The sequence below is a fragment of the Bradyrhizobium iriomotense genome (genome assembly GCF_018129405.1).
Taxonomy (GTDB): domain Bacteria; phylum Pseudomonadota; class Alphaproteobacteria; order Rhizobiales; family Xanthobacteraceae; genus Bradyrhizobium; species Bradyrhizobium iriomotense_B.
The window spans coordinates 1-223,133 of sequence record NZ_JAFCLP010000002.1 but is presented as its reverse complement, the minus strand read 5'-3'; the positions used below and the strand labels follow the sequence as shown (position 1 = coordinate 223,133).

The window sequence follows — 223,133 nt, the reverse complement described above, 5'->3', positions numbered from 1 at the left end:
CATGATCTCGGCGGGCGTGCCCTCGGCGACGATGTTGCCGCCATGCATGCCGGCGCCGGGGCCGATGTCGAGCACGTAGTCGGCAAGCCGGATGGCATCCTCGTCATGCTCGACCACGACCACGGTGTTGCCGAGGTCGCGCAGCCGCTTCAGCGTATCGAGCAGGCGCGCATTGTCGCGCTGGTGCAGGCCGATCGAGGGCTCGTCCAGCACGTAGAGCACGCCCGTGAGCCCTGAGCCGATCTGCGAGGCCAGGCGGATGCGCTGGCTCTCGCCGCCGGACAGCGTGCCGGAGGAGCGGGAGAGGGTGAGGTAGTTGAGGCCGACGTCGAGCAGGAAGGTGAGGCGCTCGCGGATCTCCTTGAGAATGCGGCCGGCGATCTCGTTCTGCTGCTTGTTCAGCGCCTCCGGCACGGTCTCGAACCACTCGCCGGCCTTCTTGACAGACAGCTCCGAGATCTCGCCGATATGCTTAGCCCCGACCTTGACGCAGAGCGCCTCGGGCTTCAGGCGGAAGCCTCTACAGCCCTCGCACGGCACGTCGTGAAAATATTTCGCCAGCTCCTCGCGCGCCCACTCGCTCTCGGTCTCGCGGTAGCGGCGGTTGATGTTGGTGATGACGCCCTCGAACGGCTTCTTGGTGTCGTAGGAGCGCACGCCGTCCTGGTAGGAGAACTTGATCTCGTCCTCGCCGGAGCCGTAGAGGATCGCGTCCTTGGTCTTCTTGGCGAGATCCTTCCACTTGGTGTCGAGGGTGAACTTGTAGTGCTTGCCGAGCGCGGTCAGCGTCTGCTCGTAATAGGGCGAGGATGACTTGGCCCAGGGCGCGATCGCGCCCTTGCGCAAGGACAGCTCCTTGTCGGGGATGACGAGGTCCTCGTCGACATGCTGCTCGACGCCGAGGCCGCCGCAGGCGGGGCAGGCACCATAGGGGTTGTTGAACGAGAACAGGCGCGGCTCGATCTCGGGAATGGTGAAGCCGGACACCGGGCAGGCGAACTTTTCCGAGAACAGGATGCGCTCGGGGCCGCTCTTGTCGTGGATTTTTGCCGTCTTCTTTTTCTCTTCCGCTGGCGCGGCCGCCGGCGCGTCGGCGAACTCGATGACGGCAAGGCCCTCGGCGAGCTTCAGCGCGGTCTCAAAACTTTCGGCGAGGCGCTGGCCGATGTCGGCGCGCACCACGATGCGGTCGACCACGACGTCGATGTCGTGCGGGAATTTCTTGTCGAGCGTCGGGGCTTCCGCAAGCTCATGGAAGGTGCCGTCGATCTTGACGCGCTGAAAGCCCTTCTTGAGCCATTCGGCGAGCTCTTTCCGGTACTCGCCCTTGCGGCCGCGCACGACCGGGGCGAGCAGATAGAGGCGGGTGCCCTCGGGCAGCGCCAGCACGCGGTCGACCATCTGCGAGACGGTCTGGCTCTCGATCGGCAGGCCCGTGGCCGGCGAATAGGGCACGCCGACGCGCGCCCACAAGAGGCGCATGTAGTCGTAGATCTCGGTGACGGTGCCGACGGTCGAGCGCGGATTCTTCGAGGTCGTCTTCTGCTCGATCGAGATCGCCGGCGACAGGCCGTCGATCTGGTCGACGTCGGGCTTCTGCATCATCTCCAGGAACTGGCGCGCATAGGCCGACAGCGATTCGACGTAGCGGCGCTGGCCTTCGGCGTAGATGGTGTCGAAGGCGAGCGAGGATTTGCCGGAGCCGGAGAGGCCGGTGAACACCACCAGCTTGTCGCGGGGGATCTCGACGTCGATGTTCTTGAGGTTGTGCTCGCGCGCGCCGCGGATCGTAATTGCGCGCAGGCTGGAGCCCGCGTTCTGTTGTTGGCGCTTCGCCCTGATCACTTCATCCATCCGAGTTGCCCTCAAGGAAGCCCAAAGGTGCGCGATCGCGCCAACAAAAAAGGCGCGCTTTGCCCGGAACCGGGATCGGCGCCGCTGGGTATGGCAGCGAACGTAGGAAGAACGGAGACGGATTTCCAGAGGGAGTTGCGAATCGTCAACGGAATGTTGGCGCGCTGGCGGCATCTGGCAGCAGCGGGGACGGAACTGCTCTGGAACGTGCCGCCAAACAAAAAGGCCGGCGCGAGGCCGGCCTTTCGTAGCGGATGGAGCGGGGCTCAGTACCTCGCAACCACCGGGCCGCCGAAGGTGTAGTTCACGCGAACCGTGGCCATGTCCACGTCCTGCTTGATGCTATCGCTGCGGGTGTTCACGCCGAGGAAGGTGAAGGTGTCGGTGTGCTTGCCCATGAACAGGTGGTTGTACTCGACGCCGACCGACCAGTTCGGAGCGAAGCCGAACTCGATGCCGGTGCCGACGGTGCCGCCCCAGCGGGTCTCGTTGGCGGTGTCGAGCGTGACGCCGGCGAGAGTGCCGCTGAACTTGTTGTGGGTGACGGCCGCGCCGCCCTTCACGTACCAGAGCACGTTGTTCCAAGCATAGCCCACCTGACCGGTGAAGAGGCCAATGGCGTCGATCTTGGTGTTGTTCACCAGCGGGAAGAAAGCGGCCGGCGAGCTGGTGTTCGAGCCCTTCAGGTCAGCCCAATCGCCCTGGGCTTCGAGGCCGAACACCCAGCTGGCGGACTGCCAGCGATAGCCGATCTGGCCGCCGACGATGGCGCCGGTCGCATTGTGGCAACCTTCAGCCGTGACGGGGACAGCCACGCCGAGCACAGCGGTCGTATCCCAGCAATTGTGGCTGGAGCCGCCACCGGCGTTGGCGCCGATGTAGAATCCGCTCCAGTTGTAGATCGAGGCCACAGCCACCGGCGCCTTGGTGTAGGGGCGGGCCGCAAGATCGGCCGCCGAGGCCGGTGTCAACGAGGCCGGCGTCAACGCGCTGAGTACGAACAGACTGGCCGAAGCCAGCAAAATCTTCTTCATCTGATTCCCCAGTACCGTTTCTCTTTGTTGCCTTCCGCAAGGAAGAGCAGCGGAGCCTATGACCCAACTGATGTCATTGCTTTACACCATTGAAGCCCAAGGTTGTGTTACCGGAGAGCCACATCTCGCCGAAAACGCTGGTGGCGGGCTGGCATATATTGCTACGCGTGAAGACAACAAAAAGGCCGGCACGAGGCCGGCCTTTCGTAACGCGGGTAGCGTCGGAGATGAAGCTTAGTACTTCGCGACGATCGGGCCGTTGAAGTGGTAGTTCACGCCGACCTGCACGGTGTGGAAGTTGAGCGTGCCGGTGGGCAGGGCGCCCGAGAAGTAGGTCTCGCCGCCGAGGCTGCGATAGAGGTACTCGCCCTTGACCGACCAGTTCGGAGCGAAGAACGCTTCGACGCCCGCGCCGACGGTCCAGCCGGAGTGCCACTTGCTGTCCGACACGGACACGCCGAGTGCAGAGAGGGTGATCTTGTTGTCGATCCAGGCGTAACCGCCTGTGCCGTAGAACAGGACGTTGTTGACGGCGTAGCCGATACGGCCGCGCACGGTGCCCATCGCGTCGGTCTTCGAGCTGGCGGTCGCGGTCGCAACGCCGAAGCCGGGGACGACAGTGGCGCCGGTCACGGAAGCGCTGACGTCAGCCCAGGAGCCATCAGCTTCAACGCCGAACACGACGTTGCCGGTCTGCCAGTTGTAGCCGGCGGTGCCACCGACGAAGCCACCCTTCATCTTCGGGTCGCCCGAGGAGTCTTCCCAGGCGCCGCCACCGACGATACCGAGGTAGAAGCCGGTCCAGTTGTAGACCGAGGCCACAGCCACCGGAGCCTTGGTGTACGGGCGGGCCGCGAGATCAGCCGCCGACGCAGGGGCAGCCAGAGCGAACAAACAGGCCGAAGCCAACAAAACCTTCTTCATTTTTAACCTAAATCCCAGTCCCAGTTTCTGTTGTTGCCTTCCGTGAACGGAAGGGCATCGGACGCTGTGGTCCAACTGGCGTCGTGCTTACACCAGCGAAGCCGCAAGTTGTGTACCCGAAAAGCCACAACAGTCACAAAACGTCATAATCAGTGACGGACCGTCCCTTCGCTCGCACGCAGCAAAAAGGCCGGCGCGAGGCCGGCCTTTCGTCAGAAGAGACTATGCTTGCGATCAGTACCTGGCGATCGCCGGGCCGCCCCAACGGTAGTTCAAGCGGATGAGGGCGAGATCGACGTCCTGACTGATGCGTTCGGTCTGAACGAAGGCTCCGCCAAAGGTGAAGTCGACGTTTCGGGTGCCGAGGAAGATGTGATCGTACTCGAAGCCCACCGACCAGTTCGGGGCGAAGCCAAATTCGACTCCCGCGCCGACCGTTCCGCCCCAGCGTGTTCCGTTGGCCGAACCGAAGGTCGTGCCAGCACCCACAAAGCCCGGCGCGACGATGAGGTCGTATCTGTCGTCCACTACGGCGCCGCCGCCCTTTACGTAGACCAAAACGTTATTCCAGGCATAACCGACCTGACCGGTAATCAAGCCGAAGGCTTCGACCCGCGTACGGTTCTGCTGACCTGGCGCGGTCGGGCTGATGTTGCTTCCACTGAAGTCAGCCCAGTTGCCTTGGCCTTCCACACCAAACACCCAATTGGCCGACTGCCAGCGATAGCCGACCTGACCACCGACTGTGCCGCCCGTTGCGTTATGGCAGCCGTCATCGATCAGCGTACCGGTGACCGGCGTCACGAAGTCCCAGCAATTGCGGCTTGAGCCCCAGCCCCCGTTGATGCCGATGTAGAAGCCGCTCCAGTCGTAGATGGTCGCGACCATCGGGGGCGGAGCCTTGGTGTAGGGACGCGCCGCCATATCCGCCGCGCTTGCGGGAGCCGACAGGCCCAGCGCCACAGCACCGAATGTACCAATCAAAATCTTATTCATTGCAGTCTCCCCAGGTAAGGTCCGCTTCTTGAGGTCCCCGAAGCGGCCAATCAGGCGCGACGCCCATATGAACTTAATTCCGAGGCAACCGTAGCCTAAGCGGGAGGCAGAGTCCGTCTCCGAAATGCAACAGTCGCAGGGCAAGTGCGAGCATGTAACTTGATGAATGTTAAGCACTTTTCCATGATTAGGGGAACCTGAAAAGGTTCCATCCGGTGCGCACCAATTGGGCGGCATGCAGGCGCCGCCCGAGGCGGATATTCGGCGTCCGTCCAGAAAGAACAAATCTGGAACATGCCGACAGGCGATGCTATATGTGGGGATAACCCGAGGGCTGGTGGGCTGATCGGTCCGCGCAAGCGTATAGGGTCGCCTCAATCAGGTTGCACAGGACCGCGGGGCGCGCGGCCTTATGAATTCAGCCTAACGAAATTCAGCCTAACGAAATTCAGTGGCATTTGGAGTGGAGAGCGGCGATGGCGGGAAGCGTCAACAAGGTCATTCTGGTTGGAAATCTCGGCAAGGATCCTGAAATCCGCCGCACCCAGGACGGGCGGCCGATCGCGAATCTCAGCATCGCGACCTCGGAGACCTGGCGCGACAAGAACAGCGGCGAGCGCAAGGAAAAGACCGAGTGGCATCGCGTCGTGATCTTCAATGAGGGGCTCTGCAAGGTCGCCGAGCAGTATCTGAAGAAGGGCGCGAAGGTTTACATCGAGGGCGCGCTCCAGACCCGCAAATGGACCGACCAGAGCGGCGTCGAGAAATACTCGACCGAGGTCGTGCTCCAGGGCTTCAACTCGACGCTGACGATGCTTGATGGCCGCGGTGGTGGCGGCGGAGGCGGCAGCTTCGGCGACGAGCCGGGCGGCGATTTCGGCTCCTCCGGTCCCGTCAGCAGCGCGCCGCGCCGTCCTGTTGCCGCCGGCGGCGGCCGCAACAGCGACATGGACGACGACATCCCGTTCTGAGGCGGGCGGGGGCGTTTTCTCCCCGATGTCGCCTTGCTCGTGTGAAGCGACAGGATTTCTTACCAATTGACCGGTAAAGCTCGGTTTTCCGAGCTTGCCTCATGTGTTGCCTCAAGTCTTTGACGGGCTGCAATGTGAATGGTATTAACTTCATGTTAATCTTATTCACATTGGTCGCCGCTTGACCCGAGGGAGCCCGCATGAGTCTCGCGCCGCTGCTTGAGGCCGCTCCCGCGATCCCGCTGCATGCCTTTGCCGCAATGGCCGCCTTCATGCTCGGCCTCGTCCAGTTCGCCGCTCCCAAGGGCACACTGCCGCACCGGACAATCGGCTGGATCTGGATCGTCCTGATGGTGGCCGTTGCCGCCTCGTCATTCTGGATCCACGAGATCCGCCTGGTCGGGCCGTTCAGCCCGATCCATCTGTTGTCGATTTTCACCCTGCTGGTTCTGCCGCTCGCGGTGTGGCGGGCGCGCACGCATCGTGTCGCCGACCACCGGCGGATGATGATCTTCATCTTCGCCGGTGCGCTGGTGGTGGCGGGCCTGTTTACGCTGGTGCCCGGCCGCATCATGCACCGGGTGATTTTCGGGGCGTGAGAGCCGGTTCCGCACCGCTCGTTCCGGCCCCGTCCGGGGCAGTGCCGGGAAGGGCGTAAGCCTCTGGAAAAACAGTCGGAAAAAGCGCTTCCCTAGAGCCCGGCAAGGGTGGTTATCAGGGGTGTGATGCGCTATATGATTCCCAGACAAAAACTCACCGGATTCCCCATTGGCTGACGACGACAACAAGCCCGGCGACCAGCCGGCGCATCCCTCGGACATTCGCCCCGTTTCCATCTACGAGGAGATGAAGAAGTCCTATCTCGATTACGCGATGAGCGTGATCGTGGCGCGTGCGCTGCCCGATGCGCGCGACGGGCTGAAGCCGGTGCACCGCCGCATCCTGTTCGCGATGAACAATCGCGGCGACACCCCGGATAAGAAGCACAAGAAGTCCGCCGGTGCCGTCGGCGAGGTCATGGGTAAGTATCACCCGCATGGCGACCAGGCGATCTACGACGCCTTGGTGCGCATGGCGCAGGACTTTTCGATGCGCGCGCCGCTGATCGACGGGCAGGGCAATTTCGGCTCGGTCGACGGCGATCCGCCGGCGGCGATGCGCTACACCGAATCCCGCCTGACCAAGATCGCGCTGAAGCTGCTCGAGGACATCGACGACGACACCGTCGATTTCCAGGACAATTACGACGGCTCCGAGCGGGAGCCGGTGGTTCTGCCCGCGCGGTTCCCGAACCTGCTCGTCAACGGCGCCGGCGGCATCGCGGTCGGCATGGCCACCAACATCCCGCCGCACAATCTCGGCGAGGTGATCGACGCCTGCGTCGCGCTGATCGACAATCCGTCGCTGACCATCGACGAGCTCAACAACATCATCCCGGGCCCGGATTTCCCGACCGGCGGCATCATCCTCGGACGCCAGGGCATCCGCAGCGCCTACCATCTCGGCCGCGGCTCGATCGTGATGCGCGGCAAGGTCACCTTCGAGACGATCCGGAAAGAACGCGAGGCGATCGTCATCACCGAGATCCCGTATCAGGTGAACAAGGCGACGATGGTCGAGCGCATCGCCGAGCTCTACAAGGAAAAGAAGATCGAGGGCATCTCCGACCTGCGCGACGAGTCCGACCGCGACGGCTATCGCGTCGTCGTCGAGCTGAAGCGCGATGCCGTGCCCGACGTCGTGCTGAACCAGCTCTACAAGTTCACGCCGCTGCAGACGAGCTTCGGCGTCAACGCCGTCGCGCTCGATTCCGGCCGTCCGCAGACGATGAACCTGAAGGACATGCTGACGATCTTCGTCGGCTTCCGCGAGCAGGTCGTCACCCGCCGGACCAAATACAAGCTGCGCAAGGCGCGCGAGCGCGCGCATGAGCAGGTCGGCCTCGCCATCGCGGTCGCCAACATCGACGAGATCATTCGCGTGATCCGGACCTCGCCGACGCCGGCTGCGGCGCGCGAGACCCTGATGACGCGCGACTGGCCCGCCCGCGACGTCGAGGACATCATCACGCTGATCGACGATCCGCGTCACCGCATCAATGCGGACGGGACGATCCGCCTGTCGCTGGAACAGGCGAGGGCGATCCTGGAGCTGCGCCTGGCGCGCCTCACCGCGCTCGGCCGAGACGAGATCGGCGACGAGCTCTCCAAGCTCGCCGGCGAGATCAGCGACTATCTCGAGATCCTGCGCTCGCGCGCGCGCATCCTCGACATCATCAAGACCGAGCTCGCCGAGGTGAAGGCGGAGTTCGCCACGCCCCGCCGCACCGTCATCATGGAGCAGGAAGGCGAGGTCGAGGACGAGGACCTGATCCAGCGCGAGGACATGGTCGTCACCGTCTCGCACGCCGGCTACGTCAAGCGCGTGCCGCTGTCGGCCTACCGGGCCCAGCGCCGCGGCGGCAAGGGCCGCTCCGGCATGCAGACTCGCGACGAGGATTTCGTCAGCCGCCTGTTCGTGGCCTCCACGCACACGCCGGTGCTGTTCTTCTCCTCGCGCGGCCAGGTGTACAAGGAAAAGGTCTGGCGGCTGCCGATGGCCGCGCCGAACGCGCGCGGCAAGGCCATGATCAACATCCTGCCGCTGGAGCAGGGCGAGCGCATCACCACCATCATGCCGCTGCCGGAGGATGAATCGACCTGGGGCCAGCTCGACGTGATGTTCGCCACCACGGGCGGCAACGTTCGCCGCAACAAGCTGTCCGACTTCGTCGACGTCCGCCGCTCCGGCATCATCGCCATGAAGCTCGACGACAACGAGGCGATCGTCGACGTGCAGATCTGCACCGAGCGCGACGACGTGCTGCTGACGGCCGCGGGCGGCCAGTGCATCCGCTTCCCCGTCACCGACGTGCGCGTGTTCACCGGGCGCACCTCGATGGGCGTGCGCGGCATCGCGCTCGGCGAGGGCGACAAGGTGATCTCGCTGGCGATCCTGCGCCACGTCGAGACCACCTCGGACGAGCGCTCGGCCTATTTGAAGATGCGCCGCGCGGTCGCAGGCGAAGCCGCCTCGGAAGAGGCTGCGGTGGATGCCGAGGCCGAGGAGACGTCAGGCAGCTTCCAGCTCCCGCAGGAGCGCTATGTCGAGATGTCGGCGGCCGAGCAGGTCGTGCTGACCGTCTCCGTCAACGGCTATGGCAAGCGGACCTCGTCCTACGAGTACCGCACCACCGGCCGTGGCGGCAAAGGCATCGTCGCCATGAGCGTCAACAACCGCAACGGCAACCTCGTGGCATCCTTCCCCGTGGAGGAGGCCGATCAGATCATGCTGGTCACCGACAAGGGCCAGCTGATCCGCTGCCCCGTCGAAGGCATCCGCATCGCCGGCCGCTCGACGCAAGGCGTGATCGTGTTCGATACCGCCGAGGACGAGCATGTGGTGTCGGTCGAGCACATCACCGAAGAGGCGGAGAACGGGAACGGCGAGAACGGCAACGGGGCGTAACGCCCCGTTCTATGCGGCGTTTGCAAGCTCTCTCGTCAAATCGGCAAGCGCCTCGTGCTTGCCGATCTGCGCCATCCAGCACCATAGCTCCAGCGTGCAATACACGCGGTAGAGCGCGAGCGTTTCCTGCCAGTTGGCGCGCTCGATCCTGCCATAGCCGGCGAGCAGCCCGTCGCGCTTCGGCGCATCCTTCGCCGTGAAATAATAGATCGCCTTCGCGATATCCATCAGTGGATCGCCGGATGTCGCATTCTCGAAATCGACGATGCCCGTCAGATGCGGTTCGCCCTCCGGCGTCACCAGCACGTTGCCGGCATGGAAATCGTAGTGGCACAGGCGAGGGGTGACGGCTGCCTCGAACAGATGCTGCCGTGCCGCAACGCTGCCCCGCAGGCGCGCGGCCAGCGTGGGATCACCGCCCCGCGTGCAGAACTCCGTCAGCTTCCTCTCGAACTGCGCGGACACGTAGGCGTGGTTGCTCGGATGCGCCGTCCAGACCCCGTCGGGGCCGATATAGCCAAAGCTGTCGAGGGCGACGTCGTTGATCCGGCGCAGCGCCGCGCCCATCTCGGCGTAGATTTCGAACAGCTGTGCGTCTGTCAGCACCGCCTCTCGCCGGCCGAGCACCGTGCCGTCGAGCTTGGTCATCAGGACGTAGTTGAGGTCGATCACCGATCGCGTGTTGTCGGCGAACAGTACGCTGGGAACGGTTATGTCAAGGTCACGGAGAAGCCCAAGAACGTAGACTTCCTTTGCCATCTTCCACTGCAGCGATGCAGGGTAGGCCTTGAGGATGCAGGCTGGCGAATCCGCCAACACGATCTCCATGACGGTACCGATCTCCCCGCCATGCAGCTCAGCGACATCCAGCACCAACGCCCGCGGAGACGTCCGACGGATGATCGTCTGCACCTCATCGACCGAGATTGTCAGCCGAGGCTTCAGCTGCAGAGGCGGATTGTTGGACATTTCGCACTTGCCTCATGCAGCCCGGTGAGCCGCGCTAAATCTCCAGCTCCGTGCCGAACTCCACGACCTGTTTGGTCGGCACGCCGAAGAACGCGGCGGAGCGTTCGGCGTTGCGCTGCAGGAAGGCGAATACGCCTTCGCGCCAGACCCACATGCCCGGGACGTCCTCGCGCGGGATGATGGTCTCGCGGCCGACATAATAGGTGATGTCGGAGAGGTCGATGCCGGGCAGCTTGCCCTGGCGGCACGCGAGCGCCAGTCCCTCATAGATCGTCGGATTCTGCATGAAGCCGTAATGCAGGATCACGCGGGTGATGCCGGGGATGATGTCGATCACCTCGGCGCGCTCCTCGTCGGTGATATGCGGCGATTCCTCGATCAGCACCGTGACGAGGACGATGCGTTCGTGCAGGACGTGGTTGTGCTTGACGAACTGGGTCAGCGCCAGCGGCACGCCCTTTGGTGCTGACGCCAGGAACACGGCCGTGCCGGGCAGTCTCGCTCTGCATTTGTTCACCGCAGTCTCGATCAGGTCCTCCTCGGGCTGGCGCAGGTGGCCGCGCGCGGCCTCGACCAGCTTCACGCCGGCGCGCCAGGTCAGCATCAGGAAGGCGACGAGGCCGGCGAGCAGCAGCGGAAACCAGCCGCCCTCGAACAGCTTGATCGAATTGGCGGAGAAGAAGATCACGTCGATGACGAAGAACGCGCCGTTCACGGCGACCACGAGCCAGGGCGAAAAGCCCCACTGGATCGCGACGAGTGCGGCCAGCAGCGTGGTGATGGCCATCAGCAGCGACACCGCGATGCCATAGGCGCCGGCGAGGGCGTCCGAGGAGCCGAAGCTCAGCACCGCGCCAAGCGTTGCAGCCGCGAGCAGCCAGTTCACCAGCGGCACGTAGATCTGGCCGATCGCGTGGCTGGTGGTGTGGCGGATCTGCATGCGCGGCAGGAAACCGAGCTGGATCGATTGCTGGGTCAGCGAGAACACGCCGGAGATGATCGCCTGCGAGGCGATCACGGTCGCGACCGCCGAGAAGGCGACCAGCGCATAGTGCAGGGCATCCGGGCAGAGCTGGAAGAACGGGTTCTCGATCATCGAGGGATCGGTGATCAGCAGCGCGGCCTGGCCGAAATAGTTCAGCACCAAAGCGGGCAGGCAGATTGCGAACCAGGCGAGCCGGATCGGCAGGCGGCCGAAATGCCCCATATCGGCATACATGGCTTCGCCGCCGGTCACCGCGAGGAACGCGGCGCCAAGAATTCCGAACGAAATGTGGAAGTCCTGGTGGATCAGGAAGTTGAAGGCATAGAACGGGCTGAGCGCCGCCAGCACCGCCGGCGCCTTGACGATGCCGTGGATGCCGAGCGCGGCCAGCACGACGAACCAAGCCAGCATCACCGGGCCGAAGATGCGGCCGATGAAGCCGGTGCCCTGCTTCTGCATCATGAACAGACCGATCAGGATGGCGACGGTGACGGGCACCACCACTGGCGCGAGCGAGGGCGCGTCGACCTTGAGGCCTTCGATGGCGCTCAGCACGGAGATCGCCGGCGTGATCGCGCCGTCGCCATAGAGCAGGGCGGCACCGACGAGGCCGACCACCAGCAGATGCGCCCGCCAGGTGCCTGGTTGCGCGTTGCGCGCATGGAGCAGGGCCAGCAGGGCGACGATGCCGCCTTCGCCGCGGTTATCCGCGCGCAGGATCAGCAGCGCATATTTCAGCGAGATGATCAGCAGCAGGGCCCAGAGGATCAGCGAGGCAACCCCCAGGACAGCGTCGTGACTTAGCGTGCCGCCATGGGCAGCTGCCTTGGCGGCTTCCTTGAGGGCGTAGAGCGGGCTGGTGCCGATATCGCCATAGACGACCCCGAGGGCGCCCATGGTCATGGCAAGCGGCAGTGGATCGGGATGGTGGCTGGAAGCGACTGCGGGCGTACTGGACAATGGCGACCCCCCGATGGGATCGCGCCCGGCGGGCCATTCCGACGAGCGCGATCATCACGCAGTCTGCGACGAGACGTCGCAAATATCCATGGGGTTTATCTTGGGGTTTATCTTGAGGGGCTTTCCTGACGCGAAGCTGACGGGGCCAACTACGGCGTGCGGTCGGCGGTCACGAGGCGGGCCTGGCGGACATCAGACTTGCTACCGGCGCGGCGCAGGCAGGACGCCTCGAAATTCGGCCAGGCCTGCTGCGAGCAGTCACGCCCGATGGTGCGGATATCGAGCCGGTCGCTCTTGGCGAGCGGCTGCGGCACGCTGGCTTCGACGGTCGGGGCAAAGCCGGGCAGGAGGGTGAGGGCTGCGGCAACACACGCAGAGAGTGCGATCGCTGAAAGCGCCTTGATCATTGACAGTCCCCTGTGATGCGGCCGCCTACGCCCAGTACGCGGCCCGTCGTTCGTTGGCCGGATTAGTAACCATGGCCAGTTTCCGGACGTCTTCGCGGACGCCGGAAATGGTTTCGTTCGCGCTCTGCTTTGTTTCGTCGCCGGCCCCAGGACGAAACAATCCGGCCGTTGCCGACACCTCCGGCGGGCATTTTCCGGCCAACGGGCAGGAAACGGACAAGGAACCTGCCCGGCTTGCCGGGCCGGGCCGGGCGCGGTAGGAGGGGGCCATGCCGCGCATCGCCTTCTATCCGGGTTCCTTCGACCCCATCACCAACGGCCATCTGGACGTGGTCCGGCATGCCGTTCCCCTGTGCGACCGCCTGGTGGTCGCGATCGGCGTCCATCCCGGCAAGAAGCCGCTGTTCTCGACCGAGGAGCGCCTGCAGATGCTCGAGGACGTCTGCGGTCCGATCGCGGCCCAGGCCGGCTGCGTGCTCGAAGCCGTGACGTTTGACGATCTGTCGGTGACCGCGGCGCGCAAGCACGGCGCGACCATCATGATTCGGGGCCTGCGCGACGGCACCGACCTCGACTACGAGATGCAGCTTGCCGGCATGAACGAGGCCATGGCGCCGGAGGTGCACACGGTCTTCCTGCCGGCCTCTCCCATGGTCCGCCCGATCACCGCCACTTTGGTGCGCCAGATCGCAGGGATGGGCGGAGATGTCTCCACCTTCGTGCCGCCGCTCGTTGCCACCCTGCTCAAGGCCAAATTCGCCGGATAACGGCGCGCTCTCTCATCTCACCAGATCCGGAGTTTTCATGATCCGTCGTCTCGCAATTCTTGCCACGATCTTGGCCGCGCTCGTCAGCGCGGTCCCGGCGGTGGCGCAGCAGCTTCCGGCAAACCTCGACAAGGCCAACGCCCTGGTCATCGACACGACCAAGGGCCGCATCGTCATCAAGCTCAGGACCGATCTGGCGCCGCAGCACGCCGAGCGCCTCAAGCAGCTGGCGCGCGAGGGCTATTACAACAACGTGCCGTTCCACCGCGTCATGGACGGCTTCATGGCGCAGACCGGCGACGGCGAGAAATTCAACGGCACCGGCGGCTCGAAATATCCGAACCTGAAGCAGGAATTCTCCAAGGTGCATTTTGCCCGCGGCATCGTCGGCATGGCCCGGCGCGGCGACAGCGTCGACACCGCCAACTCGCAGTTCTTCATCATGTTCGCGGATGGCGGCAGCCTCGATGGCCAGTACACCGTGATCGGCGAGGTCGTGCAGGGCATGGACGTCGTCGACAAGCTGAAGAAGGCGCCTCCCGGATCAAGCAGCGGCACCGTCACCGATCCCGACAAGATGGTGAAGGTGCAGGTCGCTTCCGACATCAAGTAGGAAAAACGCGATGGCGCGCTGCGGCAACAGGCTTTTGCTCGCCGCCGCGGTGCTACTGCTCGGCGTCTCCGGCGCGAAGGCCGAGGACGCGCAGGTCAACACCATCCAGGACGTCTTCCGGCATCTGCACACCTGCTGGAAGCCGCCGCCGCCCGCCAAGGCTCGCCCACTCGACATCACCGTCGTCGTGAGCTTTAACCGGGCCGGAAACATTCTGGGCCATCCGAGGATTACCTATGAATCCGCGGAGGCCTCCGACAATGACCGGCTGCAATACCGGATCGCGGTGATGGAGGCGTTGCAACGCTGCACGCCGATGCCATTTACCGAAACGATGGCCGGCGCTGCTGCGGGACGTCCATTCGCGATCCAGTTCCGTAACCGGAAGACTTCACCCCCAACGCAAGAGAGACGAGTATGAGCGTCACCGAAAACACCCTGATCCTCGAGACCACGCAGGGCCCCGTCACCATCGAGATGCGGCCCGACCTCGCGCCCGGCCATGTCGCGCGCATCAAGGAACTGGTCCGCGAGGGCTTCTACGACGGCATCGTGTTCCACCGCGTGATCGAGGGCTTCATGGCCCAGACCGGCTGCCCGCACGGCACCGGCACCGGCGGCTCCGGCAAGAAGCTGAAGGCCGAGTTCAACAAGGAGCCGCATGTGCGCGGCACCGCCTCGATGGCGCGCGCCGCGAGCCCCGATTCCGGCGACAGCCAGTTCTTCATCTGCTTCGACGACGCCCGTTTCCTCGACAACCAGTACACGGTGTGGGGCAAGGTCACCGAGGGCATGGAGAACGTCGACAAGATCAAACGCGGCGAGCCGGTGCAGAACCCCGACAAGATCGTCAAGGCGCGGATGGCCGCGGACAAGGAATAGTCACCCGTCATTCCGGGGCGCGCCTTGGCGCGAACCCGGAATCTCGCGCCACAATCTCGAGATTCCGGATCGCCGCGCTTGAGCCGCGGCGTCCGGAATGACGGTGCTAGTGAGACATGCGCACCGATCTCTTCGATTTCGACCTGCCCGCCGAGCGCATCGCCTTGCGCCCGGCGAGCCCGCGCGACTCCGCGAAGATGCTGGTCGTCGAGAACGGCGCACTTCGCGACCAGGTCATTGCCGACCTGCCGCAATGGCTGAGGCCCGGCGACCAGCTCGTCGTCAACGACACCAAGGTGATCGCGGCGCAACTGAAAGGCCGCCGCATCGGCCGCGAGACCGAGCCGAAGATCGAGGCGACGCTGATCAAGCGCCTCGACGGCTCGCGCTGGCAGGCGCTGGTCAAGCCCGCCAAGAAGCTCGTTGCCGGCGACCGCATCCGTTTCGGCAATGAAGGCAAGGTCTGCCTGCTCGGCCATCTCGACGCCGAGGTCGAGGCCAAGGGCGTTGAGGGCGAGGTGACGCTTGGCTTCTCGTTCCACGGCCCGGCACTCGACCAGGCCATCGCCGATCTTGGCAGCCCGCCGCTGCCGCCCTACATCGCCTCCAAGCGCACGCCCGACGACCAGGATTTTGCGGACTACCAGACGATGTTCGCGGCGAACGAAGGCGCGGTCGCGGCTCCCACCGCGGGCCTGCATTTCACGCCCAAGCTGGAGCAGGCGCTACGCGCGCGCGACGTCGGCATCGTCAGGGTCACGCTGCATGTCGGGGCAGGGACCTTCCTGCCGGTCAAGGCCGACGACACCGAAGGCCACAAGATGCATGCCGAGTGGGGCACGATCTCGGCCGAGGTGGCCGAGCGGCTCAACTCCGCGCGGAAGAATGGCGGCCGCACTGTCGCGGTCGGCACGACGTCATTGCGTCTGCTCGAAAGTGCGGCGAGCGAAGACGGCACGATCCAGCCGTTTGCGGCTGAGACCGCGATCTTCATCACCCCCGGCTATCGCTTCCGTGCCGTCGATATCCTGATGACGAATTTCCACCTGCCGAAGTCGACGCTGTTCATGCTGGTGTCGGCGTTTTCGGGACTCGAGACGATGAAGCAGGCCTATGCGCACGCGATCGCGAGCGGCTACCGGTTCTATTCGTATGGCGATGCGTGCCTGCTGTTCCGGGCACGGGAGTGACCCGGCGGCCCCTTCGTGTTATGCTGTTGACGTCATTTGCGTAGATCGAGGCGGTCATGAACATCCGTTCCGCGAAAGTCGACGAGCTTGCCCAGCGCCTCGCCCGCCTGACGGGGGAAGATATCGAGACGGCGCTGGAGCGTGCCATCGAGGAGCGCTTGTCTCGTGTCGGCTCGCCGGTTGCCGATAGAAGGGCCGCCCTGACGTCGTTCTTTGAGCGGACCGCTAGCCTGCCCGTTCTGGATACCCGGTCTGCTGACGAAATTATCGGCTACGACCGTTTTGGGCCGTCGTCCTGATGGTACTGGATACGTCTGCGATCATCGCGACCGTAACCAACGAGCTGGATGCGCAACGCTATCGGACAGCCATGCTAGATGCTGACAGTCTGTCGATGTCGGCAGTAGCGGTCCTGGAAGCCAAGATCGTTCTCTCTGCTCGCTTCGGGGCGACGGCTGTGGCGTTTTTCGACGAATTGCTGGAGACCGCCGGGATTGTCGTCGTGCCCTTCGACGCCGACATGGCCAATTTCAGCGGTTTGGCAAGGGCGGGGGACATCCGGCACAACTCAACATCGTCGATTGTGCGGTCTACGCTCTCGCCAAAATGCGTTCGCAACCGCTCCTCTTCAAAGGAATCGATTTTGCCAAGACGGATATCGTCGCGGCGTTGGTCTGACCGCGCGGTTAGCCGTCGTAGGGCGAGCACAGCGAAATGTGCCCGCCATTTTCTTGAATGTGTGGCAGGAGCGGTGGGCACGGCGCTTGCGCGCCTTTGCCCACCCTACGGCACCTTCTGTTACGCCATCACCCGCTGCGGCAAGAGCTCCGCGATCTGCACCGCATTCAGCGCCGCGCCCTTGAGCAGCTGATCCGCCGCCACGAACATCGAGATCGAATGCCCGGAGGGATCGCTGAGGTCCTTGCGGATGCGGCCGACCAGGACGTCGTCCTGGCCCGAGGCGTCGATCGGCATCGGGAAGTAGTTCTTCACGCGGTCGTCGACGACCTTCACGCCGGGGGCCTGCGCCATGATGGCGCGGACCTGGTCCTCGGTGATGGGCTTCTCGCATTCGAAGGTGATGGCCTCGCAATGGGCGCGCAGCACCGGCACGCGCACGCAGGTGACGCCGACCGCGATGCTCTCGTCCTCGAAGATCTTGCGGGTCTCCTTGATGACCTTGGTCTCTTCGTCGTTGTAGCCGGTCTCGGGGTCGACCGCGGTGTTGTGGTTGAAGAGATTGAAGGCGTAGGGGTGCGGCATCACCTTGGGCGTATAGACCTGCCCGTTGAGATTGGCGCGGGTGGATTCGACGAGCTCCTCCATCGCGGCTGCCCCGGCGCCGGACGCGGCCTGGTAGGTCGAGATGATGACGCGCTTGATGCGGTTCTTCTGGTGGATCGGCCACAGCGGCACCAGCGCGGTGATCGCGGCGCAGTTCGGGTTGGCGATGATGCCCTTGTGGTCGCGGATGCGGTTCGCGTTGATCTCGGGGATCACCAGCGGCACGTTGGGATCCATGCGGAAGGCGGAGGAGTTGTCGACCACCACGGCGCCCGACTTGACCGCGATCGGCGCATACTTCTTCGAGATGCTGCCGCCGGCGGAGAACAGGGCGATGTCGACGCCCTCGAAGGCGCGCTCGGTCAGTTCCTCGATGACGACGTTCTGGCCGCGGAACGACACCGTCTTGCCGGCGGAGCGGGCGCTCGCCAGCGCCTTGAGCTTGCCGACGCGGAAGCCACGCTTGTCCATGGTGGCGATGAATTCGGCGCCCACCGCACCGGTGACGCCGACAATCGCGACGACGGGATCGTTACTCACATTCTCCTCCATTGAGTTTTAGACAACAAAAAAGCCCCGGACCATCGAGGGCGGGGCTTCGGTAGAGCTGATGCGTTTAAGTCGACGACCTACGCGCGCACGCCTCCCCGGGCCCCTGGGGCCGTGGTGGTTTTGGTCGTGCGTTTGGTGGTCGTGAACATGGCGGCGACTTATGCGGGAGAGTTTTGCGCCCGTCAATGGCTTTTCGCCCCCCGGTTGGGGCCGGGGGACAAGCCATCGCTATTTGGCGCGGGCGCCCGGCGGCTCCAGGATGACCTCCTTGAGGTCGTCGCCGCTGATCACGACGATCGCGAAACTGAGCCGGCCGCGCTCGCGCACGAGGCCACCGCTGATGGCCTTGCCCGAGGCTGCGCGCTCGGCGACGCGTACGGCGTCGGCAAGGCGGTGCCTGATCGCGCCGAGCGCTGCGAGATTGCTGCGATCGTCGTTGTCGAGCTCGGCGAGGGGGAGGGCGGCCTCGCCGCCGACGAGCTCGCCGGTCGCCGCATTGATGGTATGGCGCCAGATCCGGTCGTTGTGCAGGGTCTTCACCCGGTAGACCGGCACGCCCGAGCCGCCGTCGAAACTCACGTCGGCGGTGGTGGCGCCGGCATGGCGGGCTTCCGCAATCGCCATGGCCTGGCTGATCGTGATCGAGGAACTGCGGAATCGTTCGATCTCGCGGCTGACCGCCTGGCGGTCCGCTTCAGCATCACCATCTGTGTCGCTGTGAAGCGCGGTCGGCGTGCCCGTGGTCACGATTGCCTGTGCCGGCGCGGCGATGAGCAGCGCGGGCAAGGCGATCGCAAGCAGTTGCGAGGTCCATCGTTTGGCTGTCGTCATGCTCGAAACCCTCGGCCAGCGAGTGTGCCGGATGATCGTAAAGAATTCGCGGCCGACCTTGGGCAAAGGCCGGCCGCGGAGCGTCGTGGCGGCTGTACCCGCCGCGGCGATCGAAGCGGCACTGACCTCTTTTGGGGCTGGTGAAAAAAGCGGCCCGTACCAACTTAACTAAACCATACCGTATCGTTTTATTTCGGTCAATGCCGTTGCGACGGCCCCCTTGGGGAAAATCGCAAGCTCACGGAATTGTCAGCGGGAGGTGCGGCGCCGCGGCGTGCCCTTGGCGGCGTCCCTGGCGGCGTCCTTGACGCGGTCGGCGGGGCCCAGCGCACCAGCCAGGAACAGCTTGATCGCGGTGCGCATCCGCTTTTCCGCGGACTTCATCTCGAGCGCCGTTCCGAACGTCGCCATGCGGTGAGTGTGGCCGACGACGACGTCGAGAAACACCTCGGCTGCGATGGTGGTGTCTTCGATGTCCAGTGCGCCTTGCGCCACCAGGTGGTCGAAGAAGCGCGCCGTGGTGGCGACGGCCTTGAGCCAGCCCTCCTCCTTGCCGAGCTTGGCGACGTCGGGGAAGTTGATGGCCTGCGACGTCATCATGCGGCTGAAGGCGACGGCATCGGGCCCGCAGGTGAAGGTCAGCATCTCGCGTCCGATCTCGACAAGTCGCTGCTCCACCGAAATGTCCGCGGCGCTGGAAAGCTGCGTTTCCGCGGCAGCCGACAGCGGCGCGAGCCAGCGTTCGATCTCGCGCCTCAGCACGGCCGCAAACAGGCCGCGCTTGTCACCGTAGCGGGAGTAGACGGTCGGCTTGCTCACGCGCGCCGCTTCCGCGACCGCATCGAGCGAGGTCGCGTCAAAGCCGCGGTCCAGGAACAGGCGGGTGGCGACCTCGATCAGCCGCTGGTCGCGCTCGATGGCGGCGGTCTTGGTCGGCCGGCCGCCACGCGATTTCGGCACCTCGCGCCGCGGCGCTGCCGATCTTGTTTTGGTCGCAGTCAATCCCATGCCCAATGATTCCTGCGCGTTGCCTGTCATTCGCTCTATATCGCGCAGGAGCGGGGGCGTCATCGCGAATCTGGCCGAATTGGCCGTATCGTCAACCGTTTCGATAGGACGCCGTTCCGTCACCCGCGTCACGGCAGCGTCGAAGTCCAAGCCTCGCCCGACGCGGCCTTCTCATATCCGTACTGATAGAGCGCCCGCATATAGCCGGTGTCAAACCCTTCCGAAGGCGGGGCGGGATAGTCGCGCGCGATATAGGAGAGATGGAAGCCGAGGCGGTTGCGCTTGGCGAAATCGTAGGTCGAGAAGATGATCGAACGGGTCTGCGACTGCGTGATCGCCGACAGGCTGCGCGAGGCGACGTCGATCGTGCTGTTGGACACGAGCTCGAAGTTGCGCTCGATCTTCTTGTTGACGAGGATGTAGATGTCCATCTTCGCAGTGCCCGGCAGGCGGCTACCCTGGAACAGCAGGGCTTCCGGCAGCGTCAGCACCGGTGCCGTCACGCCGCCGTCGACATGCATCTCCTGAAACCGGCGGCCCTGGCCTTCGGCATCGATCATGATGGGCGGAAACACCAGAGGAATGCTGGCGGAAGCCGCCATCACGTCGCGAAACAGCTTGAGCGCCTCGGGCGTGCCGACAGCCGCGATCTTGCCCATGTCCCAGATCGCGGTCCGCTGGGTGTCGAGATCGGTCGTCACGATCAGCAGCCTGCGGCCCCTGGCGTTCTCGCGCGCGACCTGCGCCATGATCTCCGGCCCGACATAGCGGGCGACGAGTTCGCGCAGGCGCGTGTTGCCGAACAGGCCGGAGCCGAACAGCACGCGCATGATGCTGGGATCGTTCAAGAGGGTTTCCGCGATGCCGCTGGTGTAGACCTCCTTCAGCGTGTCGTCATATTGGGAGCCGAGAAATGCAAACGGCGCGATCAGGCCGCCGGTGCTGACACCCGAGACGACCGTGAAGGTGGGACGGGTTCTGGCCGCGGACCAGCCGTTGAGCACGCCGACGCCGTAGGCGCCATCGGCGCCGCCGCCGGAGAGCGCCAGATAGGATTTCGTCGCGGTGCTGGCGTCCTTGTCGAAGCTGAATTTCGTCACCGGCTCGTCGGCGTAGCGCCTGAGGCCGTCGATATCCAGCACGCGCGAGGTTTGGGCTTCAGCGGCCGTGTAGGGCGTGCGGGGCAGGGAGGTGCAGGCGCCGAGCGCCAGACTTAAGCCCAGGACCAGAAGTCCGGTCAGGCGGGCGGCGGTCTGTCGTATCCCGCCACGCGAAGGGACGGACATTTCGGTCGAACATGAAGCGGAGGGCATTGTCGGTGGCTGGCGATCACGCAAATACGGCCGCCGGCAAACTCACCGCGGCATCTCGTCAGGCCCCACGGTAAAACTACACTGTATCGTTTTATTTGGCAAGCCGGGCGGAACTCCAGGTCCGCGTCAAATCTGTCCCAGTCTGACGCATCGGGTGGTTCGGGCGGGTTGATCGGCCTCGCCCGGCACGCAATAAGCACGGCCATGAATCTTCCCAACAACGATCTACCCAATCATTTCGAACTGCTCGCCACCGATGGCGCCGCGCGTACCGGCCGCCTGACCACGCCGCACGGCGCGGTGCGCACCCCGGCCTTCATGCCGGTCGGCACCGCCGGCGCCATGAAGGGCATGCACTGGCGCGAGGTGCGCGAGGCCGGCGCCGATATCGTGCTCGGCAACACCTATCACCTGATGTTGCGCCCCGGCGCCGAGCGGATCGCAGCCCTCGGCGGCTTGCAGCGGTTCACCGGCTGGAACGGGCCGATGCTGACGGATTCCGGCGGCTTCCAGGTGATGTCGCTGGCGGACTTGCGCAAGGTCAGCGAGCAGGCCGTCACCTTCCGCTCACATATCGACGGCGCCAAGGTCGAGCTGTCGCCGGAGCGCTCGATCGAGGTGCAGCGCTTCCTCGGCTCGGACATCGCCATGCAGATGGACGAATGCGTGCGGCTGCCCGCCGAGCGCGACGACATCGACCGCGCGATGCGGCTGTCGCTGCGCTGGGCCGAGCGCTCAAAGCGCGCCTTCGAGAGCGCACCGGACGGCTACATGCTGTTCGGCATCGTGCAGGGCGGCGACATCCCGCAGCTTCGTCACGCGAGCGCTAGAGGCCTCGTCGAGATCGGCTTCCACGGCTACGCGATCGGCGGTCTTGCAGTCGGCGAGCCGCAGGAGGTGATGCTGGCCATGATCGACGAGACCGCGCCGATGCTGCCGAAGGAGCGGCCGCGCTATCTCATGGGCGTCGGCACGCCCGACGACATCCTCGAAGCGGTGAAGCGCGGCATCGACATGTTCGACTGCGTGATGCCGACGCGCAATGGGCGGCATGGCGTGGCCTTCACGCGTTTCGGTCAGGTGAATTTGCGCAACGCGCGCCATGCCGACGATCCGCGTCCGCTCGATGAAGAGAGCTCATGGCCGTCGACGCGCAACTGCGCGCGCGCCTATCTCCATCATCTCGTCAAGGCGGGCGAGACGCTGGGGGCAATGCTGCTGTCCGAGATCAATATCGCATACTACCAGTCCCTGATGCAGGGCATCAGGGACGCGATCACACACGGAACGTTCGACGAGTTCTATCAGCGTACGCGCGAGGATTGGGCGAGGGGCGATATCGCCCCACGCTGATCAACGTCAGTTGCAGACGATCCGCTGCTTGACGGCGTGCTTGGTCACGAAACCATAGCCGCAATTGTCGCAGGTCCAGAGATAGCTGATCATGTGGTCCGAGACGTAGGCAGATGCTTCAGCGGCGACCATGGAGTCGGCGCAGACGGGACAGGTGGGCAACTCGCTGCAACGCGGATCGCGGTTTTGCGCGACGGTCGACAACACTTCAGCAACTGCTGACATCGTGGTGACCTCCCTGCTTTAAGACGTAAGTCTAACATAAGCAGAATCAGTTGACGAGGTCGCAACACAAATGCGTTGGTTTTCTGATAATTACGGCTCACGTGATTTTGCGATGCAGCGTATTTAACATGTGCCGCATTGTTGCTTGCGTGTCGCCGCAAGCTGTCTGTAACTGCGCAAGAACCACGATAGAAGCGCAATTGTCGCCACAGGGGAGTTGGTCATGGACGCATCGTCCAAAACGGGTGCAGCGCACCAACCCGGCCGCGGCCGGATCTACTCTTCGATCGTCGAGGCTTTTGGCGACACGCCGATCGTGCGCTTGCAACGCCTGCCGGGCCAGCACGGGGTGAACGCGACGATTTTGGCAAAACTTGAATATTTCAATCCCGCCGCGAGCGTGAAGGACCGCATCGGTGCGGCCATGATCATCGCGATGGAGAAGGCCGGCATCATCAAGGCCGACACCGTGCTGATCGAGCCGACCTCTGGCAATACCGGCATTGCGCTCGCCTTCGTGGCGGCTTCGCGCGGTTACCGGCTCAAGCTGGTGATGCCGGAATCCATGTCGATCGAGCGGCGCAAGATGCTGGCCTTTCTCGGCGCCGAGCTGGTGCTGACTCCGGCCGCGCAGGGCATGAAGGGTGCGATCGCGGCCGCCGAGGAGCTCTTGAAGACGACCCCGAACTCGGTGATGCCGCAGCAGTTCAAGAACCTCGCCAATCCGGAAGTCCACCGCCGCACCACCGCCGAGGAGGTCTGGAACGACACCGGCGGTAACATCGACTTCTTCGTCGCCGGCGTCGGCACGGGGGGCACGATCACCGGCGTCGGCCAGGTGCTCAAGCCGCGCAAGCCGTCGTTACGGGTGATCGCAGTCGAGCCGGAGGAGAGCCCGGTGCTATCAGGCGGTCAACACACGCCGCACAAGATCCAGGGTATCGGCGCCGGCTTCGTGCCCGACATCCTCGACCGGTCGGTGATCGACGAGATCGTGAAGATCAACTCGACCACGGCGATCGAGACCTCGCGCGCGCTGGCGCGGCATGAGGGCATTCCGGGCGGCATCTCCTCGGGCGCGGCGATCGCCGCCGCGCTCCAGATCGGCAAGCGGCCGGAAGCTGCGGGAAAGACCATTTTGGCGATCGTGCCGTCCTTCTCGGAGCGGTATCTTTCGACGGCTCTGTTTGAAGGAATCTAGGATATGGCGGATCAACCGAGGCGGCCACGCACGCTTGGCGATGCCAGGACCGAAGCTGAGGCGGCGTTCAAGAAGGTGACGGCCAAGGTCGCCGCAGCGCCGCCCAAGCAGAATGCCGTTCCCGGCATCAAGGAGCAGGTCACGCTGCGCATCGACCAGGACGTGCTGGAGTTCTTCCAGGAGGGCGGCCCCGGCTGGCAGGACCGCATCAACGAAGCACTGCGAAAGGCGGCGGGGAAGTAACGGAGCTCGTCATTGCGAGCCAACGGGTCTGCGCGAAGCGCGGCCCGATGACAGGCTCCGCGAAGCAATCCAGAATCTTTCCGCGGGGACAGCCTGGATTGCTTCGTCGCAAGGGCTCCTCGCAATGACGGAGTATGCTGCGGCACTGTCGCACCAATGAAAAAGCCCGGCGCGAGCCGGGCTTTTGTTTTTGAAGCTGCCGTCCCGTCTCAGCGGCGGAACATGCCGCCCATCATGCCGCCGACGACGCCACCCACGAAGGCTGCACCGGCCGCATCGCCCGGGCTGCTGCGCTGCTGGGGAGCCGGTGCCGGCGCGCTGCCGGGTGCGGGGGCGCTGGTACGTCGGGCCGCCTTCTGGCTGCTATCGCTTGCGGTTGGCGGTGTCGCCACGACCTCGGACAGCAAGGCCTTATGCTGGGGCTTGTTGAGGTAGCCTGACGAGGGATAGCCGCGCGCGGCCTGCCAGCGCTTGAGCACGGTGCGGGTCTCGTCGCTGAAGACGCCGGTCTGCTTGGTGTCGAAGCCGAGCCCGGTGAGGCGACGCTGCACGTCGCGGCGCTGGTTCTTGTCGAGGCCGATCTGGTCCTCGGTGAGCTGAGAGGCCTCATCGGTAAAGGCTGCGGGATCGACGCCGGCATTGAGGGTGCGGGTGGTGGTCGACGGTCCGCTCTTGATCGCGGCAAGCCGCGCCAGCGCCAGTGCCTTGAACTGGCCGTTGGGATAGGCGGTGAGGTAGGCGTTCAGCTCTTCCGGCTTGTTCGATTCCTTCACCGAGCGCCAGTATTCGAGCTCGACACCATCGGAGCTGCCGGCGGTCGCCACAGGGACGCTGCCAGCCGCTGTCGGCGCCGCGTTGGCAATCTGCGTCGTCGGAGCCTGGTTGAGATACACCGCGCCGATCAGGTTGGTGTGGCCCCAGGGAAGCTGGCCCTTGTGGGTCTCTTCATTGACCTGGGCGCGGACTGAGGTCATCGCCTGCTGGATCTCGACGCCGGGCTTGGTGATGTTGTCGATCAGCGCGCGAGTGAACGGGCTGTTGTTGCCCTCTTGGCCGTCGAGCGCGGTCTGGCCCGGGCCGGTCGCGAACGCGATCAGCGTGCCTTCACCGGACTTCATCTCGGCAAGACCGCTCTGCACGTTGACGCTGCGGGTCGCCGAGTTCGACTTGATCTTGGCGGCGAAAGGATTGTCGCGGCAGGCATCGAGGAAGACGAGCTTGACCTTGGCATCGCCCATGGTCTGCTCCAGCGTCAGGTCGATGTTGATGGCGGCGCCCAGCTTGACGTCCATCTCCGTCTTAATGTCGGCATCGACCGGCAGCAGGTAGTTGGTGCCGCCGACGGCGATGCCGTGGCCGGCATAATAGAACAGAGAGATGTCGGCGCCCTGCGCCTTGCGGCCGAAGTCGAGCAGCTTCTCCGTCATCTGATCGCGGCTGAGGTTGGACCCTTCGATCACCTCGAAGCCGACATTGCGCAGCGTCGCGGCCATCGCCTTGGCGTCGATCGGCGGGTTCGGCAATTGCGCGACGTTCTTGTAAGAGCCGTTGCCGACGACGAAGGCGACGCGACGGTCGGCCTTCGCGGCACTGACCGACAGTGCCACGCACATCAGCGAGGCGAGCAGGGTGAGATAGCGCATTCTGAAATCCCCAGAATCGAATTGCAGGCAGCAACAAATTGGCAACGAACCTACACGAAGTGCCCGACTTCGTGCCACCAAAACGGCGGTACGTCGCGTTCAACCCGCTGCTGTGTGGCCGAATGTGCACGATGGAGGGGCTCTCCAACGTGATCCAAATCACACGGCCACTTCGTTTTGTCGCGCGAGGCGGCGCGAGGTTCACTGCGCGCGAGCGGGAACCGGCGGCGGCTTCAAATTCAGGAGATTGCCGCACAGAATCAGCGCCGCGCCAAGCACGGTCCAGGCGTCGAGCCGCTCCGAATACAGCAGCCAACCTGCGGTTGCGGTCAGTGGAACCCGAAGGAAGTCCATGGGCACCACGATCGTCGCATCGGCATAGCGCATCGCGCTGGCGAGGCAGTAGTGCGAGAACGTGCCGCAGACGGCGATCACGCCGACCCAGGCCCAGGCATAGGCCGACGGCCAGGTCCAGACGAACAACGTCGGAACGAAGCCAGCGACCGATTGCACCACCAGCATCCAGAACAGGATCGACAGCGCGCTTTCGGAGCGGGTCAGCGATTTCACCAGCGCCATCGAGACGCCAAATCCGATGGCGGCCCCGAGCGCGATGAGCTGGCCCTGGTTGATCTCGCCGGTGGCGGGACGGACGATAACGATCACACCGACGAGGCCGAGTACGATGGCGGCGATCTTCCAGGGCGTCATGCGCTCGGAGAGGAAGCTCGCCGCGAGGATCGCGGTCCAGATCGGCATGGTGAACTCGATCGCCACGACCTGGCCGATCGGGATCAGCGTCAGCGCAAAGAACCAGCCGAGCTGCGCGACATAGTGCACGAAGTTGCGCGCGATGTGGTGTTGCAGGCGCGATGTCCTGAGTACCCTGAAGCCGCCGGCGCGATAGATGATCGGCGCCAGCAGGACGAAGCCCGCCAGCGAACGGATCTCCATGATCTCGAAGACGTTGAGCTCGCGTGCGGCCTCGCGCCCGGCCACCGCCATGATCAGCGTCAGCGACAGCCAGCCGGCCATCCACAGTGCAGCCATCGTTTTGGACGGTGTCGTGCTCATTGCGGCGGATGCGGAAGGGTGGAATTCGAAGGGACGGCCGGTATCGGCGACATCGCCGCCGTTTGCAACGGCCAAATCTGCGGATGCAGCGATGCAGGGCGGCGTGTTAAGGCATCAGCGAACAACGAGAAAATCGGGAGATCTCGCTCATGCGCATCTTGCAACCGGCCGAGTGGAAAAAACCGCGCGGCTTTTCCCATGGCGTTGTGGTCGAGCAGCCGGGCCGGTGGGTGGTGCTCGCCGGCCAGACCGGCGGTGATGAGGCGGGCAATTACGCGCCTGACATGGCGGCGCAGGTCGGAGCCGCGCTGCAGCGGATCATCAAGCTGCTGGGTGAAGCCGGTGCGGGCCCGGAGCACATCGTCCGTCTGACCTGGTACCTGACCAGCCGCAGCGAATATGAGGCGGCCGGTGCCGGCATCGGTGCGGCGTGGAAGGAGACGCTCGGGCGCAATTTCCCGCCTTCGACGCTGCTCTATATCGGCGGTCTCGTGGACGAGCGGGCCAAGGTCGAGATCGAGGTCACCGCGTTCGTGCCGGGCGCATAAAAAACCGATCCGGCGAAGGTCGCCGGATCGATCGTCGTGTCACCCTGGTGTCTTACTTCGACATCGAGATGTTGGCGCCCCGGAACTGGCTGTCGGCGCGGATCGTGACGGTCTGCTTGTTGCCGCTGGTCCTGAGCGCGATATTGGCGTTGAAGCCGGCGGTGGAGGCGACCACCTCGAAGTTTCCGCCGCCGCCGCGACCCTGGAGCGCGCCGGAGATGTTGCGGCTGGCCTCGGACCAGCTGCCGGTGATCGCGTTGCCCTCGGCCCTGACGTTGGCCCCGAGGTTGAACTTGTAGGCGTCGCTGGCGCAGGTCAGCGACAGCTCCATGGTGGGTCCGATCGGAGCGTATTTGGCCCGGCAGCGGATCCGTTCGGTCGAGCCGTCATCCAGCGTTACGGTGCCGCCGCCGCTCCAGCTGCCCGCCATCGGGGCGAACGGGCCGGACTGGGCCTTGCTTTCAGAGTTGACGATTCCCGCCGCAAACAAAACGGCGGCCGCCATCAGCAGCCGCCGGCCTGGGGCACGAGCCTTGATTGGTTTATTGGCGCGATGCTTCCCACCGCCCGCTGCACGGTATGCCTGCAGATGCTCCATTCCACTTCCCCGATCCGGCGTTGCCGTTGAGTTGACCGTTGGCATATGCACCATTGATCGAAACTTTCACAAGTCCCCCGCTGCCGATGGTGCCGGAAACGTTAGCGCCGGGTGCGGTGATCTTGCCGTCAGCAACGGTCAGCATTGAGCTCGCAGTCGGCTCGCACGAGCCGCTCTTGGTCACGATGGTGACCTGCCAGTTGCCGTCATAGGGGCTCTGGGCGAAGGCGGGAGCGGCGAGGGTGCCGGTGAAAACTGAAGCGGCACAGAACGCCGCGATGCGAGCAAAACGCATGAATTCCGTCCTTGAGTATGTCTGATATGCTGTCGCTTATTCGGACAAAATGTGACGGAAATTTGTTGCGCTGCCAAATCGAAAATTGTTCCTGTGGAAACAATGGTTTATTTGCGTTTTTGGCTCCGATTTTTCAAGCAGAATCAATGCGCCCTCACGTTAAGGGTAAACATCAGGAGAGACTCGGCGCCGAGGTCGCGAACTGTTCGTCCTGGACCTTGGACGGCAGCGCTTTGTGAACCTTGATATAATCGATCACGTCGGCCAGCAATTTGAGCCCGAGCGGGGCAAGCGCACGCTCCCAGAGCTCGCGAGCGGTCTCGCCTTTCTTGACGAAGCACCAGTCCTGCGCGGCGATGGCGCCGGCATCCATGCGGTCGGCGAGCTGATAGATGGTGCCGCCGGCGATCGGATCGCCTTCCTTGATGGTCCATTCCACGGCGGCCTTGCCGCGGTGGCGCGGCAGCAGCGAGGGGTGGTAGCCGATCCCGCCGTACGTGGCGGCGGCGAGCGCGTCCCTGCCGATCCGGGCATGGCTGTGTGCCGTGATGATCAGATCGGTATCAGGAGCGATCTCGGAGGCCACCACCAGCTTCGGATTGGCCTGCACTACGACCTCGATGCCGGCGGCCCTGGCCGCTGCGGCCAGGCGATCCTCGGCGTCGGCCACGACGATCCGTGCGATCGAGACGCTGTGCTCCCGGAGCATGTTGAGAGTGGTCACACCGAAATGGCGGGAGCCGACGAGGGTAATGCGCATGGGGGTCCGATCCGTTTCGCAACTGCGTCATACCCCCGATAACATGTCCGGCAGCCGTGTCACCATCCGCGGGCCGTTTGCGGCGGTTATCAACAATGCGCCGGGCGCGGGACACGCTGATTTGCGCGATTGCGCAGCCGGTCGTTCCGGTGCTTCCATAGGCACATTGCACCGGCTCGGAGCGAGCGCATGCGCAGCACCTGGTTCTTGCTTCTCGCGACACTTGTTGTGGCCACTCCGGGCCATGCCGGCGGACCGTATCCGACGGTCCCGCCCGAGACCGGGGTCCCACCCTTCGTGGGGCCGACCTGGGATGCCTATCGTTGCGCCACAGGGCCGGTCATCAACTTCTATCACGGCGCCTATTACGGCGAGGAGCCGCCGGCGCTTTATCGCGGCTACGCCTACCGGCCGTACTACCGCTACAGCGCCTATCGCAAATCGCCGCGGACATATTTCTGCGTCACGGACTAGCGTTGCCGGGCGGCCACGGTCGGACGGCAAATGGCGTCATGCGGGTTCCTGTGTTTCATTTCTGACAGAAGCGATCCCCGACTGCCGCTAGAACATGCCCCACCGGGGCTGGCGACATTTCAATCCGGATCCGTTTTCGAACCCGGTCGTGGCCGCTGGCGTAACTGCCAGCGGCTTTTTCATGCCGCGTGTCACGAAATCATCTGACGGTAATACGTTCTCAACCAGCTTGTCGTATCGACGAATCCGTCGCGGATTTGTATTGCGTACCGCGACACCGAAAATGTCCCGCCGGCGTGGGTGCGCGGCGCGGGCCTTTTCGCCGGGACCGATTTCATGCCGAGCGCGATTGAGCAGATCGTGGACGCCTATGTGCGTCTGAAGAACCGTCGCGGCCTCGATCAGCTGATGATGCACAGGCAGCGGCTCGCGGTGGATCTGAAGAGCAGGTCGGGCTACGATTTCAGCCTGCCGATCGGCCAGATCGACGAGGAGATCGCGATCATCGAGGCGGGCCTCAGCCGGCTGAAGGCTGACTCCGCGGATCGCGGTTCGACACGACCGATCTGACGCGTTCAGTCGCGCCGGCCACCGTCGATCACCGTGAACAATGGCCGCGCCGGGGTCGGCTCCACCAGCAATTCCTCCACCAGTGCGGTGGCCGCATCGACATATTTTCGCGTCGGCTTGTCGAGCTCTCGCTTCGCCTCGTCGTCGAGCGCGACCTTGGCAGCCTCGACCAGCTTGCGCATCCGCGCCGCATGGTCGTCGCCGGCCGTCAGCGTTGCGCGCGCCAGCGAGCGCAGCACGAACAGCTCGCCCTCGAGGCGGAGCAGGCGGTCGTTGAGACGGGTGAGGACGGCGTTGAGGTCGGCCATGTCAGGTGTTCGGCGGAGGATCCATCCCGATCTAGCGGCGATCGGTGAACGGAGTGCAAACGACATCGGCACAATTGGGCCGATCGTCCGCGCGTCGCGATGCCGCCGTTGTGACCGGTCGTGACGTCGCGTATGCGTGGGCATGCGTGGTTCCCACACCACGTATCAGCCTGGGTGGACGTTTGGAGCCCATGCGATGCGGCTTATCCCGATTGTGATCCTCTTGATGTCGGCATGCTCGGCTGCCGCCGCCGTGCCGGCGCACCACGCCCGCCGGCACCACCCCGTTGTCGTCCGTCCGTCCGAGGACGCGCCGGTGCCGCCCGGCTGGTACAAATTTCCCGGGTGGCCGCCGATCCCGCCGTCGGAGAACAGAAATCTCGATCCCTCCAATTTCGGCGGAGGCTGATCGAAACTACGCCGCGGTCCGCGCCAGATAGTCGCGGGCAAAGGCGAGATACCAGTCGAGGCAGGCGGGGTTGGCCATCGCCTCCTTGTTGATGACCTTCTCGACGGGCTGGCCTAGCAGCAGCTTCTTGATCGGCAACTCCTGCTTCTTGCCCGACAGCGTGCGCGGGATCTCTGCGACTGCGAAGATTTCATTCGGCAGGAAGCGGCGTGACAAGCCGGCCTCGATCGCCTTGTTGATCCTGGCCTGCATCGCGGCGTCGAACGCTGTGCCCTCGCGCAGCACCACGAACAGCGGCATGTAGCTGTCGCGGCCGAGATATTCGAGGTCGACCACGAGGGAATCGAGCACCTCCGGCAGCGCCTCGATCGCGGAATAGAGCTCGCTCGTGCCCATGCGCAGGCCGTGCCGGTTGATGGTGGCGTCACTGCGGCCATAGATGATGCAGGAGCCGTCGGGATTGACCTTGAGCCAGTCGCCGTGCCGCCACACCGGCCCGCGGCCGCTGCCGTCGAAATTATCCGGATAGGTCTCGAAATAGCTGGCGCGATAGCGCGCACCGTCCTTGTCGTTCCAGAAATAGAGCGGCATCGAGGGCATCGGCTCGGTGCAGACGAGCTCGCCGACCTCGTCCGTGACGGCGCGGCCCTGTTCGCTGAAGGCTTCGACGGCGGCGCCGAGCAGTCGGCACTGCATCGCGCCCGGCGTCTGCGGCAGCTCGCGGTTGCCGCCGATGAAGGCGCCGGCGAAATCGGTGCCGCCGGAGATGTTGGCCCACCAGATGTCAGCCTGCGCCGTGCTGCCGTTGGTCTTCGACAGGTCTGCGAAGCGCGCGTTGAACCAGGCTTGCGTGTCGGCGCTGAGCGGCGAGCCGGTCGAGCCGAGGCAGCGCAGCCGCGACAGATCGCCGGCGGTCAGATCGATCTCGGCCTTGGCGCAGTTGGCAAAGAACGCCGCGCCGGCGCCGAAGAAGGTCGCTTTCGACTGCGCCACGAAGCGCCACAACGTGGTCCAGTCCGGCTTGTCTTTTGCGCCGCCGGGGCTGCCGTCGAAGATGCAGCAGGTGGTGCCGCTGAGCAGGCCGCCGACTTGCGAATTCCACATGATCCAGCCGGTCGAAGAGTACCAGTGATAGCGCTCGCCGAACGAGTTTGGGTGATAGGAGCAGCCGATGTCGTTGTGCAGGCCGAGCAGCGCCAGCACCACGATGACGATGCCGCCATGGCCGTGCACGATCGGTTTCGGCAGGCCGGTGGTGCCGCTGGAATAGACGATCCAGAGCGGATGATCGAACGGCAGCCACATCGGCTCGAACGCGTCGATCGCATCGCCGACCTTTGCGGTGATCTCGGAGAGCAGGGCATCTGGGGTAGCCGCGGCTTCAGCCTCCCTGTGCAGGATGACGTGCTCGACCGTGGGCAGTGATCGTCGCAGCTCCGCGACGACATCGCGCCGGTCGTGCCGCCGGCCGGCATAGGTGACGGCGTCGCTGGCGATCAGCACTTTCGGCTCGATCTGCTTGAAGCGGTCGATCACGGCGGGCGCGGCCATGTCGGGCGCGCAGACGCTCCAGACCGCGCCGATGCTGGCGCTGGCGAGAAAACCGATGATGGTCTCGGGGATGTTGGGCAGATAGGCCGCAACGCGGTCGCCCGGCTTGACGCCTTTCTCCTTCAGATGCAGTGCGAGCGCCGCCGCCTTGCGGCGCAGCTCCGGCCAGCTGGTTTCCCTGAGCTTGCCGTCCTCGCCGCTGCTGACGATCGCGGGCAGGCCGGCGGCGTCAGCCGCCTCGACGTGCCGGAACACCTGCCGGGCGTAGTTCACCTGCGCACCCGGAAACCAGACCGCGCCCGGCATCTTGCGCTCGGTGATGACGGCGGCATACGGCGTCGGCGATTGCAGATCGTAATAATCCCAGATGCTGCGCCAGAAGCCGTCGAGGTCGCGCACCGACCATCGCCGCATGTCCTCGTAGCTCGCGAAGGACAGGCCGCGCTGCTCGGCCAGCCCGTTGCGGTAGAGGGCGATCTGGGGAACGAAAGCTGCGGTCATCGCGTGTCGGCTTCGGTTGCGGGGAGGCGAGTGTAGCTCGCGCCGCAGACGAGCAGAAGTCATCGCTCGTGCAGGCCGCAATGGCCCTTTAGCCTACCACTCCACGCCCGCCCAGCGGCGTCCGAACACCGGCGGCTTCGTCTTCACCGCCTGCCAGCCGAAGAAGTGATGCTTGCCGGACCAGCTGTGCACCACGCTGCTACAGATGTTGCACCTGAAGTGGCCGACATGCGCCTCGGCATGCTCTTCCCGTGTCGCGGTGTAATTCATGCTGCAACCGGTGCAGGTGAATTCTTCGATCGTCCAGATGCTGTTGGCCATTGCACGCGCTATTTCCAGGGACCTCGATGCAGGGTAGGAGCGGGCCTTTGCATCGGCGTAAACCGGCCCAGGGAAATCCGGTTAATCGCCGTTAGCCAAATCGCGCCGTCGTCGCGGATCAGCCCTCGGTCCGGCCGAGCCGCATGTCCCGGTCGATGCGCATCTGCACGCGCCGGATGGCGAGCAGCGGCAGCCTGCCTTGCACCCGCCCGGTGCGGACCTTGTCGTCGATCGCGTAGGCATAGTGCCAATAGCCGGGAGCACTGTTCCGCTTGATCGAAAAGCGGATGCCGCGGTGAATTCCCGCATGCTGATCGGGCTCTCGGGGGCGGCGCTGCATTGTCTCGGAATGCTTTTTGGGCCGATGCGTTCCTAAACCTGTGGCCGGCGGGGCCTGGGCGAGCGGGCGGTCGTCTTGACGCCCGCCCCGGGGCTGGCAATAACGGCTGCCCGTGCAAGTGCCGGAACCCGCGTCGATGCCGCAAGGAAGGTCGTGCCCGTGAAAAGCCTCCGTCAGCTCCTCACGGGAGAGGACATCATCCAGCTCGTGATCCGGCTCGGCCTGCTGGCCCTGCTGATCATCTGGACCTTCCTGATCATCCGTCCGTTCGTGCCGATCCTGGCCTGGAGCGGCGTGCTCGCCGTTGCGTTCTATCCGGCCTTCAGCTGGGTCGCCAAGATCCTCGGCGGGCGCCCCAAGACTGCGGCGGCGATCCTCACCCTCATCACGCTCGGCATCGTCATCGGCCCCGCGACCTGGCTCGGCATCAGCGCGGTGGACGGCGCGCGCGAACTGGCGCACCAGCTCGGCACCGGCGACCTCGCGCTGCAGTCGGCGCCGGAGCAGCTAAAATCGTGGCCGCTGGTCGGCCCCTGGCTCTATGAGCTCTGGGACCAGGCCTACACCAACATCCGCGCAGTGCTGCGCGAGGTGGCGCCGTATCTTCAGCCGCTGGCGGGGCCGCTGTTGTCGTTCGCGGGCGATGCCGGCGTCGGTACGCTCCAATTCCTGGTCTCGGTGTTCGTGGCCGGCTTCCTGTTCCCGCATGGGCCGCGGCTGGTCGCGGCCGGCCGCAGCTTCCTGTTCCGCATCGTGCCTGAGCAAAGCGAGCATTTCCTGTCGCTCGCGGGTGCGACCATCCGCGCCGTGGCGCAAGGCGTGATCGGCGTCGCGATCGTGCAGGCCCTGCTCGCCGGCATTGGCTTCAAGCTTGCGGCGGTGCCGAGCGCGGGCCTGCTCGCCTTCATCGTGCTGCTGCTCTCGATCGTGCAGATCGGCGCCTTCCTCGTGCTGCTGCCTGTCATCATCTGGATCTGGACCGCCAAGGACGTCACCACGGCGCTGCTGCTCACGGTGTTTCTGGTCCTGGTCGGCTTCATCGACACGATGCTGAAGCCGCTGGTGATGGGGCGCGGCCTCAGCACGCCGACCATCGTGATCTTCGTCGGCGTGATCGGCGGCACGCTCGCCCACGGCATCGTCGGCCTGTTCATCGGGCCGATCATCCTGTCAGTGGCCTGGGAGATGATGATGGCCTGGATCAGGACGGAGGACGGGGCGAAGGCAGGGGCGGGCGCCAGCGAAGGCTGAATACCGCGGCTGGAAAGGCGCGGTCCCGCGCTCAGTGGTCGCCCCGGCCTGACGGTCCGCAGCCTGTGATCAAGACGCACCCCGAACTTGTCTATCCAACTAGACAAGTTACGATCGGGACGATTCTATTCTCGATTGCGACAGCAATGGCGAAGTCTTCCAAGCTGGTTGCCGCGAAGCGCGGCAAGGTATTGTTGGTCAGACGCCGGTCGGACGGCCTGTGGATGTTCCCGGGCGGCCGCAAGCGTGCGCGCGAGTCCGAGAAGGATTGCCTGCGGCGGGAAATCAAGGAAGAGCTGCCCAAGCTGAAGCTCGGCAGGATCAGCCTCTGGAAGGAAGTGAAGGCCAGGAACAAGCGCTCCGGCCGCAAGATGAGCGATGCGATCTTCATCGCCAAGGGCGCCAAGGGCAGGCTGGCGATCGGCGACAAGAAGGAGATCGACCGCGCCGCCTGGCAGAAGCCGCGCGGCGTCCGCCTGACGCCGACCTCGCGCTATATCCGCGACCGCCTGTTTCCGAGGAAGCGGCGGCGCGGGTGACCTAGTCCTCTCGCTCCGCCGACTGCGTCCGCCCGGCGAACGACCTCGACTGCGCCAGGCGCGGCTCCGGCGCGGCGCGCCTCGCCGCCTCGGCCTCGTGCAGCTCCTTGCGGACCTTGCGCGCATTGCGCATCGCGCGCTTGACGAAGGGGTGCTGGGAATCCTCGGCGAAGAACAGCACCACCTCGCAACTCGGACACTGCCTGGAATAGCCGTCCTGCAACCGCGCGGCACGATCGCGGAACACGTTCTTGCAGCGCGTGCACTGAATCTGGACGGAGCCCATGCGCGATCGACAATGACTGATGGAATGATCGTCAGCTGATCGCAAATGTCTGAAGAAAGCCTGAAGTCCTTTTGCGAATTCACCGCCAGCCTGCCGCAAGCCGATGCAGCGGGCGCGAGCATGTCGGCGATGCTCGCGTCACGCGCGCGGCCAAGCTATTGCTTGGCCGCCATGGTCTCCAGGCAATGATTGAGAAATGCGGTGCGATCTCTCGGCAGCACCTTCTCGAGATCCGCCTTGAGCGCGCATTCGCGCTGCCGGATCTGCTCGGCACGGCGCTTCTCGGCGGCTTCACGGAATTCGGGGGCGACCTTGCTGGGATCGACCAGCGCTTGCGAGCGGGCGGGTGTGGTTGCAAGCAGCACGCTGGCGGCGAGGAAAATGAATGGCTTCAAATGAGCCTCCGTAAAAAGAGGCATCCTAGCGCGCGGCGTGCCAACGCTCAAATCCGAAGCCCCCCGCGGTACCCCGATCCGCGGCAGCTGCGCTGACAGGGCGTGTGATCCAGTTCACAAGCATTCGACCAATTCGCTGCTATGAAAGCATCATTGCTTGACCAAATCATTTTCCAACGAAACGCCCCGGCGTCCAAGCGCAGGGGTTTTTCGTGCTGGCGATGCGGTCCTCGATCACATCAGCCCTTTGCCTCAAATGAGGCACGATCCCACGCCGCATTGTAAGGTTCGGGACGGGGCTCGGTTCCCCTCTGTGGATGCACGAAACGTTGCCGCGAGGCGTGCGTTCGCCGGGCAAATCCCATATGCATGGCGGCGCGTCGTCGAATCGAAACGAGGGCGGCGCGTGTTCAGTTGCGGCGGTTTACGACCAGAAACGGATTCACGTGAGGCTTGCAAAGAAGGCGCGGGCGGCCAAGGCATCGCTAAAGAGGGCATCGCCGAAGACCAGGATATCGCCCAAGTCCAGGACGTCGCTCAAAGCTAAGACGCATAAGACCAAGGCAGCGCTGAAGACCAAGGCGTCGCCGAGGAAGAGCGAGGGGGCGCAGCGCGCCTCGATCTCGTCTTCGTCGCCGCTCGGTTCGATGGCGCTTCATCTGCTTGCGCAATGGAAGCAGTCCGGGCCCAGCGGCATCGTGTTTCTCGCCGAGAAGGAGAGCAGGGCGGAGCGGCTGGGCAGCGTCATTCACGCGCTCGATCCGTCCTGCGAGGTGCTGGTGTTTCCGCGGCTGAACACCTTGCCGTTCGATCAGCTCGAGCCCTCGCACGAGCTTGCGGGGCGCAGAGCCTCCGTGCTGCGGCGCCTCGCAAGGTCCAAGAAGCCACTGTTTCTCGTCTCGACCGCGGAAGCGGTGATGGAGCGCCTGCCGCCGCCGGCGAGCCTGTTGCGCCTCAGCGTCAGCTTGAAGGTGGGCGGCGCGTTTTCCGAGCGGGATCTCGAGACCCGCCTCGAATCCCTCGGATACGATCTCGACGACGAGCCGGACTATCCGGGCGGGGCGCTGTTTCATGGGCAGACCTTCGAGATATTTCCCGCAGGTGCGCTCGGCCCGTTCCGGATCGAGCATTCTGATCGCGCCATCGACAGGATCGTGGCGTTCGATCCGAAAGAGCACGACATCATCTTCGAGACGAAGGAGCTCGTGGTCGATCCGATGTCGGAGCGGCTTGGCTTTGCCGGCAAGGGCGGCAAGCGCGCGAGCCTGTTCGACTATTGCGGACGCGCCAAATGGATCGCCGATGCAGGGGTCCCCTCGCATGCCGACGGCTGGCTTGATACGATCGAGGAGGCTGCGCCGCGTGCGGAGCGGGAGCGCGAATATCTCGGACGCCGCGACTGGAAGCAGCTCTCCAGGGGCATGAAGGTGCTGCCGCGGACGGCGTCGTTCCAGGCCGTGCCCGAATTCTCGAAGCTGACATCCGCACGGAAAGCGCTGCGTGCCTTCGTCGAAGAGACGCGGCGGGCCGGTTCGCGGCTGATCCTCGTCGCCGCGCAAGAGGAAGATCTGCGCGTGATGGAGCGGATGAGCGGCGTCAAGGCGCAGCGCTGCGAGGATTGGGACGAGGCGACGCGCGGGGGAAGCGGCGAGGCGGCGCTCCTGGCCGATCTCGATGCGGGCTTCATCGTGCCCGGGCGAAAGCCTCTCGTCGTCGTGACGGCGTCCGACGTGCTCGGCAGCCGGGCGCATCACGCGCAGCCGATGGCGCGCGCCTGGAGCGCGGCCTTCGACCATGCCGATGTGCCCGAGCAGGGCACGGTGGTCGTTCATCTCCAGCGCGGCCTTTCCGTGCTCGATGGCTTGCAGACGGTCAACACCGGCGGCGGGGCCATGCGGGAGATGATCCGCCTCAAGTTCGCAGGTGACAATGCGGTTCTGGTGCCGCCGACGGATCTCGCCTTGATGTGGCCCTACGCGGCCGAGCTCGGCAAGCTCGCGCTCGACAAGGCCGACGGCAGCTCATGGTGGGCACGCCGCAGCGAGGCCGAGCGCGAGATCCAGATCGCCGGCAAGGTGCTCGCCAAGCACATCAGCCAGCGCCGGCGGCGGCGCGCGGAAAAGCTGGTGCCGCCGGGATCGGCCTACGAGAAGTTCGTCGCGCGGTTTCCCTATTTCACCACGACCGACCAGGCCAAGGCGATCCGCGACGTGCTGGATGATCTTGCGTCCGGTCACCCGATGGACCGGGTGGTCTGCGGCGACGTCGGATTTGGCAAGACCGAGGTGGCGCTGCGCGCGGCGGCCGCCGTGGTGCTCTCCGGCAAGCAGGTGGCGATCGCAGTGCCGACGACAGTGCTGGCCCGGCAGCATGTCGCAACGTTCCAGAAGCGCTTCGCCCCGTTCGGCATCGAGGTCGGGAATTTGTCGCGGGCAACGTCCGGCGCGGAGCTGCGCGAGACCAGGGAGGGCCTGCGCAGCGGCCGGATCAAGGTCGTGGTCGGGACGCAGGCGCTCACGGCGAAGGACGTGAAGTTCGACGATCTCGGCCTCGTCATCATCGACGAGGAGCAGCATTTCGGCGCGGCCGAGAAGGCAAAGCTCGCCGGCCTCGCCAAAAATGCCCATGTGCTGATGATGAGCGCAACGCCGATCCCGCGGACGCTTGCCGCCGGCCTTGCCGGCTTCCGCGATCTCAGCGTGATCGCCTCGCCGCCGGTGCACCGGCTTCCGGTCGCGACCAGGATTGCGCCGCTGTCGGATGCCGCCATCGCCTCCGCGCTGCTGCGCGAGCAGCGCCGCCACGGACAGAGTTTCCTGATCTGCCCGCGCATCCAGGATCTCGATCCGATGCTGGCGCGGGTGCAGGCGGTGGCAGGCGACCTTCGCATCGTCTGCCTGCACGGCAGACTGGCGGCGGACGAGATCGACGACCGCATGATGAGCTTCGTCGAGGGCAGGGCCGACGTCCTGCTTGCGACCAACATCGTCGAGAGCGGCCTCGATATTCCCCGTGCCAACACCATCGTGGTGTGCTGGCCTGAAAAGTTCGGCCTCGCCCAGCTGCACCAGCTGCGCGGGCGGGTCGGGCGCGGCGGCATCCGCGCCTTCGCCCATCTCTTGGCCGAGACGGCGTCCGGGCATTCCGAGAAGCGCCTGGCTGTGCTCGAGGAGTTCAGCCGGCCGGGCGCGGGCTTTGCCATCAGCGAGCGCGATCTGGATCTGCGGGGCGCGGGCGATCTGTTCTCGGAGCAGCAATCAGGCCATGTCCAGGTGTTCGGGCCCGTGCTCTACAGCCACCTCCTGAAGATGGCCTCGGAGAAGGTCGACGAGGAGCGTGCCGCGGTGTGGGTGCCCGACCTCAACCTGCCGGTCGGAGACATGCTCCCCGAGACCTATGTGCAGTCCGAGCCCGTGCGGCTCGAGCTCTATGCGCGCGCCGCACGATGCAGCAACGAGGACGATCTCGACGACCTCGAGGAGGAAACCTCCCGCCGCTTCGGTCCCTTGCCGAAGGTCGCCCGCGACTTCTTCGCCGCGGCCATGCTCAGGATCGAGTGCAAGCGGCGCGGCATCATCCGCCTCGACGTCGGCCCCGGCGCGGTGGCTGCGACGTTCCTGCCCGGGCGGCTGCGGAAGTCGAGAGGGAAGTCACTCCAGCGCGACGGCGACCGCGTCGTCTATCACAGCCCGATGCGCGATGCGCCGTTCGAGCGGGTGGAGGAGTTGTTCGAGGCGCTGGATGAGGGGTAGGGCACCTTAAAAATGTGAAAACAACCCCATGCACAGTAGCAAAGTATTGCTGGCACAATGTGTTCTGCAGCCGGCGGAAAGGCTGGCGCGGGCCCACGATCGGGTTCAACCGCTCTCCGTCACGGCGCATCGTTCGGCGCCATGCTTCCGGCTCGCAGCCGGTTGACCCGTCGGGCAAAACAGTGGCATTCTGTCAACTTCGGAAAATCCGCTGCGGAGAAGGCTGCTTACGTTTGGCGCTTCATTGAGCGTCCTGCGGGGCCGGGAGTTCGGTGGACCGCAGCGACACGCATTGTCAGCTTACCCCCCAGCTATTTGAGTCATTCCGTCGCATGGACCCCGTAATCGGCCGGGGTAGATGGGCCCGTCAGCCGGCCAGGCCGCTAACGTGGAATTAATCCAAAAAGCCTACAATTTTAGACAGTTGTGTATGGGTGCTGCGTAAAGGAGGCGTCGCGACGACGTTCCGGCGACGGCTTCCTTTTGCTCGCTCATGAGGTCAATGCAGATGACCACGACGTCCGGAACGCAAGGCCTTGTCGAACAACTCGACCCTGCAGCCCTTGCAGCCGCCGCAGCGCCCGAACCCGAAGCCCTGGAGGCTCCTGTACCGGCCAAGCGGTCCAGCCGGAAATCGATCCTGGCACTGTCGGTGTGCGCCCTCGCCATCAACGGTTCGGCGGCCATCTACACATGGCCGTCCGAGCTTCCGTCGCTGAATGTCCGCAAGTTCGCCGAACTGTTTCCGCGCCCGGAATCGTCCGCGCCAAAACCGGATCCGGTCGTCGCCGCCTTGAAGGATATCCAGTCGGCGCAGCAGCAGCACACGGCTTCGCTGCAGGAGAACAACGCCTTGGTGCAGCAAAATGCAGTTCTGCAGCAGCAGGATACATTGGTGCTCCTGTCGCTGCGACAGAGCATCACGGACGAGAGGGTCGATGTGAGGAAGATATCTTCGCAGCTCTCCACGCTGATCGCGAAAGTCGACTCGCTGCAAAACGTGATGATGTCGGACGTCACGTCCTCCATTCGACGAGCGAATGCGCGCTATGGACTGTCCGCAGCGATGCGCAAACGGCTGCTGGTTCGGGAGTCGAAACCTGTCGGGCCCGTGTCGGTTGGAGGAGCTCCGCTGAGCGTGCCGGCTGCTACGGCGGCGCCGGAGAGCTGAAGGCTCCCTGACTGAATAAGATTGGCCGAGTGCAGCCCGTCACTTCGAGGCGTGCTCGATCTTGTGCCGCAAATGCCCGGTGTCGTGATCGCGGCGCAACTGACTCAGCGACGTCTCGTTCAATTGAGGCAGCACCTCGCTGAGTTGGGTCGTATCGGGATAGCCGGCCGCAAAACCCTTTCCGTAGATCTTGCGCAACGTGCCGACCAGCGTGTTGCCGTGCTTCTTGCTGATCCCGCCGTCCTTGTCGCGGTGGCGGCCATCCAGGCCAGGTTCCTTCATGTGTCTCTCCCTGTCGGCGTCTTGTGCGCCTGGAGAGAGCGTGCTCCCAAATGAGTTGATTGGCAACGGCATGGCGCGCGGCAGTTGAGCGTCGGTCCGTGCCGCCGCAAGGGTGCTGTGGTCGCGCGCCCATCGCCGAGCTGTGATGCCGCGTTGGATTGCGGCGGGATCGTTGACGCATCACATCAACCCGGGCGGCGTTCAATTGGAACTGGTACGATGCGCTCTGTTCTGGCCTTGGGTCTGTTGATTGTCCTGTGCACTGCTGCGAACGCTGCGACGGCGCATCGCTCCCGCACACATTATCCGCGCTATCCCGCGGTCGAGCGTTTCGGCGCAGACGAAAATCCTCGGGCACGCTTCGCGGTCCCCGGCTGGAGCGATGAAGCAACGCAGCGCTGGCTGAACAGCGCCTCGTCCAATGTCGGCCGAGGCGGATAGCCACCACGACCGGTTGCGTTGTCAGCCCGCGCCGGCGATCTGATGGGGTGGCTGATCTCCGAATAGCGAAGGGCTGGGCGGCTAGGCGGCCTGCTCCTCAAACGAGGTGTAGACCCGGCCGGTTGGATCAACGACCTGAACGTCCCAGCACCCGTCCTCGACAAGCTCTTTGGCCTTCTTGAGGGCGGCGGTGAGTGAAAGCCGCTTGAGGCTGACGACGCCTGCCGTGTCGAAACCGTTGATTTCAAACATGCCGCTCCTCCGATTTTCTTGAATCCTACACATTTCCGGCGGGTTGTCTCGCGGCTTTTTGGCGGGGAGGGCTCTTGGAACTGCAGGCAGATGCCAAGCAATGGCGGTAAGCGCGATAGGTTGCGTGCACTGTGAGCGTAATCTCTTACGAGGACGGCGGCCCCATAGCGGCCGTGCGCAACTTACCGGGTCGGAGGCGCCTTCCATCCATAGGACTGACGCGCGATCTGGCCAGTGACATCGAGATCCTTCTCGTCAGAGATGCGCCAAGCCGCCACCCCGAAGCAGACGGTCAGAACGACGGCGGCCACTAGCAGCAGCATCGATAGAAACTGGCTCACGCCTACACCCCTGAACGCGACGCATGAGCGGAGCGACCACGGAACGTCGATTCGGAAAATGCAGACGCGCTGACCCATCGCCGATTTTCCCCAGCACTCACACCGGACCAAAAGCGCTCACGAGTCCGATCGTGATTGGGACCAGCGCCACGATGATCCATAGGACGGGTGAACCAGAGGAAAGGCCAGCGATGAGTATCCAGGCACCGAAGCCCACGAGGAGCGCCGAGATGGCATAGGCAAGAGCTTTTTCCATCGTTCGATCCACGAGCAACACAGGATCGATTGCGATTGTAAGATTCCCCGCGCGCGGGAACGTTCCTAATGCCCCGCGGCGAGCGTGGTGAATGCCCTTGACCGCAGATGGCTTTGGAAGAGATCGCCATCGTCTTCGAAGCTGTAATGACGGTGGCCGAGCACCGAATTGATCTCGCCTCCAGCAAACACCCTTCGCGAGGGTGACTACACGCTAACGCTGGCGGGCTTTATTCCTTGCCGGTCAGCGCGTCGATATAGGGCTGGTTCTTCTCGCGGATCTTTTTGAGCGCGGCGACGATCTTCGCCTTCTTTTCAGGGGGAAGATCGGGTTGATCCGCAAACCGATAAAGGCTCTTTTCCGCTTTGAGCCAAAACTCCGGGCCTCCAGAGAAAGTCTCGGCAATCCATTGCAGCGACAAGGAGACGGTATAGAGCGTCGAGACGGTCAGGATCAAAGCGACGATCAAAACCTTGACCGTGAAGCTGCCGATCGATCCGTTCCGCATTATCATTCCCTTTCGCCGATCCTCTGCTGACCCGATCTCGATCGGTCAGCCTGCGAGGCCGATCTCAGATAGCAAAATCTGTCTGGAGATCAATGTGGTGAGCGCGCTGGGGCTCGAACCCAGGACCCCGTGATTAAAAGTCACGTGCTCTACCGGCTGAGCTACGCGCTCCCATGGCCGCGGATGGCTTCGAGAAGAGATCGCCATCGTCTTCGGACATTCGAGAGAAGCATGTCTTGCCGCTTCGCTGAAACTTGCGTTGCGGGGAAAACCGGCCTTTTCCGGATCATGCTTTCGGTCCGCGCTGTGTAGGGGGAGTGGCTGCGGAGGTCAATAGCGGGGGCGGCTGCCGAAACTCGCGGCAGGGGCGGGGATTTACTTGCGGTGTCCGCCGTTTAGGCCGAGATTTTCAACCCGATTGATGGGCCGTCATCCACGCCCAAAGAGCCCATGACTTTTAATCACGGGGCCTGAGGCGCCCAAGTTTGGGCCGGTCCGTCAGTTCGCCTCACGCCGGACCTCGTTCGGCACCGGCTGCGGCGTTCCGGCGGGGGTCGGCAGGGCGACCGGGCGCAGGCCGATCAGCTCGGCGGTGCGGATCGCGCTGTCGCGCCAGAACTGGAACGAGTTGATGCGGCTGAGCTCGAGGATGGCGATCGCGACCGCGGCCAGGAACGGCAGGCTTTGCAGCACCAGAACGCCGGCGAAGATGTAGATCTCAGTGATCTGCCGGAAACTGTTGGAGGCGACCAGCACGCCGGCGCCGACCAGGAGCAGAGTGCCGATCACGGCCTCCCAGAACGCCTGGAACTCGATCGACATCCTGCTGAGGCCGCCCTTGGAGGTTCGCGCGAACGCGATGTGCTCGGTGATCAATCCCTGCGCCACCGCGCGCGACACCGTCCATTGCACGCTCATCGCGGCGATCATGGCGCCCAGCATCTGGCCGGGTTTGATCGCGACGCGGGCGCGGTACATCGACAGGAAGTGCGCTAGCGAGACGATGAAGGCGCCGATGATCGGCAGCGTCAGGATCTTGTCGGGGATGGCGATGTCGGCAAAGGCGACGATCGGCACCCAGACGAGGTTGAGCAGCGCCACGACCACGCCGAGGCTTTCGGCGCCGAGCCAGTTCAGCCAGCCGAGGCCGTATTCCCGCTTCTGGTCGGAGGTCAGCCGGCTCGCGCCCGGCAGGAAGCGGCGCCAGTGCTTCTTGACGATCTGCAGGCCGCCATAGGCCCAGCGGTGGCGCTGCTTCTTGAACGCCTCGTAGGTGTCGGGGAGCAGGCCCTGGCCGTAGCGGTGGTTGGTGTAGTGCGTGACCCAGCCGAGCTCCTGGATCGCAAGGCCGAGATCGGAGTCCTCGCAGATCGTGTCGCTTGACCAGCCGCCGGCCATGTCCATCGCGGCGCGCCGGATCAGGCACATCGTGCCGTGCACGATGACGGCATTGAGCTCGTTGCGCTGGACCATGCCGATGTCGAAGAAGCCGGCATATTCGCCGTTCATGATGTAGTGCATGATCGACAGGTCGCCGTCGCGATGCTCCTGCGGTGCCTGCACGAGGCCGACGCGCGGGTCGGCGAAAGCCGGCACGAGGTCCTTCAGCCAGTCGGGCTCGACGACGTAGTCGGCATCGAGGATGCCGATGATCTCGGCATCGACGGCGGTGCGGTCCATGGCGATGCGCAAAGCGCCGGCCTTGAAACCTTGCACCTTCTCGGCGTTGATGAACTTGAAGCGTTCACCGAGTGCGCGGCAATGATCCTGGATCGGCTGCCAGAAGGCGGGATCCGGCGTGTTGTTGATGATGACGACGCATTCGTAGTTCGGATAGTTCAGCCGCGACAGCGCATCGAGCGTCTGCTTCAGCATGTCGACCGGCTCGAAATAAGCGGGGATGTGGATCGAGACCTTCGGGTAGTAATTCTCCGGCACGTTCTCGACCGGCTTGCCCTTGGCGAGCAGCCGCTGCGGCGACCGGCCGAAAGCAACGGCCGCGATCTCGTCGATGCGCGCCATCGCGATCAGCACCAGCGGAACAAGCAGGATCATGCCGAGCGTCAGCGCGAAGGCCGAGCCGAAGATGAAATAGTGGCTGTTCCAGAACGCGAATACGGTCGCGGTCCAGGCGCCGACGCCGTTGGCGGTGGCCGAGAGCAGGAAGGCCTGCTTCGCGGTCGGCTTTTCAAGCCGCAGGATCGGCAGCGACAGCAGGATGCCGACCAGGAGCGCGATTCCCATCAGCTTCCAATAGTCGGGGTTCTCGACCGGGCCGGTCCAGGCGAATTTCGGCTCTCGGCTGGCGTTGAGGATGCCCCAGTACGGACCGACGCCGCCTTCGAAGAACTTCCAGGGCTGATCGATAGCCTCGACGATGTTGTATTCCATGCCGATGGCTTCGGCGCGACTGACGAAGTTGCGCAGGGTCAGCGCCTGCTGGAACGGACCGGGGTCGGCGTTGCGCAAATTGTAGCCCTGGCTCGGCCAGCCGAACTCGGCGATCACGATGCGCTTGCCGGGGAACAAATTGCGCAGCAGGTTGTAACGGTCGACGGCCTGATCCACCGCCTGGTCCGAGCGGAAGTTTTCCCAATAGGGCAGCACGTGGGCGGCGATGAAATCGACGTTGGAGGCAAGGTCGGGATTGTCGCGCCAGATGTTCCAGATCTCGCCGGTCGTAACGGGCACGCGCACCGAGCCCTTGACCTTCTTGATCATGTCGATGAGGTCTTCGACCTTCTGCTCGCCGCGGTAGATCACCTCGTTGCCGACCACGACGCCGACGACGTTGCTGTTCTTGCGGGCGAGCTCGATGGCAGCCTTGATCTCGCGCTCGTTGCGATCCTTGTCCTTGTCGATCCAGGCGCCGACGGTGACCTTGAGACCGAACTCGGCCGCGATCGGCGGCACCAGTTCCACGCCGCCGGTGGACGAATAGAGGCGGATCGCGCGCGTCATCGTCGACAGCGTCTTCAGGTCGGCGCGGATTTTCTCGATGCTCGGGATGTTGTCGATGTCGGGGTGGGCCGAGCCTTCGAACGGCGCGTAGGAGACGCTGGGGAGCAGACCCCTAAAATCGGGAGCGGGTTCCTTGTCGCGCAAGACTCCCCACAGCCCAGCGTGAAGCGCGGACACGAGCAACAGAACGGCGGCGACAACGCGCATCGCGGCTAAACCAATAGGGGCTGAGGTGGCAGGGAAGCGGATCCGACCCCGAGATCCGACCGAGTCCGCGGCAAATGGAGCATACCTCTGCTGCGCGGTTTCACAACTTTCATGGGCTCATGTCCTTATGAGGGCATGGGCTTTTCGAACGACGCGTGGCAGTGCCAACCGCGTCTATGGCCGATCGTTCCTGAACGACAGCTGAAGCGACCAGCGGTTATTTCTGGGGCGCCGGTGTCGGGCTTGCCGCGGGCGAGGGGCTCGCCGCCGGCTGCGGGGCCGGCGCGTTGCCGGTGGTCGGCGCTGCCGGCTGGGACGCCGTGGCCGCGGCCTGCTGCGGCTGGGAGGCCGGGTTGATCCAGCAGGCGTGCACGCGGCTGTCCAGGGTCTCGGCGACCTTGGGATCGATCTGGCCGCCGAAGCGGGTCAGGCAGCGGAAAGCCGCCTGGATGTGGCCGCCGGGGCAGCCGAAGCGGTCGTAGAGGTCGAGATGGCGGAACGCGGTATCGAGGTCGTCCCGCCACATCAGCCGCACCACGCGCCGGCCGAGCCAGACGCATTCGGGATTGCCGGCCGGACCATTGATGACCTGGGCGGCTTCGGCGAATTCGTCGGTGCGGCGCTGGTTCTGGGCGGCGTCCTTGGCAGCGGCGTCGGCGGGCTGGGCCGCGGCCTTGCCCTGGTCGGGGGCCGGCGTGCCGCTCTGGGCGGAGGCACCATGAAGGCCGGCCAGGCCTAGAAGGGCGAAGACGGCCAAGGTGGCGGCGAACTGCCGCAGGACCGCATTTCGTGACTGACGCACCCGTTGCCGCATGAATTCCCCAACTTCTCCACTGACCGCCCGCGTCAGGATCCCGCGGACGCGTCGTGATGGCGTCCAAATGGGTCTCCAATGCGGCGGAAAATTCCCGCCGAGTCCCATGACCTGTATTTCGAATTTTGTCCAGCAAAGTCACGATCCTAGGCCTCTGTCGAACGGCCGCAGGTAAATTCCTTGGGGGCGTGGGGGATCCATCCGGCGTGCCCCCTTGGCAGACGGCGTGCGAGCAGGTAATCGACGGCACCTCGCGGAGGACGGAACCGATTTCTCTTCGTACGCCACTGGCGCTTCTGCTCGTTTCACTGGGTGCGATTGCTGCCGTGTGGTGGTGGCTGGCCACGCCAATCACGCTCGCGCGCGCGCCTATCGATCCCAACGACAAGGTTCAATGCGTCTCCTATGCGCCGTTCCGCGGCGAGCAGTCGCCGCTGAACGCATGGACCCATATCGAGGCCGACCAGATCGAGCAGGATCTGCGCCAGCTCAAGGAGATCACCGACTGCGTCCGCACCTATTCCATGGAGAACGGGCTCGACCAGGTTCCGGCGATCGCCGCCAAGGTCGGCGGGCTGAAGGTGCTGCAGGGCATCTGGCTCTCCAGCAACCGCACCAAGAATCTTGAGCAGGCCGCGCTCGCCGTCCGTCTCACCAAGGACTTCCCCAACGTCATCACCGCGGTCATCGTCGGCAACGAGGTGCTGCTGCGCGGCGAGATGACGACCGCCGATCTCGTCTCCATCATCCGCTCGGTGAAGGCGCAGGTCAGCGTGCCCGTCACCTATGCCGATGTCTGGGAATTCTGGCTGAAGAACCGCGAGATCTATGACGCCGTCGATTTCGTCACCATTCACATCCTGCCCTATTGGGAGGATTTCCCGGTCAAGGCGAAATTCGCCGCCTCCCATGTCGAGGCGATCCGCGAGCGCATGGCGGTGGCGTTCCCCGGCAAGGAGATCCTGATCGGCGAAACCGGCTGGCCGAGCGCTGGGCGCATGCGCGAGGGCGCGCTGCCGTCACGCACCAACCAGGCGCGCGTCGTGTCGGAAATCCTCAGTCTTGCGAAAGCGAACAAGTTTCGCGTCAACCTGATCGAGTCCTACGACCAGCCCTGGAAGCGCAAGCTGGAAGGGACCGTCGGCGGCTATTGGGGCCTTTACGATTCCGTGCGCCGGAATCTGAAATATCCGCCGGGCCAGCCGATCAGCAATTTCCCGTACTGGAAATGGTACATGGGCGCCGGCATGGGCCTGTGCGCGCTGGTGTTCGCGGTGGCGCTGATCACGCTGCGCCGGCGGCCGTGGACGCCGCGCTTCTCGGCCTGGCTCGGTGTCGCGATCTCGGCAACGACGGCGGGGAGCCTGCTCGGGATCGGCGCCGACAAGATGTACTACGAGAGCTACGGCATCGGCGGCTGGCTGCTCTGGGGTGCACTGCTGCTTGCCGGCATCCTGTCGCCGATCTTCTGCGCGCAGGCGATGGTGATCGGCCGCAGCCTGCCGACCTTCCTCGATCTGCTCGGCCCGCGCGAGGGCCGCAAATGGTCGAAGCTCACCGCGGTGCTCGGCCTGACGCTGGCGGTGACCGCGGTGATCGCGGCCGAGACCGCGCTCGGCTTCGTGTTCGACCCGCGCTACAAGGATTTTCCCTACGCCTCACTGACGATGGCGGTGGTGCCGTTCGCATTGCTGACGCTGAACCGTCCGCAGATCGGCCAGCGCCCGATCGCGGAAGCGGTGTTCGCGGGCGTGCTCGCGCTGTCGGCGATCTACGTGCTCTTCAACGAGGGGCGCGACAACTGGCAGTCGCTGTGGACCTGCGCGATCTTTCTTCTGTTCGCGCTCACGCTGTGGCGGGCGCGGGCCGAGCAAATCCAAGAATGAACAGGCCGATCGCAAGGCCCGACAGCACGACATTGTAGAGCACGATGCCGAGGCCGGCGGCGATAATGCCGACGGTCAAGAGCACGATCGACGGCCGCATCAGGTTGAGCGTCGCCACCACCAGCGCGACAATGCCGAACACCGAATTCTTGAACAGCACGGTCGCGACCGAGCGCGCCTTGCAGATCAGCGTCTGCAGGCCGGCGTCGCAGGCAAGGCCGACCGTCGAGAGCTCGATGCCGAGATAGCGCAAATAAAGCGCATAGCCGACGGTCGCGAAGCCGACGATGATCAGGAACTGCACCTGGTAGGGCGTGAGGCGGAAGGGCTTTTTTGTCATGGCCGCAATATGGTCGGGATGGGGGAAGGGGGCAACAGGGGAGGTGGATAATTCTAGACGGAAAACGAAATGCCTGGTCCAACATGCGGTGGAAGACTACGCCTTCACTGACCTTGGCAATCGGAGTTCGAAACCGTGAACCTTCCCAAGTCGTTCGAGCTCTGATCCCGATAAATATACTCGTAGGACGCCCCTAGCTTGAGGACTTGCGCCGCTTCGCTGCTGCAGATGGCCTTGAGCATTGGAGAGCGCACCTGCGATGCAAATGCTGCAGTCGGCTTCGCTGTCGTCTTGCTTAGATCAACAGTCATTTCGTACCGTATCGTGTTTCCGGCATGATCGACCGCCACCAGAGTGGTTAGCTGGTCGAGTTTCTTGGGCAAGGTGGGGCGTATCGAGCCTTCCATTTTTACTATTGCGGCTTCAATCATAGCCTGCACCTTGGAGTCTGTCGGAGGTAGGTTGATCATCACCAGCCCGACCACCGCCGTGAGACTGAATGCGATTCCCACGATGACGCGCATAAGACGGCGCGGTCTGCTTGATTCTTCTTCGCGCTGATCTGGTTCCATACAAATTTCCTGCCCAGCGCGGCCGATTTGCACGTTTTGTAGATCAAGAGAGCCGCTGATCTCCCACAACTCTAGCGGGTTTCTTCGGCGGCGGAAGCAAAACCAGTGTCATTGCCCAAAAATGTCGCTCGTCATAGGGACAAATCTGTTGCCGCTTTTTGGTGCGGATTGCGATCCGCGAGATAGGCGCCGAATTTTACCGCCTGAAGAACGACGTCAGCGTCGATCCTGCCGACGCCGTCTCCGGCTTTGCTTGCGCTGCCGGCTGCTGCGGTGCCGGGGCAGGCGCAGGCTCTTCGCGCTTCGACGAACGCTTGGAGGAATAGCTGCGGCGGCGCTTGTCCGGTTTTGCGTTTGGCGCGGGCGCGGTCTCGGCTTGCGGTGTCGCGTCCTGGGTCTTGTCGGAGCTCTTCTCCTGAACCCGGTCCTGAGACTTCTCTTGTGCCTTGTCTTGTCCCTTCTCCGAACCGCCGCGCAGCGACAGCCGTTGGCCGTCGAACACGGTGGTCTCGCAGCGGCGCTCGTTCTCGGATAGCCCGGCGCAGAGCTTTGCGGCGGCGGCGGCGTTGATCAGCGGGCCGGCCCCTAGGCGCAGCTGCATGCCGAGGCCGTTACCGCCTTCCTTGATCATGATGATCGGCCGCAGCGCCGCGACTTCCGGATTGGATTTGGTCACGCCGCGCCAGAGTGCGCGCAGGCCGTCGATCGAGTTGGCGCCGCCGAGGTCGATCGCAAAGCGCGTCTGCTGGATGGCGATCGCCGGCGCTTCGCTCTCGGCTGCCTCCGGCTTGGCTGGTGCGGCCGCGGCGACTTCGGTCGGGGCGGGGGCGGGCTCCGGCTTCTTCTCTGCCTCGGGCTGAACCAGCTTGGATGCGGCGGGATCGGGCGGCGCCATCATCGACTTGGACGGCACCAGTGGAAGCATCGGCAGCGCCGAGGTCGTTGCCGGCGCCTGCGACATCAGCGAGGCGGCAGCCGCGGTCTGCGGCGGCGGATTTGCCGGCTCCTTGGCGGCGTCCTTTGCAGGCTCCTTCGCCTGGTCCTTGGCGGTTGCGCGCGGCTTGTCGGCGGAGGGCGCCGGCACCGAGGCAACCGGCCCGACGCTGGGCGCAGCTGCCGCGGGCTGCGCCTCAGGGATCGGCATATCCTGCGGCTTCGCGCTCTGCCTGGCGATCGCGCCGGTGACGGAATCGAGCCCTTGCTCCAGCACGGTGACGCGCGAATAGAGCCGGTCGCGATCGGTGTTCAGCGTCTCGATGGCGGCGGCGAGGCGGCGGGCCTCGTTCTGGCTTTCCCTGGTCAGCAGCTGCAACCGGTCGGCCTGGCGCGCGAGGTCGGCTGAGGCAACCTGGTCACGGCGCCAGCCGAACTGGGCCTGGTTGGCCATCACGGCGACGACGACGGCGCCGACGGCGGCCACGCCCCACGAGCCCAGCCGCCACAACATGCGGCGGTCGAACGTGCTTTCCTCGGCCAAAAGTCCGGAGAACAGCCCGCCGGTCTCCTTCGTGCCGAAGGCGTCCGCCAGTGGGTCGGAATCCTTTGCCATGAACGTTAAATGCCCAGCCCTGTCCGGCTTCCCCGAATCAATCAGGGAACATTAACAGGAAAACTCGGTCGCACTTGAATTCCGGGCGTTTGCGGGGGTAGCAAGGCGGCAGCTCACGAGGGCGGCCTGCCGCCAATTGATTCGGCCGTATCTGACAGGATTGCGATGACCGCCCGTTCCAGCCTCACGATCGTGCTCGCCGCCGGTGAAGGCACGCGGATGCGATCGAGCCTGCCGAAGGTTCTGCATCCCGTCGCTCACCAGACGCTGCTCGCCCACGTGCTCGCCGCTGCACCGAAGGGAACCGGCACCTCGCTCGCCGTCGTGATCGGACCGGATCATCAGGCGGTGGCGGATGAGGCGAAGCGCATCCGCCCCGACGCGCTCACCTTCGTGCAAGGCGAACGCCTCGGCACCGCGCATGCGGTGCTGGCGGCACGCGAGGCCATCGCGCGCGGCGCCGATGATCTCCTGATCGCATTCGGCGACACGCCGCTGATCTCGGCCGAGACATTTGCGCGGCTGCGCGCGCCGCTCGCCAAAGGGGCCGCTATCGCGGCCCTCGGCTTCCGCGCCGCCGATCCGACCGGCTATGGCCGCTTCATCGTCGAGGGCGACCGCCTGGTCGCGATCCGCGAGCAGGCCGATGCCAGCGAAGCCGAGCGCAAGATCGATCTGTGCAATGCCGGCGTGATGGCGATCGACGGCCGCCGCGCGCTCGAAATCCTCGAGCAGATCGGCAATGCCAATTCCAAGGGCGAATATTATCTGACCGACGCGGTCGAAATCGTCCGCAAGCAGGGATGGGAGTCCGTGGTGATCGAGACCAGCGAGGACGAGGTGCGCGGCATCAATACCAAGGCGCAGCTCGCCGAGGCGGAAAGCGTGATGCAGGCGCGCCTGCGGAAAGCGGCGATGGAGGCCGGCGTCACGCTGATCGCGCCGGAGACCGTGTATCTGTCCGCCGACACCGTGTTCGGCAAGGACGTTACCATCGAGCCGTTCGTGGTGATCGGCCCCGGCGTGTCGATTGCCGACGGCGCCGTGATCCATTCCTTCTCGCACATCGTCGAGACCACGCTCGGCAAGAAAGTCTCGATCGGCCCCTATGCGCGGCTTCGTCCCGGCACCTCGCTCGGCGACGGCGCGCGGATCGGCAATTTCGTGGAGACCAAGGCGGCGACGCTGGAGGCCGGCGTCAAGGTCAATCATCTCTCCTACATCGGCGACGCCACCGTCGGCGCCAATTCCAACATCGGCGCCGGCACCATCACCTGCAACTACGACGGCTTCAAGAAGCACAAGACGATCATCGGGCAGGGCGCCTTCGTCGGCACCAATTCCTCGCTGGTCGCACCGGTCAAGATCGGTAACGGCGCCTATATCGGCTCCGGCTCGGTGATCACGAAGGACGTGCCTGACGACGCCATGGCACTGGAGCGCAACCAGCAGACCATCCGGGAAGGCGGCGCGGCGCGCTATCGCGAGATGAAGACGGGCGGCAAGAAGCCGGAGAAGTAGGAAGCGCTATTCGTCGTCGGCGAATTCGGAGAAGATCGCGCGGGTCAGGCGCCAGCCGCGCGGCTTGGCGCGCTTGGCCGGTTCGCCTTGCTTATGCTTGACGAAGACGGGCTTGCTTTCCTTGCCGCGCTGGGGCGGCGGCCAATGGGCGAGGTGCGTGCCCGAGGTCTCGCTGGCACGCAGATACAACGACGACAGACCTTTGCGGTCGGATGAGCCTTTCATGGCCTTGTTCTCCTGACCGGAATCGTTGGTCAAACTTGTTGACAACAAGTTAACGCGCGGGGTTAAAGGCCGGCCACGTCGACGCAGGCAGGGCAATGGTGCAGGCGAATGCTGTCTCAATCAGCAATAATTATTGAGTATATGGTTCCCTCGGAATTTCGCTAAAAACTGAGCGCGTCGTTTTGGCGATTTTTCGACGATTTGGGGGATATTGATCCGCATGTGCGGGATTGTCGGCATTCTCGGGCGCGAGCCGGTTGCAGAGCAATTGGTGGATTCGCTCAAACGTCTTGAATATCGCGGCTACGACTCCGCGGGCGTCGCCACGCTCGAAGGCAAGCATCTCGAGCGCCGCCGCGCCGAGGGCAAGCTGAAGAATCTGGAGAAGCGGCTGGAAGCCGAGCCGCTCAAGGGCACGACCGGCATTGGTCACACCCGCTGGGCCACCCACGGCAGGCCGACCGTCAACAACGCCCATCCGCACGCGACCGAGCGCGTCGCCGTGGTCCACAACGGCATCATCGAGAATTTCCGCGAGCTGCGCGAGGAGCTCGAAAAGAAGGGCACGGTGTTCCACACCGAGACCGACACCGAGATCGTGCTGCATCTCGTCGACGACCTGCTCACGCGCGGCAACAAGCCCGTGGAGGCGGTGAAGCTGGCGCTGGGGCGCCTGCGCGGCGCCTTCGCGCTCGGCTTCATCTTCGCCGGCGACGCCGACCTCATGATCGGCGCCCGCAACGGCCCGCCGCTCGCGATCGGCTATGGCGACGGCGAGATGTATCTCGGCTCCGACGCCATCGCGCTGGGCCCGTTCACCGACACGATCAGCTATCTCGAGGACGGCGACTGGGTCGTGCTGACCCGCAAGAGCGCGACGATTTTCGACAAGGACGGCCACGCCGTCCAGCGCGAGAAGATCAGGCACGCCGCCTCGACTTCGCTGGTCGACAAGGCCAATTACCGCCACTTCATGGCCAAGGAGATCCACGAGCAGCCGGAAGTGGTCGGCCACACGCTGGCACGCTATGTCGACATGGCGACCGAGCGCGTCTCGCTGCCGGTCAAGCTGCCGTTCGATTTCAAGACCATCCAGCGCATCAACATCACCGCCTGCGGTACCGCGAGCTACGCCGGCTTCGTCGCAAAGTACTGGTTCGAGCGCTTTGCGCGCGTGCCGGTCGAGGTCGACGTCGCCTCCGAATTCCGCTACCGCGAGGCGCCGCTGCGCAAGGGCGATCTCGCCATCTTCATCTCGCAGTCGGGCGAGACCGCCGACACGCTGGCGGCGCTGCGCTACGCCAAGGCCGAGGGCGTGCACACGGTCGCCGTCGTCAACGTGCCGACCTCGACCATCGCGCGCGAGAGCGAGACCGTGCTGCAGACGCTGGCCGGTCCCGAGATCGGCGTCGCCTCGACCAAGGCCTTCACCTGCCAGCTCATGGTGCTCGCCAATCTCGCGATCGCGGCCGGCAAGGCGAGAGGCGTATTGTCCGACGAGGACGAGACCAAGCTGGTCCACGGCCTCGTCGAGGTCCCGCGGCTGATGTCGGATGCGCTCACCACCGAGCTCCAGATCGAGAAGCTCTCGCGCGAGATCGCGAAGTCGCGCGACGTGCTCTATCTCGGCCGCGGCACCAGCTTCCCGCTCGCGCTCGAAGGCGCGCTGAAGCTGAAGGAGATCTCCTACATCCACGCCGAGGGCTATGCCGCCGGCGAGCTCAAGCACGGCCCGATCGCGCTGATCGACGAGACCATGCCGGTCGTCGTCATCGCGCCCTACGACCGGGTGTTCGAGAAGACCGTCTCGAACATGCAGGAGGTCGCCGCCCGCGGTGGCAGGATCATCCTGATGACCGACGCCAAGGGCGCGGAGGAGGCGACGGTGGATTCCCTCGTCACCATCGTCATGCCCGACATGGCGGCAGCCTTTACGCCGATGGTCTATGCCGTCCCGGTGCAGCTGCTCGCCTATCATACGGCTGTCATCATGGGCACCGACGTCGACCAGCCGCGCAATCTCGCGAAATCGGTGACGGTGGAATAGGCAGAAGGGATCGGGGCTGCACTCTTCCAAAACCTGCTAGAAAACCCTAGCTTGAGTGCAGCGACCGACCTGGAACCCGAATGACCACCCGCGACGACGTCCCTGCGCCGCTTGATCCCGCTCCGGAACCGCATACCGGCCTGATGGGCCGCTTCCGCAATTATTTCCTGACCGGCCTCGTGGTGACCGGGCCGATCGCGATCACCCTCTATCTGGTCTGGTGGTTCGTCACCTGGGTCGACGGCGTGGTGCGGCCGTTCGTGCCGCTGGCCTATCGGCCCGAAACCTATCTGCCCTATGGCGTTCCCGGCTGGGGACTGATTGTCGCATTCTTTTCGCTAACCTTGGTCGGCTTCCTTGCGGCCAACCTGATCGGCCGCACGCTGGTCGACGTCGGCGAGACCTTCCTCGGCCGCATCCCGGCGGTGCGCGCCATCTACCGCGGCCTGAAGCAGGTGTTCGAGACGCTGTTCTCGGGCAAGGGCTCGAGCTTCCGCAAAGTCGGCCTGGTCGAGTTTCCTTCGCCCGGCATGTGGTCGATCGTGCTGATCTCGCAATCGCCGAGCGAGGACATCGCCCGCAGCCTGCCGGGGCAGGAGGAGCATGTCTCGGTGTTCCTGCCATGCTCGCCGAACCCGACCACCGGCTTCTTCTTCTACGTGCCCAAGAGCAAGATCATCGAGGTCGACCTCAGCGCCGAGGACGCTGCAACGCTGATCATGTCGGCCGGCGTGGTGCAGCCGGGCTCGGCGCCCGACCCGAAGAAGGCGGCTGCGCTTGCGGGCATGGCGAATGCCGCGCGCATCGCCAACGGCTCGACGCTCAAGCCCCAGCCTGCGAAGGTGGAGTAGGGCCATTCCGCTGCGGGATGGCCGCGTTCACGCAAGGACTCGCATCCTCTGCTAGTCTTCGGTCGATCTGAGCGCCTCGCTCGGAGTCGACCTGGAGTGCACGATGTCAAAGACCATTGCGATCCTCGCACCCGGCGCCATGGGCAGCGCCGTGGCCCGCCGCCTCAGCGAAAACGGCGCGCGCGTGCTGACCTCCCTGAAAGGCCGCAGCGAGGCGACGCAGAAACGCGCGTCGGATGCCGGCATGATCGGCGCCGAGGACGAGGCGATTGCGGAGGCCGACATCATCCTCTCGATCGTGCCGCCGGGCGAAGCCGTTGCACTTGCCGAACGCCTGGCCGCGCTGATCGTCCGGCGCGCCAAGAAGCCGGTCGTGGTCGACTGCAACGCAGTCAATGTCGATACCGTGCAAAGAATCGAGGAGATCATCGGCTCGGCACAGGCGCCGTTCGTCGACGGCGGCATCATCGGCTTTCCGCCGCAGCCGGGTGGCAAAAGCCCGGCCTTCTACATGTCCGGCGAGCATGCGAAGGACGTCGTGGTGCTGAAGGATCTCGGCCTCGACGTGCGGATCGTCGAAGGACCGGTCGGTGCGGCCTCCGCGCTGAAGATGTCCTACGCCGGCATCGTCAAGGGCCTCGCCGGCATCGGCTCGGCCATGGTGGTCGCGGCAACCAAGGCGGGCGCGGCCGATGCGCTCCGCGACGAGCTCGCGCTGAGCCAGCCCGCGATTCTGGCGCGGCTCGAAGTGGCGCTGCCCGATATGATCCCGAAAGCCTATCGCTGGGTCGCGGAGATGCGTGAGATTTCCGGTTTCCTCGGCGCCGATCATCCCGCCAGCCAGATCTACGAGGGTTTTGCGCGCTGGTTCGAGCACCTCGCGGGGGATGCGAGTGGCGAGGCCGTGGATGCGGAGCTGATGAAGGCATTCGCAGCGAGCATCGCGCAGAAGAAGACCTAGTCACCGGCCTAGTCAGCCTGATTGACGTGTGCAGAACTCCATCCGCCTCGTCATTGCGAGCTCCGCGAAGCAATCCAGAATCTTTCCACTGAGGCGGTCTGGATTGCTTCGCTGCGGCAATGACGAGGAGGAGACGGCGCGGAGGCCATCTGTTATTGTCTCTGCGGACGCAGTTCCTCTGCAAGGCGAGTTCGAATGAGAGTGCTTGTCATCGGCGCGGGCGCGCTTGGCGGCTATTACGGAGCCTGCCTGGTCCGAGCAGGCCGCGACGTGACCTTTCTGGTGCGGTCCGCGCGGGCCGAGCAATTGCGGCGGAACGGATTGCAGGTCGTGAGTCCGCACGGCGACTTCGCCATGCAGCCGAAGATCGTCCTGGCAAATGATTTGAAGGAGCCGTTCGACGTCGTGCTCGTCGGCGTGAAAGCCTACTCGCTCGACGACGCCATGAGCCAGTTTGCGCCCGCCGTCGGTCCCAACACGATGATCCTGCCGATCCTGAACGGGCTGAAGCATATCGAGGCCCTCAGCGCCAGGTTCGGCGCCGCGCGCGTCCTCGGCGGGCTGGCGAATGTCAGTGCCGGACTCGATCCGGATGGTCGTGTCGTCCAGTTCATGGCGAGTCAGACGGTTGTCTTTGGCGAGATCGATGGGACGTTGAGCGAGCGTGCGCTCGCGCTGGAGACACTGCTGCAGGTCCCCGGTATCGACGTGCGCGCCAGCGAAGCGATCATGCAGGACATGTGGGAGAAATTCGTTCAGCTCTCGACGCTCGCCGGCATCACCTGCCTGATGCGCGCGAGTATCGGAGACATCCTGGCCGTGCCGAACGGCGAGCAATCGATCTTCCGCCTGTTTGCGGAATGCTGCACTGTTGCGACGGCTTCAGGTTTCGAGCCGCGCGCGCCGTTCATCGAGTTTGACCGAAAACTGTTCACCACCCTGGATTCGCCGCTGAAGGCCTCGATGCTGCGCGATATCGAGCGCGGCTCGATCACCGAGGCGGAGCATATTCTCGGCGATATGGCCAATCGCGCCCGTACGCTCGGCATCGACACGCCGCTGCTGGATCTGGCCCGCGCGCACGTGGCGGCCTACGAGATCGGAAGGCGAAGGGCAGGGGGCTAACCCGCGCCGATCAGCGGGATCGCCTCATCGCGCTCGTAGAGATACAGCAGGCAGCGCAGCGCTTCGCTGCGCTCGCCCTTGAGCTTAGGATCATCCTTCAGGATGCGCAGTGCTTCGTCGCGGGCCTGGGTGATGAGCTGGCCGTGCACTTCCGAGCGCGCGATGCGGTAGCCGGGCAGGCCGCTCTGGCGGACTCCCAGCACGTCGCCTTCGCCGCGCAGCTTCAAATCCTCCTCGGCAATGCGGAAGCCGTCGGTGGTCTCGCGGATCACTTTCAGCCGTGCCTTCGACATCTCGCCGAGCGGCTCGCCATAGAGCAGGATGCAGGTCGAAGCTTCCGAGCCGCGTCCGATGCGGCCGCGCAGCTGGTGCAGCTGGGCGAGGCCGAAGCGCTCGGCGTTCTCGATCACCATGATGGTGGCGGCTGGCACGTCGACGCCGACCTCGACGACGGTGGTCGCGACCAGCAGGCCGATCTCGTGAGCGGCGAACTGACCCATGACACGGTCCTTTTCCGTGCCCTTCATCTGGCCGTGGACGAGGCCGACGCGGTCGCCGAAGCGCTTTTGCAAGCTTTCGAAACGCTTGGTCGCGTTGGTCAGATGCTCGGTGCCCTCAGCCTCGGATTCCTCGACCAGCGGGCAGATCCAGTAGACCAGCTTGCCGGCTTCGAGCGCGCGGCCGACGCCCTCCATGACCTCGCTGATCCGGCTCATCGGCACCGCGCGGGTGTCGATCGGCTGGCGGCCGGCGGGTTTTTCGCGCAGCTCGCTGATGTCCATGTCGCCGAAATAGGTCAGCACCAGCGTGCGCGGAATCGGGGTTGCGCTCAGCACCAGCACGTCGACCGCTTCGCCCTTGGACGTCAGCGCAAGGCGCTCGCGCACGCCAAAGCGGTGCTGCTCGTCGACGATGGCGAGGGCGAGATCGCGGAAGATCACGTCGTCTTGGATCAGCGCATGGGTGCCGACGAGAAGGTCGATCTCGCCGGCTTCGAGTTGCGCCAGCAACTCGCGCCGCTCCTTGCCCTTTTCGCGGCCGGTCAGGATCGCAACCCGCAATCCCGCGCGCTCGGCGAGCGGGGCAATGGTCTTGATGTGCTGGCGCGCCAGGATTTCGGTCGGTGCCATCAGCGCGGCCTGCTTGCCGACTTCGGCCACCGCGGCGGCAGCGAGCAACGCTACGACCGTTTTGCCGGAGCCGACGTCGCCCTGAAGCAGGCGCAGCATGCGCACCGGCTGCTTCAGGTCCTCGGCAATGGCGGCGGCGGCGTTGCGCTGGGAGGGTGTGAGCGCGTAAGGAAGGGCGTCGATGATCTTGTTGCGCAGATGCCCATCGCCGGCATTGCGGACGCCGGCGGGGCGGCGCAGCTGGGCGCGGATCAGGGCGAGCGCGAGCTGGCCGGCGAGCAGCTCATCGAAGGCGAGGCGCGACCAGAACGGCTGGTCGGGCAGGATGTCCGTGAGCTCGACCGGCTGGTGCACGCGCGTGAGCGCTTCCGCGATTGGCGGGAAGTGGCAGCGGCGCAGCACCTCGGGGCTGATCCATTCCGGCAAGGCCGGCAGCTTCTGCAGCGCCTGCGCGATCGCGCGGCGCAGCGAGCCGAGCGCGAGCCCCTCCGTCAGCGGATAGACCGGATCTATCCCCGAAAGCTTTGCGATCGCCTCCTCGTCGAGCACGCGGTCCGGATGCACGATCTGCGGAATGCCGTCATACATCTGCAGCGTGCCGGAGACGTAGCGCTTCTCCCCCATTGGCAGCAGTTTTTCGACATAGCCGGGTTTGGCGCGGAAGAAGGTCAGCACGACATCACCGGTATCGTCGCTGGCATAGACCAGATACGGCGCGCGCGCGTTGCGCGGCGGGGGCGGGCGGTGGCGATCGACGGTGACCTCCAGCGTCACCATGGTTCCAACGGCGGCGTCGCGGATCTTCGGCCGGGCGCGGCGGTCGATGACCTGGCTCGGCAGATGCAGCAACAGGTCGACCAGCCGCGGCGTCTCGCTGCGGCCGAGCAGATACTGCAGCAGCTTGTCCTGCTTCGGACCGACGCCGGGCAGGCTGGTCACGGGAGCAAACAGCGGATTGAGCAGGCTGGGGCGCATTCTCGCAACATTCGTCATGCGCGGGCTTGACCCGCGCATCCATCTTTTCAATGACGATGGATTGCCGGGTCAAGCCCGGCAATGACGGTCCCCAAACAATTGCAATAACAAAGGGCTGACATGGCCGGTCCGAATGGCTATATCACCCCCGCCCGGCACGTCCGGGCTTTCTGCGTTTGACTGGATTTGAGACATGACGGGAACGACACGATCGAGCAGCGGGCTGGATGACCGCCGCAAGCGGCTTCTGTTCCGCTGCTGGCACCGCGGCACGCGCGAGATGGACCTGATCCTCGGCCGCTTCGCGGACTCCGAGATCGGCAACCTGTCCGAGCCCGAATTGGCGGAGCTCGAACGCCTGCTCGAGGTCAACGATCCCGATCTCTATGCCGCCATCACCGGCGACAAGGTGCTGCCGGCTGACGTCACCGGCGCGCTGTTTGCCCGCATCAAGGCGTTTCCGATCGCGGACGGCAGCGCATGAAGCAGGGGATGAAATCGCCGGCCGAGCTGCTCACGCCCGGCCGCGCGCTGACGCTTGCCAACGTCGCGGAAGGAGCCGAAGGCCTCATCGTCTCCGATCTCGCCCGCGCCATCGCAGCGCGGCCGAAGAAGCCGGCGGTCAGCCTTGCGGTCGTCTGCCGCGACGGCGGGCGCATGCAGCAGCTCGAACGCGCGCTGCGGTTCTTTGCGCCCGATCTGCCGGTGCTGATTTTTCCTGCCTGGGATTGTCAGCCCTATGACCGCGTCTCGCCGCATGGCGGCATTCTCGCCCAGCGCCTGACCACGCTGGCGCGGCTCGCCTCGCTCACCGGCAGCGACAAGCCGCTGATCGTGCTGACCACGGTGAACGCGGTGGTGCAGCGCGTGCCCGCGCGCGAGCTGGTTGCGGCGCAGGCGTTGTCGGTCGCGCCCGGCAATGTCGTGCCGATGGACACCGTCGTCGCCTGGCTCGAGCACAACGGCTACAACCGCTCCTCCACCGTGCGCGAGCCCGGCGAATATGCCGTGCGCGGCGGCATTCTGGACCTGTTTCCGGCCGGCCTCGAGCAGCCGGTCCGCTTCGACTTCTTCGGCGACAGCCTTGAATCGATCCGCTCCTTCGATGCCGAGACCCAGCGCACGCTGCTCGACATGCGCTCGCTCGATCTCGTTCCGGTCTCCGAGTTTCAGCTCGTCACCGACACCATCCGCCGTTTCCGCATGGGCTATGTCGCCGAGTTCGGCGCGCCCGAGCGCGACGATGCGCTGTACGAGGCCGTCAGCGAGGGCCGCCGCCATCCCGGCATGGAGCACTGGCTGCCGCTGTTCCAGGACCGGATGGACACGCTGTTCGACTATCTGCAAGGCGCGGCCGTCGCCATCGAGCCGCAGGCCGAGGACGCGGTGCGGGAGCGCTTCAAGCAGATCCTCGATTACTACCAGGCCCGCCGCGAGGCGATGGAGCATCCCGGCGGCGGCGCCATCTACAAGCCGCTGCCGCCTGACCGGCTCTATCTGACCGACGAGGAATGGACCAGGCGCCTCGGTGACATCCCGCTGGCGCGGCTGACGCCGTTCTCGGTGCCGACCGACGGCACCGGTGTCGTCGATGCCGGCGCACGCAAGGGCCGCGACTTCGCGCCGGAGCGCAATGACACCACCGTCAACGTGTTCGAGTCCGTCGTCAGCCACGTCATGGCGCTGCAGGCGCAACGCAAGAAGGTCGTGATCGCGCTCTGGTCCGAAGGCTCGCGCGACCGCATGAATTCGATGCTGCGCGACCACAAGCTCGCCCATACCACCAGCGTCAATACCTGGCGCACGGTGCAGGCGACCCCGCGCAACGAGACCATGCTCGCCGTGCTCGGCCTCGAGAGCGGTTTCGAGACCGACGAGATCGCTGTCATCAGCGAGCAGGACATTCTGGGCGACCGCCTGGTGCGGCCGCGCAAGGCCAGCCGCAAGCTCGACAATTTCATCTCGGAGGTGACGAGCCTTGCCGCTGGCGACATCGTCGTCCATGTCGAGCACGGCATCGGCCGCTTCATCGGCCTGCAGACGCTGGATGTTGCCGGCGCGCCGCATGACTGCCTCGAGCTGCATTATGCCGCCGAGACAAAACTGTTCCTCCCGGTCGAGAACATCGAGCTGTTGTCGCGCTACGGCTCGGACCAGACCACGGTCGAGCTGGATCGTCTCGGCGGCTCCGGCTGGCAGACCCGCAAGGCGAAGCTGAAGAACCGCATCCGCGAGATCGCGGGCGAGCTGATCAAGATCGCGGCCGAGCGCATGCTGCACGAGGCGCCGAAATTGCCGGTGCAGCAGGGCCTCTATGACGAGTTCTGCGCGCGCTTCCCCTATGACGAGACCGAGGACCAGCTCGGTGCGATCGAGTCCACGCTGAAGGATCTCGAAAAGGGCCGTCCGATGGACCGGCTGATCTGCGGCGACGTCGGCTTCGGCAAGACCGAGGTCGCGCTGCGCGCCGCCTTCGCGGTCGCGCTCGAGGGCAAGCAGGTTGCGGTCGTGGTGCCGACCACGCTGCTGGCCCGCCAGCACGCAAAATCCTTCAGCGAGCGCTTCAAGGGCTTTCCGGTGAACGTGGCGCAGGCCTCGCGCCTGATCCCGACCAAGGAGCTGAACCAGGTCAAGAAGGGCATTACTGACGGCTCGGTCGACATCGTCGTCGGCACCCACGCACTGCTCGGCAAGGCGATCAAGTTCCGCGACCTCGGCCTGCTCATCGTCGACGAGGAGCAGCATTTCGGCGTCAGCCACAAGGAGCGGCTGAAGGCGCTGCGCGCCGAGGTGCATGTGCTGACGCTGTCGGCGACGCCGATCCCGCGCACGCTGCAGCTGGCGCTGACCGGCGTGCGCGAGCTCTCGATTATCGCCTCGCCCCCGGTCGATCGCCTCGCGGTGCGTACCTTCGTTGCCCCGCACGATCCCTTGATGATCCGCGAAGCCCTGCTGCGCGAGCGCTATCGTGGCGGCCAGGCATTTTACGTCGTGCCGCGCATCGACGACCTCGCCGAGGTCAAGGACTTCCTCGACAAGAACGTGCCGGAGATGAAGGTCGCGGTCGCGCACGGCCAGATGCCGCCCGCCGTGATCGAGGACATCATGACCGCGTTCTACGACGGCAAGTTCGACATCCTCTTGTCGACCACCATCGTGGAGTCAGGCCTCGACATCCCCAACGCCAACACGTTGATCGTGCACCGCGCCGACATGTTCGGCCTTGCGCAGCTCTACCAGCTGCGCGGCCGCGTCGGTCGCTCCAAGCTGCGCGCCTATGCGCTGTTCACGCTGCCGGCGCAGCAGAAGATCACCGCGCAGGCCGAGCGCCGGCTCACCGTGCTGCAATCGCTGGAGACGCTGGGCGCCGGCTTCCAGCTCGCCTCGCACGACCTCGACATCCGCGGCGCCGGCAATCTGCTCGGCGAGGAGCAGTCCGGCCACATCAAGGAGGTCGGCTTCGAGCTTTATCAATCAATGCTGGAGGAGGCGATCGTCAACCTCAAGGCCGGCGTCTCCGAGCCCGCCGCCGACCGCTGGTCGCCGTCGATCACGATCGGCATGCCCGTGCTCATCCCCGAGGATTACGTCAGCGATCTCTCGGTGCGGCTGTCGCTGTACCGGCGTCTTGCCGATCTCGACACCGAGGAGGAGATCGAAAACTTCGGTGCCGAGATGCGCGACCGCTTCGGCGTGCTGCCCGACGAGGTGCGCTATTTGTTCAAGGTCGCCGCGATCAAGGCGTTCTGCCGCCGTGCCAATGTCGAGAAGATCGATGCCGGCCCGAAGGGCGCCGTCATCGTCTTCCGCGACAATTCCTTCGCCTATCCCGATCGCCTCGTGACCTTCATCCGCAGCCATGGCCAAGCCGCCAAGGTGCGGCCCGACATGAAGGTGGTGTTCCTGCAGGATTGGGAGACGCCGGAAGAGCGCCTCGCCGGCACGACGGAGATCATGCGACAGTTGGCGCAGCTCGCCGAGAGCAAGAAGGCGGCGTAGGGACGGAGCGAGATGTCGTAGGGTGGGCAAAGGCGCTCTTGCGCCGTGCCCACCATTCTTTCCAAGATGAGGGATGTGGTGGGCACGCTTCGCTTTGCCCACCCTACGGCAGCGCGGTCGTGACTACGACGCCGCCCTTGAAGCGTCGGCCGACAGCCGCGCCAACAGCGACCTTGCCGTATCCGACGGCGACAGCGAGTCCACGCTCACAACCGGATCGCTGCGCATCTCGTGCTTGCCATTGGACGTGTGCCGCATCACCGCCGACAAGCGGCGCGCGATCATGTGCGCGGTGCGGAAATCGGTCTCAGCGAACACGACGATGACCGAGCCGTCCTTCTGTGCCGCGCCAAAATCCATCTGACGCATCAGGCGGCTCAGGATACGCGCCGCGTCGAGCTGGGCGCGGGGATTGTTGGGATCGAAGGCGAAGCGCGCCACCGACAGGCCGCCGCCGCGGGCCAGCGTCTGCTCGACCGCCTTGGCAAAATCGCGGGCGAAGGCTTCCGTGGTGAGCAGGCCACTGCGCGGATCGAGCCAGCCGCCGGCATCGATCGAGCGCAGCGTGCGGCTCAGCTGCGCCTCCATCGCGTGCTGGCGGATCAGCGGCAGGGCGTTGGCGGCGATCCTCGCCGGCTCGCCCGCGATCAGCTCGAGATTGGGCAGATCGTAGCTTTGCACGAGCTGGTGCGCGGTGACGACCACAGGCAGGGTGCGGAAGCGGGTGTCCTCGGCGAGCACGGTGAGGAAGGCATCGGTCACGCGCGCGGTAAACCCTTCGGCGAGCACGACGCCATCGATATCGCGGGTGTTGAGATGTTTCGCCGCGGCCTCGATCGAGAGCGCGCCAACCACGCCGACGCGCTCGCCGAGTGCGACGGAGAGTGCGGGATAGGCGGCGCCGCGGCCGATCAGCAGAACGGTGGCATCGCGCGATGGGTCGCCCTCGGGCAGCACGACCTTCGCCTCGGGCAGCCGGCGCAGCACGGTCGAATGCAGGGTACGGACGCGCAGCGCGGCGCGTAAGCGCGCGCTCAGACGATCGGGATGGCCGCCGCGCGAAGCGAAGGGCAGGGCGTTGTGCGGCAGCGCACCCGCCGCATCCAGGGCCACGAAGGGAAGGTAGGGCGATTGGTCGGCAATCTTCCTGGCGAGCAGCGCCAGATGCGGCTCATGTCCGCTGTGCATCGCGGCGAGGACCGCGGCCGGCTGTACCTGCTCGACCGCGCGCGTCGCGCTGGCCCAGTCGGTGTCGACCACGGGGAAGAGCCGGGCCTCGTCCAGCGCCGCAACGAAGGCGGGGCGCTCGGTATTGGACACAAACAGGATCGGGCCCGCCTGGGACATCGAAAAGCTCTGATCACGCAACAGATGCCGCGCAATCTAGTTTGGCCGCCTTAATGCTGCGTCAACGTCTCAGGCGAAACTGCGCTCAAGCCGGCCCGGAGCGGTCGCGAAAAGCCTCGACCATCAGGGGGTTAAGCCCGAGCTCGCTGAGCGCCTCGCGGGCGCGGGCATTGTCCTGGGCCCGTCCTGCCAGCCGGTGGCCGGAGAGGCGGTCGGGCAGCGCGGTGAGTAGGGCGCCCTGGCCGAGCCGGCGCGCCCATTCCTGGAGGTCGTTGGAGAGGAAGCGATAGCCGCCGACGGCCATGATGCCGGAGGGCGGTGCGGTGATGCAGATCGCGCCGCTCGCCCGGTCGAGCCGGGCGGCATAGCCGGTGTCGACATAATCGCGTGGCGGCTGCGCCGTCAGTGTCTCGCCGACCGGCTGCGGCGGGGCATAGGCCGCGATCGGCACCATCGCGCCGCGCAGGCCGAGCGTGCCCTTCGGTGTCAGCAGGATCTCGCCGGCGATGGAGGAGCCGGCCTGTTCACGCGGCGCGCCGTGCGGCCCCGGCATCACCGGCACCGGCATGCCGTCCTCGCCGCGGCGGGCGCCGAACAATCCGGCCTCGCCGAACAGATAGACGTCGGTGAGCGGCGCATGCGGCGCGATCCAGGCATCGCTCGCCGCCACCTGCTCCGGCGCGCGCCACAGGCCGATGACGTTGCGCAAGCTCGGCATCCGCGCCGCGAGGTCGGCATCGCCAAGCCGCAGCGCGAGTTGCGCGGGCGCGATCAGCACCTCGCATTCGTGCTCGTTGATCTGCTGCTCCAGCACGTCGTTCTCGAACGGGTGATGCAGCGCCAGCGTGCCGCCCGACAGCAGCCAGACCGCGAGCGAGGATGCGAGGCCTGCGAACGACATCGGCGTGAACGCCGCCATCACCGTTGCGCCCTGCTTGACGTCGGCTTCGAGCGACATCGCAAGGCCGCCGGCGATCAGGCTGAAATGCGGCCGCGGCACCGGGCGAAAGCCCTCCGCCGTGACGTCGAAGGAGATCATCGCCGCCTTGCGGCCGTCCTGGATCACGGCGCGCGTGGTGCCGGGCGGGCGGGCCAGCACGTCGTCGAGCGAGGCCATGCCTTCGGGCAGCTCGCCTCCGAAGCCGTAGACATGACGGATCGAGAACGCCTCGGCGGCGGCGTGCATCGCAAGGTCGGCATAGCTGACGCCGTCGACCGTGCTCATGGTGACGATGGCGCGCGCCGCGGTGCGGTTGAGCGCCGCGGTCAGTTCCGCGTGCCGCCACAGCAGCGGCAGCACGGCGACGACGAGGCCGGCGCGATGGGCGGCGAGCACGGTGAGCACGAACTCGACCGTGTTGGGCAACTGGATCGCGATGACGGAATTGGCCGGCAGGCCCGATTCGACGAAATGGGCCGACAGTGCCTCGATGGCGGTGTCGGCCTCGGCATAGCTCATCCGCCGCGGCTGATGTCCGGTGATGCGCGCCTTGTTGAGGGGATCGAGCAGAGCGGTTGCGTGTGGCTGCCGCATCAGCGTGCGCTGAAACAGCGTGTCGAGCGTCGGCGATACGGCTGGCTGGTTCACGGCGTCACTTCATTTGCGTCGCTTGAGGCTCACCCTTCGACCACCAGGTCTCCGGCAGGTAGCCGGACAGCGCGGTGGCCTTCGGCCGTTCTATCCGATTCCAGCGCGCGATCCATTGCTCGGATACGTTAAACAGCGGGATTGTGTAGCAGCCCGCGATCAGGGCGCGATCGAGCGCGCGCACCGCGGAGACGAAATCCGTATGTTCACGGGCCTCCAGCAGGGCGCCGATCATGGCGTCGATGGCTGGATCCCTGGCGCCCATGTAGTTGCGGGTGCCCGGATTGTCGGCGGCCGCGCTGCCCCAATAGAAATACTGCTCGTTGCCGGGCGACAGCGACTGGTCCCAGCGGTTCTGGATCATGTCGAACTCGTAACCGAGCCGGCGCTGGTCGAATTGCACGGGATCGACCGACCGCACGCTGGCCTCGATGCCGGCGCGCCTGAGGTCGCGCTGGAAGGCGAGTGCGATGCGCTCCTGGTCGCGGGTCGTGACCATGATCTCGAAGGTGAAGGGCGCCTTGGTCGTGCGGTTGCGCAGCACGGTGCCGTCGAGATCGTAGCCGGCCTCAGACAACAGCTTCAGCGCGGCGCGCAGCGTCGTGCGGTCGCGGCCCGAACCGTCGGTCACGGGCAGGCGGTAGCTGCCCTCCATGATCTCCGGCGGGATCTGCGCGGCGAACGGTTTGAGCAACTCGCGCTCGCGCGCATCCGCAGGCTTGCCATAGGCCGACAGCTCGGAGCCGGCGAAATAGCCGGCGACGCGCGAATAGAGGCCGAAGAAGTAGTTGCGGTTGACCAGCTCGAAATCGAACAGCAGCGTCAGGGCGCGGCGCACGCGGATGTCGGCGAAGACCGGACGGCGCGTGTTGAAGACCAGGAATTCGGAAGGCTGGGGCACGCCGGGCTTGACGGTGTCGCGGATCACCTCGCCGCTTCTGGCGGCCGGAAAATCGTAGCCGTCGTGCCAGCGCAAGGGCTCGTGCTCGACGCGGAAATCGTAGAGGCCACGCTTGAAGGCTTCGAACTGGCCGTTGGCCTCGCGAAAATAGTCGAGCCTGATCTCGTCGAAATTGTAGAGCCCGCGATTGATGGCGAGGTCGCGGCCCCAATAGTCGGGATTGCGCGTGAGCGTCACGCTGGCGCCCGGTTTCACCGCGGTCACGCGATAGGGGCCCGAGCCGACCGGGCTCGTCAGCGTCGTCTCCTCGAAGGTCGCGATATCGACCGCGTGTTTCGGCAGGATCGGCATCAGGCCGAGGATCAGCGGCAGCTCGCGGTCATTGGCGCCAGTGAGGTCGAAGCGGACGGTGAGGGGATCGGGCGCCTCGGCCTTCGCGACCTTCGCGTAATATTGCCGGTGATTGGGACGGCCGCGGTCGCGCAGCAACTGCCAGGAGAACAGCACGTCCTCGGCGCGCACCGGTGTGCCGTCGGAAAAGCGGGCGCGGGGATCGAGGCGGAACGTGACGAAGGTCCGGTCGTCGTCGGTTTCGACGGACCTCGCGAGCAGGCTGTAGAGCGTGAACGGCTCGTCCTGGCCGCGCGCAAGCAGGCTCTCGACCACGTAGTTGCGGATCGGCTGCACCGCCAATCCCTTCACGATGAAGGGATTGAGACTGTCGAAGGTTCCGAGGATGCCCCAGGTCAGCCGACCGCCCTTGCGGGCATCAGGATTGGCATAGGGCATGTGGGTGAAATCGGCGAGCATCGCCGGCTTGCCGTGCATGGCGATGGCATAGGCTTCCTCGGCTCGTGCAGCACCAGCGGACAGGCCCCAGGCAAGCGCAAACGTGAGCGCACAGGCAAGGATGCAGAGGCGCAGACCGGGGCCCTCGAAGAGGCGCTGGAACATGAACATCGGCACACGTTGATTCGAGGACCGTCGGACCTGAATCCTATCACAGGGAATTTCACCGGAGGCAGTTGCGGATGTGGTCAAAGACGCTTGTCGGCATTGATCTTTTCGTCGGCCACGCTAAGAAGGCACCCAATCGCGCAAGAGCGCCGAGCCCGTCACTTATCCGCCTCAATTGACGGGGAGAGAGCCGCGCCCAAGGCGGCTTGGTTCGGTGCTTCGGAGCGGTTCGGGCACTTCCCGTTCAGAAAGGGTTTTCTGCAATGAATTTCCGTTATTTGGCCGCGTCCGTCCGGCCGCGCGGGCGACTTCTCGCCTTGTTGACGGCGACGGCATTGGCCGTCCCGTTCGCCGCTGAAGCCCAGACCCCGGCGCCGGCTCCCGGTGCGCCCGCCGCGCCCAAGGCGGCCCCGGCCCCGAAGGCGGCGGCTCCGAAGGCTGCCCCCAAGGCTCCGGCACCCGCCCAGGCGCAGCCGGCCCAGCAGGCTCCCGCGCAGGGCGCTCCGGCGCAGCAGGGCGCGGCCCAGCCCGCCGACCAGCAGATCCAGCTGATCTACGCCCCCTGGACCAAGTTCTGCCTCAAGGGCCAGGACGCCAACGCCAAGCAGGTCTGCTTCACCGGCAAGGACGGCCGCATCGAATCGGGCCAGCCGGTGATCGCCGCCGTCATCATCGAGCCGGAAGGCGAGCCGAAGAAGATCCTGCGCGTGACGCTGCCGCTCGGCATGCAGCTCGTGCACGGCACCCGCATCATCGTGGACAGCAACGCGCCGCTGCAGCAACCGTATGTGATCTGCTTCCAGAACGGCTGCATGTCCGACTACGAGGCCACGCCCGAGCTCATCAACAGCATGAAGAAGGGCCAGAATCTCGTTGTCCAGGCGATCAACGCCAATGGCGCGCCGCTGACCCTGCCGCTGCCGCTCGCCGGCGAATTCCAGAAGGCCTATGACGGTCCGCCGACCGATCCGAAGGTGTTCGAGGAAACCCAGAAGAAGCTCCAGGAAGAGCTTCAGAAGAAGGCCGACGAGCAGCGCAAGAAGCTCGAGCAGCAGGGCACGCCGCCCGGCGCACCTCCGACCGCCCAGAAATAATTGGGACAAAATCCCGGACATGAAAAAGGCGCTCATTCGAGCGCCTTTTTTGCTGACCAGCCGTGTCCGAGCGAAGATCAGTTCAGCGAGGGATTGCGCGGGCGGTAGCCGCCGCCCTTGTCCTTGATGAAGATCTCGGCGACCTGGGAATGCCGGATCGGCTCGCCGGAGTCGTCGGGCAACAGGTTCTGCTCGGAGACGTAGGCGACGTACTCGGACTCCGCGTTTTCCGCGAGCAGGTGATAGAACGGCTGGTCCTTGTGGGGCCGCACCTCCTCGGGAATCGACAGCCACCACTCCTCGGTGTTGTTGAATTCCGGATCGATGTCGAAGATCACGCCCCGGAACGAGAAGATCCGGTGGCGCACGACCTGTCCGATCTGGAATTTGGCGGTCCGCGCTTTAATCATCCCCCGTCGATAGACCAGGATTGTGGCCGATGCTAGTGGCCTTATCGGGAATTAACCTTCGTGTCCGGGGCGGATAGCCCCCAAGTCTTCAGAAAACACTTCATCTATGGTCGATATCCTCAACCTGGCTCTACCTTATTTCGGCCTGATCTTCGTTGGTTTCGCCTGCGGCAAGGTCAAGGCCCTGCCGGAATCGGGCCTCGCCTGGATGAACTTCTTCCTGCTTTACGTGTCGCTGCCCGCGCTGCTGTTCGCGATCATGTCGAAGACGCCGTTCGCAGAGCTGAACAACCCGCCGTTCCTGGTCGCGACCACGCTATCGACGGTTGCGGCGTTCACCCTGGCGCTGGTCGTCGGCAAGGTGCTGGGACGCCTGACATTGCGGGAGGCGACGCTCGCTGGTCTCTCCGGCGGCTACGGCAATATCGGCTACATGGGACCGGGGCTGGCGCTCGCAGTGCTCGGGACGAAGGCCGCGGCGCCGACCGCGCTGATCTTCTGCTGCGACAGCATCTTCCTGTTCACGATCGTGCCGCTGTTGATCGAGCTCTCCGACCGCGACCATCCCTCGATCGTGCACGCCTTTGGCGTCGTGGTGAAGCAGATCGTGCTCAACCCGCTGATCATGTCGGCCTGCTTTGGCGCGGCGGTCGCGGCGCTCCATATCGAGCTGCCGGTCGCGCTCGACCGCACCATCACCTTCCTCCAGAACGCGGCCGCGCCGACTGCGCTGTTCGTGCTCGGCGTGACGGTGGCGCTTCGCCCGTTCGACCGTGTGCCGTGGGAGGTGCCCGGCGTGATCGCGGTGAAGCTCCTCATCCATCCGCTTGCGGCGTTCGGCCTGATGCTGGCATTCGGCCCGTTCGCGCAGCCCTGGGCCGCGACCGCCGTTCTGATGGCCTCGCTGCCGCCGGCATTGAATGTGTTCGTGATCGCCCGCCAGAACGATGCCTGGATCGAATCCGCCTCCGTCGCCGTGCTGCTCGGGACGTTTGCGTCCGTGGTCACGCTGACCAGCGTAATGTGGGCGATCCAGACCGGGCGGCTCGTGTTTCCGTGAGAGGCGTTACCTTCGCCAGGTCGGCGTCAGGCCTTCGCGCATGGCAAAACGCCGGAGCGGGCCGATGGCACCGAGCAGGTGCATGCCGACGGCGCGGACCGGCTGGAGCGGCAGGAAATCGTTGAGCAAAGAGCGGTTGGCGATGTCGATCGCGAAGGTCCGGCTCAGGATGTCGGGCCGCCGGGCGCGGTCGTAGCGCTTGAGCACTTCGTCCGCGCCGGGGTCCTGGCCCGCCGCGATGGCCTCGCCCGCGAGCCGCGCGATGTCGGCGGCATCGCGCAGGCCGAGATTGAGGCCTTGGGCGCCGATCGGAGGAACCACATGGGCGGCTTCGCCGACCAGTGCAATGCGGTCGCGGCCGAAGGATTCTGGACGCTCGATCGCCAGCGGAAACAGGTTGCGCCCGGGCTCGACCGTCATGCGTCCCAGGATGGAGTGCGACTGCTTCTCGATTGCAGCGGACAGCTCCTCGTCGCTCAAGCCGCGCAGCCGCTCGGCCTCCGCGGGCGCCGAGACCCAGACGATGCTGGAGCGGTCGCCGGGCAGGGGCACGAACACGCAGGGCCCGTGCGGCGTGTGGAACTCGGTCGAGACGTTGCGATGCGGCCGCGCATGGCCGACGTTGAACGTCAGCGCCGTCTGCGTCAGCTCGCGCCGCGCGACCTCGATGCCGGCGGCCTCGCGACACAGCGAATGCCGGCCGTCGGCGCCGACCACGAGGCGGGCCGAGAGGAATTGTGCGGAGGCGGTCCGGATCGCGACATCGTGGGCTTCAATGACGACGCTTTCGGCCTCGTCGTCGAAACGGACGATCCCGGGCAGCTCCGCCGCGCGCTCTTCCAGCGCCAGCATCAGTGAGCGGTTGTCGATGTTGTAGCCGAAGGCGTCGAGCCCGATTTCGTGACAGGAGAAACGGACCTCCGGCGCGCGGAACAGCCGGCCGGTGTCGTCGACGAGCCGCATGACCTCGAGCGCGGCCGCCTTGTCCCTGCAGCGCTGCCAGACGTCGAGGCTCTCCAGGAGATCGATGGAGGCACCCAATAGCGCGGTGGTACGATTGTCGGCGTAGGGCAGGCGGCGCGCCACCAGCGCGGTCCGTGCGCCGGCCTGCGCCAGTGCGATCGCCGCTGCTATCCCGGCCGGTCCGCCGCCGATCACGGCTGCGTCAAAAAGTGTCGATGCGTCTGTCATGGAACGACAAATGACACGCCCCGCGGCAAATTCAAGCCCACCTATTTTTCCTAGGTTTTATGGCGAATTGTGCGACCGGGCGCCGCAATGGCTTATGTGCAAATCGGTCTCATTCTGATAGCAGAAGCCATGGACAGCCGAGAGGATTCCCTGAAGCCGACACCCGCGATCCGCGCCGCGGCGTTCTCGGTGCATATCTTCACCGCCTTCGGTGCGGCGATCGCGCTGCTCGCGATGCTGGAGGCCGTGCGCGAGCACTGGGCGGCGATGTTTCAATGGCTGGGCGTCGCGCTGATCATCGACGCGATCGACGGGCCGATCGCGCGCCGGCTCGACGTCAAGAACGTGCAGCCGAACTGGTCGGGGGACGTGCTCGACCTCGTGGTCGACTTCGTCACCTATGTATTCGTGCCGGCCTATGCGATCGTGGCGAGCGGGCTGTTGCTGCCGGTCGCAGCGCCCTTGCTCGGCGTCGCCATCATCGTCACCAGCGCATTATATTTCGCCGATCTGCGCATGAAGGCCGACGACAATCACTTCCGCGGTTTCCCGGCGCTGTGGAATGCGGCGGCGTTCTACCTGTTCCTGCTCCACTGGTCGCCGCTGTGGTCCACGCTGCTGGTTGCGGCCCTGGTGGTGCTGACCTTCGTGCCGTTCCACGTGCTGCATCCGGTCCGCGTCGTGCGGCTGCGCTGGCTGACGATGTCGCTGATCGCGATCTGGGCGCTGCTGTCCCTCTACACGCTGGAGATGGACTTTCACGTCGGCATCGGCGTCACCGCCGCGCTGTGCGCGATCGCGCTCTGGATCAGCTTCAGCGACGCGTTGATCCGCTTCGCAAGATCCTTCGCATGACGCATCTGATCACCAGCCCCGAGGCCTGGGCCGCGCTCCTCACCTTGACCTCGCTCGAGATCGTGCTCGGCATCGACAACGTCATCTTCCTGTCGGTGATCGTCTCGCGCATCCCGGAGCAGCAGGCGAACCGCGCCCGCCAGATCGGGCTGGCGCTGGCGCTGGTCTTCCGCATCATCCTGCTCAGCGTGCTGGTCTGGCTGATCGGCCTGACCGCGCCGGTGTTCTCGTTTGCGGGTTACGACTTCTCCTGGCGCGACCTGATCCTGATCGGCGGTGGCCTGTTCCTGATCGCGAAGGCGACCCACGAGATCCACGCCGAAGTCGAGGTCGATGACGACGAGGGCGATGAGAAATCCGGCGGCAGCGCCTTCTTCTGGGTGATCGTCCAGATCGTGATCATCGACATCGTGTTCTCGCTGGACTCGATCATCACCGCGATCGGCATGGCGCAGGACATCGAGATCATGATCGCGGCCGTCGTGATCGCCTGCCTGATCATGTACATTTCGTCCGGGCCGGTGTCGCGATTCGTCGCGGAGCATCCGACCACGAAGATGCTGGCGCTGGCCTTCCTGGTGCTGATCGGCGTCGCGCTGGTCGCGGACGGATTCAAATTCCACATCCCGCGCGGCTACATCTATTTCGCAATTGCGTTCTCGGCGGCGGTCGAATTCTTCAACGTACTGGCCAAGCGCAACCGCAAGAAGGCGCGCAAGGCGTCGGTCTAGCCATTCCCGTCGGCGCCGAGTTGACAAGGCGGGCGCGATGTCTTTCGCTCCGCCTTGGAGAAGAGGAGGTCAGGCAATGACCAAAGCCATCCGTGTGCACAAGGTCGGAGGCCCCGAAGCCCTGGTCTATGAGAGCGTCGAGGTGCCGGCGCCGGGACCCGGCGAGGTGCGCATCCGCCAGCATGCGGTCGGCCTCAACTTCATCGACGTCTACTACCGTACCGGCCTCTACAAGGCGCCGGGGCTGCCCTTCATCGCCGGCAACGAGGCCTCGGGCGAGGTCGTCGCGGTCGGCCCCGGCGTGACCAATTTCCATCCCGGCGACCGCGTCGCCTACTACCACAATCTCGGCGCCTATACCGGCGAGCGCAACCTTCCCTGGGAGAAGCTGGTCAAGCTGCCCGACCACATCACCCACGAGCAGGGCGCCGTGCTAATGCTGAAGGGGCTGACGGTCTGGTATCTCCTGCACAAGACCTTCAAAGTCGAGCCGCACCACCGCGTGCTGATCCACGCCGCCGCCGGCGGCATCGGCCTGCTCGCCTGCCAATGGGCGAGTGCGCTCGGCGCCCATGTCATCGGCACGGTCGGCTCGCGCGAGAAGGCGGAGCTCGCGGAAGCCAACGGCTGCGACCACGTCATCCTCTACAACGAGGAGGACTTCGTCGCCCGCGTCAAGCAGATCAGCCGCAACGAGGGCTGCGACGTCGTCTATGACGGCGTCGGCAAGGCGACCTTCCCGGGCTCGCTGTCCTGCCTGAAGCCGCGCGGCATGTTCGTCTCCTTCGGCAATGCCTCAGGTCCGGTGCCGCCGTTCTCGATCGCCGAGCTCAACAATCACGGCTCGCTGTTTGCGACGCGCCCGAAGCTCAACGACTATATCGGCACCCGCAAGGAGCTGCTGGAAGGCGCCGACACGCTGTTCGCCGCCGTCATCAACGGCAAGCTCCACGTGCCGATCAACCATGCCTACGCACTGAAGGACGCCGCGAAGGCCCATATCGATCTCGAAAGCCGCAAGACCACGGGCGCGTCGATTTTGAAGCCGTAGCTCACCGTCGTTCCGGGGCGATGCAAAGCATCGAACCCGGAACCTCGAGATTCCGGGTTCGGCTCTGCGAGCCGCCCCGGAATGACGAAACCAAACTACGCCACGCGCCGTGCAGCACCGGCCTTGGTCAAGATACCGTCGAGACAATCGATCATCTCGGCGATCTCTCCCTTCGTGACGTTCAGCGCCGGCATGAAGCGCAAGCTGTCGACCTGCGGGGCGTTGAGCAGCACGCCGGCCTCGAACGCCTGGGCGACGATCCCCGGCGCGATCGGCAGCTTGAGGTCGAGCGCCAGCAGCAGGCCGCGTCCCCGCACGCCGCCGAGCCCGTGCCGGGCCGAGACCTTCTGCAGCTCGCTTTCGAGCAAAAGGCCGGTCTCGGCGACCGACTTCAGGAAGTCGGGCGTGCTGATCTCCTCCAGCACCGCAAGTCCCGCCGCGCACATGATCGGGTTGCCGTTGAACGTGCCGCCCTGGTCGCCATGCTCGAAGCAGGAGGCGCGTTCGCTCGCGAGCAGCGCCGCAAGCGGCACGCCACCGCCGATGCCCTTGCCGAGCGTCATGATATCTGGCGCGATGCCGGCGTGCTCATAGTGGAAGAGCTTTCCGGTCCGGCCCATGCCGGTCTGGATCTCGTCGAAAATGAGCAGCAGGCCGTGCTCCTCGGTCAGCGCACGCAATTCCTTCAGGAACTGATCGGTCGCAGGCCACACGCCTGATTCACCCTGGATCGGCTCGAGCATCACAGCCACCGTGTTGGCGTTGATCAGTTTCTCGACCGAAGCGATGTCGTTCAGCTTCGCCTTCTTGAAGCCTGATACCTTCGGCTCGAACAGCGGCTCGAACGCCTTCTTGCCCGAGGCCGACATCGTCGCCAGCGTTCGGCCGTGGAAGCCGCCTTCGAAGCTGATGATCTCGAACGCGCCGTTCCTGTGCAGGCTGCCATATTTGCGTGCGAGCTTGATCGCACCCTCATTGGCCTCCGCGCCCGAGTTGGCAAAAAACACCTGGTCGAAGGCGCTGTTCTCGACCAGCGCCTGCGCCAGTTTGAGGCTCGGCTCGTTGTAGAAAGCCGGGCTTGGCGTGAGCAGCCGCTTGGCCTGCGCGGCGAGCGCATCGGCGATTGCGGGCGGGGAGTGGCCGAGACAGTTGACGGCCCAGCCCTGCACGAAATCGAGATAGCGCTTGCGGCCGTCATCCCAGAGGTAGGAGCCGGCGCCGCGGACGAACACGGCCTTGGGCCGTGCGGTGATGTCCATCAGCGCGTCATACGGATGGGTGGCGGTGGTCATGTCGAACTCCTCTGGAGGCGGGTGGAAAAAGGACGCAAAAAAGCAAGAAGGCCGCACTTTGCGGGTGCGGCCTTCTCGAAAACTGGCTGAATTCTAGTGCTTCAGCGGCGTCGTCGGACATGGCGCAACCCATCATCGTCGCGGGTGCGACGACGGAAAGCTGCGCGGCGGTGGGTCCGAGAGTTGATCATGGGGCGCGTCCGTACAGCCGAATGGCAGGACTTGTCAAGCGGCCGTTTTGCAAGCTTCCCGCCGAGCGTGCATCGGTCAGGTCAGGTGCGCCGCTTGCTCGGCCTCCTCGTCGCCCCAATCCGCACCCGCAATCGCGCTGTCGATGAGCTCGCCGCGCATCAGCTTGAGCGGCGAATTCCAGTACAGCGCGATGTTGTGGAACGGGTCAGTCAGCACCTTGAACACCCAGACGAGGCCGGTCGTGACGTCGCGCGTTGCGAAGAGCTGGAGCATGCGGGCAAGCCCGCCACCGATCCCGATCGCGAGCCAGAGCGCGCCGACATGGCGGATGAAGTCGTACTGGCCGGCGGGTAGATCGAACAGTCCGAACAGGGTGGGGAAGACGTAGAGCACAATCGGCGCGCTGCCCCAGACCAGGAGCAGGATGATCTTGCGCGTCTGGTTGTAGCCGACCTTCACCGCTTCCTTGTAGGCGTTGCTGACGTCGTTGACGGCGTCATAGCCGTTCGGCTCGAAGAAAAAGTGCCCGGTCTGCCGCGTCAGCATGGCGAGCCAGCCGACGAGCCCGGCGAGGGCAGGGTCTTTGAACAGCAGCGCGTAGCAGCCGAGGAAGATCACGGCGCTGACGAGGTGCAGCGTCTGGTTGACGGTGCTCTGGTGGTAGAAGCGGTAATCGTCGAAGCGCTGCGTGCGCAGCATGTCTGACAGGCGGCTCATCAAAATTCCTCGCTCGCGTTGAAAGGCGCGCGAGAATTAGGACGAGTCCGTGACCCCTGCGTGAATGCACTATAGTGTCACATTGCAAGCGCAGGCCCGCGGCGCGAGATTACTCGACACCGTAATGCGCGAACACATCGGCAATGCCGGCGTTGATCGCTTTCGCCGCTGCGATGTCGCGCTCGGCGCCTTCGTTGTCGCCCTTCTTCCGCTTCGCAAGCCCGCGGCCGTAAAGCGAGTGTCGAACTGCGGCCTTGCGTTCAGCGCTGCGTCATAGTCGGCAATCGCCGCGTCGAGATTGCCGAGCTTGAGATGGGTGAGGGCGCGGCTGTCGAGCGTATCAGGGTCGTTGGGCTTCATTCGCAGGGACTGCTCGCAATCGGCCAGCGCATCCTGCAAACGTCCGAGGATCGCCCGCGTCATGCAGCGCGAGTTGAACACGCCGGCATAGATCGGATTGGCCTTGATCGCGCGGTCGTAGTCCTCCAGCGCCAGCGCGTAATCATGCGTATCGAAATACATGCTCGCGCGCGCATAGTAATCGAGGTCGTTGTTCGGAGAGAGTTGAAGCGACTTGGTGAAATCGGCCAGCGCGCGGGCACGGTCGCCGCGGTCACGATAGACGCGAGCACGGTTGCCATAGGCCGGGCCGTAATTCGGGTCGAGCTTGATCGATATGTCGAGATCTGCGAGCGCGCGATCGGCCTCGCCGTGCTCGCGATAGGCCGAGCCGCGGTTGTAATAGGCCAGCGCGAATTTCGGATCGAGCTTGATGGCCTGGTCGTAATCGGCGAGCGCATGCGCGTAGTCGTCTTTGCCGGCGTAGGAGTTGCCGCGGTTGTTGTAATAGAATGGATCGCCGGGGCTGAGCCGGATCGCGCTTGTATAGTCCGCGATGGCGTGGTCGCGATCGCCGACATCGTCATAGACGATGCCGCGATTGTACCAGGCGATGGCGTCCTTGGGGTCGAGATCGATAGCGCGGTTGAGATCGGCCAGAGCCCGCTCCGCCTCACCCTTGCGCCGATAGATTTCGCCGCGATTGGCAAGTGCCCGCGCGCTTTCGGGATTGGCGCGCAGCACCGCCGAGCAGCCGGCGAGGCGCTGCTCGTCGCTGACCTCGTCGGTGCCGAAGCACCATTGCCGCGCCTGCGCGGGCGATGGGGATTGGGCAGCGGCGGGAAGCGCGAGCAGCATCAATGCTGTGCCAATCGCGTACAGCCCGCCCCCAATACCAACCTTGTGATTGTATTTCATCGATCGCCACGTAGAAACCATTGAGCCTCTAGCGCGTTTGTGATCAACGGACGCCAATTGGTTCGAACCGAACGTGACTCGGTTCAGACCAAGGGAGACGGGACCAACCAGACAGTTTTCAGCCTTGTCCGATACACCTTACCCGATTGATCTCGACAGCATTCGCGGCGCGTTTCCGCCGGGCATCGAAGCGCCGCCGCTATTGGTCGACTTTGCCGGCTGGCTCAAGGGACGCCCCTGGGGCAGCGTCGGCTGCTTCTCCCTGCAGGGGCAGTTCTCCGATTCCGCGCCGATCGTCGACGGCAGTCCGTTGCGCGATCGGTTTTCGCTATTCATGCGATTGCCTGACGGTTCGGCCGTGGGCGGCTGGTATGGCGCGGGCCTTGATCGCGACAATCCGCCGATCGTGGGGCTGGGCTCCGAGGGCAACTACGAACTACTCGCACCGAGCCTCGACGGGCTGCTCGCCAAACTGACGTCGCAGCAATTCGACAAGGCCTGGAGCGATCTCAAGCCGCATGAGGAGGTCGAGTGCCAGACCGTCGAGCTCGCGCGATGGCTCGCCGAACGGCCGATCGGCGAGGCGGCTGCGCCGGACGATGGCGCATCGGAGCTTCCCGACTTCCGCGGCTTCGTCGAGAAATGGAGCCGGGATCGCGAGGACTATTGGGCCAACCACCGGTTGATGGCCGAGCTTGGCTGGCGGCTTGCCGCCCATCTGCCCAAGGGCAAGAACCCCTGGGACAAGACGCGTTTCGAGATCGCGATCGTAGGTAGCCAATACCAGGCGCGCGTGCTGACGCGCGGACCGCAGCCATTCGAGGAAGCTTCCTCGATCGAATCCCTGCTGCGCGATCTGCGCGAGGAAATGCGCCGCGCGCAGCCCGAGCTTGGCCTGTGGTACCTGATGAATTTCGGGCTCTATGCCGACGGCCGCATCATGCCGAGCTTCGAATACGATTTGCGCCCGACCATCGACGGCGAGCCGGCGAAATTGTCCGAGGCGAAGGCCGATCTCACCCGCGCACCAAGGCCGGAGCGCTGGGTGCCGAAATGGCTGGCGGCAGACTGAAGCTCGGAATCTCGCGATACTGCCGCGCAGCCGGCGCGCCGAAATTGTCTGCTGTCGTGCCATCCTGACCTCGCGGGAACGGCACCTTCGATCCCTCTTGACTTAGAGTGCGCTCGAAGGGGTATCTGTACGTGCGTCAGTACGAGAACGGGCACACATGAAGATCGGCGACCTCGCAAAACGAACCGGCTTGTCGACTCACACGTTGCGTTATTATGAGCGCATCGGGCTGCTGCCATACGCAGACCGGGATCGTTCCGGCCAGCGTGACTTTGACGCATCGATCTTCACATGGATCGAATTCCTCGGTCGGCTCAAGACCACGGGAATGCCGATCCGGGACATGTTGCGTTATGCGGCGCTTCGTGATGAAGGCGAAGCCACCGGGCCAGCCCGGCGGCAGATGCTGGAAATCCACCGTGAACAGGTTCGCACGCAGATGGCCGTACTCCAGGAATGCCTGCTCGTCCTTGATACCAAGATCGCCGGCTATGCCGGCGGCGAACAGAGGACGAAGGAAAATGACGCACGCCCAAACACAAGCCGAAAGCCGCTTCGATCGCGGTCAGCGGGCCCTGTCACGCATTGACGGCAGAGCCGGCGAAAAAGTCGTCGCCTCACTCGCCGACATCGCTCCGGATTTCGCACGATACGTGATCGAGTTTCCCTTCGGCGACATTTACAGCCGCCCGGACCTCGGCCTGCGCGATCGAGAGATCGCGACGATCGCCGCGCTGACGGCGCTCGGAAATGCCGCGCCTCAGCTCAAAGTGCATATCGAGGCGGGTCTGAACGTCGGGCTGTCTCGCGACGAGATCGTGGAGATCATCATGCAGATGGCCGTCTATGCGGGCTTCCCGGCGGCGGTGAATGGGCTGTTCGCAGCCAAGGAGGTGTTTTCCGCGCATGACGGACGGCAGGCGTCGGAAGCGTCGTGAACTCAAAATCCCGCGACGCTGCCGTGTAGATCATACGTGTCGGCGCGCTCGATCTTCGCGGTGACGATCTCGCCGACACGCAGGGGGCGGCGGCTCGACAGATAGACGGCACCGTCGATCTCCGGCGCATCGGCCTTGGAGCGGCCCTTCGCCACCGTCGGGCCGACCTCGTCGATGATGATCTGCTGGCGGGTGCCGACCTTGCGCTTCAGGCGGCGCGCGGAGATCTTTTGCTGGCGCGCCATCAGCGCATTATAGCGCTCCTGCTTGACCTCTTCGGGGACGGGGTTCTCGATCGCATTCGATGTCGCGCCGGCGACCGGCTCGTATTTGAAGCAGCCGACGCGGTCGATCTCGGCCTCATCGAGCCAGTCGAGCAGATAGGCGAAGTCGGCATCGGTCTCGCCGGGGAAGCCGACGATGAAGGTGGAGCGCAGGGCGAGATCGGGACATTCCTCGCGCCAGCGCTTGATCCGCGCCAGCGTCTTGTCCTGCGCCGCCGGGCGCTTCATCGCCTTCAGCACCTCGGGGCTCGCATGCTGGAACGGGATGTCGAGATAGGGCAGCACCTTGCCCTCATTCATCAGCGCGATGACCTCGTCGACATGCGGGTAGGGGTAGACATATTGCAGCCGGACCCAGGCCCCTAGTTCGCCGAGCTCGCGCGCGAGGTCGAGGAATTTGGCGCGGACCTGGCGGTCCTTCCACGGGCTCTCGGCATATTTCAGATCGACGCCGTAGGCCGAGGTGTCCTGCGAGATCACAAGCAGCTCCTTGACGCCGGCACCGACCAACCGCTCGGCCTCGCGCAGCACGTCATCAGCCGGACGCGAGACCAGGTCGCCGCGCAGCTTCGGGATGATGCAGAAGGTGCAGCGGTTGTTGCAGCCTTCGGAGATCTTCAAATAGGCGTAGTGGCGCGGCGTCAGCTTGATGCCCTGCGGCGGCACCAGATCGAGATGCGGATTGTGCGCCGGCGGCAGCGCGCGGTGCACGGCATCGAGCACGCTCTCATATTGCTGCGGGCCGGTGATGGAGAGCACGCCCGGATAGGCCTGCTCGATCTGCTCGGGTTCCGCGCCCATGCAGCCCGTCACGATCACCTTGCCGTTCTCGGCCATGGCCTCGCCGATCGCCGACAGCGATTCCTGCTTGGCGCTGTCGAGGAAGCCGCAGGTGTTGACGATGACGATGTCGGCCCCGTCATGCTTGCGGGCGAGCTCATAGCCTTCCGCGCGCAGGCGCGTGATGATGCGCTCGGAATCCACCAATGCCTTGGGACAACCCAGCGATGTGAATGATATACGCGGCGCTCGTTCCATGTAATCGCCTGGGACCTGGATCTGAATTGTTCGGATATGCGATCCAACTAATTGATCCGATAGAAAAATTCAACTGCCGGGCATGTTCCCGCGATGGAAAATTGAGACTCGTGCATAGCGAATGAAATCAAGGAGTGCCAAGGGAACTGAAAGTTCCTGGTGGGTGGAAGCTCGTTCCGATGGAGCTTACCGAAGCGATGAAGGATGCGCTCTACCAGCCATGCTGGTTGAACGTCTGTCTAACACCCACAAGCGGCACAAAGCGGACATTTGCCAGCCAACGCGATCGGCCAAACTCGGACCTGGCCTCCGGAAAGGGGCGGTCGGACCCTGTCCGGAGGCCATCGCTTGTCGTGCCGCACGGCAGTCTTATTCAATTGCCCGAGCTCTCCGAGCCGGCAGTGCCTAACGGATCACGCCGCAATCTATTTCATGTAACCGACGTAGTAGATTCCGATCACATTTTGCGATGCGTCCCGTATTGGCTTGTAGCCTGTGATGTAAGGTTTGCCGAGGATATCGACCTCTCCATAGAAGGCTTCTCCCTTCCTAATGGATTCAATCGCTTTTCCCTTCGGATCCAGAACGGTGCCGATCGCTCGCGAGCCATCGTCCTTTTTCACATTCGTCGCAACCCGTACGTACTCGTCGCCGCTCTTCACGAAGATCGTGGCCGTGCCTTGAGCTTGTTTCACGACATCATCCACTAATTCAAAATTGTTGTTCATCTTCGTTGAACCGAAGTAGATGGCAGGGACCTCCTTGCCAGCGACGGAATCCGTCCCATCAAGTTTTGGTGGGCCGAGTTTGTGCGCCATCGACTCCATGGTCTCCATCGCCGTCTTTACCTTTGCATCTTGAGCTTGCAAATCTTGCGGCAGAAGCGTCACGGTCCCGATGAGGCATGACGCGATGAACATTCCGATTGCGCTACGCTTGGGGTTCATGAGGTTTCCTCCTCTCGAAAACGCCGGCACGCGTCAGAAGCCTCACCGCAATATCGATGACGGCCCGGAGGATCAGGTTGTGGCGACTGAGCTTAGCGTCACGCGACACCTCGCACTGAAAGGCACGCCAGCGTGCGTCTTGATCAAATTCAGCCAAGGCCGTCTTTGATCGTCTAAATGGTAAAGGAAAGCCGATCGGCGCGTGGATCACTTTGAGGCATCCCAGCCGCGTCAAAAGCTCGCACTGAGCCGGCGCTTCGAAATCAGCTTGCGACGCACCACCTAAGTGACGTTGGAGGAATAGGGGCGATTATTAAGCCCTGAGCAGGGATTAGTATTAGTGAGAATAGGCGGACGGGAGCCCGCCGGTACTGGTCGGAAGTGGGTCCACGACCGGTGAAGCTCGGATTGAGCACATGAGTTCTGCTTCGCATCCGGAAGCCGACATCTCGCATTAATGAGTGCACGCTCTGACGAGTTGATGGTCCAGATGACAGCTGCCTTCGGGCACCATTTTTCCTTGGGAGTGGGCGGCTCAAGAGTTTACATTCGTTGTCTCACGGACACCCGAGCGACACGAAGCTGACCTTGGGCGCAGCCGTCTGATCCATATTTGATCTGCCTGATTGACCGGCCTGAGCTAGTCCCAATTGCCCATAATTACAACCCTTTGCATGGCCCTCCGGCGTGCTATGGATGAATCACCTGCCGTGAGTGAGCCATGAGCGCCGAACAGTCGCCCAAAATCGTGATTGTCGACGAGAGCCCGATCCGGGCTGCGATCCTGGAGGAGGGGTTGCGGGAGGCCGGGTTCACCCAGGTCGTCCATATCCGCGAGATGCAGAGTCTGCTCGCCCGTATTTATGCGGTGGACCCCGACATCATCCTGATCGATCTGGAAAACCCCAGCCGCGACGTGCTGGAGGCGATGTTCCAGGTCAGCCGCGCCGTGAAGCGGCCGATCGCGATGTTCGTCGACCAGAGCGATTCAGCCTCGATCCAGGCCTCGGTCGAGGCGGGGGTGTCGGCCTACATCGTCGACGGGCTGAAGAAGGAGCGCATCAAGCCGATCCTCGACCTCTGCGTGTCCCGTTTCAACGCTTTCGCGAAACTCCAGGAGGAGCTCGAGCGCACCAAGTCGCAGCTCGAGGACCGCAAGATCATCGAGCGCGCCAAGGGCATCCTGATGAAGGTGAAGGGCCTCACCGAGGACGAGGCCTATGTGCTGCTGCGCTCGACTGCGATGCGCGAGAAGAAGAAAATCGGCGAGATCGCCCAGTCGATCATCACCGCATCGGAGATGCTGAAATGACCGGACCGCTCCGCATCGGGTTCATCCCGCTGGTCGATGCCGCAGCCCTGATCGTCGCCGTCGACAAGGGATTCACCGCCGCCGAAGGGCTCGACGTCGAGCTGGTGCGCGAGGTGTCCTGGTCCAATGTGCGCGACAAGCTCAATATCGGCCTGTTCGACGCGGCACATCTGTTGGCGCCCGTCGCGATCGCATCCTCGCTCGGGCTCGGCCACGTCAAGGTGCCGATCGCCGCGCCCTTCAATCTCGGCATCAACGGCAATGCGATCACGGTGTCGCCGACGCTGCATGCCGCGCTGATGGAGGAGATCGATGGCGACCGTTTCGATCCGCTGGTCACCGCGAAGGCGCTGGCGAAGGTGGTCGCCAAGCGTCGCGAGGCAGGCGCGGAGCCTTTGACCTTCGGCATGACCTTCCCGTTCTCGACCCACAATTACCAGCTGCGGTTCTGGATGGCGGCGGCCGGCGTCGATCCCGACGAGGACGTGCGCCTCGTGGTGCTGCCGCCGCCCTTTATGGTCGACAGCCTCAAGAGCGGCCATGTCGATGCATTCTGCGTCGGCGCGCCCTGGAATTCAGTCGCGGTCGATCTCGGCATCGGGCACATCCTGCATTTTGTCTCCGATATCCTCGTGCGCGCCGCCGAGAAGGTGCTGGCGGTCCGTCAGGTCTGGGCCGACAAGAATCCGGATGTGGTCGCTAGCCTGGTGCGTGCGGCCGTGAAGGGCGCCGAGTTCATCGAGCAGCCTGCGAACCTCACCGAGGCGGCGCAGATTCTGGCGCAGCCGGAGCGGATCGGCGTCGATGCCGAGGTCATCCAGCGTACCCTCACGGGACGCCTGAAGATCTCGCCGGACGGCACCTTCCGCGAAAGCGCCCGCTATCTCCTCGTTGGGCGCGAAGGGGCAGGGCGCCCCGAGCCGGTCCAGGCCGCCTGGCTCTACGCCCAGATGGTGCGCTGGGGGCAAACGGCGCTCACGCCTGACGGCGTCAAGACGGCCATGGCCGTGTTCAGGCCGGATCTCTACGACGCAGCCGTCGGCCGCCCGCCGCCCGCTGAGGCGCCCGCGCCATTCGGCGCGTTCGCCGGACCCGCTTTCGATCCCGACAACATCCGGGGGCACCTCGAAGCCTTCGAGGTCGGGCGCTGGAAGGCCTGATTCGCCTCCTGCATCGTTTTTAGGCGATGAGCGGCAACGGCTAAATTTTGGGCCGAGTGCTCGAATTTCGTGTGAGTTCCGGGACCGGGATTTTCCGGGGCGACCCGTACTCCGTTGAAACATCAGGATTTTCTCTTTTGTGAAAGCTGGCACGCAACTTGTATGTTGCACTGCGGCCAGCTTGTCATTGGTGCCTGCTGAGCCAAGTCCCACAGCAACGAAGCTGATTGGACCGTCGGGTTGCGAAGCTGGCTTAAGCCGCCAGCCGAGTTCCCCGCGGGTCACACAATTTTCCGTCGATACCACCTAGGTGGCCGCAGGAGCTTCGTTACCGACCATGAAAATCGATACGGTCTCAGTCGACTTTACCGACGAGCAGAAACGCTATCTCGAAGGCTTCACGACCGGCCTGCAGATCAGCCGCGTCGGTCGCGGCCTTGGCGGTGGCGGCGGCAAGGCGAATGCCGAGCCGACCGGCCCTGATGCCGTGCACATCAAGGCGCAGGACAAGGTCATCGCGTCGGGCAAGAAGCTCGCCGACCAGGAGAAGTTCAAGCGCGACGAGCATCCCTTCGATGCCTATCCGCGCCTTCGCCAGCAGGCGCTCGACAACACCCCGCCGAGCCCTGCGGACAATTTCCGCTGGCGCTATTACGGCATCTTCTACGTCGCGCCGACGCAGGACTCCTACATGTGCCGCCTGCGCATCCCCAACGGCATCATGAAGCACTGGCAGCTGTCGGGCCTTGCCGATCTCGCCGACGAGCTCTGCGGTCCCTACAGCCATGTCACCACGCGCGCCAATCTCCAGCTGCGCGAGATCCCGCCGAAGCACGCGATCAGAATGATCGAGGGCATCCAGGATCTCGGCCTGTGCTCGCGCGGCTCCGGTGCCGACAACATCCGCAACGTGACGGGAACGCCGACCGCCGGCATCGATCCGCAGGAAATCATCGACACGCGGCCCTATGCGCGCGAGTGGCACTATCACATCCTCAACGACCGCGCGCTCTACGGGCTGCCGCGCAAGTTCAACGTCGCCTTCGACGGCGCCGGCAAGATCGCGGTGCTGGAAGAGACCAACGACATCGCCTTCACCGCCTATGAGGTGAAGGACGGCTTCGGCGTCGAGCCCGGCGTCTGGTTCCGACTCGGCCTCGGCGGCATCACCGGCCACAAGGATTTTGCGAAATATTCCGGCATCATCGTCAAGCCGGAGCAGGCGACCGCCGTCGCGGACGCCATCGTGCGCGTCTTCATCGACCATGGCGACCGCACCAACCGCAACAAGGCGCGGCTGAAATACGTGCTCGACGCGATGGGCCATGACGGCTTCCTCAAGCTGGTCGAGGAGCGGCTGAAGACGCCTTTCGCGCGTGTACCGGAAGAGGCATTTCTCCCGCGGCCCGCAGCGGATCGCACGGCCCATATCGGCGTGCACAAGCAGAAGCAGGACGGCCTCAACTGGATCGGCGTGTCGCTGACGCTCGGCAAGCTCACCTGCGACCAGATGCGCGGCCTTGCCAAGGTTTCGCGCGATCTCGGCGACGGCGAGATCCGTCTCACAGTCTGGCAGAACCTTTTGATCTCGGGCGTGCGTGACGAGAATGTCGAGCTCGCCATCGCGGCGATCAAGCAGATCGGGCTCGCGGTCGAAGCCTCGCACATCCGTGCCGGTCTGATTGCCTGCACCGGCAATGCCGGTTGCCGTTTCGCGGCGTCCAACACCAAGCGCAATGCCGCCGAGATCGGCGACTGGTGCGAGCCGCGCGTCGCCATGGACAAGCCGGTCAACATCCATCTGACCGGGTGCCACCATTCCTGCGCGCAGCATTACATCAGCGACATCGGGCTGATCGGGGCGCGCGTGCCCGTGAACGAGGAGGACACGGTCGAGGGCTATCACCTCTTTACCGGCGGCGGGTTCGGCCCCGACGCCGATGTCGGGCAGGAGGTCTATCACGACCTCAAGGCCGAGGACGCGCCGAAGACGGTCGAGGCGCTGCTCAAGGCCTATCTCGCCCATCGCTCTTCGCCCGACGAAACCTTCCTCTCCTTTGCGCGCCGCCACGACGGCGAAACGCTGCGCAAGCTTGCCGATGCACAGGTGTCCGCATGAACCAGATCACCCCTCCGCCGAAACTCGACATCATTCCCGCCAGCGCGCCGTTCTCCGATGCGCAGCGCTCCTGGCTGAACGGCTTCTTTGCCGGACTGCTGTCGCCTGATGTGGCAACGCCGCTGTCGGCGGAGCAGGGCGCCGCGGTCATGCCGGCCGGGGACGGCGACGACGGCGAAGCGCCATGGCACGACCAGACCATGCCGATCGCCGACCGGATGAAGCTCGCCGAGGGCCGCCCCGTCCGCCGCAAGATGATGGCCGCGATGGCGCAGCAGGATTGCGGCCAGTGCGGCTACAATTGCCACGACTATTCGGAAGCGATCGCGGGCCGTAGCGAAGCGCGGCTCAATCTCTGCGTTCCCGGCGGCAAGGAAACCGCGCGGATGCTGAAATCGCTGTACGAGGAGCTCGACAAGGCGCCCGCGGCGAAAGCACCGGAGAAGACGGACGCAGTCGCCGCGCCCGCCGTAACCGTGACCATCGCCGAGCCCGGCCGCTCGCGCGACAATCCGACCGAGGCGACCTTCCTGTCCCGCCGTCTCCTCAACAAGGGGAAGTCGGAGAAGGAGACCTATCACATCGAGTTCGATCTCTCCGCGAGCAAGCTCGACTACGTGGTCGGCGATTCCTTCGGCGTGTTCGCGCGCAACGATGTCGGCCTCGTCGACCAGATCATCGCGCTGCTCGGCGCCTCCCACACCACCAAGGTCAACGGCAAGACGCTGCGCGAGGTCCTGATCGACGACGTCTCGCTGTCGCCGGCGCCGGACTCGCTGTTCGAGCTGATCTCCTTCATCACCGGCGGCGCGCAGCGCGAGAAGGCGCGGGCGCTGGCGCAGGGCGAGGATCCCGATGGCGATGCGGCGACGCTCGACGTGATGGCGGCGCTGCAGAAGTTTTCCGGCACGCGGCCGCATCCCGAGGCCTTCGTCGAGGCACTGGAGCCGCTGCAGCCGCGGCTCTATTCGATCTCGTCCTCGCACAATGCGACGCCGGGCAAACTGTCGCTGACGGTCGATTCCGTGCGTTACGTGATCGGCAAGCGCAAGCGCATCGGCGTTGCCTCGACCTTCCTCGGCGAGCGCATCAACGAAGGCGAGAAGCTCAAGGTCTACGTGCAGAAGGCGCACAATTTCGGCCTGCCGCAGGACCCGAAGACGCCCATCATCATGATCGGCCCCGGCACCGGCATTGCGCCATTCCGCGCCTTCCTGCTCGACCGCAAGGCGACCGGTGCGCCCGGCAAGAACTGGCTGTTCTTCGGTCATCAGCGCAGCGATTGCGATTTCTTCTACCAGGAAGAGCTCAATGCGATGAAGACCTCGGGTCAATTGACCCGGTTGTCGCTGGCTTGGTCGCGCGACGGCGAGAAGAAGTTTTATGTGCAGGACCGCATGCGCGAGGTCGGCCGCGAGCTGTGGACTTGGCTCGCCGAAGGCGCGCATCTCTACATCTGCGGCGATGCCAAACGCATGGCCAAGGACGTCGAGCGCGCGCTGGTCGACATCGTCGCCCAGTTCGGCGCGCGTTCGACCGATGAGGCGGTCAGCTTTGTCGCCGAACTCAAGAAGACCGGCCGCTTCCAGGCTGACGTCTACTAAGGCGCGAGCGGATCAGCCTAAATCGGCCTGGCGGCGCAACCGCCGGGCCGCACGGCCGAATCCGGTTTCTACTGTGCATGGGGTTGTTTTCGACATTTTTGTTGGACCGGCCCTGAAGTCCCAGGTTCCGACCGTCATCCCATCGTCATCCGCGGCGGTTCCAGCTGGCTCAGATTCTAACGAATAAGATTCTCGGAACCCGGGCGGCGGAAGAATTTACCCCTCCGATGGGGCCTCTCCGGAGAACCCTCATCGCTATTTCCGCCACCGTCTTGCCTCCCGCCAGGGTTGATCCTTCATACTCCCACAAATGGGGCGTTGGAGATCGACCATGCGCGAACTATCGGCGGAAGCCAGGCTGCACTTCTACGCGCGCTCGCTCTCGCGTCGCACCGGGGCGAGCGCCCATCATCTGGCGCTCTACAGCGCCTTTGCCGTGATCGCAGCGATCGTGTTCGGCACGCTGTCGGTGCATCCGTTCTGATCAAGCCCCGCGCTTGAACGGAGCGACCTCGATCCCCGCTTCCTTCAATGCCTGACGCAAAGTCCGCGCGATCTCGACCGCGCCGTGGGTATCGCCGTGGATGCAGACCGTATCCGTGCGCATCTTGATGACCTTGCCCGTCACTGACACCACGGCGCCATCCTGCACCATGCGCACCACGCGGTCGGCGATCACTTTCGCATCGTGCAGCACCGCGCCGGGCTTCTTGCGCGAGACGAGATTGCCGTCGTCCTCATAAGCGCGATCGGCGAACACCTCGTGGACCATCGGCAGGTTGGCCGCTTCACCGGCCTTCACCAGTTTCGAATTGGCGAGCACGACGAAGATCAGGCTGGGATCGACCGCCTTGATGCCGGCGGCGATCGCCTTCGCCGTCATGTCGTCCTCGCAGGCGACGTTGGAAAGCGCGCCATGCGCCTTTACATGCGTGACCTTGTGGCCGGCCGCGGTCGCGATCGCCTGCAGCGCGCCGATCTGGTAGGCGACGAGGTTCTCGATCTCGGAGGCCTTGAGCCCCGCGATCGGATGCCGGCCGAAGCCGTGCAGGTCGCGATAGCCGGGATGAGCGCCGACCGAGACGCCGCGCGCTTTCGCAAGCTCCACCGTTCGGCGCATGATGTCGGGGTCGCCGGCGTGGAAGCCGCAGGCGACGTTGACCGAGCTTGCGAGCTCGATCATCGCGGCGTCGTTGCCCATCTCCCACGCGCCAAACCCTTCGCCGAGGTCGCAATTGAGATCGATCGTCGTCATGGTTGCTCTCCGCCTCTGGTCTTGTTGCCGCTACGGTTCCGCCGTGACTTGCCACGTCCCGGCGTCGACCGCGCTCACCGCGTAGCCGGCAACGTTAGCATCGCTGAGCGCCTCGATGTTGAGCTCGACGGTGTCGGAGGAACGCAGGCGGTCCGCGAGGCTGCGGATCAGTTGGGCGAACTTGCGTGCCTCCTCCTGCGCCTCCGCCATGCCGACCTGCTTGAAGCGGAACGCGGTTCCCGCCGAGGTCTGCGCCAAGCGGCCGACATCGGCCGTGATCACGGTCGCGATCTTCGGATAGCCGCCGGAGGTGCCGCGGTCCATCATCAGCGCGATCGGCGAGCCGTTGCCGGGCACCTGGATGCTGCCGTTGACCGTGCCGTCGGAAACGATGTTGTGGCCGTGCAGGTGCTTGATCGCGGGCCCTTCGAGCCGATAGCCCATGCGGTCCGATGTCGCCGAGATCTTCCATTCGCTACCTAAGAACAGCGCCTTGTTGGCGTCGTCGAACTCGTCGTCCTGCGGCCCCAGCAGCACGCGGATCGGACCTATCGCAGGCTTGGGCAGTTCGATCCGCAGCTCCGGCGCGCCGCTCGCGGCATCGACCGTGAATTCGTCGCCGGCCTGGAGCGGGCGCGGGTAGGGGCTGCCGAGGCCGGCGCGGGCATTCACCGCGAGGCTGCCGAACACCGGCTCGCCTTTGATGCCGCCTTCGATCGCCAGATAAGTGAACGCGCCGCCGCGGGCAAAACCCAGCGTCAGTGTCTCGCCGTCCTTCAGCGTCACCGATGTGTCCATCGCCACCGGCCGCCCCGCGACATCGGCATTGCGCGGCGCGCCAGCAATCGCGACGCGCACGGCGCCGTCACGCGCGGTGAACGTCGCGCCGAACGGGCCGATCTCGACAGCGGCGGAGAGCACCTCATTGCCGACCAGCGTGTTCGCCGCCGCGAGCGAGAGACGATCCATCGCTCCGCTGACCGTCAGGCCGTAGCGTTGTGCGCCGTGGCGCCCGCCGTCCTGAACCGAGCTGGCAGGGCCGATGCTGGCAACAATGAGCCGGCTCATGCGACCACCTGCTCGGCGACGATCTCGCCGGCCTCGGCGGCGCGGTCCATGTCCTCGAACGTCTTGTGGTCGATGGCGAAAAAAGTCACGTGATCACCGGGTTCGGTGAGGAAGGTCGGATTGCGGTGGAGCTGATAGGTTCTGACAGGCGTGCGGCCGAGCAGGTGCCAGCCGCTCGGGGCGGCCAGGCACTGGATCCCGGCCTGGACGCCGCCGATCGAGATGGTGCCGGCCGGCGTCAGCAGCCGCGGCGACTGCCGCCGCGACATGTGCAGGGATTTGTCGAGGCCGCTGAGATAGGACCAGCCCGGCGTGAAGCCGATCATCGCGACCTTGTAGTCGCCGCCGGCATGCCGGGCGATGATGTCATCAGGCGTGGTGTTGAGCGCCTTGGCGACATCCTCGAGATCGATGCCATGCTCGCCGCCATAGGCGACAGGAATGCGCCAGCGCCGCGCCCTGGTGGCCGGCGGCAGCGGCCGGGTGGCGATCGGGAGGATCTTTTCACCGAGCGCGTCGAAGCCGATCTTGCCGGGGTCGTAATGCACCAGCAGCGAACGATAGGTCGGCACCGTCTCGGTGATGCCGTCGATGGGGCTCGCTGCGAGTGCCTTGTCGAGCGCCAGCACGCGCTGGTTGGCGTCGTCGTCGATGGTGCGGCTGAACTCGACCGTGACGGCACTGTCGCCACTAGGCAGGAGGCGGGGCGGGGGAAGCGTCGCGGCCATTGAGCTGTCAAAGCGCTGTCGAAATCGGGCTTCTCGGGAAACGCGGGCTCAGCGTTGAGTTCCGCTTGTCCCTGCTTCGCGTAAATGCGCCCGCAAGTCCAATAAATTAATGCAGGGGTCCGCGATAAAGCCTTGTTATCGCGTCGCATAACGGCGCTGCGGCCCTGCATTCTTGTGGGTCTTTTGGCCCTTGACGGAAAGCGCCCGGCTCGCAAGATGCGCGCGTTCTTTTCCCGCCTATCCGGAGCTCGTTCTCGTCCATGTCGCTGTCCCCCGAAGCCCGCAAGACCCTCGCCGGCATCACCACTGCCACCATCACCACGGTCCTGCTGAAAAAGGGCCTGCGCAACGTGTGGATGCGCGGCGCGCGCCCGCTGCGCCCGGGCCTGCCGCGCCTGGTAGGGCCTGCCTTCACGCTGCGCTTCGTGCCGGCGCGTGAGGATCTGGCGACGCCGGAATCCTGGTCGTCGCCGATCTCGACCCGCACCGCGATCGAGGCGATGCCGGACGGCTGCATCGCCGTGGTCGATGCCATGGGCATCACCGATGCCGGCATCTTCGGCGACATCCTCTGCGCGCGCATGGTCAAGCGCGGCGTCACTGCGCTCGTCACCGACGGCGTGGTGCGTGACGTCGAGGGCGTGCTCGGCACCAACCTGCCGGTGTGGTGCGACGGCTACGCCGCGCCGCCGTCGGTCGCGGGCCTGACCTTCGTCGGCTGGGGCGAGCCGATCGGCTGCGGCGGCGTTGCGGTATTCCCGAACGACATCGTGGTCGCCGACCAGGACGGCTGCGTGCTGATCCCGCAGGCGATGCTCGACCACGTTCTCGCCGAGGGCGTCGAACAGGAGCGGATGGAAGCCTGGATCGTCAACGAGGTGAACAACGGCGCGGTGCTGCCGGGCCTCTATCCCATGAACGCCGAGACCAAGGCGCGCTACGCCGCCAGCAAGAAGTAACGGAAGCGAGGACCCCATGGAGATCACCGTCGCAGGCACGCGGCCGACCCGCCGCGCGCCCAAGGAACACTTCACCGGCACCGTATGGCAGGACCCCGTCATCATGGCGCCCGCGCCGGCGCGGCTGAACTGCTCGCGCGTCGCGTTCGAGCCGGGCGCACGCACCAACTGGCACCACCATCCGCTCGGGCAGACGCTCTACGTCATCTCCGGCGTCGGTCGCGTCCAGTCCAAGGGCGGGCCGATCCGCGAGATCCGCCCCGGCGACACCGTGTGGATTCCACCGGGTGAATTGCACTGGCACGGGGCGTCGCCGACCAACGGCATGTGCCACATCGCGATGCAGGAAGCACTCGACGGCGTCTATTCGACCTGGCTGGAGCCGGTGACGGACGCGGAGTACGGCGCGGCGTTGGGTTAGTCTCGTGCCCCGGACAAGACGCATCGCCCTTGGCGATGCGTCGCCGAGCCGGGACACGGCGACTTACATCCGCTCGGCCGTCCATGTGCCCGTGCACAGCGCGCCTCGCCAGGTGCCGGAGCCCGAGGTCCCGCTGAGGTGACCGAAGCCGACCGCGCGCTTGATGCCGCTGCTCAGGGTGACGTTGATGCTGCCGGCATCCGCCACGCGACCGGAGGCGTTCACTGCGGCGCTGCTCGATGCAATCTGACCGTTGTTGATGCCGATCGCGACGGTTGCGCCGTTGCCGCAGGTCTCGCTCGATGACGAGATCCGGACATTCCATGTGCCGTCGAAAGTGCTTGTCGCAGCATAAGCCTGCGCCAGCGGGAAGGCGATGGCGAGAAGGGTAGCGAAGAGACCTTTGCGAATGCCGTTCATGGCACGCCCCTGTGGTTGACCATGCAGGGGAACGTGACACGGCGCGCGGAACCGGCGATGTGAGGGGGCTCACGCCTGCAGCAGGCTCTGTGAGGTGGCGCACGTCGTCATGACGCCGCGGACAAAGCAAAGGGCCCGGATCGCGGGCCCCTTGTTTGGTCAGAGCGTCGAAGCCGAAATCAGTTCACGCGCGTCCAGGTCTGGCCGCCGCAGAACATGCCGCCGAAGGCGCAGCCCTGCACGCGCAGCCTGTCCGTGCCCTTCATGGCGATCGTGGAGTCGTATGTCGATCCGCTGTTGGGATCGAGGATGCGGCCGGACCATTTCTGGTCCTTGCCGGGCTTCATGTTGATCAGAACCTGCTCGCCGTTCTGGTTCGACTTGCTGTCGACCGAATAGCCGCAGAGATTGGTGCCGCACTGCTCGATGCGGACCTTGCCTTCCTTCTCCTCGGTGAGCCAGACCCCGAGCGGTGAATTGAGATCACGCGTGGGCGCGGTTGCCGGAGCGGGCGGGGCGACTGCGGCGGACTGGACCGGCGTGGGCGCAGTTGGCGGAGCGGCGGGCGGAGGCGGCGCCGGAGGTGCCGCAGCCGCGGCCGGGGCTGGCGGCGGGGGCGCAGGCGGCGCAACAGCCGCAGCGGCCGGCGGCGCGGGCGGTGCCACGGGAGCTGCCTGCTGCTCGATGGGAGCAGGGGCCGGAGGCGGTGCGGTAGGAGGCGCGACAGCCGTAGCGGCCGGCGCAGCAGTGGCAGTCGCCGGCTGTGGTGCAGATGGCGCGGGAGGCGGTGCGGCCACGACGGGCGCGGGAGCCTGCGTGGCTGCTGGAGGTACTGTTGCGGCAGCAGGTGGAGGCGCGGGTGCGGCCGGCGCCTGCGGATCGGCCTTGGCCTCCTGCGGCGCCTGCTGGCCCGGGCTCGTCTCGTTCTTCTTGGCCTTCTTGGCCTTGCCCTGGCCGGTGTTGTCGTACACGCCGGGAATCTGCACCGTGCCGCGGTCTGGATCGATGCGGATTGTGCGCCCGCCATATTCGAAGGTGTACTGCGCTTGCGCAGCGGTGCTCGCCAACAAAAGGAATGCGGCCGTGGCCAACAGCTTCCTCATTTCGCATCTCCTAGCAGATGGTCCCCGGACCGACGCTTACGCCCCGGCTCGATCGCAAAAAGTGATCTAGATCACTGTCGTCCGTATGAGTCGTGCTCCGGTAGGTTCGGGTTCAATGCGCCGGGAACCCGTCCACAATTTGGCCGAGGCAAGCGACAGGAGGACGCGGTAGAGAGCCCCGTTCCGAGCGATCGGAACGAGGTGCCAAAATCCCGGCATTGAGGCGTTTTCTATACGCGAACCGGAACGCTCTTAATCGAACCAGGCAGCGTAGATCTTCTTGTAGCTGCCGTCCTCCATGGAAATGTGCAGCCACTGGTCGACGAAGGCCTTGAGCGCCATGTCGCGCTGGAGCCAGTAGGCCTTCTCGGAGAAGTCGAACGGCTTTTCCGGATGCACCGCGCAGAGCACGCCTTGATGCTGCTTCTGCTGGTAGCGCGTCTCGGAGGCGTCGGTCATCATCAGATCGGCGTTGCCCTTGGCGATCTCCTCGAAGATCACGGTGTTGTCCGGGAAGACCGTGATCTCAGCGTCCTTGATGTTGGCGCGCGCGAAGCGCTCGTTGGTGCCGCCGGGATTGACGATGACGCGGGTGCCCTTCTTGTCGATGTCGGCGATGCTCTGGTACTTGCCGACGTCGGCGCAGCGCGCGATCGGCGTCTTGCCCTCGCGCATGATCGGCGTCGAGAAGAAGCCCTTCCTCTGCCGGTCGAGCGTCACCGAGACGCCGCCCATGGCGATGTCGAACTGATCGGCCTCGAAATCCTTCATCAGCTTCGGCCAGGCCGTCGGCACGAATTCGACCTTGACGCCGAGCGCCTTGCCGAGCGCCTCGGCCATGTCGACGTCGAAGCCAGAGAACTGCTGCGTGGCCTTGTCCAGATAGGTGAAGGGCTTGTAGTCGCCGGTCATGCCGACGCGCAGGGTGCCGCGCTTCATGATCTCGTCGAGGCGCGAGGGCGCCGCCTGCTGTGCGTGGGCCGAAAGGTTCATCAGCAGCGCCACGGCCAAAGCCGCCAAAACGCGAACGGATATTCGAACGGTCATCTCTTTTCCACCCATGCCCGAGCTGTCATTGTACAGCTCCTCTGACCTGGATTTAGACCAGATGCCCGTTGCTGGCGAGGCAGAATTGAAAGGAAGCTTGGGGTGACGATTTCGATGTACGAGGCCTCGGTCGGCCTCTTCGTGCCGTACTTGCGCAACCTGTCCGTCCTGCTCGACAAGGGCGTGGCCTATGCCGAGGCCCGCAAGTTCAATCCGGCGGTGCTGCTCGGCATGCGCCTTGCGCCGAACATGTACGATCTGGCGCAGCAGGTCGGCGAGGCCTGCCGCCACGCCACGGTTGCGCCGGCCCTCTTGGCGCAGCGCGATCCCGTCGTGCTGCCGGTGCTGGAGCACGACATGGCCGGGCTGCAGGCCCGCATCGCGACGTCGATCGAGTTCATCGAGAGCCTGCCGCGCGCGGCGATCGACGCCGCGGCGGAGCAGAACGTGTTCTTCAGGCTGAAGAACGGCACCGAGCTGCCGTTCACAGGGCGGACGCTGCTGCTGACGTTCAGCGTTCCGCAGTTCTTCTTTCACGTCACGACCGCCTACGACCTGTTGCGGCACGCCGGCGTCGAGCTCGTGAAGAAGGATTTCTTGGGAAGGAAGTAGGAGCAGGCGCGATGTCCACCTCTCCCCGACGGGGAGAGGTCGGATTGCGCTTGGCGATGCGAAGCATCGTCCAAAGCAATCCGGGTGAGGGGCCGCAACATCCGGCGAGACCTTAACCCCTCACCCGGATCGCATCTTCGATGCGCTCCGACCTCTCCCTTCGGGAGAGGTGTACGGAGACCTTCGGCCGGAGCGTTACGCTTCGCCCTTGCGCTCGTAATCGGCGAGCGAGCTGCGGCCGGCGATCTCGCTGCGGAGCAGCTCGAAGCGCTTGTTCGCCTCTTCCTCGTGTGCATCGACGAAACGCACGGCGGCCTCGCTCGTCATCGGACCGCTGACGACGGGCGCGGACTGCTCGCCGATGGTCTCGTGGACGTAGTACTGGCCGTCATCGCCGCGATGCACCGTCCATTTGAGACGGATCGCCACCATCGGGCCCGGTCCGACCTTGCTGTAGCCGTCGGCATCGGTGTGCTCCGGCACCAGCGGCTGTTCTTCGACCACGGGATGCTCGTGCTCAGCGGCCACCGGATGTTCATCAGCGGCGGCTGAAGGTTCGTTGACGTCAGCATTCTCTTCAGCGGCCGCCGTCTCGGTGTCGCGGACGACGAGAACGGGCTCGGGGTGCTCCAGGATGCTGGCGATGGTCGCCAGCGCATGGTCGGTCGGGTCGATCTCTGACAAGGGTCCATCCTCCAACTCGACGCGGCCGGCAAGTCTGTCCCACGCCGCCGCGGCCGGGAACATTAGGCGCGTTTGATTAAGGCTGAGTTGGGGCCCGATCTGCACCAAAATGGGACGCTTTCTGGCGTCCCGAAGGCGGTCGGCTCAGCCCAGCACGTCCTGATTGATGACGTTCTGCCGGATCGGATCGCCATCCAGGACGCTCAGGATGTTGCGCGCGGTCTGCTCGCTCATGCGCTGGACCGCCTCGACCGTGACGCCGGCGACGTGCGGGGCCATGATGACGTTGGGCAGCGCGAACAGCGCGTTGCTGACCGGCGGCGGCTCCACCTCGAACACGTCGATGCCGGCGCCGGCGAGCTTTCCGGACATCAGCGCGTCATAGAGCGCCGCTTCCTTCACGATGCCGCCGCGTGCGGTGTTGATCAGGTAGGATCTCGGCTTCAGGCGGCCGATCCTGTCAGCATCGAACAGGCCGACGGTCTCCGGCGTCTTCGGGCAGTGGATGGTGACGAAGTCGGCGTGAGGAAGCGCGGCGTCGAGGTCGGTGACCGGCTCGCATCCGGCCGCCCTGATGTCGGCAGCTCCCTTGTAGGGATCGTAGACCTGGACCTTCATCTCGAACGCCAGACAGCGCTTGGCGGTGCGACTGCCGATGCGGCCGAAGCCGATGACGAGCACGGTCTTGCCGTAGAGGTCGAACGGCAGCATGCCGAGCCGGTCGGCCCATGTGCCGTCCTTGACGCAGCGATGCAGCTCCTGCGCGCGCTTGGCCAGCGTCAGCATCATGAACAGCGCCGCTTCCGCGACCGAGGGCGAGTTGGCGCTGCCGGCGACCATCAGCGGCACCTTGCGGCGGGAGAGGGCGGGCACGTCGACGGCATCGTAGCCGACGCCGATGCGGGTCACCACCTTCATGTCTTCTGATGCCTCGAGCTCGGTCTCGCCGAAGGCGGTGGCGCCTAACGCCACGCCATGGACCGGCGCATGACTCTTCAGCAAGGCCTCGAAGTCCTTGGCCGAGATCAGGTTGGAAAACTCGATGAGCTCGATATCGTCCCGCTGGGTGAGGAGGGCGCGTGCTCCTTGCGACAAGGTTTGTGTAACGAAAATCTTCTTCTTGTTGGTCGCCATGCTCCCCTGCCTGCTCGTGTTTCTTGAGCCGGCGTCACAGCACGACGCCGGTCTCTTCGTTTAGCAGGTGCATGTTGTTGAGGTCCATCGCCAAACGCATGGGAGATCCGTCCTTGGCGCCGGCATTGGGATCGACGCGGCCGCAGACTGGCGTGCCGTCGAGCCCGAAATAGACCAGGGTCTCCATCCCCATCGGCTCGGTGACGTCGAGCACGGTGTCGAAGGTCTCGACGCCGGGCGCAAGATGCGCGTGCGACTCGGTGAGATGCTCGGGACGGATGCCGAGCAGCAGCTTGTCGGTGCGCGGCAGCGCATTGTAGCGCGCGGCGCGGGCCGGCGGCAGTGCGAAGGCGATGCGGTCGGTGAGGCGGAGCTGAAGCGTGCCGCCGACATCCTCGAGCCGGCACGGGATGAAGTTCATCGCGGGCGAGCCGATGAAACCCGCCACGAAGCGCGTCGCCGGCTTGTGGTAGAGCTCGTTCGGCGTGCCGATCTGCTCGATGCGGCCCTTGTTCATCACCACCACGCGATCGGCCAGCGTCATCGCCTCGACCTGGTCGTGAGTGACGTAGACCGTGGTGGTGCGCACCTTCTGGTGCACCTTCTTGATCTCAATCCGCATCTGCACGCGCAATTTGGCATCGAGATTGGACAGCGGCTCGTCGAACAAAAATACCTTGGGATTGCGCACGATGGCGCGTCCCATCGCGACGCGCTGGCGCTGGCCGCCGGAGAGCTGCTTCGGCTTGCGGTCGATCAGGTCGGTGATGTCGAGGAGGCGGGCGGCTTCCGTCACCCGCGCCTTGATCTCGGCCTTGGGATAGTGCTTCAGGCGCAGCCCGAACGACATGTTCTCGGCGACCGTCATGTGCGGGTAGAGCGCGTAGTTCTGGAACACCATCGCGATGTCGCGGTCCTTTGGCGGCACGTCGTTGACGACGTCGCCGCCGATCATGATGTCGCCGTCGCTGATGTCCTCGAGGCCGGCGATCATCCGCAGCGTCGTCGACTTGCCGCAGCCGGAGGGGCCGACCAGCACGATGAACTCATGATCGGCGATGTCGAGGTCGATGCCGCGCACGGCTTCGACATCGTCGTAACGCTTGACTACCTTCCGCAAAGCAACGTCAGCCATGAGTCATCAACCCTTTGTCGCGCCGGCGGTCAGGCCGGCAATGTAGTAGTCCATCAGGAATGCGTAGATGATCAGCGGCGGCGCGGCGCCGAGCAGCGCGCCGGTCATGATCTGTCCCCAGTTGAACACGTCGCCCTTGATCAGTGTGGTGGTGATGCCGACCGGCAGCACCAGCTGATCCACCGACGTCGTGAACACCAGGGGATAGAGGAACTGCGCCCAGGACACCGTGAAGGCGAAGATGGTCGCGGCGATCAGCCCGGGCAGCGCGACCGGGATGAAGATCCGCGTCAGGGTCTGGAGCCAGGAGGCGCCGTCGATGAGGGCGGCCTCATCGAGCTCCTTCGGGATCGAGGCGAAATAGCCGATCATGATCCAGGTGCAGAACGGCACCGTCAGCGTCGGATAGATGAACAGCAGCACGTACCATCGGTTCAGCAGTGTGATGCCGGTGTAATCCTGGACCAGCGCCAGCATCTTGAACAGCGGGATGAACAGAAGGCTGTCCGGGATCAGGTAGGTCAGGAAGACGCCCGTCGCCAGCGTCGCCGAGCCCCAGAATTTCATCCGCGCCAGCGCGAAGGCCGCTGGGACGCTGATCAACATGGTGACGGCGACGACGGCGAGCGAGACGATCGACGAATTCCAGAAGAAGCGCAGGAACTGGTTGGAGGTCAGGAGCTCGACATAGTTCGACAAAGTGGGGTGAAACACCCACCAGGGATTGGTTGCGGCCGAAATCTCCGCGCTGCTCTTGAGCGAGGTGATCAGCATGTAGATCGGCGGCGTCAGGAAGAAGATCGCGAACAGCACCAGGAAGAAGTAGGACCAGCGCAGCGCCCAGGCGCGGTCCCGGCTCATGCTGCCATATTTGACCTTGCGCGACGGTCCGGCCTTGTCGATTGCAAGCGTGCTCATCAGGCTTCATTCCCGCGTTTGGAGACATCGCGCAGGATGAAGATCGCTGCGATGGCGAGGATCGGCACCATGAACAGCGAGACGCTGGCGCCGAGCGGAATGTCGCTGCCCTCGATGCCGACCTTGAAGGCCCATGTCGCGAAGATATGCGTCTGGTCCAGCGGGCCGCCCGAGGTGAGGATGCGCACGATGTCGAAATTGGCGAAGGTCACGATCAGCGAGAACAGCGCCGTGATCGCGATGATGTTGCGCATCATCGGCAGCGTGACGTACCAGATCTTCTGCCACCAGTTGGCGCCGTCGATCGCTGCAGCCTCGTAGAGCTGGTCCGGTACCGACTTCAGCGCGGCCAGATACATGATCATGAAGAACGGCGCGCCGTACCAGATGTTGACGAGGATGACGGAAAAACGGGCCCACAAATTGTCGCCGAGCCAGTTGATCGGGCCGATGCCGAAGAATGACAGCGTGTAGTTGAAGGCGCTGTAGGAGGGGTCGAACAGCCACAGCCAGGCCAGCGTGCTCATCGCGGGCGGGATGACCCAGGGCACCAGCAGCATGCCGCGCCATTTGCGCTGCCCCTTGGCCGGAATGTTGTGCACGAAATGGGCGACGATGAAGCCGATCAGCGCCTTGAAGAACACGGCCGTGACGGCAAAGATGCAGGACTGCTTCACCACCATCCAGAACGTGTCGCGCTTGAACAGGAACAGGAAGTTGCCGAAGCCGACGAACTTCTGCATCGACTTGTTCAGCGTCGCGAGGTGGACGGAGTAGACGGCGGGATAGAGTACGAGCAGCGCTATCAGCAGGATCAGCGGCAGCGTCAGGAAGAACGCGACCGTCGATTTTCGTCCCAGGACGTTGCGGAGGCTCGTCGGCTTGCGCGCGCGCGCCGCACGGACTGTTTGACCCTGCTCAACGACGACATCGGCCATGGCGTAGCTTTCTCGGAAATTGTCGACTGGCGAAGCCGGCCCGATCGGTCGGCTTCCTGCGATTGGCGGCGGCACGGAATGCGTGGCGGCTCACGCGTCGAGCGTGAACCGCCTGGCACACACCCGGCATCAACTCCGCATGAAGCCCTCGCACTCGCCTTCGGCCCAGGCGAGCGTGGCCTCCATCTTTTCGCCCTGCGCATAGCGCAGTGCCATCTTGGTCAACGTCGCCTGGAAGTAGATCTGCTGTGCGATCTTGGGCGGCGCCGGAGACGCTGCGATCGACAGCGTCTGATGGTTGTTGGGGTTGGGATAGTGATACAGCGTCCCCTTCGGCGGCCCTTCCTCGGCCCAGGTCTTCAGCGTCGTCATGTTGGCGTAGGCGGGCAGATCGTAGCCGCCGCTCGCCGCGACGAATTTTTCGATCGATGACGGCTGCGACAGGTAGGCGAGGAGGCTCTTGGCCGCTTCCTTGTTCTTGCTGAAGCTCCAGAGACCCCAGAAGTACGGCAGGTAGGGTGCGAAGCGGCCCTTGGGCCCGGACGGCATGCCGTGCGTCCAGCACTGCTCGGCGATCTGCGGCGCGTCGCGCCTGGCGACCGCCCAGGCGCTCGGCGGATTCAGGATCATCGCGCCGCGGCCCGAGATCAGCCATTTGTTGTTCGAGGCATCGTCCCAGGACGGAGCGTCCGGCGGCAGGAAGGCGATCAGCTTCTTGTAATATTCGAGCGCCTGACGAACGGCATCGGTCTTCACCGTGACGTCGCCCTTGGCGTTGACGAGCTCGGCACCGAACGACTGGAAGATCGCGCCGGCCGTGTCGACGCTGTCGGTGGTTTCGCCGAGGCCGATCCCGAATGGCACGCCGCCCTTGTGGCAGGCCTCGGCCGCCTTGAGGAAGGTCTCCAACGTCCAATTGTCCGCCTTTGCGGGCGCGCCGGCCGGATACATCTCCTGCACGTCGATGCCGGCATGCTTCTTCATCAGATCGATGCGGGAGCAGGGACCCTTGATCTGGCTTCCCGGGATTGCGGGAACGGCGAGCCACTTGCCGCCGGCCTGACCGAGATATTTGACGGTGCCGTTGACCTCGCCGTTCTGCTTGATGAGCGGCTCCATGACATCGTTCACCGGCTCGAGATTTTCAGCGTAGGCGTGCGGCCACCAGGTCGGCATCTGCAGGATGTCGTGGCCGGATTTCGCCTGGGCCTCGGCTGCGACCGTGAGCTGGATCTTGTTGTTGTTGCTGGTGATGTAGTCGATCGAGACTTCGACCTTCTCCTTTTCGCCCCATGCTTTGACCATGGCGGTGGAGGCATCGTTGGCATTCGGCACCCAATGGTCCCAGAAGCCGATCGAGAGTTTGCCGGCGGCATAAGCGCCCCGGACGTAGGGCGCCGTGATCAGCGCCGCGGAGGACATTGCAGTGGCAGCCACAAATTGACGTCGCGTCAGTGTCTTGCGTGACATCTCGTTTCCTCGCTTGGGTGTTTTATTGTTCTGGTGTTTCCTCTGAACTCTTCCGAGTTTTGCTTTTGATTTTCTTGTTGGCGTTTCTTGTAGGTCGTTCTTGTCGGTGCCGTCAGCGTCGATCTGGATCATGCGCCGCGCGGCAAATTGGTAGCGCGATCAGATCATGATTGATCGCGTCTGTCGAGAAAGCCGAAGGCGCTTCGTCTAGAACTAACGTTGTGCCTGAATGTGCAGCAGTGCCTCTGGCATCGCGCGGCGGAGGTGAATCGCTCTCCCTGGTTTTTTGCGACGCACACATCGCGTCGGCCGGTCGGGAGCGATCCGTGCGCAATTACGCCGCAGTTCCGAATAAGCCTCCATAACCGCTTCGCGCGAAACACTTTTCGGGCGTGGACAGCAATTGGCCGCGTCTGGACCTCGAAGCGGCGGAAACGATAATGTTGCAACCGGCGGGGTAAGTCCCACCCCGACAGAGGCCAATCAGTTCGACGATGGAGACGAGAATGATCAACCCGGCGCCGTTAGCGCGACATTACTTGCGACGATCGCTCGCGCTGGGATCAGTGCTCGCGTTGCTGCTCGGTATTGCCGCAGTCGCGAACGCTCAAGGATTGGTCAAAGGCGTCCAGGAGGGGGCGGCTGCCGGGAACAAGGCGGCCGGCCCGGTCGGTGGCGTGCTCGGCGGCGCGATTGGCGGTGTGGTCGGCGTCTTCACCGGCGTGCTCGGCGTCGGCAACAATAACAATGCCAATCAGGCGCCGGCCGCCAAGGATGCTAATAAGGACGCCAGCAAGGATGCGAAGGACGCCAAGCAACAGGGCGCCGGCAAGGACAAGGATGCCAAGAGCGCCAAGGAGAACGCCAAGGCGGGCAAGGGCGCCAAGGCGAGCAAGGAAGCCAAGAACGCGCCGAGCGCGCCGCAGGACAACAAGGATAAGGACGTTACCGTCCTCACCCAGCCCGGCGCGCCGCAACAGACCGCCGAGCAGATCGTGGCCAACAGCGATTCCTATATCGAGCGGATCAAGACCGAATTGAACCTCACGCCCGACCAGGAGAAGCACTGGTACGGCTTCTCGAGCGCCATGCACTACCTGGGACATAATGGTGCAGAGCGACTCAACCTGCGGGTTGCGCGCGCCAAGCGCGATCCACCCGACGACATCATCGAGCAGATGCGCAACGAGGCGCAATTCCTGATCGACCGCGCCGCCGACCAGCGCAATGTCGCCGATGCCGCCGAGCCGCTCTATTCGAGCCTCGATGACAAGCAGAAGCAGGTCTTCATCCAGGAGATGGTCCGTCTGAGCCACGAGCGCGGACTGGATTGATCAAGTTGAATCGGATTGCGGGCGCCTGAATTAACGGCTCTCGCCACGAATTCGTGAATCCTCTGCGCAATTCGGTTATGATTAGCTTAGCGAGGCTGACTGCGGGGTTGATATGGCGGACGGACTCTCCGTTTTCCTGGTCGAAGACGAGGCGTTGATCCGGATGATGATGGCCGACATGGTGGCAGAGCTCGGCCACCACGTCGTCGCGGAAGCGGACAATGTCCGGGACGCGAGCGCCTTTGCGATGACCGCGCAATACGACTTCGCCATCCTCGACATCAATCTCATGGGACTGTACGTCGATCCCGTCGCGGACCTGATCGAGCGCCGCGGCAAGCCATTCCTGTTCGCCACCGGGTATGGGCCGGAATTGCTGCCGTCCTTGCTTCGCCGCAGGCCCATCCTGCGCAAGCCGATTTCGATCGATCAGCTCAAGGCGATGATCGATTCGTTGTTTCCGGAAGCCACGGCGCAGACGCCGCGCTGAGCGACGGCAAAGATGCCGCGTTGGCGAAGGCGCCGCGCCGAACGACGGCGAAGACGCCGCGCCGGGAGCGCCGACGAAAATGGCCGCCCCTGGGGCGGCCATTTCACGAAGAAATCCGTCGCGACCTCAGATCAGGCCGGCACCGAGATCGATGCCGCGCGCCATCAGGCCGAACGAGGCGAGGAGGCCCGCGCAGCAGAACAGCAAGATGGTCTTGAACGAAGAAGCGGCGAAACGCGTTTCGGCGACGGCCGGCATCGCGGCGAGCGAAATCATGCTCATGTTCATTCCCCCCTTTGTTGATCCTGAATTGCATCAGGTGAGGGAATTCCTAGAGCAAAAAGTTTGACGTCGGATTGCGAGGGATCCCTAACGGAATCGCAACCGATACGCACCGACGCGCGTGCCGTCGCGGGATCGCACGTCTCAGCTGCGGCCGTTCCTCAACACGGTGGCGATGGTCTGGGCGGTCATGGCGGCGCGATCCGAGGCGCGCTGGGCGGCCAGCCGGTCTCGCGCCTTCTCCTCGATCAAGAGCTCGATCAGGGCGAGCCGCTTGTCCTCGTCGTCCGCCTCGGCCAGCAGGCGGTGATAGCGGTGATAGTCGAACCCAACGTCCTGCTTACGCATGTCACGCCCCCCGCAACCAACGCCACACACTCAGGCGGATTGTTTCCCATGGGAAACAATCCGGCAAGCACGATCCTGCGTGGAACCGTGCTTTCGATGCAATCAGCTGTGAATTAGTTAACGGACCGGACGGCCCTGCCGGCTGCGCTTCAATCCGGATTGTGGTCGGCGAACATCTTCAGGCCGAGGAAGCTCGCATCGGGCCTGGTGACCAGCCGGGTCGGAATGTTGCGCAAGTAGTCCTGGAAGCGTCCCTTGGCCTCGAAGCGCGCGCGGAAGGCCGAGGCGGCCAGGAATTCGGGAAAGCGCGGCACGATCCCGCCGGCGATATAGACGCCGCCACGGGCGCCGAAGGTCACCGCGAGATTGCCGGCGACCGAGCCGAGCGTGGCGCAAAACATCTCCAGCGTCGCGCGGCTGTGCGCACAACTGCCGTCCAGGGCCGCCTTGGTGATGGCAGCGGCGTCGCGTTGCGGCACCTGGGCGCCGTCGACCTCCGCGAGGGCTTCGTAGAGGCTTTGCAAGCCCGAGCCGGATAGCGCACCGCGCTCGATCGAGACATGGCCGAGGCGCCGGCGCAAGCAGGCGATCACGCGTTCCTCGCGCTCGTTCTCTGCCGGCAGCGTCGCATGTCCGGCTTCGGTGACGACGGCCAGGCGCGCTCCATGGCGCTCGACCAGACAGGAGACGCCAAAGCCGGTTCCAGGCCCGACCACCAGCAGCGGCTCTCCGGGCAAGCCGTCTTGTCCGCCGAGCGGGATCAGATCGGCCGGCTGCAAGGCGGGCAGGGACCAGGCCACAACCTCGAAATCGTTGAGCACGTGGACGCTGTCGAAGCCCAGCGCCGGCTGCAGCTCGTTGCCGTCGATGACCCAGGGGCTGTTGGTCATGACGCAGCGGTTGTTGGTGACGGGGCCTGCCACGGCCAGCACGGACCGTCGGGGCGGCTCGCCGCCGGATTGGCGTGCCAGCACATCGGCAATGGCTTCCCGGACGGTTGGGAAGTCGGCGACCTTTACATAGTCGATCGCGCCGGTCTGGTCGCCGTCGCCTCGGCTCAGCGCAAAGCGCGCATTGGTGCCGCCGATATCGGCGAGAAGAATCTGTCCTGTCCTGCCGATACCCATGGCCCTGTGGCTGCCGCGGCCTTGCCGGCCCTCGGGAACCCCTGTCTCCGTTCCTGATCCGGTCCGCAACTGCGCGGACGGTCCGAGAATCCTCGCTTGATTGTGCCTAGTCAACACGGACAGGGCCAAACCGTTGCATCCTGGGAGGTCCCACGGCCATCAGCGCGGTATCGCCACACGCTGTCGGTGGTTGCGAAGCTGCGCCGGAAGATCGACATTGGAGAGAGCGCCCGGCGACGGGCGGGTGGAATGGGGCCTTGCGATGAAGATTTCCGACCGCGATGTGCTGCTGGTGATCGACGTCCAGAACGATTTCTGCACCGGCGGGGCGCTGGCCGTGCCCGGCGGCGAGAAAGTCGTGCCCGCCATCAATCGCATCGCCCAAAAATTCGCCAATGTGGTGCTGACCCAGGACTGGCATCCGGCGGATCATGTCTCATTCGCGCCGAACCATGCGGGCAAGCAGCCGTTCCAGACCATCGAGCTGAATTATGGCACCCAGGTGCTTTGGCCGTCGCATTGTGTGCAGGGCACGGCCGGCGCCGAATTCCACGAGGAGTTGGATGTCACAAGGGCGAGTCTGGTGGTGCGCAAGGGCTTTCGCCGCGGCATCGATTCCTATTCGGCGCTGTTCGAGAACGACCACAGGACGCCGACAGGCCTGCTCGGCTATTTGCGCGAACGTGAGCTGAAGACCATCTTCGTCGCCGGACTCGCGCTGGACTTCTGTGTCCGCTTTTCGGCGGAGGATGCCCGCAAGGCGGGGTTCGAGGTCGCGGTGATCGAGGACGCCTGCCGCGGCATCGACCTCGACGGCTCCATGGCTGCGGCCCATCGGAGCTTTGGCGAGCTCGGCATTTCCGTCATCAGCTTCGAGGCATTCCTGTGAGGAGCGCGAGATAGACGTGGCGAAGAAGACAGGCAAACCGCCGGGCGGACCGGATCACGTCCAAGACGACCCGCTGCTGTGGCCGTTTGCAGCGGCGCGGCTCGCGATGGATGCCTGCTTCTGGTGGATGGAGCGCGGGCCGGCTGAGCCGGCCGACAGCAGCCTGCCGTGGACGACGCCGAGCACGGTGGCGCTGGAGCTTGCGACCATGCGCCTGCGCAATTGCACGACGGACCGGTCCGGCCAGCCGGCGCTGGTCTGCGCGCCCTATGCGCTGCATCGGGCCCTGATCGCCGACTTCGCGCCCGGGCACAGCGTGGTGCAGTCGCTGCAAAGAGGCGGCATCGACCGGGTCTATCTCACCGATTGGCGGTCGGCGACATCAGATATGCGCTATCTCTCGATCGACAGCTATCTGTCCGATCTAAACGTCGCCGTCGACGAGATCGGCGCGCCGGTCGATCTCGTCGGTCTGTGCCAGGGCGGCTGGCTGTCGCTGCTTTACGCGGCACGCTTTCCGGCCAAGGTGCGGCGGCTGGTGCTGGCAGGCGCGCCGGTCGACCTGTCGATCGACTCGGCGATGTCGCGGCTCGCCCGCAACGCGCCCGGCATGGTCTACGACCAGCTCGTCGCGCGTGGCGGTGGCAATGTCAGCGGCAAAGAGATGTTGCGCGTCTGGTCGAAGGCGCCGAGCCGCGAGGATATCGCAGCCGCCTTGCAGAAGGAGCTTTCGGACGAGGAAGGCGCGGCGCTGCTCGCGCGCTTCGACCAGTGGAATGTGGAGCCCCTCGATCTGCCCGGCACCTATTATCTGGAGATCGTCAACTGGATCTTCCGGGAGAACCGGATTGCCGGCGGCAATTTCGTCGCACTCGGCCGAAAGGTTCGTCTCAAGGACGTCAAGGTGCCGATCTTTCTGCTGGCAGGGCTCGACGACGAGGTGGTGCCGGCGACGCAGGCGCTCGCCACCGCCCGGCTTGTCGGTACGCCACCAGCCTTCATTGCGGCGGCGTCCGAGCCGAGCAACCATCTCGGCCTGTTCATGGGCGCGCGGACCCACGCGCATGCCTGGCCTCGGATCGCCGAGTGGCTGCGCGGCGATCTGGCCGGTGTCCTGGCCCGCAGCGCTTGAAGTCGCCCGGCGCTGGGCCGGCCGGGGCGCAAATCCGTTATGCATGATGGCGGATGGCCTGCACGGGGCCAGGTCGATGGGCTACATATGACCGGAGCTGACGGCGGCCGGCCGGACGAAGATTTAAGGGTACTGCGCGCGATGACTTTCCATTCGATCTACACTCACGGATTTGCGCGCGTGGCGGCCTGCGTGACCACCTCGCATGTGGCCGATCCCTCGGCCAATGCGAAGGCCGTCCTGGCGGCGGCCAATGCCTGCCACGAGCAGTCGGTGGCGCTGGCCGTGTTTCCCGAGCTGTGCCTGTCCGGTTATGCGATCGAGGACCTGGTGAAGCAGGATCCGCTGCTCGATGCGGTCGAGCGCGGGCTCGTCACCATCGTCGAGGCCTCCGCCGCGCTGATGACCGTGCTGATCGTCGGCGCGCCGCTGCGCTTTGGTCATCGCATCTACAATTGCGCCGTCGTCATCCATCGCGGCAACGTCCTTGGCGTCGTTCCGAAATCGTACCTGCCGACCTACCGCGAGTTCTACGAGGGACGCCATTTCGCCTCCGGCGCCGGAATCGCCGGCGAGACCATTGCCTTTGGCGGTCTGCACGCCCCGTTCGGCGTCGACCTGCTGTTCGCGGCCGAGGACGTCCCGGGCCTGACCATCGGCGTCGAGATCTGCGAGGACATGTGGATCCCCGTCACGCCGGCCTCGGAGCTCGCGCTGGCGGGTGCCAGCGTGCTGATCAATCTCTCGGGCAGCCCGATCACGATCGGCCGGGCGCGCTCGCGCGCGCTACTGTGCCAGTCGACCTCGGCGCGCTGCCTTGCGGCCTACGTCTATTCCGCCGCCGGGGCCGGGGAATCGACCACCGATCTGGCCTGGGACGGCCAGACCTCGATCTACGAGAACGGCGTGCTGCTGGCCGAAGGCGAACGGTTTCGCCAGAGCGGCCAGATCACCTATGCCGACGTCGATCTCGACCTGCTCAGGCAGGAGCGAGCCCTGATGGGCACTTTCGACGACAACCGCCGCCAGCGCGAGGCGTTCTTCCGCAAGGTAACGTTCGCCCTGAAGCCGCCGGCCGCCGATATCGGGTTCCTGCGCAAGGTCGAGCGCTTCCCGTTCGTGCCGAGCGATGAGAGCCTGCTCGAGCAGGATTGCTACGAGGCCTACAACATCCAGGTCGCCGGCCTCGTGCAGCGCATGCGCGCGACCGGCACCAGGCGCGTCGTGATCGGCGTCTCGGGCGGGCTCGATTCCACCCATGCGCTGATCGTTGCCGCCAAGGCCGTCGACCTGCTCGGCCTGCCGCGTGAGAACATCCTCGCCTACACCATGCCCGGCTTTGCCACCGGCAGCGAAAGCAAGACCAATGCGCTGGCGCTGATGAAGGCGTTGCAGACCAGCTGGCAGGAGCTCGACATCCGCACCACGGCGACGCAGATGCTGAAGGACATCGGCCATCCCTTTGGCAAGGGCGAGAAGGTCTACGACGTCACCTTCGAGAACGTGCAGGCGGGCCTGCGCACGGACTATCTGTTCCGGCTCGCCAATCATCACGGCGGCATCGTCATTGGAACCGGCGATCTCTCCGAGCTCGCGCTCGGCTGGTGCACCTATGGCGTCGGCGACCAGATGGCGCATTACAATGTCAACGCCGGCGTGCCGAAGACGCTGATCCAGCATCTGATCCGCTGGGTGATCGCCTCGAAACAGTTTAGCGCTGACGTGAACCGGACCTTGGGCTCGATCCTCGCGGCCGAAATCTCGCCTGAGCTGGTGCCCGTGCTGCCCGGCGAGAAGCCGCAGAGCACGGAAGCCTCGGTCGGTCCCTATGAGCTGCAGGATTTCAACCTGTTCTACACGCTGCGCTTCGGCATGCGGCCATCCAAGATCGCGTTCATGGCGCTGCAGGCGTGGAAGGACGTCGGCAAGGGCGAATGGCCGCCGGCGTTCCCGAATGATCGGCGCAAGGCCTATGATCTTCCCGAGATCCGGCGTTGGTTAGAGGTGTACCTGCGCCGCTTCTTCGCCTTCAGCCAGTTCAAGCGCTCGGCCATGCCGAACGGCCCGAAGGTGTCGGCCGGCGGCTCATTGTCGCCGCGCGGCGACTGGCGCGCGCCCTCGGATTCGAGCGCCGCGGCCTGGCTCGAGGATCTCGAGCGGAACGTGCCGAGCTGATCGGCGCGGCGGATTGATATTGCTGGGAGCGATCTGATGACGGCCGGGAAAGGCTCAGAGGCGGGTGAAGGGGCCAGCGTCATCAACGGCCTCTACATTTTCGACATCGAAATGCGTGAGGGCAAGCGCGGACAGGCGAGGGGCGTGGTCGTGCTCTGCGACGGCCGCATCATGGGTGGCGACAGCTATTTCTACTACACCGGCAGCTACACCTTCCGGAACGGGAAGTGGCGCGGTGACATGATCGTCAACCAGCACACGGAAGCGGTCGGCAAGACGTTGGTGTTCGGAGGCAGGGAGGTCACCTGCGGCTTTTCCGGCGACTATTTCCCCGGCGGCGCCGAAGTCGAGGGCATGGCGCTGGTCGGCAAGATCAGCGTGACGTTCACGGCGCGGCTGACGCTGAAGGATGCGATGTGAGCGCTACCTGATCCGCTCACTGGTGAATGGCTGCGTTCCTGCTCAGGAACATTCGCACGGACAGAACGTTCGCGTCTGTCATTGCGATTTGTTGAGGAGAGGGACAATGCGGAAGCACTTAATGTTATCGACTGCGGCCATCGGCCTGATGCTCGCGTCCGGGCTCGCTTACGCCCAGGCGCCCGGCGAGCGCAAAGACGAGCCGAAACGGAGCGAGGAACCGGCGAAGGGCGCTGCACCGCAACGCGGTGGTGCGGCCCAGGAACGCCTTCAAGAACGCGGTCAAGATCGTGTTCAGGAACGTGCACAGGGCGCTCAGGAGCGAATGCAGGGCGGGGGCCGCGAGGACAAGGGGGGCGCCAAGCACGAGGCCAGCGACGACAAGCGCCAGCCGGCCCCGTCTGCCGAGCGCAATCAGCCGAAGGCGAAGGATCAGGCGCAGGATTCTCGCGAGACTGCGCGCGATCGCAACCGCGAGGCAGAGAAAGCAGGACGCGACAGCGGCAAGAGCAGCGCGCAGACAAAGCAGGACAAGTCCGCGCCGCAGAAATCAACGGCCGAGTCGGAGAAGTCCAAGACGGGCCCGGCTGCTCAGCAGAACGAGCGCAACCAGCCGCCGCGCAATGCCGCCGAGCAACCGCCTCCGGCGCAGCAGGGCCGGCCGGCAACAGCGACGGACACAAGCCGGACGGCTCCGGCCAGCAATGCCCAGAGCGCTCCTGCTGCGACGGGCACGCAAACCAATCAGGCCAACCAGACGCCCCAGACCAATACGCAGGTCAATCAGCAGGCTCAGGTGACAACCGAGAGGCAGGTGCGGATGTCTGAAACGGTCAGCCGCGTACGCCTCGCCCAGCCGGAGCGCAATCTGAACATCTCGATCCGAGTCGGCGAGACGATTCCCTCGCGCGTGCGTCTGTACCGCTTGCCGCCCGAGATCGTCTCGATCGAGCCCCAGTATCGGGACTACGAGTATTTCGCGACGGATGACGACGTCGTCATCGTGGAGCCGCGGACGCATCGCATCGTCAGCCAGGTGCCGCGCGATCCATCGCGGGCCCGCGCACAAATGGGCGGCGCCGCCGCATCGAGCGTGGCTGCCGCCGGCAGCAACGCGAGCAATAACGTGAATTGCCGCGTCATGCGGCGCGACGCCTCCGGCAACGTTGCGGAGGCGGAACCCACGACGGTCGGCTCGACGGCGCGCACGGATTCGTTGAGCGTGACGGTTCAGATGCCCGGCGGCGGCTCGTCTGCGCCGATCGCCCTCGGTGCCGCCGCGGGCGACATCGTCGTGGCGACGCAAGGGCAGGGCGACTGCACGGTCACGCTCGAGCCGCAAACGCGCTGACCGGAAGACGACGCTGAAACGACAACGCGCCGCCCGGCTGAACCAGCCGGACGGCGCGATGTGCGTTCAATCTGAAAAGTTCCGAGGTCCGGAGTGCCTAGGAGTCCGGACCTCGTCACCTTGCCCCAGCCTTCGATCCCCCGCCCCATGTGGTCCCCCAACCCCTTGGTGCGCGATCAGAGGGTGATGCCCTTGGAAGTGGCCGCCGATCGATGTCGCGCGATGTACGCGAGATCGGAATAGGATTCCATTCCGGATCACTACGGACACGATTCAACTTGCTTCTGCGGCAAACTGCACGTGCCTGCATCGACGGCGCGCCATTGCACAAGATCGATGCTGGCGATGCGCTGGATGTCCACACCTGCGCGACGCTGCGGAACCTCGATTTCACGGGCCTGTCACTGAACTGGTCTAGCGCTGCTCCTCGTCATCGCTGACGACCGAAGGAGCAAGCCATGTCGAAGCCGGTGTTGGGCGCCGCGTTGTCCATCAAATCGATCCCCTCGCATCGCGACTGGCTCCTGGAACGGCAGCGCGATCTCGAAATCCAGGATTTCTTCCGCGCCGATCTGCTCGACGGCGACTGGCGCAGCGCAGCCGGCGAGATCAAGCAGATGCTCGCGGGCCACACCGGCCGGCTCGGCATCCACGGGCCGTTCTGGGGCTTCAAGATCGACAGCCACGACCCGATGATCCGCCAGGCCGTGACCAAGCGCCTGCTGCAGGGGCTTGAGGCCGCCGAGTTCCTCGGTGCGACGCAGATGGTGATCCATTCGCCGTTCACGACCTGGGACCACAACAATCTCGACCTCTACCCGGACAACCGCGGCAATCTGGTCGAGCGCGTCAAGGCGACGCTCGCCGAGGTGATCGCGCGCGCCGAGACGATCGGCTGCGAGATCGTCATCGAGAACATCGAGGACAAGGACCCGCGCGACCGCGTGCGCCTCGCCAAGGCACTCGAAAGCAGCAAGGTCCGCGTCTCGCTCGACACCGGTCACGCCAACTATGCCCACATCTCCACCGGCGCGCCGCCGGTCGACTATTACGTCGAGACCGCCGGCGACATGCTGGCGCATGTGCACCTCCAGGACACCGACGGCTTTGCCGACCGGCACTGGGCGCCGGGCGAAGGCAACATCCCCTGGGTCGGCGTGTTCCGCGCGCTGGGACGGCTGACCTCCAACCCGCGGCTGATCCTCGAGCTCCGCAACCACGACGACGTCCGCGCCGGCGCTGCCCATCTCGCCGCGCTCGGTCTCGCCGAATAACCGACATCCTCGAGGGCAGGACTTATCATCATGAGCAAACTCACCCGTCGCACCATCCTGAAATCCGGCGGCGCGGCCGCAAGCACGTTGCTGCTGCCGCGCTTTGCCATCGCGCAGAGCGACAATCGTCCGTCGGTGACGATCGCGGTGCAGAAGGTGACCAATTCGAACGTGCTCGACGTGCTGCGCGAGCAGTCCAATGTCGGTGAGCGCGTGTTCTTCTCCTCGATCTGGGAGGGCCTGATCTCCAAGAACTGGCGCGGCAGCCTCGAGGCCGTGCCGGGTCTCGCCACCGAATGGCGCCGCATCGACGACCAGACCGTCGAAGTGAAGCTGCGCCAGGGCGTCAAGTTCCATAATGGCGACGAGCTCACGGCGGAGGACGTCGTCTTCACCTTCAGCCGCCAGCGCATGTTCGGCGAGACCGAGGCCAAGAGCCGCTCCACCATCCAGGCCTTCGAGAAGATCCCGACGCCGCGGCCGGGCAAGGAACTGCCGCCCGATGTGCCGGCGGTTGCCCGCCGCATCTGGCCGGACCTCGTCCGCGTCGATGCCGTCGACAAATATACGGTGCGCTTCTACAACGCGACGCCCGACGTCACGATCGAGGGCCGGCTGTCGCGCTACGGCTCCGACATCATGAACCGCCGTGCCTGGGAGGAATCCGCCAGCTATCTCGACTGGGCGCGCAAGCCTGTTACCACGGGCCCATACAAGGTCGTCGAGCTCAAGCCCGACGTGTCGCTGACGCTGGAAGCCCACGATGAATATTGGGGCGGCCGGCCGCCGCTCAAGCGCATCCGCTTCCTCGAAGTCCCTGAAGTCGCGAGCCGCATCAACGGGCTGCTCTCGGGCGAATACCAGTTCGCCTGCGACATCCCGCCGGACCAGATCGCCGGCATCGAGAAGAATGCCGCGTTCGAAGTGCAGGGCGGCACGATCCAAAATCACCGCCTGACCGTGTTCGACAAGAACCACGCCCAGCTCGCCAATCCGCTGGTCAGACGCGCCTTCACCCATGCGATCGACCGCCAGGCCATCGTCGACAGCCTGTGGGCCGGCCGCACCCGTGTGCCGAAGGGCCTGCAGTGGGAGTTCTACGGCGACATGTTCAACGCCGACTGGAGCGTGCCGGCCTATGATCCCAAGCTCGCGCAGGATCTGCTCAAGCAGGCCAATTACAAGGGCGATCCGATTCCCTATCGCCTGCTCAACAACTACTACACCAACCAGGTCGCGACCGCGCAGATCCTGGTCGAGATGTGGAAATCGGTCGGCCTCAACGTGCAGATCGAGACCAAGGAGAACTGGTCGCAGATCATGGAGCGCGCGCCGACCCGCGCGGTGCGCGACTGGTCGAATTCGGCCGCCTTCAACGATCCGGTGTCGTCGCTGGTCGCACAGCACGGGCCGAACGGCCAGCAGCAGCAGATCGGCGAATGGACCAACACCGAGCTGAACACGCTCTCGGAATTCCTGGAGACGTCGACCGACCGCGCGGCCCGCAAGAAGGCGTTCCGCCGCATGCTGGAGATCGCCGAGCGCGAGGACCCCGCCTACACGGTGCTGCACCAGAACGCGACCTTCACCGCCAAGCCGAAATCGATCAAGTGGAAGGCCTCGCCCGCCTTCGCGATGGATTTCCGCGCCGGCAATTTCGAGGCCTGAGGTGGCGCCGCTGGTCAGCATCGAAGGCCTGAGCATCGCCTTCAATGACGTGCCGGTGTTGCGTGGTGTCGATCTCGCGCTCGGCAGGGGCGAGGCTCTCGGCCTCGTCGGCGAATCCGGCTCCGGCAAGTCGGTGACGTGGCTCGCCGCGCTCGGCCTGTTGCCTCGGCATGCGAAGGTCTCGGGCTCCGTGCGGCTCGATGGACGTGAACTTCTTGGCGCGCCGGCCGCCGAGCTCGATCATGTCAGGGGCGGGCGGGTCGCCATGATCTTCCAGGATCCGGCGAGCGCGCTCAACCCGGTGCTGACCATTCGCAAACAGCTCTGCGAAGCGCTGGCACTGCATCGCGACCTCCAGGGCGAGGCGGTGAAGGCCGAAGCGAAGCGGCTGCTCGATCTCGTCGGCATCCCCGACGCCGCACGACGGCTCTCCGCCTATCCGCACGAATTCTCCGGCGGCCAGGTCCAGCGCATCATGATCGCGATGGCGCTCGCCGGAAATCCGGACCTCCTGATCGCGGACGAGCCGACCACGGCGCTCGATGCCACCATCCAGGCGCAGATCCTGGAGCTGCTCTCCACCATCCGCCGCGAGATGAGCATGGCGATGGTGCTGATCAGCCACGATCTCGGCGTCGTCGCCGAGAATTGCGACCGCGTCGCGGTGATGTATGCCGGCCGCATCGTCGAGCAGGCACCCAGCAACCAGCTCTTTGCCGATCCCGTTCATCCCTACGCGCAGGGGCTGATCGGCGCACTGCCGCCGCTCGACGGACCGCGCCGCCGTCTCACCGCCATTCCCGGCACGGTGCCTGATCCCGCGCACATGCCCAGCGGCTGCGCCTTCGCGCCGCGCTGTGCGCTCGCGGCCGAGCCGTGCGGCCTTGCCGCGCCGAGCCTGGCGCTCATCAGCGACGATCGCACCGTCGCCTGCATCCGCGCCGAGGCCTCGCGCCGCACGCTGCTCGGGATGGCCGCCGAATGAGCGCGCCGCTCGTCGAGGTCTCCATGATCTCCCGCAGCTACAGCATGCGCTCCGGAATGTTCGGCCGAGCGACGGCCGTGCATGCCGTCGACGGCGTGTCGCTCGCAATTGCCAAGGGCGAAACGCTGGGCCTCGTCGGCGAGTCCGGCTCGGGCAAGTCCACCACCGGCCGGATCGTTCTCGGTCTCGAGCCGCCCGACCGCGGCGAGGTGCGGTTCGACGGCAAGCCGATGGCCGCGCTAGGGACGGCCGCCTGGCGCACGCAGCGCGCGCGGATGCAGATGATCTTCCAGGACCCGCTCGGCGCGCTGGACCGGCGCCTGCCGGTCGCAACGCAGATCCGCGAGCCGCTCGACATCCACGGCCTCGGCACGCCCGCCGAGCGCGAGGAGCGGGTGCGCGAATTGCTGCGCGCGGTCGAGCTGACACCGGCGCACGGCGCGCGCTATCCCGGCGCGCTCTCGGGCGGGCAGCGGCAGCGCATCGTGCTGGCGCGGGCGCTGGCGACGAAGCCGGATTTCCTGGTCTGCGACGAGCCGGTCAGCGCGCTCGACGTCTCGATCCAGGCGCAGGTGGTGAACCTGCTTTGCGACCTCCAGGCGCAGCTTGGGCTCACGCTGCTATTCATCAGCCACGATCTGCGCGTCGTCAGGCAGATCAGCACGATCGTCGCCGTGATGTATCTCGGCCGCATCGTCGAGATCGGCAGCGCCGACGATCTCTTTGCGCGCCCCGAGCATCCTTACACGCAGGCGCTGGTCTCGGCGTCGCCCGCGCCGGGCCGCCGCAGCGCCGGCCGCATCGTGCTGGCAGGCGATCCGCCGAACCCGGCAGCGCGGCCCCAAGGCTGCGCCTTCCATCCGCGCTGTCCGCGGGCGATTGCGCGCTGTGCGAGCGAGGTGCCGGCGCTCTCGGCGGTCGGCGGCAACAGGCAGGTCGCCTGCCACCTCGTCACGGGCGCCGAGACGCGGGACGCGGCCTGATGGGACGCTATTTCGCCATTCGGATCGGGCGTGCGGCACTGACGATCGTTCTCGTCGTCACCTTCGCCTTCGTCGTGCTGCGGCTGTCGGGCGATCCCGCCCTGATGATTTTGGGACCGGAAGCGCCGCCCGAAGCCATCGCCGCCTTCCGAAAAGCCTGGGGCCTCGATGATCCCATCTGGTTCCAGTATCTCGATTACTTCAGCGCCATCGCCAAAGGCGAGCTCGGCCGCTCCATGCGCGACGGCCGTCCCGCGATCGAGCTGGTACTGGAGCGGATTCCAGCCACGCTGGCGCTGACCTTGCCGGCCTTCTTCTTCAAGGTCGCGCTCGGCGTTCCCGCCGGCATCTACGCCGCGCTGCACCGGGGCTCGGGAATCGACCGCGCCGTGATGATGACGGCGGTCGCCGGCTTTACTGTGCCAAGCTTCGTGCTGGCGCTGATCCTGGTTCTGGTCTTCGCCGTGCAGCTCGGCTGGCTGCCCTCGGGCGGACAGGACAGCTGGCGCCACGCCATCTTGCCAATTGCGACCCTTAGTCTCGGCGGCGCGGCCGTGCTGGCGCGCTTCACCCGCAGTGCGATGCTGGAGGTGCTCGGTCAGCCCTATATCCGCACCGCATCCGCAAAGGGCGTGCCGTGGCACAAGGTGGTGACCTCGCATGCGCTGCCGAACGCGGCGATCCCGACCGTCACAATTCTGGGCTTCATGGTGGGCACGCTGATCGCGGGCGCGGTCGTGGTCGAGAGCGTGTTTGCCTGGCCGGGAGTAGGGCGCCTGCTCGTGGTCGCCGTCGCCAACCGCGATCTCGCGGTCGTGCAATGCATCCTGCTGCTGGTGGCGATGACGATGGTCACGTCCAACCTGGTCGTCGACTTCCTCTACGGCTTCCTTGATCCGCGGCTGCGCGCCAAGGGAGCACACGCATGACCGACGCTACGTTAAAGGACGCGTCTGTCCGCCGCCGCATCAGCCTGCCGGCGATCCCGGTCTCGGTGGCGCTGGCGATCGGCTGGATCGTTGCGATGCTGGCGATCGCGGCCTTCGCCGAGAAGATCGCGCCCTACGGCTTCACCCAGCTCGATCTGCGCAATCGTCTTGCCGCGCCCGGCAATGTCGCACATTGGCTCGGCACCGACGAGCTCGGCCGCGACGTGCTGTCGCGGCTCCTGGTCTCGATCCGGATCTCGCTGCTGATCGCCTTCGGCGCCACCGCGATATCAGCCGTCGTCGGCACCACGCTCGGCTTCCTGGCCGCGCATTTCCGCGGCGCCGTCGAGCAGCTCGTGCTGATGCTGACCGACTTCCAGGCCAGCATGCCCTTCCTGATCATGGCGCTGGCCGTGCTCGCCTTCTTCGGCAATTCGCTGCCGCTGCTGGTCGGCCTGATGGGCCTGTTCGGCTGGGAGCGCTATGCCCGCATCGCGCGGGGCCTTGCCATCTCCGCCAACGCGCAAGGCTACGCCGCGGCCGTCCGGCAGTTAGGGGCAACGCCGTCGCGGATCTACCTCCGGCACATCCTGCCCAACATCGCCTCCACCCTGATCGTCTCGACCACGCTGGTCTTCCCCGAGGTGATCCTGATGGAATCCGGCCTGTCCTTCCTTGGCCTCGGCGTGCAGCCGCCGATGACCAGCCTCGGCAACATGGTCGGCTATGGCCGCGAATACCTGACCCGGGCGCCCTGGATCATGCTGGCGCCGGCGACCACCATCGTCGTGACCACGCTGGCGGTCTCCGTGATCGGCGACTGGCTGCGCGACCGGCTCGATCCGACCCTGCAATAAAGCAAGGGGTGCGGCGGTTACGGACCCGTGCAACGTCCTCCGGCGTCGTCCCGGACAAGCGTAAGCGCAGATCCGGGACCCATAACCACCGGCGGACGTGATTATGGAGGCTCGGAGTTGTCAGCTTCGCGCCACAGCCATCCCCTGTGGCTGATGGGTCCCGGATCAGCGCGCGCTTTGAGGCGCGCTTGTCCGGGACGACAATTGGGGGCGCGGCAGGACCCCGCGCCGGGAGCAGGGGAGCCCTGTCCGGCCCAAGTTCCCGTTGCACCTCGCCCGCCCGTGCGCTATCCGGCCGGAAAGGCCTGAGGCGGCTCGACATTTTCCCGCCCGGCCCCAAACCCGAGGACGGAAACCGCCATGCCAGCCTATCGCTCCCGCACCACCACCCACGGCCGCAACATGGCGGGTGCCCGCGGCCTCTGGCGCGCGACCGGCATGAAGGACGGCGATTTCGGCAAGCCGATCATCGCGGTCGTCAACTCATTCACCCAGTTCGTGCCCGGCCACGTCCACCTCAAGGACCTCGGCCAGCTCGTCGCCCGCGAGATTGAGCAGGCCGGCGGCGTCGCCAAGGAGTTCAACACCATTGCGGTCGACGACGGCATCGCCATGGGCCATGACGGCATGCTCTACAGCCTGCCGTCGCGCGAATTGATCGCCGACAGCGTCGAGTACATGGCCAATGCGCATTGCGCCGACGGCCTCGTCTGCATCTCCAACTGCGACAAGATCACGCCCGGCATGCTGATGGCCGCGCTGCGGCTCAATATCCCCGCCGTGTTCGTCTCGGGCGGGCCGATGGAAGCCGGCAAGGTCAAGCTGCAGGGCAAGACCAAGGCCGTCGACCTCATCGATGCCATGGTGGCCGCGGCCGACTCCAAGGTCAGCGACGACGACGTCAAGGTGATCGAGCGCTCGGCGTGCCCGACCTGCGGCTCCTGCTCGGGCATGTTCACCGCCAATTCCATGAACTGCCTGACCGAGGCGCTGGGCCTGGCGCTGCCCGGCAACGGCTCGGTGGTCGCAACCCATGCCGATCGCAAGCGCCTGTTCGTCGAGGCCGGTCACACCATCGTCGATCTCGTGCGACGCTATTACGAGCAGGACGATGCTTCGGTCCTGCCGCGCAACATCGCGAACTTCAAGGCGTTCGAGAACGCGATGACGCTCGACATCGCGATGGGCGGCTCGACCAACACCGTGCTGCATCTGCTCGCCGCCGCCCATGAAGGGCAGGTGGAGTTCACCATGCGCGACATCGACCGGCTTTCTCGTCGCGTGCCCGTGCTCTGCAAGGTCGCGCCCTCCGTTGCCGACGTGCACGTCGAGGACGTGCATCGCGCCGGCGGCATCATGGGCATTCTGGGCGAGCTCGACCGCGCCGGCCTGATCGACACCTCGGTATCGACCGTGCACGCGCCGACCATGAACGATGCGCTGGAGCGCTGGGACATCAAGCGCTCCAAGAGCGAGGCGGTGCGCACCTTCTATCGTGCCTCGCCCGGCGGCATCCCGACCCAGGTCGCCTTCAGCCAGGAGCGCCGCTACGACGAGCTCGATGCCGACCGCGAGAAGGGCGTGGTGCGCGATCTCGAGCACGCCTTCAGCAAGGACGGCGGTTTGGCCGTGCTCTACGGCAACCTCGCGCAGGACGGCTGCATCGTGAAGACCGCCGGCGTCGATGCCTCGATCCTGAAATTCGCAGGCCCCGCGCGCGTGTTCGAAAGCCAGGACGCTGCCGTCGAAGGCATTTTGGGCGGCAAGGTCGTGGCCGGCGAGGTCGTGGTCATCATCTACGAAGGCCCGCGCGGCGGCCCCGGCATGCAGGAGATGCTGTATCCGACCAGCTACCTGAAATCGATGGGCCTCGGCAAAGCCTGCGCGCTTGTCACCGACGGCCGTTTCTCCGGTGGTTCGTCCGGCCTGTCGATCGGCCATCTGTCGCCGGAGGCCGCCGAAGGCGGCAACATCGGTCTGGTGCGCACCGGCGACGTCATCGCCATCGACATTCCGAACCGCAGCATCACGCTGGAGGTCTCCGACGAGGAACTCGCCAAGCGCCGCGCAGCGGAAGAGGCGAAGGGCGATGCCGCCTGGCAGGCGACGGGCCGCAAGCGCAATGTCTCGACCGCGCTGCAGGCTTACGCTGCACTCACCACCAGCGCTGCGCGCGGCGCGGTGCGCGAAGTGAAGCGGCGCTCGAAGTAAGCTCTGGCTCTCGTAGCCCGGATGGAGCCACCGGTCGGCGCGAAGCGCCGCCCGATGGCGCAATCCGGGGAGTTGCGAGACCGGAGCGAGGCCGGTCCCGGATTGCGCTGCGCTCCATCCGGGCTACTAATCCGGTCGTTTGGCGTAAGCATGCATGGTCAATGAGTCCTTATTGATCGTAAGCAGCTTCGCGTTCGCATTAAGGATGCCTCGACGAACTTCAGCAGCCTTGGATTTTGCAGCGTATACTGATGCGACCTTCGCAAATCCATTTCGGGCAACTGGGGCACTAAATAATGTCTCGTACTCTTGCTGTTGTTTTCTCCACGGCCGTCGCCGCGATGTCGATGACGGGCGCCGCCTCTGCCGGCTGCTACAATTGCTACGCGCCGCCGCCCTGCACGACCTGCTATCAGCAGCAATACGTCGCGCCGCAATACCGCACCGTCGATGAGACCGTCATGGTTTCGCCGGGCTCGGTCGTCGCGCATCGCACGCCGGCGCAGTACCGCACCGTGATGGTGCCGCAGACCGTGATGGTGGCGCCGCCGAGCGTCCAGTACGAGCGCATCCCGCCGCAATACGCCACGCGCCAGCGCGTCGAAATGGTCTCGCCCGGCTATTCCTATTACGCCCCGGTGCAGATGGGCTGCGCCTCCTGCGGTTACTGACACCCACACAGCAACGAACGAATTTCGCGCGGCGCTCCCTCGGGCGCCGCGTTTTCTTTGGCCTCGAGCAAACAGGGCCCGGACCTGGAGCAGAAACTCCAGCCGGGCCCCGCAACCGGCAACGCCCTGGGCGGTGTCGACGGTCCCGCCAAGGCTAGGACACCTGGCTGACACTCGCCTGACGGAGCTGTCTCAATAGCCACAAGGCGGCCCCGGCTGTGGTGGGGGGGCTTTTGGGGTAGAGCCGGGGCCGCTGGAGGTGCTTGGACCCTTGGGGAAGGCCAAGCCGTCGATAGCTTACCCTGCGCTCCCAGCGCTTCTGTTCGCTTCAGCACATTCCAGACAGGAATTATTGCCATTTTTTCCCAATCCGATTCACACAGATTAATGCAAGCAGAAGAATGGCCGCCTTTCCTTGTTCGTCGAGCAACCGGGGCGTCACCAATGACTGATCAAGAGTCGATGCAGAGCAGGTTTTTCGTTCGAATGGGAGGCAAGGGTTGGATGGTCTACGATCGGGAGCGCATGGGCCCAGCACTGATCGGGACCGACATGGCGGCTAATTTGACCAAGGAGCGCGCCGAACAGGTGCTACGTTTCCTCAGGTCCTCGTGCGCGCTGGCGCGCTAATCATTGCAGCGCCGTCTGCGTTTTGGGGAAACGGCCCCAACCCAGGGATAGGAGGAGTTGGGGCCGAAGTTGCCGGGCGAGCAAGGCTACGCTTAGCCCGGACTAACATTTGGCATCGAACCCAGGTCGCTCGCGATTGGGCAACCGGCGTACCTCGGATTTGCAGTGCCCCAGATTCCCCTCTGTGTGGGTGCAACCGGTAGCGTCCGCTTGCTAGGTTCGGCAGAGCTGTTCCAACCTATTGGCGGAACGAATCCGCACACCCTTTGATCTTCTCGGTTGCCGGTTTGCTCGCGTCGATCGGATATTGGTTCAGCAGCTTGGTCTTGCGACCCTGACCATTCACAGAGAGAGAATTAGCCCTGTGCTTCAGACTGAACGGCATCTCAATCTCGGCCCGGACATGATTTGCAGTGACGACGCACTTGCCTACGAACGCAGCCGGACGCGTTTCGCCGCCGGTCAAGGCATGTTGCTCGACGATGCCTACCGTTTGGCGCATCTGCCCTTGGTCGCTCCTCGCGATCCTCGCGTGATCGCAGCGAAGGAGGGCACCTCTTACGACAGGGGACGCCACCCCACGGCTTACTCGGTGGTGCTGCCCGTCTCGGCCGACGCACTCGAAGCCTCCCCGGCCTATCAGGCGCTCGATGCGGAACTGCGGACGGCTCCCTTCGCTCGCAAGGTGGCGTGGCACGTGCTGGACAGGCGGCGGGAGCGTCTGCACGCCACCATCTGCGGCGGCCTCGGCTCCGAGCCGCCGGCCATCGAACCCGCCCGTCGCTCGGCCCTGGCCGGGCTCGGACCCATCAGGGCCGAGGTCCGGGGGCTGTTCTCCGGGAATGTGAACCGGGGACGGCTCTATCTTCGAGTCTACCCCGAGCAGCGCGATGGCGCGAACCTCTTCCATGCGGTTCAGCGCGTGCTCGGTCGCCCGACGACGGACCTCTACGTGGTCGGACTCTGGAATCTGATGGACGATCTCGATGCCGACGAGGCCGCAATTCTCGCGGCGATGATCGAGCGCTGGTGGTCACGGAGCTTGCTGCGGGTCGAGGCGGACGAGCTTTGGTTGCTCGGCGCACGCGATGACCTCGTGCTGGATGGGGAGATCAGCGCGCGCCTGGCGCTGCGCTGAGGTGCCGTTCGATATCGCTGCGGGGCCGGGACGGGCGGATTGGCTCGGAACTGGCGGAAGGGGTGGGATTCGAACCCACGGTACCCTTGCGGGCACGCCGGTTTTCAAGACCGGTGCCTTAAACCACTCGGCCACCCTTCCAGCGCAATAGTTTCAACCACTTAGCGGCTGATCCCCGTCGAGCGCGATGCGAACAGTCCCTGGTTCCGGGACATGTTACGGACAGACGTCTCTTACGGCCTGCGAAAGCCCGCCGCAAGCACGGTGAGAGCGGCTATCGAGGCGCCACGGCCTCCTTGCTGCGCTTGCGCCTATTGTCGTTTCCAGGCGTTGGGTGAGCGGATCGGACGAGTTCGAGCTCCGAGCCAAGTTCGCGTCCCATGCTCGTCTCGGCTCCAGCCAAACCGCATCGCGGACGCTCGCGGCCGTGGCTGCCGTCACAGTGCTGCGATCCCATGGGCGGCGCTGATTGCGTCCCTAGCGGGGCGAGATTTCGTAATTCTCCAATCGCTCAATGGCTGCTTGGCGTTCGTGCTGGCCAAGCCAGACCAGCGCCAAGAGCAGCGTGGCGCCAAGCGCCGCGAACCCGAAAACCAGACGCTTCATCGCCTGTGAATTCGAGTGCGTGGGCAAGGTTCCTTACGATGCGGATGATGGTTACGCGCGATGACCTCATGGGTCATGGCGCCTGTCGTTCAAGGAGGAGGCTTAGAGCGCGGTTCTTGCCGGTGCAAGTCGACCGGGAAAAATCGGCAATTTCCGACCGGGAATCAGGTAAGCTTCACTGTGCGGCCGGTGTCCATTGGAAGCCCCTATCGGCCGCAAATCTGGGAATGCGCGGCCTTGCTCTCTCTGCCCGGAGAGAGCGGGGCCGTTTTCATGATGGAGACCGTCAGGGGACTGCGCGGGACGTCAGTCCGGTTGCGACGCAGGTCGCCAATTCACAAAATCAAATTCGTCCTGCCATTCGTGGACGATGGTTTTGCAGTAGGCGCAGCAAAACTGGCGAGGCTCGTGGTCGTTTCGCGAAATCTGATCGGTCATGAAGGCCGCGTCGCATTTCGGGCAAGCAAAGACAACGCGCGTCATCAGAATTGCCATCGCTGAAAACGGGTCGCCCGCATGATTCCAGAACAGGGGGCCTGGGCTAGCCGGGAATTATCGATGGTAGCCCGGCAGAACCCGCATGCCTCGTGGCGGAACCGCCGGCGGCATGCGGGCTTTCTCCGCAGTCGCGCCATGGCTTCTGTTTGTGGCAGGGCAATTGGAAGTGGTGCGACGGGCCGCCGGCGATATTGAGACGAAGAGCCGGCGGCCCACTTCAAGTACTCTATTGAACCGATGTTCCCATTTGCGGGAATTGTCTCGCTTCTATCGCCGGTTCTTGTTTCTCTCGCAGAACAGAAGGCCCGTTACTTTTGATTTCGGCGCGGATGCTCCGCCTCCAGCATCTGCGACGGTAAAGCTCGGACTTACTCCGTTGGCGCCGAGCTGGAACGTGTTACCGACCCCGGCAACAAGCGCTCCGGCAGCGGGCGTGTATTCCTGCCATCCTTTCGGACAGCTAGGCAGGTTGAAGGCCAGGATAGTGTGCTCTGGCAGGTCTTGTGCCTGGGCCGGAAAGTTGAACGCGCTCAGGAAAACGATCGATATGGCGGCAGCAATTCGCATGGCTTGCAATCCTCTCAGCTAAATGGTCACCGGCGCAGCATAGTTTGCGCGCTGTATTTTCGCGTGCCCAAACAGGAAGCTGTTGCACAAGATTGAGGCCCGCACAGTGCCCGCGCGACGGCACCGGGCGAAATCCGCGCCCTTAGGCCGCGCACCAATGACGTTCGATTTGCTGAGTAGCTTCGCCATGCGCGTCGATGATGACGCTTTTGCGCAGGGGGAAACCAGATCTGCGGCGGGTCGTGGCTCACATCGTGCCGGTGGACGAGATGACCGGCGATCCGAATGAGGTCCCCAGAGAACCCGCCGGCTCATACCAGCGGGTCTTTGTCATCATGCAAAGAAGGCCACGATGGCCAGCGCGACGTCGGCGCTGAGGTCGCCTGAATACATCCAGAGAGCAATTCCAGCACCGAGCGTCAGCGCAATCACCTTGAGAGCAATCATCTTCTGTCTCCCCTTAAATTCCGGGAAAAACTAGCAACCTTATGTTTCCGGGATGCTTCGAGCGGGGAGGTAAATCGTTTCCTTCACCGAACCGTTATCGGATCTCGTCCCTGGCAGCTTCCCTGTGAGCCCGGCGTCGCTGGCTCCGGCGACGGATTTTCCGAAGATCGCAGGATGCCACTGATTTGCCCGACGGGTCAAAAGGCCTTTCGGGACGCGAGAAAAGTCGTTGTACCAGAATGACTTAGCTACTGTGCATGGGGTTGTTTTTCGACATTTTGCTTGAGCAGCCTCGACGCAGGGCGGACGGCTCCGATGTCCGTTTCGGGCAGGCCGCCGGTCCGAGCCAGAGATTCTGGCGGTAAGCCACTGAATAATCGGGCATTTCGGCTTGCCTCACGCGCACGCGGGATACGGCACGCGGAACTCATTCCTCGCCTCCGCGTTGTCTCGCCATGACTGAAGACCTTTCCTTCCGACGCAAACCCCTGACCCCCGAACAGCGCCAGGCGCGCGATGCGGCTCGCCGGATCGAGGCCGAACAGGCCATGCGCGATCACGAAGCGGCGCAGAAGGCGTTTTACGCCAACAAGGAACGGCTGAAGGCCGAGCGGCTCGCACGCGAAGCCGCGGCCGCGAAGGGCTGACGGCGCCCGGTCGCAGCCCGCCAATGTCGCCAGGATCTACGGTTCGACCGGTCTGCTCCAGGCAGAGGCGTTCGAGCCGGCGAAACTCGCGCAGATCTCTGTTCATGCGTCAGCTCTCGATCTCCCCCCGGGGCATGCGGCGCTGAGTTTGCTCAACAAGGGGTAGGCATCTTCCCGTGATCGATCTGGCTGGCTCGAAGCTGGCGGCTGCGGTGAACACCCCAAGCCTGCCGCAAGCGGCAGGCTTGACGGCGTTTGCCTTCCGCCGGAAGCTTCAAATGATCCTCAACTGGCGTGAAATACGGAGACGTTCGCTTCCAGCCAATCCGATCCCGTTCAGTGACAACGCAATGGAGCTGACCATGACCACGTTCGACAAGCGCGAGCAGGGCTTCGAGGCCAAATTCGCCCACGACGAGGAGCTCATGTTCAAGGTGACGGCCCGGTCCAACAAGCTGCTCGGACTCTGGGCCGCCAGCCAGCTCGGCCTCAGCGGCGATGCAGCGGCAGGCTATGCGGCGGCGCTGGTGACGGACCATCTGGAGAGCCGGACGATCGACGAGGTCCTGGACAAGGTGTCAGGCGACCTCCGCGACAAGGGGGTAGCGCGCGAGCAGGTCGCCGAGAAGCTCCAGGAATGCCTGCATCAGGCCATGCAGCAACTCGAAGCAAAACAGTGAGCGCCGCGCTGCTTGGTGCTCACAGCTCCATATGGATGATCTCGATGGGCTCGCCGCCGAGACCGTGTGAGAACTGTCCTCGCCCCGTGCTTCTGAAACCATAGCGGCGGTAGAAGGCCTCGGCGTTGATCGTGGCTTCAAGGCGGATCGGTCCGCTATGGCCGAGCCGCGCCTGGGCCACACCGATGTCGAGCAGCCGCTGCCCGACACCGGAGCCGGCCGCCGCGGGCAGCACGAACAATCGGGTGACCTCGCCGGGCTCGGCATCGACGAAGCCGATGACGATTTCGTTGCGAAGGCAGACGGTCATTCGTCCCTTGGCGATGAGCTCTTCATAGAACCGGGGCGTCCGTTCGCCCATCCAGTTCTCGATCTGGGCCGGTGAATAGCATCCGCGCGAAAGACCCGCGATCGAGGCCTTGGTGATGTCGAACACGGTCTCCGCATCGTCCGGGCACGCCGGCCTGAAGGAGATGTCGTCAGCGGACATGGGGACTCCGGATCCAGACGGTGTATGGCGAATTCGAGCGCCTCACTCGGCGTGTCTGCGCATTCCGGAATCGCTGAGCTTGTCGACATAGGCAATTCCGAGCGCCGAGACGATGAAGGTGATGTGGATCAGCACCTGCCACATCACGCCGGTCTCGGTGAAGCCGGCGCGGTTTGAGCCGAGATTGCCGGCTTCGATGAAGGTGCGCAGCAGTGCGATCGAGGAGATGCCGATGATGGCCATGGCGAGCTTGATCTTCAGCACGCTCGCATTGACGTGGCCGAGCCATTCCGGCTCGTCCGGGTGGCCCTGGAGGTCGAGCCGCGAGACGAACGTCTCGTAGCCGCCGACGATGACCATCACGAGCAGATTGGAGATCATCACGACGTCGATCAGCGCCAGCACGCTCATCATGATCTGCTGCTCGGTGAGATCGAGGGCGTGCCAGGAGAGATGCCAGAGCTCCTTCAGGAACAGCGCGATGTAGACGCATTGCGCCACGATCAGACCGAGATAGAGCGGCAGTTGCAGCCAGCGCGAGCCGAAGATGACCATCGGCAGCAGGCCGAGCCGCGGCGAGGGCAGGCGGGGTTCGGTCGTGGTCTCAGGCTCAACCGACATTCAGGCAGCATCCTCGCGAGCAGGGACGATCTCGCTTTTCTGTACCCCGACAAGATGGCCGGCGGAAGACGTGCGGTGCGTTCGGCGAAGCTTCCGGTGATTGCGCAGTTTCGTGCTAGCGTGGACGCGGCCGTCGTGCGACGGCCCGGATCAGGAGGCGTTAAGGTGCGGAGCGGCTTTGGCGGTGGACTTGGGAGAACCGCGCTTGTCGTGGCGATGATGCTGGGCGCCGGCGAGGCATCGGCGACGCCGCTGACGCCGTTTCGCTACGAGGCGCAGGCGCAGCGCCATTGTCCGCATGACCAGGTGGTCTGGCTGGATTTCAGGAAGGGCGTCTACTACGCCAAGGGCCAGAAGCGCTACGGCCAGGGTTTTGACGGCAGCTTCGTCTGCCTTAGCGAAGCCCGCGAGAGCCTCTATCGCCGGTCGCTGCTCGGCTTACGTTGAGCGCGTGACTGGCGCTCCAGGACGCCGGTTATTTCTGGCCCGGCAGCTTCACCGGCACGTGTGGGGCGGTGCTGATGATACGGGGGCTTCCGTCGGGATAGGTGCGGTCGCCGCGGATTAGCGATTCCAGAACCAGAAAAAATTTCTCAGCAAGCATTTGCGTCACCTTCGTTGGTGATGGCCTCTTGAAATGAGTCGAGGCGCCGAACGCAGAAATTCAATCAACTAAAAGAGAGCGGGGCAATCCAGAACGGACGGCATGCTGCGTCGCGGTGTAGTTGTGGTTAGAGATGAGGAAACGCGTGGTGGTGCTCAGCCGAACGCCAGTGCCACCAGGCCCGAGCACAACAGCACCAAGCCGCCTGCGGTCAATGCGAGGAAGCCGTCGGATACGAGGTCATGGTTGCGCATGGGACACCTGCCGCTCTCGTCTTCGATGCTCGGTCGGATCGATCAAAACCTGCCGAACATGCCGCCTTGAAAGAGGTGATGCTTGCCGCCCGCGCGAGTGCCTTCAGGCCCTCGTCCGGTAACCTTCGAACGCATGGGCCAGGAAGATCCCCGCGCTAACCAGACCCATCAGTGCCGAAACCGTCTCGATCATCGTTAAATTCCAAATCCCGCCCTTGCATGCGAGAGAACGCGTGCGGCCTTGCACAGTCAAAAGAATTCCAGTGAGCCGCGTGACAATGGGGGTGGAGTGAGGATTTGGCGCAACAGAATGTCCGGGAGTGGCACAGAGCAGGGCGCCTGCGCTCCGTAGATCAACGGGGGGGAAACGAACGGCCCGTTTACCATCCCGGCGTGATCGCCGTGAGCTCCCCATTTCCGCCGTGTTCGGGTTGCGTTATCGTTACCATATCCGATGCGGTGGTGGGCCGCTTCGGAGCAAAGGACCGGACAGCGCGCGCCCGTCACCAGCGGGTTGGGTACGCCTTCGGCGAAATGGTATTTGGGGCGAATGGGGATCCGACGGTCAGATTCGGTTTTGCGGGCCGCGCGTGGTGTTGCGGCGGCCGCGACCTGCCTCGCGCTCGCCAATTGCGCCTCGTCGGGCAAATTCGCCAGCCGCGTCGATCCGAAATACGGCGTGTCCTCGAGCCCCCGGGTCGTGGCCTGGGGCGATCCGGTCCCGAAGGGCGGCGGCACCTACCGCGTCGGCAAGCCCTACGTGGTGGCCGGCAAGACCTACGTGCCGGAGGAGGACGTCAACTACCGCGCCGAGGGCATGGCGTCCTGGTACGGCGATGACTTCCACGGCCGCCTGACCGCCAATGGCGAAGTGTTCGACATGGGCTCGCTGACCGCGGCGCATCCGACCCTGCCGATGCCGTCCTATGCGCGGGTGACCAACGTGTCGAACGGCAAGTCGCTGATCGTCCGCGTCAATGACCGCGGGCCCTATCACGGCAACCGGCTCATCGACGTTTCGAACAAGGCCGCCGAACTGCTTGAATTCAAAGGCAATGGTGTCGCCAAGGTCCGTGTCGAATATGTCGGCCGGGCGCCGCTCGAAGGCTCCGACGACCGCCAACTGATGGCGACCCTGCGCACCGGGATCCCGGCGCCGTCGCCCTCGATGGTTCGGGTCGCCTCGGCGCGGCCCTTCGTGCCCGAGCTGCCGTCATCGACCCGTGGCGCCATTCGTGGCGAGGTTCCGATGCCGGAGGGGCGGCCCTACAATCTCGGCAACTCCTCGGCCGACATGGCCTCGCTCAATGCGACCTCGGAAATGTCGGCCTCGAGCCGCAGCCGGGGCCGGGCGCTCCAGAACGCGCGCGCCGTGTCCTATGACGAGGACGGCCGCTACACCACCGAGAGCGTTCCGTCCGCCGGCTATGCCTCGGACGGCGCTGCCGAAGCCCGCAGCATCCTCAGCGGCCGCGGCCTCTACTAGAGTCTAGAGCGCCGCCGCCTCGCGCAGGAAGCCGGCCAGCGCCGCATTCACCTCTTCGGGCCGCTCCTGCTGCACCCAATGGCCGGCGCCCTCGATGATCAGCTTCCGCTTGAGATTGGGCAGCACGCGCTCGAGTTCGTTGACGCGCTTGGCGCCGATCAGGCCGGTGATGACCGCGTCTTTCGAACCGGCAATGAAGAGGGACGGCTGGTGGATCTGTGCATCCTGCCAGGGCGCCGTCAGCTCCCAGTTGCGGTCGAGGTTGCGATACCAGTTCAGCCCGCCGCGGAAGCCGGACTTGCGGAAGGCCTCGGTGAAATAGGCGAGGTCAGCCTCGCTGAGCCAGGCGGGCAGCGGCTCTCCGGCAGTCGCGTGGCCGAGAAAGCCCTTGTCCTCCTGCACGAACATGGCGGCGGTGGGATCGGCGAGGCCGCGTCCGCCGAGCACGATGCGCATGGTGCGGGCAACGTCTCGCTCGAGCTCGGCCTCGGCGACGCCCGGCGCCTGGAAATATTGCCAGTAGAAGTTGGTGACTCCGCCCTCGCGCAGCAGGTCGAGCGGCTTGCCACGGCCGCGGAAGGGCGGCGGCACGCTCAGGCCCGCCACTGCCGTGAAGATGTCGGGTCGAAACAGCGCCGCGTGCCAAGCCACCGGTGCACCCCAATCGTGGCCAACCACCATGGCCTTGGTTTCGCCGAGTGCCTGCACGAGGCCAACGACGTCACCGACGGTGTCGAAGATCGAGTAGGCGTTCACATCGGCCGGCGCCGCGCTCTGGCCGTAGCCGCGCATATCGGGGGCGACGACGTGAAACCCGGCGTCCACCAGCGCCGGGATCTGGTGGCGCCAGGAGTAGGACAGTTCCGGCCAGCCGTGGCAGAGCACGACCAGCGGACCCTGGCCGGCTTCGCGGATGTACAGGTCGATTCCGTTGGCCTTGATCATGCGGGTGGAGGACATCGCTTTTCCGCCTTGTTTCAGGGGTTTGGTCGATAAATATAAGGTGTCACGATAGGGTCGTGACGAGAATCATGCAAACTCGGGCGCCGGCGCCAGCCTCGTGTTGTTCGCACCGGTTCCAGCTGTTAGAACGCCGCTCTCAGGGCTTCGCCATGGCATTTCGTCTTTTTTCGCTCCGTTGCACCCGGTTCACCGCCGGCGCGCTGGCGCGCGGGCTGATCGCTGCCGTTGTGGTGGCGGGGATCGGCTGGGGCGGGGCTCTTTATGCGGCCAACCAGAGCGTCCAGGGCGCCAAGAAGACGGATGACGCCGGCTTCGACGGCGATGCGCCCACCGCGATCCTGATCGAGGCCTCCAGCGGCAGCGTGCTGTTCGAGAAGAACGCCGACGAGCTGCGCGCGCCGTCCAGCATGATGAAGCTGATGACGGCGGAAGTGGTGTTCAACGCCATCAAGAAAGGCGACATCAAGCTCACCGACGAGTACCGGATCAGCGAGAACGCCTGGCGCAGGGGCGGTGCGCCCTCCGGCGGCTCGACCATGTTCGCCGCCATCAACAGCAAGGTCTCTGTCGACGATCTCCTGCATGGCGCGATCATCCAGAGCGGCAACGATGCCTGCATTGCGCTCGCCGAGGCCATGGCGGGCAACGAGCGGATCTTCGCCGCCGATTTCATGACCAAGCGCGCCCGCGAACTCGGCATAACCAAGTCGACTTTCGGCAACTCCAATGGCCTGCCCGACCCCGGCAACAAGATGACGGTGCGGGAGCTCGGCATCCTCGCCCGGCATATCATCCTGGACTTTCCGGAGTTCTACAAACTGTTTGGCGAGAAGGAGTACACCTGGAACAAGATCCGCCAGCCCAACCGCAATCCGCTGCTCAATTCGATGGAAGGCGCTGATGGCCTCAAGACCGGCTACACCAAGGAGGGCGGCTACGGCATGGTCGGCTCGGCGGTGCAGAACGGCACGCGGCTGATCGTCGTCGTCAACGGGCTGGAGGACCCCGAGGATCGCGCCACCGAAGCCAAGAAGATGCTCGAATGGGGCTTTCGCAACTTCGAGACCCGCACCCTGATCGCGGCCGATCAGCCGGTCGGCTATGCAAAAGTCTTCGGCGGCGAGAGCCGCTCGGTGAAGCTGGTCGCCAAGACGCCCGTGAAGGTGATGGTGCACAAGAACGGCAGCGACAAGCTGATCGCGCGCGTCGTGTATAAAGGTCCCGTGCGGGCGCCGGTCGAGGCCGGTCAGCAGGTCGGCGTTGTCAAGGTCTGGCGCAGCGGCAACATCGCGGTGGAGACGCCGGTCTATGCAGGTGAAGCGATCGGCACCGGCTCGACCATGCGGCGCGCGATCGACGGCGCCAGCGAGCTCGTGATCGGCATGTTCCGCGCGGGCGCCGAGAAGCTCTGATCATGAGTGAGAGCAAGGTACAGCGACCGTCCGGACGCGGACGCTTCGTCACCTTTGAAGGCGGCGAGGGGACGGGCAAGTCGACCCAGATCAAGAAGCTCGCCGACCGCCTCAAGGCGGCACGGATGCGCATCCTCGTTACGCGCGAGCCGGGCGGATCGCCGGGCGCCGAGATCATGCGCCATCTGGTGCTGTCGGGCATGGGCAAGCTGCTCGGGCCCGAAGCCGAGACGCTGCTGTTTGCCGCCGCGCGCGACGATCATGTCCGCACCGTGATCCAGCCCGCGCTGAACCAGGGCGCCTGGGTCCTCTGTGATCGTTTTGCGGACTCGACGCGGGCCTATCAGGGCAGCCTCGGCAGCGTCCCGATCGGGCTGATCAACGCGATGCAGCGGGTCACGATCGGCGATCTCAAGCCGGACCTCACCATCATCCTCGACCTGCCGGTCGAGATCGGCCTCCAGCGTGCTGCCGTACGCCGCGGCACCGGCACGCCCGACCGGTTCGAGAGCGAGCAGCTCAGCTTTCATCAGGGCCTGCGCGAGGCCTATCGCAAGATTGCGGCGGAAGAGCCCAAGCGCTGCGTGCTGATCGACGCCAACTCCGATCCTGACACCGTCGCAGGCCGCGTCTGGAGCGCGGTACGCGAGCGCCTCCTTCCGACGACCGCCTCGGTGATCTCAGCATGAGCCCGCGTCAGGCCGAGCGTGAGACCGCCCCGCATCCGCGCGAGACGAGCCTTCTATTGGGCCATCGCGATGCCGAGACGGCGCTGCTGACGGCCTATCGCAGCGGGCGGATTCCGCACGCCTGGCTGATCGGGGGACCGCAAGGCATCGGCAAGGCGACGCTGGCCTATCGCATGGCGCGCTTCGTGCTCAGCCATGGCCAGCCGCTTTCATCGTCCGTGCAGCGTGCCGAAAATCTTGCGATCGATCCTGATGACGCCGTGGCGCGGCAGGTCGCGGCCGGCTCGCATGGCGGGTTGCTGACGTTGGAGCGCACCGCCAACGACCGCGGCGTGATGCGCACCGTCATCACCGTGGATGAGACGCGCGAGACGATCGGCTTCTTCGGCTCGACGGCGGCGGCGGAAGGCTGGCGGGTCTGCATCGTTGACACCGTCGACGAGCTCAATCCGAATGCGGCCAACGCACTGCTGAAGATCCTGGAGGAACCGCCGCAGCAATCGCTGTTCCTGCTGGTGAGCCACGCGCCCGCGCGCGTGCTCGCCACAATCCAGTCGCGCTGCCGCAAGCTGCGCCTGCGGCCGCTCGGAACGGACGAGGTGATCGGCGCAGCGGCGGCAGCCGCCGACCTTGCTCCGACCGATCTGGCGCTGCGCGAGGCCGCAGAGGCCTCCGAAGGCAGTGTCGCGCGCGCCCTGACATTGCTTGGCGGAAACGCCCTGAAACTCCAGCAGCGCACGGCGGCGCTACTGGCGCGTTTGCCGCAGGTCGATCCGCGCGAACTGCACACGCTCGGCGATTCGCTCGGGACCAGCGACCGCGTTGCGCTTGCGGCCTTCATCGACGGCATCGACCGCTGGATCGCGGAGCGCCTGCATGCGGACGAAGCCAATGCCAACCAGAACCTGCCGCGCCTTGCGCGCCTAGCTGAGGTATGGGAAAAGATCGTCCGCGCCGCGCGCGACACCGAAACCTACAATCTGGAGCGAAAGCCCTTGGTTTTCTCGGTGTTCGGCTGGCTGGCGGACGCAACGCGCTAGAGCATGATCCGGAAAAGCGTGTAGCGGTTTTCCGAGAGGATCATGCTCAAAACAATGACCTAACGCAGGTTCGTTTCCAAATTTCGAGAAGCCGGCAAAGGAATTCGTCGTGGCAACGCGAGCTAAGAAGACCGTCAAGGGCAAGAGCAGCAAAAAGAAGGCTGCCAAGAAGGCCGTGAAAAGAGCCGCGAAGAAGGCTGTAAAGGCGCGTGCGTCCAAGACCGCCAAGAAGAGCGCGAAGAAGGGCGTGAAGAAGAGCGCTGCGAAGACGTCAAAGAAGGCCAGCAAGAAGGCTGCGAAGAAGCAGATCGTCGCCAAGAAGGCCTCGGCGAAAACGACCGCCAAAAAGCCGGCCAAGGCTGAGGCGAAGACCAAGGCTCCTGCGAAGAAGGTCGCGAAGACGAAGGCGGCTGCGCCTGCCGTGATCGCCGCGCCTGCTCCCGTCGCCGCGCCCCCTCAGGCTGTGAAGCCCAAGGTGTCGAAGCCCGAGGTTTCGAAGCCCAAGGTTTTGAAGCCCAAGGCTCCGCCTGCGCCGAAGCCCGTCGCGGCTGCGCAAGCTGCCGTACCCGCGCGCGACAACGTCTTCTACATCACGACCGCGATCGCCTATCCCAACGGCAGCCCGCATATCGGCCACGCCTATGAAGCGATCGCCACCGACGTGCTGGCGCGCTTTGCTCGGCTCGATGGCAAGGACGTGTTCTTCCTGACCGGCACCGACGAGCATGGCTTGAAGATGGTCCAGACCGCTCAGAACGAGGGACTGACGCCCGCTGCGCTTGCGACCCGCAATGCCGGCCGCTTCAAGGAGATGGACGAGCGGCTGAACGTGTCGTTCGATCGCTTCATCCGCACCACCGAGGAGCAGCACCATCGTTCGACCCAGGAGATCTGGCGGCGCATGGAAGCCAACGGCGACATCTATGCCGATACCTATTCCGGCTGGTACTCGGTACGTGATGAGGCTTATTACGCCGAGGATGAGACGCGCCTGAACGACGACGGCGTGCGCCTCGGTCCGCAAGGCACGCCGGTCGAGTGGGTTGAGGAGAAGAGCTATTTCTTCCGTCTGTCCGCCTATCAGGACAAGCTCCTGAAGCTGTACACGGACAATCCCGACTTCATCGGCCCGGACTCGCGCCGCAACGAGGTGGTGAGCTTCGTCAAGGGCGGCCTGCGCGATCTCTCGATCTCGCGCACCACGTTCGACTGGGGCGTCAAGGTGCCCAGTGACGACGAGCACGTCATGTATGTCTGGGTCGACGCGCTCACCAACTACATCACCGGCGTCGGCTTTCCCGACGAGAGCGACGGGAACTGGCGCTACTGGCCGGCCGATGTGCACATCATCGGCAAGGACATCATCCGCTTCCATGCGGTGTACTGGCCCGCATTCCTGATCTCGGCCGGCATTCCCGTGCCGAAGCGCGTCTATGCCCACGGCTTCCTGTTCAACAGGGGCGAGAAGATGTCGAAGTCGGTCGGCAACGTCGTCGACCCCTTCAACCTCGCCGACCAGTATGGCGTCGACCAGATGCGCTATTTCTTCCTGCGCGAGGTGCCGTTCGGCCAGGACGGCAACTACAACCATGAAGCCATCGTCGCGCGCATCAATGCCGACCTCGCCAACGATCTCGGCAACCTCGCGCAGCGCTCGCTGTCGATGATCGCAAAGCAGCTCGGCGGCGTGCTGCCGGAGCCGGGCGAGTTCAGCGACAACGACAAGGCGATCCTGGCGATGGCCGACGGCATGATCGCCGCCTCGCGTGAGGCGATGGCGACGCAGCAGATCCATCACTGGCTCAACGCCGTGTGGGCCGTGGTCGCGGAGGCCAACCGCTATTTCGCGGGCGAGGCGCCGTGGGCGCTCGCCAAGACCGATCCGGTCAGGCAGAGGACGGTGCTCTATGTCACCGCCGAGGTCGTGCGCCAGATCGCGATCCTGGCCCAACCGGCGATGCCGACCGCCTCGGGCTTGCTGCTCGACAGCCTCGGTATTCCCGCGGGCGAGCGCAACTTCGCCATGCTCGGCGGTGTGAAGCGGATCGCGCCGGGCTCGACACTGCCGGCGCCGACGCCGGCGTTCCCGCGCTACATCGAGCCGGCGGCCTGAGAACGATGCTGGTCGACAGTCACTGCCATCTGGATTTTCCTGATTTCGCGGAAGATCTCGACGGGATCGTGTCGCGCGCACGTGCGGCCGGCCTCATGCGCATGGTCACGATCTCGACCCGGGTGCGAAAGCTCAACCAGCTTCTCGCCATCGCCGAGCGCTACGACGATGTCTACTGCTCGGTCGGCACCCATCCGCACAACGCGGATGAGGAGGACGGCATCACGCCGGACGAGTTGGTCGCGCTGACACAGCATCCCAAGGTCGTTGCGCTCGGTGAGGCCGGGCTCGACTATTTCTACGACAATGGCTCGCCGGAAGCGCAGGCGAGGGGCTTTCGCGCTCATATCGCCGCCGCACGCGCAACCGGCCTGCCGCTCGTGATCCACACCCGCGAGGCCGATACCGATTGCGCCCGCATCCTGGAAGAGGAAGTGGCACGCGGATCATTTCGCGCCGTGCTGCATTGTTACACGGGCGGGCGCGAGCTGGCGCTGAAGGCGGTGTCGCTCGGGCTCTACATCGGCTTCACGGGCATCCTGACCTTCAAGAAGTCGGAGGCCCTGCGCGCGCTTGCAGCGGAGCTGCCGTCCGACCGTATTCTGGTTGAAACAGACTCGCCCTATCTTGCGCCGGGCAAGTTTCGAGGCAAGCGCAACGAGCCGGCCTATGTGGTCGAGGTCGCCAAAGTGCTCGCCGAGACGCGCGGCGTGTCATTCGATGAGATCTCACGCCAAACAAGCGAAAACTTCTTCCGCCTGTTCGCCAAGGTGAAAGCTTGAAACTGGAAGCCGCATGACGCTGACGCTGACGATCCTGGGCTGCGGCTCCTCCGCCGGCGTGCCGCGTCCGGCCCTCGGCTGGGGCGCCTGCGACCCCAGCAATCCGAAGAACCGCCGCCGCCGCTGCTCGCTGCTGGTCGAACGGAAATCCGAGCACGGCACCACGCGGATCGTGATCGACACCTCGCCGGACCTGCGCGAGCAATTGCTCTCGACCAATGTCGACTACATCGACGCGGTGTTCCTGACCCACGAGCACGCCGACCAGACCCATGGCATGGACGATCTGCGTTCGGTCGTCATGCACATGCGCCGCCGTATCCCGACCTATTTCAACCTGTCGACCGCCAAGGACATCATGGCGCGGTTCTCCTATTGCTTCATATCGCCGGAGGGCAGCGACTATCCGCCGATCCTGACCCGGCATTCGATCGAGGCGGGCGAAAGCCAGACCATTCTGGGGAAGGGCGGCGCGGTGACGATGACGGCCTTCCTGGTGCAGCACGGCGCCATTCCCGCGCTCGGCTATCGCATCGGGGATGCCGCCTACACGCCCGACCTCAACGACATCCCGCGCGAGAGCTGGGGCGCGCTGGAAAATCTCGACCTCTGGATCGTCGACGGCCTGCGCTACACCAGCCATGTCAGCCATTTCAGCATCAACGACGCGCTGTCCTGGATCGAGCGCTTCAAGCCGAAGCGTGCCGTCATCACCAACATGACGGCCGATGTCGATTATGAGGTGATCAGGCAATCGCTGCCTGCAGGCGTGGTGCCGGCCTATGACGGCCTGCGGCTGGAGACGCACTGAGCCTATCCAGTGGAAATTCGCCGCAGGCCGGCATGCTCCTTGCTTTCGCGAGCCCCATCGTGTTGGTCTAACGTCTGAAGGACAGGCGCTGGCGAGTGGCGATAATCAGGCACGGTGAGCTAACGCCGGACTTGATTGCGCCGCAAGATGGGGATGGGGGCCGCGTGGCAGGGCATGGCGACGACGTAGAGGCTGTTGGACCGGTCCGACGCGCTCTGGATCTGCTTTATCTCGGCTCGGGCATTGCGGCCGGCGTCTTCCTGGTTGCGATCTTCGCAATCATGATGGTGATGTCGGTCGGGCGGCAGTTTGCGCTCAACATCCCGGCTGGCGACGATTTCGCATCCTGGTGCATGGCGGCAATGGCGTTTCTCGGCCTCGCCCACACCTTCAAGCGCGGCGAGATGATCCGCGTCGGCCTACTGCTGGAGCGGCTGCACGGGCGGACCAAGCAGGTCGCAGAAATCGTGGCGCTCGCTATCGCAACCGCCTTCATTCTCTACTTCACCCGCCACGCGCTGCAGATGACGTACGATTCCTGGCGCTTCAACGACGTGGCGCAAGGCGTCGTCGCGCTTCCGCTCTGGATTCCCCAGCTCGGCTTTGCCGGCGGCCTCGCGATCCTGTCGATCGCGCTGATCGACGAGATGGTCAATGTCGGCAGCGGCAACCGGCCGAGCTACGAGAAGGGCTCCCCCGACGAGACGCCGGAAGAGTTCGTCGAGCGCATCTCGCAGGGCGGTGGAGGTTGACCATGGCCAATCTCGGCATGATCGAACTCTCCTTCATCCTGCTCGGCGTCATGATCCTGCTGCTGGGAAGCGGCGTCTGGATCGCGGTGTCGCTCGGGCTCGTCGGCTTCGTGGCGATGGCGCTGACCACGAGCCTGCCGCTTGGCTCGGTGCTTGCGACGACCACGTGGAGCGCGAGCGCATCCTGGACGCTGGCCGCGCTGCCGCTGTTCATCTGGATGGGCGAAATCCTCTTCCGCACCAAATTGTCTGAAGAGATGTTCCGCGGGCTATCGCCCTGGGTTCAATGGCTGCCCGGACGGCTGACCCATGTGAACGTGATCGGCTGCGGCATCTTCGCTGCGGTGTCGGGGTCTTCGGCCGCGACCTGCGCGACCATCGGCAAGATCGCGCTGCCCGAACTCGACAAGCGCGGCTATGACAAGGGCCTGAGCCTCGGGTCGCTCGCAGGCTCCGGCACGCTCGGTCTGTTGATCCCGCCGTCGATTCCGATGGTGGTCTACGCGGTCACCGCGAATGTCTCCGTGCTTCAGGTGTTCCTTGGCGGCTTCCTGCCGGGCGCGCTCGTGATGGCGCTCTATTCCGGCTACATCATCATCTGGTCGCTGCTGAACCCGGACAAGATTCCGCCGCGCGATCCGCCCATGCCGTTGCGGCAGAAGCTCCGGGAGTCGGCGCGGCTCGCGCCGTGCCTGTTGCTGATCCTGGCAGTGTTCCTCTCGCTCGTGCTCGGCTTTGCGACCGCGACCGAATGCGCCGCATGGGGCGTCGCAGGCGCACTGCTGCTGGCGTGGTGGAGCGGCACGCTCACGCGCAAGAACTTCCTCGAAAGCATCATGAGCGCGACGCGCCTGACCTGCATGATCATGCTGATCCTTGCGGGCGCGGCCTACACCACGGCGGCGATGGCCTATACCGGCATCCCCGCCGCGCTCGCCACCTGGGTCCAGGGGCAGCAGCTCACCCCCGGCATGCTCGCGCTATATCTGAGCATCATGTACATCATCCTCGGATGCTTGATCGACGGCATCTCGATGATCGTGCTGACGGCCGTCATCGTGCTGCCGATGGTGAAGCAGGCGGGTCTCGACCTGGTCTGGTTCGGCGTCTATCTCATCATCCACGTCGAGATGGCGCAGATCACGCCTCCGGTGGGCTTCAACCTGTTCGTGCTCCAGAACATGAGCGGCCGCGACACTTTCACCGTCGCGCGGGCTGCGTTTCCATTCTTCGTGCTGCTGCTGGCTGCCGTGTTCATCATCACCGAATACCCGCAGATTGTGATGCTTCTGCCCAAGCTCGCTTTCCCCGACTGATCTCAATTCGACCGTGAGGAGAAGTCCGATGAAGTCTCGTCTCATTCGCGCAGGCCTGATTGCCGGCGCCATGCTGGCCGCAGCGCCCGCCGTGGCCCAGACCAAATGGAATCTGCCGGCAGCGTATCCCGCCGACAATCCGCACTCGGAGAATCTGGTCGCGTTCGCCAAGGACGTCGAGGCCGCCACGTCCGGCAAGCTTCAGATCACGGTCCATCCCGGCGCCTCGCTGTTCAAGGCGCCCGACATCAAGCGCGCGGTCATAACCGGACAGGCGCAGATGGGCGAGGTGCTGCTGTCCATCCACGAGAACGAGGACCCGATCTACGGTGTCGACGTCGTTCCGTTCCTCGCGACGAGCTTCCCGGATGCTACGAAGCTCTATCAGGCCTCAAAGCCCCTGATCTCCAAGAAGCTGGACGCACAAGGTCTCAAGCTACTGTTCGTCGTGCCGTGGGCGCCGCAAGGCGTCTACGTCAACAAGCCGCTCGCCACGATCGAGGACATGAAGGGCCTGAAATGGCGCGCCTACAATGTCGGGACCGCGCGCATCGGCGAACTGGTCGGAGCCCAGTCGGTCACCATCCAGGCGGCCGAGCTGCCGCAGGCTCTCGCGACCGGCGTGGTGAATTCCTTCATGTCGTCGGGCGGCACGGGCTACGATTCGAAGGCCTGGGAGTCGCTGAAATATTTCTATGACGTGCAGGCCTGGATCCCGAAGGACTACACCTTCGTGAACAAGGCCGCGTTCGACGCGCTCGACAAGCCCACCCAGGAGGCCATCCTCAAGGCCGCCGCCACCGCTGAGACGCGCGGCTGGAAGGCCTGGGAAGAGAAGGCCAATTGGTACATCGATCAGCTCAAGGCCAAGGGCATGACGGTCGAACCGCCGAGCCCAGCGCTGAAGGCCGGCTTCCAGAAGATCGGCGAGCAGCTCGCGGCCGATTGGCTGAAGAAGGCCGGCGCCGACGGCCAGGGCTTGATCGACACCTACAAGAAGATGTGAGGGCGAGGAGAAGTGTTGGTGCTAGCGGGTGAAGGCGCCCCGCGCGCCGTCACCGGTCAAAGCGCCTTGTCACCAGGCGTAGCGCAGTGCGGCCTTGCCGGTGTAGGCACGGATCAGGCTCGACACTTCGCTGTCGAAGCTCGCCGAGGCGGACCAGCCGTTGATGGCGCGCAGCTCGAGCGCAATTCCCGTGAGCGCTGCGTTCGGCGCCAAGGCCGCGCCGCTCGCGGTCAAGCTCTGGCCGGGCAGGGACAGGAACGCCGCAGGGATCGACTGCCCTGCGCTGAAATCATGCGCCCAGGCGAGCCGCCCGCGCAGGTTCACCACGCTTCCCGGCAACGCAAGCTGCGTGCTCGTGCGCAGGCCGAGCTCGGTGCGGCTGTCGGTGAAGCTGTCGCTGCCGGGCACGGCCGAAAATGCGTTGGCCGCCTCGGGCGGCTGCGCCCCGCTCGCGGAGGACGGCAGGCGGAAGGTGGTGACCTGCGCCGCCGCATAAGGCGTGATGCCGAGCCAGGGTGTGGCAAGACGATAGCCGCCTTCGACGCGGCCGGAATAAGCGTTGGCGTTGATCGCCGCGGCGAACTGCCCGGAGCCGGCCGGCGTCACCGGATGATCGCTGGTGATTGCTTGCCAGCCGTAGGCGAGACCGGTGGCAACATAGGCCGATCCGACGCTGTGCCGGACGAAGGCGCCGGCCTGGAACAGATCGGAGCGGCCACTCGAAAAATTGTCGGCGAAGCCGGTGCGACCTCCGGCCAGCGCAAAGCCCATCCGTGTCTGCGGCGAGAGCGAATAATCGGCTCCGGCCACGGTCCCAAAACTGCGGCTGGCCGATCCGGTGCCGCCGGTCGATACCTGCGAGCCGCCGAAACCAGCCGCCCAGACGCTCCAATGCGGGGCCGCGAGCGCCGGCCTGCCGTAGATCGCCGCATAGGCGTCGCGTCCGATGCCGCCATGCGTCCGGTCGTTTGCGATATCGGCGTAGGCTGCCAGCTCTGCGTCCAATTCGGCCGGGCCGATGCCGCGGCCATCGATGGCGGGATCGAGCAGGGCGAGCGTGAACTGCCTCATCGCCAGGAAGGTGGCTTGTGCCGTCTCGCCATGCGGGGCGCCATCAGAGCCTCCGCCAAAGACATGCCGCATGCCGAACCGTGCCGCGCCGGCAAGTCCCGGCGGCTCGCTGTTCCAGCCGTAGTTCGGCGGCATGCCGCCGCCATTGCCGTTGCCGAACGGCGCGCCGCCAAAACCGGACGCCTGCGGGCCGCCGAACATGGAGCCATTCGTGCCGCCGGAATTATTGAAACCGTTGCCGGGCGCGCTCGGACCAGGGGGAGCGAAATTCTCGGCGCCCCCGAACGCGCCGAATTCGCGCATGACCTGCGCGTCCGCCGCGCGCGGCAGCAGCAATCCGGCCGTCAATAGCAGCAGCGCCAGACGCGCACGCACGTCTGCGCTCAAGACACAAACCGCATGAAGCGCCCCAACCGCGCCGGACGCCGGCCGCGCAGCCCGCGCGGCGAATCAGGTGGAAGCAGCGAATCCGACGGAGCTGAATCGTAAATGCGTCTCTAACGTTTTCCAATCTTTTCCTGGTGTGTCTCGATGTCGTCAAACCCGCGCCAACGGTTTCAAGACGATGCGGCAATCGCCGTCGAGATACAGTCAGTGTTTCCAAATGTGTCCGGGCTCAGGCCGAGATCGCCTTAGCCGAACCCACTTCGTTGCGCAGCAGGAATTTCTGGATCTTGCCCGTGGAGGTCTTGGGGATCGGTCCGAACACGACCGCCTTCGGCGTCTTGAAGCCGCTCATGTGCGAACGACAGAAGGCGATGATCTCGGCTTCGCTCGCGCTGGCGCCGTCCTTCAGCTCGACGAAGGCGCAGGGCACTTCGCCCCATTTCGGATCGGGCTTGGCGACGACGGCGGCGAACAATACGGCGGGGTGCCTGTAGAGGATGTCCTCGACCTCGACCGACGAAATGTTCTCGCCGCCGGAAATGATGATGTCCTTCGAACGGTCCTTGATGATGACATAGCCGTGCTCGTCGAGCACGCCGAGATCGCCGGTGTGAAACCAGCCGCCGGCGAAGGCTTCCGTCGTCGCCTTCTCGTTCTTCAGATAGCCCTTCATCACGATATTGCCGCGGAACATGACCTCGCCGATGGTCTCGCCATCGCGCGGCACCTCCTGCATGGTCTGCGGATTGATGACGGTGACGCCTTCCTCGAGCGGGTAGGGCACGCCCTGCCGCCGTTTCATGCGCGCGCGCTCGGGCGCGGGCAACTCGTCCCAGCCGGGCTGCTCGGCGCAAACGGAGGCGGGGCCGTAGACCTCGGTGAGGCCGTAGACATGCGTCAGCTTGATGCCGATGCTTTCGGCGCCTTCCAGCACCGCCACCGGCGGCGCGGCACCTGCGATCAGGCCGACGACGCGGCGGGCCGTATTGCCCTTCGGCGCATCGGGCGCATTGATCAGCGTGTTGTAGACGATCGGCGCGCCGCACATGTGGGTGACGCCGTGCTGCCTGATCAGCTCGAAGATCTTTGTCGGCTCGACCTTGCGCAGGCAGACATTGATGCCGGCGGCAGCCGCGATGGTCCAGGGGAAGCACCAGCCGTTGCAGTGGAACATCGGCAGCGTCCAGAGATAGACCGGATGCTGGCCGAGATTGCCGGCGAGGATGTTGCTGACCGCGTTCAGATACGCGCCGCGATGATGGGTGACGACGCCCTTGGGATTGCCCGTCGTGCCAGATGTGTAGCTCAGCGCGATCGCGTTCCATTCGTCGCTCGGCGTGATCGTCGCGAAGTCAGGATCGCCCTGCGCGACGGCGGCCTCGTATTCGATCTCGCCAATACGTTTGCCGCCCTTGAAGGCGGCGTCGTCGACGTCGATCACGAAGGGCTTCGGGCCGCTCATCTGCGCCAGTGCATCGGTGATCACGCCGGAAAACTCGGGATCGACCAGGATGATCTTGGCGCCGCCATGATCGAGCTGGAACGCGATCGAGGGCGCATCGAGGCGGATGTTGAGTGCGTTGAGCACGGCGCCGGTCATCGGCACCGCGAAGTGCGCTTCGTTCATCGCGGGGATATTCGGCAGCATCGCCGCCACGGTGTCGCCCACGCCAATACCCTTGCTAGCGAGATACGAGGCAAAGCGCTTGCAGCGTTCGTAGGTCTGCGCCCAGGTGAAGCTGCGGCCTTCATAGACAGTGCTGACGTGATCGGGATAGACCGCCGCGCTGCGCGCGAGGAAGCTCAGCGGGCTCAGCGGCACGTAGTTGGCTTGCGTCTTGTCGAGGCCGATATTGTACGGGTTCTGTCGCTTACTCATCGACATCCTCCTTAAACCGCGTCAAAGAAATCCGATCGAGATCCAGGGGAAGATCGCAACGATGATCAATCCCACGAGCAGCGCCAGCAGATAGCCCCAGATCGGCCTGATGCCTTCGGCCGGATCGACGCGTCCGATGGCGCAGGCGGCATAATAGCCGACGCCGAAGGGCGGGGCGAATAGCCCGATACCCATGGCCAGAATGATCACCATCGCATAGTGCACCTCGTGCACGCCGACGGCGCGGGCGATCGGAAACAAGAGCGGCCCGAACAGCACGATCGCCGGGATGCCCTCCAGCACGCTGCCGAGGATCGTGAAGGCCAGGATGGACACGGCGATGAAGGTCGCAGGCCCGCCCGGCAATCCGGTCATGGCCGCAGCCAGCGAACGCGAGAAGCCGGATTGCGTCAGGCCCCAGGCCATGCCGGTGGCCGTGCCGATGATCAGCAGGATCGCGCCCGACAGCGCCGCGGTCTCGACCAGCATCGGAAACAGCCGCCGCCAGTCGAAGCGGCGGTAGACGAGGAGGCCGACCAGGGCGCCATAGACGATGCCGATGGTGGAGACTTCGGTCGCGGTGGCGATGCCCTCGACCACGGCGTAGCGGATCACGAAAGGCAACGCGAGCGCGGGAAGGGCGATGATGAAGGTCTTGCCGATCTCGCCGGCGCCGGCGCGGCGGACATGGCTCATGTCCTCGTGGCGGTAGCGCCACCACACCAGCATGCAGAGCGTGATGGCGAGCACCACGCCGGGCAACAGGCCGCCGGTGAACAGCGCGGCGATCGAGACGCCCGTGACCGAGCCGATCGTGATCAGCACGAGGCTCGGCGGAATGGTCTCGGTCTGGGCGCCGGTTGCCGCCAGAAGCGCGACGAGATCGCCGGGCTTGGCGCCGCGCTGCTTCATCTCCGGGAACAGGACGGGCGCGACCGCGGCCATGTCTGCGGCCTTGGCGCCTGATATGCCCGAGACCAGGTACATGGCGCCGACCAGCACATAGTGCAGGCCGCCGCGGACATGGCCGAGCAGGCTCGCCAGGAAGGCGACCATGGCCCGCGCCATTCCGGTCATCTCGATCAGCAACCCTAAGAACACGAACAGCGGCACCGAAAGCAGGATGAGGTGGCTCATGCCCTCGTCCATCCGCCCGACCAGCACCATCACGGGCGTGCGCGTGGTCAGCGCCAGATAGCCGAAGATCGCCAGCCCAAAGCCGAACGCAATGGGAACGCCGGCAAAGACGCAGAAGCCGGCGACGCCGACGAAGAAGATGACGAGGTTGAGATTGCCGAGCGGCCGCAAGTAAGGCTGCGTCAGCCAGAACAGGCCGACGACGACGGCAACCGAGATCACGGCTGCAAGCACCATCCGGTAATCGGCGGCCCGCAGCAGCCGCAGCAGCGCGAACGCTGCCATCAGGCAGATGCCGGCCGGCAGCGCCGCGGCGCGCCACATGTTCGAGATCTGCAGCGCCGGCGTGGTGATGAAGCTTTCCTCGTAGGCGTAGTCCCAGGACGGCCACACGATCAGCGCCAGGAACGCCAGCGCCGCAGAGGTCGCGACCAGGTCGAGATAGGCCCGCATCGCGGGGCTGGCGCTTGCGACGATTGCGGTCATGCGCATGTGCTCGGAGCGGCGGAATGCGACCGCTGCACCCAGCATGGCCAGCCACAGGAACAGGATCGAGGCGAGTTCGTCCGACCAGATCAGCGGCCGGTGCAGGCCGTAGCGCGCGACCACGCCGGCGAACAGGATCACGATCTCGGCGACCACCAGAATGGCCGCCGGGATTTCGACCAGGAGCCCGAGGAGGCGCTCCGTCGAGGCGAGCAGCGAAGGTCGGCGAGGGGACTGAACAGCCGCCTCGCCCGCCACTTCGGTCACCTCGACCTCGATATGAGCCATGACGGCCCCAACGCGTTACGACAGCTTGCCGACGGCCTTTTCCAAGAGGTCCCAGGCCTGGTCGCCATACTTGCCTTTCCACTCGGCATAGAAGCCGGCGGAGCGCAGCTTGTCGCGGAACGGCGCGACAGCGGGCTGGTTGAAGGTCAGGCCCTTGGCCGCGAGCTCCTGCTGCAGATTGGCGTTGAGCTTGGCGGTATCCTCACGTTCCTTGACCGCGGCGGCGTTGATGTTCTTGGCGACGATGGTGCGCACGTCCTCCGGCAACGCGCCCCAGGCGCGGCGGTTGGCGAGGAACCAGAAGCCGTCCCACATGTGGTTGGTCAGCGAGCAGTACTTCTGCACCTCGTAGAGCTTGGCGGTCGAGATGATCGCCAGCGGGTTCTCCTGGCCCTCGACGATCTTGGTCTGGAGCGCCGAATAGACCTCGCTGAAATTGATCGAGGCGGGCGCGGCGTCGAACGCCTTGAACATCGAGGTCCACAGCGGCGACACCGGGACGCGGATCTTGAAGCCCTTGAGATCATCAGGACCGGTGATCGGCCTGGTCGAGGACGTGGTCTGGCGGAAGCCGTTGTCCCAGATCTTGTCCATGACCTCGAGGCCGGCCTTCTTGATCTCGCCACGGACATGGGCGCCGAGATCGCCGTCCATGGCCTTCCAGACCGTGTCGTAGTCCGGGAATGCGAAGCCGATGCCGTTGATGGAGGCCGCCGGCACCAGGGTCGACAGGATCAGGCCCGACAGCGTGAAGAACTCGACGCCGCCCGAGCGGATCTGGCTCAGCATGTCGGTGTCGGAGCCGAGCTGGTTGTTCGGGAAGATCTGGAGGTCGAACTTGCCGCCTGTCTCGGCCTTGATCGCCGCCGCCATCTCCTTGGCGCGTACGTTCAGCGGATGGGTGTCCGGCAGGTTGTTGGCGTATTTGTAGGTGAACTCGGCGCTCTGGGCGCGGGCCACATGGGGCGCGCCAATGCCACCCAGGACCGCGGTCGCGGCGGAGGCCTTGAGAAGCGTGCGTCGGGAAAAGTTCATGGGTCTGCTTCCTCGGAAGGATTGTTTTTGTTCTGAGATGCAAACCTATACGGACGTCACGTCAGAAGGTCATCTGCGATCTCGCGAAGCTCGCTTATTGCAGCCGGACAACGTCACGGCAATATCGGCTTTCGCCACATGGGGCCTGACCAAAAAAAAGCGAAAACAACCCCATGCACAGTAGCCGTCGAGAGCTGGGACGATCGTCGAGCGCCGGGCCGGAAACAGCGCTGGAGCGAAGGTGCGGTGGCAGGAATTTCGCCTAAACATCTGATTCAATTGTATATAAATATATTCCATAATATACCTTATGCGAATTACGGATATGGCTGCGGCCGATCGGGCAAGACGGTTTCCGGCCGCCCAGGAGCTGCGCTCCAGCGCTCCCCCGGCGTAGACTTGGCGGTCGTTGGCTCGTTGCAACGGCGCGATTTCCGGCGGGAATGTCCGTGCTCCCAGGATCGATTCTGGCTTGGCGGCGCTCACGGCCAGTCGGCAAAGTCGAGCGTCGGCCTCGATCGTCCGGCTCGCACGCGCGCCGCGACGCGACGGCGCCACACGCCCGGAGCCTCGCCGGTATGCTTGCGGAAGAAGCGGTTGAAATAGGCGGTGTCCTTGAAGCCCAGCGCAAAGGCGATCTGCTTGACGGCCACGGTGCCGGCCTCGAGCCGTGCCGCGGCCTCCTTGACGATGCGCTGCTGGATCAGCTCGCTCGGCGAACGCTTCAGCTCGCGGCTGCACAGCGCGTGCAGACGGTCCGGCGTCATGCCGAGGAGGTTGGCGTAATCGCTCACGCGCAGGTGCTGGTGATAGCGCTCCTCGAGCAGCCTGCGGAAGCGGCTCAAGATCTCGGTACTGCTCCCCTCCTCGTCCCGGTCGCTATCGTCGGCGAACAGGCGCCAGAAGCGCAGCACACACAGCGTCAGCTCGGCCGATATGATCGATGCCGCACCGCTGCGGGCAGGCGATGCGATCTCGGCGGCGATCGCCGCAATCGAGCGTGACATCGTGGTCACGAGGTCGGGTTCGACCGGTCGCGCCATGATGCTGCCGGCGGCTTCGAGCGTAAGATAGGCGGGTTCGGCCGACGGCGGCAGATAGCGATGCCACACGCCCGCGCGCAGTTGGAGCAACTCGGCGGTCGCTCCCGCCGACACCTCGAGCCAATCGGCTGATCCCGCCGGCAGCCAGACCATGGCTGGGCCCGTAAACGTCATCGTCTTGCCGGGCTGGCCGACCTCGGCGGTGGAGGCGCCGTGCAGGCACAGCAGATGGATGAATGGCCGGGCGGTTTTCGACGTCAGCATCCAGCGCCGCGCAACGTAGTGCGAGGCGATCAGCTCGGCGCCGACAGGCGCAGCGCCGCTTGCAGCCGCTGGACCGGCGCCCGCGACGCCTCGACGCACTTGGCCATCGCGACCAGAAGCGTCCAATCTTTCGCCGGATTTGTCCATTGTGCGAACAAACCCCTCGGTGCTTGCTAGGTCAAGTCCTGGTCGCGGCCGGCTTCATAAGCCGCGCCGAAAAGAAACCGGGACCAAGAGGAACGACCCACTCACACGTAGCGAACAACCGCTTGAGTGAAACCCGAGGGAGGATCGACATGTTTTCGGCGAACCGTCGAACGTTGCTGCGCGTCACTAGCTTGGTGGCTGTCGCCACGGCGCTGGGGTCCTTTGCGTCCACGGCCGATGCGCAGGAGAAGATCCGGATCGGCTATGCCATCTCCAAGACGGGTCCCTATGCCGGCGGCGCCGGCATCACCACCCTGCCCAATTACGAGCTGTGGGTGAAGGACGTGAATGCCGCCGGCGGCATCAAGCTCGGCGACAAGAAGCTGCCGATCGAGGTGGTCGAATACGACGACCGCAGCAGCTCGGAGGAAGCCGTCAAGGCGATCGAGCGTCTCGCCAACCAGGACAAGGTCGATTTCATTCTTCCGCCCTGGAGCACGGGCCTCAACCTTGCGGTCGGACCGACACTGAACCGTCTCGGCTACCCTCACCTCGCGGTGACCTCGGTGACCGACAAGGCGCCGGAGCTCGCCAAGCGCTGGTCGAACGCGACGTTCTGGCTTGGGACGTCGGCGCAGATCTCCGAGGGACTGGCGGACCTGCTCGGCAAGCTGAAGAGCGAAGGCAAGATCGGTGCGAACGTCGCGATGGTCAGCGTCGCCGATCAGTTCGGCATCGAGCTCTCCGCTGCAGGCCGCGAGGCTTTCAAGAAACACGGCTTTACGCTCACCTATGACAAAACCTACCCCATGGGCGCGCAGGATCTTCAGCCGCTGCTGAAGGACGCGATCGCGTCTAACCCGGATGCGTTCGTCGCCTTCAGCTATCCGCCGGATACGATCGCGCTGACCGAGCAGGCGCAGCTCCTGAAGTTCAATCCAAAGGTCTTCTATGTCGGCGTCGGCACCGCCTTCCCGCTCTACAAGGGCAAGTTCGCGGCCAACAGCGAGGGCGTGATGGGGATCGGCGGCTGGAACGCGGACTCGCCGCAGCTGAAGGACTATCTCGCGCGCCACAAGGCCGCGACCGGCAAGGAGCCCGACCGCTGGGCGAGCTCGATCACCTATGCGAGCCTCCAGGTGCTGCAGCAGGCGATCGAAAAGGTCGGCAAGCTCGATCGCGCCGCGGTTGCCGCCGAAATCCGCTCGGGCACGTTCGACACCATCATCGGCAAGGTCAAGCTGAAGGACGGGCTGCTCCAGGAAGTGTGGAGCGTCGGCCAGTGGCAGAACGGCGAGTTCTACGCGCTTGCGCCGGCCTCGCTGCCGAGTGCACGTGCGCCGGTCGTGCCCAAGGCACAGTGGCAGTAAGGACGTTGGCAGGCCTTGCGCTGCGAGGCCTGCCGTCCGCTCGAAGGGCTCCGTTTCATGCTGCTTGTCGACATCATCCTGCCGGGCCTCGTGCTCGGCGGCATGTACGCGCTGATCGCGCTCGGGCTGACGCTGCAATACGGCGTGGCGCGGGTCATGAACCTGTCCTACGGGGAGTCGCTGGTCGCGGCCGCCTTCGGCGCGTTCTCTCTCTACAGCGGACTCGGACTGAGCCCGCTGGCCGCACTGCTGCTGGCAGTCCCGGTCGCGATGGTGCTGAACTGGCTGCTCTACCGCTTCCTGCTGGAGCGGCTGATGCGGCGGGGCAAGGACCGGGGCGCGCAGGAGATCGACAGCATCCTCGTGACCTTCGGCGTGCTGTTCGTGATCCAGGGCGCCATGCTGGTCGCCTTCGGCGGCCAGTATTACAGCTATAGCTATCTCTCCATTCCGCTGACGATCATGGGCTCGACGCTTGCGGTCAACCGCCTGGTCGCGCTGCTGTTTGCGGCCGTGGTCGGCGGCGCCGTCTATCTCGCCCTCACCCGCACGCGGATCGGCACCGCCGTGCGCGCCATCGCGGTCGATGCCAACGCCGCGCGCCTGGTCGGGATCGACGTGGCCGCGCTGTCAGGATTTGCGTTTGCCTTCGGCGGCGGCCTCGTGGCTGTTGGCGGCGTGCTGGTCAGCATGTTCCTCACCTTCAATGCCGCGATGGGCGTGGTCTTCACCATGAAGGCGCTGGTCGTCGTGATCATGGGCGGCGTCGGTAACGTCTTGGGCGCGCTGGTTGCGGGGCTGCTGCTCGGCGTGGTCGAGACCGCGGTGGCGCGGCTGGTCGATCCCGGGCTGACGCTGGCTGCGACCTACGCGCTGTTTCTCGGCGTGCTGCTGATCAGGCCGACCGGCCTGTTCGGGAGAGCCGCGTCATGACCGGGCCGATGCGTGCATTGCTGTGGTGTGCCGCCCTGGTGCTGGCTGCGGCCGTCGTCACCTATCCGCTTTATGCCAACGGCTATTATCTCGCGCTCGGCATCAGCGTCCTCTATTTCACGATCCTTGCGACCGCGTGGGCGATGTTCTCAGGCCCCACCCGTTACATCTCGCTTGCGACCGTCGCCTTCTTCGGCCTCGGCGCCTACACGGCCGCGGTGTTAGGTGAGACCATGCCCTGGCCGGTCGTGCTGCTGGCCGCGGCCGGCGTCGGCGCCCTCACCGCCGCCATCACCGGACTCTCGACCCTGCGGCTGTCAGGCATCTATTTCGTGATCTTCTCCTTCGGGCTTGCCGAGCTGATCCGGCAGCTGGTGATCTGGTACGAGGTCAACATCCACAAATCGGTCGGCCGCTATCTCTTCAGCGCGGTGACGCAGGACATTCTCTACTGGCAGCTGCTGGGTTTGACCGCCATCGTCTTCCTGGTCGGCTGGCAGCTCGGGCGCTCGCGCTACGGGCTGGCCTTGCGCGCCATCGGTGCCGACGAGACCGCGGCCAGCCATTCCGGCATCGATGCGACGCGCATCAAGCTCGGCGTCTTCATTCTGAGCGCGACATTCATGGCGATGACCGGCGCCGTGATGGCGCCGCGCTGGACCTATATCGATCCCGCGATCGCCTTCAATCCGACCATCTCGTTCCAGGTCGTGATCATGGCCCTCCTCGGCGGTGCCGGCTCGCTGTTCGGGCCCGTGCTCGGCGTCGTTCCGCTGGTGCTGCTGTTCGAGGTGTTGACCGCGACGCTGCCCAACCATTTCAGCATCGTGCTCGGCATCATCTTCGTCCTCATCGTCATGGTGCTGCCGAACGGCGTGATCGGCCTGTTCGGGGCGGGCCGCTGGCGCGTTCCGGCCGGTGGCTCCGCCACAGCTTCCGCCCGTAAAGCGGATGCAACGCTGCTCGCGGTCGACGGCGTCAGCAAATCGTTCAGCGGGCTGCGCGCGGTCGAGGACGTCAGCTTCACGGTCGCACCGGGTGAGATCGTCGGCATCATCGGCCCGAACGGCTCCGGCAAGACGACGCTGCTGAATACGCTGTCCGGGGCCCTGCGCCCCTCGTCAGGCACGATCCGCTTCAGTGGCACCGTCCTCAACGGCCTGCGCGCGTACCAGATTGCGCGGCTCGGCCTTGCGCGTACGTTCCAGCTGGTGCGGGTGATGCCGGACCTGACCGTGGCCGAGAACGTTGCAGCGGCGCGGCTGTTCTCGACGTCAAGCGGTTCGGACGCAACGGGACACGAACTGCTGGATCTGGTCGGGCTCGGCGCTCTGCACGAAGCCCCTGCGAGCGAATTGACCTATATCGACCAGAAGCGGCTCGAGCTTGCCCGCGCGCTGGCGCTGCAGCCGCGCCTCGTGCTGCTCGACGAATGGCTGGCGGGCCTCAATCCGAGCGAGCTCGAGACCGGCATTGCCCTGATCGCGAAACTGCGCGAGCGCGGCCTCACCATCATCATGGTCGAGCATGTCATGGATGCGATCCGCGCGCTGTGCGGCCATTGCATCGTCATGAACGCCGGCAGCGTGATCGCGCGTGGCACGCCGGACGATGTCCTGGCCGATCCAAAGGTCGTCGCCGCCTATCTCGGAGGCGACGATGCTTGAGGTCGCCGCCCTCTCCCACTTCTACGGCAAGCACCAGGCCCTGGCCGAAATTGCGCTCGGCATCAATCAGGGCGAGATCGTCGCGATCCTCGGCGCCAACGGCGCCGGCAAGTCCACCTTGCTCAAGAGCATCGCCGGGCTGGTCAGGCCGGCGCCGGGCGCGACGATCAGGTTCGAGGGACAGAACATCGGCGATCTGCCGGCACATCTGATCGTGGAGCGCGGCATCGCCCTGGTGCCTGAGGGACGCGGCGTATTCGGCGAACTGACGGTTGCCGAGAATTTGCAGCTCGGCGCCTATCCCGCGCGCGCCCGCGCCGGCGAAGCGGATCGGCTCGCAAGGATCCTAAAACTGTTCCCGCGCCTTGCCGAGCGCATGACCCAGGCGGTCCGCACCATGAGCGGCGGCGAGCAGCAGATGGTGGCGATCGGCCGGGCGCTGATGTCGAACCCGCTGCTGCTCCTGCTCGATGAGCCCTCGCTCGGCCTGTCCCCTCTCCTCAGCCGCGAGGTGTTTCGCGCGCTGGCGCAGATCCGCACCAGTGGCGTCGGTGTGCTGCTGGTCGAGCAGAATGCGCGCGCCAGCCTCGACATCGCCGATCGCGTCTACCTGATCGAGTCCGGCCGCAACGCTGGCAGCGGACCGGCCGCTGCGATGAAGAACGATCCCGAGATCCAGCGCGCCTATCTCGGCAAGGCGCGCGCCGCATCGCCCCCACGTTGATCACCCCAGCACCTCATGGAGAGTGCCATGAACGCAATCGACCTTCTCATCGGCGGCAAGGACCAGTCGGCCAGCAACCAGCGCACCTTCCAGCGCCGCAATCCGATCTCCGGCGAGGTCGCGACCATCGTGGCCGCGGCCTCGATCGACGATGCGATGCGCGCCGCCGACGCTGCGGCTGCCGCCTTTCCGGCCTGGTCGCAGCTCGGCCCCTCCGAGCGCCGCAAGCGGCTCAGCGCGGCCGCCGACATCCTCGCGCGCCGCGCTGCGGAGTTCACGGCGTTGATGGTGGCCGAGACCGGCGCCACCGCGGGCTGGGCCGGCTTCAACGTGCATCTCGCCGAAGGCATGCTGCGCGAGGCCGCCGCCATGACGACGCAGATCTCGGGCGAGGTCATCCCGTCCGACAAGCCCGACAATCTCGCGATGGCCTTCCGTCAGCCGGTCGGAGTCGTGCTCGGAATTGCGCCGTGGAATGCGCCGATCATCCTCGGCGTGCGGTCGGTGGCGATGCCGCTTGCCTGCGGCAACACGGTGGTGCTGAAGGCCTCCGAGATGAGCCCCGGCGTGCACCGCCTGATCGGAAGCTGCCTGGCGGAGGCCGGGCTCGGCGACGGCGTCGTCAATGTCGTGACCAACGCGCCGGAGGATGCGCAGGCCGTGGTCGAGGCGCTGATCGCCCATCCCGCCATCCGCCGCGTCAACTTCACCGGATCGACCCGCGTCGGCCGTCTCATCGCACTCGCCTGCGCCAAGCATCTCAAGCGCGCGCTGCTGGAGCTCGGCGGCAAGGCTCCGCTCGTCATCCTCGACGATGCCGACCTCGATGCTGCCGTGAATGCCGCGGCCTTCGGCGCCTTCATGAACCAGGGACAAATCTGCATGTCGACGGAACGGATCGTCGTCGACGACAAGGTGGCGGACGCCTTCATCGCCAAGTTCGCCGCCAAGGCGAAGAAACTGCCCCACGGCGATCCGCGCAAGGGCAATGTCGTGCTCGGCTCGCTCATCAGCGGCGCGGCCTGCGACCGCGTACGCGGCCTGATCGACGACGCCGTCGCCAAGGGCGCGGTGCTTGCGGCAGGCGGACACGGCAGCGGCACGATCATGCCGGCCACCATCGTCGATCACGTCACCCCGGCGATGCGCATCTATGGCGAGGAGAGTTTTGGTCCGGTCGTGACCGTTGTGCGGGTCAGCGGGGTGGATGAGGCGGTGCGGGTTGCCAATGACACCGAATACGGCCTCTCCTCCGCCGTGTTCGGCCGCGACATCGCGCGCGCCCTTGGCGTCGCCAAGCGGATTGAAGCCGGCATCTGCCACGTCAACGCGCCGACCGTGCACGACGAGCCCCAGATGCCGTTTGGCGGCACCAAGGCGTCGGGCTACGGGCGCTTCGGCGGCAAGGCTGCCATCGACGAGTTCACCGAGCTGCGCTGGATCACCGTGCAGACCGGGCCTCGCCATTATCCGTTCTGAAGCAAGGCGGCTCAGCGCAGCGGCAGCAGGTCCAGCTGGCTCTGCGCCTTCTTCACCGCCGCCGCGAACCAGCTCTGCCTCGGCGCCTCCTTGGCGAAGCATTTTGTGTAGGCGTCCATGGCCTGGTCCTCTTTGGCCATGGCGTCCTGCGGGGGCTTTCTGGCCATCATCTGCTTCCAGACCTTCTCACAGGCCGGGATCTCGGCCGTCTTCACGGCGTCCGTTGCGGCGAGGAAAAAGACCTTCTCGCCCTGGATCGCGACCACGCCGATTTCGTGCGGCGCTCCCTTCAGATCGCCATTGCCGCGCACGCCGAGCACGGCGACTGCGGCGCTCGCGGATGCGGGTTTCGTGACCGGCAGATCCGCATATTTGGCGAAGGCTGAGTCCTGGATTGCCTGATAGTAGAAGCGGTCCGAGTTGATCGCCGCGCCGATCTCCTGCGGCATGCCGTCCTCGCGGTGCTCGCGCAGCCAGTGCTTGAGCAATCCTGTGGTGGTCACCACCGCCTGCATCTTGTCGCCTTCGGAGGCGAAGCCGAGGCCGTCGAGATGGCCGAAGCCTGAATCGCCCTTGAACAGGGTGTCGACGTTCGACTTGCCGTCTGCCGGGAGGCCCTTGATCGTGACCGGGCCGACCAGGCCGCGCAGGACGCCGGCCAGCTCCTCGAGCGCCGCGTCATGCTGCTTGAAGGTCTCGTCGTTCTCCTTGGCCTTGGAGAACTTCGCGATGTAGCGGTCGCGCAGGTCGAGATAATGCTGCTCGGGCGCGGCCGCATAGGCGGGCGTGGCGAAGACGAGCAGGCAGAGCAAGGCGAGCGATCTCATGCGATGTCCGAAAGGCTGGAAGCAATCTCCAGTCTTGGTGCCGGTGCCCCGCGCGAAGGTTCACCGGCACGCCAGGACTCCTACAGGCCAAGACTTGCACAGGCAAAGACTTGCCGGCCCGCCGCCCCTCTCCCCCTGCTCCGCAGGCGTCTACGTGACGCCTATGCGCGCTTCTTGCTTTTCCTGGCGCGAGTCTTGGCTGTCTTTTTGCCCGCCTTCTTCACAGCCGCGGCTGTCTTGCGCGACTTGGCCGGCGACTTCTTCTTTGCGGAGGTCTTTTTCGCGGGCTTCCTGGCTACCGCGACCTTCCTGCGCGGCGCGGCCTTCTTCACCGCCCTGGTTCGTCCGGTTTTCTGTGGCCTGGTCCGCCGCGCGCGCGGTGCGGTCGCGGACGATACCGCCACGTCGGCCGCCATGGCGACCTCTGCCTGCTCCGCACGGACGCCCGCGAGCGTCGTCTGGAGGGCCGCGTCCCAGGCCGCGAGGTCGAAATGCTGGGGGTCGTCGTGGTCGCCGACACCCAGATCCAGCACGCAGTGGTAGACCGGGACCATCCATTCGCCGCGCCTGACGCCGGCGATGACATATTGCAGCGCGAGCCTGGCATATTGGGCGGGCGTGAATCCTGGGTCGGGCGACTGGAAGTCCTGGGTGCCGGGGCCCATGCGCGGCTGCACCAGTTCGTGATGCAGGAACAGTCCCCTGAAGCGGGTACTTGGCATTTCGAACTGGGTCGCGCGCCAAGGCGTGCCGTAGGTCCGGTCCGTCCGTGTCTCGCCGAGGCGCGTGATGTAGATGTGGGTCTTGCCGTCAGGCAGACCCGAAAGCTTGTTGCCGGACCAGGCGGCCGTGTTGATGAAATCCGGGTCGAAGTCTTGTCCGGCCCCCAGTTTGAAGCTGGTGTCGTGGATGACGAAATAACGCGCAAGCGGTGCGTTCGGGTCGTCGGAATTGGCGTGGCAGATGCGATCCGTCACCGAGCCGCCTACGGTGTTTTCCGCAATCCCCTGCGTCTGAAGGAATGATCGCAGCTGCGCCTTGGTCACCCCCAGCGCTGCGGGACTGGCGAGCAGGCCGGACAGCACCGGCGGCAGATCGGCTGGCGCCTCGGCGACGATGCCGTGGGGCTTGACGGTGCGAAGCAGGCACCGGGCCTGATCCAGCGGTGATCCCTCGAATGACAACTGAGCGGAGTTGAAGTGACAAGGTGTGGTCATTGGGCACTCGCGGCGAATGATCACCCGCGCTGCCTGGCAGCGCGTTCACCCTTACAACCTTACGGAAAGCCGCGGCGCGTCACAACTTTTATTTGAACGCATCGGTGGGCCCAGACAGACTTGCCCGGCCCTACTCCGCCGGCGTGAGTTGCCGGCTCAGGCGCAGTGCAGCGGTCTCGCGGACGCGGACACGGGCGCGGCGCTTGCGCCACCAGATCACGACCCCGGTGACCGAGAGCGCGGCCACCACCAGCCCCATGATCGAGATCAGGATGCGGCCAAACAGGCCGACGATGCGGCCCGAATGCAGCGGAAACTGCGCTTGCACGAAGATGTCGGCGGCGGTCCCGACCCAGGGCAGCCGCTCGCCGATCGGACGGCCGTCCTCGCTGTCGTAATAGAGCTGCGCCGGGCCGACGCCGCCGGCACCATGATCGTCGCCGGGGTGGAAGAAGGCGGCGGCATAGACGCCATGGGCCGGGCCGTAATTGATCGAGCCCACCGGGATCGTCCAGCCCCGCGCCTTGCCGTCGGCGGCCGCGCGTGCGGCGATCTCGGCGAACGTCACCTTGGGCTCGATGGGATCATCGAGATCGCGATAGGGTCGCTGCTCGTAGGGCGTCGGCGTGTAGTTCGACACCATCTTCATCAGCGGCGAGAACACCTCGAAATAGAGGTTCAGCGAGAACGCCGTGAAGGCGATGATGAACAACACGCCCCAGGTCCAGAGGCTGAAGGCGCGGTGGATATCGAAATTGATCCGGTAGGCGCTGCCCGATGTCTTGATGGTCCAGGCCGGCGCCCAGCGCGCCCAGAAGCCGCGATCGAGCTGTCGCGTAACCGCGGGCGCCCGCGCCGCCTTGGCGCGTCGCCACGAGGGCAGCGTCAGATAGAAGCCGACGAAGCAATCGATGGTCCAGATGATCGCGATCACCCCGAGCACGCGCATGCCCCAGCGGTCGCTGCCCCAGAATTCCGGGATGTGCATGGTGTAGTGCAGCTTGTAGAGGAACGAGACGAAGTTCTCTCGCGTGACCGGCCACACCGCGCCCCAATAGCGGCGACCGAGCTCCACGCCGGTGTTGGGATCGAGGAACACCTGATTGTAGTCGAGGGAATAGCGCTTGCCGGTCGCCGGATCGATCCGCGGCATGATGAAGAACCACAGCGAGTGGCCCTCCTCCGGTGTCATGAAGAGGTAGACCACGCGCGCACGGGGATCGCGCTGCTCGATCATCTTCGCGAGCTCGATCGAGGGAATGGCCGGACCCTTGCTGGTGACGTCGAACAGATGGCTGTTCAGGACGTCGTCGATCTCATGGTCCCAGGAGATGATCGCGCCTGTGATGCCGGAGAAGAACAGGAATCCGGCCGTGAGCAATCCCGCCCAGCGATGCAGCCTGCCGAATATCGCTCTCATCGTTCTCGACTCTCATCCAGCAGGTCCGGCTGTCATGGCCGGACCGTCTTGAGTTGAACTCACCACCGGTAGGTCAGCTTGCCGATGGCCTTGCGTCCCTCTGCGTAGAAGCAGCCCGACAGGTTGTAGCAGGCCGCGACGTAGCGGGTGTCGGCGAGGTTGGTGACGTTCAGCGACAGGCGCCAATTGTCCCTGGTGTAGGCCAAAAGCGCATCCAGCACGGTCGAGGCTCCGACCTTGAACGTGTTGGCGTCATCGCCCCAGGTTGCGCCGACATAACGGATGCCGCCGCCGAATTGAAGGCCCGCGAGCAGCCCGTTCTGGAGCGTGTAGTCGCTCCACAGCGAGGCGCGGTTGAGCGGCACCGTCGTCGGCGCCTTGCCGACGTTGACCGGATCCTGCGTGACGATGGCATCGACATAGGCGTAGGCCGCGCGCAGGTTCCAGCCGTCGGCGAGCGACATCGTGCCTTCGAGCTCGATGCCGCGCGACTTCACCTGCCCGGTTTGTTCGGCATAGGTCGCTGCAGGCACGTAGGTGACGACGTTGTCGCGCGTCAGGTCGAAGGCAGCGAAGGTGAACAGCGCGTTCCAGCCGAGTGGCTGGTACTTGACGCCCACTTCGTATTGGATGCCCGTCTCGGGATTGAGCATCTGTCCGCCAAAACCGGTCGCGAGCACCGGCAGGAATGATTCCGAGTAGCTGAAGTAAGGCGCGATGCCGTTGTCGAAATTGTACATCACGGCGGCACGGCCGGTGAAGGCCGAGGCATCCTTCGAGACCGTAGTATTGGAGATGCCGCTGTCGACCTGCGTCGTCACGAAATCCTGGCGGCCTCCGAGCTGGAACGACAGCCGGCCGAGCTTGATCTGGTCCTGCGCATAGACGCCGACCTGCGACTGCTTGACGCCGGTGTCGTCGCTCATGCCGCCGATGGTCCAGTCGTAGCTGTAGGCCGGATTGAAGACATTGACCTCGGGCGCTGACGTCGTGACGCCAAAGGCGGTGTCGCGGAACGTCGTGTTGCGATAGTCGACCCCGACCAGCGTGGTGTGGCTCAGGATTCCGGTCGTGAACTTGCCCTGGAGCTGGTTATCCACCGCAAAGGAGTTGATGTAGGAGTTGCTATAGCTGCCGTAGCGGGCGAGCTGCCCTGTGGCCTCGTCGGTATAGCCGCCGCCGTAAAACACCTTCTCCTCGTTGTGCTGGTAGGCGTAGCGCAGGTTCTGCCGGAACGTGATGTTGTCGGTGAAATCGTGCGAGAGCTGGTAGCCGACTGTTGCGATCTCGGTGTTGAAGGCGTCGAAGCTCGGCACGCCCGCGAAGAACGATACCGGGATGGTGCGGCCGTTGTTCGGCCACACCGTTCCGGAAGCCGGCAGAAACTGGAGGCCCCACCCTGCCCGGTCCTTCTGATAGTTGGCGAGCACGGTGAGGGTGGTGTCGTCATTCGGCTTGAACGTGACGGCGGGCGCGATGAAGACGCGGTTGTCCTTGCTGAAGTCGACCTGGGTTTCGCCGTCGCGCACCACGCCGGTCAGGCGCCACAGCACGGTGCCTTCCTTGTTGGCGGGGCCGCCCATGTCGAACTGGCCCTGATAGCGGTTGAAGCTGCCGCCGGAGATCGAGACCTCGCCGAACTGCTGCGCCGTCGGCAGCTTTGTCACGTAGTTGAGCAGACCGCCGGTGCCGCTGCCGCCGTACATCGCCGAGGACGGGCCCTTGAGAACCTCGAGGCGCTCGGCGCCATAGGGATCGAGCCCGTTGAAGTGCACGTAATTGCTGGACGGGATTCGCAGGCCGTCGATATAGAGGCCCGGCATGGTCATGTCGAAGCCGCGGATCTGGAGACCGCCGAAGCGGGTGTCCGAGCCGCCATTGACGTCGCCGCTGACGCCGGCGGTGTAGCGCAGCGCCTCGCCGATGGAGACTGCGCCCTGGTTCCTGATTTGGTCGGTGGTGACGACCGATACCGACTGCGGGGTCTCGATCAGCGGAGTGTCGGTCTTGGTGGCGGTGCCGCTGCGCGTGGCGACGAACCCGCGCACCGGTCCGCCGGCGCGTTCACCTGTCGCGCCATTCGACGCCGACTGGGTCGGCGCGGCTTGCTGCGCCGGAGCACGGCGGCTGGCGCGGGAAGTGCGCGTCGCTGCCGATCGTCGCGACGCGGCGGTCGCCGCAGGACGGGCGCGCTGGGCCGGCGCGTCGACGGTAACGGAGGGAATTTGCGTCTGCGCCTGCACGGGACCAAAGGGAAGGATGAGAGCGAATGTGCTGAAGGCTCCGAGGAAGAGCACCTGAACTCGTCGAAGACGCGTGTCGGAACGCGAAGGAAGTTGGAAGTCTGTCACGTCTTTGGTGGCCCCACGCACTGCCGGCTTCGCCGGTATCGTTTTTGATGCCCCGCCCTAACGCAGGCGATTTCGGAGCGCGATAGGAACCGGGTTAGAACCTCTCCAGACCTGTGCGCAGCACATGCGGCGAATGCGCTCAGGCGCGGTGAGAGGCGCGTGGATTTGGAATCTTTCTAGACGGCCGTGGTCAACCGACGAGGCGCGACCACCAGTGACATCGAAAGCGGGCGCGGAGAACCAATCCTTTACCATGGCCCCGGCGCTCGATTGAGCCTGAGCAACCGCGGCGGTAGAATTTGTTGCGGGATATTTCATTTGCGTTGCAGACCGTGCCGCAACGTTCTGTGCCAGCGCAGGCTGGAAATCCGGGGTTCGACGTCCATGAGCGAATTGCGCGCTGCGACCAGGCAATCCACGGCGAGGACGGGGCTCGTCGAGTTCGACGGCGTCCGAGGCACCGTCAGCATCCCCTGCACGATCGCGGACGTATCAGGCACCGGAGCAAGGCTGAAGCTCGACTGGTCGCTGGCGTTTCCCAAAGAGGCCACGCTGATCTTCGCCGATGGCTTGCGAAAGACCTGCCGCGTGGCCTGGCAGAAGCGGCGGCTGCTCGGCGTCGCCTTCGCGGACGGTGTGGCGAGCCTTGATGAGCAGGCGCTCATGATGACCGAAGAAGAGCAGGCTCTGCACCGGCGGCACATTGGCGCGCAGGTCCGCGGCGCGCGCGAGGCACGGGGCTACACCGAGAGCCAGATGGCGAACCTCATTGGCGTCTCACCCGACGACGTGGCGCGGGCCGAGCGCGGCGAGATCAGCATCCCGCTGCACCAGCTCACGCACATTGCCGATCTGTTGCTGGTCGACCTCGACAGCCTGGTTGCTGGCCCGGCGTCGATTGAGCTGCCGCCAGCGAACGATGTCGAACTGGCTGCCGGCTGAATACCGCGGCGCTGCTAGTCCTTCTGGCAGCACGAGGCGGCGCCGCCCTTCCCTTCGCCCGCAAGCACGCTGCGGCTGTTGCGCTCCGGCGGGATGTCGAAGGCCGCATTGGCCGCGAAGAAGCCGGTCGGCTTCAGCATGAAGCCGGCATATTCGACCGGCATGATCGGAAAATCCTCGGGCTTGCAGACATGGGTGTGGCCGAAGGAATGCCACACCACGATGTCGGCATTTTCGATGTTGCGGTTCTGCGCGGCGTAGCGCGGCAGGCCGTCGCCGCCGGCATGGACGTTGGGATAGTCGCCGCTGGCGTATTTTTCGTCCCTGTCGAACGCCGTGACCCAGACGTGCTTCGTCGCAAAGCCGCCGCGCCTGCGCACATAGCTGCCCTCCTGCGCCAGCATCAGCGGGCTGGGATTGACCACGAGCTTGTAGGCCGGCGCATTGCCGACCGAATTGGTCTCGTTGGGATTGCTGATCTTCCAGAACCGGCCGGTCTCGCCATTGGCGATCGCCGCCGCGTCGCGCTCACGCGACAGCACGCGCGTCGTGGTGTCGAACACGTTGCCATGGGGATTGTCGTGGCCCCAGGGCCGCGGGACGAAATCGTGCTCCGTCACAGTGTTGCCGCCGCCGTCGAGATCCATGTGCAGGCGGACGCTGAAGAAGTGCTGGTGCGTCGGCCCGCCGAGATTGTCGTCGACCATGCCGCCCCATTTGTACTTTTCGCCTGACGGCACGGCAGCGGTCTGGATGATGCCGGTGAGCTTGGTCTCGAGCTGGATCGTGCCGTCCTGGTAGAGGTACCAGTAGAAGCCGTAATCGTAATTGCCGACGGTCGCGAAGAACGAGATCACAAGCCGCCGGGATCTCCGTACCTCGAACAGGCCGTTGCGGAATTCGTAGTGTTTCCAGGCAATTCCGTAGTCTTCTTCATGCATGCAGATAGCGTTCTGCATGACGAAGGGCTCGCCCTTGCTGTCGGCGGCCGGGACGTCGAAATAGTGGATGTTGCCGAGGCAGTCGCAGCCGAGCTCCAGCGCGTTGGCGAGCATGCCGAGCCCGTATTCGCCGGCATCGAACGCCGACTTCCAGAAGTGGTTCGCGGTCGGGTCGGCGTAAGGCACCACCATCTCGGTGACGCTGGCGCGATGGATCAGGGAGCGCTTGCGCGCACCGTCCTGATAGGCGAGCTGGTGCAGTACCAGCCCCTCGCGCGGGGTAAAGCCGACGCGAAAGCTCCATTTCTGCCAGTCGACCTTCCAGCCGTCGACCTCAAAGCTCGCGCCCTCCGGCTGCTCGATATGCAGCGGCTTGATGTCGGTGCGCGGGTTTTGGACCTCGTGCGCGCCGTAATTCCGCTTCTTGCGCGGGATCGGCACGATCGGGTCCTCGTCGGTTAGATCGATCACCTTGCCGCCGATCAGGTCGACGACGGCGACCACGCCTTCGATCGGATGGGCATAGCCATTGTCCTGGAGGTGCTCGCGGAAATAGCTGACCGCACGAACGATGCGGGCGCCTCGCTCGAACTCCTTGTCGAAGAAACCCGACGAGAACGGATCGACCTGGACCAGCTCGATGTCCTTGTCGGTGAGCCCGCGCTGGACCATCGCCGCGCGCCAGCCCGGGTCGGCCTTCACCACGGCCTCGCACTTGAAGAACTCTTCCAGCATCACCGGCGGCTGCCCGTAGGGCTCCTCGCGGTTGGGGATGATCTTGCGCGCGACGATCTCGTTGCGGGCGAGATCGACGACCTGCTCGATCGCCTCGCCCGTGGTCACGTCGAGCGTCAGCACAAAGGCGCGGCGCCCTGCTCCGCCCGCAGCAAGCTCCTGCTTGGTCGGCTCCTCCAGCCGCACCGTCGGGAAGCGGCAATTCTCGGGCGATGTGGCCGCCGCGCGCACCAGGGTGCAGGCCGCGGTGATCTCTTCAGCCGTCAGCGGATCGAGCGGATGCGGCGCGGTGGCCTGCGCTTGCGGTTTGGCTTTGGCGGTATCGAGCATGGCGATGTCCTGATCTCAGCGCGAGGCGAGATGCGCGGTGATGGCGCTGAAGGCGGCAAACCAGCGCTGGTCGATCGGAACGTCCATCGCCTTCGGCTGGGTCGCAAGCTTCGCTATGACGGTGTCGGAATCCAGATCGACATAGAGGTGCTGGCCGTGAATGCCGATCGCGGTGAGCGCGTTGCGCGACGGGTCGATCGCGAACCATTTGCTGCGGTAGCGCGCACCCGGGAAGAACTCGGCGAGGTCGCCGTCGGCCCAGGCCTGGGGATCGCCGTTCTCACGGATATCGTCGATCCACCAGCCCGGCACCACCTGCCGCCCCTCGACCACGCCGCGGCAGCGCATCATCTCGCCGAAACGGATGAGATCACGTGCGGTGACGGAGATGCCGCCGGCGATGCGGCCCATGCCGTGGCTGTCGAGCGTGAGCGAGCCGTCCTCCTCGGCGCCCAAGGGCTGCCAGAGATATTCGGACAGGATACGCGGATATGGCATGCCGCAGGCGCGCTCATAGACCCAGCCGAGCACCTCGGTGTTGGTCGAGACGTAGTGGAACACCTTGCCGTGCGGCTTACCCGTCCCACGCAGCGTGGTGAGATAGGCGCGCTGGTGGCTGGGGTCGACACCCGGAGGCGGCACATCCCAGCCCGAGGAGAAGCGATAGCGCGCGACGTCGCCTGCGGGGTCCTCGTAATCCTCCTCGAACTTGATGGCGACGGCCATGTCGAGGAGGTTGCGGACGGTGCAGCCGCCGTAGACCGAATTCTCCAGCTCCGGCACGTAGCGCACCACCCTCGCCTCCGGATCGAGCAGGCCGCGCGCAGCCAGAATGCCGCCGAGCGTGCCGGCGATCGCCTTGCTGATCGAGCAGATCAGATGCGGCGTGGTCGCGGTCATGCCGTCGCCGTACCATTCGTGGATCAGGGTGCCCCGGTGCATCACGAGCAGCGTATCGGCGAAGGTCTCGCGTAGCGTCGCCTCGATCGTGGTGGACTTGCCGTCCGGCGCGGTGAAGCCGAGCTTTTGAATCTCACGCGGCGCGCTTGGCATCGGCGTCGGTTGCGACGAGCGGCGGACCTCGGCGGTCGGCAGCACTTCGCGGGTGTGGGTAAAGCCCCAGCGGATGGCGGGAAAGCTGCGCCAGTTGGCGCGGGTCACCTGGGCCTCTGGCGCGGGCGGGCTGCCGCGCATGATATCGGTCGGTCGCATCTCGATCCCTCCGCGAAGCGCCATCCCGACTGCGATGTCGGAACGGCCGAGAAGGAAGCCTGCACGGCGGCGCGGTCAGGCGTTATCGAAATCCCGCAATATTTTGCTGGACACAGGCGCGGGGCGTGCCAGTCTTGACGCAGCTCCTGCCGGCCTCTTGGCTGGCAAATTCCGACGTAACGTCATGGCCTTAAGCGCAACTCTTCCGATTCAGGACTCGGCTGCCAGTCTGCTTCAGGCCAGCAGCACGGATGTCGACGAGCACTGCGCCGCGCTCGGCCGCTGGCGGTTGAGCTACGACCAGATTAGCGCGGGAGCCTTCAGGGGTAGCTTCACCCAGCTCTCCCTGCCCCACGTCGAAGTGTTTCGCGAAATCACCAGCCAGCAGGTGCGCCAATACGGTCAGCTTGGCGCGGACAGCTTTGGCATCGGCCTGCCCTGGGACGGTGATGGCGAGGTCAATTGCAACGGCGCGAGCGTGGCCGGCGCCCAGGTGATCGCCTGCATCGACGCCGAGGTCGACATGTGCACGCCGAAGGGGTTCGAGCTGCGCGGCGTCGTTGCCAGCGCGGCGTTGATCGAGGAGCTGGCGGCCAGCCTCGACATCGCGCTGCCCCGCAGCGTCTGGCACCAGTTGCGGGTGATTGAGATGGCGGAGGCGCAGATCGCGCGGCTGCGCGCCCATCTCGCCGCCATTCAAGAGACCATCACGACGGCACCCGAGCAGTTCGACGACCCCGCGGCACGGCAGGCGCTCGAAGACGCCCTCCTCGTCGAGATCATGGACATGTTGCCGACCGCACGGCCTACCGATCCCGGCCGAAGCGCCGCGGCGCGCAAGCGCACCGTCGATCACGCACGCGCGCTGATGCATGGCAGCGGCGAGCGCGCGCTGTCGCTGCTGGAGGTCTGCAAGGCGGTCGGCGCCAGCCCGCGCAAGCTCGGCTATTGCTTCCAGGAGGTCTTGGGCACGAGCCCGATGCATTACTGGCGCGCGATGCGGCTGAACCGGGTGCGCCGCGACCTCAAGCGCGCCGGCGGCGCCGGGACATCCGTCTACGACATCGCCGTGCAGCACGGCTTCTGGCACTTCAGCCAGTTCTCGCTGGACTACAAACGCCACTTCTCCGAAAAGCCCTCGGAGACGCTGCGGCGCGCCAGGCTCGCGGCCTGACGCGCGCGTCTTCTGCCCTTACCAGGTCGGCAGATAGGTGCCCTTGAATCGGGTCTCCAAAAACGCCTTCACGGGCTCGGAGTGATAGGCCTCGATCAGCTGCTTCACCCAGGGCTTGTCCTTGTCCTCCTCGCGAACGGCGAGGATGTTGACCCAGGGGCCATCGGGGTTTTCGCGGGCGATCGCATCGGTCGCCGGATTGAGGCCGGCCTGCACGGCGTAATTGTTGTTGATCGAGACGACGTCGACGTCCTGCAGCGCGCGCGGCAGCTGGGCGGCGTCGAGCTCGACGAAGCGGAGCTTCTTCGGGTTGTCGGTGATGTCGGCGATGGTCGAAGAGACGTTGTTCGGGTCCTTCAACTTGATGACGCCGTGCAGCGCCAGGATCATCAGGCCGCGCGCGCCGTTGGAAGGATCGTTGGCGATGGCGACGCGGGCGCCTTCCGGCAGATCGCTAAGCTTCTTGTATTTCTGCGAATAGACGCCCTGCGGCGAGCCAATCGTGTTGGCGACCTTGACGATCTTCCAGCCTGTCTTCGAGATTTGATTCTTCAGGTAGGGCTCGTGCTGGAACGAGTTGGCCTCGAGGTCCTTCAGCGCCAGCGCCTGGTTCGGGATCACGTAGTCGGTGAACTCGACCACCTTGATGTAGAGGCCGCGCTCGGCGCCGACCTTCTTCACGACATCAAGGATCTCGGCATGGGGACCGGCGGTGACGCCGACCCGGATGGTTTCGGCGTGAGCGGTGGTCGCAAGCAAGGCTGCAGCCGCAAGGGTTGCGAGAAAACGCATGGAAGTCTCCAGTTTCAGGACGTTTGGTTCAGCGGTGCCGCAGCCGGCGGTTGACGCGGCGCGCCAGATAGTCGCCCGCGCTCTGCACGAGCTGCACCAGCGCGATCAGCACGACGACGACGGCCAGCATCATCTCCGGCATGAAGCGCTGGTAGCCGTAGCGGATACCGAGATCGCCAAGGCCCCCGCCGCCGACGGCGCCGACCATGGCGGAATAGCCGAGCAGGCTGACCACTGCGAGCGTCAGCGCCAGCAAGAGGCCAGGCAGCGCCTCGGGGATCAGCACCTTGAGCACGATCTGGATTGGCGAGGCCCCGAAGGAGGACGCGGTCTCGATCAGGCCGCCGTCGACCTCGCGGATAGCGGCCTCGACCAGACGCGCGATGAATGGCGTCGAGGCGATGGTCAGCGGCACGATCGCCGCCGTCGAGCCGATCGAGGTGCCAGCAATGAGCCGGGTGAACGGAATGATGGCCACGACCAGGATGATGAAGGGTGTCGAGCGCGTCGCATTGACGACGGCGCCGAGCACGCGATTGACGAGGGGCGCCGCGAACAGCTCGCCCTTGCGGCTGGTTGCGAGGAAGACGCCGAGCGGCAGACCGAAAGCGGTGCCGAGCAGCGCCGCGATGCCGACCATGTACAGGCTCTCGCCCGTGGCCTGGATGATCAGGTTGATGAGTTCAGGCGACATAGCCGAGACGCTCCGCCGATAATTGATATTGAGAGAGCCAGGCGAGCGTCCGCGTCACCGCGTCCTCGCCGCCGGGAATGCCAAGGGTCAGCGAGCCCACATGCTGGCCGCCGATCTCGTCGATGCGGGCCGACAGCAGCGACACGTCGAGGCCGAGCTCGCGCGCAAGCCGCGCCACCACGGTGTCGCCGGCCCCTGCCCCACGCACCTGAACGCGCACCACGGCCTGCCCGCCGGCAGACGGCTCCGGAACGATCCGGCTTGCCAGCGACACCGGCAGGCTGTCGCCGATCACTTCGGCCAGGAAGGACTGCGTGATCGGATGCTTCGGGTGAGTGAAAATGTCGGCGACATGGCCGCTCTCGACGACGTGTCCGGCATCCAGCACCACAACTTCCTTGGCGAGCTGGCGCACCACGGACATTTCGTGGGTGATCAGCACGATGGTCACCCCGAGCTCGCGGTTGATGTTGGCGAGCAGGTCGAGGATCGCGCGCGTGGTCTGCGGATCGAGCGCCGAGGTCGCCTCGTCCGACAGCAGCACGCTCGGCCGCGTGGCCAGCGCCCGCGCGATGCCGACGCGCTGCTTCTGGCCGCCGGACAGTTCGGAAGGATAGCGGTCGTGCTTGTCGGCGATGCCGACGAGCGCGAGCAGCTCAGTCACGCGCGCGCGGATATCGGCCTTGGACCAGCCGGCGATCTCGAGCGGCAGCGCGATGTTGTCGGCGGCCGTGCGCGAGGACAGCAGATTGAAGTGCTGGAAGATCATGCCGATCGAGCGCTGCGCCAGCCGCAGCTCGCGGCCCGCGAGCGCCGAGATGTCCCTGTTGTCGACGATGACGCGGCCCGTGGTCGGCTTCTCCAGCCCGTTGATCAGGCGCACCAGGCTCGACTTGCCGGCGCCGGAGCGGCCAATCACGCCGGTGATGGAGCCGCGCGGAATGGCGAAGTCGATATTCTGCAGCGCGTTGACACCGGGCTTGCCGCGATAGGCCGGATAGGTCTTCGAGATGGCTTCGAAACGGACCATCGCGTCCGGCTCGGTCGCAGCGGGTGAAATCGCTTCAAGCGTTTCGATCGGTTGTCCGATCGCGAGCGATTGATGGGCATTCATGGAGGCGGCCTTCATGCACAATAGTTCGCGTTCCCGAGCACGCGCACGGGAACCGGGTCGCATCAAGCGACGGGGAGCGAAGCAGCGATGAGGGCCCGGAAGGAACACGCTGCACCGCAGCACGCACCATCGCCTTTTCCGGTCTTTCTTGCAATTTCAGATATTTGACGGGAGTTGGACGAACATTTCCCCATCCCTCCCCGGAGAAGAATATTCCTCCGCCGGGGGGTATCAGCCTCGCGCCCGGCTCACCGCATCTGCAACCAGGGCAGCACGATCAGCAGCAGCCCCGCGAAATAAAGCAGCCCGAAGATCAGTCCGAAGCCCCAGAACTGCCCCTTCCCGATATAGCCGCTGCCGAAATACATCGGTGCGGGGCCGGTCGCATAGGGCGAGATCACGCCCATCAGGCCGAGCGAATACATGCAGAGCATGGCCAACGTCGTGACCGGCAGGTCGGCGATGCCGGAGCCGACCGCGAGCACCACCGGCAGCACCGCGGCGGCGTGCGAGGTGATGCTCGAGAAGAAATAGTGGATCCAGAAGAACAGCGCGACCAAGAGGAGCATCGCGGTCGACGGAGACAGTCCCGCGAGCGGTTTTGCGTATTCATTCGCGAACCATTTGATGAAGCCGATCTCGTTGAGGCCCGAGGCCAGCGTCAGCAGCGAGGTGAAATAGAAGAACACCTCCCAGGCGCTCTTCTCGCTGACGATGTCGGCGAACTCGATCACGCCCGTGATCAGCATCAGCGAGATCACGATGAAGACGACGGTGGTGGCGTTGACGAAATTCGAGCCGAGCACCGGGATGTGGATGTCAGGGCTCGAGCCCGCGATCCACAGGAACATCGCGAGCACGATCAGCGCTAGCATGATCCACTCGTTGCGCGACATCGAGCCCATGGCGCTGAGCTCTTTCGCCGCCCATTCCGAGATTTCCGGGCTGCGCTTCACCTCGGGACGGCACACGAGATAGCTGAGCAGCGGCACGAGGACCATCAGGAGGATGCCGAGCGGCGCAAAGCCGACGAACCACTGGCCCCAGCTCACCTCGACGCCGACGGTCTTCTTGGCGATCGCCAGCGCCGCCGCATTGGGCGCGAGCGCGGTGAAGAACAACGAGCTGGTGATCGCGGTCGCCGCGAACGCCGTCCACATCACGTAGGTGCCGATCTTGCCGGCGGTCGGTCCGGGCTCGGAGCCATAGATGCGCGGGATGTTGCTGATGATGGGATAGACGATGCCGCCGCTGCGCGCGGTGTTGGAGGGTGTTGCCGGCGCGAGCAGGAAATCCGACATGGCGACCGCGTAGCCGAGGCCGAGCGTGTTACGCCCCAAGCGCTGCACCAGCACCAGCGCGATGCGCCGGCCGAGCTGGCTCTTGCGATAGCCGATCGAGAACACGAAGGCGCCGACGATCAGCCACACCGTGCTCTCGGCAAAGCCGGCCAGCATCCAGCGCAGCGATTTGCCGGGATCGGGATCGATATAGCCGGCGACACCGGCGACCGTCAGGCCGATGAAGCCGACCGCGCCGACCGGCATCGATTCCAGGATGAGCCCGGTGATGACGGCGGCGAAAACGGCAAAATAGTGCCACTGATTGACGTTGAGCCCCGTGGGCACGGGCCACAGATAGATCGCCAGCCACACCACGAGTGGCGCGATCAGCTTCCAGCGGAACCCCTTCGCCTCAGGCGCCTGCGAGCTAGCGGCCATGGGCCCTCCCCCTCGATTATCGTCGCGTTGGTCCGGCCAAACTGACCAGGCCGCTTTTGTCCCTGCGCCGCGTATACGGATTGTCCTCGGTGCAATCAATGGCCGTCCGGGACCAACTCGTGGGATGGCTTCGCCAGCTTGCCGGCGCCAATGTTAGCGCCCAACGGCGTCACGAACAGGTGGCCGGATTGCGCTGCAACCAACGCTCGACAGAAGCGGACCAAAGCGCCTATCTTTGCCGCTATGAGCCAAGATCACGACCATCATCACCACGATCACGATCATTCGGAGCTGTCCGAAACCGAGCTGCGCGTGCGCGCGCTCGAGACGATCCTGACCGAAAAAGGCTATGTCGAGCCGGCTGCGCTTGATGCCATCATCCAGGCCTACGAGACCAAGATCGGCCCGCATAACGGCGCGCGCGTCGTTGCCAAGGCATGGACCGATCCGGCCTTCAAGCAGGCGCTGCTCGAGGACGGCAGCAAGGCAATCAGCACGCTCGGTCATGTCAGCCGCGTCGGCGATCATCTCGTCGTGGTCGAGAACACACCGGAGCGACACAACATGGTCGTGTGCACGCTGTGCTCCTGCTACCCCTGGGAAATGCTGGGGCTGCCGCCGGTCTGGTACAAGGCTGCGCCCTACCGCTCGCGCGCGGTGAAGGATCCGCGCGGCGTGCTCGCCGATTTCGACGTCAGCTTGCCGAAGGACATGGAGATCCGGGTCTGGGATTCGACTGCGGAGACGCGCTTCCTGGTGCTGCCGATGCGCCCCGAGGGCACCGAAGGCTGGAGCGAGGAGCAGCTCGCCGGGCTCGTCACGCGCGATTCCATGATCGGGACCGGCTTTCCCAGGACGCCGGGAGCGCCGTCGTGAACGGCGTGCACGACATGGGCGGCATGGATGGGTTCGGCAAGGTCGAGCCCGAGCCCAACGAGCCGATGTTTCATGAGGAGTGGGAATCTCGCGTCCTCGCCATGGTGCGCGCGATGGGCGCGGCCGGCGCGTTCAACATCGACACCTCGCGCTTCTATCGAGAGACGCTGCCGCCGCATGTCTATCTGTCGAGTTCCTATTACAAGAAATGGTTCCTCGGGCTCGAGGAGTTGCTGATCGAGAAGGGCTACCTCACCCGCGAGGAGGTCGCCGCCGGCCACGCGATGCAAGCTCCGAAGGCGCTCAAGCACGGCAAGTTCGATCTCGCCAATGTCGAGCGCATCATGGTGCGCGGCAAGTTCGCCCGCCCTGCCCCGGCGCCCGCCAAGTTCAATATCGGTGATCGCGTGCGCGCCAAGAACATCCATCCGGCCACGCACACCCGGCTGCCGCGCTACGTGCGCGGCCATGTCGGCGTCGTCGAGCTGAACCATGGCTGCCATGTCTTTCCGGATTCGGCGGCGATGGAGCGCGGCGAGAACCCGCAATGGCTCTATACCGTCGTGTTCGAGGGCCGCGATCTCTGGGGCGAGGATGGCGATCCGACGCTGAAGGTGTCGATCGACGCGTTCGAGCCCTATCTGGACCCGGCGTGATGAGCAGCACTGCTGCTGCCGCCGCCACGGCGGCCATTCCAAGCATTCCCCGCGATGACGACGGCCCGGTGTTCCGCGCACCCTGGGAGGCGCATGCGTTCGCGATGGCCTTGAGCCTCCACGAGCGCGGCGTGTTCACCTGGCCCGAATGGGCCGCAGCTTTGGCCTCCGAGATCAAGCGCGCGCAGGCCGCCGGCGATCCTGACACGGGCGAGACCTACTATCTGCACTGGCTCGCCACGCTGGAAGGCCTCGTCGCGCGCAAGGGCGTCGCCTCGATGGACACGCTGCACCGCTATCGCGACGCCTGGGACCACGCGGCGGATCGCACGCCGCACGGCAAGCCGATCGAGCTCAGGCCGGAGGATTTTGCGGGGTAATCGCTTAGCGAGTTGTGTAGGCGCTGCCGCCTCACCCAAAACTGTCATCACCCGAAGGCGGGTGATCCAGTATTCCAGAGACGTTTGTGAGATACGGAGAACCCGCTGCGTACTGGATTCCCCGCCTTCGCGGGGAATGACAGCGGAGATCGGAGCGCTATTTGCGCCCCACCACGTACTCCCCCCACCCCTTCGCCCGCAAACGGCACGCCGGGCACTCCCCGCACCCATATCCCCACTCGTGCTGCGCGCCGCGTTCACCGAGATAGCAGGTGTGGGACTGCTCGCGGATCAGGTCGACCAGCCCGTCGCCGCCGAGATCATGCGCCAGCTTCCAGGTCGCGGCCTTGTCGATCCACATCAACGGCGTGTGCAGCTCGAAGGGCCTCGCCATGCCGAGGGAGAGCGCGGCCTGCATGGCGCGGATGGTCTCGTCGCGGCAATCTGGATAGCCGGAATAGTCGGTCTCGCACATGCCGCCGACGATGTGGCTGATGCCGCGCCGATAGGCCAGCGCCGCGGCGAAGGTCAGGAACACGAGGTTGCGGCCCGGCACGAAGGTATTGGGCAGGCCATCGGCCCCCATCGCGATCGCGACGTCGCGCGTCAACGCCGTCTCTGACACGGCCGCCAGCGTCGGGATGGACAGCGTGTGGCTCTCGCCGAGCTTTGCGGCCCAATCGGCGCGCAGGCCCTTGATGCCGTCGAGCAGGCGCTCGCGGCAGGCCAGCTCGATGGCGTGGCGCTGGCCGTACTCGAACCCCAGCGTCTCCACGCGGGCAAAGCGGCTCAGCGCCCAGGCGAGGCAGGTGGTGGAATCCTGGCCGCCGGAGAACAGCACCAGCGCGGTTTCGGAGGAAAATGCGTCACTCATGGCCCGCGCTTTAGCACTGCGCACCTCGCCCGCCAATCGGTAGAAATCGGCCTGTTTCGCCGCGCCCCGCTGGGAACGGCGGCGCGCTTTTGGCATAAGGTTCTGGACCCAGGAGACTGCCCGCAATGACCCCTTCCCGCGACATCTCCCGCCTGATCGAGATCATGGCGGCGCTGCGCACGCCGGTGACCGGCTGCCCCTGGGACCTCGAGCAGGATTTTGCAACCATCGCGCCCTACACGATCGAGGAAGCCTACGAGGTGGTCGACGCCATCACCCGTGGCGATCTCGACGACCTGCGCGAGGAGCTTGGCGATCTCCTGCTCCAGGTCGTGTTCCATGCCCAGATGGCGTCGGAGCAGAACGCGTTTGCTTTCGGCGACGTGGTCGAGGCCATCACCCGCAAGATGATCCGGCGTCATCCCCACGTCTTCGCCGACAAGAACGGCAATCTCGCCCCGCATCACGTCAAGGAAGTCTGGGACCGCATCAAGGCGGAGGAGAAAGCCGAGCGCGCCGCACGCCGGCCGCCGGAGGAAGCTCCGGAGCACAAATCGCTGCTATCGGGCGTCAAGGCCGGCCAGCCGGCTTTGACCCGTGCCATGGAGCTTCAGCGCAAGGCTTCCGCCGTCGGCTTCGACTGGAACGACCCGCGCGCGGTGCTGCACAAGATCCGCGAGGAGGTCGACGAGATCGAGGCGGCATTGGACCGCAACGACAAGCAGGAGATTGCGGAAGAGACCGGCGACCTGATGTTCGCACTCGTCAACCTCGCCCGCCATGTCGACGCCGATCCGGAAGCCGCGCTGCGCGCGACCAACGCCAAATTCGAACGGCGCTTTGCGTTCATCGAGCGTGCGCTGGAGGCGCAGGGCCGGACGCTGGAGCAGGCGTCGCTGGCTGAGATGGACGCGCTGTGGAATGCGGCGAAGGGGGATGAGAAGCAGGCTCCTGCTGTTGAGAGAAGCAATCAAGCGCGCCGCTAACTCCGCGGTCGTCCCGGCGAAGGCCGGGACCCATAACCACAGGGAGGAGTTTGGCGAAGACTGGGAGTTATGAGTTCGTCGGTACGACGACCGCTTTCCCTCGATAGATCACGCGGTATGGGTCCCGGCCTTCGCCGGGACGACAGCCTTACGCGGAAAGACGCGGCACGGCGTCGAACCGGTTCACCACGATATCCCGCTTGGTCTCATCCACCCGCACCGTCATGTCGAAGCGGCCGTCGTGCAGCTCCTTGGCCAGCACCTCGGCATTGCGGTGCAGCCAGCTGATGCCGGCGCCGTCGGCGGCGTCGATTGAGAGATCGAGCGTGGTGCGCTTGGCGGCTAACCGCTGCTCGATCGCGGCGAGCAGCGCGTCGATGCCCTCGCCCGACACGGCGGAGACCAGCATCGCCGGATGATCTTCCGGCCTGCGTGCGGCGATGTTCAGAAGCTCCTCGCGCTGCTCTGGCTCGTAACGGTCGATCTTGTTCCAGACCTCGATGATGCGGCCGGAGTCGTCTGGATTGATGCCGAGCTGGCGCAGTACCGCGTCGACGTCGCTCTGCTGCGCCTCGGCATCCTCATGCGAGATGTCGCGGACGTGCAGGATCACGTCGGCCTCCAGCACCTCCTCCAGCGTGGCGCGGAAGGCGGCGACGAGCTGGGTCGGCAGGTTGGAGATGAAGCCGACGGTGTCCGACAGCATCGCCTTGCCGCCATGCGGCAGGTTGAGTGCGCGCAAGGTGGGGTCGAGTGTCGCGAACAGCATGTCGGCGGCCTGCACGTCGGCGCGGGTCAGGCGGTTGAACAGCGTCGACTTGCCGGCATTGGTGTAGCCGACCAGCGCGACCACGCGATACGGCACGCGCTGGCGGCCGGCACGGTGCAGCCGCCGCGTCGCCTGCACCTTCTTCAGCTCGCTCTCGAGCTTGGTGATGCGCTCCTGGATCAGGCGTCGGTCGGCCTCGATCTGAGTCTCGCCCGGACCGCCCATGAAGCCGAAACCGCCGCGCTGGCGCTCCAGATGGGTCCAGGATCGCACCAGGCGCGAGCGCTGGTAGTTGAGATGCGCGAGCTCGACCTGGAGCGAGCCCTCCTTGGTCTTGGCGCGACGGCCGAAGATTTCCAGGATGAGGCCGGTGCGGTCGAGCACCTTGGCGTGCAATTCCTTCTCGAGATTGCGCTGCTGGATCGGCGCCAGCGCGCAATCCATCACCACGAGCTCGACGTCGAGGCTCTTGGCTAGCGCTGCGATCTCCTCGACCTTGCCTTTGCCGATATAGGTCGCGGGCCGGATCTGGCTGATCGGCGCGATGATCGCATCGGCAATGACGAGGTCGATCGCGCGCGCAAGGCCGGCGGCTTCATCGAGCCGGGCCTCGGCGTCGCGTTGGACATGACTTTCCGATTGCGCGTCGGTACTTCCCGCGCGCACTCGCAAATAGGGGCCGATGACAAGCACCCGCCCCGTCTGCTTAGCCCCTGCCGACCGCGGACGGTCGGCATCCCCGTCGAAATTCCGGGGTTCCAATCAGATCACTCTCAAGCCGGCTGATCCTCGCCGCCTTCGAACAACTGGATGGGCGCGCCCGGCATGATGGTCGAGATCGCATGCTTGTAGACCAGCTGCGAGTGACCGTCGCGACGAAGCAGCAAACAGAAATTGTCGAACCAGGTCACGATGCCCTGGAGCTTCACTCCGTTGACCAGAAAGATCGTCAGTGGCGTCTTGGTTTTGCGAACGTGATTAAGGAAGGTGTCCTGTAGGTTTTGTGCGCGGTCTGCCGCCATTGTTTTTTTCTCGCTTTGAGTTTCTTTTTATTGCGCCGGATGCGGCCCTCTTTGTGGAATTCGGAGCCTCTTCCGGTTGCCGTTCCTCATGAGATCCCCCTCGGAAGGAACAGCGGTTCGATTAGAGGACAGGTCGGGATATTAGGCAAGCCGCTTCGCGCGGCAGCCGACGCCCTATTGCCCCGAAAAACTACGGAAATCGATGATTTTCCTCGCCTATTCCCGAGGGCGGCTGCAACGGCGCGGCACTAGCCGACGCCGAGCGCCTTCAACTTCCGATGCAGCGCCGACCGTTCCATGCCAACGAACTCAGCCGTGCGAGAAATATTTCCTGAAAAACGGCTGATCTGTGCAATCAAATAGTCGCGCTCGAACACTTCGCGCGCTTCGCGCAGCGGCAGGCCCATGATGTGCTCGCCATTGTTGCTGGTCGGCATCGCCGGCACCATCGAGCCGACGTCCTGCGGCAACATGTCGGCAGTGATGATGACCTCCGGTCCGCCGGCCGCCAGAATCATGACTCTTTCAACATTGTTGCGGAGCTGGCGCACATTGCCGGGCCAGACATGCGATTGCAGCACCGCCATCGCGTCCTGCCCGATCTGGCGCTTGGGCAGGCCACTGCCGGCCGATATCTGCTCCATGAAGTAGTCGATCAGCTCCGGAATGTCCTCGCGCCGTTCCGACAGCGCCGGCACGCGGATCGGCACCACCGAGAGCCGATGATAGAGGTCCTCGCGGAAGTGGCCGGCCGCGATCTCCTCTTCGAGATTGCGCGCGGTGGATGAGATGATGCGCACGTCGACCTGCACCTTGGCGGTGCCGCCGACGCGCTGGAACGACTGCTCGACCAGCACGCGCAGGATCTTGTTCTGGGTCTCGCGCGGCATGTCCGCGATCTCGTCGATGAACAGCGTGCCGCCATGGGCCTCCTCGAGCGCGCCGGGCTTGCGCGGCTGCTCGCCGTTGGACTGCTCGATGCCGAACAGCTCGTGCTCCATCCGTTCGGGCGTGATCGCGGCGGCGTTGATGACGACGAAGGGACCGTCGGCGCGGCCCGAGGCCGCATGCAGCGTGCGCGCGGTCAGCTCCTTGCCGGCGCCGGCGGGACCGACGATCAGGATGCGGCTGTTGGCCTTGGCCGCGCGCTCGATGGTCTGGCGCAGCTGGTTCATGCTGGGTGAGCGGCCGACCAGCTGGCTTGCGCTCGGCGCGAGCTGCTTCAGCTCCTTGACCTCGCGCTTGAGCCGCGAGTTCTCCAGCGCGCGATTGGCGACCAGGATTAGCCGGTCGGCCTTGAACGGCTTTTCGATGAAGTCATAGGCGCCGCGCTTGATCGCGGCGACCGCGGTCTCGATGTTGCCGTGGCCCGAGATCATCACGACCGGCAGGTCGGCATTGTCCTTCTTGACCTGCTCCAAGAGCTGCAGGCCGTCGAGCTTGGAGCCCTGCAGCCAGATGTCGAGGAACACCAGGTGCGGCCGGCGATTGGCAATCTCGGCGAGTGCCGAGTCGCTGTCGCGTGCGGTCCTTGTGACGAACCCTTCGTCTTCGAGAATGCCCGCGACGAGATCCCGAATATCGGCCTCGTCATCGACAATCAGAATTTCACTAGCCATGGGTTGCGCCTGTCTTCTCAGCTGCCTGTTGAGGCTTCGATTTTCGTTGAATCATTGGTCTTTTCGTCCGGCCCTTTGGTTCCGGCCGCCGGCCCTTTTGTTTCCAAGTCCTTGCCGGTTTCCTTGGACGTTTCCTTGATGTCCGGCCTGGCCATGGGCTCAGGCGCCTGCTCGGCTCCCTGGCTCTTCGCGGGCTGGCCGGAGATCGCAAAGCGCATCCGCATCCAGGCGCCGCGCTGACCTTCTCGGAAATCGGAGGCGTCCTTCAGCTCGATGCGCCCGCCATGGTCTTCCAGCACGCGGCCGACGATCGCAAGGCCAAGGCCGGTGCCCTTGGCGCGTGTGGTCACGTAGGGCTCGAGCAGCCGCGAGCGCGCGACCTTGGGCAGGCCGATGCCGTTGTCGATCACGTCGATCAGCACGTCGTCGCCCTCGCGCGACACCACGACGTCGATGCGGCCCTTTCCACCGTCCTTGCCGAGCTCCTCCGGCGGGACCTGCTCGATCGCCTCGGTGGCGTTCTTGACGATGTTGGTGACCGCCTGCGAGATCAGGCGCCGGTCGAACTGGGCGCGCAGCGGATCCTGCTTGAAGTCGGCCTCGATGTCGATTTCCGGATGGGCGACCTTCATCAGGAACACCGCCTGCCGCACCGTGTCGGCGACGTCCTCGCCCTCCATCACGGGCTTGGGCATCCGCGCAAAGCGCGAGAACTCGTCGACCATGCGCCTGATGTCGTCGACCTGACGCACGATTGTGTCGGTGCACTGGTCGAAGATCTGCTTGTCCTTGTCCTCGGTGATGGTCTTGCCGAACTTGCGGCGGATGCGCTCGGCGGAGAGCTGGATCGGCGTCAGCGGGTTCTTGATCTCGTGGGCGATGCGGCGCGCCACGTCGCCCCAGGCCGAGGTGCGCTGCGCCGAGACCAGCTCGGTGATGTCATCGAGCGTGATGATGTAGCTGTCGTGCGGCTGGTTCTTCTCGGCGCTGACGCGGACCGAGAGATTGCGCTCCTGCCCGTCGCGGGTGATCGTGATCTGGCCTTGCACCAGGCGCTGGGTCCCTTCCCGCGCCGTCTTCATCATCTCGTCGAGTTCGGGCAGCACGTCCGAGAGCGGATGGCCGAGCGTCTCGGCTTCGGAGTGCCCGATCAGCTTCTCGGCGGAGCGGTTGAGAATGCCGACGCTGCCCGAGGTATCGACGCCGATGATGCCGGCGCTCGCCGACGACAGCACGGCCTCGATGAAGCGGCGACGGCTGTCGATGAGGTCGCTGGCGTTGACGAGCTCGTCGCGCTGGCTGCGCAATTCCTGCGTCATCTTGTTGAAGGTCTCGCCGAGCTGGGCGAGGTCGCCTTCCGACTGGTGCACCGGCACCTTCACGTGGAGGTCGCCGGTCGAAACCGTATGGGCCGCGTTCATCAGTCGCCGGATCGGCGCCACCAGCGAGTTGGCGAAGTTCAGGCCGATCAGCACCGAGGCCATCAGGATGGTCAGCGCGATCACTGCGAACATCAGGGCGAAGGCGACCTGGATGCCGAGCCGCCGCGACTCGATCTGGGCATATTCGGCGACGCTGACCTCGGTCTGCTTCAGCTGATTGACTACATTCGGATCGAGAGGTCGCGCGACATAGAGAAAGGTGTCGCTGAAGGCGCGCAGGCGGATCACCGCGGCAACGAAGCTCGCATCCGGCAGCACCGCGATCTCAGGCTCGTTCTCGTTGACGTTGCTGAGGAAGTCCGGCGCGGGCGGCGAATAGGCCAGCCGCATGCCGGTGTCGGCGGATTCCAGGATGTTGGTGTTCTTGTCGATGATCATCGCGCCCGGCAGATTGCGGGAGCTGGCACTGGCGGTGAGCATCTCGCGGAACGAGCGCCGGTCCTGGTCGTAGAGCGGCCTGGCGTGCGCGATGTCGTTGGCCATGCCGAGAATGTCGCCGCGGATCAGCTGCGCATGATCCTGCATGTAGGCGCGCGCGATGTTCAGCGAGTTCTGAATGACCTCCTTGGTCGGCCCGGAGAACAGCCGGTCGAGGCCGCGCTCGAGGGTGACGTTGGCGACCACGGAGACCAGCACGGCCGGCAGCACCGCCACGATCGAGAACAGGCTGACGATCTGGACATGGAGGCGGGCTGCCGCCCTTCCCCGTCGCCGCGCCAGGATGAGCTGCCAGAGCTCGCGGACGATGATCCCGACCAGCAGCAGGATGGTGCCGGCATTGATCAGGTAGAACGAGCGGACCACCTCCGGCGTGGGGTCGATCCGCGTGAGGCCCGTCAGGACGAGGAAGGTCAGCAGGCCCGACAGCAGTGCGAGCGCCACGGCAAAGGGCGCCAGCCAGCGTCGTGGCGACCAGCGTCGCGGCTCTTCGGCTGGGGCCGTGTCAAAGGATGCGGCCGAGGTATCTGCGCTGGTCATTCCGGCAATGGTGCTGAAAACGGGTCCGCGGCGGGCGGAAACTGATGTATTCGTACCACATTGTTGCCGAGACACTACAGTGTCAAATAGCCACGCGATCTCAGTGGCTTACAGAATTCAACTTCTTCTTTTGGCCACGATTTACCAAAATGGAGCAGTCGGGATTCGACGGGGCGCCGGCCCGCTCGACGAGGGTCGACGACTGCCTCACTTCAGCGAAATGGTGATCTGGCTGATGTTTGCCGCGAGCTCCAAGCCAGCCTTCGGGCCCTGCAGCACGAGCGTCACGCCCTTTTCGTTGCGCAGCTGAACGCCATTGACGCCGCCAACGAGGGCGAAGCCGCCGCCGACGGAACTGTACGTCCCGGCAAAGTCGGCGACGTCCCGGATTCCCGACGCCCGTCCTTCGAACCGGCCAACGCTCGCGCCGGCTGTTATGCCGAAGCTGAGGCCTGCGACGTTGAAGGGATAGTTCCTGCCGCGATAGTTCAACACGCCGCTGCCCGCGCCGCCGCCGACCAGAAGGCCAGCCTTGACGAACTTGACGCGGACATGGCCGCTCGCCTGTGCGAAGGATGGCGTGGCCGGCATCGCAAGCAGGACGAGCACCAGCGCCGCAAGGCCGGTTGCGATGGCGCGCAGGACGCGGTCCGGCCTAGGGCTTTTCGGCATCGACCTTCCTCCACGTCTGGTCGGGATCGAACAGCGTCGTGCGCGGCGCGATGAAATCGGTCCGCGTGCCGAGATCCTTCTGGTAGACGGTGCCGGCATGGTTGACCAGAAAGGTCATCACGCCGGAATTGCCGTACTCGGCGGGCCATGCGATCAGCGCGAAGCCGCCGATCATCTTGCCCTTGGCGACATAGTCGAGCGCGCCGCCGGGGGCATTCGAACCCTGGCCTTTCAGGATGCGGAAGTAATAGCCGTGATAGGGCGCGGGCCCATCGCCTGCCCCTTGCTTGTAGCCTTCGGCCGTTGCCTCCGCGACCAGCGCGCCGAGCGGACTCGGATCGGCATCATCACGCCAGAACAGGCCGTCCTTCTTGCCGGGCGTGGAGAGGAAGCGCTGCGCGTAGACACCTGCGCCCTCGCCGCGATCCTTATCGGCATATTCGTTCTGCGCGTCGACATAGGCGAGCGCGGTCTGGATCGCGTCGAGCTCGTTGCGGCCGATGCGGCGGCGAAGCACCTCGATGCGTCCTTCGTCGGTGTCGAACTCCCAGCCGGCCTTGGTGTTGACCAGCGGAATCGGGAACGGGAAGTCGTCCGGGCCGAGCAGCAGCGTGGCCTTCTTGTTGCCTTCTGCCTTGATCGCATGCTTGGCGTCGTACATCGAGACGAACCGCGCGCGGATATCGGCGTCGGCGACCTCGTCGCCGGACGAGACGATGTCGTCCGCCGCCCTGCCCAGCACCTTCAGGAGGTCGCGCGGTCCGCTCTTGGCCGCGGCAGCGAGTGCGGCGGCCGCGTCCTCCGGCGTCTTGTAGGATTCCTGCGCCTGTGACACCGATCCAAGAAGCGCCAGCACCATGATGCCCGGCAGAACCGCGCGATAAAGCGACAGACCGATCATGGCGCGACCTCCGCGGGAATCTTCGCGCCGCCGGCGAGCCAATCGCTGTAGGTGCGGAACTTCAGACCGAGCTTTTCGTAGTGGACGCGCAGATAGCCGTCGCTGCCGCGGGTCACCGCATCAGGCATCACGCTTTCGACCTCCTGCGCCATGACGCCGACATAGGCCTTGTCGCTGCCGATATAGCTGAAGCGATAATAGCCGAGGCCGTTGCCGAGATGGCCGAGCAGTGCGATGTCGTGCTTCAGTGCGATGTCCGAGCGCCGGCCACCGCCGCCGCCGCGGAAACCACCTCCTCCGCCGCCACCACGGAAGCCGCCGCCTCCGCCACCACGCATCGCCATTCCGCCACCGCCGCCGCGACCGGCAAAGCTCGGCCCGCCGCCTCCGCGCGGCATGCTCGCCATGCTGGCGCGACCGCGCGCGGATGCCGCCGCCGCCGCCCGGCCGGAGGAGACGTTCATGGCGCCGCCGCGATTGCCGCCGCCACGGTTGCCTGCGCCGGCACCGGCTCGGTTTGCGGCCTTTGCACGATCGCCGCCACCCTTGGCGCGGTCACGCGCACCGGCGCGATCGCCGCCGCCCGGCCGGTCCCGCGTCCCCGCACTGGGGCGATCCCCGGCACCAGGACGATCGCCGCGATTGCCGGCGCGATCACCGGGCCCGCCACGATCGCCTGCACGATCGCCAGCGCGGTCTCCGGCCCCCTGGTTCGGACGCAGCACCTGGTTGCCGTCACGACCGCGGAAATCCATGCGGTCCGATACGCCGGCCTTCAGATTGTTGTTGCCGAAGCGCTGCTGAACATTGGTGTTGTTGTAGCGCACGCCCTGGCGATGCGCCGGATTGTGCTGCCAGCCGTTGCCGATGTTGGTGGTGCGATGGTTGACGTAGACATTGCGGTTGCCCCAATTGCAGCCGCCGCCCCAGTAATTGCCCCAGCGTCCGATCGCCCAGGCCGTGCCAAACGCGAGCCCAGCCGCAACCATGCCGGCGCCGATATAGGAGGGATAGCCCCAGTAATACGGCGGATATTCCGCATAAGGCCAGGTGCCGTAGACCGTCGCCGGGTCGTAATACGGCACGTACATCTCCGCAGGATTGGCCTGCTGGATGACAACCACCTGCTTGCCTTCCTGCGACTGGACGCTGACCTTCTGCTGCTTGGTGGTGACCAGCTTCTTGTTGTCATAGGCCTTGTTGCGCAGGCGCTGGATCGCATCCATCACGTCGGGCTGCTGGGCGAGAAAGGCGTCACCCAGCTTCTGGGTCCAGTCGAGCTTGTCGCTCATCATGGAAAGAACTTCGGCCGTGCTCGTGAGCGCCTTGACGCTGTCGTCCCAGGCCTGCTTGTCGACCTCGATCTTCAGCGCATCGCCCTTCAGCGTCTTGCGCTCCTTCAGCCAGCGGTCGGCCTGCACCACTTCGAGCGGATAGGTCGAAGCGGCCAGCACGTTGGCGAGCAGCTCGTCGGGATAGAGTGCGATCGGTGCGACCAAAGCTTCGAGCTGTTCCGGCTTCAACAGCTCGGCAGCCGGCGCCGGCGGATTCGCCGGCTGCGCCTGCGTGCTCGGCGTCGCCGGTTTGTCGGCTGTCTGCGCAATTGCCGCCATCGGCATCGCCAGAATCAGCGCAACCGCCATCAGGGTTTTGCTGCAGCGAGACATTCCACCCTCCATCCAACTTTCCGGCCGCGAAGATCGGGGCCGTGGCACGGGCGTTCGTTGATCGAGATCAACGAAAGGCTGCTTCGAGTCTTGTTGCGGCGCGAGAACGGACGAGGCGCTGTCAGCGAATGAGCGGCAGCCTGATCGTGAACAGGGCGCCGCCCCCCGGCTGGTTCTCAGCGGCGATCGTGCCGTGATGGGCCTCGATGATGGTCTTCACGATCGCAAGTCCCATTCCCATGCCTTGCGGCTTGGTCGTGAAGAACGGATTGAAGACGTTTGCGAGATCCGCGGAGGCAATGCCTGGACCGGTATCGGAAATCCTGATCTCGGCCTGGCTGCCGGTACGCGTGGTCGACACGGTGATGTCGCGCTTTTTCATCTCGGCATCCGAGACTGCATCCATCGCATTGATGATCAAATTGAGCACGACCTGCTGAAGCTGCACGGGATCGCCCTTGACGTGCAGGTCCGCGAATGCGGGCATGTAGGTCAGCGCGATGCGGCGTCCATCGGCGACGGCGGACACCAGTCCGATCGCCTCCCGCACCGTGTCGTTCAGCTCGATATCCCTGATCTCGAACGGAGTCTTCTTCAGCATGCTGCGCAGCCTGCGGATCACCTCGCTCGCCCGCTGATCGTCCCTTCTGATGTCGGCGAGGATCTGCCGGATCTCGTCGATATCGGGTGGAGCGGCCCTCAGCATGAGCTCCGCCGTCTCGGCGTTGGTCAGAATGGATCCGAGCGGCTGGTTCAATTCATGCGCGATCGAGGTCGTCAGTTCGCCAACGGCCGAGTACCGGTTCACGTGGGCAAGTTCCGCCAGCCGCTGGCGGGATTCCACTTCGGCGAGCCGGCGGCGGCGACGCTCATGCAGCAGCCCGCTGATGAGCCCGGCCTGCACCAGGAATACGGCCGAGATCATTAGCATCTGCCAGCGATAGCGCGCCCAGATGTTCGGTTCGCGAAACAGGATCTCGCTGCCGGGAGGCAGGCGGCTCTCGCTGATGCCCCAGCGCTGCAATTCCCGCCAATCATATCTCGGCGCCGCGAAGCCGAGCGGCTCATAGGTGATGCTCGCAGGTTTTGCGCCGCCGAGAACGCGGATCGCGACGCTGACGGTCCTCGAGCTCGTTTCCGCAACCAAATGCATCGGCCCGCCGACGGTGCCGCCCCCGAAGAACGGGTCCTGGTAGGAAAAGATCGGCGCATTCGCAACCGCGTGCAGGCTGCGCAGGGCGATGTCGCTCTCGTGGACGATCCCGGCTGCATCGACCGACATCAGGCCCCAGAACAGCGCGGTGTGCGGGGGAAGACTCGATGCGCGTTTCAGGATCTCCTCGAACGACAGGTCCGAATACCAGATCAGCTCCAACCGCTCGTCCAGAGGTTTCAGCTCGCGTTTGACCTCCTCGATCCAGAACTTCTCGAGCGGCGAGGCACCGATCACGATTGCGACCGTCCTGGTGTCCGGCAGCAGCTGGAGGATGTTGGCGAATGCGGCCGTGAAATCGTTGCGGATCGCCACAACGACGTCATTCTCGGTGAGATCGGCGCGGTTGATCAGCCGGTACTCGACCGCGGAAAGAACCAACGGCGTGTCGGGGAACAGTCTTGCACGGTATTTCTGGGCAAACCGGGCGGCAGGTGCGCCAATGGTCAACACGATATCGGGCACCGCCCCCTGGTAGAGCGATTGCAGATACTCGACGAAGGGCGCCTCGGGACCAGGATTGTTGAACCGCGCCGTGAGCAGCGCATGCTCCTGGATGTCGAGCGGCCATGGCGATTTCCGCTCGAGCTCGGCCTTGATGTCGCGCGCGTATTCGCTCCACGGCCGAAACTCGCGGCCAAAGGAATGCAGCAGGAGCACACGCTTGAGCTCACCGCGCAGGCTCCGCTCGACGCCACGGGCCTGGTCAGGCGACAGGCACACGGCGACGAACAAGCCCAGGCAGAACAGCATGGCCGGCCATGACCTGACCGAGTCAGAGGACATGCGTCCGCTCAGCTCCAATCCCTGCAGCTTCCGGTGGCTGCTTTCCGGACAATTCTAGCGGCAATTGTCGCGCTCGGACAGCCCGCGAGAGCACGCCGCCGCTAGGAGGCCGGGCAACGGAAATAGCGGATCTCCATGTCCTCCATGCCCGGGAACAGCCGGATGATGCTGTTTGCATCCACCTCCTTCAGGCTGAACTGAATGCTGGACAGCATCATGTCGGTCGCGCAGGCCGCAACCAGGTTGACGTTCGGACCGTTGTCCTTCCTCGCCTTGATCCGGCAGCGCGCGAATTTTCCGACGATCTGATCTCCGTCGATGATGAAGCCGCCGCCATAGACGTCCGACATGTCGCTGAAGCCGAACTGCCCGCCCTTGCGCGCGAACACCTTGCTGCAATTGTCGGCATCGCCGGCCCAGGCGCCGTTGAGGTCGAGGGCTCTGGCGCTGGCAGCCGCCACGACAAGCGACATCAACGTCGCACCGACCGTGACCATCTTCCGTGAACCCATGTGCTTCGTCCTTCTCTCGTCGTTCAATGGCCGCTCAGCACCAGCGTCTGGATCGGCAGCAACAGCGCCTGGATCCGCAGCAGCAGCGCGTGCACGAGGCCGACGCCGTCTACGACGTGCAGTGCGATCTTCCGGCTGGTCGACGTATCCTTGGCCGAGATTTCCTCGTGGTTGCTGGTGTAGGCATTGACGACGCAGCTCGAGCCCGGCGTGACGCCCTCGAGCCCTCCCTTGTAGAGCGGCTCCAGGAATACGAGGATCGTGCCGGGTCGAACGGCATTCTGCGCTTCCAGCAATTGCTCGCCGGACCGGAATTGCCCGGCTGCGATGTAGTCCTGCACGGTCGTGATCACCATCGGGATGATCACCCACGGCTTGGATATGCAGGTCGCCTCCGCCACCATGCCGGTCTTCATCACCTGCGCCTCGATCTGGCCGAAGCCGGCCTGAAGAAGCTTTCGGCCGGCCTCTTCCGGAATCAGGACGCCGGCCGGGCGCATCAGCTGGTTGACGACATCGCCGGGGCGAACCAGGAACTGCTCGACCCGCCCGTCAACGCCGGCACGGACGACGGTCTTGTCGAGATCGACCTGGGCCTGGTCGAGCGCGGCCGCCGCGCTGGCCTTTTGCGCCGGCAACAGGGTGGAGATCTGCAAGGATGCGGATTGCTTGGCGGCGGTTGCGGCATCGACTCCGGCCTGGCGCTGATCGACCAGGACCTGGAGCTTTTCGATGTCACGCTGTGGAACGATACCGGGATTGCGGCGCTGCAGTTCGCTCTTGACCTCGAGCTCGTCCTTGGCCTGCTGGTAATTGGCCTTCGCTTCCGCGATCTGCGCCTCGGCCTTGGCCACGTCGGCCTCCGCCGCCTGCATGGCGGCATCGACCTCCGCAACTTTTCGCTTGGCCGTCTCGAATGCAGCCTGCTGCCTCGAGGTGTCGAGCGTGAACAGCACGTCGCCCTTCTTGACCGGCGCGCTGAAGCCGACCTTGACCTCGGCAACACGGCCCGAGCCTTCGGGAAGGATGGGCATCGTGCGGAAATACAGCGTTGCCGACGACGTCGACGGGTGGAAGTAGAAGATCATCGTAATCAGTGACACCGTCAGCATCAGGCAGCCGGTGATGCCCCAGCGCAGCTCGTACCAGACCGAGAAGAAGGTGATCTCCTTGCCGAAGCGCTTGCCCTGGACGTAACGGCGGTAAAGATAGTCGGGCAGGATCGTCAGCAGCGAGCAGAACATCAGCTCAAACATGGCTGTGCTCCTTCTCCTTGGTGGGTTCCGGCTTGTCTGCCGGAGGCGGCACCGCCGCAGCCTCGGCCGGGACTTCCCCGCCATCGGCCGCCGGCGTCGCGTCGGCGATCTTCTCGACGGATCCGGCTATGCTGCGCAATGGCGTGCCGAAGTCGGGTAGATCGATCATCGCAAGCAGCAGGCCCGCGATCCAGAAGATGTGCATGTGCGTGAACAACGAGATCAGGCCGAGCACGGCGACGAACTCGAATTGCAGCTTCTGCGACTTGTGCGCCATCCGTTCCGGCAGGCTGTGCAGCTTCCAATAGAGCGTGCCGAGCCAGAGCACGGTGCCGATCAGGAACACACCCATCACCACCATCAGCGTGTCGGTCCCGCTTCCAGGCGCGAGATAGAATGGCAGATGGTGCGGAGCCATCGGATGCAGCTGGTCGCTCAAACGTCTCTCCCGGTCGGCAAACGTGCACTTTCGGCACTGTGTTCAGGTAGCTTCCCAATTTGCTTGATTTGAATCAAGGGAACACCCGCTGCCGGACCTAGCGTCCCCCAAAGCCGATTGCACAATCAAAGGGAGCCGCAGCCATGCCTGGCCTCGACGATCTCATTCCCAGTGCCACGCAGATCCGCAAAGAGGCCGCGCTCAAGGAGGCCGAGAAGGCGGAAGAGTATGTCCGCCTCGCCGCGGCGGCCGAGGCCGAGAAGCGGGCCCTGATCGAGCGACTGAGCAAGCCTTCCGGCAAGACCGAGGAGGAGAAGATCAAGCTCGCCTCGACGATCATCCAGCGCGCGGTGCGAAACGGGCTCACCGAGGTCATGGTCTATCGTTTTCCCAACACGCTCTGCACCGACAAGGGACGCGCCATCAACCAGATGGAAAAGGGCTGGGAAAATACGCTGACCGGCATCCCCAAGGAGATCTTCCAGCTCTGGACCGACTATCTGAAGCCGCGCGGCTATCGCATCGCCTATCAGGTCATCGATTTCCCGGGCGGCGTGCCCGGCGACATCGGCGTGACCATTTCATGGGGCGACGACTAGGACGCGGAGCGATAACGTGTTGAGCGGCTGATAGCGCAACCGCGAACTGATAAAATATTCGATTGTTGCTTCTGGCCATGCTCGAGGAGCGTTCCAATTGGCGAAAGATGGGCAAAAGAAGCGTCAGTCAGCCGAAGCAACCAGCGCCTCCGGCAAGATGAAACGCAAGGAATTCGAGAAGGAGCTCGCGAAGCTCCAAGTGGAGCTAGTCCGCCTGCAGACTTGGGTCAAAGCCAAGGGTGCGCGCATCATCGTGGTTTTCGAGGGGCGCGACACGGCGGGCAAGGGCGGCGTGATCAGCCGTATTACCGCCCGCACGAGCCCGCGGGTCTACCGGCACGTGGCATTGCCCGTCCCGTCCGACCGTGAGAAGACGCAAGTCTACGTCCAGCGCTACATTGCGCATTTCCCGGCGGCAGGTGAGATCATCCTGTTCGACCGCTCATGGTACAATCGCGCCGGGGTAGAGCATGTGATGGGCTTCGTCAGCGACGAGGACTACGAGCGCTTCCTGGCGCTCGCTCCTGCAGTCGAACGGGAGATGATCGTCAAAACCGGAATCATCCTGCGGAAGTACTTTCTCGATGTCAGCCAGGACGAACAGCGGCGCCGCTTCGAGGCCAGGATCAATGACCCGGTCAAGCATTGGAAACTGAGCCCGATGGATACAGAATCGGTTCGGCGTTGGTGGGACTACACAGCGGCCTACCAGCGCATGATCGAGGCCACGCACACGCCAGAGACGCCATGGTACATCGTGCCAGCCGACGACAAGCGTCGCGCCCGGCTGAACCTGATCCGGCATCTGATCGACAGCATACCCTATAAAAAGGTCGACATAGACCTGCCGAAGATCCCCAAGCCGCAGGCGCGGCCGAAAGGCGCTACCGAGGATCTGGGCGCAGGCGAGCCGATCCCAAGCCGTTACTGAGGAAGCCAGCACGCGCTAGAGCCTCCTCCGGCGCCCAGCGCGCGAAACGCCTTGGCGCAGCCCCAGGCGATTGAGCGGTCGTTGGCGATGCCGACGATCAGGCCTCTCTTGCCCGCGAGCAGCGCCGATTTCGCAAGCTCAATGGCCATCTGAAGCCGCTGCGCCTTCCGAGCCGCTTCTATTGGCCATCGCGACCTATTACGCTGCCGCACGAACTTGGTCGCTATAGGGCAAAGCAGACGGCCGAGTACAAGCGCTTCCTTGGTCGAGAAGTTCGCGGTCGATGCCGGCATCATCCTGATCAAGCTCTGGCTCGAGGTCGGGATGGAGGAGCAGGAACGCCGCTTCATGGCGCGTATCGAGGATCCGCTGCGGCAGTGGAAGCTGAGCCCGATGGACACCGAGTCGTTCGGGCGCTGGTATGATTATTCGCGCGCACGCGACATGATGTTCGAGGCGACCGACACCAGGCATGCGCCGTGGCGACTGATCCGCTCCGACGACAAGCGGCGCGCACGGCTCAACGTCATCTCGCACATCCTGCGGACGATCCCCTACAAGAAGGTCAAGCGGGACAAGGTCAAGCTGCCGCCGCGATCGCACAAGGGACGCTACAACGACCAGGCAAGCCTGCGCGGGCTGAAGTTCGTCGAGGAGCGATACTGAAACGCGATATCGAAAAGCCAAACGGGCTGCGGTGAGGCAGCCCGTCTGCGGTGAGCCCTGCTTCCCGGATCTATTTCAACCGTATCGTCACCCCGCCGACCGCAGCCGATACTTCGGCGCCGATCCTGGGTCCGCTGAGCTGAAGGATGACGCCATTGGCGTTCTGCAGCTGCACGGCACCTGCCCCCGCCGCAACAGCGCCGCCCGCTCCGCCCACGGCGTAGGAGCCTTCGATGGACGCGGGCCCTTTCAGATTGAGGGCCCGGCCGACGAACTTCGTCGTCGAGGCACCGACCGTGAAACCGACACTCATGCCGGAGACGGTGAAGGGATATTTCTTGCCCCTCAGAAGCAGCACGCCCTCCCCACCGCCGACGCCGACGATGAATCCGCCCTTGGTAAAGACGACCGCGACCTCGCCGGTCTCGGCACGCGAGGGCGTGCTGAAGCTGGCAATGGCTGCGAGCGAGGCGACCAGGACGGCGCCGATGGTGAACTTTCTCATGACGTTTCTTCCCCCTGCTCTGGATCTCGATGGCCGCCTCGCGGCACTGACCGGAATGCGGGCGCGCGCCGGCGCCAGGCTTGATCTGGATCAAGCAATCATCGGCCGCGCCCAATCAAATCCGCCGCTATGCGCCTCCTCCTCGCAACCATCCTGCTCCTCCTCGGCACGTTCGCGGCGCCCGCTCGCGCCGAGGACGAGGTCCGCATCCAGGAGGAGATCTGGGTGCTGCCGCTGCCACTGCCGATGTTTGCCTATCTGGTGCGCCCGGTCGGCGACGGCCCCTTTCCGCTGGTGATCATGAACCACGGCGTCTCGCTCAACCCCACTGACCGGAGCTTCTTTCCGCTGGTGGAATTCCGCGATGCCGCAAAATGGTTCGCCAGGCGCGGCTACCTCGTGGTCGCGCCGGTCGGCAGCGGCTATGGCGCAGCCGCCATCGACATTCCCGAGCGTGCACTCTATGGGCCGTTCTTCTCCAAGGTCGGCAAGTGCACCAATCCGAACTTCCATGATGCGGGCCTTGCGGTCGCGCAGGTCGATCTGTGGATCATCGACTACATGGCTGCCGAGAAGCGCATCATCCCGAAGGATGTCATCGTGGTCGGACAGTCCGCCGGCGGCTGGGCCTCCATCGCCCTGTCGAGCGTCAATCCACCGCAGGTGAAGGCCATCATCACCTTCGCTGCGGGCCGCGGCGGCCGGGTCGGCGGCAAGCCCAACAACAATTGCGCGCCCGACAGGCTGGTCGAGGCCACCGCGGATTTCGGTCGCACCTCGCGGGTGCCGATGCTGTGGATCTACATCGAGAACGACACGTTCTTCGGGCCTGATCTGTCGAAGCGCATGCATCAAGCCTTCACGGCCGCCGGCGGCCGCGCCGAATATCATCTGATGCCGCCGTTCGGGAACGACGGGCATTTTTTCATCGGCTCGCCGGATGCGATCCCGCTCTGGTCACCGCTGGTGGCGAAGTTTCTCGAGGCACAGAAGTAGAGCCTGCCCTGGAGGCGCCAACCATGTCTACCATCCGTGACCATCTCTGCGCCTTGCTCATTGCCGCCGTCGTCGGGGCCGCGACTTGTCCCGCCATCGCCGCGCCGAAAGCCGCACGGACCGATAAACCTGCCGAAGTGGCCACGCGCGGTCAGCGCGAAGCCAAGGACATCAGCTACGGTGATTGGCAGAAGCTCTGCTTCAAGGCCGGCGGTGCGCCGACGCTGTGCCGGACGACCATCACCGGGACATTCCCGACCGGCCAGATGGCCGTGCGCATCGATCTGATCGAGCGCGAAGGCGCGCCGACGGCCCGGCTGCAACTCTTCGTGCCGGTCGGCATGTACCTGCAGCAACCGGCCAAGCTGTCGGTTGATAGGGGCAGCGCCTTCAGTGTTCCCTATAGCTGGTGTCTGACCAACGCCTGCATCGCCGCCGACGTCGTGCCTCCCGGCATCATCAAGGAGATGGAGTCCGGGAAGACTCTGGCGCTCGAGGTCGTCGATGCGAACCTGTTGGCGCTGACGACATCGGTGCCGCTCGCGCAGTTCGCCTCCGTCCGCAAGGGCGCACCGACGAAGATGCTGGAGCAGTATGTCGACGAATGATCGGCATTTCCTCGCTATGGCGCAGCCGCACGCGTGACCGAATCGATCAATGATTGCGCCGTGAACGGCTTTGTCAGATAGGCGACGCAACCCGACGCAACCGCGGCAGTACGGTTCACCGCGCTGTCATTGCCGGTAATGTAGATCACTGGCGCCGTAACGCCCTCCTCTGCCAGCTTGCGGCGCAGCTCGACGCCGGACTTGCCGTCGAGATTGATGTCGAGGACGATGCAGATCGCCTTGTCGAAACCGCCGTGATCAAGCAGGGCCTCCGCGGAATCGAACAGCGTCACGTCGAATCCGTGCGCGCGCAGCAGCCTGTTCATGCTGACTCGCATGGATGGATCGTCGTCGACGATGAAAACTGATCCGCGCATCGGCAGGAAAGCGACCTTTCGGACTCGCCACGATGGTGATGCAGCAGCTGCAACCAGTACGCGTGCCGCAATTGCATGGCATCACCACGTCAACGCGCTTCATATTGTCCTTTGGGGCAGTGACACCGTGGGAACTGCATTCGAAACGACGGTGCAGTCTAGCGGCCGTTCGGATCCAGCATTCCAAGCCGCTCCGCGATCGACACGAGCTCGGCAAGCGAATGAACCTGCATCTTCTCCATCACCTGATGGCGATGCGCTTTCACGGTCCGCTCGGTCGTCCCGAGCTCGTAGGCGATTTGCTTGTTGATCCTGCCGCGTACGATGAGATCGAACACCTGCCGTTCGCGCTGCGTCAGCGTCGCAAGGTGCGCGCGAAAGGCTTCGAGCTTGCCGCGATGGCTCCGCGCGGCGTCTTGCCTCGCCAGTGCACGCGCGATCGCATCGAGCAACAGCTCCGACGAAACCGGTTTGGTCAGGAAGTCTTCCGCTCCCGCCTTGATGGCCTGCACGGTCGTCGGCGTGTCGGCGTGACCCGTCAGGAATATGATCGGCAACGTCGAGCCCGCGGCGATCAGGCGACTTTGCAGTTCAGGGCCGCTCAAGCCCGGTATCCGCACGTCGAGCAGGATGCATCCCGGCTGCTCGTCGTCCAGCGCTGCGTTGAGGAAGTCCTGTGCCGATGCGTAGGTTTTGACGTCATAACCCGCAAGCTTCAGCCGGCGCTCGATCGCCGTCCGGAACGATGCGTCGTCATCGACCACGTGGACAAGACCGGGCACCATTTACCTCGCATAAAATTCAATAAAGCAATCTTTAACCGAGGCCGCGTGGTTGCCAACGGTTCAAAAACCGAAACATATGCTTCGCAACAGAATACTTTCCGGTCTCCATCGAGGTCTTCTCAGTCCGCGCAGCGAACGCCCCTTGCTGTCCCTTGGGACATTGACCCTTGGGACAATGGATTGAAATACCGCCTTAGTCGTAAATCAACCTCGACGGGAGCGCGATTGCGCGGCGCATTTCCGCAGCAAGAGATTTTTGTCTCAAAGACCAATTCGGCGGCAAGCTGAGGAGCTGGCCCATGTTCGTTCGCATCACCACCGATTCCGCGCTGCGTCCCAACTCTCTTCGCGACCTCGGCATGACCAGCGATTCAAATGCGCTCGTCAGTTTAATCGAATTTTCCTACAAGAAAGGCGCCGAGATCTACGGCGAGAAAGAGCCCGCCGAATATGTCTACCAGGTCAAGTCTGGCGCGGTGCGGAGCTACAAGCTGTTGTCGGACGGCCGCAGGCAGATCGGCGCGTTTCACCTGACCGGCGACATTTTCGGGCTGGAGAACGGAAACGAGCACCGTTTCACGGCCGAGGCGATCGTCGACACCACGGTGCGCCTCGTGCGTCGGCAGAGCCTCGAGATCGTGGCCGAGAGCGATGCCATGGTTGCCAGAAACCTGCTGAGCATGACCACGAACAATCTCCAGCATGCGGAAGATCACATGCTGCTGCTCGGCCGCAAGACCTCGCTGGAGCGGGTCGCGGCTTTCCTGCTGGAAATGGACAAGAGGCTGACCGCTACGGGTGTCATCGCGCTGCCGATGTCGCGGCGCGACATCGCCGACTATCTCGGCCTGACGCTGGAAACCGTCTCTCGCGCCATTTCGCGGCTGCACGAGCTCGGCGTCCTCGGCTTCATCGGCAACACTCAGCGCCAGATCGTGCTCCTGGACCGAGACCAGCTCGCTTGTCTCGATCTTCAGCCCTGACCGACGCAGGGCTTTACCGAACCGCGCGCGAGCAGAGCAGCAGGAACGGCACGCTCAGCAATTCAAACATTGGTCCTGCCGGGGGGCCGTTCGGCCGATTCACGATTCTCGATCGTCCTGCGCAGGACCTCGAACAGGATGGCCGCCGACCAGCCGAACAGCAGGATGCCGTTCATGGCCGTCAACGGGCCGATCAGCCGCCATTCGGGCACCGGCGTGATGTCGCCATAGCCGAGCGTGGTGTAGTTCACGAAGACGAAATACGGCAGGTCGCTCCCGGCCGGCGCCGCCTGGACGAGCCAATACGTGCAGACCCAGACCAGGACCTCCAGGGTGTGCGCGACGCTCAGCGCTGCGGCGGTTGCGACCATCACCCCCATCAAGTGCAATCGCGGACCCTTGGTGATGAGCCCCAAGCCGGCCGCTCGCGCGATCGATACGGCACCGACGGTCGCCAGCGCGTGGATCCCGATATTGATCGCGCTGACCAGTGCGCTGACGAGGACTTGAAGCAGCATCAGGACCGACCTTCTTGCCTTTCGGGCCTATCTTGGTGCGACGGAAAACGTTCAAGAACGGCGCCAGGGATTGCCCTGCGATCGAAAACTCATCTTTGGGCGGCAGCGGACATCTCGGACTTGTCCTGCGCCTGCGCTGCGGAATGGTCGATCCGGATCCAGGCCGCCGCGAGTTCCCAGGCGACCGCCAGAATGATCGGGCCGATGAAGAGGCCGATGATGCCGTGCGCCAATGTGCCGCCGATGACCCCGATCAGGATGACGAGTGTCGGTGTGCTCAGACCGCGGCCCATGACCAATGGCTTGAGGATGTTGTCGAGCAGGCCGACGACGACGAGGAAGACCGTCAGAAGCAGCGCCGTTGTCACGTCCTTGTCCATCCAGATCCAGATCATCACGGGCACGAGGACGATCGTGGCCCCGATCTGCACGATCGACAGCAGCAGAACGAGGATGGCGAGCAAGCCGGCGCTCGGGATGCCCGCAAGCTTGAGGCCGATGCCGGCCAGCAGCGCCTGGATGATCGCAACGCCGATCACGCCTTGCGAAACCGCCCGGATCGTCGCACCCGCCAGCGCGAGAAAATGCTCGCTCTGCTCCGGCACGATGCGGAACAGGAAACCGCGGATCGCCTCAACGAGCTGCGGCCCATGCGGAAACAGGAACCCGGCGACGAGCACCGACAGCAGGAACTGCAGCGTGCCGACGCCGGCGCTGCCGGCGAACGACAGCATCACCCCGGCCAGCGGCTTCAGATACGGCGCCACCTCGCGCAGAACCGCGCGAACGTTGGTATAGGCCATTGTCCAGAGATCGAACAGCTGAGGGCCGATCAGCGGCCAGTCCTTGAGCCATTCCGGCGCCGCCTGGAGCACGAGATCGCCGGTACCGATCTGGCTCGCGAGGTCCTTGATGCCTTCGACCGCACTCAGCCCGAGCCATGCCGCCGGACCGATGACGATGCCGAGCGTCGTCAGGGTGAGGATCGTCGCGGCCGTTCGGGGCCGGCCGCCGAGGCGTTTGGCGAGCCAGCTGAAGGCGGGATAGAACGCGACCGCAAGCACCGCGCTCCAGGTCAGGATCGGCACGAAGGGGCGGATGATCAGAAACGTCCATGCGATCAAGAGCGCCAGCAATCCGAGACGGATCACGAGCTGGACAATCTGCTCCGCGGAGAGAAGCTTGCGAAGTGTGCTCAAGACGACGCTGTCCTTCCGGGAGTGCGGATACCCGATGGACGTAGCGGCCTCCTCCGCACGGCATTCTTGATCCAGATCAAGCGGCCGCGGGGATGAGTCCTTCGTCCCCGATCAGGACATCCCGCGCGGACGATGGAAGTCGCCGAGGCGAACACCTAGTATGTCTTTGTAATAACTTCGTATTTTATGGATCGCGTCCGGCGGACGCAATCCACGGGGTAAAGCCATTCGGCATCCGCCGGCGGGAACGGATTCCCGTGCCTCCGGATTGACCGGAATGGATAGAGTCTTTCTTGCCACGATGGTTTCGGCAGTGCTGCTGCTGATCGTGGCCGTCGATCTCCTGGTCAACGGCGTCGGCCTGCAGCCGCCGACGCAACTGGCCAACGTGCTGCCGGCGCCTGCACGCCTGGTCAGATAGGCGCGACGCAGCGCCTCGCGGCCGCATGACAAATTTGCATGGTCCGGCGGAACATTTCGGCCCTATCAGGACTTCTGCTCACCGCGTCAGCCACAACGGCCAGCGCGATCCGGACAGGCTCAGCTCCGCTGTGGTAGGGGGAGCTGAGCCACCGTCGGCTCGTGAAGTCTAGCCCCCGCTCCGATACACCTGGATGTCGAGATCCCGGATCTTCTTCCGCAGCGTGTTGCGGTTGAGTCCGAGCAGGTCGGCGGCACGGATCTGGTTGCCGCGGGTGGCGGCGAGCGCTGCCGTCAGCAGCGGCACCTCGATCTCCTTGAGGATGCGGTGATACAGGCCCGGCGGCGGCATGCCGTTCGGAAAGCCCTGGAAGTGCGAGGACAGATAGGCCTCCACCGCGCCGCCGAGATTGTCGACACCCTGCTGAACTGCGGCGCCCGGGCTGACCGAGGGCGGCGCCAGCTCGCCGTCGATGACCGAGGCCGTGATCACGTCCTGTGGATAGAGCGCGGCAAGGCGCCGGGCGAGATTCTCGAGCTCGCGGACGTTGCCGGGCCAGCGGTGCTGCTTCAGCCGCTCCAGCGCCAGCGTATCGAGCTTCTTCGGCGGCAAGCCGTCCTTCTCGGCCAGCGAGAAGAAATGCCGCACCAGATCCGGCAGGTCCTCGATACGCTCGCGCAGCGGCGGCAGCCGCAGCGGCACGACGTTGAGGCGGAAGAACAGATCTTCGCGGAACAGGCCCTGCTGGATCAGGACGCGCAGGTCCTTGTTGGAAGCCGCGACGATGCGCACGTCGGTCTTGATCGGCGTGCGGCCGCCGACGGTGGTATATTCGCCCTGCTGCAACACGCGCAGCAATCGGGTCTGCGCCTCCATCGGCATGTCGCCGATTTCGTCGAGGAACAGCGTGCCTCCCTCGGCCTGCTCGAAGCGGCCGGAGGCGCGGGTGTTGGCGCCGGTGAAGGCGCCGCGCTCATGGCCGAACAGCTCGGACTCGATGAGGTCGCGCGGGATCGCGGCCATGTTGACCGCGACGAACGGGCCGTTGCGGCGCTTGCCGTAATCGTGCAGCGCGCGCGCCACCAGCTCCTTGCCGGTGCCGGACTCGCCCGTGATCATCACGGTGAGGTCGGTCTGCATCAGGCGCGCCAGCACGCGATAGATTTCCTGCATTGCCGGCGAACGGCCGACCAGCGGGATTGCCTCCATCTCGGCGTCCTCGTCCGGCGTCGAGACCCGCTCCTTCGGCTCGGCCAGCGCGCGGCCGACGATGGCGATCAGCTCCTTCAGGTCGAAGGGTTTTGGCAGATATTCATACGCCCCGCGCTCGGAGGCGCGGATCGCCGTCATGAAGGTGTTTTGCGCGCTCATGACGATGACAGGCAGATTCGGCCGCATCTTCTTGATCCGCGGCAACAGGTCGAAGGCGTTTTCGTCCGGCATCACCACGTCGGTGATGACGAGATCGCCCTCCCCCTGGCTGACCCAGCGCCACAGCGTGGCGGCATTGCCGGTGAGCCTGACCTCGTAGCCGGCGCGGGAAAGTGCCTGATTGAGAACCGTGCGGATGGCGGTGTCGTCATCAGCAACGAGAATGCTACCTGCGGGCATCGTTAATCCTCATTTTGCCCCCTGTGACGCAGACGACGACTTCCCGGCAGAGCCGTCGCGACTGCTTTGATCGGCGTGTTTCACCGATGTGGAATACATCGGCATCAGCACGCGGAAGGTGGTCTTGCGCGGCTGAGATTCGCATTCGATGATGCCCCCGTGATCGCCGACGATCTTGGCGACCAGAGCAAGACCGAGGCCAGAACCGGTCTGCTTGGTGGTCACGAAGGGATCGAACAGGTTGGGCAGAAGATCATCAGGCACGCCTGGTCCATTGTCCCTCACGCAGAATTCGAGCGGCAGGGATACCCGGGATTTTTGACCGGGGACTGACAGGCGCACGCCGGGGCGGAACGCGGTGGTGAGCTGGATCTCGGCGTCGGGAACGTCGATCAGCGCTTCGGCGGCGTTCTTCACGAGGTTGAGGAACACCTGGATGAGCTGATCCTGGTTCGCCAGCACCGGGGGCAGCGAGGGATCGTAATCCTCGATGAAGCGGATGTTGCGGGCAAATCCCGACTGCGCCAGCCGCTTCACGTGATCGAGCACCGAATGGATGTTGACGGGGCCGCGCACCACGGGACGCTCGTCGCCGAACACCTCCATGCGGTCGACCAGCGTCACGATGCGGTCGGCCTCGTCGCAGATCAGCCGCGTCAGCATGCGGTCCTCGGATGAGGCCTGCTGCTCCAGGAGCTGCGCCGCGCCGCGAATACCCGAAAGCGGGTTCTTGATCTCGTGCGCCAGCATCGCTGCTAGCGCTATCACCGAGCGCGCAGCGCTGCGGTGGGTGAGCTGCCGGTCCATCTTGTCGGCGATGGTGCGCTCCTGGAGCATCACCACGATGTGGCCGGGCCGCTCGGTGAGCGGGGCCACGTGCAGATCGACCTGGCGGTCGCCGCCCATGCGCGGCGTGCCGAGATCGACCTTGTATTCATTGACCGGCGAGTTCGAGGAACGCACCTGGTCGATCAGCGCCAGCAAGGGGCTGCCGAACGGCACCAGTTCTTTCAGCGACTGCCGCTTCAGGAACTGCGTCGAGATCTCAAAAAAGGCTTCGGTTGCGATGTTGGCGCCGACGATCTTGCCGTCCGGCCCGATCAGGAGCACGGGATTGGGAAGCGCATCCAGGATCGCGTCGCTGTCGGACGGAAGCGGCCGACGATGTTCAGCGGCTGAGCTCATGCAGCAGCGCTCCATGCGAAGTCGTCGAAGGCATCTTGCAGTGAATTGTGAACGAGGCGCGGATCCTCGGAGGTGAGGATCTTCTGGCGCCAGGATTTCAGCTTCTCGGCCGGCGCGCGGCTTACGTCGGCAGCGACGTCGAGCGCCCATCCCAGATGCTTGCGCGCATGCTTGAGACCGACGCGCAGGCCATAGAGCGCGCAGACGCCTTCATAGAGCGTGCGGACATAATGGAGTTGCGTCTGAAGCGACGGCGCGGCTTCGGTCGCCCCGCCCATGAGGCGGCGGCCGATCTGGCCCGGCAGCCAGGGCTGGCCCTGCGCGCCGCGGCCGATCATCACGGCATCGGCGCCGGAGGCCTCGAGCGCGGCAAGCGCTTTTTCGTATGACGTGATGTCGCCATTGACGATGAGCGGAAGCGAGATCGCCTCGCGCACGGCGCGGATCGCGTCCCAATCGGCCTCGCCCTTGTAGAACTGGCAGCGGGTGCGGCCGTGAACGGTCACGAGCTTGATGCCGGCGGCTTCCGCGCGCCGCGCCAGTTCCGGCGCATTGCGGCTGCGGTCGTCCCAGCCGAGCCGCATCTTCAGCGTCACCGGCACCTTCACCGCCGCGATCGTCGCATCGATCAGGCTGACGGCATGGTCGAGATCGCGCATCAGGGCCGAGCCGGACTGGCCGCCCGTGACATGGCGGGCCGGACAGCCCATGTTGATATCGATGATGTCGGCGCCCTCGGCTTCCGCGATCCGGGCGCCTTCGGCCATCCAGTGCGCCTCACAGCCGGCAAGCTGGACCACGTGCGGGCCGATTCCGGTGGCTTCGCAACGCAACTGCGACATCCGGTGGCCGTTGGCCAGCTCATCGCTCGCGGTCATCTCGGACACGACCAGACCGGCCCCGAGCTCGGCGACCAACCGCCGAACGGGCGAGTCAGTCACCCCCGACATCGGCGCCAGGAAGACCGGGGTGGCGACTTCAATATCGCCTATTTTCAACGGCTTAGAGCCGGATACTGCCGGGCCGGTCACAGGGGTCTCGTCAACTCAGCAGCGCCTCATCGCGCTGGCCATGACCTATCTTGCGCACAATTCTTGTGCAGTCAAGCGTCATGCCTACAGTTTAGACAATTCTGCAGATCTTTCAAGTGCAGTGCAGCAAAATGCTGTTTCCCACAATGCGGGGAAACCCCCTTTTTTTGCGGGCCTGCCGTGCTAGAGGCATGCCGGCAATCACCCCCTGCTCTTTCATCAGCAACTGAGTATTTGAGTCCTATGGCGAAATCACAACGCACCGCTGTCGTCCTCGTGGCGGCCGGACGCGGCCTGCGCGCCGGCGCCGGCGGGCCGAAGCAATATCGCGAGATCGGCGGCGTGCCTGTGATCTATCGCGCCATGGAAGCCTTCAGCCGCCATGCTGACGTGTTTGCGGTGCAGCCGGTGGTCAACCCCGACGACAGCGCCATCTTCACGGCAGCGGTCGCAGGATTGAAGCACGAGGCGCCGACCAATGGCGGCGCCACCCGGCAGGCCTCGGTGCTCGCCGGTCTCGAAGCGCTGGCCAAGCACAAGCCGGACATCGTCCTGATCCACGACGCCGCGCGTCCGTTCGTGTCCGAAGGCGTGATCTCGCGCGCGATCGAGGCGGCGAGCCGCACCGGTGCTGCGATCCCCACCGTTGCCGTCACCGACACCATCAAGGTCACCGGCGAGAGCGGCAATGTCGAGGACACGCCGGACCGGTCGCGCCTGCGGATCGCGCAGACACCGCAATCCTTTCGTTTCGATGTCATCCTCGAGGCGCATCGTCGCGCCGCGAAGGACGGACGCTCGGATTTCACCGACGATGCCGCGATCGCCGAATGGGCGGGATTGACGGTTGCAACCTTTGAAGGCGATGTTGCCAATATGAAGCTCACCACCCCCGAGGATTTCGTGCGCGAGGAAGCGCGCCTAGCCAGCCAACTCGGCGACATCAGGACCGGCACCGGCTACGACGTGCATGCCTTCGGCGAAGGCGATCATGTCATGATCTGCGGCGTGCGCGTGCCGCACAGCAAGGGTTTTCTGGCGCATTCCGACGGCGATGTCGGCCTGCATGCGCTGGTCGATGCCATCCTCGGCGCGCTCGCCGACGGCGACATCGGCTCACACTTCCCGCCGAGCGACGCCAAGTGGAAAGGCGCCTCCTCCGACCAGTTCCTGAAATACGCCATCGAGCGCGTCACCCAGCGCGGCGGCCGCGTCGCCAATCTCGAGGTGACGCTGATCTGCGAGCGGCCGAAGATCGGCCCCCTGCGCGACACCATGCGTGCGCGCATCGCCGAGATCGCCGGCGTCGACATCTCCCGCGTCGCGGTGAAGGCGACCACCAGCGAGCGGCTCGGCTTCACCGGCCGTGAGGAAGGCATTGCGGCCACCGCGAGCGCCACCATCCGTCTTCCCTGGAGCGTGTAAGGCCATGGGCGGCAGCGACGCACGCGCCCTCTCCCGCTCGCTGCTGGATCTGTGCCGGATGCGCAAGCTGACGATCGCGACGGCGGAGTCCTGCACCGGCGGCCTCGTTGCCGGCGCGCTGACCGATATCCCCGGCTCCTCCGACGTAATTGATCGCGGCTTCGTTACCTATTCCAATGATGCCAAGCGCGCGATGCTAGGCGTTGAAGCCAGCACGCTGACGAATTTCGGCGCCGTCAGCAAGGAGACCGCAACCGCGATGGCGATCGGCGCGCTGGAGCGTGCCGATGTCGATCTCGCCGTCGCCATCACCGGCATCGCCGGCCCCGGCGGCGCCACGCCCGGCAAGCCGGTCGGCCTCGTGCACTTCGCCGCCGCCGCGCGCGACGGCCGCATCATCCACCGCGAGCATCGTTTTGGCGCGATCGGCCGCAGCGCGGTGCGCGCCCGCTCGGTGGTCGAGGCCCTGCGCATGCTGATGGACCTCGCCCGCGGCCCGCAAGTCGCAGCCAAAGCGCAGCGCACCGCCGCAAGCCGCCTGCGCCCGCGCGTGACCCGCTCGCCGCGCCGGCATGCGGTGAAGCGCCGGCCGCCACGCTCACCGCGCGGGTGAGTCCGTAGCCCGGATGGAGCGCAGCGTAATCCGGGATTTGTATCCGCGGGCGCAGGGGTCCCGGATTACGCTGCGCTCCATCCGGGCTACGAGTCTGGGCACGGCGAAGCATCTCACGCCGCTGCAAGCAGCGCGCGCCTGTCATTGCGCCGTTCGCTCGATCCGATAGATGACGGGAAGCTTTTGCTCGATCGCCTTCGCGAGCACCGTTCCCGTGGTCCGTCCGAGCTCTTTCGCGATCGTCGTGATCGGCTTGGTGCCTGCGAGCTTCCTGAGCCGGTTGAGATCGTCCTCGCTCCACGATTGCTTCCAGCGCGCCATGTCTCCAGTCCCGCTCCACAGGCCCCCGCGCCCGACTCAGAGTTTAGTTGAGAGCCCCATGAAATGCAGCCCCTGCCGGTGTACCGCTCGTGGCAAGGGGTGTTCCGTCTCGGCTCCAGGTTTTGGCACAAACTGCACTTGTCACCTTCGATCGCAGAAAGTCTGAATCCTTGATTGTGCGCCGCTTGTGGTTGTCCGCGCATCCCACAAGCGCTTGTGCTGTCCGTCGGCCAAAACACCCAGCCGGCGGGTCAATTGCCGCGCGCAAAAATATTCCACTTTACCGAAATTCGGCTTTGACGTATTCCTGCGCCACCTCATCCCGGTCAGAGGGGCGTATCGCGATCGTCACGACACGCGGGGTGAGCGGCGGTGGACGCTAGTCACATCGGCGCGAGAAGGCATCGCAGGGCGGGCAACCGTGAGCGAAGGCCATCGCGCACACGACCGGTGTGATTTGCGTACGGCAAAACCGTGTCGTCCTGGCGCCCGGGGTCTGTGCGCCAAGTCTTGCGGTGATGCGCGTATTGCCCGACCGGGCGCGTGCATCAGTCATCTGCGAGGCGACGGGGGCAATAGTGCATCGCTCCCCGGGGAGAGCTCGGCATAAGCCGTCAAACCACTGCGCAGGGAAGGCCGCGTGTTGGGCTTCACCTGTATGCCGCTGTGCAAATTCTTGTCGCCACCTTTCGCACAGTGGACCGTGGGTGCCCGGCCGGCACCCGGTCTTCCCTGCGCCCTCTGACAAGAGCGCGCGATACGACGAAGCAGAGCTCGGACGAAAGGCGTCGCGAGATCGCAGCGACATGTCTGCTTTTCAAAAAAGCACGCAATTCTTGTCGAAGACGATCGGGATCATAGATGTGCAGGCGCGACCAAACGTCATCACCCGTGCCCGATCTTGCGCAGGAAAATATTGGCGCAATAATGCCGCTCTACTTTGTAATCCGGAATCAACCGGACCAGTCTTGTGGAGGGCGACGAAAGTGTTCGCTCGCGCCGCGGCTTCGGCCGTCGTCATCGTCACTTTGGCCGCGTTTGATGGTGCGGCCGCACAACCGGCCAACCAGCCGCCGGATACGATGGCTGCGCGGGTGGAAGCCTGCACGCCCTGTCACGGCAACAAGGGCGAAGGCACCAGCGACGTCTATTTTCCGCGGCTCGCCGGCAAGCCCGCCGGCTATCTCTACAACCAGCTTCTCGCCTTCCGCAGCGGCCGCCGCAAATACCCGCCGATGAATTATCTGCTGGAGTTTCTGCCCGACCCGTACCTCGAGGCGATGGCGGAATATTTTGCCGGCGAGCATCCGCCGCTGCCGCAGCCGGCGCCGAGCGAGGTCAGCAAGGAAGTTTTGGCGCAGGGCGAGTTACTCGCCACCAGCGGCGATGCCGGCCGCAACATTCCTGCCTGCGTGAGTTGCCATGGTCCGGGACTGACGGGCATGCAGCCCGGCATCCCCGGCCTGCTTGGCCTCCGCGCCGCTTACGTCAGCGCCCAGCTCGGCGCCTGGCGCTACGGCACACGCACGGCGAAATCGCCCGACTGCATGCAGCTCGTCGCCGGCCACCTGACCGAGGCCGACGTCACCGCCGTTGCCGCCTGGCTTGCGACGCGTCCCGCGCCCACCAACCCGGCTCCCGTGCCGAAAGGCACCTACGCGCTGCCTTTCGGCTGCGGCAGCCAGCCCAACTGACGAGGCGGATGATGGGCTCGAAACCATGGATCACGCTCCTCGCCCTCGCCGCGTTCACGACTGTCGCGCAGGCGCAGGACAAGACCAGCGACATCATCGCGCGCGGCGAATATCTCGCCCGCGCCGGCGACTGCACCGCCTGCCACACTGCGCCGGAGGGGCGTCTGTTCGCCGGCGGCCGCGCCATGCCGACCCCGTTCGGCACGCTCTACACCTCCAACATCACGCCCGATCCGGAGACCGGGATTGGAAAGTGGAGCGCCGACGATTTCTACAAGACCATGCACAGCGGCCGCTTTCCGGATGGCGGGCTGATCTATCCGGCGATGCCGTTTGCGTCCTACACCAAGGTGACGCGCACCGACAGCGACGCGATCTTCGCATATTTGCGCTCCATCCCGCCGGTGAACCAGAAGAACCGGCCGCACGATCTGCGCTTCCCCTATGACAACCGCCAGCTCATCCTCGGCTGGCGCACGCTGTTCTTCCGCGAGGGCGAGTTCAAGCCCGACCCGACCAAGTCGGCGGAATGGAATCGCGGCGCTTATCTGGTCGAAGGCCTCGGCCATTGCAGCATGTGCCATTCGCCGATCAACGCGCTCGGCGGCACCTCGCAATCGGACGCCTTCAAGGGCGGCCTGATCCCGATGCAGAACTGGTACGCGCCGTCCCTCACCTCCAACCGCGAGGCGGGACTCGGCGACTGGAGCATCAAGGACATCACCGACCTGCTCCAGACCGGCGTTTCGGCGCGCGGCGTGGTCTACGGTCCGATGGCCGAGGTCGTGCACAACAGCCTGCAATATCTCAGCGACGAGGATACGCGCGCGATGGCGGTGTACCTCAAGAGCATCGCAGAGCCCTCGCCTCCGCCGCCGCCGAGCTCGGCGCTGCCGACCACCGAGAGCAGTCTGCTGATCAGCCTCGGCAAGACCGTCTATGACAAGAGCTGCGCGAGCTGCCACGGCATTCAGGGCGAAGGCAAGCCGCCGCACTGGCCGCCGCTCGCCAACAACCAGTCGATCGAGATGGAGTCGGCGGTCAACCCGATCCGCATGGTGCTCAATGGCGGTTATCCCCCCGGCACCAAGGGCAACCCGATGCCTTATGGCATGCCGCCCTTCGCGGGCCTGCTCTCCGACAACGAGGTCGCCGCCGTCGTCTCCTACATCCGCACCGCCTGGGGCAATCGCGGCACGCCGGTCTCGGCGCGCGAGGCCAATGAGCTGCGCTCCGCACCGCTGAACTGAGAGACGCCAGAGATCCGTCATGATCAATTCCGATCCGCCGACCAGCCCTGCCGCCGCCGACCAGGCCGTCGAGGAGGTCGTGGCGCAAGGCCCCTCGGGCGCGCTTCTGCTCGCCGGCATCGCCACCGCCTGCGTGGTCGCGATGTGGCTCGCCTTCTACCTGTTCGTCTTCCTGCCGCGCGGGCCGCTGCAATGAGCACTGAGGAAACCCATGGAAACGGCAGCGCCAGCGCCGAGGTCGCGGCCCGCGTCGAGCGGCGCTGGGCGACCATCGCGGTGATCATCATCGTGATGATGGCGCTGCTCGCGGCATTCGCCGGCATCCACCGCGCGACCATGCCGCAGCCACGCGTCGAGATCACCGATCCCTCGCGGATTCACCTGTCCGGCGAGTTCGTCGAGAGCAATCTCGGCAGCGTGCTGGAGGCCAACGGCAATGTCACCGTGCGCGCGATCGGCCAGCAATATTCCTTCACGCCGGCCTGCATCGTGGTCCCCGTCGACACGCCGATTACGCTGCGCGCCACCAGCGCCGACGTCGTCCACGGCATCCTGATCCAGGGCACCAATATCAACACCATGCTGGTGCCGGGCTACATCTCCGAGCAGCTGATGCGTTTTGCGAGGACCGGCGACTATCTGATGCCCTGCCAGGAGTTTTGTTCCTTCGGCCATGAGGGCATGTGGGGCAAGGTCAAGGTGATCGACAAGACCGAATTCGCGGGTCGCGCGAAGGGCGGCGGGAGGCTGAGCTGTGTTGGTCAATAGGAAGCTCATCCTCGCCCATTTCTGGCTCGCCTTTGCGGTGTTCGGCATCGCGCTCACGCTGGGCGCCTGGCAGATGTTCATCCGCAGTCCGATCGGCACATGGCTGTCCAACCCCGAGCTCTATTACCGCTCACTGACCGCGCACGGCACGGTGATGGGCTACGTCTTCCCGACGCTGGTGGCGATGGGTTTTGGCTATGCCATCAGCGAGTCCGCACTGGAGCAGCGTCTGGTCGGCGTGCGCTGGGCCTGGACCGGGTTCTGGCTGATCGTCATCGGCAGCATCATGGCGGTGATTCCGGTCGCGTTGGGGCGCGCCTCGGTGCTCTACACCTTCTATCCGCCGCTGATCGGCAACGTCTTCTACTATCTCGGCGTCGTGCTGGTCGTGGTCGGCTCCTGGATCTGGGTCGCGCTGATGTCGGTCAACCTGAGCGTCTGGCGCAAGGCCCATCCCGGCGCGCCTGTGCCGCTCGCCATGTATGCCAATGTCGCGGGCTCTTACCTGTGGGCGTGGACCGCGGTCGGCGCCGCGCTCGAACTGCTGCTCCAGATCATTCCCGTCGCGGCGGGACTGAAGGCCACCATCGATGCCGGCCTCGCCCGCGTGTTCTTCTCCTGGACGCTGCACGCCATCGTCTATTTCTGGCTGATGCCGACCTACATCGCCTATTACACCATCGTGCCGCGGGCGATCGGCGGCCGGGTCTATTCCGACAGCATGGCGCGGATCTCTTTCATCCTGTTCCTGGTGGTGGCGATGCCGATCGGCATGCACCACACCTTCGCCGATCCAATGGTCGGCGCCGGCTTCAAGTTCATCCATTCGGCCTTCACGGCGCTGGTCGCGCTGCCGACGCTGCTGACGGTGTTCACGATCTGCGCCTCTGTCGAGATCGCGGCGCGCCTGCGCGGCGGCCGCGGCCTGTTCGGCTGGATCAGGGCCCTGCCCTGGGACAATCCGATGATGCTGGCGCTCGCCTTCTCCTTCGTCATGCTCGGCTTCGGCGGCGCCGGCGGCCTCATCAACATGAGCTATCAGCTCGATGCGTCCATCCACAACACGCAGTGGATCACCGGCCATTTCCACCTGATCTTCGGCGGCGCCATCGTGATCATGTATTTTGCGATCGCCTATGATCTGTGGCCGCATCTGACCGGACGCGAGCTGATCGATCTCCGCCTGATCCGCACCCAGCTCTGGCTGTGGTTCGTCGGCATGATCGTCACCACGTTCCCGTGGCACTGGGTCGGCATCCTGGGTATGCCGCGCCGCATGGCCTATTTCGACTTCGGCGATCCCGCGATCGCGCCTCAGGCGCTCTCGGTCACCTTCTCCGCGATCGGCGGCTTCATCCTGCTGACCTCAGGCATCCTGTTCCTGGTCATCCTCGCCCGCGGCATGCGCGCACCTGGGGCCGACGCCGGCCCCTATCGCTTTGCGCTGGCGGTGCACCAGCCGGCGACCGTGCCCCTCGCCCTCAACACGCATGCACTGTGGGTGGCGCTGATGATCGCGCTCACCCTCACCAATTACGGCTACCCGATCCTGACCCTGGCGATGACCGAGGGTACCTCGGTGCCGGCCGTCTATGTGGGAGCGCAGTGATGAGTGCGCGCGACCTCTTCACCTTCAGCAATCCGCATTTCACACGAGGCGTCGGCATCACCGCTGCGATTCTGATCGTGACGGCGGTTGTGGGCTTCATTGTGCTGCCCTTCGCCCAGCCGTGGGTCCAGTTCGCCAATGTTTGGGACGCTATCTGCAGCGCTGCCGGCGTGCCGCAGCGCGCGGCGAATGTCACAGCACCTGAACAGGCAAAGCGCCTGTCCGAGGTCGTGCTCACGTCGAACACGCTGTCACGCCCGAGCCAGGAGGCGATCGGCCGCGGCGCCACGCTGGCGCAGCGCTGCGCGATCTGCCACGGCCCGACCGGCATCAGCCGCGCGGACTCACCGAACCTCGCCGGCCAGTATGCGGCGGTGATCTACAAGGAGCTGCACGATTTCCGCTCGGGCGCGCGCACCAATGCCGTGATGTCGCCGTTCGCCGTCAATCTGACCGATCAGGAGATCGCCGATCTCTCGCTCTACTACGCCTACCTGCCGCGGCTGCCCGCCTATCATCCGACGCCGCAGCTGCCAAAACCCAACATCGTCATCTACGGTGCGCCGATGCGCGGGATCGCGCCCTGTGGCTCCTGTCACGGCAGCCTCGACAACAAGACCGGCAGCCCATGGCTCGAAGGCCAGTCGGAGACCTATATGAAGGCGCAGCTCCTGGCCTTCGCCTCAGGCGACCGCCGCAACGACATCAGCCAGCAGATGCGCAACATCGCCCGCGCGATGACGCCGCAGGAGATCGACCAGGCCGCGGCGTATTACGCCTCACAGCCGCCTGACATCGTGAAGGCCGTGGATTGATTGCTTGGCACGCCTACCTCCCCATCGTCATTGCGAGCGCAGCGAAGCAATCCAGAATCCCTCCGCGGAAAGACTCTGGATTGCTTCGTCGCAAGAGTTCCTCGCAATGACGGTGGAGAGAGCTTGCCCGATCTACGTCGACGCCAGCTTCGGCCGTCCGTAGATCGCGTCCGCGCGCTTCTCGAACGCGGTCGAGAACCGCGCGAAGGCGGCGTCGAACATCGAGCCCATCAGCATCGCCAGCATGCGGCTCTTGAATTCGTAGGCGAGGAAGAAACCGACGTCGCAGACGCCCTCACCCTTGGGCTCGAACGTCCAACGGTTTTCCAGATTCCTGAACGGACCTTGCAGATATTCGACCAGGATCTTCAGATTGGCGCGGTCGAGCGTCACGCGGCTGGTGAAGGACTCCCTCACCAGCTTGAACGACACCGTCATGTCCGCGATCAGCACCTCGGTGCCGTCGGGCTTCGCCATGCGCTGCCGGACCTTGAGCGCGCTGCACAGCGGCACGAATTCCGGGTAGCGCTCGACATCGGCGACCAGATCAAACATCTCGGACGCGCTGTGGTTGACGCGGTGCTTGCTCGAAACTCGATGCATGGTACGTCAGCGGGCGTGAGCTGCCCGCGCAGCCTTCAGTCTCGCGAAATCCTCGCCTGCATGATGCGACGAGCGGGTGAGCGGGCTCGCCGACACCATCAGGAATCCCTTGGTGTAGGCGATCTTTTCATAGGACGAGAACTCGTCCGGCGGCACGTAGCGCATCACTGCGTGATGCTTGCGGGTCGGCTGGAGATATTGGCCGACGGTCAGGAAGTCGACGTCGGCCGAGCGCAGATCGTCCATCACCTGCTGCACCTCATGGCGCTCCTCGCCGAGGCCGACCATGATTCCGGACTTGGTGAAGATGGTGGGATCGAGCTCCTTGACCCGCTGCAACAGCCGGATCGAATGGAAATAGCGCGCGCCCGGCCGCACCGTGAGATAGCGCGACGGCACGGTCTCGAGATTGTGGTTGAACACGTCGGGCCTCGCCGCGACGACGACCTCCAGCGCGCCTTCCTTGCGCAGGAAGTCCGGCGTCAGGATCTCGATCGTAGTCGAGGGGCATGCCGCGCGGATCGCGCGGATGGTCTGGGCAAAGTGCTCGGCGCCGCCATCGGCGAGATCGTCGCGGTCGACCGAGGTGATGACGACGTGGGCGAGGCCGAGCTTGGCCACGGCCTCGGCAACATTTTGCGGCTCGGCCGCATCCAGCGCGTTGGGCAGGCCGGTCTTGACGTTGCAGAAGGCGCAGGCCCGGGTGCAGGTGTCACCCATGATCATGAAGGTCGCGTGCTTCTTGTCCCAGCACTCGCCGATATTCGGGCAGCCCGCCTCCTCGCACACCGTGTGCAGGCCGTTGGCGCGCACGATGTTGCGGGTGTCGGCATAGCCGCGGGTATTGGGCGCCCGCACGCGGATCCAGTCCGGCTTCGGCGGCGAAGCGGAATCAGGGCGATTCACCTTTTCGGGGTGGCGCGGGCGCAGCGGGTTCGAGATGGTATCGACAATAACGACCATGGGGTATCCGGTCTGTTCAGGTCCTACCTAGTCGGTCTGGCCCGGCATCGCAACCCGGCTCGCACCACTTCAGGGAACATGGCAGATATGGGCAATATCCTGCTCTGTTCTCAGGCGATTCTCACCTCGAATGGCTCCAGTCTCGAAACCTTCCACACCACGGCTTGGCAAGGCCCTGAAGCGTGCCTTTTTCGCGCGCAACGTGCGCGAGGTCGCACACGACCTGATCGGCGCGACCATGCTGGTCGACGGCGTCGGCGGGATCATCGTCGAGGTCGAGGCCTATCATCATACCGAGCCGGCGGCGCACTCCTACAATGGTCGAACGCCGCGGAACCAGGTGATGTTCGGCCCGCCCGGCTATGCCTATGTCTACCGTTCCTACGGCATCCACTGGTGCGTGAACTTCGTCTGCGAGGAGGAAGGCTCGGCCAGTGCCGTCCTGATCCGCGCACTGGAGCCGACGCATGGCCTCGCTGCGATGCGGCGCCGCCGCCATGTCCAGGACCTGCACGCGCTGTGCTCAGGCCCGGGCAAGCTGACCGAGGCGCTCGGTATCACCATCACGCACAACACGCTGCCGCTGGATCGGCCGCCGATTGCGTTGCATGCGCGGACGGAGGACGTCGAGGTCGCAACGGGCATCCGGATCGGCATCACCAAGGCCGTCGAGCTGCCCTGGCGCTATGGCGTCAGGGGCTCGAAATTTTTGAGCAAGCCGTTTCCGAAGTGAAGGTCATTCCAGGGCGGCTCGAAGAGCCGAACCCGGAATCTCGAGATTCCGGGTCTGGTCCTTCGGACCATCCCGGAATGACGGGCGTCCTACGACGCCTGCTTCAGCCGCTCCAGCGCCTCCAGCAGCTTGGCCTTGCGGGCCAGCGCCGCCTCGCGCTTTTCGCGCTCCTCCTCGACGACCTCCTCGGCCGCGTTGGCGACGAACTTCTCGTTGGCCAGCTTGGATTCGGCGCGCTTGATGTCGGCGTCGGCCTTGCCGATTTCCTTGTCGAGGCGCGTGCGCTCGGCGGCGACATCGATCACGCCCTTCAGCGGCAGCGCGGCCACTTCGCCGCGCACCAGCAGTTGAACGGCGCCGTCAGGCGCACGGTCGACGAAGGCGATGTCGGACAGCCGCGCCATGCGCTTGATGACGTCGATCCAGCGCGGCGCGCGCTCCCTGGTCTCGGCCGAGGCGCCCGCGAGCACCAGCGCCGTCAGCGTTGCCGGCGGGATGTTCATTTCGGCGCGCACGGAGCGGATTTGCGTGACGAGGTCGATCACCCAGCCGATCTCGGCTTCCGCCTTGGGATCGGTGAAGTCGGCATGGTCGAAGATCGGCATGACCAGAGCCGGCGAGATCAGCGGATCGGTCGGCCCGGCGGCTGCGGCGAGCATCGCGAGCTGTTCCGGCGAAGGCTCAGACGGCTTCAGCGGCCACGGCGCCAGCGCGAGCAGGCCGTCGCGCTTGGACGTCACCTCCCACAGCTCTTCGGTGATGAAGGGCATGAAGGGATGCAGCAGCTTCAGGATCTCGTCGCGCGCCCAGGCCACCATGGCGCGGGTTTCGTCCTTGGCGGGGCTATCGGGGCCAAGCAGCACGGGCTTGGCGAGCTCGACATACCAGTCGCAATAGACGTTCCAGACGAAGCGATAGATCGCGCCGGCGGCATCGTTGAAGCGATAGGCCTCGATCGCCTCGGTCACCTCGCGCGTGGTGTGCGCGGTCTCATGCGCGATCCAGCGGCTCAGCGTCTCTTTCGCCTTCGCCGGCTCGAAACCCTCGGGCACGGCACACTGGTTCATCTCCGCGAAGCGGCAGGCGTTCCAGAGCTTGGTCGCGAAATTGCGGTAGCCTTCGACGCGGCTGGTGGCGAGCTTGATGTCACGGCCCTGCGCGGCCATCGCTGCCAGCGTGAAGCGCAGCGCGTCCGCGCCATATTCGTCGATCAGGTTGAGGGGATCGATGACGTTGCCCTTCGACTTCGACATCTTGGCACCCTTCTCGTCGCGGACGAGGGCGTGGATGTAGATCGTCGAGAACGGGATCTCCTTCATGAAGTGCATGCCCATCATCATCATGCGGGCAACCCAGAAGAAGATGATGTCGAAGCCGGTGACCAGCGCGTTGGTTGGATAGTAGCGCTGCACCTCGGGCGTATCGTCGGGCCAGCCGAGCGTCGAGAACGGCCACAGCGCCGAGGAGAACCAGGTGTCGAGCACGTCCTCGTCGCGGGTGATGAAGCCCTCGCGCTTGTTGCGGTCGAGCGCCATCTCGCGCCCCTGCTCGACCGTGATGACCTCCTGCTCGACGTAATAGCCGAGCGCGTGGCTGATGGCCTCCTCCTCGGTCTCGGCGACGAACACCTTGCCATCAGGGCCGTACCAGGCCGGGATCTGATGGCCCCACCAGAGCTGGCGCGAGATGCACCAGGGCTGGATGTTCTCCATCCACTCGAAATAGGTCTTTTCCCAGTTTTTCGGCACGAACGAGGTTTCGCCCGAGCGCACCGCCGCGATCGCGGGTTTTGCGAGTGTCTTCGCGTCGACGTACCACTGGTCGGTCAGGTAGGGCTCGATCACGCTGCCAGAGCGGTCGCCATGCGGCACCATGTGGGTGTGCGGCTCGATCCGCTCGACGAAGCCGAAGGCTTCCAGCCGCTCGACGATGCGCTTGCGCGCCGCGAAGCGATCGACCTTGTTGAACTCCTCGGCGAATTGCGCGGCGCCTTCGGGCAGGTCACGCAGATAATCCTCGTTGTCGAGGAGATCGAGGCAGCCTTCCCTGTCGAGCACGCTGATGCGGCGCAGGCCGTGGCGATTGCCGACCTCGAAGTCGTTGAAGTCGTGCGCCGGCGTCACCTTGACCGCGCCCGAGCCCTTCTCGGGATCGGAATACTCGTCGGCGACGATCTTGATCTTGCGGCCGACCAGCGGCAGGACGACGTTCTTGCCGATCAGCTTCTGATAGCGCTCGTCCTCCGGATGCACGGCAACGCCGGTGTCGCCGAGCATGGTCTCCGGCCGCGTGGTCGCGACGACGATGAAGGTCGAGGGATCCTCGGGGCTGAAGGTCTTGCCCTCGATCGGATAGCGCAGATACCAGAGGTGGCCCTTGACCTCGGTCTGCTGCACTTCGAGATCGGAGATCGCGGTGAGCAGCTTGGTGTCCCAGTTCACCAGCCGCTTGTCCTTGTAGATCAGGCCGTCGCGGTGCAGCTCGACGAACACCTTGACGACGGCCTTCGACAGGCCCTCGTCCATGGTGAAGCGCTCGCGCGACCAGTCGCAGGACGCGCCGAGGCGCTTGAGCTGGTTGATGATGGTGTCGCCGCTCTCGGCCTTCCACTGCCAGACCCGCTCCAGGAACTTCTCGCGGCCCATCTCGCGGCGGCCGGGTTGCTGGCGCTCCATCAGCTGCCGCTCGACCACCATCTGGGTGGCGATGCCGGCATGGTCGGTGCCGGGCTGCCACAGCACGTCGCGGCCGCGCATGCGCTCGAACCGGCACAGGATGTCCTGGAGCGTGTTGTTGAGGGCGTGGCCCATGTGCAGCGAGCCCGTCACGTTCGGCGGCGGGATCACGATGGTAAAGGGCACCGCGTCGCGGCGGTCGGGGCGGCCGGCCTTGAAGGCACGGCTGTCCTCCCACACGACGGACATGCGGGTTTCGATATCGGCGGGCTGGTAATTTTTCTCGATCATGGGGCTGCTAGAAAGCCGCGCGCGGGGGCCAAGTCAACGAAAAGGTCAGCGGAAAGCGAGGCGGCAACAGCACTTTCCGGCCCGGTCCGAGGCCGGATATGACACCCAAGCCGGGCTTTATGAGGGCCCTTCGGCCGCTCTCAGCGGCCGCCGCGCGAGACCCGCTCGATTTCGGCCTTCACGATGCGTTCAACAAGGCCCGGCAGATTGTCGTCGAGCCAGGACTTCAGCATCGGACGCAGCATCTCCTTGACCAGATCCTCCAGCGTCCGCGCATTGCTGCTGAGGACCGTATGGGCCAGGGAGTTGAAGGCGGATTCGACCGCGGAGACCGTCGATTGCGCCAGGATCGGCTGTTGCAGCGGCAGCGGCGGTGCATCGAAGTCCACCGGCGCGTAGGACGGCGGAGGCGCCGGACGCGGCGGCGGCGATTCGGCGAATTCGAGATCGTCGCGCGGCTCGACCTTGCGGAAGCTTGGTGGCGGCGGAGGCGGTGTCGGCGCCGGGTCCATCGCCATCTCGTCGGTCAATTCGAGCACGTCGGGTTCAGGCTCGGGCTCCGGCTCCGGAGCACGGACCTCGGGCGCGGGCGTCGCCGCATCGAGACCCGCCAGCAGCGCGTCGATATCGTCCTGGTTGTTAGGTCCGGCATCCGCGGCGGGCGGGGGCGGCGGCGGCGGTGCCGGAGCCGGCTTCGCAGCCGGAGGTGGCGCGGGCTTCTCGGCGGCAGGTTTGGGCGGTGCGACCTTGGATGGCGGAATCTCGTTCATCGGCTTGGGCGGCGGCGCGGCGGGCGCTGCAGCCTTCTCGGGCTTGGCGGCCTCTGCCGGCGGCGGCTTGGCCTCATCGTCGGCAATGATGCGCCGGATCGAGGCCAGAATCTCCTCCATGGAGGGTTCTGTGACCTTTGCAGGCTGCGTCATCTCCGACTCCACATCATCAACGCCCTCGCATGCGTTGTTTTACACCAAGCACGACAGGATTGGCCGGTTCCGCAGCGAGCGCCCCGACATTTTCGTCGCGGCAGCCCGACTTGTCCCCAGATCACGGCTCAACGTGCGGCGGCGCGCCCCTGCCCTCGGCACTCGAGCTTTACGCATACGACATCAGTTGCGGAGCGAATCGACCCGCATCTTCTTGGCAAGGCTATGTCAGGGATTTTGATGATTGCAAGCAAAGCACCGGTCGGCCGCAATTGTTCGCGAGGCCGACCGGATGACTACGGGGATCAGCGCCCGTCAGGCGTACGCACGCCGCCCCAGCTGTCGCGGACCTGATGGTAGTGAACGCTGGGATCGTAGACCGTGGTCGCAAGGCCGAGCACCTGCGGCGACAAGCGGCCGACTGCGGCGAGGACGTTGTAGGATGCCACCACGCGGTCGTGCTGCGCGGTCACCAATGCGACGCGCGCATTGACCAGCGCCTGCTGCGCGTTGAGCACGTCGAGCGTGGTGCGCTGACCTGCCTTGGCTTCCTCGCGCACACCGTTGAGTGCGATCTCGGACGCCGTCACCTGCGCCTGTGCGGACTGCACCTGCGCCTTGCCGGCCTGCAACGTCCCCCAGAACTGCACCACGTTCGCACGAGTCTGGTCGCGCGTGGTTTCGAGGTTGAGACGCTGCTGCGCCAGGTTTTCCTTGGACTGCCGGATCAGCGAATATTCGCTACCACCCTGATAAATCGGCACCGAGACCTGCGCGATCGCGGATGCGTTGAACGAGCGCAACTGAATCAAGGACTGTTCGTTGGACTGCGTGGCTGCTGCCTGGATCGTAACCGTCGGCAGCAACGCACCTTCGGCGACTTTGACCTGCAAGAAATTGACGTCGATGCCATACATTGCGGCCGTGACGTTGGGATGCTCGATCAGGCCGAGCTCGATGGCCGAAGCGAGTGTTGACGGCAGGAACCGGTCGACCGGCGAGCCCGGTGCGAGATTCGTCGGCTCGTTGCCGATGATGCGGCGGAAGTTCGCCCGCGTCGTGGTGAGATTCGCCTCCGCGGTGAGCGCCTGCGTCTTGCCGGCCGCCAGTTGCGCTTCCGATTGCGCAACGTCGGTGCGCGTCACTTCGCCGACGTTGAAACGATCACGGGTCTGCTTCAGCGTCTGCTCGAGCACGCGCACGTTGCTGCGCTGGACTTCCAGCGTGGCGGCATCGCGCAGATAATCCATGTAGGTCGTGGCGGCCTGGAGCAGCAGGCTTTGATCGAGGCTGCGCAGCGCTTCGCGGGCACCGGACACCTGACTCTCCGCCGCCCGCGTTCTGTTGGCGGTCTGGTTGCCATTGTAGAGCGTCTGCGTAGCGGTAATTGCAGCGCTGCGAGGCATGGTGGTTCCGTGGATGGACGAACTCCCCACGCCACTCTGCAAATCCGTATACTGATAACCGCCGCTCGCCGTCAGCGAGACCCTGGGGCGATAGCCGGATAGGGCTTGCGGCACGTTTTCGTCAGTCGAGCGCACCTGGGCGCGCTGTGCGTTGAGCTGCGGATTGTTCTGATAGGCGCGCACCAAGGCGGCCTCAATCGTGTCCGCCAAGGCAGGCGTCGGCCCGGCCAGCGCCAGCAGCAGGACCGAAACCGCAGCTCCGGTGAAGAGCTTCACCCCATGCATCCCAAAATTTCCGTTTCATTTTAACGCCCGGCTCGTGCCCGCGAGCCGGGTTACCGTCTATCGAGTGGAGTCGTTGCCCCGCCGCAACATAGGACGCGGATTGGCGCGACGGAACTACCTCAAGGTAGTTCTCGGTGGAAACTCTTCACGTGCAGCATCCCGGCCACACTTCTGATTCAGAACGGGATTTTAACGGGATTTGGGCCGTCAGAAGACGAAGGCGGCGGCCCGTTCCAGCCCGGGAAGGACCGGAGCTGTGGCGTCGAACAGCGCCCGATGGCCGAATTCCCCGTGGGTCCGGGTCACGATCGTCGCCCGCGGCGGCCTTGATTCGGCCGATACGCCCACCAGACGGCCGCCCTCCTTGAGCTGCCCGAACAGCCCTTCCGGCGTCACCTCGGCGGCGCCATTGAGGATGATCACGTCATAGGGGGCGGCGGACGGTTCGCCCTCGGTGCAGGGAGCAGCCTTGCAGGTGACGTTGGCGAGGCCGAGGGCAGCAAAGGCCTCCTTGGCCTTCGCGGCCAGGGCAGAATCGCACTCCGTCGCGGTGACCTGACGCGCCAGCTTGGCCGCCAGCGCGGCGAGATAGCCCGTGGCGCAGCCGACGACCAGGACATTGTCGCCCTCGCCGATCTCAGCGGCCTGGAGCAGCTTGCCGGTCAACTGCGGCTTGATCAGGAACCGCTTGGCAGCGCCCTCGCTCACATCGAGATCGAGGTCGAGATAGGCCAGGGCCTGGCGGCTCGCCGGCACGAACGCCTCGCGCGGAACGGTGAGCATGGCATCGAGAATTCGGCGATCGGTGACGTCATTGGTGCGCACCTGGCCATCGACCATTTTGAGGCGCGCGGTCGAAAAACCGGACATTTGCGGACCCTGAAATGCGGACGATGCCGCGGACGGAAGTTAGCGGCATCTTTGGAACATGCCCGGCGAAAACGCAACATGGCCGTTGGGCCTTGGCTGGCCACGGCCGCCGCAACTCACCGCATCAGGGAACAGGACGAACTATTCGATCGTCACCGCGAGGCGACCGATCAGGGCGGCGACCTCATCCAGCCGCGCCGAATCGGGCGTCTCGACCGCACGCTTAAGGCGGGCGATGCATTCGTCGTCGCTGAGCTCGGGAACGTCGGCCGGCAGAATCGAGGGAGCCAGTTGGGCGCGGTCGATCTGGATGTCGGGCATGTGAATCAGCTCCGTAAGAGTCCGGCTCTGGCAAGCTCGATTTGAATTAAGTCGTTTTGGTGCCGCCCCGGCGGCTGCGATGGCGCTGCCGGACACATCTGCTTGAACGCGATTCTGCGTGGATCGGAGCACCGCCGGGTCCGCGAGAGACGACTCGAGCGACATCGCGCGCCGCATCAGCGAACGCCGGTAAGTTCATGAATTGACAGCGGAATTTGGCTCCCCGGGCTGGATTCGAACCAGCGACCATCCGATTAACAGTCGGATGCTCTACCGCTGAGCTACCGAGGAAAAGGGCGAACTGTCGTCCGCGCGCGGGTGCGTATAACAAAGCCGGTTGCGCTTGCAAAGGACGAATTCGTCATCTTCCGCAACGCATCTGAGGAAGGGCCTGGGCCGGCCCCTCCAGTTTTTTTGGTTTGACGCGTTTTCTTTACGCGAACCGGTATCCACTTCGCTCGAAAACGCTCTCTGTCGGGCGAAAACTATTCGGCGACGAACGACGTGGTCTTGGTGCCGGAGTCGTAGCGCAGCCGGAGCGCGGTGAACTTGCAGAGGTTGACGTTCTTCCAGAGCACGGCCTCGTCATAGTTCTGCCAGTCGACGCGGATGTTCCAGACACACCCCTCGTCATCCTCGTCGAATTCGACATAGGTGCTCGCCTGGTTCTGCAAAACCTTGTCGAGTTCGTTCTCCCATTCGTCGAGGCCATCGTCCGGCGCATTGAAGCCGAGGAATTTGATGGCATAGCCGGTCTCGTTGACGACGGTGACGTTGCGGGCGTCGGCAGCAAACGACGCCGTGGCGGCGATCGAAAGACCGATCGCGACCAGTCCGGACAGAAAATACTTCATGTGAAAATCTCCCGATCGAAACAGGCTGTAAGCGCCTGACGTCGATCGGCGCCGGCGCCGCGGCAACAAATGGCGTTGCCTCAAAGAGCCGTCCGGAGTGCGATCGACGGATTCAACACGCGATCGATCCGCACTCCGGGACGTTGCGCGACGCGAGACGCGCAAGGCCTGTTCTTATCGTTTCGAATTCTCAGCAGCAATGAACCGGCATTCATAGATCGGCGCTGTTTGTTTTCTCCGGCGCGGGCGCCGGCACTGCGGCGCCGTTGCTCTTGCCCGTCACGGCGCCGACCAGCGCCTTCACGGGATCATCCCCCGGCGCAAAGCCGCTCTGGCGCAGGATCTCGTCGATCATCGGACGCAGCGCGTGCACCTTGAGCAGCTCGCCGGCAAGGCCCTCGCCGAAGCCGACGTTGCCGCTACCTGCGCCATTGCCGCCGAACGCACCGCCGGTGTGCAGGATACGGACGTCCTTGAGGTTGGCGATCGGCTTGACCATCTCGGCCAATGCCGAGGGCATGGTCTCGATCCGCTTCTTGGCGATCTCGAAATCGATGACGTTGCTGCCGAGCTTGTTCTGCGCCTCGTTCTTCATGGTGATGACGGCAGCTTCCGCCTCGCCGATGTTCCGGACACCGACCGCCTTGATCTTGTTGGACTCGGCTTCCGCCGTTGCCAGCGTCTTGACGGCCTCGGCGCGGTCGAGCGAGGCCTTCTTCTCGGCTTCGGCCGCGACGATCAATTCGGTCGACTTGCGCTCGGCCTCGGTCCGTGCGGCCAGCACCTGGGTGAGACGGGCGCGATCGGCGACCTCGACCGCGCGTGCGGTCACGACCTTTTCCTCCGCCGAGACGGCCAGCGCTTCGGCCGTCTTGGCCTCTGCAACGGCTTCCGAGGTCTGCTTGCTCTTGGCCGCGATCTGGATTTCGTTCTCCTGCGTCGCGATCTGGATTTCGCGCTGGGCGTCGGTCTTGCGCTTGTTGATTGCGAGATCCGACTCGATCACAGCGGTTTCCTTGACCTGCTTGGCGCCCGCCTCCTTTTCGGCAACGGCCCGGTCGGTGTCGATGCGGGCGTTTTCCTCCGTCAGGCGGGCGGTCTGGGTCGCGGTTGCGACCTCGGCGCGGGTGCTGGCGGTCTTGTTGGCGATGTCGCGCTCCTGCGAGAGCTCGGCTTCCTTCTTGGTCCGCTCGATCCCGAGGGTCTGCTGCCGAGCCTCGAGGTCCTTCTGCGCGATCGCCACCTCGTTGTCGCGCACGATGGCGTTGCGGTCGCGCCGGCGGGTCTCGGTGACGGTCTTGAGCTGGGTGAGACCTTCGGCGTCGAAGAAATTCTCGGGGTTGAAAAACTTGACGTCGGTCTGGTCCAGCTTGGTCAGCGACACCGATTCAAGCTCGAGCCCGTTCGATTTGACGTCGGACTCAACTGTCGACTGCACGTGCTTGACGAAGTCCGAGCGCTTCTCCTGAAGCTCCAGGATGCTCATGGTCGCGGCAACCGAACGGAGGCCGTCGACGAATTTCGCCTCGACCTGGTTGCGCAGCGCCTCGGCGTCGTTGGTCAGCGCGCCCAGCGTCTGGCTTGCCAGCGCGATGCTTTCCTCGTCCGGGCGGACGCGCACGTAGAACTCGGCGACGATGTCGACGCGCAGGCGGTCCTTGGTGATCAGGGATTCCCGCTCCTTGCGCTCGACGGTCAGCCGGAGCGTCTTCAGATTGACGCTGGCATAGGAGTGGAAGATCGGCAGGATCATGGCGCCGCCGTCGAGCACGACCTTCTTGCCGCCGAGGCCGGTGCGCACGAAGGCCTCGTCACGCGTGGCGCGCTTGTAGAGAATGGTGAAGACGATCCCCAGGACGACGATCAGCGCGACGCCGATCATGGCCGGGACTGCGATGTCGAACATGACTTGCTCCAATGAATTGACTTACTAGCTGCTTAGAGGTGGCTTGGACGGTTTGAGTTCATCCTCGGCCTTCACCGCCACGAAGCGGGTGCCATCGCGATCGACCAGCAGGACCAGGGTTCCCTGCGGCAGGGGCGACGACGAAGGTGCCGCGACCGCCAGGACAAAGTGGCGGTTGCCGTGGACGTCGGCGACGCTGACCCGGCCGGGCGGCCCCTGGTCGAGCGGACCGACGACGACCTCACCGACGCGGCCGACGAGATCGCCGAGGCCGACGACATAGCTCTCGTCCTTGGGAATGATCCGCGCGATGGCGCCGCTGGCGGTGCGCACCAGCGGAACCGAGACGACAATCGCCCCGACCGAGGCGACCGTCGCCGGCAAGGGCCCGGCCACCATCCGGGCGATGTCCTGGATCAGGAAGCCGGTGATGGAGAAGGCGCCGAGCGCCAGCAACAGGAAGATCAACAGCGGCACGCCGCCGACATTGATCCAGGAAATGGCGTTGAGCACGCCATTGTCACTAGGATGGCTGAAATCGATGCTGGTGCCGAGCATCTCGCTGAGGGAAGCCCCGACCAGCATCGTGATCACCTCGAGCGAGCCGACGATGACGATCATGGCCGCCGCGATCGCGAACGGCCTGACCTCCGGCGACATGACGTGTTCGAGCAATGCGCTCATGACACTGCACTCAAGTGCGCGACTTCAACCGCGCCAGCCTCGCCGCAATTTCCTTGTCGCGATGAAGCGCGCTGAGCTCGTCGATGTCGCTGGAATACGGGATGCCCTGCGGCACGCCGGTCGCCCGTGCCACCGCCCTGCCCGCCCGCATGGCCTTGGCTGCTGCGGAAGCCCCGCCCGACTTCCGGGGCGACGTCGAGGCCTGATGGCTCGCATGCGCCTCACTCTTTTCGAGATCGGCGCGGCGCTGCTCGGCATCCTGGAGCGCCGACAGCACGGCGCGCAGCGAGGTCACGCATTGCTCGATCTTCTCGTTGTTCTCGTCGATGGCTCGCGAGAGCACCTCGAACTGCGCCTCCAGATCCATCTGCCGTGCGATGCCGGCACGGGCGAGATCGTCGCGGCCATCGGCGATCGCGCCTTCGATCTTGGCGGTAAGATCGGTCATCGCGCGTTCGATCTCGCTGCGGCGCGCGTTGAGGCGGTATTCCTCGGCCCGTCCGGCCGCGAGCGCGTCGCGCGCCTCGCTTTCGGCACGTTCGATCTCGCGGATGGCCTGGCCGACCACCTTCAGCTTGTTCTTGCCTTCCGCCTGCTCGATCGCGTCGTAGGCGATCCCGGCGATCAGACGCCCGACCCGGGACAGGAAGTTGTCGGGGGCGGCAGCGATGGTATCCATGGCGTTCTCCTCCTCTGGCAGGCTGTTCGGCGTGACGCCGTAGTGAACTTCGAAACCGTCGTCGGTGCGGATGAGGTGCGCCGGCACGCTCTGGCCCCAACCCTCGGCATAGCCGGCGTAGTCGAAGGGCACGCTGAAGCGCCCTTGCACGGTCGCAATCGAAATGGTGGCAGGGCCCTTGATCTTGGCGAGCTTGTCGTCGAGCGGCAGGCGGCGGCCTTGCGCTGCGCGATACTCGTTGCGGTCGCGCAGGCCCAGCGTCACCAGCCGCGACGGCAGTGCGGTATGTTTCCGGATCGGCTCATAGGCGTGAGCGTGGAGCAGGACGACATTGGAACCCACATTATGGGTCCGGGCCACCTCGTCGAGGATCTCCATCATGCGGTCATAGGCCTGGAATGTTGCCTCGATGGCGGCCTTGGCGGCCGGGTCCGGGGCAAGCCTGTAACGCAGTGCGGACGGCGCGTTTCGGGGTGACTGGCTCATGAAAAGCACTAAAGCACCATTTTGGTGCTTTAGGAAGAGGAGGCTCGATCACGTTCCACTGATCCCTTTGCACTCTGTAGGTTAGTCGCTGCCGGCAGGGCCCGCGTTCAAGGACGGCAATCACCCCTAGAGCATGATGTTTTTATACGGAAACATAGCCTGAGTTTTTGAAGTAGTTGGTGCACTCCTCTTCTGAGAAGAGATCGAGGAGTTCACCGACTTTTCGCCAGGTTGTCTCGACGTCACGCGCTTCCGCAGCTCGCATGAGGTGTTTGAGTTTGGCGAAGACCTGCTCGATCGGGTTGAGGTCAGGGCTATATGGCGGCAAGAA

Annotated in this window: 213 protein-coding genes, 3 tRNA genes and 2 pseudogenes (1 of these 218 running past the window's edge); 101 read left to right on the top strand and 117 right to left on the bottom strand. The window is 64.9% G+C overall.

The features are described from left to right. The 4 genes from uvrA to JQ592_RS05745 all read right to left on the bottom strand — a co-directional run. On the bottom strand, nucleotides 1–1,854 hold the 5' portion of the coding sequence (uvrA, locus tag JQ592_RS05760) for an excinuclease ABC subunit UvrA (RefSeq protein ID WP_211401944.1). The gene continues 1,122 nt to the left of window position 1, outside the view; the window shows 1,854 of its 2,976 coding nt (coding positions 1–1,854); its start codon is at nucleotides 1,852–1,854; its stop codon lies off the left edge, out of view. A 266-nt stretch (nucleotides 1,855–2,120) separates the two neighbouring features. Next, nucleotides 2,121–2,888, bottom strand: coding sequence for an outer membrane protein (locus JQ592_RS05755; protein WP_211401943.1), 768 nt, complete (start codon nucleotides 2,886–2,888; stop codon nucleotides 2,121–2,123). A 234-nt stretch (nucleotides 2,889–3,122) separates the two neighbouring features. After that, nucleotides 3,123–3,812 carry an outer membrane protein gene (locus tag JQ592_RS05750; RefSeq protein ID WP_211401942.1) on the bottom strand — a complete coding sequence of 230 codons (690 nt, stop codon included), beginning with the start codon at nucleotides 3,810–3,812 and terminating at the stop codon, nucleotides 3,123–3,125. A gap of 234 nt (nucleotides 3,813–4,046) precedes the next feature. Beyond that, nucleotides 4,047–4,808 (bottom strand): outer membrane protein, encoded by a 762-nt coding sequence (locus JQ592_RS05745; RefSeq protein ID WP_211401941.1) that lies wholly within the window; start codon nucleotides 4,806–4,808, stop codon nucleotides 4,047–4,049. 476 nt (nucleotides 4,809–5,284) lie between these two features. Between JQ592_RS05745 and JQ592_RS05740 the strand changes: the two genes are divergently transcribed. The 3 genes from JQ592_RS05740 (at nucleotide 5,285) to gyrA (ending at nucleotide 9,286) form a co-directional block, all read left to right on the top strand. Then, nucleotides 5,285–5,779: a single-stranded DNA-binding protein gene (locus tag JQ592_RS05740; RefSeq protein WP_018642151.1), complete on the top strand. Its 495-nt coding sequence runs from the start codon at nucleotides 5,285–5,287 to the stop codon at nucleotides 5,777–5,779. 200 nt (nucleotides 5,780–5,979) lie between these two features. Continuing rightward, the gene (locus JQ592_RS05735; protein WP_211401940.1) at nucleotides 5,980–6,378 is read left to right on the top strand and encodes a DUF2306 domain-containing protein; all 399 of its coding nucleotides are present in this window, start codon (nucleotides 5,980–5,982) and stop codon (nucleotides 6,376–6,378) included. Between the two features lie 169 nt (nucleotides 6,379–6,547). Next, nucleotides 6,548–9,286 carry a DNA gyrase subunit A gene (gene gyrA, locus JQ592_RS05730; RefSeq protein ID WP_211401939.1) on the top strand — a complete coding sequence of 913 codons (2,739 nt, stop codon included), beginning with the start codon at nucleotides 6,548–6,550 and terminating at the stop codon, nucleotides 9,284–9,286. A 9-nt stretch (nucleotides 9,287–9,295) separates the two neighbouring features. Here gyrA and JQ592_RS05725 read toward each other — a convergent pair whose 3' ends face one another. The 3 genes from JQ592_RS05725 to JQ592_RS05715 form a co-directional block, all read right to left on the bottom strand. Continuing rightward, nucleotides 9,296–10,255, bottom strand: coding sequence for a phosphotransferase family protein (locus JQ592_RS05725; RefSeq protein WP_211401938.1), 960 nt, complete (start codon nucleotides 10,253–10,255; stop codon nucleotides 9,296–9,298). Nucleotides 10,256–10,289: 34 nt separating this feature from the next. After that, complete coding sequence (locus JQ592_RS05720) at nucleotides 10,290–12,143, bottom strand: potassium transporter Kup (RefSeq protein ID WP_211402516.1); 1,854 nt, start codon at nucleotides 12,141–12,143, stop codon at nucleotides 10,290–10,292. Between the two features lie 206 nt (nucleotides 12,144–12,349). Beyond that, the gene (locus tag JQ592_RS05715) at nucleotides 12,350–12,607 is read right to left on the bottom strand and encodes a hypothetical protein (RefSeq protein WP_211401937.1); all 258 of its coding nucleotides are present in this window, start codon (nucleotides 12,605–12,607) and stop codon (nucleotides 12,350–12,352) included. 269 nt (nucleotides 12,608–12,876) lie between these two features. On the opposite strand from JQ592_RS05715, the gene coaD reads away from it, so the two are divergent. The 7 genes from coaD (at nucleotide 12,877) to JQ592_RS05680 (ending at nucleotide 16,930) form a co-directional block, all read left to right on the top strand. Continuing rightward, complete coding sequence (gene coaD / locus JQ592_RS05710; protein ID WP_211401936.1) at nucleotides 12,877–13,374, top strand: pantetheine-phosphate adenylyltransferase; 498 nt, start codon at nucleotides 12,877–12,879, stop codon at nucleotides 13,372–13,374. A gap of 37 nt (nucleotides 13,375–13,411) precedes the next feature. Continuing rightward, nucleotides 13,412–13,987: a peptidylprolyl isomerase gene (locus JQ592_RS05705; RefSeq protein WP_211401935.1), complete on the top strand. Its 576-nt coding sequence runs from the start codon at nucleotides 13,412–13,414 to the stop codon at nucleotides 13,985–13,987. Nucleotides 13,988–13,997: 10 nt separating this feature from the next. After that, nucleotides 13,998–14,408, top strand: coding sequence for a hypothetical protein (locus JQ592_RS05700; RefSeq protein WP_211401934.1), 411 nt, complete (start codon nucleotides 13,998–14,000; stop codon nucleotides 14,406–14,408). Further along, nucleotides 14,405–14,869, top strand: coding sequence for a peptidylprolyl isomerase (locus JQ592_RS05695; protein ID WP_035702663.1), 465 nt, complete (start codon nucleotides 14,405–14,407; stop codon nucleotides 14,867–14,869). Before JQ592_RS05700 ends, JQ592_RS05695 begins: the two co-directional genes overlap by 4 nt. A 116-nt stretch (nucleotides 14,870–14,985) precedes the next feature. After that, nucleotides 14,986–16,059, top strand: coding sequence for a tRNA preQ1(34) S-adenosylmethionine ribosyltransferase-isomerase QueA (gene queA, locus JQ592_RS05690; RefSeq protein ID WP_211401933.1), 1,074 nt, complete (start codon nucleotides 14,986–14,988; stop codon nucleotides 16,057–16,059). Nucleotides 16,060–16,115: 56 nt separating this feature from the next. After that, nucleotides 16,116–16,358, top strand: a complete 243-nt coding sequence (locus tag JQ592_RS05685) for a type II toxin-antitoxin system VapB family antitoxin (protein ID WP_211401932.1) — start codon at nucleotides 16,116–16,118, stop codon at nucleotides 16,356–16,358. After that, nucleotides 16,358–16,930 (top strand): type II toxin-antitoxin system VapC family toxin, encoded by a 573-nt coding sequence (locus JQ592_RS05680; RefSeq protein ID WP_211401931.1) that lies wholly within the window; start codon nucleotides 16,358–16,360, stop codon nucleotides 16,928–16,930. The genes JQ592_RS05685 and JQ592_RS05680 overlap by 1 nt, the downstream gene beginning before the upstream one ends. Here the strand turns inward: JQ592_RS05680 and JQ592_RS05675 are convergent. The 4 genes from JQ592_RS05675 to JQ592_RS05660 all read right to left on the bottom strand — a co-directional run bounded on the left by JQ592_RS05675 (nucleotide 16,858) and on the right by JQ592_RS05660 (nucleotide 21,020). Then, entirely contained in the window at nucleotides 16,858–17,895 is a 1,038-nt protein-coding gene (locus JQ592_RS05675) for an aspartate-semialdehyde dehydrogenase (protein WP_211401930.1), read from the bottom strand. The genes JQ592_RS05680 and JQ592_RS05675 overlap by 73 nt on opposite strands. 228 nt (nucleotides 17,896–18,123) lie before the next feature. Further along, nucleotides 18,124–18,726, bottom strand: a complete 603-nt coding sequence (locus tag JQ592_RS05670; protein ID WP_211401929.1) for a PepSY domain-containing protein — start codon at nucleotides 18,724–18,726, stop codon at nucleotides 18,124–18,126. Between the two features lie 249 nt (nucleotides 18,727–18,975). Then, nucleotides 18,976–19,734: a TetR/AcrR family transcriptional regulator gene (locus JQ592_RS05665; RefSeq protein ID WP_211401928.1), complete on the bottom strand. Its 759-nt coding sequence runs from the start codon at nucleotides 19,732–19,734 to the stop codon at nucleotides 18,976–18,978. Between the two features lie 128 nt (nucleotides 19,735–19,862). Continuing rightward, entirely contained in the window at nucleotides 19,863–21,020 is a 1,158-nt protein-coding gene (locus JQ592_RS05660) for a patatin-like phospholipase family protein (protein WP_211401927.1), read from the bottom strand. A 231-nt stretch (nucleotides 21,021–21,251) separates the two neighbouring features. Here JQ592_RS05660 and tgt point away from each other — a divergent pair, with 231 nt between their 5' ends. After that, nucleotides 21,252–22,400, top strand: coding sequence for a tRNA guanosine(34) transglycosylase Tgt (gene tgt, locus JQ592_RS05655; protein ID WP_211401926.1), 1,149 nt, complete (start codon nucleotides 21,252–21,254; stop codon nucleotides 22,398–22,400). Nucleotides 22,401–22,406: 6 nt separating this feature from the next. Here the strand turns inward: tgt and JQ592_RS05650 are convergent, their stop codons facing one another. After that, entirely contained in the window at nucleotides 22,407–22,625 is a 219-nt protein-coding gene (locus tag JQ592_RS05650) for a hypothetical protein (RefSeq protein ID WP_211401925.1), read from the bottom strand. A gap of 223 nt (nucleotides 22,626–22,848) precedes the next feature. Here JQ592_RS05650 and cysK point away from each other — a divergent pair, with 223 nt between their 5' ends. Both cysK and JQ592_RS05640 read left to right on the top strand, forming a co-directional pair. Beyond that, a complete protein-coding gene (gene cysK / locus JQ592_RS05645; protein ID WP_211401924.1) occupies nucleotides 22,849–23,826 on the top strand; it encodes a cysteine synthase A in 978 nt (325 codons plus the stop codon). A gap of 3 nt (nucleotides 23,827–23,829) precedes the next feature. Further along, complete coding sequence (locus JQ592_RS05640) at nucleotides 23,830–24,069, top strand: BrnA antitoxin family protein (protein ID WP_027575366.1); 240 nt, start codon at nucleotides 23,830–23,832, stop codon at nucleotides 24,067–24,069. A 209-nt stretch (nucleotides 24,070–24,278) separates the two neighbouring features. On the opposite strand, the gene JQ592_RS05635 is transcribed toward JQ592_RS05640, so the two are convergent. Together JQ592_RS05635 and JQ592_RS05630 are read right to left on the bottom strand one after the other, a co-directional pair. Further along, nucleotides 24,279–25,712: a caspase family protein gene (locus JQ592_RS05635; RefSeq protein ID WP_211401923.1), complete on the bottom strand. Its 1,434-nt coding sequence runs from the start codon at nucleotides 25,710–25,712 to the stop codon at nucleotides 24,279–24,281. Between the two features lie 201 nt (nucleotides 25,713–25,913). Beyond that, the gene (locus JQ592_RS05630) at nucleotides 25,914–26,786 is read right to left on the bottom strand and encodes a DMT family transporter (RefSeq protein ID WP_211401922.1); all 873 of its coding nucleotides are present in this window, start codon (nucleotides 26,784–26,786) and stop codon (nucleotides 25,914–25,916) included. A gap of 149 nt (nucleotides 26,787–26,935) precedes the next feature. Between JQ592_RS05630 and JQ592_RS05625 the strand changes: the two genes are divergently transcribed. Continuing rightward, nucleotides 26,936–27,334 (top strand): RidA family protein, encoded by a 399-nt coding sequence (locus tag JQ592_RS05625; RefSeq protein WP_211401921.1) that lies wholly within the window; start codon nucleotides 26,936–26,938, stop codon nucleotides 27,332–27,334. A 52-nt stretch (nucleotides 27,335–27,386) separates the two neighbouring features. Here JQ592_RS05625 and JQ592_RS05620 read toward each other — a convergent pair whose 3' ends face one another. The 3 genes from JQ592_RS05620 to JQ592_RS05610 form a co-directional block, all read right to left on the bottom strand. Further along, complete coding sequence (locus JQ592_RS05620; RefSeq protein ID WP_211401920.1) at nucleotides 27,387–27,932, bottom strand: hypothetical protein; 546 nt, start codon at nucleotides 27,930–27,932, stop codon at nucleotides 27,387–27,389. Further along, nucleotides 27,877–28,227, bottom strand: coding sequence for a hypothetical protein (locus JQ592_RS05615; protein ID WP_080648034.1), 351 nt, complete (start codon nucleotides 28,225–28,227; stop codon nucleotides 27,877–27,879). The genes JQ592_RS05620 and JQ592_RS05615 overlap by 56 nt, the downstream gene beginning before the upstream one ends. A 172-nt stretch (nucleotides 28,228–28,399) precedes the next feature. Further along, a complete protein-coding gene (locus tag JQ592_RS05610) occupies nucleotides 28,400–28,987 on the bottom strand; it encodes a formyltransferase family protein (RefSeq protein WP_211401919.1) in 588 nt (195 codons plus the stop codon). Between the two features lie 189 nt (nucleotides 28,988–29,176). On the opposite strand from JQ592_RS05610, the gene JQ592_RS05605 reads away from it, so the two are divergent. Both JQ592_RS05605 and JQ592_RS05600 read left to right on the top strand, forming a co-directional pair. After that, nucleotides 29,177–29,461, top strand: coding sequence for a hypothetical protein (locus tag JQ592_RS05605; RefSeq protein WP_211401918.1), 285 nt, complete (start codon nucleotides 29,177–29,179; stop codon nucleotides 29,459–29,461). 336 nt (nucleotides 29,462–29,797) lie between these two features. Beyond that, nucleotides 29,798–30,031, top strand: a complete 234-nt coding sequence (locus tag JQ592_RS05600) for a hypothetical protein (protein ID WP_211401917.1) — start codon at nucleotides 29,798–29,800, stop codon at nucleotides 30,029–30,031. A 5-nt stretch (nucleotides 30,032–30,036) separates the two neighbouring features. Here the strand turns inward: JQ592_RS05600 and JQ592_RS05595 are convergent, their stop codons facing one another. Beyond that, the gene (locus tag JQ592_RS05595; RefSeq protein WP_011087444.1) at nucleotides 30,037–30,339 is read right to left on the bottom strand and encodes a hypothetical protein; all 303 of its coding nucleotides are present in this window, start codon (nucleotides 30,337–30,339) and stop codon (nucleotides 30,037–30,039) included. Between the two features lie 196 nt (nucleotides 30,340–30,535). On the opposite strand from JQ592_RS05595, the gene JQ592_RS05590 reads away from it, so the two are divergent. Beyond that, on the top strand, nucleotides 30,536–30,748 hold the full coding sequence (locus JQ592_RS05590) for a hypothetical protein (protein ID WP_211401916.1): 213 nt from the start codon (nucleotides 30,536–30,538) through the stop codon (nucleotides 30,746–30,748). A 6-nt stretch (nucleotides 30,749–30,754) separates the two neighbouring features. On the opposite strand, the gene JQ592_RS05585 is transcribed toward JQ592_RS05590, so the two are convergent. The 3 genes from JQ592_RS05585 to JQ592_RS05575 form a co-directional block, all read right to left on the bottom strand. After that, nucleotides 30,755–32,800, bottom strand: a complete 2,046-nt coding sequence (locus tag JQ592_RS05585) for an acetoacetate--CoA ligase (RefSeq protein ID WP_211401915.1) — start codon at nucleotides 32,798–32,800, stop codon at nucleotides 30,755–30,757. 93 nt (nucleotides 32,801–32,893) lie between these two features. Next, nucleotides 32,894–33,121, bottom strand: a complete 228-nt coding sequence (locus JQ592_RS05580; RefSeq protein WP_211401914.1) for a hypothetical protein — start codon at nucleotides 33,119–33,121, stop codon at nucleotides 32,894–32,896. A 118-nt stretch (nucleotides 33,122–33,239) separates the two neighbouring features. Next, on the bottom strand, nucleotides 33,240–33,461 hold the full coding sequence (locus JQ592_RS05575; RefSeq protein WP_211401913.1) for a hypothetical protein: 222 nt from the start codon (nucleotides 33,459–33,461) through the stop codon (nucleotides 33,240–33,242). Between the two features lie 153 nt (nucleotides 33,462–33,614). Between JQ592_RS05575 and JQ592_RS05570 the strand changes: the two genes are divergently transcribed. Together JQ592_RS05570 and JQ592_RS05565 are read left to right on the top strand one after the other, a co-directional pair. After that, nucleotides 33,615–34,712 carry an AI-2E family transporter gene (locus JQ592_RS05570; RefSeq protein ID WP_211401912.1) on the top strand — a complete coding sequence of 366 codons (1,098 nt, stop codon included), beginning with the start codon at nucleotides 33,615–33,617 and terminating at the stop codon, nucleotides 34,710–34,712. 146 nt (nucleotides 34,713–34,858) lie between these two features. Beyond that, on the top strand, nucleotides 34,859–35,251 hold the full coding sequence (locus JQ592_RS05565; RefSeq protein WP_211401911.1) for an NUDIX hydrolase: 393 nt from the start codon (nucleotides 34,859–34,861) through the stop codon (nucleotides 35,249–35,251). A gap of 1 nt (nucleotide 35,252) precedes the next feature. Here JQ592_RS05565 and JQ592_RS05560 read toward each other — a convergent pair whose 3' ends face one another. Beyond that, entirely contained in the window at nucleotides 35,253–35,537 is a 285-nt protein-coding gene (locus JQ592_RS05560) for a hypothetical protein (protein WP_211401910.1), read from the bottom strand. A 155-nt stretch (nucleotides 35,538–35,692) separates the two neighbouring features. Further along, nucleotides 35,693–35,932, bottom strand: a complete 240-nt coding sequence (locus tag JQ592_RS05555; RefSeq protein ID WP_211401909.1) for a hypothetical protein — start codon at nucleotides 35,930–35,932, stop codon at nucleotides 35,693–35,695. A 647-nt stretch (nucleotides 35,933–36,579) separates the two neighbouring features. Between JQ592_RS05555 and JQ592_RS05550 the strand changes: the two genes are divergently transcribed. Together JQ592_RS05550 and JQ592_RS05545 are read left to right on the top strand one after the other, a co-directional pair. Next, nucleotides 36,580–39,684, top strand: coding sequence for a DEAD/DEAH box helicase (locus JQ592_RS05550; RefSeq protein ID WP_211402515.1), 3,105 nt, complete (start codon nucleotides 36,580–36,582; stop codon nucleotides 39,682–39,684). A 502-nt stretch (nucleotides 39,685–40,186) separates the two neighbouring features. Then, the gene (locus JQ592_RS05545) at nucleotides 40,187–40,855 is read left to right on the top strand and encodes a hypothetical protein (RefSeq protein ID WP_211401908.1); all 669 of its coding nucleotides are present in this window, start codon (nucleotides 40,187–40,189) and stop codon (nucleotides 40,853–40,855) included. 39 nt (nucleotides 40,856–40,894) lie between these two features. On the opposite strand, the gene JQ592_RS05540 is transcribed toward JQ592_RS05545, so the two are convergent. From JQ592_RS05540 to JQ592_RS05505, 8 genes are all read right to left on the bottom strand, one after another. After that, complete coding sequence (locus JQ592_RS05540) at nucleotides 40,895–41,137, bottom strand: hypothetical protein (RefSeq protein ID WP_211401907.1); 243 nt, start codon at nucleotides 41,135–41,137, stop codon at nucleotides 40,895–40,897. A gap of 522 nt (nucleotides 41,138–41,659) precedes the next feature. Continuing rightward, nucleotides 41,660–41,830, bottom strand: a complete 171-nt coding sequence (locus JQ592_RS05535; protein WP_211401906.1) for a hypothetical protein — start codon at nucleotides 41,828–41,830, stop codon at nucleotides 41,660–41,662. Between the two features lie 182 nt (nucleotides 41,831–42,012). After that, nucleotides 42,013–42,171, bottom strand: coding sequence for a hypothetical protein (locus JQ592_RS05530; RefSeq protein WP_211402557.1), 159 nt, complete (start codon nucleotides 42,169–42,171; stop codon nucleotides 42,013–42,015). Nucleotides 42,172–42,268: 97 nt separating this feature from the next. Next, nucleotides 42,269–42,427 (bottom strand): hypothetical protein, encoded by a 159-nt coding sequence (locus tag JQ592_RS05525; RefSeq protein WP_211401905.1) that lies wholly within the window; start codon nucleotides 42,425–42,427, stop codon nucleotides 42,269–42,271. 229 nt (nucleotides 42,428–42,656) lie between these two features. Beyond that, nucleotides 42,657–42,884: a hypothetical protein gene (locus tag JQ592_RS05520; RefSeq protein ID WP_211401904.1), complete on the bottom strand. Its 228-nt coding sequence runs from the start codon at nucleotides 42,882–42,884 to the stop codon at nucleotides 42,657–42,659. 146 nt (nucleotides 42,885–43,030) lie between these two features. Next, nucleotides 43,031–43,106: transfer RNA gene (locus JQ592_RS05515), tRNA-Lys, on the bottom strand. A gap of 327 nt (nucleotides 43,107–43,433) precedes the next feature. After that, nucleotides 43,434–46,103 (bottom strand): glycosyltransferase, encoded by a 2,670-nt coding sequence (locus tag JQ592_RS05510; protein ID WP_211401903.1) that lies wholly within the window; start codon nucleotides 46,101–46,103, stop codon nucleotides 43,434–43,436. A 217-nt stretch (nucleotides 46,104–46,320) separates the two neighbouring features. Further along, entirely contained in the window at nucleotides 46,321–46,917 is a 597-nt protein-coding gene (locus tag JQ592_RS05505) for a beta-1-3, beta-1-6-glucan biosynthesis protein (protein WP_211401902.1), read from the bottom strand. Nucleotides 46,918–47,243: 326 nt separating this feature from the next. Between JQ592_RS05505 and JQ592_RS05500 the strand changes: the two genes are divergently transcribed. Then, nucleotides 47,244–48,803, top strand: coding sequence for a beta-(1-6) glucans synthase (locus JQ592_RS05500; RefSeq protein ID WP_349630444.1), 1,560 nt, complete (start codon nucleotides 47,244–47,246; stop codon nucleotides 48,801–48,803). Here the strand turns inward: JQ592_RS05500 and JQ592_RS05495 are convergent. From JQ592_RS05495 to JQ592_RS05485, 3 genes are all read right to left on the bottom strand, one after another. Continuing rightward, on the bottom strand, nucleotides 48,763–49,143 hold the full coding sequence (locus JQ592_RS05495) for a hypothetical protein (RefSeq protein ID WP_211401901.1): 381 nt from the start codon (nucleotides 49,141–49,143) through the stop codon (nucleotides 48,763–48,765). The two genes, JQ592_RS05500 and JQ592_RS05495, sit on opposite strands and share 41 nt — an antisense overlap. 104 nt (nucleotides 49,144–49,247) lie before the next feature. Beyond that, complete coding sequence (locus JQ592_RS05490) at nucleotides 49,248–49,715, bottom strand: hypothetical protein (protein WP_211401900.1); 468 nt, start codon at nucleotides 49,713–49,715, stop codon at nucleotides 49,248–49,250. Between the two features lie 196 nt (nucleotides 49,716–49,911). Next, entirely contained in the window at nucleotides 49,912–51,264 is a 1,353-nt protein-coding gene (locus tag JQ592_RS05485; protein WP_211401899.1) for a hypothetical protein, read from the bottom strand. A gap of 165 nt (nucleotides 51,265–51,429) precedes the next feature. Here JQ592_RS05485 and glmU point away from each other — a divergent pair, with 165 nt between their 5' ends. Then, nucleotides 51,430–52,785: a bifunctional UDP-N-acetylglucosamine diphosphorylase/glucosamine-1-phosphate N-acetyltransferase GlmU gene (gene glmU / locus JQ592_RS05480; protein ID WP_211401898.1), complete on the top strand. Its 1,356-nt coding sequence runs from the start codon at nucleotides 51,430–51,432 to the stop codon at nucleotides 52,783–52,785. A gap of 6 nt (nucleotides 52,786–52,791) precedes the next feature. Here glmU and JQ592_RS05475 read toward each other — a convergent pair whose 3' ends face one another. After that, complete coding sequence (locus JQ592_RS05475; RefSeq protein WP_183239127.1) at nucleotides 52,792–53,010, bottom strand: hypothetical protein; 219 nt, start codon at nucleotides 53,008–53,010, stop codon at nucleotides 52,792–52,794. A gap of 220 nt (nucleotides 53,011–53,230) precedes the next feature. On the opposite strand from JQ592_RS05475, the gene glmS reads away from it, so the two are divergent. From glmS to panE, 4 genes are all read left to right on the top strand, one after another. Then, nucleotides 53,231–55,057, top strand: a complete 1,827-nt coding sequence (glmS, locus tag JQ592_RS05470; protein ID WP_211401897.1) for a glutamine--fructose-6-phosphate transaminase (isomerizing) — start codon at nucleotides 53,231–53,233, stop codon at nucleotides 55,055–55,057. An 80-nt stretch (nucleotides 55,058–55,137) separates the two neighbouring features. Next, a complete protein-coding gene (locus JQ592_RS05465) occupies nucleotides 55,138–55,908 on the top strand; it encodes a DUF502 domain-containing protein (protein ID WP_211401896.1) in 771 nt (256 codons plus the stop codon). A gap of 103 nt (nucleotides 55,909–56,011) precedes the next feature. Next, complete coding sequence (locus JQ592_RS05460) at nucleotides 56,012–56,869, top strand: NAD(P)-dependent oxidoreductase (protein ID WP_211401895.1); 858 nt, start codon at nucleotides 56,012–56,014, stop codon at nucleotides 56,867–56,869. Between the two features lie 195 nt (nucleotides 56,870–57,064). Beyond that, complete coding sequence (panE, locus tag JQ592_RS05455) at nucleotides 57,065–57,994, top strand: 2-dehydropantoate 2-reductase (RefSeq protein ID WP_211401894.1); 930 nt, start codon at nucleotides 57,065–57,067, stop codon at nucleotides 57,992–57,994. Here the strand turns inward: panE and recG are convergent. After that, entirely contained in the window at nucleotides 57,991–60,099 is a 2,109-nt protein-coding gene (gene recG / locus JQ592_RS05450; RefSeq protein WP_211401893.1) for an ATP-dependent DNA helicase RecG, read from the bottom strand. The genes panE and recG overlap by 4 nt on opposite strands. A gap of 193 nt (nucleotides 60,100–60,292) precedes the next feature. Between recG and JQ592_RS05445 the strand changes: the two genes are divergently transcribed. Both JQ592_RS05445 and mfd read left to right on the top strand, forming a co-directional pair. Then, entirely contained in the window at nucleotides 60,293–60,583 is a 291-nt protein-coding gene (locus JQ592_RS05445; RefSeq protein ID WP_211401892.1) for a succinate dehydrogenase assembly factor 2, read from the top strand. Next, on the top strand, nucleotides 60,580–64,098 hold the full coding sequence (mfd, locus tag JQ592_RS05440; protein WP_211401891.1) for a transcription-repair coupling factor: 3,519 nt from the start codon (nucleotides 60,580–60,582) through the stop codon (nucleotides 64,096–64,098). The genes JQ592_RS05445 and mfd overlap by 4 nt, the downstream gene beginning before the upstream one ends. A 123-nt stretch (nucleotides 64,099–64,221) precedes the next feature. Here mfd and JQ592_RS05435 read toward each other — a convergent pair whose 3' ends face one another. From JQ592_RS05435 to JQ592_RS05425, 3 genes are all read right to left on the bottom strand, one after another. Continuing rightward, the gene (locus JQ592_RS05435; protein ID WP_211401890.1) at nucleotides 64,222–65,445 is read right to left on the bottom strand and encodes a GGDEF domain-containing protein; all 1,224 of its coding nucleotides are present in this window, start codon (nucleotides 65,443–65,445) and stop codon (nucleotides 64,222–64,224) included. Nucleotides 65,446–65,530: 85 nt separating this feature from the next. Further along, nucleotides 65,531–67,033 carry an AMP-binding protein gene (locus JQ592_RS05430; protein ID WP_211401889.1) on the bottom strand — a complete coding sequence of 501 codons (1,503 nt, stop codon included), beginning with the start codon at nucleotides 67,031–67,033 and terminating at the stop codon, nucleotides 65,531–65,533. Nucleotides 67,034–67,037: 4 nt separating this feature from the next. Beyond that, complete coding sequence (locus tag JQ592_RS05425) at nucleotides 67,038–68,894, bottom strand: extracellular solute-binding protein (RefSeq protein ID WP_211402513.1); 1,857 nt, start codon at nucleotides 68,892–68,894, stop codon at nucleotides 67,038–67,040. A 260-nt stretch (nucleotides 68,895–69,154) separates the two neighbouring features. Here JQ592_RS05425 and JQ592_RS05420 point away from each other — a divergent pair, with 260 nt between their 5' ends. Then, nucleotides 69,155–69,985, top strand: coding sequence for an invasion associated locus B family protein (locus JQ592_RS05420; RefSeq protein WP_211401888.1), 831 nt, complete (start codon nucleotides 69,155–69,157; stop codon nucleotides 69,983–69,985). 77 nt (nucleotides 69,986–70,062) lie between these two features. On the opposite strand, the gene hspQ is transcribed toward JQ592_RS05420, so the two are convergent. Further along, nucleotides 70,063–70,395, bottom strand: a complete 333-nt coding sequence (gene hspQ / locus JQ592_RS05415; protein ID WP_074120446.1) for a heat shock protein HspQ — start codon at nucleotides 70,393–70,395, stop codon at nucleotides 70,063–70,065. Nucleotides 70,396–70,501: 106 nt separating this feature from the next. On the opposite strand from hspQ, the gene JQ592_RS05410 reads away from it, so the two are divergent. Further along, complete coding sequence (locus tag JQ592_RS05410) at nucleotides 70,502–71,455, top strand: AEC family transporter (protein ID WP_211401887.1); 954 nt, start codon at nucleotides 70,502–70,504, stop codon at nucleotides 71,453–71,455. Between the two features lie 6 nt (nucleotides 71,456–71,461). Here the strand turns inward: JQ592_RS05410 and JQ592_RS05405 are convergent, their stop codons facing one another. Next, the gene (locus tag JQ592_RS05405; RefSeq protein WP_211401886.1) at nucleotides 71,462–72,646 is read right to left on the bottom strand and encodes a UbiH/UbiF family hydroxylase; all 1,185 of its coding nucleotides are present in this window, start codon (nucleotides 72,644–72,646) and stop codon (nucleotides 71,462–71,464) included. Between the two features lie 87 nt (nucleotides 72,647–72,733). Here JQ592_RS05405 and pcsA point away from each other — a divergent pair, with 87 nt between their 5' ends. The 3 genes from pcsA (at nucleotide 72,734) to JQ592_RS05390 (ending at nucleotide 75,283) form a co-directional block, all read left to right on the top strand. Further along, nucleotides 72,734–73,501 carry a phosphatidylcholine synthase gene (gene pcsA, locus JQ592_RS05400; protein ID WP_211401885.1) on the top strand — a complete coding sequence of 256 codons (768 nt, stop codon included), beginning with the start codon at nucleotides 72,734–72,736 and terminating at the stop codon, nucleotides 73,499–73,501. Next, a complete protein-coding gene (locus JQ592_RS05395; protein WP_211401884.1) occupies nucleotides 73,498–74,232 on the top strand; it encodes a TerC family protein in 735 nt (244 codons plus the stop codon). The genes pcsA and JQ592_RS05395 overlap by 4 nt, the downstream gene beginning before the upstream one ends. A 76-nt stretch (nucleotides 74,233–74,308) precedes the next feature. After that, nucleotides 74,309–75,283, top strand: a complete 975-nt coding sequence (locus JQ592_RS05390; RefSeq protein ID WP_211401883.1) for a quinone oxidoreductase family protein — start codon at nucleotides 74,309–74,311, stop codon at nucleotides 75,281–75,283. Between the two features lie 95 nt (nucleotides 75,284–75,378). On the opposite strand, the gene JQ592_RS05385 is transcribed toward JQ592_RS05390, so the two are convergent. From JQ592_RS05385 to JQ592_RS05375, 3 genes are all read right to left on the bottom strand, one after another. Continuing rightward, the gene (locus JQ592_RS05385) at nucleotides 75,379–76,575 is read right to left on the bottom strand and encodes an acetylornithine transaminase (RefSeq protein ID WP_211401882.1); all 1,197 of its coding nucleotides are present in this window, start codon (nucleotides 76,573–76,575) and stop codon (nucleotides 75,379–75,381) included. Nucleotides 76,576–76,842: 267 nt separating this feature from the next. Beyond that, nucleotides 76,843–77,484, bottom strand: a complete 642-nt coding sequence (locus tag JQ592_RS05380) for a hypothetical protein (protein WP_211401881.1) — start codon at nucleotides 77,482–77,484, stop codon at nucleotides 76,843–76,845. Nucleotides 77,485–77,553: 69 nt separating this feature from the next. Beyond that, a complete protein-coding gene (locus tag JQ592_RS05375; protein WP_246820182.1) occupies nucleotides 77,554–78,741 on the bottom strand; it encodes a tetratricopeptide repeat protein in 1,188 nt (395 codons plus the stop codon). Nucleotides 78,742–78,865: 124 nt separating this feature from the next. Between JQ592_RS05375 and JQ592_RS05370 the strand changes: the two genes are divergently transcribed. The 3 genes from JQ592_RS05370 (at nucleotide 78,866) to JQ592_RS05360 (ending at nucleotide 80,751) form a co-directional block, all read left to right on the top strand. Next, nucleotides 78,866–79,813: a hypothetical protein gene (locus JQ592_RS05370; RefSeq protein WP_211401880.1), complete on the top strand. Its 948-nt coding sequence runs from the start codon at nucleotides 78,866–78,868 to the stop codon at nucleotides 79,811–79,813. A 157-nt stretch (nucleotides 79,814–79,970) separates the two neighbouring features. Beyond that, nucleotides 79,971–80,402, top strand: coding sequence for a MerR family transcriptional regulator (locus JQ592_RS05365; protein ID WP_211401879.1), 432 nt, complete (start codon nucleotides 79,971–79,973; stop codon nucleotides 80,400–80,402). Beyond that, nucleotides 80,335–80,751 carry a carboxymuconolactone decarboxylase family protein gene (locus JQ592_RS05360; protein ID WP_211402512.1) on the top strand — a complete coding sequence of 139 codons (417 nt, stop codon included), beginning with the start codon at nucleotides 80,335–80,337 and terminating at the stop codon, nucleotides 80,749–80,751. Before JQ592_RS05365 ends, JQ592_RS05360 begins: the two co-directional genes overlap by 68 nt. Before the next feature lie 2 nt (nucleotides 80,752–80,753). Here JQ592_RS05360 and rimO read toward each other — a convergent pair whose 3' ends face one another. Together rimO and JQ592_RS05350 are read right to left on the bottom strand one after the other, a co-directional pair. Continuing rightward, nucleotides 80,754–82,073: a 30S ribosomal protein S12 methylthiotransferase RimO gene (gene rimO / locus JQ592_RS05355; RefSeq protein ID WP_211401878.1), complete on the bottom strand. Its 1,320-nt coding sequence runs from the start codon at nucleotides 82,071–82,073 to the stop codon at nucleotides 80,754–80,756. Between the two features lie 425 nt (nucleotides 82,074–82,498). Continuing rightward, nucleotides 82,499–83,020 (bottom strand): Cache 3/Cache 2 fusion domain-containing protein, encoded by a 522-nt coding sequence (locus JQ592_RS05350; RefSeq protein WP_246820181.1) that lies wholly within the window; start codon nucleotides 83,018–83,020, stop codon nucleotides 82,499–82,501. Between the two features lie 721 nt (nucleotides 83,021–83,741). Between JQ592_RS05350 and JQ592_RS05345 the strand changes: the two genes are divergently transcribed. The 5 genes from JQ592_RS05345 (at nucleotide 83,742) to JQ592_RS05325 (ending at nucleotide 89,699) form a co-directional block, all read left to right on the top strand. Further along, nucleotides 83,742–84,332 (top strand): ANTAR domain-containing response regulator, encoded by a 591-nt coding sequence (locus JQ592_RS05345; RefSeq protein ID WP_008564898.1) that lies wholly within the window; start codon nucleotides 83,742–83,744, stop codon nucleotides 84,330–84,332. Then, nucleotides 84,329–85,492, top strand: coding sequence for a CmpA/NrtA family ABC transporter substrate-binding protein (locus JQ592_RS05340; protein WP_211401877.1), 1,164 nt, complete (start codon nucleotides 84,329–84,331; stop codon nucleotides 85,490–85,492). Before JQ592_RS05345 ends, JQ592_RS05340 begins: the two co-directional genes overlap by 4 nt. A 337-nt stretch (nucleotides 85,493–85,829) precedes the next feature. Further along, nucleotides 85,830–87,611 (top strand): NirA family protein, encoded by a 1,782-nt coding sequence (locus tag JQ592_RS05335; RefSeq protein WP_211401876.1) that lies wholly within the window; start codon nucleotides 85,830–85,832, stop codon nucleotides 87,609–87,611. Next, a complete protein-coding gene (locus tag JQ592_RS05330) occupies nucleotides 87,608–89,215 on the top strand; it encodes a sulfite reductase subunit alpha (protein ID WP_211401875.1) in 1,608 nt (535 codons plus the stop codon). The genes JQ592_RS05335 and JQ592_RS05330 overlap by 4 nt, the downstream gene beginning before the upstream one ends. Before the next feature lie 331 nt (nucleotides 89,216–89,546). Beyond that, nucleotides 89,547–89,699 carry a hypothetical protein gene (locus JQ592_RS05325; RefSeq protein WP_035666020.1) on the top strand — a complete coding sequence of 51 codons (153 nt, stop codon included), beginning with the start codon at nucleotides 89,547–89,549 and terminating at the stop codon, nucleotides 89,697–89,699. Here the strand turns inward: JQ592_RS05325 and JQ592_RS05320 are convergent, their stop codons facing one another. The 3 genes from JQ592_RS05320 to pxpB are packed head-to-tail and all read right to left on the bottom strand — an operon-like array spanning nucleotide 89,700 to nucleotide 92,266. Beyond that, the gene (locus JQ592_RS05320; RefSeq protein ID WP_211401874.1) at nucleotides 89,700–90,470 is read right to left on the bottom strand and encodes a LamB/YcsF family protein; all 771 of its coding nucleotides are present in this window, start codon (nucleotides 90,468–90,470) and stop codon (nucleotides 89,700–89,702) included. It lies immediately after the preceding gene. 30 nt (nucleotides 90,471–90,500) lie between these two features. Continuing rightward, nucleotides 90,501–91,538: a biotin-dependent carboxyltransferase family protein gene (locus JQ592_RS05315; RefSeq protein WP_211401873.1), complete on the bottom strand. Its 1,038-nt coding sequence runs from the start codon at nucleotides 91,536–91,538 to the stop codon at nucleotides 90,501–90,503. After that, nucleotides 91,535–92,266 (bottom strand): 5-oxoprolinase subunit PxpB, encoded by a 732-nt coding sequence (pxpB, locus tag JQ592_RS05310; protein ID WP_211401872.1) that lies wholly within the window; start codon nucleotides 92,264–92,266, stop codon nucleotides 91,535–91,537. Before pxpB ends, JQ592_RS05315 begins: the two co-directional genes overlap by 4 nt. A gap of 260 nt (nucleotides 92,267–92,526) precedes the next feature. Here pxpB and JQ592_RS05305 point away from each other — a divergent pair, with 260 nt between their 5' ends. Continuing rightward, the gene (locus JQ592_RS05305; RefSeq protein WP_211401871.1) at nucleotides 92,527–93,225 is read left to right on the top strand and encodes a ribonuclease activity regulator RraA; all 699 of its coding nucleotides are present in this window, start codon (nucleotides 92,527–92,529) and stop codon (nucleotides 93,223–93,225) included. 16 nt (nucleotides 93,226–93,241) lie between these two features. After that, complete coding sequence (locus JQ592_RS05300) at nucleotides 93,242–93,646, top strand: (R)-mandelonitrile lyase (protein ID WP_211401870.1); 405 nt, start codon at nucleotides 93,242–93,244, stop codon at nucleotides 93,644–93,646. 63 nt (nucleotides 93,647–93,709) lie between these two features. Here the strand turns inward: JQ592_RS05300 and JQ592_RS05295 are convergent, their stop codons facing one another. From JQ592_RS05295 to JQ592_RS05285, 3 genes are all read right to left on the bottom strand, one after another. After that, on the bottom strand, nucleotides 93,710–94,066 hold the full coding sequence (locus tag JQ592_RS05295; RefSeq protein WP_211401869.1) for a hypothetical protein: 357 nt from the start codon (nucleotides 94,064–94,066) through the stop codon (nucleotides 93,710–93,712). Between the two features lie 179 nt (nucleotides 94,067–94,245). Next, nucleotides 94,246–95,169 (bottom strand): DUF2147 domain-containing protein, encoded by a 924-nt coding sequence (locus JQ592_RS05290; protein WP_211401868.1) that lies wholly within the window; start codon nucleotides 95,167–95,169, stop codon nucleotides 94,246–94,248. A 252-nt stretch (nucleotides 95,170–95,421) separates the two neighbouring features. Then, nucleotides 95,422–96,216 (bottom strand): transporter substrate-binding domain-containing protein, encoded by a 795-nt coding sequence (locus tag JQ592_RS05285; protein WP_211401867.1) that lies wholly within the window; start codon nucleotides 96,214–96,216, stop codon nucleotides 95,422–95,424. A gap of 114 nt (nucleotides 96,217–96,330) precedes the next feature. Between JQ592_RS05285 and JQ592_RS05280 the strand changes: the two genes are divergently transcribed. Then, nucleotides 96,331–96,828, top strand: a complete 498-nt coding sequence (locus tag JQ592_RS05280) for a DUF1993 domain-containing protein (protein WP_211402510.1) — start codon at nucleotides 96,331–96,333, stop codon at nucleotides 96,826–96,828. Nucleotides 96,829–97,023: 195 nt separating this feature from the next. On the opposite strand, the gene JQ592_RS05275 is transcribed toward JQ592_RS05280, so the two are convergent. From JQ592_RS05275 to JQ592_RS05250, 6 genes are all read right to left on the bottom strand, one after another. Continuing rightward, nucleotides 97,024–97,512, bottom strand: a complete 489-nt coding sequence (locus JQ592_RS05275) for a hypothetical protein (RefSeq protein WP_211401866.1) — start codon at nucleotides 97,510–97,512, stop codon at nucleotides 97,024–97,026. Nucleotides 97,513–97,656: 144 nt separating this feature from the next. Then, the gene (locus JQ592_RS05270; RefSeq protein ID WP_211401865.1) at nucleotides 97,657–98,646 is read right to left on the bottom strand and encodes a hydroxyacid dehydrogenase; all 990 of its coding nucleotides are present in this window, start codon (nucleotides 98,644–98,646) and stop codon (nucleotides 97,657–97,659) included. 34 nt (nucleotides 98,647–98,680) lie between these two features. After that, nucleotides 98,681–99,781, bottom strand: a complete 1,101-nt coding sequence (locus tag JQ592_RS05265) for an ABC transporter ATP-binding protein (RefSeq protein WP_211401864.1) — start codon at nucleotides 99,779–99,781, stop codon at nucleotides 98,681–98,683. A 6-nt stretch (nucleotides 99,782–99,787) separates the two neighbouring features. Beyond that, nucleotides 99,788–100,699, bottom strand: a complete 912-nt coding sequence (locus JQ592_RS05260) for a carbohydrate ABC transporter permease (RefSeq protein ID WP_211401863.1) — start codon at nucleotides 100,697–100,699, stop codon at nucleotides 99,788–99,790. Continuing rightward, a complete protein-coding gene (locus JQ592_RS05255) occupies nucleotides 100,699–101,637 on the bottom strand; it encodes a carbohydrate ABC transporter permease (protein ID WP_211401862.1) in 939 nt (312 codons plus the stop codon). Before JQ592_RS05255 ends, JQ592_RS05260 begins: the two co-directional genes overlap by 1 nt. A 129-nt stretch (nucleotides 101,638–101,766) precedes the next feature. Further along, nucleotides 101,767–103,107, bottom strand: a complete 1,341-nt coding sequence (locus JQ592_RS05250) for an ABC transporter substrate-binding protein (RefSeq protein ID WP_211401861.1) — start codon at nucleotides 103,105–103,107, stop codon at nucleotides 101,767–101,769. Nucleotides 103,108–103,613: 506 nt separating this feature from the next. Between JQ592_RS05250 and JQ592_RS05245 the strand changes: the two genes are divergently transcribed. Continuing rightward, entirely contained in the window at nucleotides 103,614–104,441 is an 828-nt protein-coding gene (locus tag JQ592_RS05245; protein WP_211401860.1) for a Spy/CpxP family protein refolding chaperone, read from the top strand. Between the two features lie 112 nt (nucleotides 104,442–104,553). Further along, nucleotides 104,554–104,931, top strand: a complete 378-nt coding sequence (locus JQ592_RS05240; protein ID WP_211401859.1) for a response regulator — start codon at nucleotides 104,554–104,556, stop codon at nucleotides 104,929–104,931. Nucleotides 104,932–105,057: 126 nt separating this feature from the next. Here JQ592_RS05240 and JQ592_RS05235 read toward each other — a convergent pair whose 3' ends face one another. From JQ592_RS05235 to glk, 3 genes are all read right to left on the bottom strand, one after another. Then, nucleotides 105,058–105,213: a hypothetical protein gene (locus JQ592_RS05235; protein ID WP_211401858.1), complete on the bottom strand. Its 156-nt coding sequence runs from the start codon at nucleotides 105,211–105,213 to the stop codon at nucleotides 105,058–105,060. Nucleotides 105,214–105,357: 144 nt separating this feature from the next. After that, nucleotides 105,358–105,561 carry a hypothetical protein gene (locus tag JQ592_RS05230; protein ID WP_211401857.1) on the bottom strand — a complete coding sequence of 68 codons (204 nt, stop codon included), beginning with the start codon at nucleotides 105,559–105,561 and terminating at the stop codon, nucleotides 105,358–105,360. A 149-nt stretch (nucleotides 105,562–105,710) separates the two neighbouring features. Further along, nucleotides 105,711–106,688: a glucokinase gene (glk, locus tag JQ592_RS05225; protein WP_211401856.1), complete on the bottom strand. Its 978-nt coding sequence runs from the start codon at nucleotides 106,686–106,688 to the stop codon at nucleotides 105,711–105,713. 262 nt (nucleotides 106,689–106,950) lie between these two features. Here glk and pncA point away from each other — a divergent pair, with 262 nt between their 5' ends. The 14 genes from pncA (at nucleotide 106,951) to JQ592_RS05155 (ending at nucleotide 124,001) form a co-directional block, all read left to right on the top strand. Beyond that, a complete protein-coding gene (gene pncA / locus JQ592_RS05220) occupies nucleotides 106,951–107,577 on the top strand; it encodes a bifunctional nicotinamidase/pyrazinamidase (RefSeq protein ID WP_211402509.1) in 627 nt (208 codons plus the stop codon). 16 nt (nucleotides 107,578–107,593) lie between these two features. After that, entirely contained in the window at nucleotides 107,594–108,709 is a 1,116-nt protein-coding gene (locus JQ592_RS05215; RefSeq protein ID WP_211401855.1) for an alpha/beta fold hydrolase, read from the top strand. Between the two features lie 141 nt (nucleotides 108,710–108,850). Continuing rightward, a complete protein-coding gene (locus JQ592_RS05210; RefSeq protein ID WP_211401854.1) occupies nucleotides 108,851–110,884 on the top strand; it encodes an NAD(+) synthase in 2,034 nt (677 codons plus the stop codon). A gap of 36 nt (nucleotides 110,885–110,920) precedes the next feature. Further along, nucleotides 110,921–111,304 carry a GrlR family regulatory protein gene (locus JQ592_RS05205; protein WP_211401853.1) on the top strand — a complete coding sequence of 128 codons (384 nt, stop codon included), beginning with the start codon at nucleotides 110,921–110,923 and terminating at the stop codon, nucleotides 111,302–111,304. 121 nt (nucleotides 111,305–111,425) lie between these two features. Next, nucleotides 111,426–112,655 carry a DUF1236 domain-containing protein gene (locus tag JQ592_RS05200; protein ID WP_246820179.1) on the top strand — a complete coding sequence of 410 codons (1,230 nt, stop codon included), beginning with the start codon at nucleotides 111,426–111,428 and terminating at the stop codon, nucleotides 112,653–112,655. A 458-nt stretch (nucleotides 112,656–113,113) separates the two neighbouring features. Then, a complete protein-coding gene (locus JQ592_RS05195; protein WP_211401851.1) occupies nucleotides 113,114–113,929 on the top strand; it encodes a sugar phosphate isomerase/epimerase family protein in 816 nt (271 codons plus the stop codon). A gap of 30 nt (nucleotides 113,930–113,959) precedes the next feature. After that, nucleotides 113,960–115,597, top strand: coding sequence for an ABC transporter substrate-binding protein (locus tag JQ592_RS05190; protein ID WP_211401850.1), 1,638 nt, complete (start codon nucleotides 113,960–113,962; stop codon nucleotides 115,595–115,597). Between the two features lies 1 nt (nucleotide 115,598). Further along, on the top strand, nucleotides 115,599–116,582 hold the full coding sequence (locus tag JQ592_RS05185) for an ABC transporter ATP-binding protein (RefSeq protein WP_211401849.1): 984 nt from the start codon (nucleotides 115,599–115,601) through the stop codon (nucleotides 116,580–116,582). After that, on the top strand, nucleotides 116,579–117,565 hold the full coding sequence (locus JQ592_RS05180) for an ABC transporter ATP-binding protein (protein WP_211401848.1): 987 nt from the start codon (nucleotides 116,579–116,581) through the stop codon (nucleotides 117,563–117,565). Before JQ592_RS05185 ends, JQ592_RS05180 begins: the two co-directional genes overlap by 4 nt. Next, nucleotides 117,565–118,494: an ABC transporter permease gene (locus JQ592_RS05175; RefSeq protein WP_211401847.1), complete on the top strand. Its 930-nt coding sequence runs from the start codon at nucleotides 117,565–117,567 to the stop codon at nucleotides 118,492–118,494. Before JQ592_RS05180 ends, JQ592_RS05175 begins: the two co-directional genes overlap by 1 nt. Then, entirely contained in the window at nucleotides 118,491–119,351 is an 861-nt protein-coding gene (locus JQ592_RS05170) for an ABC transporter permease (protein WP_211401846.1), read from the top strand. Before JQ592_RS05175 ends, JQ592_RS05170 begins: the two co-directional genes overlap by 4 nt. Nucleotides 119,352–119,711: 360 nt before the next feature. Beyond that, nucleotides 119,712–121,562: a dihydroxy-acid dehydratase gene (gene ilvD, locus JQ592_RS05165; RefSeq protein WP_211401845.1), complete on the top strand. Its 1,851-nt coding sequence runs from the start codon at nucleotides 119,712–119,714 to the stop codon at nucleotides 121,560–121,562. 347 nt (nucleotides 121,563–121,909) lie between these two features. Continuing rightward, entirely contained in the window at nucleotides 121,910–122,233 is a 324-nt protein-coding gene (locus tag JQ592_RS05160) for a hypothetical protein (protein WP_091895582.1), read from the top strand. A gap of 994 nt (nucleotides 122,234–123,227) precedes the next feature. Further along, entirely contained in the window at nucleotides 123,228–124,001 is a 774-nt protein-coding gene (locus JQ592_RS05155) for a hypothetical protein (RefSeq protein WP_349630443.1), read from the top strand. A 51-nt stretch (nucleotides 124,002–124,052) separates the two neighbouring features. Here the strand turns inward: JQ592_RS05155 and JQ592_RS05150 are convergent. The 3 genes from JQ592_RS05150 to JQ592_RS05145 all read right to left on the bottom strand — a co-directional run bounded on the left by JQ592_RS05150 (nucleotide 124,053) and on the right by JQ592_RS05145 (nucleotide 125,672). Beyond that, a tRNA-Ser gene (locus tag JQ592_RS05150) sits at nucleotides 124,053–124,142 on the bottom strand. A 336-nt stretch (nucleotides 124,143–124,478) separates the two neighbouring features. Beyond that, a complete protein-coding gene (locus tag JQ592_RS38560; RefSeq protein WP_283816090.1) occupies nucleotides 124,479–124,607 on the bottom strand; it encodes a hypothetical protein in 129 nt (42 codons plus the stop codon). Nucleotides 124,608–125,372: 765 nt separating this feature from the next. Next, nucleotides 125,373–125,672, bottom strand: a complete 300-nt coding sequence (locus JQ592_RS05145; RefSeq protein WP_211401844.1) for a hypothetical protein — start codon at nucleotides 125,670–125,672, stop codon at nucleotides 125,373–125,375. Nucleotides 125,673–126,574: 902 nt separating this feature from the next. On the opposite strand from JQ592_RS05145, the gene JQ592_RS05140 reads away from it, so the two are divergent. After that, nucleotides 126,575–126,766 carry a hypothetical protein gene (locus JQ592_RS05140; RefSeq protein WP_211401843.1) on the top strand — a complete coding sequence of 64 codons (192 nt, stop codon included), beginning with the start codon at nucleotides 126,575–126,577 and terminating at the stop codon, nucleotides 126,764–126,766. 362 nt (nucleotides 126,767–127,128) lie between these two features. After that, nucleotides 127,129–127,446 carry a DUF1476 domain-containing protein gene (locus JQ592_RS05135; RefSeq protein ID WP_211401842.1) on the top strand — a complete coding sequence of 106 codons (318 nt, stop codon included), beginning with the start codon at nucleotides 127,129–127,131 and terminating at the stop codon, nucleotides 127,444–127,446. 19 nt (nucleotides 127,447–127,465) lie between these two features. Here JQ592_RS05135 and JQ592_RS05130 read toward each other — a convergent pair whose 3' ends face one another. Both JQ592_RS05130 and JQ592_RS05125 read right to left on the bottom strand, forming a co-directional pair. After that, nucleotides 127,466–127,936, bottom strand: a complete 471-nt coding sequence (locus tag JQ592_RS05130; RefSeq protein WP_211401841.1) for a GNAT family N-acetyltransferase — start codon at nucleotides 127,934–127,936, stop codon at nucleotides 127,466–127,468. Nucleotides 127,937–127,978: 42 nt separating this feature from the next. Beyond that, a complete protein-coding gene (locus JQ592_RS05125) occupies nucleotides 127,979–128,557 on the bottom strand; it encodes a TIGR00645 family protein (RefSeq protein WP_211401840.1) in 579 nt (192 codons plus the stop codon). Between the two features lie 216 nt (nucleotides 128,558–128,773). Between JQ592_RS05125 and JQ592_RS05120 the strand changes: the two genes are divergently transcribed. Together JQ592_RS05120 and JQ592_RS05115 are read left to right on the top strand one after the other, a co-directional pair. Further along, complete coding sequence (locus JQ592_RS05120; protein ID WP_211402507.1) at nucleotides 128,774–129,004, top strand: hypothetical protein; 231 nt, start codon at nucleotides 128,774–128,776, stop codon at nucleotides 129,002–129,004. Between the two features lie 961 nt (nucleotides 129,005–129,965). After that, entirely contained in the window at nucleotides 129,966–130,901 is a 936-nt protein-coding gene (locus JQ592_RS05115) for a septal ring lytic transglycosylase RlpA family protein (RefSeq protein ID WP_211401839.1), read from the top strand. Nucleotides 130,902–130,904: 3 nt separating this feature from the next. Here the strand turns inward: JQ592_RS05115 and JQ592_RS05110 are convergent, their stop codons facing one another. After that, the gene (locus JQ592_RS05110) at nucleotides 130,905–131,861 is read right to left on the bottom strand and encodes an alpha/beta fold hydrolase (protein ID WP_211401838.1); all 957 of its coding nucleotides are present in this window, start codon (nucleotides 131,859–131,861) and stop codon (nucleotides 130,905–130,907) included. Nucleotides 131,862–132,013: 152 nt separating this feature from the next. Between JQ592_RS05110 and JQ592_RS05105 the strand changes: the two genes are divergently transcribed. The 9 genes from JQ592_RS05105 (at nucleotide 132,014) to JQ592_RS05065 (ending at nucleotide 141,785) form a co-directional block, all read left to right on the top strand. Then, complete coding sequence (locus JQ592_RS05105) at nucleotides 132,014–133,276, top strand: D-alanyl-D-alanine carboxypeptidase family protein (RefSeq protein WP_211401837.1); 1,263 nt, start codon at nucleotides 132,014–132,016, stop codon at nucleotides 133,274–133,276. A 2-nt stretch (nucleotides 133,277–133,278) separates the two neighbouring features. Then, nucleotides 133,279–133,965, top strand: coding sequence for a dTMP kinase (gene tmk, locus JQ592_RS05100; RefSeq protein ID WP_211401836.1), 687 nt, complete (start codon nucleotides 133,279–133,281; stop codon nucleotides 133,963–133,965). Beyond that, nucleotides 133,962–135,005: a DNA polymerase III subunit delta' gene (locus JQ592_RS05095; RefSeq protein ID WP_211401835.1), complete on the top strand. Its 1,044-nt coding sequence runs from the start codon at nucleotides 133,962–133,964 to the stop codon at nucleotides 135,003–135,005. The genes tmk and JQ592_RS05095 overlap by 4 nt, the downstream gene beginning before the upstream one ends. A 109-nt stretch (nucleotides 135,006–135,114) precedes the next feature. Next, nucleotides 135,115–137,118 carry a methionine--tRNA ligase gene (metG, locus tag JQ592_RS05090; RefSeq protein ID WP_211401834.1) on the top strand — a complete coding sequence of 668 codons (2,004 nt, stop codon included), beginning with the start codon at nucleotides 135,115–135,117 and terminating at the stop codon, nucleotides 137,116–137,118. Nucleotides 137,119–137,123: 5 nt separating this feature from the next. Further along, complete coding sequence (locus JQ592_RS05085; RefSeq protein WP_211401833.1) at nucleotides 137,124–137,900, top strand: TatD family hydrolase; 777 nt, start codon at nucleotides 137,124–137,126, stop codon at nucleotides 137,898–137,900. 13 nt (nucleotides 137,901–137,913) lie between these two features. Next, nucleotides 137,914–138,711: an MBL fold metallo-hydrolase gene (locus JQ592_RS05080; protein WP_211401832.1), complete on the top strand. Its 798-nt coding sequence runs from the start codon at nucleotides 137,914–137,916 to the stop codon at nucleotides 138,709–138,711. 164 nt (nucleotides 138,712–138,875) lie between these two features. Then, complete coding sequence (locus tag JQ592_RS05075) at nucleotides 138,876–139,463, top strand: TRAP transporter small permease (protein ID WP_211401831.1); 588 nt, start codon at nucleotides 138,876–138,878, stop codon at nucleotides 139,461–139,463. Nucleotides 139,464–139,465: 2 nt separating this feature from the next. After that, the gene (locus tag JQ592_RS05070) at nucleotides 139,466–140,779 is read left to right on the top strand and encodes a TRAP transporter large permease (protein WP_211401830.1); all 1,314 of its coding nucleotides are present in this window, start codon (nucleotides 139,466–139,468) and stop codon (nucleotides 140,777–140,779) included. Nucleotides 140,780–140,807: 28 nt separating this feature from the next. After that, nucleotides 140,808–141,785: a TRAP transporter substrate-binding protein gene (locus JQ592_RS05065; protein ID WP_211401829.1), complete on the top strand. Its 978-nt coding sequence runs from the start codon at nucleotides 140,808–140,810 to the stop codon at nucleotides 141,783–141,785. 69 nt (nucleotides 141,786–141,854) lie between these two features. Here the strand turns inward: JQ592_RS05065 and JQ592_RS05060 are convergent, their stop codons facing one another. From JQ592_RS05060 to JQ592_RS05040, 5 genes are all read right to left on the bottom strand, one after another. After that, nucleotides 141,855–143,231 carry an autotransporter outer membrane beta-barrel domain-containing protein gene (locus JQ592_RS05060; protein WP_211401828.1) on the bottom strand — a complete coding sequence of 459 codons (1,377 nt, stop codon included), beginning with the start codon at nucleotides 143,229–143,231 and terminating at the stop codon, nucleotides 141,855–141,857. 241 nt (nucleotides 143,232–143,472) lie between these two features. Beyond that, on the bottom strand, nucleotides 143,473–145,122 hold the full coding sequence (locus JQ592_RS05055) for an acyl-CoA synthetase (RefSeq protein ID WP_211401827.1): 1,650 nt from the start codon (nucleotides 145,120–145,122) through the stop codon (nucleotides 143,473–143,475). 21 nt (nucleotides 145,123–145,143) lie between these two features. After that, nucleotides 145,144–147,033 (bottom strand): TRAP transporter large permease, encoded by a 1,890-nt coding sequence (locus JQ592_RS05050; protein ID WP_211401826.1) that lies wholly within the window; start codon nucleotides 147,031–147,033, stop codon nucleotides 145,144–145,146. A 15-nt stretch (nucleotides 147,034–147,048) separates the two neighbouring features. After that, nucleotides 147,049–148,068 carry a TRAP transporter substrate-binding protein gene (locus tag JQ592_RS05045; RefSeq protein ID WP_211401825.1) on the bottom strand — a complete coding sequence of 340 codons (1,020 nt, stop codon included), beginning with the start codon at nucleotides 148,066–148,068 and terminating at the stop codon, nucleotides 147,049–147,051. Nucleotides 148,069–148,550: 482 nt separating this feature from the next. Continuing rightward, complete coding sequence (locus JQ592_RS05040; protein WP_211401824.1) at nucleotides 148,551–149,474, bottom strand: helix-turn-helix domain-containing protein; 924 nt, start codon at nucleotides 149,472–149,474, stop codon at nucleotides 148,551–148,553. Nucleotides 149,475–149,671: 197 nt separating this feature from the next. Here JQ592_RS05040 and JQ592_RS05035 point away from each other — a divergent pair, with 197 nt between their 5' ends. From JQ592_RS05035 to JQ592_RS05015, 5 genes are read left to right on the top strand one after another with little or no spacing between them, the layout of a single operon-like run. Next, nucleotides 149,672–150,892 (top strand): amino acid ABC transporter substrate-binding protein, encoded by a 1,221-nt coding sequence (locus JQ592_RS05035; protein ID WP_211401823.1) that lies wholly within the window; start codon nucleotides 149,672–149,674, stop codon nucleotides 150,890–150,892. 57 nt (nucleotides 150,893–150,949) lie between these two features. Beyond that, nucleotides 150,950–151,825 carry a branched-chain amino acid ABC transporter permease gene (locus JQ592_RS05030; RefSeq protein ID WP_211401822.1) on the top strand — a complete coding sequence of 292 codons (876 nt, stop codon included), beginning with the start codon at nucleotides 150,950–150,952 and terminating at the stop codon, nucleotides 151,823–151,825. Further along, nucleotides 151,822–153,492 carry a branched-chain amino acid ABC transporter ATP-binding protein/permease gene (locus JQ592_RS05025; protein ID WP_246820175.1) on the top strand — a complete coding sequence of 557 codons (1,671 nt, stop codon included), beginning with the start codon at nucleotides 151,822–151,824 and terminating at the stop codon, nucleotides 153,490–153,492. The genes JQ592_RS05030 and JQ592_RS05025 overlap by 4 nt, the downstream gene beginning before the upstream one ends. Further along, on the top strand, nucleotides 153,485–154,216 hold the full coding sequence (locus JQ592_RS05020; RefSeq protein WP_211401821.1) for an ABC transporter ATP-binding protein: 732 nt from the start codon (nucleotides 153,485–153,487) through the stop codon (nucleotides 154,214–154,216). The genes JQ592_RS05025 and JQ592_RS05020 overlap by 8 nt, the downstream gene beginning before the upstream one ends. 27 nt (nucleotides 154,217–154,243) lie before the next feature. Next, entirely contained in the window at nucleotides 154,244–155,695 is a 1,452-nt protein-coding gene (locus tag JQ592_RS05015; RefSeq protein ID WP_211401820.1) for an aldehyde dehydrogenase, read from the top strand. 11 nt (nucleotides 155,696–155,706) lie between these two features. Here JQ592_RS05015 and JQ592_RS05010 read toward each other — a convergent pair whose 3' ends face one another. From JQ592_RS05010 to JQ592_RS04995, 4 genes are all read right to left on the bottom strand, one after another. Next, the gene (locus tag JQ592_RS05010; protein ID WP_211401819.1) at nucleotides 155,707–156,522 is read right to left on the bottom strand and encodes a hypothetical protein; all 816 of its coding nucleotides are present in this window, start codon (nucleotides 156,520–156,522) and stop codon (nucleotides 155,707–155,709) included. A gap of 161 nt (nucleotides 156,523–156,683) precedes the next feature. After that, nucleotides 156,684–157,763 (bottom strand): hypothetical protein, encoded by a 1,080-nt coding sequence (locus JQ592_RS05005; RefSeq protein ID WP_211401818.1) that lies wholly within the window; start codon nucleotides 157,761–157,763, stop codon nucleotides 156,684–156,686. A gap of 106 nt (nucleotides 157,764–157,869) precedes the next feature. Next, the gene (fsrB, locus tag JQ592_RS05000; protein WP_211401817.1) at nucleotides 157,870–159,159 is read right to left on the bottom strand and encodes a siderophore utilization protein FsrB; all 1,290 of its coding nucleotides are present in this window, start codon (nucleotides 159,157–159,159) and stop codon (nucleotides 157,870–157,872) included. Between the two features lie 59 nt (nucleotides 159,160–159,218). Continuing rightward, nucleotides 159,219–161,207, bottom strand: a complete 1,989-nt coding sequence (locus JQ592_RS04995) for a TonB-dependent siderophore receptor (RefSeq protein ID WP_211402505.1) — start codon at nucleotides 161,205–161,207, stop codon at nucleotides 159,219–159,221. Between the two features lie 687 nt (nucleotides 161,208–161,894). Here JQ592_RS04995 and JQ592_RS04990 point away from each other — a divergent pair. Beyond that, on the top strand, nucleotides 161,895–162,452 hold the full coding sequence (locus tag JQ592_RS04990) for a helix-turn-helix domain-containing protein (protein WP_211401816.1): 558 nt from the start codon (nucleotides 161,895–161,897) through the stop codon (nucleotides 162,450–162,452). A gap of 14 nt (nucleotides 162,453–162,466) precedes the next feature. Here JQ592_RS04990 and JQ592_RS04985 read toward each other — a convergent pair whose 3' ends face one another. Both JQ592_RS04985 and JQ592_RS04980 read right to left on the bottom strand, forming a co-directional pair. Further along, the gene (locus JQ592_RS04985; RefSeq protein WP_211401815.1) at nucleotides 162,467–164,458 is read right to left on the bottom strand and encodes a primary-amine oxidase; all 1,992 of its coding nucleotides are present in this window, start codon (nucleotides 164,456–164,458) and stop codon (nucleotides 162,467–162,469) included. Between the two features lie 15 nt (nucleotides 164,459–164,473). Then, nucleotides 164,474–165,670, bottom strand: coding sequence for a serine hydrolase domain-containing protein (locus tag JQ592_RS04980; protein ID WP_211401814.1), 1,197 nt, complete (start codon nucleotides 165,668–165,670; stop codon nucleotides 164,474–164,476). Between the two features lie 184 nt (nucleotides 165,671–165,854). Here JQ592_RS04980 and JQ592_RS04975 point away from each other — a divergent pair, with 184 nt between their 5' ends. Further along, nucleotides 165,855–166,844 carry a helix-turn-helix domain-containing protein gene (locus JQ592_RS04975; protein WP_211402504.1) on the top strand — a complete coding sequence of 330 codons (990 nt, stop codon included), beginning with the start codon at nucleotides 165,855–165,857 and terminating at the stop codon, nucleotides 166,842–166,844. A gap of 18 nt (nucleotides 166,845–166,862) precedes the next feature. Here the strand turns inward: JQ592_RS04975 and JQ592_RS04970 are convergent, their stop codons facing one another. The 4 genes from JQ592_RS04970 to JQ592_RS04955 all read right to left on the bottom strand — a co-directional run bounded on the left by JQ592_RS04970 (nucleotide 166,863) and on the right by JQ592_RS04955 (nucleotide 171,165). Beyond that, nucleotides 166,863–167,636, bottom strand: coding sequence for a MetQ/NlpA family ABC transporter substrate-binding protein (locus JQ592_RS04970; protein WP_211401813.1), 774 nt, complete (start codon nucleotides 167,634–167,636; stop codon nucleotides 166,863–166,865). 28 nt (nucleotides 167,637–167,664) lie between these two features. Continuing rightward, entirely contained in the window at nucleotides 167,665–168,330 is a 666-nt protein-coding gene (locus JQ592_RS04965) for a methionine ABC transporter permease (RefSeq protein WP_211401812.1), read from the bottom strand. Further along, a complete protein-coding gene (locus JQ592_RS04960; RefSeq protein WP_211401811.1) occupies nucleotides 168,320–169,459 on the bottom strand; it encodes a methionine ABC transporter ATP-binding protein in 1,140 nt (379 codons plus the stop codon). The genes JQ592_RS04965 and JQ592_RS04960 overlap by 11 nt, the downstream gene beginning before the upstream one ends. A gap of 233 nt (nucleotides 169,460–169,692) precedes the next feature. After that, nucleotides 169,693–171,165, bottom strand: coding sequence for a DASS family sodium-coupled anion symporter (locus JQ592_RS04955; RefSeq protein WP_211401810.1), 1,473 nt, complete (start codon nucleotides 171,163–171,165; stop codon nucleotides 169,693–169,695). Between the two features lie 243 nt (nucleotides 171,166–171,408). Here JQ592_RS04955 and nthA point away from each other — a divergent pair, with 243 nt between their 5' ends. Genes nthA through JQ592_RS04940 form a run of 3 tightly spaced genes read left to right on the top strand, consistent with a single transcriptional unit; the run spans nucleotide 171,409 to nucleotide 173,077 of the window. Further along, nucleotides 171,409–172,041, top strand: coding sequence for a nitrile hydratase subunit alpha (gene nthA, locus JQ592_RS04950; RefSeq protein WP_211401809.1), 633 nt, complete (start codon nucleotides 171,409–171,411; stop codon nucleotides 172,039–172,041). Next, nucleotides 172,038–172,697 carry a nitrile hydratase subunit beta gene (gene nthB, locus JQ592_RS04945; protein ID WP_211401808.1) on the top strand — a complete coding sequence of 220 codons (660 nt, stop codon included), beginning with the start codon at nucleotides 172,038–172,040 and terminating at the stop codon, nucleotides 172,695–172,697. Before nthA ends, nthB begins: the two co-directional genes overlap by 4 nt. Continuing rightward, entirely contained in the window at nucleotides 172,697–173,077 is a 381-nt protein-coding gene (locus tag JQ592_RS04940; RefSeq protein ID WP_211401807.1) for a nitrile hydratase accessory protein, read from the top strand. Before nthB ends, JQ592_RS04940 begins: the two co-directional genes overlap by 1 nt. A gap of 157 nt (nucleotides 173,078–173,234) precedes the next feature. On the opposite strand, the gene queC is transcribed toward JQ592_RS04940, so the two are convergent. Then, nucleotides 173,235–173,951 (bottom strand): 7-cyano-7-deazaguanine synthase QueC, encoded by a 717-nt coding sequence (queC, locus tag JQ592_RS04935; protein WP_211401806.1) that lies wholly within the window; start codon nucleotides 173,949–173,951, stop codon nucleotides 173,235–173,237. A 125-nt stretch (nucleotides 173,952–174,076) separates the two neighbouring features. Between queC and mazG the strand changes: the two genes are divergently transcribed. Beyond that, entirely contained in the window at nucleotides 174,077–174,937 is an 861-nt protein-coding gene (mazG, locus tag JQ592_RS04930; RefSeq protein WP_211401805.1) for a nucleoside triphosphate pyrophosphohydrolase, read from the top strand. A 148-nt stretch (nucleotides 174,938–175,085) separates the two neighbouring features. On the opposite strand, the gene hflX is transcribed toward mazG, so the two are convergent. From hflX to JQ592_RS04875, 11 genes are all read right to left on the bottom strand, one after another. Next, the gene (gene hflX / locus JQ592_RS04925) at nucleotides 175,086–176,468 is read right to left on the bottom strand and encodes a GTPase HflX (protein ID WP_211401804.1); all 1,383 of its coding nucleotides are present in this window, start codon (nucleotides 176,466–176,468) and stop codon (nucleotides 175,086–175,088) included. Between the two features lie 11 nt (nucleotides 176,469–176,479). After that, a complete protein-coding gene (hfq, locus tag JQ592_RS04920; protein WP_007591126.1) occupies nucleotides 176,480–176,728 on the bottom strand; it encodes an RNA chaperone Hfq in 249 nt (82 codons plus the stop codon). A 248-nt stretch (nucleotides 176,729–176,976) separates the two neighbouring features. Beyond that, on the bottom strand, nucleotides 176,977–178,347 hold the full coding sequence (locus tag JQ592_RS04915; RefSeq protein ID WP_211401803.1) for a sigma-54-dependent transcriptional regulator: 1,371 nt from the start codon (nucleotides 178,345–178,347) through the stop codon (nucleotides 176,977–176,979). A gap of 17 nt (nucleotides 178,348–178,364) precedes the next feature. After that, entirely contained in the window at nucleotides 178,365–180,767 is a 2,403-nt protein-coding gene (locus JQ592_RS04910; RefSeq protein WP_211401802.1) for a sensor histidine kinase NtrY-like, read from the bottom strand. Nucleotides 180,768–180,974: 207 nt separating this feature from the next. Beyond that, nucleotides 180,975–181,439 (bottom strand): hypothetical protein, encoded by a 465-nt coding sequence (locus JQ592_RS04905; RefSeq protein WP_211401801.1) that lies wholly within the window; start codon nucleotides 181,437–181,439, stop codon nucleotides 180,975–180,977. Continuing rightward, nucleotides 181,423–182,340 (bottom strand): DUF2950 domain-containing protein, encoded by a 918-nt coding sequence (locus JQ592_RS04900; protein WP_211401800.1) that lies wholly within the window; start codon nucleotides 182,338–182,340, stop codon nucleotides 181,423–181,425. Before JQ592_RS04900 ends, JQ592_RS04905 begins: the two co-directional genes overlap by 17 nt. Continuing rightward, nucleotides 182,337–184,007, bottom strand: a complete 1,671-nt coding sequence (locus JQ592_RS04895) for a DUF3300 domain-containing protein (protein WP_211401799.1) — start codon at nucleotides 184,005–184,007, stop codon at nucleotides 182,337–182,339. The genes JQ592_RS04900 and JQ592_RS04895 overlap by 4 nt, the downstream gene beginning before the upstream one ends. Nucleotides 184,008–184,128: 121 nt before the next feature. Continuing rightward, a complete protein-coding gene (locus tag JQ592_RS04890) occupies nucleotides 184,129–186,006 on the bottom strand; it encodes a sensor histidine kinase (RefSeq protein ID WP_246820171.1) in 1,878 nt (625 codons plus the stop codon). A gap of 101 nt (nucleotides 186,007–186,107) precedes the next feature. After that, nucleotides 186,108–186,518 (bottom strand): hypothetical protein, encoded by a 411-nt coding sequence (locus JQ592_RS04885; RefSeq protein WP_211401798.1) that lies wholly within the window; start codon nucleotides 186,516–186,518, stop codon nucleotides 186,108–186,110. 23 nt (nucleotides 186,519–186,541) lie between these two features. Next, a complete protein-coding gene (locus JQ592_RS04880; protein WP_211401797.1) occupies nucleotides 186,542–187,774 on the bottom strand; it encodes an HlyD family secretion protein in 1,233 nt (410 codons plus the stop codon). After that, complete coding sequence (locus tag JQ592_RS04875) at nucleotides 187,767–188,192, bottom strand: hypothetical protein (RefSeq protein ID WP_211402502.1); 426 nt, start codon at nucleotides 188,190–188,192, stop codon at nucleotides 187,767–187,769. The genes JQ592_RS04880 and JQ592_RS04875 overlap by 8 nt, the downstream gene beginning before the upstream one ends. Before the next feature lie 164 nt (nucleotides 188,193–188,356). Here JQ592_RS04875 and JQ592_RS04870 point away from each other — a divergent pair, with 164 nt between their 5' ends. Next, nucleotides 188,357–188,812 (top strand): hypothetical protein, encoded by a 456-nt coding sequence (locus tag JQ592_RS04870; protein WP_211401796.1) that lies wholly within the window; start codon nucleotides 188,357–188,359, stop codon nucleotides 188,810–188,812. Nucleotides 188,813–188,909: 97 nt separating this feature from the next. After that, the gene (gene ppk2 / locus JQ592_RS04865; protein ID WP_433996398.1) at nucleotides 188,910–189,743 is read left to right on the top strand and encodes a polyphosphate kinase 2; all 834 of its coding nucleotides are present in this window, start codon (nucleotides 188,910–188,912) and stop codon (nucleotides 189,741–189,743) included. A gap of 29 nt (nucleotides 189,744–189,772) precedes the next feature. Here ppk2 and JQ592_RS04860 read toward each other — a convergent pair. Then, nucleotides 189,773–189,892: pseudogene (locus JQ592_RS04860) on the bottom strand (enoyl-ACP reductase FabI); the annotation flags it as partial. A 115-nt stretch (nucleotides 189,893–190,007) separates the two neighbouring features. On the opposite strand from JQ592_RS04860, the pseudogene JQ592_RS04855 reads away from it, so the two are divergent. Further along, nucleotides 190,008–190,409 (top strand): annotated as a pseudogene (locus JQ592_RS04855) (polyphosphate kinase 2); the annotation flags it as partial. Nucleotides 190,410–190,479: 70 nt separating this feature from the next. On the opposite strand, the gene JQ592_RS04850 reads toward JQ592_RS04855, so the two are convergent. Then, complete coding sequence (locus tag JQ592_RS04850; protein WP_211401795.1) at nucleotides 190,480–190,914, bottom strand: hypothetical protein; 435 nt, start codon at nucleotides 190,912–190,914, stop codon at nucleotides 190,480–190,482. Between the two features lie 129 nt (nucleotides 190,915–191,043). On the opposite strand from JQ592_RS04850, the gene JQ592_RS04845 reads away from it, so the two are divergent. Further along, a complete protein-coding gene (locus JQ592_RS04845) occupies nucleotides 191,044–191,910 on the top strand; it encodes an alpha/beta hydrolase family protein (protein WP_211401794.1) in 867 nt (288 codons plus the stop codon). A 23-nt stretch (nucleotides 191,911–191,933) separates the two neighbouring features. Then, a complete protein-coding gene (locus JQ592_RS04840; RefSeq protein ID WP_211401793.1) occupies nucleotides 191,934–192,518 on the top strand; it encodes an invasion associated locus B family protein in 585 nt (194 codons plus the stop codon). A 14-nt stretch (nucleotides 192,519–192,532) separates the two neighbouring features. Here JQ592_RS04840 and JQ592_RS04835 read toward each other — a convergent pair whose 3' ends face one another. Both JQ592_RS04835 and JQ592_RS04830 read right to left on the bottom strand, forming a co-directional pair. Then, nucleotides 192,533–192,844: a response regulator transcription factor gene (locus JQ592_RS04835; RefSeq protein WP_246820170.1), complete on the bottom strand. Its 312-nt coding sequence runs from the start codon at nucleotides 192,842–192,844 to the stop codon at nucleotides 192,533–192,535. Between the two features lie 209 nt (nucleotides 192,845–193,053). Continuing rightward, nucleotides 193,054–193,677, bottom strand: a complete 624-nt coding sequence (locus JQ592_RS04830; RefSeq protein WP_211402500.1) for a response regulator transcription factor — start codon at nucleotides 193,675–193,677, stop codon at nucleotides 193,054–193,056. 302 nt (nucleotides 193,678–193,979) lie between these two features. Here JQ592_RS04830 and JQ592_RS04825 point away from each other — a divergent pair, with 302 nt between their 5' ends. Then, nucleotides 193,980–194,663, top strand: a complete 684-nt coding sequence (locus JQ592_RS04825) for a helix-turn-helix domain-containing protein (protein WP_211401791.1) — start codon at nucleotides 193,980–193,982, stop codon at nucleotides 194,661–194,663. Between the two features lie 62 nt (nucleotides 194,664–194,725). Here the strand turns inward: JQ592_RS04825 and JQ592_RS04820 are convergent, their stop codons facing one another. Then, entirely contained in the window at nucleotides 194,726–195,181 is a 456-nt protein-coding gene (locus tag JQ592_RS04820; protein ID WP_211401790.1) for a potassium channel family protein, read from the bottom strand. Nucleotides 195,182–195,270: 89 nt separating this feature from the next. Then, nucleotides 195,271–196,380: an AI-2E family transporter gene (locus JQ592_RS04815; RefSeq protein WP_211401789.1), complete on the bottom strand. Its 1,110-nt coding sequence runs from the start codon at nucleotides 196,378–196,380 to the stop codon at nucleotides 195,271–195,273. A 277-nt stretch (nucleotides 196,381–196,657) separates the two neighbouring features. Between JQ592_RS04815 and JQ592_RS04810 the strand changes: the two genes are divergently transcribed. Next, entirely contained in the window at nucleotides 196,658–196,801 is a 144-nt protein-coding gene (locus JQ592_RS04810) for a hypothetical protein (RefSeq protein WP_211401788.1), read from the top strand. Nucleotides 196,802–196,969: 168 nt separating this feature from the next. Here the strand turns inward: JQ592_RS04810 and ntrC are convergent, their stop codons facing one another. The 3 genes from ntrC to dusB are packed head-to-tail and all read right to left on the bottom strand — an operon-like array spanning nucleotide 196,970 to nucleotide 200,595. Next, the gene (gene ntrC, locus JQ592_RS04805; RefSeq protein ID WP_018641898.1) at nucleotides 196,970–198,412 is read right to left on the bottom strand and encodes a nitrogen regulation protein NR(I); all 1,443 of its coding nucleotides are present in this window, start codon (nucleotides 198,410–198,412) and stop codon (nucleotides 196,970–196,972) included. A gap of 9 nt (nucleotides 198,413–198,421) precedes the next feature. Further along, nucleotides 198,422–199,597, bottom strand: a complete 1,176-nt coding sequence (locus tag JQ592_RS04800) for a two-component system sensor histidine kinase NtrB (protein ID WP_211401787.1) — start codon at nucleotides 199,595–199,597, stop codon at nucleotides 198,422–198,424. After that, nucleotides 199,594–200,595 carry a tRNA dihydrouridine synthase DusB gene (gene dusB / locus JQ592_RS04795; protein WP_211402499.1) on the bottom strand — a complete coding sequence of 334 codons (1,002 nt, stop codon included), beginning with the start codon at nucleotides 200,593–200,595 and terminating at the stop codon, nucleotides 199,594–199,596. The genes JQ592_RS04800 and dusB overlap by 4 nt, the downstream gene beginning before the upstream one ends. Before the next feature lie 276 nt (nucleotides 200,596–200,871). On the opposite strand from dusB, the gene JQ592_RS04790 reads away from it, so the two are divergent. After that, entirely contained in the window at nucleotides 200,872–202,053 is a 1,182-nt protein-coding gene (locus tag JQ592_RS04790) for a bifunctional 2-C-methyl-D-erythritol 4-phosphate cytidylyltransferase/2-C-methyl-D-erythritol 2,4-cyclodiphosphate synthase (protein ID WP_211401786.1), read from the top strand. A gap of 4 nt (nucleotides 202,054–202,057) precedes the next feature. Continuing rightward, nucleotides 202,058–202,666 (top strand): CinA family protein, encoded by a 609-nt coding sequence (locus JQ592_RS04785; RefSeq protein WP_211401785.1) that lies wholly within the window; start codon nucleotides 202,058–202,060, stop codon nucleotides 202,664–202,666. A 141-nt stretch (nucleotides 202,667–202,807) separates the two neighbouring features. Here the strand turns inward: JQ592_RS04785 and JQ592_RS04780 are convergent, their stop codons facing one another. Then, nucleotides 202,808–202,987 carry a hypothetical protein gene (locus JQ592_RS04780; protein WP_183239241.1) on the bottom strand — a complete coding sequence of 60 codons (180 nt, stop codon included), beginning with the start codon at nucleotides 202,985–202,987 and terminating at the stop codon, nucleotides 202,808–202,810. Nucleotides 202,988–203,973: 986 nt separating this feature from the next. Here JQ592_RS04780 and JQ592_RS04775 point away from each other — a divergent pair. Genes JQ592_RS04775 through JQ592_RS04750 form a run of 6 tightly spaced genes read left to right on the top strand, consistent with a single transcriptional unit; the run spans nucleotide 203,974 to nucleotide 209,123 of the window. Beyond that, a complete protein-coding gene (locus JQ592_RS04775; protein WP_211401784.1) occupies nucleotides 203,974–204,681 on the top strand; it encodes a c-type cytochrome in 708 nt (235 codons plus the stop codon). An 8-nt stretch (nucleotides 204,682–204,689) separates the two neighbouring features. After that, nucleotides 204,690–205,931 carry a cytochrome c gene (locus tag JQ592_RS04770; protein ID WP_211401783.1) on the top strand — a complete coding sequence of 414 codons (1,242 nt, stop codon included), beginning with the start codon at nucleotides 204,690–204,692 and terminating at the stop codon, nucleotides 205,929–205,931. A 19-nt stretch (nucleotides 205,932–205,950) separates the two neighbouring features. Further along, the gene (locus JQ592_RS04765; protein ID WP_198964245.1) at nucleotides 205,951–206,127 is read left to right on the top strand and encodes a hypothetical protein; all 177 of its coding nucleotides are present in this window, start codon (nucleotides 205,951–205,953) and stop codon (nucleotides 206,125–206,127) included. After that, on the top strand, nucleotides 206,124–206,699 hold the full coding sequence (locus JQ592_RS04760; RefSeq protein ID WP_211401782.1) for a cytochrome C oxidase subunit II: 576 nt from the start codon (nucleotides 206,124–206,126) through the stop codon (nucleotides 206,697–206,699). Before JQ592_RS04765 ends, JQ592_RS04760 begins: the two co-directional genes overlap by 4 nt. Next, nucleotides 206,686–208,308 (top strand): b(o/a)3-type cytochrome-c oxidase subunit 1, encoded by a 1,623-nt coding sequence (locus JQ592_RS04755; RefSeq protein ID WP_211401781.1) that lies wholly within the window; start codon nucleotides 206,686–206,688, stop codon nucleotides 208,306–208,308. The genes JQ592_RS04760 and JQ592_RS04755 overlap by 14 nt, the downstream gene beginning before the upstream one ends. Beyond that, the gene (locus JQ592_RS04750) at nucleotides 208,308–209,123 is read left to right on the top strand and encodes a c-type cytochrome (RefSeq protein ID WP_211401780.1); all 816 of its coding nucleotides are present in this window, start codon (nucleotides 208,308–208,310) and stop codon (nucleotides 209,121–209,123) included. Before JQ592_RS04755 ends, JQ592_RS04750 begins: the two co-directional genes overlap by 1 nt. Before the next feature lie 132 nt (nucleotides 209,124–209,255). Here JQ592_RS04750 and JQ592_RS04745 read toward each other — a convergent pair whose 3' ends face one another. Together JQ592_RS04745 and lipA are read right to left on the bottom strand one after the other, a co-directional pair. After that, complete coding sequence (locus JQ592_RS04745; protein WP_197952569.1) at nucleotides 209,256–209,726, bottom strand: type II toxin-antitoxin system RatA family toxin; 471 nt, start codon at nucleotides 209,724–209,726, stop codon at nucleotides 209,256–209,258. A 6-nt stretch (nucleotides 209,727–209,732) separates the two neighbouring features. Beyond that, a complete protein-coding gene (gene lipA / locus JQ592_RS04740) occupies nucleotides 209,733–210,689 on the bottom strand; it encodes a lipoyl synthase (RefSeq protein WP_211401779.1) in 957 nt (318 codons plus the stop codon). A 130-nt stretch (nucleotides 210,690–210,819) separates the two neighbouring features. Between lipA and JQ592_RS04735 the strand changes: the two genes are divergently transcribed. After that, nucleotides 210,820–211,422: a DNA-3-methyladenine glycosylase gene (locus JQ592_RS04735; RefSeq protein ID WP_211401778.1), complete on the top strand. Its 603-nt coding sequence runs from the start codon at nucleotides 210,820–210,822 to the stop codon at nucleotides 211,420–211,422. Nucleotides 211,423–211,511: 89 nt separating this feature from the next. Here JQ592_RS04735 and JQ592_RS04730 read toward each other — a convergent pair whose 3' ends face one another. The 11 genes from JQ592_RS04730 to JQ592_RS04680 all read right to left on the bottom strand — a co-directional run. Continuing rightward, nucleotides 211,512–214,388 (bottom strand): valine--tRNA ligase, encoded by a 2,877-nt coding sequence (locus JQ592_RS04730; protein ID WP_211401777.1) that lies wholly within the window; start codon nucleotides 214,386–214,388, stop codon nucleotides 211,512–211,514. Nucleotides 214,389–214,528: 140 nt separating this feature from the next. Further along, nucleotides 214,529–215,311, bottom strand: a complete 783-nt coding sequence (locus tag JQ592_RS04725) for a PopZ family protein (protein ID WP_211401776.1) — start codon at nucleotides 215,309–215,311, stop codon at nucleotides 214,529–214,531. Between the two features lie 305 nt (nucleotides 215,312–215,616). Then, nucleotides 215,617–217,002, bottom strand: coding sequence for a TolC family outer membrane protein (locus JQ592_RS04720; protein ID WP_211401775.1), 1,386 nt, complete (start codon nucleotides 217,000–217,002; stop codon nucleotides 215,617–215,619). 207 nt (nucleotides 217,003–217,209) lie between these two features. Then, the gene (locus JQ592_RS04715; RefSeq protein WP_211401774.1) at nucleotides 217,210–217,872 is read right to left on the bottom strand and encodes a protein-L-isoaspartate O-methyltransferase family protein; all 663 of its coding nucleotides are present in this window, start codon (nucleotides 217,870–217,872) and stop codon (nucleotides 217,210–217,212) included. Nucleotides 217,873–218,013: 141 nt separating this feature from the next. Further along, entirely contained in the window at nucleotides 218,014–218,193 is a 180-nt protein-coding gene (locus tag JQ592_RS04710) for a hypothetical protein (protein WP_211401773.1), read from the bottom strand. Nucleotides 218,194–218,409: 216 nt separating this feature from the next. After that, a tRNA-Asn gene (locus tag JQ592_RS04705) sits at nucleotides 218,410–218,484 on the bottom strand. Nucleotides 218,485–218,678: 194 nt separating this feature from the next. Then, on the bottom strand, nucleotides 218,679–219,047 hold the full coding sequence (locus JQ592_RS04700) for a hypothetical protein (RefSeq protein ID WP_211401772.1): 369 nt from the start codon (nucleotides 219,045–219,047) through the stop codon (nucleotides 218,679–218,681). Nucleotides 219,048–219,258: 211 nt separating this feature from the next. After that, nucleotides 219,259–220,953: a flotillin family protein gene (locus JQ592_RS04695; protein ID WP_211401771.1), complete on the bottom strand. Its 1,695-nt coding sequence runs from the start codon at nucleotides 220,951–220,953 to the stop codon at nucleotides 219,259–219,261. Between the two features lie 24 nt (nucleotides 220,954–220,977). Further along, nucleotides 220,978–221,637, bottom strand: coding sequence for an OB-fold-containig protein (locus tag JQ592_RS04690; RefSeq protein ID WP_211401770.1), 660 nt, complete (start codon nucleotides 221,635–221,637; stop codon nucleotides 220,978–220,980). Nucleotides 221,638–221,647: 10 nt separating this feature from the next. Further along, entirely contained in the window at nucleotides 221,648–222,811 is a 1,164-nt protein-coding gene (locus tag JQ592_RS04685; RefSeq protein WP_211401769.1) for a PspA/IM30 family protein, read from the bottom strand. 133 nt (nucleotides 222,812–222,944) lie between these two features. Further along, nucleotides 222,945–223,133 (bottom strand): transposase (locus JQ592_RS04680; protein ID WP_211401768.1); only part of this gene is annotated, 189 nt, incomplete at its 5' end.

Bases quoted from the DNA above. Each gene is read 5' to 3' on its own strand.
- JQ592_RS05255 (WP_211401862.1), bottom strand. From the start codon at position 101,637: ATGGCCGATGTCGTCGTTGAGCAGGGTCAAACAGTCCGTGCGGCGCGC.
- JQ592_RS05715 (WP_211401937.1), bottom strand. From the start codon at position 12,607: ATGATCAAGGCGCTTTCAGCGATCGCACTCTCTGCGTGTGTTGCCGCA.
- JQ592_RS05735 (WP_211401940.1), top strand. From the start codon at position 5,980: ATGAGTCTCGCGCCGCTGCTTGAGGCCGCTCCCGCGATCCCGCTGCAT.
- JQ592_RS05580 (WP_211401914.1), bottom strand. From the start codon at position 33,121: ATGGCCAACAGCATCTGGACGATCGAAGAATTCACCTGCACCGGTTGC.
- JQ592_RS05665 (WP_211401928.1), bottom strand. From the start codon at position 19,734: ATGGGATTGACTGCGACCAAAACAAGATCGGCAGCGCCGCGGCGCGAG.
- JQ592_RS05270 (WP_211401865.1), bottom strand. From the start codon at position 98,646: ATGGCGACCAACAAGAAGAAGATTTTCGTTACACAAACCTTGTCGCAA.
- JQ592_RS04965 (WP_211401812.1), bottom strand. From the start codon at position 168,330: ATGTCGCCTGAACTCATCAACCTGATCATCCAGGCCACGGGCGAGAGC.
- JQ592_RS05720 (WP_211402516.1), bottom strand. From the start codon at position 12,143: ATGACCATGGGCGCCCTCGGGGTCGTCTATGGCGATATCGGCACCAGC.
- JQ592_RS05700 (WP_211401934.1), top strand. From the start codon at position 13,998: ATGGCGCGCTGCGGCAACAGGCTTTTGCTCGCCGCCGCGGTGCTACTG.
- JQ592_RS04710 (WP_211401773.1), bottom strand. From the start codon at position 218,193: ATGCCCGACATCCAGATCGACCGCGCCCAACTGGCTCCCTCGATTCTG.
- tmk (WP_211401836.1), top strand. From the start codon at position 133,279: ATGAGTGAGAGCAAGGTACAGCGACCGTCCGGACGCGGACGCTTCGTC.
- JQ592_RS04985 (WP_211401815.1), bottom strand. From the start codon at position 164,458: ATGCTCGATACCGCCAAAGCCAAACCGCAAGCGCAGGCCACCGCGCCG.
- lipA (WP_211401779.1), bottom strand. From the start codon at position 210,689: ATGGTCGTTATTGTCGATACCATCTCGAACCCGCTGCGCCCGCGCCAC.
- pncA (WP_211402509.1), top strand. From the start codon at position 106,951: ATGAAGATTTCCGACCGCGATGTGCTGCTGGTGATCGACGTCCAGAAC.
- JQ592_RS04715 (WP_211401774.1), bottom strand. From the start codon at position 217,872: ATGTCCGGTTTTTCGACCGCGCGCCTCAAAATGGTCGATGGCCAGGTG.
- JQ592_RS05315 (WP_211401873.1), bottom strand. From the start codon at position 91,538: ATGAGCCGGCTCATTGTTGCCAGCATCGGCCCTGCCAGCTCGGTTCAG.
- JQ592_RS05595 (WP_011087444.1), bottom strand. From the start codon at position 30,339: ATGGCCGACCTCAACGCCGTCCTCACCCGTCTCAACGACCGCCTGCTC.
- JQ592_RS05380 (WP_211401881.1), bottom strand. From the start codon at position 77,484: ATGAGCCGCCTGTCAGACATGCTGCGCACGCAGCGCTTCGACGATTAC.
- JQ592_RS05745 (WP_211401941.1), bottom strand. From the start codon at position 4,808: ATGAATAAGATTTTGATTGGTACATTCGGTGCTGTGGCGCTGGGCCTG.
- JQ592_RS05035 (WP_211401823.1), top strand. From the start codon at position 149,672: ATGTTTTCGGCGAACCGTCGAACGTTGCTGCGCGTCACTAGCTTGGTG.
- JQ592_RS05420 (WP_211401888.1), top strand. From the start codon at position 69,155: ATGAATTTCCGTTATTTGGCCGCGTCCGTCCGGCCGCGCGGGCGACTT.
- JQ592_RS05525 (WP_211401905.1), bottom strand. From the start codon at position 42,427: ATGGAAAAAGCTCTTGCCTATGCCATCTCGGCGCTCCTCGTGGGCTTC.
- JQ592_RS05640 (WP_027575366.1), top strand. From the start codon at position 23,830: ATGGCGGATCAACCGAGGCGGCCACGCACGCTTGGCGATGCCAGGACC.
- JQ592_RS05175 (WP_211401847.1), top strand. From the start codon at position 117,565: ATGGGACGCTATTTCGCCATTCGGATCGGGCGTGCGGCACTGACGATC.
- JQ592_RS04730 (WP_211401777.1), bottom strand. From the start codon at position 214,388: ATGATCGAGAAAAATTACCAGCCCGCCGATATCGAAACCCGCATGTCC.
- JQ592_RS05660 (WP_211401927.1), bottom strand. From the start codon at position 21,020: ATGTCCGTCCCTTCGCGTGGCGGGATACGACAGACCGCCGCCCGCCTG.
- JQ592_RS05705 (WP_211401935.1), top strand. From the start codon at position 13,412: ATGATCCGTCGTCTCGCAATTCTTGCCACGATCTTGGCCGCGCTCGTC.
- JQ592_RS05320 (WP_211401874.1), bottom strand. From the start codon at position 90,470: ATGACGACGATCGATCTCAATTGCGACCTCGGCGAAGGGTTTGGCGCG.
- JQ592_RS05050 (WP_211401826.1), bottom strand. From the start codon at position 147,033: ATGGCTCATATCGAGGTCGAGGTGACCGAAGTGGCGGGCGAGGCGGCT.
- JQ592_RS05325 (WP_035666020.1), top strand. From the start codon at position 89,547: ATGCGCGAACTATCGGCGGAAGCCAGGCTGCACTTCTACGCGCGCTCG.
- JQ592_RS04895 (WP_211401799.1), bottom strand. From the start codon at position 184,007: ATGTCTCGCTGCAGCAAAACCCTGATGGCGGTTGCGCTGATTCTGGCG.
- JQ592_RS04800 (WP_211401787.1), bottom strand. From the start codon at position 199,597: ATGAGCTCAGCCGCTGAACATCGTCGGCCGCTTCCGTCCGACAGCGAC.
- JQ592_RS05360 (WP_211402512.1), top strand. From the start codon at position 80,335: ATGACGCACGCCCAAACACAAGCCGAAAGCCGCTTCGATCGCGGTCAG.
- JQ592_RS05300 (WP_211401870.1), top strand. From the start codon at position 93,242: ATGGAGATCACCGTCGCAGGCACGCGGCCGACCCGCCGCGCGCCCAAG.
- JQ592_RS05295 (WP_211401869.1), bottom strand. From the start codon at position 94,066: ATGAACGGCATTCGCAAAGGTCTCTTCGCTACCCTTCTCGCCATCGCC.
- JQ592_RS05475 (WP_183239127.1), bottom strand. From the start codon at position 53,010: ATGAAAGGCTCATCCGACCGCAAAGGTCTGTCGTCGTTGTATCTGCGT.
- JQ592_RS05590 (WP_211401916.1), top strand. From the start codon at position 30,536: ATGCGGCTTATCCCGATTGTGATCCTCTTGATGTCGGCATGCTCGGCT.
- JQ592_RS04760 (WP_211401782.1), top strand. From the start codon at position 206,124: ATGAGCACTGAGGAAACCCATGGAAACGGCAGCGCCAGCGCCGAGGTC.
- JQ592_RS05235 (WP_211401858.1), bottom strand. From the start codon at position 105,213: ATGAGCATGATTTCGCTCGCCGCGATGCCGGCCGTCGCCGAAACGCGT.
- JQ592_RS04975 (WP_211402504.1), top strand. From the start codon at position 165,855: ATGGCCTTAAGCGCAACTCTTCCGATTCAGGACTCGGCTGCCAGTCTG.
- pxpB (WP_211401872.1), bottom strand. From the start codon at position 92,266: ATGGCCGCGACGCTTCCCCCGCCCCGCCTCCTGCCTAGTGGCGACAGT.
- JQ592_RS05740 (WP_018642151.1), top strand. From the start codon at position 5,285: ATGGCGGGAAGCGTCAACAAGGTCATTCTGGTTGGAAATCTCGGCAAG.
- JQ592_RS05605 (WP_211401918.1), top strand. From the start codon at position 29,177: ATGCGCAGCACCTGGTTCTTGCTTCTCGCGACACTTGTTGTGGCCACT.
- JQ592_RS05015 (WP_211401820.1), top strand. From the start codon at position 154,244: ATGAACGCAATCGACCTTCTCATCGGCGGCAAGGACCAGTCGGCCAGC.
- JQ592_RS05550 (WP_211402515.1), top strand. From the start codon at position 36,580: ATGGCGCTTCATCTGCTTGCGCAATGGAAGCAGTCCGGGCCCAGCGGC.
- JQ592_RS05695 (WP_035702663.1), top strand. From the start codon at position 14,405: ATGAGCGTCACCGAAAACACCCTGATCCTCGAGACCACGCAGGGCCCC.
- JQ592_RS04725 (WP_211401776.1), bottom strand. From the start codon at position 215,311: ATGACGCAGCCTGCAAAGGTCACAGAACCCTCCATGGAGGAGATTCTG.
- JQ592_RS04880 (WP_211401797.1), bottom strand. From the start codon at position 187,774: ATGTTTGAGCTGATGTTCTGCTCGCTGCTGACGATCCTGCCCGACTAT.
- JQ592_RS05120 (WP_211402507.1), top strand. From the start codon at position 128,774: ATGATGCTGGGCGCCGGCGAGGCATCGGCGACGCCGCTGACGCCGTTT.
- JQ592_RS05340 (WP_211401877.1), top strand. From the start codon at position 84,329: ATGACCGGACCGCTCCGCATCGGGTTCATCCCGCTGGTCGATGCCGCA.
- JQ592_RS05070 (WP_211401830.1), top strand. From the start codon at position 139,466: ATGGCCAATCTCGGCATGATCGAACTCTCCTTCATCCTGCTCGGCGTC.
- JQ592_RS05210 (WP_211401854.1), top strand. From the start codon at position 108,851: ATGACTTTCCATTCGATCTACACTCACGGATTTGCGCGCGTGGCGGCC.
- pcsA (WP_211401885.1), top strand. From the start codon at position 72,734: ATGGCTTATGTGCAAATCGGTCTCATTCTGATAGCAGAAGCCATGGAC.
- JQ592_RS04695 (WP_211401771.1), bottom strand. From the start codon at position 220,953: ATGTTCGACATCGCAGTCCCGGCCATGATCGGCGTCGCGCTGATCGTC.
- JQ592_RS05345 (WP_008564898.1), top strand. From the start codon at position 83,742: ATGAGCGCCGAACAGTCGCCCAAAATCGTGATTGTCGACGAGAGCCCG.
- JQ592_RS05110 (WP_211401838.1), bottom strand. From the start codon at position 131,861: ATGTCCTCCACCCGCATGATCAAGGCCAACGGAATCGACCTGTACATC.
- JQ592_RS05045 (WP_211401825.1), bottom strand. From the start codon at position 148,068: ATGAACTTTTCCCGACGCACGCTTCTCAAGGCCTCCGCCGCGACCGCG.
- JQ592_RS04835 (WP_246820170.1), bottom strand. From the start codon at position 192,844: ATGAACAGGCTGCTGCGCGCGCACGGATTCGACGTGACGCTGTTCGAT.
- JQ592_RS05395 (WP_211401884.1), top strand. From the start codon at position 73,498: ATGACGCATCTGATCACCAGCCCCGAGGCCTGGGCCGCGCTCCTCACC.
- JQ592_RS04745 (WP_197952569.1), bottom strand. From the start codon at position 209,726: ATGCATCGAGTTTCGAGCAAGCACCGCGTCAACCACAGCGCGTCCGAG.
- queC (WP_211401806.1), bottom strand. From the start codon at position 173,951: ATGAGTGACGCATTTTCCTCCGAAACCGCGCTGGTGCTGTTCTCCGGC.
- ntrC (WP_018641898.1), bottom strand. From the start codon at position 198,412: ATGCCCGCAGGTAGCATTCTCGTTGCTGATGACGACACCGCCATCCGC.
- JQ592_RS04720 (WP_211401775.1), bottom strand. From the start codon at position 217,002: ATGCATGGGGTGAAGCTCTTCACCGGAGCTGCGGTTTCGGTCCTGCTG.
- JQ592_RS05265 (WP_211401864.1), bottom strand. From the start codon at position 99,781: ATGGCTGACGTTGCTTTGCGGAAGGTAGTCAAGCGTTACGACGATGTC.
- JQ592_RS38560 (WP_283816090.1), bottom strand. From the start codon at position 124,607: ATGAAGCGTCTGGTTTTCGGGTTCGCGGCGCTTGGCGCCACGCTGCTC.
- JQ592_RS05230 (WP_211401857.1), bottom strand. From the start codon at position 105,561: ATGCGTAAGCAGGACGTTGGGTTCGACTATCACCGCTATCACCGCCTG.
- JQ592_RS05330 (WP_211401875.1), top strand. From the start codon at position 87,608: ATGAACCAGATCACCCCTCCGCCGAAACTCGACATCATTCCCGCCAGC.
- JQ592_RS05020 (WP_211401821.1), top strand. From the start codon at position 153,485: ATGCTTGAGGTCGCCGCCCTCTCCCACTTCTACGGCAAGCACCAGGCC.
- JQ592_RS04840 (WP_211401793.1), top strand. From the start codon at position 191,934: ATGTCTACCATCCGTGACCATCTCTGCGCCTTGCTCATTGCCGCCGTC.
- JQ592_RS05680 (WP_211401931.1), top strand. From the start codon at position 16,358: ATGGTACTGGATACGTCTGCGATCATCGCGACCGTAACCAACGAGCTG.
- JQ592_RS05095 (WP_211401835.1), top strand. From the start codon at position 133,962: ATGAGCCCGCGTCAGGCCGAGCGTGAGACCGCCCCGCATCCGCGCGAG.
- glmU (WP_211401898.1), top strand. From the start codon at position 51,430: ATGACCGCCCGTTCCAGCCTCACGATCGTGCTCGCCGCCGGTGAAGGC.
- JQ592_RS05540 (WP_211401907.1), bottom strand. From the start codon at position 41,137: ATGAAGGAACCTGGCCTGGATGGCCGCCACCGCGACAAGGACGGCGGG.
- JQ592_RS05725 (WP_211401938.1), bottom strand. From the start codon at position 10,255: ATGTCCAACAATCCGCCTCTGCAGCTGAAGCCTCGGCTGACAATCTCG.
- JQ592_RS04955 (WP_211401810.1), bottom strand. From the start codon at position 171,165: ATGGCCGCTAGCTCGCAGGCGCCTGAGGCGAAGGGGTTCCGCTGGAAG.
- glk (WP_211401856.1), bottom strand. From the start codon at position 106,688: ATGGGTATCGGCAGGACAGGACAGATTCTTCTCGCCGATATCGGCGGC.
- JQ592_RS05625 (WP_211401921.1), top strand. From the start codon at position 26,936: ATGCGCATCTTGCAACCGGCCGAGTGGAAAAAACCGCGCGGCTTTTCC.
- JQ592_RS05190 (WP_211401850.1), top strand. From the start codon at position 113,960: ATGAGCAAACTCACCCGTCGCACCATCCTGAAATCCGGCGGCGCGGCC.
- JQ592_RS05025 (WP_246820175.1), top strand. From the start codon at position 151,822: ATGACCGGGCCGATGCGTGCATTGCTGTGGTGTGCCGCCCTGGTGCTG.
- JQ592_RS05670 (WP_211401929.1), bottom strand. From the start codon at position 18,726: ATGACGACAGCCAAACGATGGACCTCGCAACTGCTTGCGATCGCCTTG.
- rimO (WP_211401878.1), bottom strand. From the start codon at position 82,073: ATGGAACGAGCGCCGCGTATATCATTCACATCGCTGGGTTGTCCCAAG.
- JQ592_RS04825 (WP_211401791.1), top strand. From the start codon at position 193,980: ATGTTCGTTCGCATCACCACCGATTCCGCGCTGCGTCCCAACTCTCTT.
- JQ592_RS05490 (WP_211401900.1), bottom strand. From the start codon at position 49,715: ATGGAACCAGATCAGCGCGAAGAAGAATCAAGCAGACCGCGCCGTCTT.
- JQ592_RS04785 (WP_211401785.1), top strand. From the start codon at position 202,058: ATGGGCGGCAGCGACGCACGCGCCCTCTCCCGCTCGCTGCTGGATCTG.
- JQ592_RS04915 (WP_211401803.1), bottom strand. From the start codon at position 178,347: ATGGCTAGTGAAATTCTGATTGTCGATGACGAGGCCGATATTCGGGAT.
- fsrB (WP_211401817.1), bottom strand. From the start codon at position 159,159: ATGAGAGCGATATTCGGCAGGCTGCATCGCTGGGCGGGATTGCTCACG.
- JQ592_RS05145 (WP_211401844.1), bottom strand. From the start codon at position 125,672: ATGCGAATTGCTGCCGCCATATCGATCGTTTTCCTGAGCGCGTTCAAC.
- JQ592_RS04960 (WP_211401811.1), bottom strand. From the start codon at position 169,459: ATGAAGGCCGCCTCCATGAATGCCCATCAATCGCTCGCGATCGGACAA.
- JQ592_RS05425 (WP_211402513.1), bottom strand. From the start codon at position 68,894: ATGTTCATGTTCCAGCGCCTCTTCGAGGGCCCCGGTCTGCGCCTCTGC.
- JQ592_RS05105 (WP_211401837.1), top strand. From the start codon at position 132,014: ATGGCATTTCGTCTTTTTTCGCTCCGTTGCACCCGGTTCACCGCCGGC.
- JQ592_RS05130 (WP_211401841.1), bottom strand. From the start codon at position 127,936: ATGTCCGCTGACGACATCTCCTTCAGGCCGGCGTGCCCGGACGATGCG.
- JQ592_RS04980 (WP_211401814.1), bottom strand. From the start codon at position 165,670: ATGCGACCGACCGATATCATGCGCGGCAGCCCGCCCGCGCCAGAGGCC.
- JQ592_RS05335 (WP_211401876.1), top strand. From the start codon at position 85,830: ATGAAAATCGATACGGTCTCAGTCGACTTTACCGACGAGCAGAAACGC.
- JQ592_RS04970 (WP_211401813.1), bottom strand. From the start codon at position 167,636: ATGCGTTTTCTCGCAACCCTTGCGGCTGCAGCCTTGCTTGCGACCACC.
- JQ592_RS05280 (WP_211402510.1), top strand. From the start codon at position 96,331: ATGTACGAGGCCTCGGTCGGCCTCTTCGTGCCGTACTTGCGCAACCTG.
- JQ592_RS05205 (WP_211401853.1), top strand. From the start codon at position 110,921: ATGACGGCCGGGAAAGGCTCAGAGGCGGGTGAAGGGGCCAGCGTCATC.
- JQ592_RS05250 (WP_211401861.1), bottom strand. From the start codon at position 103,107: ATGTCACGCAAGACACTGACGCGACGTCAATTTGTGGCTGCCACTGCA.
- JQ592_RS05350 (WP_246820181.1), bottom strand. From the start codon at position 83,020: ATGAACCCCAAGCGTAGCGCAATCGGAATGTTCATCGCGTCATGCCTC.
- JQ592_RS05140 (WP_211401843.1), top strand. From the start codon at position 126,575: ATGACTGAAGACCTTTCCTTCCGACGCAAACCCCTGACCCCCGAACAG.
- JQ592_RS04700 (WP_211401772.1), bottom strand. From the start codon at position 219,047: ATGAAGTATTTTCTGTCCGGACTGGTCGCGATCGGTCTTTCGATCGCC.
- JQ592_RS05750 (WP_211401942.1), bottom strand. From the start codon at position 3,812: ATGAAGAAGGTTTTGTTGGCTTCGGCCTGTTTGTTCGCTCTGGCTGCC.
- JQ592_RS05635 (WP_211401923.1), bottom strand. From the start codon at position 25,712: ATGCGCTATCTCACCCTGCTCGCCTCGCTGATGTGCGTGGCACTGTCG.
- recG (WP_211401893.1), bottom strand. From the start codon at position 60,099: ATGCGCCCCAGCCTGCTCAATCCGCTGTTTGCTCCCGTGACCAGCCTG.
- nthA (WP_211401809.1), top strand. From the start codon at position 171,409: ATGAGCCAAGATCACGACCATCATCACCACGATCACGATCATTCGGAG.
- mazG (WP_211401805.1), top strand. From the start codon at position 174,077: ATGACCCCTTCCCGCGACATCTCCCGCCTGATCGAGATCATGGCGGCG.
- ilvD (WP_211401845.1), top strand. From the start codon at position 119,712: ATGCCAGCCTATCGCTCCCGCACCACCACCCACGGCCGCAACATGGCG.
- JQ592_RS04765 (WP_198964245.1), top strand. From the start codon at position 205,951: ATGATCAATTCCGATCCGCCGACCAGCCCTGCCGCCGCCGACCAGGCC.
- hspQ (WP_074120446.1), bottom strand. From the start codon at position 70,395: ATGATTAAAGCGCGGACCGCCAAATTCCAGATCGGACAGGTCGTGCGC.
- JQ592_RS05610 (WP_211401919.1), bottom strand. From the start codon at position 28,987: ATGCGCATTACCCTCGTCGGCTCCCGCCATTTCGGTGTGACCACTCTC.
- JQ592_RS05630 (WP_211401922.1), bottom strand. From the start codon at position 26,786: ATGAGCACGACACCGTCCAAAACGATGGCTGCACTGTGGATGGCCGGC.
- JQ592_RS04735 (WP_211401778.1), top strand. From the start codon at position 210,820: ATGGCTCCAGTCTCGAAACCTTCCACACCACGGCTTGGCAAGGCCCTG.
- JQ592_RS05545 (WP_211401908.1), top strand. From the start codon at position 40,187: ATGCAGATGACCACGACGTCCGGAACGCAAGGCCTTGTCGAACAACTC.
- JQ592_RS05030 (WP_211401822.1), top strand. From the start codon at position 150,950: ATGCTGCTTGTCGACATCATCCTGCCGGGCCTCGTGCTCGGCGGCATG.
- JQ592_RS04875 (WP_211402502.1), bottom strand. From the start codon at position 188,192: ATGGCTCCGCACCATCTGCCATTCTATCTCGCGCCTGGAAGCGGGACC.
- JQ592_RS05575 (WP_211401913.1), bottom strand. From the start codon at position 33,461: ATGCAGCGCCGCCCCCGAGAGCCCGATCAGCATGCGGGAATTCACCGC.
- JQ592_RS05115 (WP_211401839.1), top strand. From the start codon at position 129,966: ATGGGGATCCGACGGTCAGATTCGGTTTTGCGGGCCGCGCGTGGTGTT.
- JQ592_RS05135 (WP_211401842.1), top strand. From the start codon at position 127,129: ATGACCACGTTCGACAAGCGCGAGCAGGGCTTCGAGGCCAAATTCGCC.
- JQ592_RS05365 (WP_211401879.1), top strand. From the start codon at position 79,971: ATGAAGATCGGCGACCTCGCAAAACGAACCGGCTTGTCGACTCACACG.
- tgt (WP_211401926.1), top strand. From the start codon at position 21,252: ATGAATCTTCCCAACAACGATCTACCCAATCATTTCGAACTGCTCGCC.
- JQ592_RS05285 (WP_211401867.1), bottom strand. From the start codon at position 96,216: ATGACCGTTCGAATATCCGTTCGCGTTTTGGCGGCTTTGGCCGTGGCG.
- JQ592_RS04900 (WP_211401800.1), bottom strand. From the start codon at position 182,340: ATGATCGGTCTGTCGCTTTATCGCGCGGTTCTGCCGGGCATCATGGTG.
- JQ592_RS05535 (WP_211401906.1), bottom strand. From the start codon at position 41,830: ATGTTTGAAATCAACGGTTTCGACACGGCAGGCGTCGTCAGCCTCAAG.
- JQ592_RS05240 (WP_211401859.1), top strand. From the start codon at position 104,554: ATGGCGGACGGACTCTCCGTTTTCCTGGTCGAAGACGAGGCGTTGATC.
- JQ592_RS05305 (WP_211401871.1), top strand. From the start codon at position 92,527: ATGTCGCTGTCCCCCGAAGCCCGCAAGACCCTCGCCGGCATCACCACT.
- JQ592_RS04850 (WP_211401795.1), bottom strand. From the start codon at position 190,914: ATGAGAAAGTTCACCATCGGCGCCGTCCTGGTCGCCTCGCTCGCAGCC.
- JQ592_RS05505 (WP_211401902.1), bottom strand. From the start codon at position 46,917: ATGCGGCAACGGGTGCGTCAGTCACGAAATGCGGTCCTGCGGCAGTTC.
- JQ592_RS04790 (WP_211401786.1), top strand. From the start codon at position 200,872: ATGGCGAAATCACAACGCACCGCTGTCGTCCTCGTGGCGGCCGGACGC.
- JQ592_RS05375 (WP_246820182.1), bottom strand. From the start codon at position 78,741: ATGAAATACAATCACAAGGTTGGTATTGGGGGCGGGCTGTACGCGATT.
- JQ592_RS05460 (WP_211401895.1), top strand. From the start codon at position 56,012: ATGTCAAAGACCATTGCGATCCTCGCACCCGGCGCCATGGGCAGCGCC.
- JQ592_RS05485 (WP_211401899.1), bottom strand. From the start codon at position 51,264: ATGGCAAAGGATTCCGACCCACTGGCGGACGCCTTCGGCACGAAGGAG.
- JQ592_RS04845 (WP_211401794.1), top strand. From the start codon at position 191,044: ATGCGCCTCCTCCTCGCAACCATCCTGCTCCTCCTCGGCACGTTCGCG.
- JQ592_RS04870 (WP_211401796.1), top strand. From the start codon at position 188,357: ATGCCTGGCCTCGACGATCTCATTCCCAGTGCCACGCAGATCCGCAAA.
- JQ592_RS04770 (WP_211401783.1), top strand. From the start codon at position 204,690: ATGATGGGCTCGAAACCATGGATCACGCTCCTCGCCCTCGCCGCGTTC.
- JQ592_RS05065 (WP_211401829.1), top strand. From the start codon at position 140,808: ATGAAGTCTCGTCTCATTCGCGCAGGCCTGATTGCCGGCGCCATGCTG.
- JQ592_RS05410 (WP_211401887.1), top strand. From the start codon at position 70,502: ATGGTCGATATCCTCAACCTGGCTCTACCTTATTTCGGCCTGATCTTC.
- JQ592_RS04910 (WP_211401802.1), bottom strand. From the start codon at position 180,767: ATGACCAGCGCAGATACCTCGGCCGCATCCTTTGACACGGCCCCAGCC.
- JQ592_RS05600 (WP_211401917.1), top strand. From the start codon at position 29,798: ATGCCGAGCGCGATTGAGCAGATCGTGGACGCCTATGTGCGTCTGAAG.
- JQ592_RS05160 (WP_091895582.1), top strand. From the start codon at position 121,910: ATGACGGGCGCCGCCTCTGCCGGCTGCTACAATTGCTACGCGCCGCCG.
- glmS (WP_211401897.1), top strand. From the start codon at position 53,231: ATGTGCGGGATTGTCGGCATTCTCGGGCGCGAGCCGGTTGCAGAGCAA.
- JQ592_RS05085 (WP_211401833.1), top strand. From the start codon at position 137,124: ATGCTGGTCGACAGTCACTGCCATCTGGATTTTCCTGATTTCGCGGAA.
- JQ592_RS04780 (WP_183239241.1), bottom strand. From the start codon at position 202,987: ATGGCGCGCTGGAAGCAATCGTGGAGCGAGGACGATCTCAACCGGCTC.
- hfq (WP_007591126.1), bottom strand. From the start codon at position 176,728: ATGGCGGCAGACCGCGCACAAAACCTACAGGACACCTTCCTTAATCAC.
- JQ592_RS05405 (WP_211401886.1), bottom strand. From the start codon at position 72,646: ATGACAGACGCATCGACACTTTTTGACGCAGCCGTGATCGGCGGCGGA.
- JQ592_RS04750 (WP_211401780.1), top strand. From the start codon at position 208,308: ATGAGTGCGCGCGACCTCTTCACCTTCAGCAATCCGCATTTCACACGA.
- JQ592_RS04885 (WP_211401798.1), bottom strand. From the start codon at position 186,518: ATGGGTTCACGGAAGATGGTCACGGTCGGTGCGACGTTGATGTCGCTT.
- JQ592_RS05245 (WP_211401860.1), top strand. From the start codon at position 103,614: ATGATCAACCCGGCGCCGTTAGCGCGACATTACTTGCGACGATCGCTC.
- JQ592_RS05010 (WP_211401819.1), bottom strand. From the start codon at position 156,522: ATGAGATCGCTCGCCTTGCTCTGCCTGCTCGTCTTCGCCACGCCCGCC.
- queA (WP_211401933.1), top strand. From the start codon at position 14,986: ATGCGCACCGATCTCTTCGATTTCGACCTGCCCGCCGAGCGCATCGCC.
- JQ592_RS05260 (WP_211401863.1), bottom strand. From the start codon at position 100,699: ATGAGCACGCTTGCAATCGACAAGGCCGGACCGTCGCGCAAGGTCAAA.
- panE (WP_211401894.1), top strand. From the start codon at position 57,065: ATGAGAGTGCTTGTCATCGGCGCGGGCGCGCTTGGCGGCTATTACGGA.
- cysK (WP_211401924.1), top strand. From the start codon at position 22,849: ATGGACGCATCGTCCAAAACGGGTGCAGCGCACCAACCCGGCCGCGGC.
- JQ592_RS05675 (WP_211401930.1), bottom strand. From the start codon at position 17,895: ATGGAGGAGAATGTGAGTAACGATCCCGTCGTCGCGATTGTCGGCGTC.
- JQ592_RS05385 (WP_211401882.1), bottom strand. From the start codon at position 76,575: ATGACCACCGCCACCCATCCGTATGACGCGCTGATGGACATCACCGCA.
- JQ592_RS05615 (WP_080648034.1), bottom strand. From the start codon at position 28,227: ATGCGTTTTGCTCGCATCGCGGCGTTCTGTGCCGCTTCAGTTTTCACC.
- JQ592_RS05125 (WP_211401840.1), bottom strand. From the start codon at position 128,557: ATGTCGGTTGAGCCTGAGACCACGACCGAACCCCGCCTGCCCTCGCCG.
- JQ592_RS05290 (WP_211401868.1), bottom strand. From the start codon at position 95,169: ATGAGGAAGCTGTTGGCCACGGCCGCATTCCTTTTGTTGGCGAGCACC.
- JQ592_RS05620 (WP_211401920.1), bottom strand. From the start codon at position 27,932: ATGGAGCATCTGCAGGCATACCGTGCAGCGGGCGGTGGGAAGCATCGC.
- JQ592_RS05650 (WP_211401925.1), bottom strand. From the start codon at position 22,625: ATGTCAGCAGTTGCTGAAGTGTTGTCGACCGTCGCGCAAAACCGCGAT.
- JQ592_RS05170 (WP_211401846.1), top strand. From the start codon at position 118,491: ATGACCGACGCTACGTTAAAGGACGCGTCTGTCCGCCGCCGCATCAGC.
- JQ592_RS05755 (WP_211401943.1), bottom strand. From the start codon at position 2,888: ATGAAGAAGATTTTGCTGGCTTCGGCCAGTCTGTTCGTACTCAGCGCG.
- JQ592_RS05180 (WP_211401848.1), top strand. From the start codon at position 116,579: ATGAGCGCGCCGCTCGTCGAGGTCTCCATGATCTCCCGCAGCTACAGC.
- JQ592_RS05195 (WP_211401851.1), top strand. From the start codon at position 113,114: ATGTCGAAGCCGGTGTTGGGCGCCGCGTTGTCCATCAAATCGATCCCC.
- JQ592_RS04810 (WP_211401788.1), top strand. From the start codon at position 196,658: ATGGATAGAGTCTTTCTTGCCACGATGGTTTCGGCAGTGCTGCTGCTG.
- JQ592_RS05445 (WP_211401892.1), top strand. From the start codon at position 60,293: ATGACGGGAACGACACGATCGAGCAGCGGGCTGGATGACCGCCGCAAG.
- JQ592_RS05565 (WP_211401911.1), top strand. From the start codon at position 34,859: ATGGCGAAGTCTTCCAAGCTGGTTGCCGCGAAGCGCGGCAAGGTATTG.
- coaD (WP_211401936.1), top strand. From the start codon at position 12,877: ATGCCGCGCATCGCCTTCTATCCGGGTTCCTTCGACCCCATCACCAAC.
- JQ592_RS04990 (WP_211401816.1), top strand. From the start codon at position 161,895: ATGAGCGAATTGCGCGCTGCGACCAGGCAATCCACGGCGAGGACGGGG.
- JQ592_RS05685 (WP_211401932.1), top strand. From the start codon at position 16,116: ATGAACATCCGTTCCGCGAAAGTCGACGAGCTTGCCCAGCGCCTCGCC.
- mfd (WP_211401891.1), top strand. From the start codon at position 60,580: ATGAAGCAGGGGATGAAATCGCCGGCCGAGCTGCTCACGCCCGGCCGC.
- JQ592_RS05435 (WP_211401890.1), bottom strand. From the start codon at position 65,445: ATGTCCCAGGCGGGCCCGATCCTGTTTGTGTCCAATACCGAGCGCCCC.
- JQ592_RS05560 (WP_211401910.1), bottom strand. From the start codon at position 35,537: ATGGGCTCCGTCCAGATTCAGTGCACGCGCTGCAAGAACGTGTTCCGC.
- JQ592_RS05390 (WP_211401883.1), top strand. From the start codon at position 74,309: ATGACCAAAGCCATCCGTGTGCACAAGGTCGGAGGCCCCGAAGCCCTG.
- JQ592_RS05465 (WP_211401896.1), top strand. From the start codon at position 55,138: ATGACCACCCGCGACGACGTCCCTGCGCCGCTTGATCCCGCTCCGGAA.
- JQ592_RS05055 (WP_211401827.1), bottom strand. From the start codon at position 145,122: ATGAGTAAGCGACAGAACCCGTACAATATCGGCCTCGACAAGACGCAA.
- JQ592_RS05080 (WP_211401832.1), top strand. From the start codon at position 137,914: ATGACGCTGACGCTGACGATCCTGGGCTGCGGCTCCTCCGCCGGCGTG.
- JQ592_RS04690 (WP_211401770.1), bottom strand. From the start codon at position 221,637: ATGAGCGCATTGCTCGAACACGTCATGTCGCCGGAGGTCAGGCCGTTC.
- JQ592_RS04820 (WP_211401790.1), bottom strand. From the start codon at position 195,181: ATGCTGCTTCAAGTCCTCGTCAGCGCACTGGTCAGCGCGATCAATATC.
- JQ592_RS04940 (WP_211401807.1), top strand. From the start codon at position 172,697: ATGAGCAGCACTGCTGCTGCCGCCGCCACGGCGGCCATTCCAAGCATT.
- JQ592_RS05495 (WP_211401901.1), bottom strand. From the start codon at position 49,143: ATGACAAAAAAGCCCTTCCGCCTCACGCCCTACCAGGTGCAGTTCCTG.
- JQ592_RS05200 (WP_246820179.1), top strand. From the start codon at position 111,426: ATGTTATCGACTGCGGCCATCGGCCTGATGCTCGCGTCCGGGCTCGCT.
- JQ592_RS05585 (WP_211401915.1), bottom strand. From the start codon at position 32,800: ATGACCGCAGCTTTCGTTCCCCAGATCGCCCTCTACCGCAACGGGCTG.
- JQ592_RS04890 (WP_246820171.1), bottom strand. From the start codon at position 186,006: ATGTCCTCTGACTCGGTCAGGTCATGGCCGGCCATGCTGTTCTGCCTG.
- JQ592_RS05510 (WP_211401903.1), bottom strand. From the start codon at position 46,103: ATGCGCGTTGTCGCCGCCGTTCTGTTGCTCGTGTCCGCGCTTCACGCT.
- JQ592_RS04905 (WP_211401801.1), bottom strand. From the start codon at position 181,439: ATGCCGAAAAGCCCTAGGCCGGACCGCGTCCTGCGCGCCATCGCAACC.